At 43.2% G+C, this 168,442-nt stretch carries 161 protein-coding genes, 1 rRNA gene, 1 other RNA gene, 1 pseudogene and 2 riboswitches (1 of these 166 running past the window's edge); of the genes and pseudogenes, 119 read left to right on the top strand and 45 right to left on the bottom strand.

The window, feature by feature from the left end; genetic code table 11:
• Positions 1 to 561, top strand: the 3' portion of a protein-coding gene (locus E0485_RS06960) for an acyl-CoA dehydrogenase family protein (protein ID WP_132417261.1). The gene continues 606 nt to the left of window position 1, outside the view; only the last 561 of its 1,167 coding nucleotides appear in the window; its start codon lies off the left edge, out of view; the stop codon is at positions 559 to 561.
• A 41-nt stretch (positions 562 to 602) separates the two neighbouring features.
• Here the strand turns inward: E0485_RS06960 and mgrA are convergent, their stop codons facing one another.
• Positions 603 to 1,598, bottom strand: coding sequence for an L-glyceraldehyde 3-phosphate reductase (gene mgrA, locus E0485_RS06965; protein ID WP_132417262.1), 996 nt, complete (start codon positions 1,596 to 1,598; stop codon positions 603 to 605).
• Between the two features lie 217 nt (positions 1,599 to 1,815).
• On the opposite strand from mgrA, the gene E0485_RS06970 reads away from it, so the two are divergent.
• Positions 1,816 to 2,682, top strand: a complete 867-nt coding sequence (locus E0485_RS06970; protein ID WP_132417263.1) for a YitT family protein — start codon at positions 1,816 to 1,818, stop codon at positions 2,680 to 2,682.
• Between the two features lie 27 nt (positions 2,683 to 2,709).
• Here the strand turns inward: E0485_RS06970 and E0485_RS06975 are convergent, their stop codons facing one another.
• From E0485_RS06975 to E0485_RS06990, 4 genes are all read right to left on the bottom strand, one after another.
• Positions 2,710 to 3,570 carry an SMR family transporter gene (locus E0485_RS06975; protein WP_132417264.1) on the bottom strand — a complete coding sequence of 287 codons (861 nt, stop codon included), beginning with the start codon at positions 3,568 to 3,570 and terminating at the stop codon, positions 2,710 to 2,712.
• 85 nt (positions 3,571 to 3,655) lie between these two features.
• Positions 3,656 to 4,831, bottom strand: a complete 1,176-nt coding sequence (locus E0485_RS06980) for an ABC transporter permease (protein ID WP_132417265.1) — start codon at positions 4,829 to 4,831, stop codon at positions 3,656 to 3,658.
• The gene (locus E0485_RS06985) at positions 4,828 to 5,529 is read right to left on the bottom strand and encodes an ABC transporter ATP-binding protein (RefSeq protein ID WP_132417266.1); all 702 of its coding nucleotides are present in this window, start codon (positions 5,527 to 5,529) and stop codon (positions 4,828 to 4,830) included. The genes E0485_RS06980 and E0485_RS06985 overlap by 4 nt, the downstream gene beginning before the upstream one ends.
• A 2-nt stretch (positions 5,530 to 5,531) precedes the next feature.
• Positions 5,532 to 6,791 (bottom strand): efflux RND transporter periplasmic adaptor subunit, encoded by a 1,260-nt coding sequence (locus E0485_RS06990; protein ID WP_165921101.1) that lies wholly within the window; start codon positions 6,789 to 6,791, stop codon positions 5,532 to 5,534.
• 224 nt (positions 6,792 to 7,015) lie between these two features.
• Here E0485_RS06990 and E0485_RS06995 point away from each other — a divergent pair, with 224 nt between their 5' ends.
• The 11 genes from E0485_RS06995 (at position 7,016) to E0485_RS07040 (ending at position 17,610) form a co-directional block, all read left to right on the top strand.
• Positions 7,016 to 8,599, top strand: coding sequence for a glycine betaine uptake BCCT transporter (locus tag E0485_RS06995; protein WP_132417268.1), 1,584 nt, complete (start codon positions 7,016 to 7,018; stop codon positions 8,597 to 8,599).
• A gap of 105 nt (positions 8,600 to 8,704) precedes the next feature.
• Positions 8,705 to 9,010 (top strand): hypothetical protein, encoded by a 306-nt coding sequence (locus tag E0485_RS07000; protein WP_132417269.1) that lies wholly within the window; start codon positions 8,705 to 8,707, stop codon positions 9,008 to 9,010.
• Positions 9,011 to 9,527: 517 nt separating this feature from the next.
• Positions 9,528 to 9,860, top strand: a complete 333-nt coding sequence (locus E0485_RS07005) for a hypothetical protein (protein ID WP_132417270.1) — start codon at positions 9,528 to 9,530, stop codon at positions 9,858 to 9,860.
• A 329-nt stretch (positions 9,861 to 10,189) separates the two neighbouring features.
• Positions 10,190 to 11,020 (top strand): electron transfer flavoprotein subunit beta/FixA family protein, encoded by an 831-nt coding sequence (locus E0485_RS07010; RefSeq protein ID WP_132417271.1) that lies wholly within the window; start codon positions 10,190 to 10,192, stop codon positions 11,018 to 11,020.
• Complete coding sequence (locus E0485_RS07015) at positions 11,021 to 12,043, top strand: electron transfer flavoprotein subunit alpha/FixB family protein (RefSeq protein WP_132417272.1); 1,023 nt, start codon at positions 11,021 to 11,023, stop codon at positions 12,041 to 12,043.
• The gene (locus E0485_RS07020; protein WP_235857451.1) at positions 12,036 to 13,331 is read left to right on the top strand and encodes an FAD-dependent oxidoreductase; all 1,296 of its coding nucleotides are present in this window, start codon (positions 12,036 to 12,038) and stop codon (positions 13,329 to 13,331) included. Before E0485_RS07015 ends, E0485_RS07020 begins: the two co-directional genes overlap by 8 nt.
• Complete coding sequence (locus E0485_RS07025) at positions 13,331 to 13,627, top strand: ferredoxin family protein (protein ID WP_132417274.1); 297 nt, start codon at positions 13,331 to 13,333, stop codon at positions 13,625 to 13,627. The genes E0485_RS07020 and E0485_RS07025 overlap by 1 nt, the downstream gene beginning before the upstream one ends.
• 2 nt (positions 13,628 to 13,629) lie before the next feature.
• Positions 13,630 to 13,797: a hypothetical protein gene (locus E0485_RS25040; RefSeq protein WP_165921102.1), complete on the top strand. Its 168-nt coding sequence runs from the start codon at positions 13,630 to 13,632 to the stop codon at positions 13,795 to 13,797.
• Positions 13,798 to 13,986: 189 nt separating this feature from the next.
• Complete coding sequence (locus E0485_RS07030) at positions 13,987 to 15,495, top strand: response regulator (protein WP_132417275.1); 1,509 nt, start codon at positions 13,987 to 13,989, stop codon at positions 15,493 to 15,495.
• A 111-nt stretch (positions 15,496 to 15,606) separates the two neighbouring features.
• On the top strand, positions 15,607 to 16,230 hold the full coding sequence (locus tag E0485_RS07035; RefSeq protein WP_328591279.1) for a TVP38/TMEM64 family protein: 624 nt from the start codon (positions 15,607 to 15,609) through the stop codon (positions 16,228 to 16,230).
• 144 nt (positions 16,231 to 16,374) lie between these two features.
• The gene (locus tag E0485_RS07040; RefSeq protein WP_132417277.1) at positions 16,375 to 17,610 is read left to right on the top strand and encodes an MFS transporter; all 1,236 of its coding nucleotides are present in this window, start codon (positions 16,375 to 16,377) and stop codon (positions 17,608 to 17,610) included.
• Here E0485_RS07040 and E0485_RS07045 read toward each other — a convergent pair.
• Positions 17,599 to 18,957 carry a YjiH family protein gene (locus E0485_RS07045; protein WP_207910937.1) on the bottom strand — a complete coding sequence of 453 codons (1,359 nt, stop codon included), beginning with the start codon at positions 18,955 to 18,957 and terminating at the stop codon, positions 17,599 to 17,601. The two genes, E0485_RS07040 and E0485_RS07045, sit on opposite strands and share 12 nt — an antisense overlap.
• 184 nt (positions 18,958 to 19,141) lie before the next feature.
• Between E0485_RS07045 and mscL the strand changes: the two genes are divergently transcribed.
• Positions 19,142 to 19,615: a large conductance mechanosensitive channel protein MscL gene (mscL, locus tag E0485_RS07050; RefSeq protein WP_132417278.1), complete on the top strand. Its 474-nt coding sequence runs from the start codon at positions 19,142 to 19,144 to the stop codon at positions 19,613 to 19,615.
• Between the two features lie 61 nt (positions 19,616 to 19,676).
• Here the strand turns inward: mscL and E0485_RS07055 are convergent, their stop codons facing one another.
• Positions 19,677 to 20,852 carry a MalY/PatB family protein gene (locus E0485_RS07055; protein WP_132417279.1) on the bottom strand — a complete coding sequence of 392 codons (1,176 nt, stop codon included), beginning with the start codon at positions 20,850 to 20,852 and terminating at the stop codon, positions 19,677 to 19,679.
• A 260-nt stretch (positions 20,853 to 21,112) separates the two neighbouring features.
• Positions 21,113 to 21,212: riboswitch (purine riboswitch) on the top strand.
• A gap of 53 nt (positions 21,213 to 21,265) precedes the next feature.
• On the opposite strand from E0485_RS07055, the gene E0485_RS07060 reads away from it, so the two are divergent.
• Positions 21,266 to 22,693, top strand: a complete 1,428-nt coding sequence (locus E0485_RS07060) for an NAD(P)/FAD-dependent oxidoreductase (RefSeq protein ID WP_132417280.1) — start codon at positions 21,266 to 21,268, stop codon at positions 22,691 to 22,693.
• A gap of 53 nt (positions 22,694 to 22,746) precedes the next feature.
• Here E0485_RS07060 and E0485_RS07065 read toward each other — a convergent pair whose 3' ends face one another.
• Together E0485_RS07065 and E0485_RS07070 are read right to left on the bottom strand one after the other, a co-directional pair.
• On the bottom strand, positions 22,747 to 23,076 hold the full coding sequence (locus tag E0485_RS07065) for a DUF1904 family protein (RefSeq protein WP_132417281.1): 330 nt from the start codon (positions 23,074 to 23,076) through the stop codon (positions 22,747 to 22,749).
• A gap of 31 nt (positions 23,077 to 23,107) precedes the next feature.
• Positions 23,108 to 24,133, bottom strand: a complete 1,026-nt coding sequence (locus tag E0485_RS07070) for a YeiH family protein (RefSeq protein ID WP_132417282.1) — start codon at positions 24,131 to 24,133, stop codon at positions 23,108 to 23,110.
• 163 nt (positions 24,134 to 24,296) lie between these two features.
• On the opposite strand from E0485_RS07070, the gene E0485_RS07075 reads away from it, so the two are divergent.
• From E0485_RS07075 to E0485_RS07120, 10 genes are all read left to right on the top strand, one after another.
• Positions 24,297 to 25,196, top strand: coding sequence for a LysR family transcriptional regulator (locus E0485_RS07075; protein ID WP_132417283.1), 900 nt, complete (start codon positions 24,297 to 24,299; stop codon positions 25,194 to 25,196).
• Positions 25,197 to 25,325: 129 nt separating this feature from the next.
• Positions 25,326 to 25,682 carry a response regulator gene (locus E0485_RS07080; RefSeq protein ID WP_132417284.1) on the top strand — a complete coding sequence of 119 codons (357 nt, stop codon included), beginning with the start codon at positions 25,326 to 25,328 and terminating at the stop codon, positions 25,680 to 25,682.
• 35 nt (positions 25,683 to 25,717) lie between these two features.
• The gene (locus tag E0485_RS07085) at positions 25,718 to 26,374 is read left to right on the top strand and encodes a flagellar brake protein (RefSeq protein ID WP_132417285.1); all 657 of its coding nucleotides are present in this window, start codon (positions 25,718 to 25,720) and stop codon (positions 26,372 to 26,374) included.
• A 75-nt stretch (positions 26,375 to 26,449) separates the two neighbouring features.
• On the top strand, positions 26,450 to 26,812 hold the full coding sequence (locus E0485_RS07090; RefSeq protein ID WP_165921114.1) for a DUF423 domain-containing protein: 363 nt from the start codon (positions 26,450 to 26,452) through the stop codon (positions 26,810 to 26,812).
• Positions 26,813 to 27,005: 193 nt separating this feature from the next.
• The gene (locus E0485_RS07095) at positions 27,006 to 27,977 is read left to right on the top strand and encodes an ABC transporter ATP-binding protein (protein ID WP_132417287.1); all 972 of its coding nucleotides are present in this window, start codon (positions 27,006 to 27,008) and stop codon (positions 27,975 to 27,977) included.
• A gap of 10 nt (positions 27,978 to 27,987) precedes the next feature.
• The gene (locus E0485_RS07100; protein WP_132417288.1) at positions 27,988 to 28,956 is read left to right on the top strand and encodes an ABC transporter ATP-binding protein; all 969 of its coding nucleotides are present in this window, start codon (positions 27,988 to 27,990) and stop codon (positions 28,954 to 28,956) included.
• A 103-nt stretch (positions 28,957 to 29,059) separates the two neighbouring features.
• The gene (locus tag E0485_RS07105; protein ID WP_132417416.1) at positions 29,060 to 30,634 is read left to right on the top strand and encodes an ABC transporter substrate-binding protein; all 1,575 of its coding nucleotides are present in this window, start codon (positions 29,060 to 29,062) and stop codon (positions 30,632 to 30,634) included.
• A 138-nt stretch (positions 30,635 to 30,772) separates the two neighbouring features.
• Positions 30,773 to 31,777, top strand: coding sequence for an ABC transporter permease (locus E0485_RS07110; RefSeq protein ID WP_132417289.1), 1,005 nt, complete (start codon positions 30,773 to 30,775; stop codon positions 31,775 to 31,777).
• Between the two features lie 17 nt (positions 31,778 to 31,794).
• Complete coding sequence (locus E0485_RS07115; protein ID WP_132417290.1) at positions 31,795 to 32,694, top strand: ABC transporter permease; 900 nt, start codon at positions 31,795 to 31,797, stop codon at positions 32,692 to 32,694.
• Between the two features lie 205 nt (positions 32,695 to 32,899).
• Positions 32,900 to 33,589 carry a queuosine precursor transporter gene (locus tag E0485_RS07120; RefSeq protein ID WP_132417291.1) on the top strand — a complete coding sequence of 230 codons (690 nt, stop codon included), beginning with the start codon at positions 32,900 to 32,902 and terminating at the stop codon, positions 33,587 to 33,589.
• A gap of 61 nt (positions 33,590 to 33,650) precedes the next feature.
• On the opposite strand, the gene E0485_RS07125 is transcribed toward E0485_RS07120, so the two are convergent.
• The 3 genes from E0485_RS07125 to E0485_RS07135 form a co-directional block, all read right to left on the bottom strand.
• Entirely contained in the window at positions 33,651 to 34,523 is an 873-nt protein-coding gene (locus tag E0485_RS07125; protein ID WP_132417292.1) for a C40 family peptidase, read from the bottom strand.
• 209 nt (positions 34,524 to 34,732) lie between these two features.
• Positions 34,733 to 35,542 carry a pyridoxine/pyridoxal/pyridoxamine kinase gene (gene pdxK / locus E0485_RS07130; protein ID WP_132417293.1) on the bottom strand — a complete coding sequence of 270 codons (810 nt, stop codon included), beginning with the start codon at positions 35,540 to 35,542 and terminating at the stop codon, positions 34,733 to 34,735.
• Positions 35,543 to 35,657: 115 nt separating this feature from the next.
• Entirely contained in the window at positions 35,658 to 38,774 is a 3,117-nt protein-coding gene (locus E0485_RS07135) for a GNAT family N-acetyltransferase (RefSeq protein ID WP_132417294.1), read from the bottom strand.
• Positions 38,775 to 39,419: 645 nt separating this feature from the next.
• Here E0485_RS07135 and E0485_RS07140 point away from each other — a divergent pair.
• The 6 genes from E0485_RS07140 (at position 39,420) to E0485_RS07165 (ending at position 46,500) form a co-directional block, all read left to right on the top strand.
• The gene (locus E0485_RS07140; protein ID WP_132417417.1) at positions 39,420 to 41,246 is read left to right on the top strand and encodes a bifunctional metallophosphatase/5'-nucleotidase; all 1,827 of its coding nucleotides are present in this window, start codon (positions 39,420 to 39,422) and stop codon (positions 41,244 to 41,246) included.
• A gap of 124 nt (positions 41,247 to 41,370) precedes the next feature.
• Positions 41,371 to 42,021 carry a PAQR family membrane homeostasis protein TrhA gene (gene trhA / locus E0485_RS07145; protein WP_132417295.1) on the top strand — a complete coding sequence of 217 codons (651 nt, stop codon included), beginning with the start codon at positions 41,371 to 41,373 and terminating at the stop codon, positions 42,019 to 42,021.
• A gap of 92 nt (positions 42,022 to 42,113) precedes the next feature.
• Positions 42,114 to 43,067 (top strand): alpha/beta hydrolase, encoded by a 954-nt coding sequence (locus E0485_RS07150; RefSeq protein WP_132417296.1) that lies wholly within the window; start codon positions 42,114 to 42,116, stop codon positions 43,065 to 43,067.
• 109 nt (positions 43,068 to 43,176) lie between these two features.
• Positions 43,177 to 44,427, top strand: a complete 1,251-nt coding sequence (locus tag E0485_RS07155; RefSeq protein WP_132417297.1) for an MFS transporter — start codon at positions 43,177 to 43,179, stop codon at positions 44,425 to 44,427.
• 217 nt (positions 44,428 to 44,644) lie between these two features.
• Positions 44,645 to 45,586 carry a carbohydrate kinase family protein gene (locus tag E0485_RS07160; RefSeq protein ID WP_165921103.1) on the top strand — a complete coding sequence of 314 codons (942 nt, stop codon included), beginning with the start codon at positions 44,645 to 44,647 and terminating at the stop codon, positions 45,584 to 45,586.
• Positions 45,583 to 46,500, top strand: coding sequence for a pseudouridine-5'-phosphate glycosidase (locus tag E0485_RS07165; protein ID WP_132417299.1), 918 nt, complete (start codon positions 45,583 to 45,585; stop codon positions 46,498 to 46,500). The genes E0485_RS07160 and E0485_RS07165 overlap by 4 nt, the downstream gene beginning before the upstream one ends.
• Positions 46,501 to 46,577: 77 nt before the next feature.
• On the opposite strand, the gene E0485_RS07170 is transcribed toward E0485_RS07165, so the two are convergent.
• Positions 46,578 to 47,903, bottom strand: a complete 1,326-nt coding sequence (locus E0485_RS07170; RefSeq protein ID WP_132417300.1) for a polysaccharide deacetylase family protein — start codon at positions 47,901 to 47,903, stop codon at positions 46,578 to 46,580.
• Positions 47,904 to 48,093: 190 nt separating this feature from the next.
• Between E0485_RS07170 and E0485_RS07175 the strand changes: the two genes are divergently transcribed.
• Together E0485_RS07175 and E0485_RS07180 are read left to right on the top strand one after the other, a co-directional pair.
• Complete coding sequence (locus E0485_RS07175; RefSeq protein WP_132417418.1) at positions 48,094 to 49,743, top strand: glutamine--tRNA ligase/YqeY domain fusion protein; 1,650 nt, start codon at positions 48,094 to 48,096, stop codon at positions 49,741 to 49,743.
• An 85-nt stretch (positions 49,744 to 49,828) separates the two neighbouring features.
• On the top strand, positions 49,829 to 50,173 hold the full coding sequence (locus E0485_RS07180; RefSeq protein ID WP_132417301.1) for a DsrE family protein: 345 nt from the start codon (positions 49,829 to 49,831) through the stop codon (positions 50,171 to 50,173).
• A 696-nt stretch (positions 50,174 to 50,869) separates the two neighbouring features.
• Here the strand turns inward: E0485_RS07180 and E0485_RS07185 are convergent.
• The 5 genes from E0485_RS07185 to E0485_RS07205 form a co-directional block, all read right to left on the bottom strand.
• The gene (locus tag E0485_RS07185) at positions 50,870 to 51,394 is read right to left on the bottom strand and encodes a GNAT family N-acetyltransferase (protein ID WP_132417302.1); all 525 of its coding nucleotides are present in this window, start codon (positions 51,392 to 51,394) and stop codon (positions 50,870 to 50,872) included.
• A gap of 18 nt (positions 51,395 to 51,412) precedes the next feature.
• Positions 51,413 to 52,573 (bottom strand): tryptophan synthase subunit beta, encoded by a 1,161-nt coding sequence (gene trpB, locus E0485_RS07190; RefSeq protein WP_132417303.1) that lies wholly within the window; start codon positions 52,571 to 52,573, stop codon positions 51,413 to 51,415.
• A 96-nt stretch (positions 52,574 to 52,669) separates the two neighbouring features.
• Entirely contained in the window at positions 52,670 to 52,987 is a 318-nt protein-coding gene (locus tag E0485_RS07195) for a DMT family transporter (RefSeq protein ID WP_132417304.1), read from the bottom strand.
• The gene (locus tag E0485_RS07200) at positions 52,987 to 53,334 is read right to left on the bottom strand and encodes a DMT family transporter (protein ID WP_132417419.1); all 348 of its coding nucleotides are present in this window, start codon (positions 53,332 to 53,334) and stop codon (positions 52,987 to 52,989) included. Before E0485_RS07200 ends, E0485_RS07195 begins: the two co-directional genes overlap by 1 nt.
• A 16-nt stretch (positions 53,335 to 53,350) precedes the next feature.
• A complete protein-coding gene (locus E0485_RS07205) occupies positions 53,351 to 53,938 on the bottom strand; it encodes a TetR/AcrR family transcriptional regulator (RefSeq protein ID WP_132417305.1) in 588 nt (195 codons plus the stop codon).
• A 121-nt stretch (positions 53,939 to 54,059) separates the two neighbouring features.
• On the opposite strand from E0485_RS07205, the gene cls reads away from it, so the two are divergent.
• Positions 54,060 to 55,568, top strand: coding sequence for a cardiolipin synthase (cls, locus tag E0485_RS07210; protein ID WP_207910938.1), 1,509 nt, complete (start codon positions 54,060 to 54,062; stop codon positions 55,566 to 55,568).
• Here the strand turns inward: cls and E0485_RS07215 are convergent.
• Positions 55,549 to 56,235, bottom strand: a complete 687-nt coding sequence (locus tag E0485_RS07215) for a DUF6483 family protein (protein WP_132417306.1) — start codon at positions 56,233 to 56,235, stop codon at positions 55,549 to 55,551. The two genes, cls and E0485_RS07215, sit on opposite strands and share 20 nt — an antisense overlap.
• Positions 56,236 to 56,443: 208 nt before the next feature.
• Between E0485_RS07215 and E0485_RS07220 the strand changes: the two genes are divergently transcribed.
• The 4 genes from E0485_RS07220 to E0485_RS07235 all read left to right on the top strand — a co-directional run bounded on the left by E0485_RS07220 (position 56,444) and on the right by E0485_RS07235 (position 59,751).
• Positions 56,444 to 57,808, top strand: coding sequence for a sodium-dependent transporter (locus tag E0485_RS07220; protein ID WP_132417307.1), 1,365 nt, complete (start codon positions 56,444 to 56,446; stop codon positions 57,806 to 57,808).
• Positions 57,809 to 57,975: 167 nt separating this feature from the next.
• On the top strand, positions 57,976 to 58,227 hold the full coding sequence (locus E0485_RS07225) for a hypothetical protein (protein ID WP_132417308.1): 252 nt from the start codon (positions 57,976 to 57,978) through the stop codon (positions 58,225 to 58,227).
• Positions 58,228 to 58,626: 399 nt separating this feature from the next.
• Positions 58,627 to 59,145, top strand: coding sequence for a GrpB family protein (locus E0485_RS07230; protein WP_132417309.1), 519 nt, complete (start codon positions 58,627 to 58,629; stop codon positions 59,143 to 59,145).
• Positions 59,146 to 59,211: 66 nt separating this feature from the next.
• Entirely contained in the window at positions 59,212 to 59,751 is a 540-nt protein-coding gene (locus E0485_RS07235) for a GNAT family N-acetyltransferase (protein ID WP_132417310.1), read from the top strand.
• 28 nt (positions 59,752 to 59,779) lie between these two features.
• Here the strand turns inward: E0485_RS07235 and E0485_RS07240 are convergent, their stop codons facing one another.
• A complete protein-coding gene (locus E0485_RS07240; RefSeq protein WP_132417421.1) occupies positions 59,780 to 60,394 on the bottom strand; it encodes a DJ-1/PfpI family protein in 615 nt (204 codons plus the stop codon).
• A gap of 303 nt (positions 60,395 to 60,697) precedes the next feature.
• Between E0485_RS07240 and E0485_RS07245 the strand changes: the two genes are divergently transcribed.
• From E0485_RS07245 to E0485_RS07320, 16 genes are all read left to right on the top strand, one after another.
• Complete coding sequence (locus E0485_RS07245; RefSeq protein ID WP_207910939.1) at positions 60,698 to 61,450, top strand: GNAT family N-acetyltransferase; 753 nt, start codon at positions 60,698 to 60,700, stop codon at positions 61,448 to 61,450.
• 231 nt (positions 61,451 to 61,681) lie between these two features.
• Positions 61,682 to 62,467: an aminoglycoside nucleotidyltransferase ANT(9) gene (gene ant(9), locus E0485_RS07250; protein WP_132417311.1), complete on the top strand. Its 786-nt coding sequence runs from the start codon at positions 61,682 to 61,684 to the stop codon at positions 62,465 to 62,467.
• An 865-nt stretch (positions 62,468 to 63,332) separates the two neighbouring features.
• Entirely contained in the window at positions 63,333 to 65,078 is a 1,746-nt protein-coding gene (locus E0485_RS07255) for an ABC transporter ATP-binding protein (protein ID WP_132417312.1), read from the top strand.
• 17 nt (positions 65,079 to 65,095) lie between these two features.
• On the top strand, positions 65,096 to 67,210 hold the full coding sequence (locus E0485_RS07260) for an ABC transporter ATP-binding protein (RefSeq protein ID WP_132417313.1): 2,115 nt from the start codon (positions 65,096 to 65,098) through the stop codon (positions 67,208 to 67,210).
• A gap of 135 nt (positions 67,211 to 67,345) precedes the next feature.
• Positions 67,346 to 68,041 carry a 23S rRNA pseudouridine(2604) synthase RluF gene (rluF, locus tag E0485_RS07265; RefSeq protein WP_132417314.1) on the top strand — a complete coding sequence of 232 codons (696 nt, stop codon included), beginning with the start codon at positions 67,346 to 67,348 and terminating at the stop codon, positions 68,039 to 68,041.
• Between the two features lie 67 nt (positions 68,042 to 68,108).
• Complete coding sequence (locus E0485_RS07270; protein WP_132417315.1) at positions 68,109 to 68,807, top strand: response regulator transcription factor; 699 nt, start codon at positions 68,109 to 68,111, stop codon at positions 68,805 to 68,807.
• A 2-nt stretch (positions 68,808 to 68,809) separates the two neighbouring features.
• Positions 68,810 to 69,739, top strand: coding sequence for a sensor histidine kinase (locus E0485_RS07275; protein WP_132417316.1), 930 nt, complete (start codon positions 68,810 to 68,812; stop codon positions 69,737 to 69,739).
• Between the two features lie 118 nt (positions 69,740 to 69,857).
• Complete coding sequence (locus E0485_RS07280) at positions 69,858 to 70,781, top strand: ABC transporter ATP-binding protein (RefSeq protein ID WP_132417317.1); 924 nt, start codon at positions 69,858 to 69,860, stop codon at positions 70,779 to 70,781.
• Positions 70,774 to 71,517 (top strand): ABC transporter permease, encoded by a 744-nt coding sequence (locus E0485_RS07285; protein ID WP_165921104.1) that lies wholly within the window; start codon positions 70,774 to 70,776, stop codon positions 71,515 to 71,517. The genes E0485_RS07280 and E0485_RS07285 overlap by 8 nt, the downstream gene beginning before the upstream one ends.
• A complete protein-coding gene (locus E0485_RS07290; RefSeq protein WP_132417319.1) occupies positions 71,518 to 72,252 on the top strand; it encodes an ABC transporter permease in 735 nt (244 codons plus the stop codon).
• Between the two features lie 96 nt (positions 72,253 to 72,348).
• Positions 72,349 to 74,706, top strand: a complete 2,358-nt coding sequence (locus tag E0485_RS07295; protein ID WP_165921105.1) for an S-layer homology domain-containing protein — start codon at positions 72,349 to 72,351, stop codon at positions 74,704 to 74,706.
• Positions 74,707 to 74,822: 116 nt separating this feature from the next.
• Positions 74,823 to 76,079, top strand: coding sequence for a threonine ammonia-lyase IlvA (gene ilvA / locus E0485_RS07300; protein WP_235857452.1), 1,257 nt, complete (start codon positions 74,823 to 74,825; stop codon positions 76,077 to 76,079).
• A gap of 170 nt (positions 76,080 to 76,249) precedes the next feature.
• Positions 76,250 to 77,305, top strand: a complete 1,056-nt coding sequence (locus E0485_RS07305; protein WP_132417321.1) for a BMP family lipoprotein — start codon at positions 76,250 to 76,252, stop codon at positions 77,303 to 77,305.
• 34 nt (positions 77,306 to 77,339) lie between these two features.
• Entirely contained in the window at positions 77,340 to 78,893 is a 1,554-nt protein-coding gene (locus E0485_RS07310) for an ABC transporter ATP-binding protein (RefSeq protein WP_132417322.1), read from the top strand.
• A complete protein-coding gene (locus E0485_RS07315; protein ID WP_132417323.1) occupies positions 78,877 to 79,956 on the top strand; it encodes an ABC transporter permease in 1,080 nt (359 codons plus the stop codon). The genes E0485_RS07310 and E0485_RS07315 overlap by 17 nt, the downstream gene beginning before the upstream one ends.
• 1 nt (position 79,957) lies before the next feature.
• A complete protein-coding gene (locus E0485_RS07320) occupies positions 79,958 to 80,917 on the top strand; it encodes an ABC transporter permease (protein ID WP_132417324.1) in 960 nt (319 codons plus the stop codon).
• A 1-nt stretch (position 80,918) separates the two neighbouring features.
• On the opposite strand, the gene E0485_RS07325 is transcribed toward E0485_RS07320, so the two are convergent.
• On the bottom strand, positions 80,919 to 81,449 hold the full coding sequence (locus tag E0485_RS07325; protein WP_132417325.1) for a hypothetical protein: 531 nt from the start codon (positions 81,447 to 81,449) through the stop codon (positions 80,919 to 80,921).
• Between the two features lie 280 nt (positions 81,450 to 81,729).
• On the bottom strand, positions 81,730 to 82,590 hold the full coding sequence (locus tag E0485_RS07330; protein WP_132417326.1) for an AraC family transcriptional regulator: 861 nt from the start codon (positions 82,588 to 82,590) through the stop codon (positions 81,730 to 81,732).
• Between the two features lie 164 nt (positions 82,591 to 82,754).
• Here E0485_RS07330 and E0485_RS07335 point away from each other — a divergent pair, with 164 nt between their 5' ends.
• The 5 genes from E0485_RS07335 to E0485_RS07355 all read left to right on the top strand — a co-directional run bounded on the left by E0485_RS07335 (position 82,755) and on the right by E0485_RS07355 (position 86,975).
• A complete protein-coding gene (locus E0485_RS07335; RefSeq protein ID WP_132417327.1) occupies positions 82,755 to 83,945 on the top strand; it encodes a galactokinase in 1,191 nt (396 codons plus the stop codon).
• Between the two features lie 3 nt (positions 83,946 to 83,948).
• Entirely contained in the window at positions 83,949 to 84,935 is a 987-nt protein-coding gene (galE, locus tag E0485_RS07340) for a UDP-glucose 4-epimerase GalE (RefSeq protein ID WP_132417328.1), read from the top strand.
• A 69-nt stretch (positions 84,936 to 85,004) separates the two neighbouring features.
• A complete protein-coding gene (locus tag E0485_RS07345) occupies positions 85,005 to 86,579 on the top strand; it encodes a UDP-glucose--hexose-1-phosphate uridylyltransferase (protein ID WP_132417329.1) in 1,575 nt (524 codons plus the stop codon).
• Positions 86,580 to 86,626: 47 nt separating this feature from the next.
• A complete protein-coding gene (locus tag E0485_RS07350) occupies positions 86,627 to 86,812 on the top strand; it encodes a DUF1427 family protein (RefSeq protein WP_132417330.1) in 186 nt (61 codons plus the stop codon).
• Position 86,813: 1 nt separating this feature from the next.
• Entirely contained in the window at positions 86,814 to 86,975 is a 162-nt protein-coding gene (locus E0485_RS07355) for a XapX domain-containing protein (protein WP_132417331.1), read from the top strand.
• Positions 86,976 to 87,016: 41 nt separating this feature from the next.
• On the opposite strand, the gene udk is transcribed toward E0485_RS07355, so the two are convergent.
• Positions 87,017 to 87,631: a uridine kinase gene (gene udk, locus E0485_RS07360; protein WP_132417332.1), complete on the bottom strand. Its 615-nt coding sequence runs from the start codon at positions 87,629 to 87,631 to the stop codon at positions 87,017 to 87,019.
• A gap of 193 nt (positions 87,632 to 87,824) precedes the next feature.
• Between udk and E0485_RS07365 the strand changes: the two genes are divergently transcribed.
• The gene (locus E0485_RS07365; protein ID WP_165921106.1) at positions 87,825 to 88,712 is read left to right on the top strand and encodes a GNAT family N-acetyltransferase; all 888 of its coding nucleotides are present in this window, start codon (positions 87,825 to 87,827) and stop codon (positions 88,710 to 88,712) included.
• On the opposite strand, the gene E0485_RS07370 is transcribed toward E0485_RS07365, so the two are convergent.
• A complete protein-coding gene (locus tag E0485_RS07370; RefSeq protein WP_132417334.1) occupies positions 88,681 to 89,625 on the bottom strand; it encodes an ABC transporter permease subunit in 945 nt (314 codons plus the stop codon). The genes E0485_RS07365 and E0485_RS07370 overlap by 32 nt on opposite strands.
• Positions 89,618 to 90,700 (bottom strand): ABC transporter permease subunit, encoded by a 1,083-nt coding sequence (locus E0485_RS07375; RefSeq protein WP_132417335.1) that lies wholly within the window; start codon positions 90,698 to 90,700, stop codon positions 89,618 to 89,620. The genes E0485_RS07370 and E0485_RS07375 overlap by 8 nt, the downstream gene beginning before the upstream one ends.
• A 122-nt stretch (positions 90,701 to 90,822) precedes the next feature.
• Here E0485_RS07375 and E0485_RS07380 point away from each other — a divergent pair, with 122 nt between their 5' ends.
• Complete coding sequence (locus E0485_RS07380) at positions 90,823 to 91,680, top strand: carbon-nitrogen hydrolase family protein (RefSeq protein WP_132417336.1); 858 nt, start codon at positions 90,823 to 90,825, stop codon at positions 91,678 to 91,680.
• 11 nt (positions 91,681 to 91,691) lie between these two features.
• On the opposite strand, the gene E0485_RS07385 is transcribed toward E0485_RS07380, so the two are convergent.
• Entirely contained in the window at positions 91,692 to 92,273 is a 582-nt protein-coding gene (locus tag E0485_RS07385) for a histidine phosphatase family protein (RefSeq protein WP_328591282.1), read from the bottom strand.
• 84 nt (positions 92,274 to 92,357) lie between these two features.
• On the opposite strand from E0485_RS07385, the gene E0485_RS07390 reads away from it, so the two are divergent.
• The 4 genes from E0485_RS07390 to E0485_RS25045 all read left to right on the top strand — a co-directional run bounded on the left by E0485_RS07390 (position 92,358) and on the right by E0485_RS25045 (position 94,689).
• Entirely contained in the window at positions 92,358 to 92,915 is a 558-nt protein-coding gene (locus E0485_RS07390; protein WP_165921107.1) for a YrvL family regulatory protein, read from the top strand.
• A gap of 18 nt (positions 92,916 to 92,933) precedes the next feature.
• Positions 92,934 to 93,623 carry a GNAT family N-acetyltransferase gene (locus E0485_RS07395; protein WP_132417338.1) on the top strand — a complete coding sequence of 230 codons (690 nt, stop codon included), beginning with the start codon at positions 92,934 to 92,936 and terminating at the stop codon, positions 93,621 to 93,623.
• 28 nt (positions 93,624 to 93,651) lie between these two features.
• Complete coding sequence (locus E0485_RS07400; protein WP_132417425.1) at positions 93,652 to 94,323, top strand: GNAT family N-acetyltransferase; 672 nt, start codon at positions 93,652 to 93,654, stop codon at positions 94,321 to 94,323.
• Positions 94,324 to 94,545: 222 nt separating this feature from the next.
• Positions 94,546 to 94,689 (top strand): hypothetical protein, encoded by a 144-nt coding sequence (locus tag E0485_RS25045; protein WP_165921108.1) that lies wholly within the window; start codon positions 94,546 to 94,548, stop codon positions 94,687 to 94,689.
• A gap of 90 nt (positions 94,690 to 94,779) precedes the next feature.
• Here the strand turns inward: E0485_RS25045 and E0485_RS25050 are convergent, their stop codons facing one another.
• Positions 94,780 to 94,938: a hypothetical protein gene (locus E0485_RS25050; protein ID WP_165921109.1), complete on the bottom strand. Its 159-nt coding sequence runs from the start codon at positions 94,936 to 94,938 to the stop codon at positions 94,780 to 94,782.
• A 335-nt stretch (positions 94,939 to 95,273) separates the two neighbouring features.
• On the opposite strand from E0485_RS25050, the gene E0485_RS07405 reads away from it, so the two are divergent.
• Positions 95,274 to 96,257, top strand: a complete 984-nt coding sequence (locus E0485_RS07405; RefSeq protein ID WP_235857454.1) for a metallophosphoesterase family protein — start codon at positions 95,274 to 95,276, stop codon at positions 96,255 to 96,257.
• Between the two features lie 169 nt (positions 96,258 to 96,426).
• Here E0485_RS07405 and E0485_RS07410 read toward each other — a convergent pair whose 3' ends face one another.
• The 5 genes from E0485_RS07410 to E0485_RS07430 all read right to left on the bottom strand — a co-directional run bounded on the left by E0485_RS07410 (position 96,427) and on the right by E0485_RS07430 (position 101,512).
• Positions 96,427 to 97,566: a hypothetical protein gene (locus E0485_RS07410; RefSeq protein ID WP_132417339.1), complete on the bottom strand. Its 1,140-nt coding sequence runs from the start codon at positions 97,564 to 97,566 to the stop codon at positions 96,427 to 96,429.
• 17 nt (positions 97,567 to 97,583) lie between these two features.
• On the bottom strand, positions 97,584 to 98,318 hold the full coding sequence (locus E0485_RS07415) for a glycerophosphodiester phosphodiesterase (RefSeq protein ID WP_132417340.1): 735 nt from the start codon (positions 98,316 to 98,318) through the stop codon (positions 97,584 to 97,586).
• A gap of 16 nt (positions 98,319 to 98,334) precedes the next feature.
• Positions 98,335 to 99,165: a carbohydrate ABC transporter permease gene (locus tag E0485_RS07420; protein WP_132417341.1), complete on the bottom strand. Its 831-nt coding sequence runs from the start codon at positions 99,163 to 99,165 to the stop codon at positions 98,335 to 98,337.
• 9 nt (positions 99,166 to 99,174) lie between these two features.
• On the bottom strand, positions 99,175 to 100,110 hold the full coding sequence (locus E0485_RS07425) for a carbohydrate ABC transporter permease (protein WP_132417342.1): 936 nt from the start codon (positions 100,108 to 100,110) through the stop codon (positions 99,175 to 99,177).
• Between the two features lie 76 nt (positions 100,111 to 100,186).
• Positions 100,187 to 101,512 (bottom strand): ABC transporter substrate-binding protein, encoded by a 1,326-nt coding sequence (locus E0485_RS07430; RefSeq protein ID WP_132417343.1) that lies wholly within the window; start codon positions 101,510 to 101,512, stop codon positions 100,187 to 100,189.
• 638 nt (positions 101,513 to 102,150) lie between these two features.
• Between E0485_RS07430 and E0485_RS07435 the strand changes: the two genes are divergently transcribed.
• From E0485_RS07435 to E0485_RS07475, 9 genes are all read left to right on the top strand, one after another.
• Positions 102,151 to 103,497, top strand: a complete 1,347-nt coding sequence (locus tag E0485_RS07435; RefSeq protein WP_132417344.1) for an ABC transporter substrate-binding protein — start codon at positions 102,151 to 102,153, stop codon at positions 103,495 to 103,497.
• A 249-nt stretch (positions 103,498 to 103,746) separates the two neighbouring features.
• Positions 103,747 to 104,628 carry a carbohydrate ABC transporter permease gene (locus E0485_RS07440; RefSeq protein ID WP_132417427.1) on the top strand — a complete coding sequence of 294 codons (882 nt, stop codon included), beginning with the start codon at positions 103,747 to 103,749 and terminating at the stop codon, positions 104,626 to 104,628.
• Between the two features lie 16 nt (positions 104,629 to 104,644).
• Positions 104,645 to 105,460 carry a carbohydrate ABC transporter permease gene (locus E0485_RS07445; protein WP_235857456.1) on the top strand — a complete coding sequence of 272 codons (816 nt, stop codon included), beginning with the start codon at positions 104,645 to 104,647 and terminating at the stop codon, positions 105,458 to 105,460.
• A gap of 9 nt (positions 105,461 to 105,469) precedes the next feature.
• Entirely contained in the window at positions 105,470 to 106,222 is a 753-nt protein-coding gene (locus E0485_RS07450) for an MBL fold metallo-hydrolase (protein ID WP_132417345.1), read from the top strand.
• 201 nt (positions 106,223 to 106,423) lie between these two features.
• Positions 106,424 to 108,082: a glycerol-3-phosphate dehydrogenase/oxidase gene (locus E0485_RS07455; protein ID WP_132417346.1), complete on the top strand. Its 1,659-nt coding sequence runs from the start codon at positions 106,424 to 106,426 to the stop codon at positions 108,080 to 108,082.
• A 32-nt stretch (positions 108,083 to 108,114) separates the two neighbouring features.
• Positions 108,115 to 108,915, top strand: coding sequence for an HAD-IIA family hydrolase (locus tag E0485_RS07460; RefSeq protein ID WP_132417347.1), 801 nt, complete (start codon positions 108,115 to 108,117; stop codon positions 108,913 to 108,915).
• A gap of 39 nt (positions 108,916 to 108,954) precedes the next feature.
• Positions 108,955 to 109,566 carry a glycerol-3-phosphate responsive antiterminator gene (locus tag E0485_RS07465; protein WP_132417348.1) on the top strand — a complete coding sequence of 204 codons (612 nt, stop codon included), beginning with the start codon at positions 108,955 to 108,957 and terminating at the stop codon, positions 109,564 to 109,566.
• A 37-nt stretch (positions 109,567 to 109,603) separates the two neighbouring features.
• Entirely contained in the window at positions 109,604 to 110,311 is a 708-nt protein-coding gene (locus E0485_RS07470; RefSeq protein WP_132417349.1) for an MgtC/SapB family protein, read from the top strand.
• Positions 110,312 to 110,454: 143 nt separating this feature from the next.
• Positions 110,455 to 111,243, top strand: coding sequence for a sugar phosphate isomerase/epimerase family protein (locus tag E0485_RS07475; RefSeq protein ID WP_132417350.1), 789 nt, complete (start codon positions 110,455 to 110,457; stop codon positions 111,241 to 111,243).
• Between the two features lie 62 nt (positions 111,244 to 111,305).
• On the opposite strand, the gene E0485_RS07480 is transcribed toward E0485_RS07475, so the two are convergent.
• Both E0485_RS07480 and E0485_RS07485 read right to left on the bottom strand, forming a co-directional pair.
• Positions 111,306 to 114,263: a DEAD/DEAH box helicase gene (locus E0485_RS07480; protein ID WP_207910941.1), complete on the bottom strand. Its 2,958-nt coding sequence runs from the start codon at positions 114,261 to 114,263 to the stop codon at positions 111,306 to 111,308.
• The gene (locus tag E0485_RS07485; protein ID WP_132417352.1) at positions 114,251 to 115,888 is read right to left on the bottom strand and encodes a tetratricopeptide repeat protein; all 1,638 of its coding nucleotides are present in this window, start codon (positions 115,886 to 115,888) and stop codon (positions 114,251 to 114,253) included. The genes E0485_RS07480 and E0485_RS07485 overlap by 13 nt, the downstream gene beginning before the upstream one ends.
• Before the next feature lie 175 nt (positions 115,889 to 116,063).
• Here E0485_RS07485 and E0485_RS07490 point away from each other — a divergent pair, with 175 nt between their 5' ends.
• Entirely contained in the window at positions 116,064 to 116,357 is a 294-nt protein-coding gene (locus E0485_RS07490) for a hypothetical protein (protein WP_132417353.1), read from the top strand.
• A gap of 36 nt (positions 116,358 to 116,393) precedes the next feature.
• On the top strand, positions 116,394 to 118,226 hold the full coding sequence (gene recQ / locus E0485_RS07495; protein WP_132417354.1) for a DNA helicase RecQ: 1,833 nt from the start codon (positions 116,394 to 116,396) through the stop codon (positions 118,224 to 118,226).
• Between the two features lie 77 nt (positions 118,227 to 118,303).
• Here the strand turns inward: recQ and E0485_RS07500 are convergent, their stop codons facing one another.
• Genes E0485_RS07500 through E0485_RS07510 form a run of 3 tightly spaced genes read right to left on the bottom strand, consistent with a single transcriptional unit; the run spans position 118,304 to position 120,672 of the window.
• On the bottom strand, positions 118,304 to 118,792 hold the full coding sequence (locus tag E0485_RS07500) for a GNAT family N-acetyltransferase (protein WP_132417429.1): 489 nt from the start codon (positions 118,790 to 118,792) through the stop codon (positions 118,304 to 118,306).
• On the bottom strand, positions 118,779 to 119,753 hold the full coding sequence (locus E0485_RS07505) for an ABC transporter permease (RefSeq protein WP_132417355.1): 975 nt from the start codon (positions 119,751 to 119,753) through the stop codon (positions 118,779 to 118,781). The genes E0485_RS07500 and E0485_RS07505 overlap by 14 nt, the downstream gene beginning before the upstream one ends.
• Positions 119,746 to 120,672, bottom strand: a complete 927-nt coding sequence (locus E0485_RS07510) for an ABC transporter ATP-binding protein (protein WP_132417356.1) — start codon at positions 120,670 to 120,672, stop codon at positions 119,746 to 119,748. The genes E0485_RS07505 and E0485_RS07510 overlap by 8 nt, the downstream gene beginning before the upstream one ends.
• A 173-nt stretch (positions 120,673 to 120,845) precedes the next feature.
• On the opposite strand from E0485_RS07510, the gene E0485_RS07515 reads away from it, so the two are divergent.
• From E0485_RS07515 to E0485_RS07555, 9 genes are all read left to right on the top strand, one after another.
• The gene (locus E0485_RS07515; RefSeq protein ID WP_132417357.1) at positions 120,846 to 121,685 is read left to right on the top strand and encodes a sulfurtransferase; all 840 of its coding nucleotides are present in this window, start codon (positions 120,846 to 120,848) and stop codon (positions 121,683 to 121,685) included.
• Between the two features lie 231 nt (positions 121,686 to 121,916).
• Complete coding sequence (locus E0485_RS07520) at positions 121,917 to 122,456, top strand: MarR family winged helix-turn-helix transcriptional regulator (protein WP_235857458.1); 540 nt, start codon at positions 121,917 to 121,919, stop codon at positions 122,454 to 122,456.
• A 53-nt stretch (positions 122,457 to 122,509) separates the two neighbouring features.
• Positions 122,510 to 122,875, top strand: a complete 366-nt coding sequence (locus tag E0485_RS07525; RefSeq protein ID WP_132417358.1) for a VOC family protein — start codon at positions 122,510 to 122,512, stop codon at positions 122,873 to 122,875.
• Between the two features lie 113 nt (positions 122,876 to 122,988).
• Positions 122,989 to 123,438, top strand: coding sequence for a DUF1569 domain-containing protein (locus E0485_RS07530; protein ID WP_132417359.1), 450 nt, complete (start codon positions 122,989 to 122,991; stop codon positions 123,436 to 123,438).
• 215 nt (positions 123,439 to 123,653) lie between these two features.
• Positions 123,654 to 124,445 (top strand): VOC family protein, encoded by a 792-nt coding sequence (locus tag E0485_RS07535; RefSeq protein ID WP_132417360.1) that lies wholly within the window; start codon positions 123,654 to 123,656, stop codon positions 124,443 to 124,445.
• 24 nt (positions 124,446 to 124,469) lie between these two features.
• The gene (locus E0485_RS07540; RefSeq protein WP_132417361.1) at positions 124,470 to 125,294 is read left to right on the top strand and encodes a helix-turn-helix domain-containing protein; all 825 of its coding nucleotides are present in this window, start codon (positions 124,470 to 124,472) and stop codon (positions 125,292 to 125,294) included.
• Positions 125,295 to 125,489: 195 nt separating this feature from the next.
• Positions 125,490 to 125,930, top strand: a complete 441-nt coding sequence (locus E0485_RS07545; protein ID WP_132417362.1) for a pentapeptide repeat-containing protein — start codon at positions 125,490 to 125,492, stop codon at positions 125,928 to 125,930.
• A gap of 73 nt (positions 125,931 to 126,003) precedes the next feature.
• Complete coding sequence (locus tag E0485_RS07550) at positions 126,004 to 126,756, top strand: CPBP family intramembrane glutamic endopeptidase (protein WP_165921110.1); 753 nt, start codon at positions 126,004 to 126,006, stop codon at positions 126,754 to 126,756.
• Positions 126,757 to 126,896: 140 nt separating this feature from the next.
• The gene (locus E0485_RS07555) at positions 126,897 to 127,448 is read left to right on the top strand and encodes a GNAT family N-acetyltransferase (protein WP_132417364.1); all 552 of its coding nucleotides are present in this window, start codon (positions 126,897 to 126,899) and stop codon (positions 127,446 to 127,448) included.
• A gap of 91 nt (positions 127,449 to 127,539) precedes the next feature.
• On the opposite strand, the gene E0485_RS25480 is transcribed toward E0485_RS07555, so the two are convergent.
• Positions 127,540 to 127,956, bottom strand: coding sequence for a hypothetical protein (locus E0485_RS25480; RefSeq protein ID WP_235857459.1), 417 nt, complete (start codon positions 127,954 to 127,956; stop codon positions 127,540 to 127,542).
• 259 nt (positions 127,957 to 128,215) lie between these two features.
• Positions 128,216 to 128,722 (bottom strand): RNA polymerase sigma factor, encoded by a 507-nt coding sequence (locus E0485_RS07565; RefSeq protein ID WP_132417366.1) that lies wholly within the window; start codon positions 128,720 to 128,722, stop codon positions 128,216 to 128,218.
• 343 nt (positions 128,723 to 129,065) lie between these two features.
• Here E0485_RS07565 and E0485_RS07570 point away from each other — a divergent pair, with 343 nt between their 5' ends.
• The 7 genes from E0485_RS07570 to E0485_RS07605 all read left to right on the top strand — a co-directional run bounded on the left by E0485_RS07570 (position 129,066) and on the right by E0485_RS07605 (position 135,895).
• Positions 129,066 to 129,593 carry a sigma-70 family RNA polymerase sigma factor gene (locus E0485_RS07570; RefSeq protein ID WP_235857461.1) on the top strand — a complete coding sequence of 176 codons (528 nt, stop codon included), beginning with the start codon at positions 129,066 to 129,068 and terminating at the stop codon, positions 129,591 to 129,593.
• Entirely contained in the window at positions 129,586 to 130,953 is a 1,368-nt protein-coding gene (locus tag E0485_RS07575) for a DUF4179 domain-containing protein (RefSeq protein ID WP_165921111.1), read from the top strand. The genes E0485_RS07570 and E0485_RS07575 overlap by 8 nt, the downstream gene beginning before the upstream one ends.
• A 205-nt stretch (positions 130,954 to 131,158) precedes the next feature.
• Positions 131,159 to 131,794, top strand: coding sequence for a TetR/AcrR family transcriptional regulator (locus E0485_RS07580; protein ID WP_132417368.1), 636 nt, complete (start codon positions 131,159 to 131,161; stop codon positions 131,792 to 131,794).
• Positions 131,795 to 131,808: 14 nt separating this feature from the next.
• Positions 131,809 to 132,282 (top strand): DUF4188 domain-containing protein, encoded by a 474-nt coding sequence (locus E0485_RS07585; protein WP_132417369.1) that lies wholly within the window; start codon positions 131,809 to 131,811, stop codon positions 132,280 to 132,282.
• Between the two features lie 212 nt (positions 132,283 to 132,494).
• On the top strand, positions 132,495 to 134,621 hold the full coding sequence (locus E0485_RS07595; protein ID WP_132417370.1) for a S9 family peptidase: 2,127 nt from the start codon (positions 132,495 to 132,497) through the stop codon (positions 134,619 to 134,621).
• Positions 134,622 to 134,762: 141 nt separating this feature from the next.
• Positions 134,763 to 135,335, top strand: a complete 573-nt coding sequence (locus tag E0485_RS07600) for a TetR/AcrR family transcriptional regulator (RefSeq protein WP_132417371.1) — start codon at positions 134,763 to 134,765, stop codon at positions 135,333 to 135,335.
• Positions 135,336 to 135,355: 20 nt separating this feature from the next.
• Complete coding sequence (locus E0485_RS07605) at positions 135,356 to 135,895, top strand: HXXEE domain-containing protein (RefSeq protein ID WP_235857463.1); 540 nt, start codon at positions 135,356 to 135,358, stop codon at positions 135,893 to 135,895.
• Positions 135,896 to 135,963: 68 nt separating this feature from the next.
• Here the strand turns inward: E0485_RS07605 and E0485_RS07610 are convergent, their stop codons facing one another.
• From E0485_RS07610 to E0485_RS07620, 3 genes are all read right to left on the bottom strand, one after another.
• Positions 135,964 to 136,512: a C40 family peptidase gene (locus E0485_RS07610; RefSeq protein WP_132417373.1), complete on the bottom strand. Its 549-nt coding sequence runs from the start codon at positions 136,510 to 136,512 to the stop codon at positions 135,964 to 135,966.
• A 3-nt stretch (positions 136,513 to 136,515) separates the two neighbouring features.
• Positions 136,516 to 136,656: riboswitch (cyclic di-AMP (ydaO/yuaA leader) on the bottom strand.
• Between the two features lie 191 nt (positions 136,657 to 136,847).
• The gene (locus tag E0485_RS07615; protein WP_132417374.1) at positions 136,848 to 137,666 is read right to left on the bottom strand and encodes a hypothetical protein; all 819 of its coding nucleotides are present in this window, start codon (positions 137,664 to 137,666) and stop codon (positions 136,848 to 136,850) included.
• 15 nt (positions 137,667 to 137,681) lie between these two features.
• Positions 137,682 to 139,679 (bottom strand): M1 family metallopeptidase, encoded by a 1,998-nt coding sequence (locus E0485_RS07620; RefSeq protein WP_132417375.1) that lies wholly within the window; start codon positions 139,677 to 139,679, stop codon positions 137,682 to 137,684.
• Between the two features lie 118 nt (positions 139,680 to 139,797).
• Between E0485_RS07620 and E0485_RS07625 the strand changes: the two genes are divergently transcribed.
• Together E0485_RS07625 and E0485_RS07630 are read left to right on the top strand one after the other, a co-directional pair.
• Complete coding sequence (locus E0485_RS07625) at positions 139,798 to 140,298, top strand: YwhD family protein (RefSeq protein WP_132417376.1); 501 nt, start codon at positions 139,798 to 139,800, stop codon at positions 140,296 to 140,298.
• 318 nt (positions 140,299 to 140,616) lie between these two features.
• A complete protein-coding gene (locus tag E0485_RS07630) occupies positions 140,617 to 142,281 on the top strand; it encodes a CoA-disulfide reductase (RefSeq protein WP_132417377.1) in 1,665 nt (554 codons plus the stop codon).
• 71 nt (positions 142,282 to 142,352) lie between these two features.
• On the opposite strand, the gene E0485_RS07635 is transcribed toward E0485_RS07630, so the two are convergent.
• Both E0485_RS07635 and E0485_RS07640 read right to left on the bottom strand, forming a co-directional pair.
• On the bottom strand, positions 142,353 to 143,429 hold the full coding sequence (locus E0485_RS07635; RefSeq protein ID WP_132417378.1) for a hypothetical protein: 1,077 nt from the start codon (positions 143,427 to 143,429) through the stop codon (positions 142,353 to 142,355).
• Positions 143,430 to 143,537: 108 nt separating this feature from the next.
• Positions 143,538 to 145,541 (bottom strand): transglycosylase domain-containing protein, encoded by a 2,004-nt coding sequence (locus E0485_RS07640; protein ID WP_132417379.1) that lies wholly within the window; start codon positions 145,539 to 145,541, stop codon positions 143,538 to 143,540.
• 236 nt (positions 145,542 to 145,777) lie between these two features.
• Between E0485_RS07640 and speE the strand changes: the two genes are divergently transcribed.
• From speE to argS, 6 genes are all read left to right on the top strand, one after another.
• Positions 145,778 to 146,605 (top strand): polyamine aminopropyltransferase, encoded by an 828-nt coding sequence (gene speE / locus E0485_RS07645; RefSeq protein ID WP_132417380.1) that lies wholly within the window; start codon positions 145,778 to 145,780, stop codon positions 146,603 to 146,605.
• 22 nt (positions 146,606 to 146,627) lie between these two features.
• Complete coding sequence (gene speB, locus E0485_RS07650) at positions 146,628 to 147,506, top strand: agmatinase (RefSeq protein WP_132417381.1); 879 nt, start codon at positions 146,628 to 146,630, stop codon at positions 147,504 to 147,506.
• A gap of 120 nt (positions 147,507 to 147,626) precedes the next feature.
• Entirely contained in the window at positions 147,627 to 147,899 is a 273-nt protein-coding gene (locus tag E0485_RS07655; protein WP_132417382.1) for a PQ-loop domain-containing transporter, read from the top strand.
• Positions 147,900 to 148,113: 214 nt separating this feature from the next.
• A complete protein-coding gene (comX, locus tag E0485_RS07660; RefSeq protein ID WP_132417383.1) occupies positions 148,114 to 148,311 on the top strand; it encodes a competence pheromone ComX in 198 nt (65 codons plus the stop codon).
• 178 nt (positions 148,312 to 148,489) lie between these two features.
• A complete protein-coding gene (locus tag E0485_RS07665; protein WP_132417384.1) occupies positions 148,490 to 148,909 on the top strand; it encodes a DUF1934 domain-containing protein in 420 nt (139 codons plus the stop codon).
• Between the two features lie 16 nt (positions 148,910 to 148,925).
• Complete coding sequence (argS, locus tag E0485_RS07670; protein ID WP_132417385.1) at positions 148,926 to 150,599, top strand: arginine--tRNA ligase; 1,674 nt, start codon at positions 148,926 to 148,928, stop codon at positions 150,597 to 150,599.
• Positions 150,600 to 150,632: 33 nt separating this feature from the next.
• Here argS and E0485_RS07675 read toward each other — a convergent pair whose 3' ends face one another.
• Positions 150,633 to 151,853: a S8 family peptidase gene (locus E0485_RS07675; RefSeq protein ID WP_132417386.1), complete on the bottom strand. Its 1,221-nt coding sequence runs from the start codon at positions 151,851 to 151,853 to the stop codon at positions 150,633 to 150,635.
• Positions 151,854 to 152,146: 293 nt separating this feature from the next.
• Between E0485_RS07675 and rpoE the strand changes: the two genes are divergently transcribed.
• The 18 genes and pseudogenes from rpoE to E0485_RS07765 all read left to right on the top strand — a co-directional run.
• Positions 152,147 to 152,716, top strand: coding sequence for a DNA-directed RNA polymerase subunit delta (rpoE, locus tag E0485_RS07680; RefSeq protein WP_132417387.1), 570 nt, complete (start codon positions 152,147 to 152,149; stop codon positions 152,714 to 152,716).
• 434 nt (positions 152,717 to 153,150) lie between these two features.
• Positions 153,151 to 154,755 (top strand): CTP synthase, encoded by a 1,605-nt coding sequence (locus tag E0485_RS07685; RefSeq protein WP_132417388.1) that lies wholly within the window; start codon positions 153,151 to 153,153, stop codon positions 154,753 to 154,755.
• Positions 154,756 to 154,875: 120 nt separating this feature from the next.
• Entirely contained in the window at positions 154,876 to 155,277 is a 402-nt protein-coding gene (locus tag E0485_RS07690) for a response regulator (protein WP_132417389.1), read from the top strand.
• Positions 155,278 to 155,431: 154 nt separating this feature from the next.
• Complete coding sequence (fba, locus tag E0485_RS07695; RefSeq protein WP_132417390.1) at positions 155,432 to 156,286, top strand: class II fructose-1,6-bisphosphate aldolase; 855 nt, start codon at positions 155,432 to 155,434, stop codon at positions 156,284 to 156,286.
• 158 nt (positions 156,287 to 156,444) lie between these two features.
• Complete coding sequence (locus E0485_RS07700; RefSeq protein ID WP_132417391.1) at positions 156,445 to 157,698, top strand: UDP-N-acetylglucosamine 1-carboxyvinyltransferase; 1,254 nt, start codon at positions 156,445 to 156,447, stop codon at positions 157,696 to 157,698.
• Positions 157,699 to 157,920: 222 nt separating this feature from the next.
• Positions 157,921 to 159,231, top strand: a complete 1,311-nt coding sequence (rho, locus tag E0485_RS07705) for a transcription termination factor Rho (protein ID WP_132417392.1) — start codon at positions 157,921 to 157,923, stop codon at positions 159,229 to 159,231.
• A gap of 14 nt (positions 159,232 to 159,245) precedes the next feature.
• On the top strand, positions 159,246 to 160,493 hold the full coding sequence (locus tag E0485_RS07710) for a radical SAM protein (RefSeq protein ID WP_132417393.1): 1,248 nt from the start codon (positions 159,246 to 159,248) through the stop codon (positions 160,491 to 160,493).
• A gap of 116 nt (positions 160,494 to 160,609) precedes the next feature.
• Entirely contained in the window at positions 160,610 to 160,807 is a 198-nt protein-coding gene (rpmE, locus tag E0485_RS07715) for a 50S ribosomal protein L31 (protein WP_132417394.1), read from the top strand.
• Between the two features lie 255 nt (positions 160,808 to 161,062).
• Positions 161,063 to 161,261: pseudogene (locus tag E0485_RS07720) on the top strand (hypothetical protein).
• 10 nt (positions 161,262 to 161,271) lie between these two features.
• Positions 161,272 to 162,411, top strand: a complete 1,140-nt coding sequence (gene tnpB / locus E0485_RS07725) for an IS200/IS605 family element RNA-guided endonuclease TnpB (protein ID WP_132417432.1) — start codon at positions 161,272 to 161,274, stop codon at positions 162,409 to 162,411.
• A 189-nt stretch (positions 162,412 to 162,600) separates the two neighbouring features.
• Positions 162,601 to 162,867: signal recognition particle sRNA large type (ffs, locus tag E0485_RS07730), an RNA gene on the top strand.
• Positions 162,868 to 163,039: 172 nt separating this feature from the next.
• The gene (locus E0485_RS07735; RefSeq protein WP_132417395.1) at positions 163,040 to 164,470 is read left to right on the top strand and encodes an ATP-binding protein; all 1,431 of its coding nucleotides are present in this window, start codon (positions 163,040 to 163,042) and stop codon (positions 164,468 to 164,470) included.
• A 161-nt stretch (positions 164,471 to 164,631) separates the two neighbouring features.
• Positions 164,632 to 166,410 (top strand): DNA polymerase III subunit gamma/tau, encoded by a 1,779-nt coding sequence (dnaX, locus tag E0485_RS07740; RefSeq protein WP_132417396.1) that lies wholly within the window; start codon positions 164,632 to 164,634, stop codon positions 166,408 to 166,410.
• Between the two features lie 47 nt (positions 166,411 to 166,457).
• Entirely contained in the window at positions 166,458 to 166,769 is a 312-nt protein-coding gene (locus E0485_RS07745; RefSeq protein ID WP_132417397.1) for a YbaB/EbfC family nucleoid-associated protein, read from the top strand.
• A 43-nt stretch (positions 166,770 to 166,812) separates the two neighbouring features.
• Positions 166,813 to 167,409, top strand: a complete 597-nt coding sequence (gene recR, locus E0485_RS07750) for a recombination mediator RecR (protein ID WP_132417398.1) — start codon at positions 166,813 to 166,815, stop codon at positions 167,407 to 167,409.
• Positions 167,410 to 167,552: 143 nt separating this feature from the next.
• Complete coding sequence (locus E0485_RS07755; RefSeq protein ID WP_165921112.1) at positions 167,553 to 167,816, top strand: YaaL family protein; 264 nt, start codon at positions 167,553 to 167,555, stop codon at positions 167,814 to 167,816.
• 2 nt (positions 167,817 to 167,818) lie between these two features.
• The gene (locus E0485_RS07760) at positions 167,819 to 168,079 is read left to right on the top strand and encodes a pro-sigmaK processing inhibitor BofA family protein (RefSeq protein WP_235857474.1); all 261 of its coding nucleotides are present in this window, start codon (positions 167,819 to 167,821) and stop codon (positions 168,077 to 168,079) included.
• 286 nt (positions 168,080 to 168,365) lie between these two features.
• Positions 168,366 to 168,442, top strand: a 16S ribosomal RNA gene (locus E0485_RS07765); the annotation flags it as partial.

A 168,442-nucleotide genomic window follows, 5' to 3' on the forward strand; every position in this document is an offset into this window, starting at 1 on the left:
CTCGGAATGAGAGGTACGGCAAGTCATGATATGATCCTGGATCATGTTTTTGTGCCGGAAGAGGCTAATTTACATGAGCCGGCGAGGAATGGAGGCAAGCAGAAGCATGCAGGATGGCTGCTTCATATTCCCGCATGCTACTTAGGGATTGCCACTGCCGCTCGGAACTATGCGCTGCAGTATGCATCAAGCTATAGCCCGAATAGCGGATCAGGACCAATCGCGAATCAGCCGAATACGAGAAGCCTAATTGGTCAAATGGAGCTTGAGTGGTTAACGGCGAGAAACTTGCTGCATGCCGTTGCTAAGCGGTTTGATGAGGATCGGGATGATCCAGCACTTGCAGGTGATCTCGCAGCGGTAAAGCATGTCGTCACGAACCACGCGATCTCAATCGTTGATCGTGCAATGCGAATAGCAGGAGGGCAAAGCTTATATCGCAAGCATCCGTTAGAGCGGTATTACCGTGATGTGCGTGCAGGTCTGCATAATCCGCCAATGGATGACATGACAATTGGGCTGCTAGCTAACCTAGCGCTTAAGCCATATTCGGCAGAATAAGAAAGAAGGGCGTCCCTGATGGAACGGCCCTTCATTTTGTGTTAAGAACGAAGAATTTGATCGATTGCCGTAAGTTCTTCTGTGCTGAAATCAAGATTGTTAAGTGCAGCAACATTCTCCTCAATCTGGCTGACTCGGCTTGCCCCAATAAGTGCCGATGTTAAACGGCCACCGCGCAACGCCCATGCAAGTGACATCTGAGCTAGGCTTTGACCACGTTCAGCAGCTATTGCATTTAATTGCTGCAGCTTGCCAATGAGCTCTGAGGTAATATCTTTTTCATTCAAGAATGGAATTGTAGCTTTCATCGCACGTGAATCAGATGGAATATTAGTTAAGTATTTGCTTGTTAACAGTCCCTGTGCAAGTGGACAGAAGGCAATGCTTCCAACGCCGTTATCATCCAGCACATCTTGCAGCCCATTCTCGATCCAGCGTTCTAGCATCGAATATTTAGGTTGATGAATGAGCAGTGGAGTTCCAAGTTGATTTAGAATTGCAATTGCAGCAGCTGTCTGTTCCGCATTGTAATTCGATAGACCGACATAGAGCGCTTTGCCTTGACGTACAATAAGATCAAGCGCAGCCATCGTTTCTTCGAGCGGAGTTTCTGGGTCGGGTCTATGGGAATAGAAAATATCGACATAATCAAGTCCCATACGCTTTAAGCTTTGATCTAGACTTGAAACAAGATATTTCTTGGAGCCCCATTCTCCGTAAGGTCCATTCCACATCTTATATCCTGCTTTAGTTGAAATGATCATTTCATCTCGGTAGGGTGCGAAGTCCGTCTTTAGCATGGTGCCAAACATTTCTTCTGCCGATCCTGGCGGAGGACCGTAATTATTCGCCAAGTCAAAATGCGTAATGCCTAGATCAAATGCTTTGCGCAGCATCGCTCTGCCATTCTCATATGTATCTGTACCGCCAAAGTTATTCCATAATCCAAGTGAAATCGCAGGAAGTTTAATGCCTGAGCGTCCTGTACGATTGTACTTCATTTGGGTGTAGCGCTCTGAATTAGCTTGATAAACCATTATTCCTATCAACCTCCTCATCTGAATTAACTCCATCATACCATATAATAAGCTTTATTTTCTAAATTCGTATTGTTCTAGCAGGATGTATTCTATTAAAAGAAGGCTCAATATTTACAAATTATATGTGTTTAATAAGATTTAAAGTTGATTCTAGTGATTTTTTTATCTATAGTTAATAGTATCAAATATAAAACTTACTTATGGAGGTAGATGGATGGCTCGACAACATAGGAAACTTAGCAGATTGGATTTTATCAAAAAGTTTGTGTTTATTACCATTGGTGCAATCATGATGGGTGTAGCGTTAGAGCTATTTTTAGTACCCAATACGTTTATTGATGGCGGTATCGCAGGTGTCTCGATTATTTTAGCCAAATTAACCTCATTGCCGCTCGGCGTCTTTCTCTTTATTCTTAATGCCCCATTTTTGCTCTTAGGACTTAAACAAATTGGCAAAACGTTTGCTATCTCTTCCCTTTATGGTATTGGCGTCATGTCAATCACGACGTATTTTCTACATCCCGTTCTTGCTTTTACAGGTGAAAAGCTCTTAGTTGTATTATTTGGCGGACTCATTCTTGGTATAGGTGTGGGGTTAGTTATTCGATTTGGCGGTTCTCTTGATGGAACGGAAATCGTGGCGATTCTTGTGTCAAATAAGGTAAGAATGCCAGTTGGCCAAATCATTATGATTATTAACGTGTTTATTTTTATTGCAGCTGGTTTCGTATTTGGATGGGATTCGGCGATGTATTCGATCTTAGCCTATTATACAGCCTACAAAATGATTGATATTGTAGTGGAAGGTTTGGATGAATCGAAATCAGTTACAATCATTACACATGAATATGAAGAAGTTGCTGAAGCAATTATGGATCGTTTGGGTCGCAGCACAACGTTTATTTATGCGAAAGGCGGGTATAAGAAAGAAGATACCCAAATGATCTATTGTGTTGTAACTCGTCTCGAATTAGCCAAGCTTAGATCGATCGTGCAGGAAATTGATCCTAGAGCATTCATCGCGATCGAACATGTATCCGATGTGCTTGGCGGTAATTTTCAGAAGAGCAATATCCATTAATAAAAAAGCGACAGAACCACACGGGTTCTATCGCCATAATGCTATCGTAATAATACCGCATGTAATGACGGCCGAAAATGCAATTCTTCTAGCACCATGAGACTCCTTAAGGATCAGCACCCCAAGAAGGGTTCCGAACACGGTTCCTACCTCGCGTATAGGCGCGATGGATGCAAGGGGTGCAAGGCTCATGGCGAATAGGAATAAGATGTATGAGCCTGGGGAGAAGAAGGAGCCCACCAGAATCGTGCGCCAGTTGCGCTGCCATTCTTGTTTAAGCTTCTTTGAACGTAATACATAGCGCGTTGATATTACAATATAACTTATATTGGATATCTCGATAATGGCAAACGGTGAGAAATGTCCAACTAGGTGCTTGTCCACTAACGTATATCCTGTTATGCAGCAGCCGACGAGTACAGCGAACAAGATGGCGAGCTTTTTACGAGAATTGGTTGATTGATTCTTCGTTCCTCGGTGGATATCACTGATGAAGAATAAACCGACAATGATAAGTGTAAGCCCGAACCAACCCATAAGAGATAGACTTTCTTGGTAAACGAATGTACTCGCAATGGGAACAAGCAAGGCGCCGATACCACGCATGAGTGGATATACCTGAGACATTTCTCCATATGAATATGTTTTAGATAGGAACACCAGATAGCCTGCTTGAAAGCAGAAAGATAAAGCAAGAAAGCCTAACAAGGTAGCTGTAAGCCCGATCTGGGTCAATTCATAAATGAAGCTTGGAAAGAGAATGATTCCAGCGACAATATGAATGGACCAGAGGAATACAGTCTTGTTTAGGCTTTTTTTAGTCATGAGGTTCCATACAGCATGCATAGAACCTGATAATAAAACGAGTATAAGGGCTGCAATAAACATGGTATCATCTCTTCTCGAGCAGTTGATCAATGATACACATGTTAATTCATACATTAGGATTTCGTCAATGACTTGCTAGCATCATCTAATCAACCCGCAAAGCATCGATTGGCTTGAGCTTCGCTGCTTTGTTGGCAGGGAAAATACCGAAGCATACGCCGATGAATAGCGAGAAGGAGAAGGCAAGTATAACGATGCCCCATGAGACTGAGGCTGTAAAGCCAAGTATGCCGGATAGGAGGAAGGTAGCCCCGATTCCAATTCCAATCCCGATGATCCCGCCTGATGCGCTGAGTAGAACGGATTCTATCAGGAACTGCAATAGAATATCTCTTTTGCGCGCACCGACGGCTTTGCGAATGCCGATCTCACGCGTTCTTTCCGTGACAGATACGAGCATGATATTCATAATTCCGATGCCGCCGACTAACAGGGAAATACCTGCAATTCCACCAAGAGCAGCGGAGATCATGGTCATGATGGAGGCGCTGGAATCAAGCGCATCTTGTTGATTAAAAATCGTAAATCCATCACTATTATCTGTCGCAAATCTCTTTTTTAAATCACGTGATAATTGATCGCTTACACTAGACACATTCTCCCGATCATTCACTTGAACCGTGAAGGTTTTGACACCTGGGTTCGTTAATAGCCGTTCGGCTGTCGTGATCGGAATCAGAATTTTGTCGTCATTCGAGCCTGCGAGGCTGCTACCTTTGGTTTCCAATAATCCAACGACTTTGTACTGAACGCCATTAATAATGATATTCTCTCCAACAGGGCTAATCAGACCGAATAGTTCCTTAGCTGTACTCGAGCCTATCAGGGCAACCTTCTGCAGCCGATCGACATCGGCTTGAACGATGAACCTGCCTTCTTGAACATGGAAGTTCTGAACCACCTCATAGTCAGGGACGATACCTTCCAGGTTTACTTCTTTATTCTTTGTCCCATTCTTAGCTTTAACTGATCCTCTGATAACAGGGGATACGGCAGTGATGTTAGGCATTTGTTGATACGCCATCGTCTCATCTAGCGTTAATGAGGCTCGAACACCTCTTCCTGTGATGTTTACAACAAGAGAATTCGTTCCCAGCTTGTTGATTTCATTATTGATGTTACTGCCGAGCCCTTGCCCTAGAGATACCAATGTAATAACCGAGAATACACCGATGATAATACCTAGAATCGTTAAAAAAGATCGGAGCTTGTTGCTGACAATGCTTTTCCATGCCATTTTGATGGCTTGCGTGAAAATCATGAGTGAACGACCTCCTGATCTTCCGTTATTTCGCCATCCTGAATTCGAATGCAACGCCTAGCCTGATTCGCAATCGCAGGATCATGTGTGATAATGATGATCGTATGTCCCTTTTCATTAAGTTCATGCAGCATTTGAAGAATTTCTTTACCCGTCTGGGTATCTAGCGCCCCAGTCGGTTCATCTGCGAGTAGAATAGGGGGATTGCCCGCTAATGCACGCGCAATCGCCACACGCTGCTGTTGTCCGCCTGACAATTGATTTGGCTTATGGTGCAGCCGTTCACCAAGCCCGACATTGATGAGAGCTTCTGTAGCTAAAGCCCGTCTGCTCTTCATGGAAATATTCCGATAAATAAGCGGAAGTTCTACATTCTCTAGCGCTGACAGCTTGTTTAATAGATTGAAGCTTTGAAAAATAAATCCGATTTTCTGATTTCGAATATAAGCCTGCTGATTATCGGTCATTTGGCTGATTTCTTGACCATCGAGTAAATAGCTACCACTGCTTGGGATATCCAAGCAGCCGAGCATATTCATTAAAGTTGATTTACCAGATCCAGACGGACCGATAATCGCGACGAATTCCCCTTGATGGATCGTAAAGGAAATATCCTTGAGGACAGGAACGGCTTCTCCTGCCATTCGATAAGTTTTGATCAGGTTGTTGATTTCAATAAGAGGTTTGTCTGAATTCATGACTACCTCCTATTTCCCGCATTGCCATTCTGAGTGCCGCCACCGCCCGGGGAAAAACCGCCACCGCCGCTGACACCTTGCCTAGTGTCCATTTGGATACCGTTCACAGGCATTTGTCCGTTCTGTCTTCTCGTATTCGCATTGCCTGTTGTAGCAGCTGCGTTTGGAATAATGACATTCTCACCAGCCTTTAAGCCACTGACGATTTCAGCGTAAGTTTCATTCTGAATGCCGATGGTCACTTCACGCATCGTACCAGGAGTTTGAATGGCAGGAGTTTGAGTGCCAGTAGTTTGACGCGCTGCGGATGTGCTAGCTGGTTCTTGCTTCGATGTACCATCATCGACTAGCACGAAGCTTTTACCTTGTCTTTGCTGCACCGCTTCAATCGGCACAACGACGACATTGGTCTTATTTTCAACTATAATTTCCGCACGTGCAGACATGCCTGCTTTAATCTCGCCCGGATCGTTTATTTGAAGCGTTACGGAATAGAGGGATACACCATTCTTCGATTCGCCTTCCTTGGCGATATCAATGACCTCTCCTTGGAATTTTTCTTTAGGTAACGCATCGACTGTAACTTCAGTAGTTTGTCCGGTTTTGACTTTCAAAATATCCATTTCATCGACTTGAATGTCCAGTTGCAGTTTGTTGTAGTTGACGATTTCACAAATTACAGCGCTTCCATTTATCTGATCGCCTACTTTGTTGTTAACGACAGTTATTTCGCCATCAATTGGAGAGACAATAGGGTCTGGAGCTTGCTGGTCTTTTTTATATGACGAGATTTTGCTGTTGGATAAATCAATATCGAGTTGAAGCTTGCGAATATTGTTCTTGAGATCATCGATTTTGTTCATGTCTTCATTCGATTTAAGCTTGTCTTTGGCATCGTCTAGGTCAATTACTTTCTTTTGTAAGGATAATTCCTCTTGATAGATTTGATCTTTGACATCTTTGCCCTCGAAAGTAACAAGTGGTTGCCCCTTCTTTACAATCGAACCCTTCTGTACAAGCAGCTCCGCAATTTTTCCTCCATCGCCGCCTTTGACGCTTTCATGTTCTGCTGCTGCTGTAGCACCTGAACCAGAAATCGTAATCTTTATATCGCTTTGCTTCGATTGGACCGTACTTGTAGTCATCATAACCGTTTGTTTAGCTGTGGATTTTATGTAGATATACCCACCTACACCGACCAGTACGATGATGCTGCACGCAAGAATGATCCACTTGGTCTTCTTAGGTTTAAATTCATTCATCTCCTGCATTTTCTCCTTTCTACTGTATAAAAGATGACATTAACCTAACTATACGAGATTGGTTCCAACCAAAAATTAAAATTGCATTAAAGCGTAATAAATGTTTGTTAAATTTACGAAGGACGGTGAAAACGTTTCTTCTTGTTTCACTAAGAATGTATATTTCATCCATCACGTCATCACACTAAACGGGAATAATCAGTCGGCATAGGGAGATGAATGGCATGGTTTTTGGTATATCTGTAATAATTATTTTACTATTCGTTACATGGGGGCTAGTGGCGCCTCAGAATTTTGAGACAGCAGCTAATCAGGCTTTGTCCGTGATCACAGTGAAGTTTGGGTGGTTTTATTTAATTACAACACTGATCGTTCTAACCTTTTGTGTGTATCTAGCATTCAGCAAATATGCCCATATAACGCTTGGCTCGGATGATGATGATCCCGAATATTCCAATCTATCGTGGTTTGCTATGTTGTTTAGTGCCGGGATGGGAATTGGCCTCGTATTCTGGGGCGTGTCTGAGCCGATCAGCCATTACATAAATCCACCGAGTGGAGCTGGTTACACGCCAGAGGCAGCGCGGGAAGCGATGCGCTATTCTTTCTTTCACTGGGGACTTCACCCATGGGCGATCTATACATTAATATCGCTTGGAATCGCATATTTTACTTTTCGCAAAGGGTATAAAGGGTTGATTAGTTGGACGTTCTATCCGCTTATTGGGGAGCGGGTAAATGGTTGGATTGGCAAAACAATCGATGTTCTAGCGATTATCGCAACTGTATTTGGTGTGGCAACTTCTCTAGGTCTAGGCGTGATGCAGATTGAGGGGGGACTTGGGCATGTATTCGGGATTCCGCAGAATACCGGGATTCAGATGATTATTATTGCATTCTTGACGGTTGCCTTTCTGATTTCGGCGATTACTGGGCTCGATAAAGGGATTCAACTCCTGAGTAATATTAATCTTCTTATTGCGGTAGGACTCATGCTTTTTATTCTGTTTTTAGGACCTACTTCTTTTATTTTTGATAATTTTACGAACACCTTAGGTGGTTATTTGCAGAATATTATCCAAACGAGCCTTCATCTAACACCTTTCACCGAAAATTCATGGACAGCCAAATGGACCTTGTTTTATTGGGCTTGGTGGATTGCTTGGTCTCCCTTTGTTGGCTCGTTTATTGCCAGAGTTTCGAGGGGCAGAACGATCAAGGAGTTTATACTAGGTGCAATGCTTGTGCCAAGCGGATTTGGGTTTATTTGGTTTTCCATATTCGGTTCAACCGCACTCAGGTTCGAAATGTTCGATCACTATCCGATTGCCGAAATTGTTCAAAAAGATTTGACGGCAGCCTTATTCGTTACACTTGAGCAACTGCCTGCGGGAACCATTCTGTCTGTAGTTGCGATATTGCTGATTATGATTTTCTTTATTACTTCTGCAGACTCCGCAACCTTCGTTCTTGGCATCATGTCTTCCAAAGGCGATCAGAATCCTCGCATTCTAATTCGTCTCGTATGGGGTATTTTTCAAGCGCTGATTGCGGTTGTATTGCTTTTAAGCGGAGGGCTTGAAGCTTTGCAGACCGCGTCGATTGTGTCTGCACTGCCGCTAGCTGTGATCCTGTTATTTATGGTTCTGTCGCTAATGAAAGCATTTAAAGAAGAAGAACGTGAATATCGACGGAAGGAGAAGAAGAAACGCAAGAAATTAGAGGGTCTGTTATATGACCTGCAGGAGGAAATGAGTACCGTTACGGATGCCATCAATCAAGGTGTGCTTAAGGATGAAGCGCCATAAGCATTGAAAGGCATGCTTGTATGTGATGTAACGCAATGAATTATCTCTTGTGAACTGGTATAATGTAAGATCAACTAAACTCAGAAAGGATGTGAGACATTCGTCATGGAATGTATTGTACATTTTGAAATTAATCGTAACGGTCAAACGAAGCAGCTTCGGGGATTAGTTGATTTTACTAAAGGTACTGCGCCTACAACAGAACAGTTTATCGGAATGTTTAATGGTATGGGTTATTCGGTAGTTCCTGATCCAAGTGGAACCAGAACGTTTAAGTCTGCATCTGGAGAAAGTTTAAAGATTCAGATCAAGAAGCTGGATATTGAAGGTCGGGATGACAGAGAAGTACCTGATAGAGAAAGAGATGCGCTGATTCGGAATTTCTTGCCAACCAATAACAGACCTTTGTGATCATTTGTTCCCCAAGACCTAAAGTCATAAAATTAAATAAAAAATCACCCAAAGATGCCGCATCCCACTCGGTAGCGCAGTTGTAGGGCGTGGGCAGAGTACGAACGGTAAACAATTACCTAATAAGGGAAAATAATTACCGAAAAAGCACCCAAAGTTGCCGCATCGCGCTCGGTAGCGCAGTTGGAGGGCGTGGGCAGGGTGCGAACGGTAAACAATTACCTAAAAAGGGAAAATAATTACCGAAAAAACACCCAAAGTTGCCGCATCCCATTCGGTAGTGTAGCTGGAGGGCGATGGCAGAGTACGAACGGTAATGAATTTCCTAAAAAGGGAAAATAATTACCGAAAAAGCCCCCAAAGTTGCCGCATCGCGCTCGGTAGCGCAGTTGTAGGGCGCTGGCAGAGTACGAACGGCATAAATATCAATAATCCTGAAATAAGTTCTAACAGGCAACCCTTCTACATATGATGTAGAAGGGTTTTACTATGAGTGAGGTTGGGTGATCAATCGAAAATGAGCCATCATGTTCCGAATCCAGGACAGCAGGAGGATTTTCAGCAGAATAAAGCAATTGCCATCCTAGCTTATATCATATTTTTTCTGCCGCTGCTTACTGCAAGAGATTCGAAATTCGCTATGTATCATGCCAATCAAGGTTTCTTGGTATTTCTAACATGCTTAGCGGTGAACATTATAGGTACGATTATTCCGCTTATAGGGTGGTTCATCATTGTGCCTTTTGGCAATCTATTCGTTCTTGTACTCATTCTTCTTGGCATTCTAAATGCTGCTAATGGCCAAATGAAGCCACTCCCACTAATTGGAAAATTCGAAATCATTAAATGAATACGCGAAATTAGTGTGGAGAAGAGAGGGCTGATTGCCCTCTTTTTGGTGATACGGCTATACACCGCATAGTCGTTAATGGTATGATCAATGTCATATAATACCTCTTGTGGCTATATTTTCAGCTATTTCTTCCTCTATCAACATTCTATTTTCACTAACATTCCGGTTAAGTGACATCTCACATTCACCAACTTTCACTCAAATCCATTCGATGATTGACAGACCATTATGTAATTTTTGGACAGGGGGTATAGGGTCTATTCCGATTTAGTTTTGCTCTTCGAGCTGTCGCTCTTGTTAAATCAAAACTTTTAGGAGGATGCTAAATGCTTCATATTGTTGCCTGTATTAAACAGGTGCCTGATACGAAGATCATCAAGATGAATCCCAAAACAAACACAATGGATCGTTCCAGCGCACCCGCTATTCTGAATCCGTATGACGCACATGCTGTAGAAGAAGCCGTTCGTCTAAAGAATCGTTATGGGGGGACAGTCTCTGTACTTACGATGGGTCCGCCTCCTGCTGTGAAAGCAATTAAGAAATGTGTAGAGATAGGTGCTGATGAAGGTTATTTGATAACAGACCGTTTCTTTGCAGGTGCAGATACGCTGGCTACCAGCTATTCGCTCACGATGGCTCTGCATAAGATTGCAAGAATTAAACCGATTGATCTGGTGATATGCGGCAAAATGACCATCGACGGCGACACGGGCCAGGTTGGACCTGGAATCGCAAGAAGGCTCGATATTCCGCCGCTTACGAGCGTCAATAAAGTCGTAGAGATTAATAAAGAAGAAGGCTACATAACGATTCATCGCAAGCTGGAGGATGGGCATCAGGTGCTGCGCTCCTCACTTCCTTGTCTTTTATCCGTAGAGAAGGATATTAACGAAATTCCTTACTCTTCTTTGCCTAACATGCTGAAGGCTGCTCGCTATCAACCTGTCATCTGGTCTGCTAATGATTTGGAGGATATCGATCGCAGTCTACTAGGGCTGAAAGGTTCTCCGACGATTGTTGCTAAAGTATGGGCACCAGAGAAGCCTAAAGGCGGAGAGATGCTGCAGGGCACTTCTAAGGAGCAAGTTGATCGCTTGCTGTCGATTCTACTCGAGAAGAAAGAGTTGTTCGATGTGAAGGAGGCTGCAAAATAAATGAACATGGACGATTATCGTGGTGTGTGGGTGTTTATCGAGCAGAACGAAGGCGTGATTGCATCTGTGTCACTCGAACTTCTCGGAGCAGGACGCAGGCTTGCAGACAAGCGCGGTGTTCCATTAGCAGGCGTACTTGTCGGTCATGGCGTTCAGCCTCTTGCATCGAAGGTTATACAATATGGCGCGAATATCGTGTACTTATATGATGATCTTATTTTCAAAGACTATCGAACGGAAACTTATATGCGGGCGATTATTGAATGCTCGGAGAAACATAAACCAGAAGTTATTCTTTATGGCGCGACTTCAACGGGCAAAGATTTGGCGAGTGCGGTGGCAACGGATTTGGCAACCGGACTTACAGCGGACAGTACGATTCTTGATGTGAATGAGGAGAATGGATTGCTTGAAGCTAGCCGTCCTGCCTTTGGCGGTAACATTATGGCGACGATTCTCTGCAAGAACCATCGTCCCCAAATGGCAACCGTTCGTTCCAAGGTGATGAAGTCGCTGGCTCCTGATAAATCGCGAGTCGGCGAAATCATTGAAGAAAGCGTTGCGTTGCAGGAATCCGATCTTCGTACCAAGGTGCTGGAGATCGTACGTGTAGCAACCCCTAAGATTAGGCTCGATGAAGCTGACATCATTGTCGCAGGTGGCAAAGGCCTAGGAAGCCAGAAGGGCTTCGATCTGATCCATGAGTTCGCAGGCAAGATTGGGGCGATGGTTGGCGCCAGTCGTGACGTTGTGGAGGCAGGCTGGATCGAGCACGATCATCAGGTCGGTCAGACGGGCGTGACGGTACTCCCCAAAATTTATTTTGCTATAGGTATATCAGGCGCGATACAACATATTGTTGGCATGCAAAATTCAGGCTTAATTATTGCTATTAATAAAGATCCAGAAGCTCCGATTTTCCAATCCTGCCATTACGGAATTGTGGGAGATGCGTTCGAGATTGTTCCCATGCTGATGGAAGCTTTTGAGAAAGCCTTACATGGAGAGGTGCAATATGGCTGAAAAATTTGATGTGATCGTCGTTGGAGCTGGACCTGCGGGAACTTCATGCGTATATACGCTAGCAAAGGGCGGAGCGAACGTTCTTCTTATTGAAAGAGGCGAATATCCGGGCTCCAAGAACGTAATGGGCGGCGTCTTATATCGTAAAATGCTGGAGGATATTATCCCTGACTTCTATAAGGAGGCGCCAGTAGAGCGCCAAATTGTTGAGCAGCGTTATATGATGCTGGATAAGGAATCGGCGGCTACCTTCAGCTATAAGGGATTGGAATGGGATCAGGAGCCGTTTAACAATTTTACCGTCCTACGTGCCAAGTTTGACCAATGGTTTGCGGATAAGGCAGTCCAGCAAGGTGCCTTATTACTTAATGAAACAGTTGTACTCGAATGTATAGTAGAGAATGGGCGCGTGATAGGGGTCAGGACCGATCGGCCAGATGGCGATGTATATGCGGATGTCGTCGTTCTTGCGGATGGCGTTAACTCGCTGCTTGCTAAGTCATTAGGATTCCGTAAGGAACTGCGTCCGGATGAAGCTGCTCTTTCCGTGATGGAGGTCTTGAAGCTTGATCGGACAATTATCGAAGACAGGTTTAATCTCGAGGGCAATCAAGGCTGTACATTCGAAATATTCGGGGACTCGACCAAGGGGATTCTTGGAACCGCTTGGCTATATACGAATAAGGATAGCTTAAATATTGGCGTAGGCGCGATGCTATCTGGACTGATTCAGCATAAAATCAAGCCCTATGAGCTTCTTGATTATGTGAAACAGCATCCGATGCTTCGCAAATATATTCAAGGCAGCGAGCAGCAGGAATACTTAGCGCACCTGATTCCTGAAGGCGGCTTTCATTCGATGGGTAAAATCGTGGGAGACGGCGTTCTCGTTGTAGGTGACGCAGCACAGATGGTGAATGCGATTCATCGGGAGGGCTCGAACCTGGCGATGACTTCTGGCGTGCTGGCGGCTGAGACGATTCTGTCTGCGATGCAGGCAGGTAACTTCTCCGAACAAATGCTGGACAGCTATCGCGTGAATTTAATGAATAGCTTTGTGGGTTCTGATCTGAAGAAATATAAGGATACGACACATCACTTTGAGAAATTCCCTCATTATTTTAATAAATACATTCCAATGCTCAATAAGGCAGCTAGCCAAATGTTTACCGTAGACGGTACGCCTAAGCGGGAGAAGCAGCGCAAAATCTGGCGCGAGATCGGAACTGCGGGTGAGAAGTTCAGAATTGCTCGCGATTTATATCGCGCTTGGAGGGTGATGAAATAATGAGTGATCAACCCAAAGGCCAGACGATTGAAGAGAAGCAATACTTAGTTCGCTTTAAAGCGGATACGAATTCCCACTTGCATGTACTCGATGCAGATATATGCGCTACCAAATGTCCAGATAAGATATGTACAATTTTCTGCCCTGCTGAGGTGTATAAATGGGAAGAAATTCGCATGCATGTAGGGTATGAGGGATGTCATGAATGTGGAAGCTGTCGAATTGGCTGCCCGCATCAGAACATTAAGTGGGAATACCCAAAGGGTGGTCATGGGATCATCTTTAGATTGGGGTAAGCATGTTTCAAATTGGCGATTTTGTCATATACACATTGGACGGTAGCGTTGGAACGGTGATAGAGGTTGATCAAGATCGCTGCCATGTCGTTTGGGATGATCATTTTGTCAGTTGGGAAAAGCATGAGCTGCTCATCAGGGACGAATCTGTCAATCTGAATGGTGCTTAATCGTTAATGAATATTTATTGTGTTAAGGGCAGCTTACGGGCTGTCCTTTTTTGTGTATTTAAGAAGTTTTGGAAAAAGACTTGAAATCAGCGGTTTCTGGTGCTATGCTTTTCCCTTTGGGGAATAAGCGAACAGTGCTTTTTACAAATAGAAGTTACTTCATAAATTAGTCAGAAAAGAAGTGTAAGGATGAGAATTCTAATTGCTGATGATGAGAGCTCAGCTAGAATACGTCTGGTCAGCATGATTCAAGAAATGGCTCACCCATTTGAAATATGCGGCGAAGCTGAGAATGAACAACAGTTGCTACAACTATTACAAGAATATAAGCCAGACATTGTACTGCATGACTATCAGATTGCAGTACAGAATGGGCTAGCCATAATGGAAGCAGGCAAAGAATTATCACCATTAACCAAATGGATTATCCTGAGCGGTTATGCGGATTATGAACCAGCGCATGATTCTGTCAAATGCGGGGCATCCGACTTTTTGCTCAAACCGCCCAGCGTTCAAGAATTAGAAGCAGCGCTCTTGCGCGCACAGGATTGTGCGGAGAAACAGGGGCTGCATTTCGATAAACACAATGAAGATACGTGGGTAGATGCATTAGTAAGCACCCATGAGCAATCATTAGAGCATCATTCAGATAATCAAATGGCATTTTGGGGCATTCGTCCATTTATTGACAGTTATTTGAATGAAATGGATCATCGCGCGGTAAAGAACAGTCTAATTGAAGAACTGGTTCTGCAGATGAATAAGGTTGAGCTGGCAGCGATACAAACATCACTTGTTGAGGTTTCTGAAGGGGATCTAGTGCTAGTAGGCACGTGGTTATCGGGCCCATTGCCACATGAAGCTATTGTAAACGAGCTCGCTTCGATAGCAGAAGCTAAGCTGCTAGCTTTCCATCATGAGCAGGCAGCAGCTACTTTTGTGATGACCGATGTATGTCCATCACTGGAGAAACTGCAGGAGCAGCTAGCAGTGGCTGAACATTGCGCTGCCATGCGTGTAACGAAAGGGATGGGGCGATCATGGACTCTGTCACAATTAGATCCTCATGGATCGGAATTGTACTTCATGCTCGGTCAGATCATGGTTGATCTAAGTAATAGTTATCAGCATAAAAATTATATGGCATTTATGAATCTTGTGGATCAATTGCAAAGCTTTGTTATCCGTCATGGGCTAAATGAATTTCCACAAGATACGATGCTTAACATCATGAAATTTACCGCTTACGCCTTACGTTTGCAGGTTGATCCTTCAGCAGCACAATGGGTGGAGCAGCTCTATAAGCATGGGGAAACGCTACTGCCCCATCATGGGCTGAAAGATAGCGGTGAACGCATGGTAGAGCAAGTCATCGAAATGATTGAACAAGACTATAGCAATAGCATCTTGGCATTAAGTGAATATGCCAAGCAATTTCGAACAACTGCGCATTATTTAAATGCGAGATTCATCCAAGTGACAGGTCTTAGCTTCGTTAAGTATTTGTCCAAATTACGTGTTAATAAAGCCAAGCTCCTATTCGCTGATCCAAGCTCTGATAAACTGTCCTTGCAACAAATTGCCGAGCAAGTTGGATTCACAAGCACAAGGCAATTAGGCAGATCGATGACGGAGTTCGAGGGCTGCTCTTCAACAGCCTATCGTAAAAATTTGAAACGGACCCTCAAGGAGAAATAATAGATTGGTCACAAGCTACGTCTGTATATTCCCTAATTTCCTGCTATAATAGCACTAGTAAATAGCAATCGAAATGAATTTATGCGGGGGTTAGTTCCAAGGATGGATTTAATGGATATAAAATCTCTTTTTACCGAAGAGAATATTCAACTGATACTGGATCAGTACCGCTCATTCGGGCCACTGCCAGGTATCTTCATTACCTTTCTCAAGTCCTTTGTACCGCCATTGCCGACCATTGTAATTGTTGGTGCGAATGCGGCTGCATATGGTCTATGGTTAGGCTTTCTCTATTCCTTGATCGGGATCGTTAGCGGATGTATGACGGTGTATTTAATTGTTCGTAAAATAAGCACTCATCGTATGATCCAACGCTGGGCTCAGAAGCCTAAGGTGCAAAAGCGGATGGAGTGGATGCGGAAGAACGCGTTTAATTATGTGTTCATACTTAGCATTTTTCCTGTAGGACCGTTTGCCGTCATTAATTTGGCTGCTGCTTTGGTATTGATGCCGTTCAGATCGTTTATGATTGCCATTATATTTGGTAAAGCGATCATGGTGTTTATGGTCTCTTTTATCGGTTATGATATTAAGCAATTTATTGAATCACCGCTTAAGCTGCTGTACGTCCTTATTTTTGCGCTAATCTCATGGTATGTCTGCCGAAAGGTTGAAGCATGGATCACGAAGCCGGCGTCTATTGCGGGGGAGGAATCAACTTCCAGATCGGTATAATCCAATAACCAATGATACGAGAAACTCTTCTTCGTTAAGAAGGGTTTCTTTTTTGTATTTCTTTTTGTGGTAAAAAAAGGATAATATTGCGAAACGTCGAAATATTGTCACAATTAACCATAATGGGAATCAGGGGGTATTCAATTGAACCGTTCCACGATGCAACGTCGCTTTACGAACCGCTGGTCTGTATTAATTAGCTTTACGATTTTAGCAGGTGTTAGTCAGATGCTTTGGCTTAATTTTGCGCCCCTCATCAGCATGCTGGAAGCTCGATATCAGGTTACAGAAGCGGATATTAATTGGCTATTAATTGTATTCCCCTTGATTTATGTCTTATTGTCAATTCATGCAGGCATTCTGATTGATCGCCGAGGTTATCGATATGGTATTGGGCTTGGTGGGATAATCATGACGGTGTTTGCGTGTGTACGAATTCTCGATTTCGATTACAGCTTTCTGCTAATCGGGCAGATTGGGATTGCCATTGGGCAGCCCTATGTGATCAATGGAATCTCGAAGCTCGTTGTAGATTGGTTCGGCGAGAAGCAGCAGGGGGCAGCGACAGGTATTGGAACTGTTGGTATGTTCGTCGGAATGGCGCTAGCGCTCGCAGGGACGCCGATATTAGCCGATTCTATCGGTTTGCAGTGGACCATGGTTGTATTTGCAGCCATTACGGCTTTATCCACATGCTTGTACTTGCTAGTTGCGTATCCGAATCCGAGTAATCAGCAGACTAGTCAGACGGTCTCTAATGTAAGCTGGCGGGATTATGTTCCTTTGCTCCGGAACCGGCAACTGCTGTTAACCTCGACGATCGCTTTGCTGGCATTGGGCTTTTTTAATGGATTAACTTCTTGGTTAGAGCCAATCTTAAAACCGAATGGAATTGATGCAGAGAATGCGGGATTAATCGGAGGTATGCTCATTCTAGGCGGGATTGTTGGGGCTTGCATTATTCCAGGCATTTCAGATAAGCTCGGGACAATTAAACCGTTTTTATGGGTTAGCTGCTTGCTTGGTGTGGGGTTTGTGTATTTGCTATGTACCTTACAGGACTTTACGATTTTGCTGATTATTAGCGGGCTGCTCGGATTCGTGTTCTTGCCAGGTTATGCTCTGCTGCTTTCATACACAGAGAAACTGGCAGGTGAAAAGCATGCGGGTGAAGCAACGGGTCTTATGATGCTGACAGGCAATCTCGGTGGTGTGCTAGTCATTCTGGCTATGCAGCTAGTGAAGGGAGAGAGCGATACATGGATCAATGCCGTGTATCTCATGCTCATACTTCTACTGGCTTGTGTAATTCTTTCCTTGAATATAAGAGAAGGCAGTCGCAAGGAGCAACCGCCTTCTAGTCATACATTAAAACAATAAATGTGCAATTAGCACGATAATCGGCAATGTAATTAGTGTACGCAGAATGAAAATATATGCTAAATCCTTGAACGATACAGGGATCTTGGAGCCTAACAGCAGCCCGCCTACCTCAGACAAATAGATGAGCTGTGTAACGGATACACAAGCGATTACGAAGCGGGTTAATTCGCTTTCGATAGAGCTTGCCAGCACAGTGGGCAGGAACATATCGGCGAAGCCGATGACAAGCGTTTGCGATGCGGCTGCTGCTTCAGGAACATGCATGAGCTCCAGCAATGGAACGAACGGGATGCCAAGCCATTGGAATATAGGTGTCGTTTCGGCAATGATTAATGCTAATGTCCCCACTGCCATTACGATTGGTGCCACACCTATCCATAAATCGAGCACGTTGTGCATACCCTCTTGGATAAGAGACTTAGCGTCGGCGCTTTTCTCTGCGCGCTTAACAGCTTGACTTAATCCCCATTGGAATGAATTTTGGTTCTTAGGAATTACTTCTGAAACTGCTTCATTGTTAGGTACATAATACTGATCAGACTTGCGAGATAACGGCGGAATTCTTGGCATTATGATTGCCGCAATGATGCCAGAGAATAGAACGGTTAGGTAGAACGGCACGAACATATGCGCAAGATTGACAGTTGAGAGGACGACCAGGCTGAATGTAATAGAAACGGCAGAGAATGTTGTTCCAATAACAGCAGCTTCGCGCTTCGTATAAAAGCCTTCTTCATATTGCTTGTTCGTTAGCAGGACGCCTACTGTTCCATCTCCAAGCCAAGAGGTCATGCAATCGATGGAAGAGCGACCAGGCAATTTAAATAAAGGACGCATAATTTTGGTCGTTATCGCACCACAGAACTCTAGTAACCCGAAGTTGAGTAGCAATGGCAGAAATAATCCAGCAAATAGGAAGACGGCAAATAACACGGGCAATAGCTCGAAGAGAAGCATTCCGCCTGTATTTGATGACCAGATCCATTCAGGTCCAAGCTGGAATAACACGCAGTATGCAAAAATTGACCCCATCACTCGGGCGGCAACCCATACTGGCGCAACGTCTAGTAATGAATGAATATACCGATTCTTTGATAGGAAGGCTGGCTTCCATAGTTTATAAAAAATACTTCCGAGTGCAGCTATTGTGATGAGGACAGTCATAATATAAGGAATAGACTCACTCAAATAAGATTGAACCGATTTGGATAAAAGAGCAATAGGAATCGTAACTTGACCATCCCATTTGATCGGTGTCATGAATAATAAGATACCGAATAAGGAAGGAATGATAAATAACATGAGATAAAAGGAATTGTGTCTTTTTGTCTTAGTTGCATTCATATATAAATCTCCTGTGTATGTTCTTGGATGCATATTTATGCAAGCAGACTTTATTGTAATATGAAATGCTCCAAAAACCAACACCTAAACTCTAGTAAAATATTGAATTTGTGCCTTTATTAGAATTCAAGTATGATGGGAATACTAGTTTTTAAAGTATTTTTTGTAAAGGAGAAGTTAGATTATGTTTAAAGAATTTAAAGATTTTGCCTTTAAAGGCAATATGATAGACCTAGCGGTCGGGGTCATTATCGGGGGGGCTTTCGGTAAGGTTATTACTTCGATTGTGAACGATTTAATTATGCCGCTTATCGGACTTTTACTTGGGAAAATGGATTTTAGTAGCTTGTATATTCCGTTAGATGGAAAGACATATGAATCATTTGATAAAGCAGTTGAAGCGAGTGCGCCTATGTTTAAATATGGAATATTTATTTCTAATATGCTCGATTTCTTGATCGTAGCCTTTACGATTTTCTTCGTGTTGAAACAATTGAATCGCTTCAAAAAGAAACAAGCTCCAGCCGAAGAGCCGAAGCCTGTTACAACGAAGGAATGTCCCAAATGCCTATCCGAAGTGCCTCTTAAAGCCACTCGTTGCAAATATTGCACATCTGAATTAGTGGCAGTTTCAACAAAAGGTTCAAGTGCGAATTAAGTTTAATAAGTGATATAGAAACGCGCCTCCTTTAAGGACGGCGCGTTTCTTCTTGCTACTGTTAACGTGATTGAATGGCTTGTTCTAGTCTTGTCAGTGCTTCTTGTACGACGAGTCTGGAACAGCCAATATTCATCCGTTGGTACGTAGAGCCTTCCTCACCGAATACATACCCCGAATTTAACCACAGGAGCGCATCATGGCGCATGAAACGATCCAGCTCCTTGCTGCTGAGTCCAAGCTTGCTAAAATCAATCCACAATAAGTATGTTGCCTGTGAATCAATCACTTCTAGCATAGGCAGCTTCTCACGAATAAAATCCATCACAAGCTTTTTGTTCCCATCAATATATTGGATGAGCTGATCCAGCCATTCGTCGCCCTGCGTGTATCCAGCTTCAGTTGCGACAATCGCGAACGGATTCGGATCATGGTAGCCTGATTTGCTGACTTCCAGTGTAAATTCACGGCGAAGCTTTGCGTCTTCGATGATGACATTAGCAGATTGCATCCCTGCAATGTTAAATGTTTTGCTAGGCGCTGTGCATGTAATTGTAATCTTGGATATCTCAGGTGATAGCGATGCGGTAGGGATATGCTTATGTCCTGGTAACACGAGATCATGATGGATTTCATCTGAAAGGATGAGCACATCGTGACGTAAGCAAATATCCGCCAGCTTCATCAATTCTTCTTGGCTCCATACGCGACCTGCAGGATTATGCGGGCTGCATAGAATGAACAGCTTCGTGCGCGGATCCTGCGCCTTCTGTTCAAAATCCTCAAAATCAATTGTGTATTGACCATTCTCAAGTCGGAGCGAGTTATTCAGCAATTGATAACCATTCGTCCTGACAACATCCATGAATGGAGGATAGACAGGCTGCTGCACGATAACTTTATCTCCAGCCTTGAGCAAAGCTCGCACTGCATAATGCAAGGCAGGCACTACACCTGGCACGCTCACAATCCAGTTCGGTTTAATCGTCCAGTTATGTCTGCGCTGCATCCAGTTTACAATGGCATTATTGTAGCTTTCGGGTTTAAGGCTGTATCCGTAGATCGTATGTGCCGCTCTCTGAATCACGGCGTCTGAAATTACAGGCGCTACGCGAAAATCCATATCTGCAACCCACATCGGAATAGCCTCTTCAGGAATCCGATTCATTTGTTTAGCGTCCGTTTTGGTTGCGAACGTATTCGAACGATCCACGATTTCATCAAAATTAAAGTTCATTTGCTTCTTACCCCCATCTTTATTTCATTAGCTGGAATCCATAGCTTCAGCTCAATCTAATTCAATTTTACATCAACTAGGTGATTTGACAACTGATTAGAAAGTAATGTAGTGTACATCACGTTAGATCAATATTCGGATTTTAATATAAAAATGTAAGTGTAACTAGATTTATAGTATATTAATTAGCCTAAATACGAACATTAATTATAAAAAGTGTTGACTTAATCGGTATTTTGCTATAAGATCAGGAATGTAAACAGAATAGAAATTATTTGGTTCGTATATCCTTAATGATATGGGTTAAGGGTTTCTACCAGGAGCCGTAAATTCCTGTCTACGAAATGGGGTTAAGCTATACCCATTTGTAGGCAGGATTTTTTTGCATTTTTTCAGCTTAGGGGGCAATAGGAATGAATCGATATGATGCGATTGTGGTTGGAGCGGGACCTGCAGGTATTTTTGCATGCTATGAGTTAACACTCAAATCTCCGCAGTCCAAAGTATTGTTAGTGGATAAAGGCTTTGATATTTACCGTAGACGTTGTCCAATTCTGGAAGAGAAAATCAAGATGTGTCCGCCAGCAGCAGGCAAGAAAGAATATGCAGGCTGTTACCCCGCGTGCTCGATTACGAATGGATTTGGTGGAGCGGGAGCTTATAGTGATGGTAAGTTTAATATCACTACAGAGTTTGGTGGCTGGATGACGGATTATTTAAGCCCTTCGAAGGTGCTCGAACTTATTCAATATGTCGATCAGATTAACTTGCAGCATGGGGCAACTGAGTCAATTACAGATCCAACGACAGAAGCGATCAGAGGAATTGAGCAGCAAGCCTATGCGTCTGGACTGAAGCTGCTTCGTGCGCAGGTTAGACATCTGGGGACGGAACAGAACCTGGAAATTTTGAAATCCATTTTTGAATATTTGAAAGATCGGATTGATATGCAGTTTAAGACAGAAGTCGATGATATTCTGACTGTCTCGGATACTGAAGGGTCACGTGTTCAGGGGATCGTACTCAAGAATGGGCAAGAAATTTATTCGGATAACGTTGTTATTGTTCCAGGACGGGATGGTTCGGCATGGCTGGCGGATGTGCTTCGCCGTAAGAAGCTGAAGATGTACAATAATCAGGTTGATGTGGGTGTACGTGTTGAAACATCCGATATCGTGATGCGGGAAATCAATGAGCATTTGTATGAGGGCAAGTTTATTTTCAACACATCTGTTGGTACACGTGTACGTACATTCTGCAGCAATCCATCGGGGCATGTTGTTGTAGAGAATCACAGCGGGATTATGGCGGCAAATGGTCATTCCTATAAAGATCCTGCACTTGGTTCGTCAAACACGAACTTTGCTTTACTCGTATCGCATAAGTTTACGGAGCCATTCGATAAGCCAAATGAATATGCTCGTGAAATTTGCAAGCGTGCCAATGATTTATCCAGCGGCGGGGTCATTGTTCAGAAGTATGGAGATATTATAAAGGGAAGACGTTCAACAGTAGGACGTATTCAGGAAGGGTTCCTTGAACCGACCTTGAAGGAAGCCGTTCCAGGAGATCTTGGGCTTGTACTGCCGTATAATACGATGAAAAGCTTGATTGAAATGGTCGAAGCACTCGATAAGGTAACACCAGGGCTTGCCTCCGAACATACATTGTTCTACGGTGTTGAAGCCAAGTTCTATTCTGCTCGTCCAAAGCTGAACGAACAGTTCGAGACCGAAATTCACGGCTTGTATTGCGGAGGAGATGGAGCGGGAATTACTCGTGGACTTGCACAAGCAGGTGCAGCGGGGGTTTGGATCGCAAGGAACATCATAGCCAAGTAAATTATCGGACTGAGAATTCACTAGTAGAGAGTTCTCAGTCCGTCTTTATTTGCTTACAGACAGCACACGCCATTTATGTAATAGCTGTCTTCACGGAATACACGGAATGCTACTTCGACCTCTGGGATGTCCAGTGCTCGAACATGTTTGGTGACCGCTTCGGCAAATTGATCCCTAACAGCTTGTCCGCGCTCGAACCAAACAACTTCAATGAACGGGAAAGTTTCAACTACCTTGCCATCGAAGATTGATGTTGTGTGCAAGCATTCCAACATAAAATTATCTGTCTCGCATTCGCATATTTCCGCGAGTTCTTCAACTAATGGTTTACTGATTTCACAAACATCCTCTGGCTTAATCCCTCGAATTAATAATTGTGGCATGTTATTTCCTCCTAGACGATAGTACAGCTTATTACGCAAGCTGTAATACATAGATCATAACATAACCAAAGATGCTTAACAGAACGGAACCAATTAATCCAGCGGTGAAGGTGCTAAGGCCCATGCGCTTGAATGCGCCGAGATCGACATTAAGACCAAGACCTGCCATTGCCATTGCCATCAGCATATAGGCGAGAAGCACAACCTGATTGGCAAAAGCAGCTGAGAAAATACCAAGTGAGTTGATCGCGGCCATCGCCAAGAATCCGAAGATAAACCACGGTATAATGGAAACTAATGATGGCTTTTTGCGATTTTCATGTTCCGTTTCTGAACGCTCCCAGCGACTCGCCCAAATTCCGATAAGAATGGTAACGGGGATAAGCAGCGCTACACGAGTAAGCTTAATGATGACAGCGAGATCGACGGCAGATTTGCCGCCAGGATCAGCTGCTGCAATCACATGAGCGATTTCATGAAGCGTTGAACCTGAGAAAATACCATAGGCTTCAGGCGATAATCCGAGCACTGGATACAGGAAAGTGTAAACGAGTGTAAACAGAGTGCCTAGAATGGCAATAGTTGCGACGCCAATGGTCGTTTCATTATCCTTGGCTTTGATTTGCGGTGCTATGGCTACGATCGCTGCTGCTCCGCAGATCGCTGTGCCGCAGGCGGTAAGTACGCCAAGCCGCTTATCGACCTTGAATAGCTTAGTCAATAAGTAAACAATGAAGAAGGCAAATACAATGCTTAGCGCAGCTAATAGAAATACTCGCCATCCTGCATTATAGATGTCCATCAAGTTAAGCCGCATGCCAAGCAGGATGATACCGATACGGAGCAGCTTTTTATTCGAGAACGTAATACCCGCCGTAGCTTGAGCGGGCATTCCGAACAATGCTCTGACGATGATTCCGATTAGAATGGCGATGACAAGTTGCCCCATAATGCTGAAAAAAGGCAAACTGGCTATAAACTTAGCAGCGATTGCAATCGCAAGCGTGATACCAATGCCGAGTGCGAAGCCCCAATATTTATTACGATTAGTTTGCATGAATTAATCCTCCGATATGATGTACTTAAGAACAAGTTGAAAGTTTCTACATGTTTCATCTTAGGATGTGGCAAGGCAGAAGTGAAATATGAATACACGATTGCAATAATAAGTAAAACTTATGATAAATTGAATATATAACATATTAGGGAGTAAGAGTTAGATGATTATTGATCCGATGAAAGTATTTGTAACTGTAGTCGAGCAGCAGCATTTTTCAAGAGCAGCCGAATTATTGAATCTATCCCAACCAGGAGTTAGTCAGCATATTCGCAACCTGGAGCATGAATTTGGTGTTCAGTTATTGTACCGCTCGCCCAAGCATGTCCAGATCACCCAAGCAGGGGAGCTGCTTTATTCGCGTGCCAAGCAAATATTGTCCTTATATGAGGAAGCTAAACAGGAGATTAATGAGTTGCAGAATGTGGTGACGGGTACGCTCAATGTAGGTGCCAGCTATACAATTGGTGAGTATATTTTGCCGCGAGTTCTAGCTGATTTCGCCAAGCAGTATGCGTTCGTTGATATTCAAGTGACGATTGCGAACACACTTCAGATTCAAGATGGCGTGCGCTCGAACAAGCTGGATATCGGGTTGGTAGAGGGAGAGGTCAGTCCATCTGTTGAGCTCCAAGTCGATGCTTTTATGGAAGATGAGATGGTGATCGTTGCGCGAAGCGATCATGCGCTATGCAAAGAAAGGCTGGTAACTCCGGACATGTTGCAAGATCAAGTATGGATTGTGCGTGAGCCAGGGTCGGGGACTCGTGCTTACTGGGAACGATTGATCCAGCAGAATGCGCTCAGAGTGAAGCGCTCGTATATGTTCAGCAGCAGTCAAGGCGTGAAGGAAGCTGTTGTTGAGGGGCTAGGTATAGCGATGCTATCTCGATTCATTGTGCAGAAGGATTTGTTGCATCACATGGGCTATAATGAAATTGCCATGCTGCCCTTGTCCAGCAGATATACACGGCAATTATCGATTGTGCAGAGTACCAAGGCGATTCCATCCAAAGCGATGGATAAATTCAGGGATCGTATAAAGTCGCATAGGGATAGTTAGTATTTTGTTGTATTTTTGAAAACAAACATTGAAAATCTAGTCTATTATCTATAAAATTGAATTATCCGACATATAGGTATATAGTCACAATTTATTTATTAAGCGCCGATAAAGGAGTTAAATATATAAATGGCTAAAATTATGATTGTCGATGATGCTCCATATATGCGTTTATTGCTGCGTGATTTCCTATTTTCAGCCAATCATGAGATTGTAGCTGAGGCAACCAATGGAGTCGAAGCTGTACAATTGTACAAGCTGCATCGGCCAGATTTAGTAACCATGGATATGACAATGCCTGAGAAAGATGGAATTAGCGCACTAAAAGAAATCAGAGAGTTCGACTCCAGTGCCAAAGTGATCATGTGCTCGGCGATGGGACAAAAGCAAATGGTGTTAGATGCGATACTTGCTGGTGCTAAGGATTTTATCGTTAAGCCTTTTCAAAAGGAGATGGTCATTAACGCAATCAGTCGAGCATTATAGATAGACTTCTGGAGATAACGAAGGCGGGAGATTACATGAGAATTGGACCTATAGAGCTGTGGAATCAACAACTGTTAGATATTGTAGTAAACGATGGCTCTATCTATCAGACGATTATATTGAAAATAGGCAAACAAGAACTGATGCTGCAGCATCCGTCGAATCAAGAAGGCCCGCTTGTTCCCGTAAGGTCACAAGAGGTATCCGTTTTCTTATCTGATGAACATAGTAACCGCTATGTATACGAAACGAACTTATCTTTCGTCGATAACCGATTTGTGCTTCCAATCCCTACTCCTGAACAGATTAAGAAAGTGCAGCGCAGACAATTCTTTCGTGTGCCTGCAATACTTGAAATGACGTTAAAGAAGACTCTGAATCTTGATGAGGATGAGGTAGAGGAATACAAGGTTGTAACAGATGATATTAGCGCTGGAGGGTTATCGTTCCATTTGTTCAATTTAGCGCCTTTTCATCGGGGGGACATGCTGACCGTTGAGATCGATATAGAAGGCGCGAAGAAAACGACGAGATGCATTTTTGAGGCGCAGGTCGTTAATATTACCAAGATGGACGCCAAAAGGACCCGTTACGCATTAGAGTTCAAGATAATTAGAGAAATGTATCGCCAAGAAATTATGTCTTTTTGCATGAAACGGCAAGCTGAGATTCGCAAGAAGATTGGTGATTAGTCTGGAACAGACCCGCAGAAGTGCGGGTTTTTTGACAAAGAATATGAGGTGGACGAATTGTTTAGACGGTTTTTAATGCTAGGAAGCATCAATGCACTCCTATCCGTTGCGCTTGGTGCGTTTGGTGCTCATGGACTTAAAGGGGTAATTAGTGATGAGATGTTGACGGTGTATCAGACAGGTGTTCAGTATCATATGATACATGCACTTGGCTTGATCGCGATTGCGCTTGTTGCGGATCGTCTAGGGAATCATCGTCTTGTAAATGCGGCTGGTTGGCTTATTCTGATCGGTATTATTTTGTTCTCGTTCAGTTTATATGCACTTAGCATAACAGGCGTCAAAATTCTTGGTGCCATTACACCATTTGGTGGAGTTTCTTTCCTTGCAGGCTGGGCATGTGTGTTCTTGGCTGCATTCAAAAGTAAAAGAAGCTAAGGTTATCGCCAATACGTAAAGCTCTCGAAAACTGCATGAGCAGATTTTCGGGAGCTTTTGTTGTCTTATCAGTCGTTTTTCTAGTTGACGTTTTGGTAGAATATGCCATAAACTAGATAAAAGTACTATAGTTGTATTTTTATTAAAAATTATATAGCGATACGAAATCTATCGACTAAGGAAGTGCATGCATATGGCTGAGCCTCTACTAGAGATCAAAGGATTGCAGACACATTTTGAGACAGATAGCGGAAGGGTTCCTGCTGTTGACGGAGTGGATATTTATATTCGCAAGGGTGAAGTGCTCGGAATTGTGGGTGAATCTGGCTGTGGCAAAAGTGTGATGTCCTTATCGGTTATGCGACTGGTTCCGAGTCCTCCAGGTAGAATTGTAAACGGTGCCATTCAATATAAGGGTGAGGATCTGGTGCATGTCTCCGAGAAACGTATGCAGCAAATTCGTGGCAATGAGATTGCGATGATTTTTCAGGAGCCGATGACTTCGCTTAATCCTGTGTTTACCAATGGTAATCAAATTAGTGAGACAGTCCGCTTGCACCGCAGTCTGAATCGGAAAGAGGCTAAGCTGCACGCGATTGAAATGCTGCGCAAGGTCGGGATTCCCCGTCCTGAAGCAATTGTTGATGAATATCCGCATCAGCTTTCAGGAGGAATGAGGCAACGCGTGATGATTGCTATGGCAATGGCATGCGATCCTGAGCTGCTTATTGCAGATGAACCGACAACTGCGCTCGATGTGACGATTCAAGCCCAAATTCTTGACTTGATGAAGCAGCTTAACCGTGATCTGGGTACTGCCATTATGATGATTACGCATGATTTAGGTGTCGTTGCCGAAATGTGTGATCGGATTGTGGTCATGTATGCAGGCAAGATCGTCGAAGAAGGTTCGACAAGAGCCATTCTCAAGAATCCTCAGCATCCTTATACAAGAGGCTTGATTCAGTCAGTTCCCCGTATGGATGTCGCGCAAGATAAATTGTATTCCATTCCCGGCAATGTGCCGAATCCACGGTTTATGCCTGAGGGATGTCGCTTTGCTCCTCGTTGTGAGCATGCTATGGATCGTTGTCATACTGAAATGCCTGCGCTAGTCACGCTTGATGCAGGACATCAAAGCCGCTGCTGGCTGCATGATTTATAGGGGGGATGGCATGGAACAGGAGCTGTTGCAAGTCAATCATTTGAAAAAATATTTTTCGATCAGAGGCGGTATCTTCAGTAGAGAGATTGGGCAGGTGAAGGCTGTAGACGATGTATCGTTTACCGTTCGTAAGGGTGAAACGCTTGGACTTGTAGGAGAGAGTGGCTGTGGTAAATCGACGACAGGCAGATCGATTCTGCGCTTGATTCAGCCAACAGATGGGCAGGTTTTATTTGAAGGCAAGGATGTAACGAAGATGTCCGCCGATGAAGTTCGCCGATTGCGCAGAGATATGCAAATCGTGTTTCAGGACCCATTCGCATCGCTGAATCCCAGACATACGGTTGGACGCATTCTGGAGGAACCTTTGATCGTCCATCGTATTGGGAATGCCAAGGAACGTAAGGAACGTGTTATGCATTTGCTGGAAGTTGTCGGGCTGCATACGGCATATGCCAAGCGATATCCGCATCAATTCTCAGGCGGTCAGCGACAACGGATTGGCATCGCAAGAGCGCTTGCCTTGAATCCGAAGCTTATTATCGCGGATGAGCCCGTCTCAGCACTTGATGTATCGATTCAGTCTCAGGTGCTCAATTTAATGCAGGATCTCCAGCGAGAATTTGATTTGACGTATATTTTTATTGCGCATGATTTAAGTGTTGTGAAGCATATAAGTGATCGCGTTGGCGTAATGTATTTAGGCAGAATGGTCGAGCTTGCAGATAAAAACCGTTTATACAATACCCCCAAGCACCCCTACACACAAGCGCTTCTATCTGCTGTGCCCAATATTGATCCTGATGTAAAAAAGGAGCGTATCGTCCTTCAAGGCGATGTGCCGAGTCCATCGAATGCTCCGCAAGGGTGCGCATTTCACACGAGATGTGCTTTGGCTATGGATTCTTGCAAGTCTATAAGACCTGAATGGAAAGCGGTTGGCGAAGGTCATTTTGTAGCATGTCATCTATATCATTAATTAACTGAATTATCAGATAATTAATTAATGATATGAAATAGATGAATTACAATTTAAGGGGGTTCTGCGTGTGAGAAAGTGGAAATATGGAGCTTTAGCGCTAATGTTGTTAATGTCCGTTGTATTGTCTGCTTGTGCAAGCAATAGCAACAGCGCAAGTGGTGGGGTACTGGTAATTGGTCGTGGAGGAGACTCCGTAGCGCTCGATGGAGCGATCGTAACGGATGGCGAATCTGCAAAGGTAATTCATCAGATAACTGAAACACTGCTCAAGTATAAGGAAGGCACGACAGAAGTTATCCCAGGCTTGGCGGATCTGCCTGAAGTGTCGGCTGATGGACTCAAGTATACGTTCAAGCTGCATAAAGGCATCAAGTTCCATGACGGGACCGATTTTAATGCGGATGCCGTTGTGTTCAACTTCAATCGTTGGCAGAATCCAAAAGGTGAGTTCAATTATTTGGATGCTTCAGCAGAAGAATCCTTTGCCTACTATGACAGTATGTTTGGCGATGAAGGCAATCGCGTAATTAAGGAAGTTAAAGCATTGGATGAATTAACGGTTGAATTTACACTCGAAAAACCACAAGCTCCATTCTTGCAAAATATTGCAATGACCTTCTTCGGAATTGGCAGTCCAACAGCTATTAAGGAGAAGAAGGAGAAGTATAAGGAAGCTCCTGTCGGAACAGGTCCTTATAAATTGGTGGAGTGGAAGCGCAATGAATCCATTACGCTGGAGCGCAACAAAGACTATTATGTCCAAGGTGTGCCTAAGATGGATAAGCTGATTATCAGGTCGATTCCAGATAACTCAGCTAGATTGAATGAATTAAAAGCTGGAACGATTGCTCTCATGGAAGATGTGAATCCAAGTGATTTAGCTACAATTGAAGGCGATGCTAATTTGCAGAAAATCCTTCGTCCTTCCTTTAATGTAGGCTATGTCGGATTTAACACGAAACATAAGCCATTTGATAACCCTAAGGTTCGCCAAGCATTAAATTACGTTGTTGATAAGAATGCCATTATCAAAGCGTTCTATCAGGATCTAGCAATTCCAGCGGTTAACCCTATGCCGCCATCCATTCTTGGCTACAACGACAAGGTGGAAGATTATCCTTATGACCTGGATAAGGCGAAGAAGCTGATGGCAGAAGCGGGCTATCCGAACGGATATGATAAAGAACTGGTATTCTATGCAATGCCAGTATCACGTCCATATATGCCAGAAGGTAAAAAGGTTGCCGAAGCGCTGCAGGCTGAATTCGCTAAGATTGGCATCAAGACAAGAATCGAATCGCCTGAGTGGGCTGTCTACTTGAAAGATGCGCAAAAGGGTGATAAAGATGACATCTTCATGCTTGGCTGGACAGGTGATAATGGAGACCCAGATAACTTCTTATACACGCTGCTTGATAAAGATACGATCGGAAGCAATAACTATTCTTTCTATATTAATGAAGAGCTGCACACGATTCTTTCGCGCGCACAATCGGAGCCAGATCAAGATAAGCGCGCAGTCGATTATAAGAAAGCGCAAGAAATAATCAAGGCTGATGCACCGTGGATTCCGCTCGTTCATTCCACACCATTGCTAGCAGCGAAAAAGGGGCTTAAGGGCTTTGTCCCTTCACCAACAGGTTCTGAGACATACGCGAACATTACGCTTGATTAATGTTAGGATATCCGTCAAGTAAAGGAAGGTACGGATCAGATAGGGGCAGTAGGTGATGACCTACTGCTCTTGTCTAATAATCATGATGATGACAAGAGTAATCCTATTTCTATCGATATGCAAAGCGGGTGAAATCTGATGATAGCCTACACCATAAGACGTCTTCTAACACTTATTCCTGTACTGATTGGGATGACCATTATCGTATTCTTAATCATCCATGCCATTCCTGGAGATCCTGCTGATATGATCCTGGGTGAAAAAGCTACTGTAGCGACGAAAGATGCGCTTCGTGATCAGCTTGGATTGAACAAGCCTATATATGAGCAATACGGCATGTATGTGGGCAAATTGCTATCAGGCGATCTCGGTAATTCAATTCGCACCAAATTGCCAATCAGCAAAGAGATTTTACCTTATATGGCAGCGACCTTCGAATTAACGGTCGTAAGCATGGCAATTGCCATATTTTTTGGCGTCAATGCAGGAATTCTGAGTGCGATGAAACAGAATTCATGGTTTGACTATATGAGTATGATCATCGCCCTTATTGGCGTTTCGATGCCGATTTTCTGGCTCGGACTCATGGAGCAATGGGTATTTGCCGTTGAGCTAAAGTGGCTACCAAATACTGGACGAATGGATGTGCGTGATCCGATTACAAGCATAACGGGGCTGAATGTGCTTGACTCGATTCTATCGGGTCGAATGGATCAAGTCTGGACGGCAATCAAGCATCTCATTCTGCCGGGTATCGCATTAGCAACGATTCCGATGGCTGTGATCGCCCGTATGACTAGATCGAGTATGCTGGAAGTGATGCGCTCGGATTTCGTACGAACTGCCAGAGCAAAGGGATTATCTCAATTCTTTGTTGTTTATAAGCATGCATTGAAGAATTCGATGATTCCCGTTATAACGGTGGTTGGTATCCAATCGGGATTACTGCTAGGTGGCGCTGTTCTGACGGAAACGATTTTCGCTTGGCCAGGGGTTGGTCGTTATATTTATGATGCAATAAGCTTCCGTGATTATCCCGTGATTCAATCTAGCATATTGCTTATCGCTCTGATTTTTGTATTGATTAATTTGATTGTGGACTTGCTCTATGCATTCTTCGATCCACGAATCAGCTATAAATAGGAAGGAGATGCTTGCTTATGCAGCAGTTATCAACACAGCCAGTTGCTTCTCAACAAGCAAAGCTCGATTTGAAAGCGTCTTCGCCGTGGCTCGATGCGTGGAGAAGCTTGCGCAAGAATAAGTTAGCGATGACGGGTATTTGCATCATTATTATTTTTATACTTATAGGTTTACTAGCTCCAGTTCTAGCTACCCATGATTATAGAGTGCCAGTGCTTGCTGATCGACTCCTGCCTCCGTCAAGTCAGCATTGGCTTGGTACGGATGATCTCGGTCGTGATAATTTAACCAGAATTATGTATGGCGCTCGAGTATCCTTAACGGTTGGCTTCTTCTCTGTCATCCTATCCCTGATTGTAGGGTCGACATTAGGTGTAATTGCAGGGTATTACGGCAAGTGGATCGATGGCATCATCTCTCGTTTCTTTGATATTCTGTTCGCCTTCCCAAGCATTCTCCTTGCCATTGCAATTGTCGCAGCGCTTGGACCTTCTCTGCAGAATGCGCTCTTTGCGATTGCCATCGTGAATATTCCTACCTTCGGCAGATTGGTGCGCTCCAAGGTGCTCAGCCTTAAACAAGAAGAGTTTATTGTAGCTGCCAAAGCGCAGGGAATGAAAGATCGTAGAATTTTGTTCATTCACCTGATTCCGAACAGCTTGGCACCGATTATTGTTCAAGGTACGATGGGTATTGCTTCGGCAATCATTGAGGCCGCCGCTCTTGGGTTCCTCGGATTAGGGGTGCAGCCGCCAGAGGCAGAGTGGGGCAAGATGATTTCGGATTCTCGTCAATATTTTGTTAATGCACCATGGACAGTCGTATTCCCAGGTTTGTCGATTATGATTACCGTACTTGGGTTTAACTTGTTTGGAGATGGCCTGCGAGACGTGTTAGATCCGAAAATGAAGAATTGATCATGAACAATCCAGTGAAGGATACAGTTCCCCTCATTACTTGATCACGAAGTAGATCAAGTAATGAGGGGTTTTTGTAAGCAAAAAAACAAATATACCCATATCGTAAATGCCATACTATGTGATATAGTTGGGATTGCTCCAAATCTCAAGGGGGAGCCGCGGTTCGAAATCTCCCGCGTTATCAAAACTAGGAGGATTATATATGTTTAATTTTACTTGGGGTGTAGGGTTCGTTCTCGTGAACTTTACGCTGTTCTTGATCTGCTATCGCTTCTTTGGCAAGAAGGGGCTGTATGCATGGATCGGGGTTGCGACGGTGCTTGCGAATATTCAGGTCACCAAGACAATCGAGATGTTTGGTCTCGTAATGACATTAGGCAACACCATGTACGGAACGATTTATTTGACCAGTGACTTGCTAAATGAGAAGTACGGTCAAAAAGATGCGAAGCAAGCGGTATGGTTTGGATTCTTCACACTGATTATGACGACGATCATTATGCAGATGGTGTTGTTCTTTGACAAGGCGGAAGGGGTTGATATGGCCCAGGACTCTCTTCAAATCATCTTCGGTTTGATGCCGAGGCTCGCACTTGCCAGCTTAACTGCTTACTTCTGTAGTCAATTCCTTGATGTTCGTATCTATTCGTTCTTGAAAAAGATCGTACCCGGACGCAATCAACTCTGGATTCGCAACAACGGCAGTACTGCAGTTAGCCAGCTGGTGGATACGGCAATCTTCTGTACGATCGCTTTTACGGGAATCGGGTATACTTGGGATGTCTGGTTTGATATTTTTATAACGACATATTTAATTAAGTTCGTAGTTTCCATGGCGTCAACGCCTGTCTTATATATTGCGAGAAACTTTACGTTCAAAGACGAACAATAAAATAACAGCAGCTTAGGCGCATCATTCACCTAAGCTGCTGTTCATTTTTTGACCGATTAAATTAAATCATTCTCTTGGCGCCAACATAGTAACGCTGACTCCAGCTGCCGTTAAGATCACTTAAACTAACGCGCATTCTGCTGCCAGATGCTGCATCGATGTATTGACCGTCGCCGATGTACATTCCAACATGAGATACTTTTGAACCTTCTTTGAAGAAGACGAGATCGCCAGGCTGTAACTTACCAATTACACGAGTACCTGCAGTGTACATGTCTGCTGCTGTACGTGGTAGGTTGATCCCATATTTGTTAAATACGTATTGAAGGAATCCGGAACAATCAAATCCACTAGGAGTTGATCCTCCATACACGTAACGAACACCTAAGTATTGCTTGGCAGTCTGGATGATTCGATTCGCCAGCTCTGTTCCTTCTTCTGGGCGATACCAAGCTGGAGCGTGAAACTCTCCATCGGTGGATAGAATGGCGATGCCGTTCTGTGTATCCCATTGAATCAAGTGTCCGAGGGATTCACCGATGAAGCGGAGTGGAACATAAGTTGATCCATTCATTTTAAAAGGAGCCTTGCTCATTTGAACAGGAGCGCCATTAACCATTGCGGTTGCATCTCCCGTTTTAACAACAACTTTATTCGATTCATATGTAAAAGTAACTACGGTTTGTTCGCCTTCATTATACCAATCTAATGTATAACCTGCTTCTTCGGCAAGTGGCCTAATAGGAACGAATAAGTGCTCACGATCAACCCATACGGATCTAACTTCACTTGGTGAGAGTAACGTATCGTTGACTTGTGTCTTGATATTGGAATCAACTATATCTTGTGTTTGAGCTTGAGCTTGATCATTGACGAGCAGCCCAGCACCTAGAATCACGGTGGACAGCGCAATAATTTTAAGTAAGGATTTCAAAAAGTTACCTCCTTATGTATTTGTTGTTTAGGACTAACGTATCTATAACGTTATCATAGTGATCTAACCCGAATCATTAGAGAACGATTAGAATTTGGCGAGAATGAACTGAAGAAACGTTAAAAAGCATAGAAAAAACGACCGCTAATGTGAATTAGGGTCGTTTGATATACGTGTTGCTATACGATTTTATATATAATTAGTATAGATTATTTATCAAGCTTACGATATGCAGCGTGATTTGTCGGGCCAACATATTGGTTGAGCGGGAATGATTCACGGATTGCTTCTGTAATGAAAGCTTTAGCTGTGTGAATCGCCTCTCGAACATCGCGTCCCTTTGCAAGCTCTGCTGTGATCGCTGCGGAATAGGTGCAGCCTGCACCATGCGTATTGTTTGTAATGATTTTCTCAGAAGTAAGAAGCTCGAAGGATTCGCCATCATACAAGACATCAACAGCTTGCTCTTCATGAGGTAGCTTGTTGCCGCCTTTAACTAGTACATACTTTGCACCTAGCGCATGAATTTTGCGAGCCGCTTCTTTCATTTCTTCGACGGAATGGATAGGAGCCATACCTGCAAGTTGTGCTGCTTCGAATAGGTTAGGTGTCACGACTAATGCCTTTGGCACGAGCACATCACGTAAGCAATCATTCGTTTCAGGATGAAGCGCCTCATCTTGGCCCTTACAAACCATTACGGGATCAAGCACAAAATTCTTTAAACCGAATTCGTCGATCTTGCGAGCGACCATTTCGATAATCTCAATGGAACCAAGCATGCCTGTTTTGAATGCATCTACACCAATACCTGCGGCAACTGTCTCAATCTGAGGCTCAAGTGTTGAAACAGGAATTGGGAATACCCCGTGCGACCAATTATTATGCGGGTCCATTGTAACAATGACCGTAAGTGCAGTCATACCGTATACGCCGCGTTCCTGGAATGTTTTGAGATCGGCTTGAATGCCTGCGCCGCCGCTTGTATCCGAACCAGCAATTGTTAATGCTTTGTACATAGAGTTATACCCCTTTGTAAATTAGTAGTTTAAGTAGCCTGAATAGGTTGTCTTCTTGTCATTCTACTACGAATTAACAACTGAATAAAGTCGAAACATTCCGTGAAAATAAGGGCTAATTGCCAAATCGGATTGCCTTTAGGTTAGCTAATGCGTTATCTTCCAGAAGCTGATCAGTAAATACATAGAATATCGGTTGAGTAAAGAGCGTATCTCCTGATCTCATATTCAATAACTGATTGGTTGTGAGAACTACGACATCTTTGTTGTTATATCCCGTATATTGCATAGAGCTTTCATCTGTCACGATCTGCAGCATTTCTTGACGCTCATTCGATCCGTAGGCGTAAGCTGAATTTTCCTTAGCTTCGATTTCTTTGCCTTGATCAAAGTAGGTAAGCTCTTGTCCGTTAGGTGCTATTGTTTTGAACCAGCCCTGTGATTTATCTTCAGCTAATTTGAAGAACATATTCGTAAACCAGGCAATATTGTCAAAATAAGTTCCTGTGTTCTGTTCAATCTTTGCTGTGTATGCAAGGACAGGTACACCTGGAAGCATGAGATAATATTGCTCCATCGTTAGCCCTTTGTATCGTTTATGCTGAGCAATATGTTGTCTGGTCATCAGACCTTGCCAAACGTTCTGCATGGAGTCGGTTAAGGTTGCAGCTTCTACGTTAAAGGACTCCTTCAATCTGGCGGGTACTGGAAGCTGACTGCAAGTACCTGCTATTCCGCCTATCCAAGGATTCCACCATGATTTGGCGACTAGATCAGGGAACTCCGAATGTAACCACTCATGTTCTTTATATTTCATTGAGAAAATAGAAGGTGAGAAGTCAGCAGATGCCTGAATATGGATCAGGCCATTATCGGCTGTCAGTACATCCTTGCCCGACTGCGTATGCTGTTCAACTTGAATCAGTGTTTTGTGAACAGGGAATAGGACCTGATTCAGTTGTTTGCTATGCGTCATGAATTTCGCATCTATACTTGCCACTATTGGTACCTCAGTAGAAATTGAATTCGGCATAGGGATTGTGTAGCTCACATGATTCATCCGCTGATCTTCTCTATAAATATGAGCTTCGCTAACAGATAGACCATTATGATGAAGAGAAGCTCTAATTTCCCCTTCAAAATGCTGTTTCTTATTCTCGCTTAACGTCAATACGGCATCTTCAGATGATCCAATAAATGGATTGCGTTCGTTCACTTCTAGTTCTACAGGCTGCACAAGTCTAGGCAGTGATTCTTCTGGTGCAGATTGCTGCAAAGCGAATGCACGGAACTCCTGCCAATCGTCGAATCCGCCGATGGAGAGATAGATCGGCTCAGTTGTTACGGTTTGAAGCGGTGCGATTACGCCAAGCTCGGATTCTAATGTCAAATGCCAGCCTTGGAATTGCAGCTTATGTGCATTAGACCAGCAAATTCCTCGTGGTGACGATTGGTTGCCTCGCGCAAATAGCCAATTCTCGCTGACAAGATTCGCATCCCAGTCATTGAAATCTTGCCCCTCCGAATGATCCATCACCATACATTGGCCCTTATAAGGCAGAATGGAACGGTGTAAAACCTGATAGATCGGATGAAGAAGTGACAGGTCACTCGATGCCATGTCTTCAGAAAGGTTCTGAACTTCATACCAGTTACGAATCGTACCATCAGCGAACAGCAGCGTATAAACTCTAAGCTCGATGGACTTATAATCGTTTGAGAGGTAGGTTGCCTCTATGCCGATTCCGCCACCGTCCACAAAGAATTCTACCTTCTCGGCTCGTTTCTTTGAGAATTCACTAGAATAAGGTTTGCCAATCTTCGGGTAGAAAATAATGGTTGGCTCATGAAGTGTAGGCGATCCAAGTATGAGTTCATTGTCAAGCTTCTTAAGCTTGACGGTATGCTTGCCATTGGCGATAATCCAGCAATCATCACATTCACCAGCTAACTGAGCGCCGATACCTGCAAAAGGAATGCCGAGCCTTTTATGGAATACGACCTGACGATCGCTTAGCTGTGCCGTAATTTCGAGCTCCGCTTCATAGAATCCATGCTTCAGCAAATGATAAGCGATTGGTATAGACCTGCGCTCATGACGACTGAAGGACAGGGAATATTCGTATTGTCCAAGATGAATTAGTGAGCTAGGCGGCAGCTTGAAGGTGAAGACAGCATCCTCAGCAAAGTTGTTTTCCATATCCAGATATAAGACAGCATCTTTATTTGTGTATTGAATGTTGCCTGGCAAGACGGGTTTGATAAGGGCTGGGAACTTAGGGTTAATACCTGTCTGGAACAGTGCTTTCTTCCCGTTAATCAGCACATTCGTCGTTACGCATGGATGTGTTCTCCAAACGCTCTGTTCTTCCTGAACAGGTCCAACAAAGAATGTACCTGTCAGGACCGCTCGGTCAGTTACAGTAACTTCTTCTTTGTAATCGAACGCAATATTCTGATTATCCATACCCTCGAAGGATACATCTAAGGATTTGCCTGTCTTATTGACGATTTCGTAAGTGATCGGATAGCTTGAGCCAAACACAAGATCTAGATTTGGAACGGTTGCGGTCAGCAAGTAATCGTCGGTTTCGATTAATCTTAAGCCCCTGCCGCGGCGCTCGAATTCTACACGCAGATTTTGCTCAGTATGCTTCCATACATATTCATAGTAATCATAGTCGTTTTCTTTGCGTCCATCTGGCTTGACGACGATTTCTCGGATGCAATCCTGATACCAGTCTGCCTCCTTGAAGTAATCTTGAATCGCCTCTGTAGCGAGAACGGTCGGTATGAAGTTCATGAGATGCGTCGTGTCTTCGCGATCTTCCCAGAAGAAACCGCATTTTTTGTAGAGGGGAACCGCTTTGGTATTCCCTGTCCATGTATACAGATCAAGTCTAGGCCAGCCTAGATCAATTGTTTTTTGAACGGACTCAAGAACGAGCATTTTGCCAACCTTTTGTCCATGATAGTCTGGAACAACATTCAGCAGCGCAACGTACAATGCGCCTGTGTCTTCACGATATTCGCAAATGCTGCAGTATCCAACGACACGCTCTCCATCCACTGCGAGAAAGACGAACATAGAATCTGAGTTTGCTTCTTCAATAAGTACTTGTTCTGTAGTTTTTAGACTGCTTGCGCCGCCCCAGTTGTCTCTGCTTTCATTCCACATGTCAGCAACTGCTGACGCATGCTGAGGGGTATATAATTGAATTTGAATTCCCACGATAAAACCTCCGATATGAATGAGTTAAAATTTTGATTCGTTTGATGAATGTCTTTAGCTAGAATTGAATTGCCCATGCTACTTCCCCCTTTATGTGTATGCGTTCCTCAAGGTATTAACTAGCATTAATGCTATAAAAATACAAAAAAGGGACCCGCTTGGGTCCCTTTTTGGATATAGCAGCTATTGATATAGCATCTATAAGCATCAAAAAAAGCCATAAGCGGCATCATGCGCAGCCTATGGCTTTAATAAACTCAAAATAATTCATGAATGAGCATGTATTAAACCTGATTTACAGAAGGCTGGATGAAATTCATATTCAATTGGGATGATTGTGCAACTAAGTTAATCATGATTTCAGCCTCCTTTTCCTCAAATTTAGTCATGCTAGTGATGAAATTTACAAAACCGATTATATAACAGCTAATCTTAAATGTAAATAATTATTTTAAAAATTAGATGTATTCTGAATAAATGATTCCTCTTTCTCTCCAAATAGTTTAAAATTAAGATGTTCTTTGAGAATCTATCTCAGTCTATGAAAATAAACATAGAATAGATTCTGCTAGTCAAATTTGAGAGGAGAAGATCATTTTGGTGAAAAAGTTCAGTAAGATCTTAGTCACAGGTACGATCGCTTCGATGCTCATGGTAGGAGCAGTTTACGCAGCACCGCTGCAGCCGGTATCCCATGTGGATTGGATGCAGAAATCGCAAATTGTTGTAGGAGATGCAGGTGGAGATCTAGCATTAGATCGGGCAGTAACCTTGGCAGAGGCTGTGACATTCGTAGGACGCTTAGCTGGATTCCCGAATTTGAATGCTACGACTACAAACCCTCACTGGGCGGGAGGAGCACTGGAAACTGCTGTTAAGTTACAAGCGATAACCATGGATCAAGCCAAGCTTGCCGATGCACCTCTTTCTTCAAGTCAAATTAAAGAAATTGCAGTAAAGTTTAATGTCCAGCTCAATCTTGCTGACGGGGATACGGTGACTCGCAAACAATTCCTTGAGGCGCTGGGCGACGCAGCAACATTACATATTACGATCGGACATACGAATGATGTTCATGGACATATCACGGAGAATGTTGCCGGCAAGGAGTTTGGCTATGCCAAAATGGCAACGCTGATCAACGAATGGCGTAAAGAAAACCAGAATTTCCTACTGCTTGATGCAGGAGACACGTTCCAAGGAACGGTTTATTCCAACCAGTCTCAAGGTGAAGCGCTGATTCCGATTCTAAACCATCTTAATTATGAGGCGATGGCATCAGGCAATCATGAGTTTGATTTTGGCTGGGAACAAGTGATTAAGCTGAAGGACATGCTTAAATATCCAATGATTAATGCAAATACATTCAAAGAAGACGGATCGAATTTGCTTGAGCCTGTTCATTATGCAGAGATCGGAGGCAAGACATTTGCATTCCTTGGTTTCGTAGCTGAAGAGACACCAATCGTGACACATCCTGATAATGTCAAAGGACTGACTTTCCAGAATCCGGTTGAAGTAGCCAAGAAGCTCGTACCTGAACTGAAGAAGAAGGCGGATCATGTAATTGTGGTCTCACATGTTGGAATTGATATGGATCGTGAGATTGCGAAGAACGTACCGGGAATTGATCTAATTGTTGGCGGGCATTCGCATACACCACTGAAGACTCCAGAAGTAGTTAACGGCACTTATATTGTACAAGACTGGGAGTATGGCAAATCATTGGGCCGTGCTGACCTTTATTATTTAGGAGATAAGCTAGTAGCATTCTCAGGTGGCCTAAAGGAATATGATGAGTCGGTTGTAGCTGATCCAGAAGTTGAGAAGCTGGTTAATGTCGTTGCCTCCGATATCGATGAGAACCTGAAGGCAGTCGTAGCGAAGACTGATGTAGCACTGGATGGTGCACGTGATAATGTTCGCACGAAAGAGACGAATTTGGGTAATCTGCTTACAGACATTATGCTGAAACGTTCCAAGGAAATGCCTGGTTATGAAGCGGATGTCGCTGTAACGAACGGCGGTGGTATCCGTGATTCAATCGCTGCAGGGGATATTACGAAAAAAATGCTGTATACGGTATTCCCATTCCCGAACACCCTTACGGTTGTGGATGTTACGGGCAGCGATTTGAAGATTGCACTCGAAGGTGGGCTTAGCCAATTAGAGAAGAAGGGCGGCAGCTTCCCGCAAATCAGCGGTATGTCCTTCACCTATGATGTGAAGAAGCCTGTAGGCGAACGCATCATTGAACTGAAGATTGGAGATAAAGCTTATGATCCTGAGAAGATCTATCGCGTTGCTACGCATGATTTCTTAGCTGCTGGCGGCGACGGCTATGATACATTCAAGAATGCCAAGAAAAAAATGACGACCACAATCAATTTCTTTGACCTGATGGTTGAAGAGCTTGGCAAAATGGACAAGGTCGCGCCTAAAGTAGAAGGTCGTATTGTTGAAGTGAAATAATCATTTTTATGAGAGCGTCATACTTGTTATCAAGGTGATGCTCTTTTTTTGCTTTTTACAACTTCATAAAAATCAGGGTATACTATAAATAAATGTAAAAGTACGCTACTAAGGAGGGAATCAATTGGCTAATACGCATACGTACTCACGGAAAGAAGAGATTGCGAATGCGATCACGCATGGAATCGGCGCACTGTTAAGTGTTGCGGCGCTTGTGATCTTAATCGTGTTCGCTAGTATATATAGCTCGGCATGGCATGTTGTAAGCTTCACCATCTATGGAGTTTCCATGCTTCTGCTCTTTGTATCCTCGACGTTAGTTCATAGCTTTCCAGAAGGTAAGAAGAAGGATCTATTCGAGATTTTCGATCACTCCTCCATTTATTTGTTCATTGCAGGAACGTATACACCTATATTGTTCGTCGTCGTTCAAGGTGTGCTGGGTTGGACGATTTTCGGAATTATCTGGGGGACAGCTCTTGCTGGAGTCGCATTCAAAGCTTTCTTCACCAAAAGATTTCTGTTTCTTTCCACCATATTCTATATCGCGATGGGCTGGTTGATCGTCATTGCGTGGAAACCTGTAGCTGAAGGACTTGCAGGCGGGGGCTTAACTTTACTCGTGACAGGTGGTGTGCTTTATACACTAGGTACTATTTTTTATGTGTGGAAAGCGTTCCCGTACCATCACGCGGTGTGGCATCTATTCGTATTAGCAGGTGCGATTGCCCACTTTTTCATGATCCTGTTCTATATACTTCCCATTCCTGTATAGACTTTGTATTGTAAGGTTCGGCAGATTAAACAGTTAAGGGCGCCTGATCGAATAGGGCGCCTTTTCTTAAAGCACATCAGGGAGAGAAATTTATGACAATTGGAATAATTATCGCAGTTATCGTTTTGTTTGCGCTAGCGGCAGCGTGTTACATAATCGTTAGATATGCTTTCAACAGATTTACATTAATGAAAAGATCCAGCCATGAAGAGAACTTTAAGCGTATAGAGGAGGATGGATTGTATAGTAAGGCTGAGTTTGATGAGCTGGATAAAGAAGCCATTGAGCTTGAGAGTCATGATGGGCATAAGCTGAGAGGTTATTATGTGAATTGCCATCCAGAATCAAAGCGCGTCATTATTCTTGTGCATGGGTATACAGCTGCTTATTCCTGGATGCTGCAATTTGTTCGCCTATATCAGCGACTTGGATTTAATATTCTGTTCTTTGATCATCGTGGACATGGAAATAGCGAAGGCATGCATGCAACCTACGGCTATTATGAAAAAAACGATTTAAGCGCTTGGGCTGATTGGGTCGTACAGCGCAAAGGTGAGGATTGCATCATTGGACTTCATGGGCAATCAATGGGCGGGGGAACGGTATTGGAATACGCAGGCTTGAAGCGGCATGAGCAGCAACTTAAGTTCATTATTGCGGATTGCCCTTATTCCGACTTGACCAAGTTAATGGAGCATCAGTTAACTAAGCTTAACTCCCTCCCTAAATTTCCTTTTCTCATGTGGATTGAACAAATGACACATGTAAAGGCTGGCTTCCGAATAAGAGATATTAGTCCGATTCGTTCGATTAGAAATAGCGACGTACCTATTTTCTTCATTCATGGTACTGCAGACAATTTTGTTCCGACGTCAATGAGCGAAGAGATGTTTAGACAAGAACGCAAAGGCAAGAATAGATTGCTGCTCATTGAAGGTGCTGGGCATGCAGTAGCCTATGGCAAGGATAAAGAGCGGTATGAACAAGAAGTCGCAGCTTTTATTCAGGAGGTGCTCGGTCAAAATTTACTTTGTAATCGGTCTTGAGATGGATTTTATTCCAATCTATAGGACCTTTCCTTAAAATGGATGTTATTGTAGACTATGAATATTGCTTCATGTAAATTAGAGAAAGTTAATCGGAGGGAGTTTTGCTATGAGTACACAAACAGCACCTAGCTTATCGGTGTTTTTTCGCAATCGATTCGTTCAGGCTATATTAGTTTCAACTTTTTTTCTACAGATCGGAATTTGGGTAAGGAATTATTCTATTCTACTATATGTAATGGAAATGACGGGCGGGAACGCCAAAGCAGTTTCTTTGATTTCGGTAGCTGAGTATGCGCCAATCTTCATTTTCTCTTTCATTGGAGGCGCGTTCGCAGATAGATGGATGCCTAAGCGGACCATGATCTGGTGTGACATTTTGAGTGCGGTATCGATTTTTGGCGTATTAATCGCTATGTCTATCGGCTCGTGGCAGGTTGTTTTCTTCACGACGCTAGTGTCATCCATTCTGTCTCAATTCTCACAGCCTTCAGGAATGAAGCTGTTCAAGCTGCATGTACCTGAAGCCTTAGTTCAAATGGGGATGTCACTCTATCAAACAATGTTTGCTATCTTCCTCATTCTTGGTCCTGTTCTTGGTGCCTTCGTGTTTCAACGTTTTGGAATTATGGTAGCAATTGGAGTTATGGGCGTTGCATTCCTTCTATCAGCAGCAACTCTTACTTTCATCCCGAAGGATCGCAGAGAAGATACGGTGAAGAAAGAAACTCATATTTGGAGTGAAATGAAAGATGGGTTTAAATATGTGTGGAATAGCAAGATTCTTACGAAGCTAGGCGGCGCTTTTGTCGCTGCTGGACTTGCGCTTGGGATTATTAATCCACTTGGTATATTTATCGTAACAGAACGCTTGGGACATCCGAAGGAAGATCTTCAGTGGTTTATGATGACAGGCGGTATTGCTATGATCATAGGCGGTATTCTGGCGATGAGCTTCTCCAAGAAGGTTGCGCCGCAGAAGCTGCTGGCGTTCGGTATGTTTGTGGATGCGTTTATGTTTGTTGTAATGGGATATTCTGAAATATTCTGGTTGTCGCTGATTGCACAGTTTATAAGCTCTCTTGTACTTCCATGTATTCAAATCGGGATTAATACAATGATCTTGCAAAACACGGCGGAATCCCATTTAGGTCGCGTGAATGGAATCTTGAATCCACTTTTCATGGGCTCCATGGTCATTATGATGACGATGTCAGGCTGGCTTAAGGATTTATTCACACTCGTTCCGCTTTATTTCGCTTCGTCCGTCCTTTTCTTAATCGGTGTAATTGTGATTGCGCCGCTCTTTAAGCTTAAACCTGCAGCGCAGATCAATCAGCCTGCAGAACAACAAGCATAATACTACACAATAAAGCCTTTACTTAGAATCGCTAAGATTCCGACTGAAGGCTTTATTTGTGTCTAAAATAGCATTCGCAACTTAATTAACATAATATTTTGAATTTATGATCTAGTCTGTTAGTTTGCCTGATGATAAACTTATGGCAAGGATCAAATGCTGTTTACACAAGATTTTTTGCAGGAATTGCTAATCCAATCGTACAGAGGTGAACAGATTGAATCAAGTTAAATCTCGGGTTGCCTGCATAGGTGCAGTTAACTTAGATCGCAAAGCATCAGCGAAGCAGCCGCTTATTATTCATACTTCGAATCCAGTAAGCATGAGTCAATCCTGTGGAGGCGTTGCACGTAATATCGGGGAGAATCTTGTACGACTTGGCTGTGAGGTGACGATGTTGTCCTGCATAGGGGACGATGGGGAAGGCCGATATATTAAGGAGGAATCTATTGCATTAGGGATGCAAGTAGATTCGATTCGAACGCTAGAGCAAGCTCGAACGGGTACCTATACAGCGCTATTGGATACGAATGGCGAGATGTTCGTTGCTATGGCACATATGGATATTAATGATCTGATGACGCCTGAAATGGTAGATGAGATGTGGCCAGCTGTCGCTACAGCGAATGCGGTGCTGCTAGATACGAATTTTCCAGAGGCTTGTATTGAGCATATTATTGCGCGTTGTCATTTAGAAGGGATTTCGCTATATATTGATCCTGTCTCCACGCCTAAGGCACGCAAGCTACCAGATTTTTTATTTGGTGTAGAGGTAATTATGCCAAACCGAGATGAAGCAGAGACGATGAGTGGCCTACGGATTGATACGATTGCAGATTGTGAGGAAGCTTGCGCACGCATAAGAGCTCGCGGTGCACGGAATGTGATTATGACGCTAGGCGAGCAGGGCATCTATTGTTCTACACCTGATCGTGATACGCATTTGCCTGCAATGCATGTAGACGTAGTTGATGTAACGGGTGCTGGTGACGCATTTGCCGCAGGCTTAATTTATGGTGTTCTTCAAGGTAAGTCATTAGTCGATGCTTGCCGTGTAGGAATCGCTGCTTCTGCATTGACTTTGCAAACCGTTTTTTCTGTAAGACCTGATCTTAGTATAAATCAATTAAATAAACTTATAGAGGAGCCCGTACAATGAATTCCTACCTAACATTCACAGACGAAGTTAAGCATGCTTTAGCTAATCATCTACCTATTGTTGCACTTGAGACTACGATTATTTCTCATGGTATGCCTTACCCGCAGAACGTTCAAATGGCGAAAGAAGTAGAGCAAATCATCCGCAATCAGGGTGCAGTGCCTGCTACGATTGGTCTAATGGATGGTGCAATCAAGATTGGTCTGAATGAGCAAGAGCTAGAGCGGTTTGCAACAGACCCTTCCGTAGAGAAAGTAAGCCGTCGAGACTTTGCCTACTTATTGTCTACAGGACGTATCGGAGCAACAACAGTTGCAGGAACAATGATTGCAGCTCAGCTTGCGGGTATTCGTGTTTTTGCTACTGGTGGAATTGGCGGCGTTCATCGTGATGGAGAGGTCACTTGGGATGTATCTGCCGATCTAACAGAGCTGGCACAAACGAATGTAGCGGTTGTCTGTGCAGGAGCTAAATCGATTCTAGATATCGGTCGTACACTTGAATATCTGGAGACACAAGGAGTTCCGGTGGTTGGGTACAAGACGAGTGAATTTCCGTCATTCTACTCGAGAGAAAGTGGATATGGCGTAGACTTCCGTATGGATGAGCCAACTAAAGTTGCCCATTTCTTACATACGAAGTGGGAGCTTGGGCTGCAAGGGGGGGTTCTAATTGCGAACCCAGTGCCAGAAGCAGATGCGCTGCCATTCAAAGAAATTGAAGCTACCATTCTTCAAGCCATCGAGGAAGCGAAGGCCATGCACATCACAGGCAAGAAGGTAACACCATTCCTGCTTGCCAAAATTAAGGACTTAACTGAAGGACGCAGCCTACAAACGAATATCGCACTTGTGAAGCATAATGTGGAGGTTGCAGCGAAAGTAGCCGTTGCACTTCATCATCAGTATTCATAAGTAAAGCAAAAAAGAAGCGCAGACACAGAAAGCCGAGATTGAACACGGACTTTCCTTATGTCTGCGCTGCTGCGATTTTATCCTTCTTTTATCATATCGGTCTTCGATAGGGAATAGAGCTCAGCTAAATGCTTGTGCGACATCCCGAGTGTCTTAGGCACTAACATGTCAGAACGAGTCTTCAATCGGTCGTTCCCATCTGGATGAAGAACGGACATCAAGATTTTGAGATAGATTTGGGTCATAGAAGCGAATAATCCTTTAGGTAGATCCGTAACGGTAAAACCTAAGTGTTCGACACCACGATTAATCATGGTGATCCCGTATAAACCTTTGACATTCCGATATTTAGGATCGACTTCTATTTTATGAAGAATACGAGGGAAAGTATGCTGAGCTTGTCTGACCATTTGAGTGGCCAATCGTGTGCTGTTCTTGCTCTCAAGACTCATGCGGACTAACATTTTGTTATCAAAATGCAGTTCAGCAACGGTATCGCCCTTCACAAACATTTCGCCGTCTGATAGTGCAAGCGGCTTGGAACTGGTGTATTTGCGCAGCCTGACTTTAATAAAAGGATATTTCTCATTCACAACTCGAACACGGAATAACTTACAGAATAGCGCATCCCATGCAAACCACAGTTTGATGAGTAACCTTTTGGACCATCTAAGCTTGTTGAAAGGATTGTTGTAGGTTCTGTCCATCAGGTGATCAATTCGCACACTGGTATAGCCACGTGACTTGAGGTTCTCAATTGCTAATGCAAGACCATCTAGCATATTACGAGGCGCGCCTTCATCGGCACCTAGTGTATCACCGCTGTCGTGAAGCAGAATAATCGAACCTGGTTTAATATTCTTGATCAACCGGCGTTTGAGCTTTTCGACTCCGACCTTCTGGTTCCAATCACGCGGCATAACGGACCACAGAATGATACGATAATCTTTGCGCAGTGAGATGAAATCTCCTATATTAAGAATGCCCCAGGGTGGGCGATAATAAATGGGTCTTTCACCAATGATTTGTTCCACGATATCCGCAGTTCGTTCTACTTGCATTCGCTTGACTTTCCAAGGCGTCATAATCCAGTTTGACTTATGTGTATAATTGTGGATGCCAATTTGGTGTCCTTCATCATATATGCGGCGAATTAATTCGGGATATTTTTCTGCCTTGCTGCCTAGAACGAAGAACGTTGCTTTCATATTGTTTTCTTTGAGCAGCTCCAGCAACTCGGGTGTATAACGTGGATCGGGGCCGTCATCGAATGTAAATGCGATTTGTTTACTTTTAACTCCCTTACTAAAAACACCATAACCGAAAATACGGGTGATAAAATAGGGAACGAGCATGTAAATTGTAACAAATGGAAAAATTAAGATATTAATTAAATTTTGCATGTGACAGATTGACTCTCCCTTCAGGAATCATTCTAATTGTAACATTTGTAAGACACACTTGGAATAACAAAAAGGTAGTTTCCTAATGTTGATCTATTTTCACGAAATAGGTATGATTGGAATACAGTCAATAAGAAACGGATACAATGCCCTCGAAGGGTTGGACGTTTTTTTCGAAAGGTTGAGGATGATGGAAAGTAAACCGAGCACTTCAAATTTTATAAAAAATATTATTACCGAAGATCTGCGCAATGGAACGGTTAAAGAAATTGTAACGCGTTTCCCGCCAGAGCCTAACGGTTATTTGCATATTGGACATGCCAAAGCAATCTGCTTGAATTTTGAGCTTGGTGATGAGTTCAAGGGCCGTACCAATCTTCGTTTTGATGATACGAATCCTACGAAGGAAGATGTGGAGTACGTAGAGTCAATTAAAGAGGACGTAAAGTGGTTAGGATTTGAATGGGATGATCTATTCTTCGCATCAGACTATTTTGACGAAATGTACGAACGCGCCCTGTTGTTAATTCGCAAGGGTAAAGCTTATGTGTGTGATTTAAGCGCAGAACAAATGCGTGAAACACGCGGTACATTAACGGAACCAGGGAAGAACAGCCCTTATCGGGATCGTACGGTAGAGGAGAATCTTGATTTATTCGATCGTATGCGGAAGGGTGAATTCCCGGATGGTGCGAAGGTGCTGCGCGCAAAGATCGATATGTCTTCACCGAATATGAACTTGCGTGACCCTGCATTGTACCGTATTTCACATGCTGAGCATCATAACACAGGCAACAAGTGGTGCATTTATCCGATGTACGACTTTGCGCATCCACTTGAAGATGCTATCGAGGGTGTAAGCCATTCCTTATGTTCCCTTGAATTCGAAGACCATCGTCCGTTATATGATTGGGTGGTTGAGGAATGCGAGATGGAATCCCGTCCGCATCAATACGAATTCGCTCGTCTGAACATTACCAATACCGTGATGAGCAAAAGAAAGCTAAAACAGCTCGTAGATGAAGGATTTGTTGATGGCTGGGATGATCCGCGGATGCCAACTATTTCGGGCTTGCGCCGTAAAGGTTATACGCCGAATGCGATTCGTAACTTCTGCCGTGAGATTGGCGTTGCGCGCAGCAATAGCTTGGTTGATGAGAAGATGCTGGAGCATTTTATCCGTGAAGATCTAAAGCTGACGGTTCCTCGGACAATGGGTGTTATACGTCCGCTTAAAGTCGTGATTACGAATTATCCAGAAGGGCAAGTCGAGATGCTGGATGCGGAAGTGAATCCTGAGAATCCAGAAATGGGCATACGTCAAATTCCATTCTCACGGGAAATTTATATTGAGCAGGATGACTTCATGGAAGATCCGCCAAGCAAATACTTCCGTTTATTCCCTGGCAATGAAGTGCGCTTGAAGAACGCCTATTTCGTTAAGTGTGAAAATGTTGTTAAGGATGCAGACGGTAATGTAGTGGAGATTCATTGTACCTATGATCCAGAAACGAAGAGCGGCAGCGGCTTTACAGGTCGTAAGGTCAAAGGAACGATTCACTGGGTTGAAGCGACTCAAGCGGTACCAACAGAGTTCCGTTTGTATGAGCCGTTAATCTTGGATGAGAATGCAGATGGCGACTTCCTGGAGAATGTGAATCCGAATTCACTTGAAATTTTGAACGGATTTGTGGAGCCGAATTTGAAGGATGTTGCGGCAAACGATAAGTTCCAATTCTTCCGTCATGGTTACTTTAATGTGGATTCCAAGCTAACAAGCGCGGAGCGTATCGTATTTAACCAAACCGTATCCTTGAAGAGTTCATTTGTTGTTAAATAATTAGATAGATCAAATTTACGACCGTCCGATATCGATTAACGCTGACTATTAAATGAAGATCGGACGCTCATGAGGAGAGAACATCATGGGATTCGAGAAAAAAGTCATTTTAGTTGCATCCGATACATTTGGCAAAGGTGATCAACAGCTTGGTGAAACGGTGCTGGAAACCTTCTTCACGATTCTTAAGCAGCAGGAAACATTGCCGCATGCCGTGTTCTGCATGAACAGCGGCGTCAAAGCATTGACGAATGCATCGCTAGTTTCACTGCATCTAGGCGAATTGGAGCAGAAGGGCGTCGAGGTGCTGGCTTGCCGCACCTGTGTAGATCACTATGGCGTCGAATCCGATCTAGCCGCAGGCAAGATCAAAGGTATGAATGATTTCATTCAATTGGCATCTGAATACGAGGTAATAACTGTTTCGTAGATTGAATGAGATTGCTATATGGAAGCACCCCTAACGGTTAGCCGATTAGGGGTGCTTTTGCGTTGATAGCGATGCTGCTGGGCGGCGATGCGAACGCTGTCCAGCCGTGTTACCGAGCGAAAGTTTCAAACGCCTACCAAACCGCCAACCATGGCACCGAGCGCGATGCGGCAAGTTTGGGTACTTTTTCGGTAATTAGTTTCCGATGTTAGGAAATTTGTTACCGATCGCCCGTTGCGAGCACCGACCAACCATGCTACCGAGCGCGATGCGGCAAGTTTGGGTACTTTTTTCGGTAATTAGTTTCCGATGTTAGGAAATTTGTTACCGATCGCCCGTTGCAAGCACCGACCAACCATGCTACCGAGCGCGATGCGGCAACTTGGGGTACTTTTTCGGTAAATAGTTTCCGATGTTAGGAAATTTGTTACCGTTCGCCCGTTGCGAGAGCCCACCAACCATGCTGTTGAGCGCGATGCGGCAACTTTGGGTGCTTTTTCGGTAAATAGTTTCCGATGTTAGGAAATTTGTTACCGTTCGCCCGCTGAAGAGAGCCTACCAACCATGCTACCGAGCGCAAATGCATCAAAATGGTGCTTTTTCGCATTCTGTCAGCAATACAGCAACTTGTTTCCAACAAAAAACACACCCATGTCGTTCATTGACAGGGTGTGCTTCAAGCGTGCATAAGGTCATTTATTTTACAGGTTGCTCGATCGCATACAGGTAAGTCATAATCCCTCGGTTGCGTTCATTTCGGAATTCTTTGACCAGCTGCATCCCGAGTTTTTCTGCAACTCGTTTCGATATAAGATGCTCTGTAGGCATGTTTGCGCAGAGACGATGTAAACCTAGCTCTTCAAAAGCATACTTCATACAAGCCTCTGCAGCTTCTGTAGCATAGCCTTCGTTCCAAAAAAGCTTATGAATGATATAGCCCAGATCATATTCGATCTGACCGTCCAGCTCGATGCAATTGATTCCGCAATCGCCAATAATCATCCGTGTTTCTTTGGATACGATAGCCCATCTTCCGAAGCCTTGCTCTTCATAATTGTAGAGATTGTCTTCAATCCAGTCTCCAGCCTGTTCAAGTGTAAATGGTGCAGGCCAGAAGGACATGGTCATGGGATCAGAAAGAATCATATGAAGCTGTACGAGATCTTCAGGTACATACTCACGGATTATTAATCTTTCGGTTTCGATGATTGGAATTGCCATCACCCTCCCTACAAGTTACTACTTACTTGTCATCTGGAATACTTGCTCGACATCTTTATCACCGCGACCTGAGAGGTTTACAATAATAATGCTGTCTTGTGGCATAGTCGGTGCAATCTTGATTGCATGACCTATGGCATGTGAGCTTTCTAAAGCCGGGATAATCCCTTCTGTGCGTGAAAGCTCATGGAACGCTGCGAGCACTTCTTCGTTAGAGATCGTAACGTATTCTCCGCGCTCGCTTTCTTTTAAGTGGCTGTGTTCAGGACCAACGCCTGGATAATCAAGCCCTGCAGCGATGGAATAGGTTTTACGAGGTTCACCATTCTCATCAAGCAGCAGTAAGCATTTGAATCCATGCAGCACGCCTGGTACGCCTTCCTTCATTGTTGGGGCTAGCTCTGGCTCTACGCCAATCAAACGAACCGAAGGTTCGTCAATGTAGTGGGCAAATGCGCCGATCGCATTGCTGCCACCGCCTACGCAGGCGATTACCGCATCAGGCAAGCGTCCTTCTTTGTCAAGAATTTGACGCTTCGACTCCTCGCTAATAATCGATTGGAAATGCTTGACCATCGTTGGATATGGATGTGGGCCAACCGCAGAACCTAGAAGATAGAAGGTTGTTTTATAATTGGCAACTAAATCGTTCAGCGCCTCATCAACAGCATCTTTTAATCTAGCCTGCCCTTTGGTCACAGCTACAACCTTGGCTCCTAGCAGCTCCATGCGAAAAACATTAAGCGCTTGTCTGCGAGTATCTTCTGCACCCATATAAATAACGCATTCCATACCAAACATCGCACATGCAGTTGCAGTAGCAACGCCATGCTGTCCAGCGCCGGTTTCGGCAATGACACGTTTGGCTCCCATTCGCTTGGCAAGCAGGATTTGACCGATTGCATTATTGATTTTGTGTGCACCTGTGTGGTTCAAATCTTCTCTTTTGAGATAAATTTTGGCTCCACCCAGTTTGTTCGTAAGACGTTCTGCATACGTTAATGGATTTTCGCGACCTACGTACTCTTTCATATAATACCTAAGCTCATCTTGGAAATCAGGGTCATCCTTGTACTTCTCGAATTGTTGCTCCAAATGATCCATAACCTCTTGAAGTTCGGGTGGTATATAGCTCCCACCGAATTGACCGAAATAACCTTTTACTTCTCCTATGCTCATCTCTGCTAACCTCCACTCTGAAATTATACTCATTCTACAAGAATAGAGGGGTATTGTACATCATCTATCAAAATGTTTTATAGATCTTCTTGGCCGCTAAGTAGCTATTAGCTTAAGACCGACAGCAGAGACGAGAATCATGGCAATAAACAAGAAACGTTTCCAGTCTTTTGACTCTTTAAAAATAAGCATGCCTAGCACAGCACTTCCCGCTGTTCCGATTCCTGTCCATATCGCGTAACCTGTACCCATCGAGACGGTCTGCAAAGCATATGATAAGAGCGAGAAGCTTGCGGCGAAGTTGACCACTAGGAATAGGTAAGCGAGTAGGTTCTTTTTGCGATTCACATTATTAATTGCGAGTACACCAAGGACTTCACAGCCCCCTGCCAAAACAATCGCGACCCAAGCCATTAAATATCAGCTCCTTTCTTGCTGTGTGATTCTTTATCTGTAACGAGCTTAAGACCCATTACGCCAGAGAGTAATAGGAGGATGAAAAATGCCTTGAGCCAACTAAAGGGTTCGCCAAAAATGAGAGTTTCAGCAATTACCGTACCGCCTGTACCAAGACCCGTAAATACGGCATATACCGTACCAAGCGGGAGCTTCTTGGCAGCTCGGATAATCAAATCGAACGATACGACGATTGTGGCAATCGTAATTGCCCATTCCCACCAAACCGTAGCATGTTTAAGCCCCGAAACCCAAATGACCTCAAGCACTCCTCCTATAAATACATATAACCAATTGCGATTCATCATACTTCCCCCGATTCTATTGTTGTTGATATGTCTGCAGCCCGAGCCAGTACAGGTTCCAGCTTGCTTCTAGTCTTTGCTTGAATCGATCTGCTCCGCCATATAATCGTTCAACACATACCCCATCTAATAAGCACAAATAAGCTTTGGCCATTTGCCGTGGATCAAAGGAGTAGGGTTTGCCCGTTCCTGATAGCTCAGTGAATAGGGCGACTAGGTGATCTTCTAATCTGTCCAGGTGGGCATATACGTATTCCATCACATTGTCATACAAAGCTGGAGGCGGAAAAAAACTCATCCGCATCATGAACTTGTTGCGTTCATTCTGCTCATACCTCGCTTCATAATACACAAGAAATTGATACAATCGATCATGGAGCGTATCATTTGTCTCTTTCGTTAAATACTGTTCTAGTAAGGTGGACTCTTCATTAAAAGCATCCTGCAATACACGCAAAAAAAGGTCATCTTTACCTTTAAAATGTGCATAAAGAGAAGGCTTTTTAATACCAACTTCTTCTGCTATATGTGCAAGTGAAGAACCTGAGTAACCATATGCGGCAAAATGCTTTAAAGCAACGTCTTTGATCCGTTTGGCAGTCATGTTAATCCCTCCTCGATCACTACCTACCGTTCGTTAGGCATTATAAAATATCTCACAGTTAGGTATTAAAGTCAAGGTTTTGATATACTTGACCATAGCAGATATATATAGGGGGAGTTACATGTTTAAACGTTCGATACAAATAGTCATCCTATTAGTTGTTATTGTAGGTATGCTCTATTATACAAATACTCATTTTTCCAGTGTGATTACTGCCTCCGTAAGTATAATAACTTCACTGACGGTATTATTTGTTGGACTCGTCATTTTCATGGAGAATCGTAATCCATCGAGTACAATGGCATGGATTTTAATTTTGGCGCTTGTACCAGTAGTGGGCTTTATTTTCTATCTTCTATTCGGACAATCTTATCGCAAACGGAGAAAATTCGATCGCAAAGCCTTACAGGATGCGCAAATGTATTTATCGTTCAAAAATCAGGATCAACGATCAGATTATTCGAATTTTCCTGTTAATCAGCAGAAAATGTTTCACCTGGCTAATAATATCGCGAAAAGTCACCTTTCTCTTTCGACCCATACCAAGGTACTGACCAACGGTGGAATGACATTCGCAGCTATAGTCGAGGAACTGAATAAAGCAACCCATCATATTCACATCGAATATTACATTTACCGTGATGACGAAATTGGCAAGCAAATCCAAAATATTTTACTCCAAAAAGCAAAAGAAGGCGTTAAGGTTCGATTCTTATTCGATGCTGTTGGAAGCTATAAGCTGCCCGAATCCTTTATTGAAGAAATGAGAGCAGGAGGGATTGAGGCTATTGCATTCGATCCCGTGACGTTCCCGTTATTCTCAAGCAAGGTCAATTATCGAAATCATCGTAAAATCATTGTGATCGACGGACAAGTTGGCTTCATTGGTGGGCTGAATGTTGGAGATGAGTACTTGAGTAGAAGTACAACTTATGGCTTCTGGCGGGATACGCATTTACTTGTGACGGGAGAAGCGGTGAGGACGCTGCAATTTATTTTTATGACCGATTGGTATCATATGACGGGTAAAACGTACTCGAACCAAGCTTATGTACCACCCGTGTTAACAGATGGCAAAGAAGATGGTGCTGTTCAAATTATTGCAAGTGGTCCTGATCAGCAGATAACCGCAATGAAGAATTTATTCTTCTCCATGATTACGTCTGCAGAGAAATCAATCTGGGTTGCTACGCCTTATTTTATTCCAGATGACGATATTTTTACGGCGCTTAGGGTCGCAGCGATGTCAGGGATTGATGTTAAAATTCTGTTCCCGAAGAAGCCTGACAAATGGCTGCCCTATCTCGCATCTCATTCGTATTTTCCAGGGCTTGTTGATAGCGGTGTGAACATTTATGAATATGAGCGCGGCTTTATGCATTCCAAAATTCTGATTGTTGACGGTGTGATGGCTTCAATCGGAACAGCGAATATGGATATGCGAAGTTTTCATTTGAACTTTGAAGTAAATGCTTTCTTATATGACACGGAAAGTACAGAGCAGCTTGTAGCGGATTATGAGGCAGATCTGGCGGATTCTGTACGATTGGATAGTGATCGTATTAAGAACAGAGGATATGTTGTACGTTTTCTGGAATCCGCTGCAAGACTTATGTCTCCCTTACTGTAAAGCGTTTCAGCTCATCGAGTGCACCCCAAATTTCTGAGCGGGGCAAATTTCCCTGCAGAAGATCTTCATCGTCGCACTTTAATAGCCGCTGATAAAAGGCGTTGCCTTCCGCAACTAAATCCATCAATTCGCTTGGATTGGTGCCGAATTCAGCTTCAGCTTGCAACCGATCGAATAGTACATCCTCTGCGGCAGCATATTGATGCTTTCGCTCATAATATTGGAAGAGGAGCGCCGAGGCTTCGGTAGGAAGCTCACAGTGCTGTAAGGATGCTAGCAGGGAAGCAATCATTTCTGTTAGCTGTGTCTCGTGATCATGGCTTGGAAGAGCGGAGTAAGCTAACATCAAATATAAAGATTTGAAGGAGCGTTCATCAGCAGTGGCCTCGTTACCAGTCATTCGCTGTAACTCTCCTTCTTCTTTTAGCAGGGTAGCTAATGTATAAAGCTTGTCACGACCAGTTAAGCTATCCGTATTGCACATTCGAATTAGCTCCTCTGCGTGAAGATTATTTAATAGTTTAGAACTCAGGCCAAGCTCGCGTTTTAGATATTCCTCGATGGTTTGTAGCGCTAGCTCTGGCTTCTGTTCTTTCTTAAGTCCAAGAATTGTGCTTAAGACAGCAGTTAATTGCTCAATTTGACGAAGCAGATAATCTCTTGACATGAAATGCCACTCCCATCTTAACAAGACAATATGATTAAGCTGATTGTAACGTAAAGAATTGCCGAAGAGCAAGCATACTCATGAAGTCGATATGAATTTTTATATTGTGTTGAAAATCATCATGTGATACGATGTAGGACTTATTCAAAACGTAAAATGAATGAAATTGAAGCTTTTTTGGACACAAGTGAATATCAGGGGTGCGAACATGGGAAACAAAACAGCAGGTCAGTCATCAGATTCACCCTCAAACAGCGGTGATCAGTTTAGCTCAATCGGTTTTATTGCTTCTGCAATCGGAAGCGCCATTGGGCTGGGAAATCTATGGAAATTTCCGTATATAGCAGGTAAGCATGGCGGTGGAGCTTTCCTTATCGTTTTTGTTATTTGTCTTATTTTTGTCGGAATGCCGATTCTTCTAGCGGAGCTGTCAATCGGTCGTGGGGGGCGCGGCAATGCTTCGACCAGCTATTTGAAGCTATCAGGCTCCAAGCTTTGGGCAAGAAGTGGATTTCTAAGCATTTTCGCCTCTTTTTTAATTATGTGCTTCTATTCAGTAGTTGCAGGCTGGACGCTCTATTATACTTTTACATCCTTCACAGGATCGTTGTATGAGAGTACGAATTTCTCGGAGCATTTCAGTCAGTTCACGGGTAGTTACGGACCAATTATTTGGCAATTAATCGCATTGTTAATCTGCCTTGCTATCATCATGCGCGGGGTATCGAGCGGGATTGAACGATTTAATAAAATTCTCATTCCTTTGCTTGCTATCGTTTTAGTGATCCTCATGGTAAGATCCCTTATGCTGCCTGGTGCGTTAGAAGGTGCTGAATTCTTCTTTAAGCCTGATTTCTCCAAAATCACGGGAGAATCTGTACTGGACGCACTTGGACAAGCTTTCTTTTCGCTATCGCTTGGGATGGGGGCAATGATTACGTTCGGCTCATATGTAAACAAAAAGCAATCGCTAACTGCGGCTACGCTTGCTGTGAGCGGGGGCAATATTTTATATGCGCTCATTGCGGGGCTGATTATTTTTCCAGTTACGTTTACGTACGGAATTGAAGCTGGACAAGGGCCAGGGCTTGTATTTGCTGCGCTGCCAGCGGCTTTTGAAGCAATGCCATTTGGTTCGATATTCGGCGGCTTGTTCTTCGGGCTGCTTGCAATGGCAGCTTTAACCTCTGCTGTATCTCTACTTGAGGTGAACGTTGCTTATGCGATCAGTAAATGGAAATGGAGTAGAGCCAGAGCAACATATTTAATCACGTTTATTATTTTCTTGATCAGTATACCAACTTCGTTATCGATGGGTGGAATTCTTGGCGATTATAAGCTTTGGGGGTACAATTTATTTGACCTCATCGATTACGTTGCATCGAATATTTTACTGCCGATTAGCGGATTAGCGAGTACGCTATTTGCAGGTTATGTATGGAAGTATGCTGCAGAAGAATCGGGACTTACTCCATTATGGCAGCGAGGATGGATTTTCTTGCTTCGCTATATCACGCCGATCCTGGTGGCTTTCGTGTTCTTATACTCGGTTGGGCTTTTGAATATTTTCTAAAATATATGAATGTATAGGTATTACACCATACATGGATATTTCTCGAAGAAACGGTAACACCTTCTTTATAGACGGTATTACCGTTTCTTCTTGTTTGAATAAATAGCCTAGCTAATGCTAACCCTACGAACTGGTAATATTACTAAGTTAAGGGAAGGGGCTTACCTATGGCAGACAATGACTCGAGTACACAGGCACAAAGTCCGCTAGCACAAGCACAGAATTCACTGGATCACGCGTATAACGCCATCTCACATGCGATGAGCCATCCGAATGAGACGACGATTAACGATGCTAAGAATGCACTAGAACGTGCGGAGCGAGCAGTCGATGGAGCTGGCAATAATCCGAATCAAACTGTGGTTGCAGCATTGGAGAATGAACTTGCGGAAGAGCAGGATAATCTGAGCAGCTTATAGATAGGCGTATACGCGGTTTTAAGTGTTTGATGCAATGTTCTAAAAATATGTGTGTCAATTTTTTGAGATAATGTCACCTTAACTCGTCTCTGAAAATGTCACTTTGAATGACCTTTTGCCCCCTTTATAGGGGGCATTAACGGTTTACACTTTATATGTTTGTGGTTCCAACCACTCCTCCACGGATGGTTGGCGGCGGGTTTGCGTGGTGACGCAGAACTCGCCTTTTTTGTTTGTTTTGTGCGCTGGGGCTTTTCGATTTCAAATTGAGTTGTGGATCAAGCTTCACATTTTGATGAAGTTGAATTGACAAGGATATTCCATTTTTATACAATGGTCTAATGCCTTTAATTAGAGAACATTGCTATCGGACCAATAAAATTAAGGAGAGTGAATATTGTGAGGATTGTCGTAGTAGATCATGATCCGAATTGGAAAAACGAGTATCTGAAGGAAGAAAGGGCCATTAAGGAAATATTGCAAGAAGAATTAGTGAATAGTTTTCATATTGGAAGCACTTCGGTCCGGGATTTAAAAGCTAAACCGATCATCGATATTTTACTTGCTGTTCATAATATTGATGTCTTAGATCGCTATTACGCACAATTTGAAAGTCTCGGATATGAAGGAATGGGAGAGTTCGGGATAAAGGGCAGAAGATATTTTCGTAAAGGCGGTGACAACCGCACGCATCAAATTCATGCTTTTCAGTATGATAATATTCAAGAAATAGAGAGGCATCTGTCATTCAGAGATTATCTCCGTCAAAACCCGGAAATAAGTAAGCAGTACGGGGAATTAAAAAGTAGACTAGCTGTCCAATATCCAACTGACATTGACAGCTATGGGGACGGTAAAGATGAGTTTGTCAAAAAAATAGAAGAGGAAGCCCTCAAATGGCATTGGACTATCCGCTAGATTTATTCAAGAAAAAATATAATATGAGTGTTAATTCCTAAGATAAACTAATAAGGAGCAATTGAATTGAAAATTGAGAAAATTTTTGAGTATGACATTATTGGTCAATTGAGAGATAAGTTACAGCAGTTATTAGTAGAGTGTTTTACAGATGAATATCCAAAACATAGGATTTACTTTAAGCAGTTACCTCATTTTAGGTTCGTAGCAATTGATGATGAAAATCAAATTGTTGGTCAAGTCGGCTTGGATTATAGAGTAATGAATTTAAATGGGAAACCAATAAGAGTTCTTGGCATAATCGACTTATGTGTATCAAAAATCAACCGTTCACAGGGAATAGGTTCATTACTACTCTCTGAAATAGATGATTTCTGCGAAGGGAAATCAGTTGATTTTGTACTCTTGTTTGCAGATAACAAAAAATTGTACTTAAATGCAGGATTCAAGTCTGTGGATAATGAGTGTACATGGCTAAAAATAGACGATGAAAATCAAACAACTTACGGAATAGGACATGAAAAAATGAATGAACTTATGGTTAAAGAAGTGGGCAATATAAAATGGGAAAATGGCAAGATAGATTTATTAGGCTACCTTTATTAATAAAGATCATTACAATTCCTGATTGATGTTACTCAATCGTGATGTCGTACTCCATTGTCCTGGCTGTTGCTTGAGCAATTTCCGAACCTAGTAGTTGTTTAACAACGTGGAATGCCATATTGATTCCGGCGGAAATCCCACCCGATGTCACAATGTTCCCTTCATCAACGAACTTGATATTCCTCTTTACAGTGACAGCCGGAAACTCATTCTCGAGTCTATCATAGCTGGCCCAATGAGTCGTTGCCATCTTTCCGTCTAGAAGACTTGCCTTTGCCAACATAAGAGCACCTGTGCAAACGGATGTCATCAGTTTAACATTACCCATACGCTGCGAAATCCACTGAATGACTTTCTCGTTGTAAATCTCCTTCTCTCTGGCACCAAGTCCGCCGGGAATCACCAAAATATCAAAATGTGGTGCATTGTCGAAACTGTAATCTGGCAGCACTTTCAATCCATTACAAGCTTGTATCAATTCTCCCGTCTCCGAAACTAGTTTTACGAGAAACGGTTTGGATTCCGGAGTATCCACATGTTGATCCGGATATGTAGTAACGGAAAATACTTCGAAGGGACCAGCAAAATCAAGCACCTCAACATCGTTGAAGAGAAATATACCTACACTCCAGTTCTTTTTCATCATGGCTCACACTCCCAATTGACTTTATATTCCACCTTAGCATACAACGCCTCTATCTCCTAGTAGGGATTCCAGTTTTTTATGTAACCATGTCCATCAAGTTAAGAAAATAGTTGTTCCCCAAAACGAAAAAAATGAGCTAAATTCTCATAAATGACTGTAGAGATATAAAATTCTCATTTTTTATGGTTTGGAAGGACATACGAAAAGACTTGAAGTTCACACTGTGTGAAGCTTTAACCATGCATTGGTGCCACAGAGTTATACTCTGCTACAATAACGTAGAATAAGGAAGTGAACTTAATGAAAAGTAAAGTAAATAATATGCCTTTATTTTCACAAACGATAATTGACTATTGGCGGGAGCAATTTTTGAACGGAGACGTCCTCTATAGTGATGAAGCCTTTACTGTCACCGTCAACCCAGACCTGGACGAAGACAGTCGGATCATGGTGCTGGAAACCACCGATGGCCGGGTTAGGGCGGTCCTGACGCCTGCGCTGGCCGATAAAGTAGGCCTTTATCAACGACAAGATCTGTCTGGGCCGATCTTTCGCCGGAAATTAAATGAAGCGGGAATCACTCTGCATGGCGCGGATTATGTCTTTTATTTTTCAGAAACCGAAAAGAACGTATTGCTGCAAGAAATCATGGAAAGTGACTTGCGCCAGTTAACAGAGCAAGATAATGCGGTTTTCTCCGAGTTCGAGTCCGCCGCCTCGGAACAGGACTTGGATGATGCTTTTGTGGAATTGGATCACTGGGCCGTGTTCGGCTCTTTTGAACAAAACCGTCTAGTTTGTGCCGCCAGCATGTATCCCTGGGAGGACGATACGCAAATTGCGGATCTCGGCGTACTGACGCTGACGCCATTTAGAGGAAAAGGTCATGCACGCAAAGTGGTGCGTTCCATTTGCAAGTATGCCTATGATCAGGGATACGAACCCCAGTACCGATGTCAGCTCGATAACCATGCATCTACGTTGCTGGCTAAAGCGGCGGGTTTGACGCTGTTTGGAAAATGGGATGTGATTTCTCCCAACTCCATAGACTGAGAACCCGACTAAAAATAAGCAATTATGATGTATCAAGGAAGCTCACGTATTCCTTTACAAGACATTACAGCTGTTGTCCAATGCGTTATTCATTTATTGCTTCATGTGTAAGGAAACAAATATTGTTGCCGTAACAGACTTGAATATCGGTTAGAGGATATCTCCTATGAGTGCCATGAGTATTTGACTTTAAGAGTACATTACATTTTAGACAAGAGGAGCTTGTAGTTGGTGAGTGACTTGAATAACGAAAAAATACCGAAGGAAGCGATCCAAGCATTTAAAGTTGTAGAGGAGTTGCTTGGCAGTGCAATAGTCGGGGTATATCTATTTGGTTCTGCAGTAACTAGTGGCTTACGCATTAATAGTGATGTAGATGTCCTAGTGGTTGTAAATCAAGGTTTGACTGAAGTAATTCGCAGAAAACTAACAGACAGACTAATGCATATATCCGGAAAGATAGGAAATTCAGATTCTGTGCGACCACTTGAAGTCACGGTAATAAACCATGGAGATGTTGTCCCCTGGCGATTTCCGCCAAAAAATGAATATATCTATGGTGAGTGGCTCAGGGATGAGTTTGAGAATGGACAAATTCAGGAACCAACTTATGACCCTGATTTGGCTATTGTTTTAACACAAGTGAGAAAGAATAGCGTTTCTCTTTTTGGTTCTGATGCTTCTGATATACTTGAACCCGTGCCGATGACACATATTCGAAGGGCGATTATGGAATCTTTGCCAGGATTAATTGAGGGCATCAAGGGCGACGAACGAAATGTAATTTTAACCCTTGCACGAATGTGGCTGACAGTGGCTGTTGGTGAAATCTCATCAAAAGATATAGCTGCAGAATGGGCTATACCTCAGTTGCCTAAAGAGCATGCGACTTTACTCAACTTAGCAAGAAAAGCCTATCGCGGAGAGTATGTTGATAAGTGGGAAGGACTGGATAGCGAGGTAATAGCACTCGTTAATTATATGAAAAACTCTATAGAGTCTTATCTTAGTATCTGAACATGCTTTGAAAGACTTAAAAACATGTGAAAATAAGAAGAGATTGTGAAGTATTGTACTTAAACAAATGGGTGCGATAGTTAGAAAAGCAAATAGGCCTTTTCGTACATTGTCAAACAACTTTAGTTGAAGAATGGAGAGAACTATTTGGTAACTATTTAGACTTTTCTAAAAACAGAGCAATCTTACTTTCAGTTAACAGTGAGCTACCAATTGATGAATTAACACTTTGTATTCAAATGGCGTTGACTTATCATAAAAAATAAAGTGCTAAAAAACTCGTTCAACGCTAATAGTTTAATTATATTTAGATTTGTATAATATCACGCCTGTTGATTAGCCATATATAGGGATTTTTCAATATCCGTATTTATCTAAAAGCATAGAAATAGAGACCATCCATTCTGCAGAAAGTTGCCCGAGCAATCAGCGTATGTGCGGGCTTACAGCCGCGATTTTTATCACATACGTACGACATGTTCTGAAAATAAGTATTGACAGATTATTTTGAGCAATGTTAGAATTCTCAACATCGAGATCAAATGATTTCATAAAAATGGTAATACATTCTGTTTACAAGGAGGGCATTAAGATGAAATACAATTTACTATTTGATAGGTTCAATAATTTTGCAATTGAATTTCATGTAACCCTTCCTTTGGTGAACGCCAGCTGATGGTTTCGTCAGCAATGATTACCACGAGGTAAAGTGTCATTAGCGATGCGCAGGGTTACAAGATATTGTAATCGCTGCGCTTTTTTATGGTTTATACCGAAAAGAGGCGTATCTTCGTTAGCAATAACGAGGCGATATGTCTCTTTTTTGTTGCATATAGAACTTAAAGGATTGAAAGGAAGTGACAACATGTTTGATGTTTTTGTGAAAATGGGTTGGTTTTTTAAACAGGAGTGGAAGCGTTACGCGATCGCGATATCGATGCTGATGATCGCTAACGTATTCGAGATCATTCCCCCTAAACTGATGGGTATGATGATTGATGCTATTCAGCTCGGCACTCTAACGACAAATGTTTATTGGCTGTACATTGGGATCGGGGCTTGTATTGTATTCATCGCTTATGGGGTTAACTATACCTGGCATTATAACTTGTTCAGGGGATCTTATCTCGTCGAACGTATTCTGCGTTCCAAATTCATGTCGCAGCTGCTTCGGATGACACCGACCTTCTACGAGAAGAATCGTACAGGCGACTTAATGGCAAGAGCGACGAATGACTTGAGAGCGGTGTCCATCACAGTAGGCTTCGGTATTCTAACTTTGGCGGACTCAACGATGTTCCTGCTGACCATTCTCGTGATGATGGCGGTGTTCATTTCATGGAAGCTGACGCTTGCTGCCTTCTTGCCGCTGCCTCTTATTGCGCTAGCGATCAGACATTATGGCTCGAAGATTCATGATCGATTCGACGCGGCTCAGGATGCTTTTGGCAACATGAATGACTCTGTTCTGGAATCTGTTGCAGGTGTCCGCGTGATTCGAGCCTATGTTCAGGAGCAAGCAGATCAAGCGAGGTTCGAAGAGGTAACCAAGGATGTGTATGCCAAGAATGCGGCTGTTGCCAAAATCGATGCCTTATTTGATCCTACGATCAAAGTTCTCGTTGGCTGCTCGTATTTAATTGGACTGGGCTATGGTGCGTATCTGGTTTTTCATAACGAAATTACACTTGGGGAGCTAATCGCCTTTAACGTATACCTCGGTATGCTAATTTGGCCGATGTTCGCGCTAGGAGAATTAATCAACATTATGCAGCGCGGCGGAGCGTCACTTGATCGCGTGAATGAGACATTGTCTTACCCACCGGATGTTCAGGATGCTTCGCATACCGTTGAGGTTGATCGTCCTGAGACGATTGCGTTCCACGACGTAAGCTTCCGTTACCCATCCTCCGACAAAGAGAATTTGCAGCAGGTTAGCTTTACGCTTAAGCGTGGTGAGACGCTGGGCATTGTAGGGCGAACGGGTGCGGGCAAGACGACGCTAGTGAAGCAATTGCTTCGTGAATATCCTGTTCCACAGGGCGGTGAAATTACCATAACGGATCAGGAGATTAGTCAGATTGGTATCGAGCGTCTGCATAGTTGGATCGGTTATGTGCCGCAGGACAGCATGCTGTTTTCCAAAACGGTAATGGAGAATATTCGCTTCGGCAAACATGATGCAACAGAAGAAGAAGTCTTGCATGCACTTGAGCTGGCTTCATTCCGCCAGGACATCCATGTGCTGCCGAATGGGCTTAATACGCTTGTTGGTGAGAAAGGGATGGCATTGTCGGGCGGACAGAAGCAGCGGGTGTCGCTTGCAAGAGCATTGATGGCAGATCCGGATATTCTCATTCTCGATGATGCGATGTCAGCGGTTGATGCAAGAACAGAAGCAAGGATTATTGATAATATTCGTCGTGAGCGGGCAGGTCGCACGACATTGATTGTGACCCACAGATTATCGGCTGTTCAGCATGCGAATCACATTCTGGTGATCGATGAGGGGCAAATTGTCGAAGAGGGCACACATGAGGAGCTGCTTGCACTTGGCGGTTGGTATAAGGAACAATTCGATCGTCAGCAGACGGAAGCTAGTTTGGAGTAAGGGAGTGTGATTGAAGAATGAAAGTAGGCAAAAGATTATTTCGATATGCTTGGATGTTCAAGCGAGGATTTATTTTAGCAATATTAATGTTAGCGGTTACGGTGGCAGCAGAATTAACAGGACCATTCATTGCCAAGTCCATGATCGATGTCCATATTCTTGGAATCGAGAAAAAGTGGTATGAGCAGCCTGCTGGATCAACAGTTAATGATAAAGCTGTACCTTTTCGCGGTAAAATGTATGTTCGTGAAGATAACCAGAATCCTGATGAAGTTTATGGGATCGAGGCTTCTGTACTGCAAGTCGGTCGCCAGTTCGCACTGGTGGAATCGGCCGTAACAAGAAATGGTGTTCGTGAGCTTACTAATGGACCGAATGGTAGTGGTACATTAATCGTGAAGAATGCCGGTGGAGCAGAGGCTGTTCAATATCCAGCCCAAATTCTAACCAATGGAGAGCTGTACGAATTTTATCGTCCACAGGTAAATGGGGTTATTACCTTAATGGCGCTGTATATCGGAATTCTGATCTTTGCTTCCATCTTCCAATACGGTCAGCGTTATATTATGCAGATTTCTGCGAATCGCGTGATTCAGAAAATGCGTATGGATGTTTACCAGCAGGTCCATCGTATGCCTGTTAATTATTTTGATAATTTACCAGCAGGTAAAATTGTTTCGAGAGTTACGAATGACACGGAAGCGGTCAAAGATTTATTTATTTCGGTATTAACGAATTTTGTTTCTGGATTCATCAATATTATAGGGGTATTCGTTGCCTTATTCTTATTAGATGTTCGATTGGCCTCAGCTTGCTTAGTCGTCGTTCCGATTCTGTTTGTTTGGATTGTTGGCTACCGTAAGCTTGCTACAAAGTACAATCAGATTATTCGTTCGAGACTAAGCGATATGAACGGGATGCTGAATGAATCGATTCAAGGGATGCCAATCATTCGCGCTTTCCGCAGACAGAAAGAATCAAAGCGTGAGTTTGAGGAATTCAACCAGGATTATTTTAAATATCAAACCAAAATGCTTAAGCTCAACTCCTTAACCTCCCATAATCTTGTTAACATGATTCGAAATACCGCGTTTACACTGATCATTTGGTATTTTGGCGGGGCGGCGCTCGGTGTGGGGACGGTGCTGTCGGTTGGCGTTATCTATGCCTTTATTGATTATTTGAATCGATTGTTCTCTCCGATTACGGGAATTGTGAACCAGTTAGCGCAGCTTGAGCAAGCAAGGGTATCTGCTCAGCGTGTATTCGAGCTTATGGATGAAACCGGGCTTGATATTGATAAAGGAGCGCTGCAGCGCTACAAAGGGAATGTGAAGTTCGAGAATGTATCTTTTGCCTACAAAGAGAACGAGTACGTGCTCAAGGATATTTCGCTTGAAGCTAAGCAGGGGCAGACGGTTGCGCTAGTTGGTCATACGGGCTCAGGCAAAAGCTCGATCATGAATGTGCTGTTCCGTTTTTATGATGCGTCTCAAGGCTCCATTACGGTGGATGGCATCAATATTCAATCGATTCCAAAGCAGCAGCTTCGCCAGCATATGGGGATCGTATTGCAAGATCCGTTTCTGTTCACAGGGACGATTGCGGGGAATGTTAGCTTGAATGATCCATCCATTTCAAGGGAGAAGGTCGAGAAGGCGCTTCGGGATGTTGGGGCAGACAAGATTCTTAAGAACTTGCCGCAAGGCTTTGATGAGCCGGTGCTGGAGAAGGGAAGCACGTTGTCAGCAGGGCAGAGACAGCTCATTTCATTCGCACGGGCGCTTGCCTTCGATCCTGCGATTCTGATTCTGGATGAAGCTACCGCAAGTATTGATACAGAGACGGAGGCGATCATTCAAGAAGCGCTTAATGTCGTTAAGAAAGGCAGAACGACGTTCATCATTGCGCACCGACTCTCTACGATTCGGAATGCGGATCAAATTCTAGTCCTGCATAGAGGTCAGATTGTGGAGCGTGGAACGCATGACTCCTTAATGGCGGGAAAAGGTCGCTATTACGGCATGTATCAGCTTCAGCAAGGGCAATCGGTACAGACTGCCGAAACGCATAAGTCCGATACATCTGCAAATGCTCCGCTTACAGGGAAGCCAATTGGTTCGACCGTATAAATCAAAATCAAAGCTCGTACTTGGCTAAGGTTAAGCGCCATGTGCGAGCTTTTGTATTATAAATTCGCAGGTAGGGCGGCCTTATCTTTTGATTTCAACTTATATAACGTATAATCGCCTTAGAGGTGAAGACAGATGAGAATTAACAAATATATGAGTGAGACAGGCATCTGCTCCAGACGTGAGGCAGATCGCTGGATCGAAGCGGGACGTGTAACGATTAACGGAAAGGTTGCTGAATTAGGTTCAGTTGTAGAAAACGGAGATGATGTAAGGATTGACGGCAGACCGCTTGGCCAGAAACCTAAACAAGTCTATATAGCGCTTAATAAACCAGTGGGTATCACTTGTACGACAGAGAGCTCAGTTCGTGGGAATATCGTGGATTTTGTAAATCACGAGGAGCGTATCTTCCCAATTGGTAGATTGGACAAGGATTCAGAGGGACTCATTCTGATGACGAATGACGGGGATATCGTCAATAGCATTCTACGAGCCGAGAATAATCATGATAAAGAATACATTGTAACGGTTGATCAACCGATTACGCCTTCTTTTCTTAAAGGTATGTCTACAGGGGTGCATATTCTGGGGCAGAGGACCAAACCATGTGAAGTCACTCGCGTGAATGATCGCGTATTCCGCATTATACTGACGCAAGGTCTTAACCGCCAAATCAGAAGAATGTGTCAGGCATTCGGCTATAACGTCAAACGCTTGCAGCGTGTGCGTATCATGAACATTGAACTTGGCCGCCTTCCTGTAGGTAAATGGCGTGATTTAACACGTGAGGAATTGGACGTTTTATTCAAGTCGATTAATGTAAAGTAAGAGAATCAATTTTATAAATTGATTCAGAGTCAGTTTTATTTCTTTTTACACAGGGCAGGTGGAGAGAATGGATCGCACAGTCTTGATTATTGATGACGATAAAGAACTATGCAATCTCCTGAGGAAGTGTTTGGAAAATGAGGGCATAACTGCTCAACTGGCCTATACAGGTGCAGACGGCTTGAAACAGGGATTAGATGGAAATTATCACTTAATCGTATTGGATGTCATGCTTCCGGAAATGAATGGATTCGATGTATTAAGCGAACTGCGCAAAACGAATCCTGTACCCGTTTTAATGCTGACTGCAAAGGACAATGAGTTGGATAAGGTATCTGGACTGCGGTTAGGTGCCGACGACTATCTGACCAAGCCTTTCAGTATCAATGAATTTGTGGCGAGAACGCACTCGCTTATTCGCCGTTACACAACGTTAAACAACCATCATCATTCAACGGAAAGAAGTCTGCATTTTAAGGGGCTTAACATTGATGCCAATAATCGAACCGTGGAAGTTGGCGGAATCCCAGTTGAGTTGACGGGTAAGGAATTTGACCTGTTGTATTTTTTGGCCTCGCATAAGGGACAGGTTTTTACCAAAAAGCAAATTTATCGCCAAGTTTGGAACGATGATTACGCGTTTGATGATAACAACGTCATGGCCTATATGAGCAAGCTAAGAAAAAAGATTGAAGCGGATGCAGATAAGCCAATCTACATTCAAACGGTTTGGGGTGTAGGCTATCGGTTCAGTCAAGAGGTGTGAAAATGGACATTACACATGCTTTAGTTGCTTTGATTATTGTCCTTGCCTTGGCTGTTCTGATGTTATCAGCTTATATCATCTATACAAGGCAGAGCCTGTCTAGAATGCTGAAGGTTTTGGATGATATAGAAAAAGGGAATCATAACCGCAAAATTTTGCTCAAAGACAAGGAAGCAATTGCAGATATTGGCTATAAGATCAATGATATTGTAGACAACTACAATGCTAGATTTATCGAGCTGAAAGAAGCGGAGAAGGCCTATAAGCAGCTGCTCACCAGCCTTTCCCATGATGTCCGAACACCCTTAACTTCTTTGATTGGATATTTGGATGCCATTCACAATGAAGTGGTTAAGGGCGATGAAAAGGATAATTATCTAGATGTAGCCCGCAATAAAGCATACAATCTAAAGGAATTCGTGGATATTCTGTTCGAATGGTTCAAGCTGGATTCCAAAGAGCGAACATTTCAATTTGAGAATACGGATATCAATGAGTTAACAAGAGATATACTGACAGACTGGATTCCTGTATTTGATAACAACCGTATCGCTTATGAAATCCATATTTTAGATACGGAATGTCAAATTTCACTTGATCCAAACGCCTACACCCGCATAATGAATAATCTCATTCACAACATGCTTGAGCACAGTGGAGGCGATCGGATCGAGATTGGCGTACATTGCAATCATGATGTTGTTACAATCACGATTTCGGACAATGGCAAAGGAATCGAAAACAAGCATTTGCCTCATGTATTTGATCGACTGTATAAATGCGATGAATCCCGTACCTATATAGGTAACGGGTTAGGTCTGGCCATCGTAAAAGAACTTGTATCTGCTCATCAAGGGAAAATATCGGTTTCGAGTATTCCAAATGAAAAAACGACTTTTACCATAAATCTGCCTCTGATCAAAGCTCTGTGAGAAATCACAGGGCTTTTATTATTTTGGTGTAAAGCTAGAAAAAAACAAGATTTCGGCAAGGTTTTGGCAAGGTTTATCTTCTATACTAAATTTATTAATAGAATAGCAGGTGAAAACAATGAATGATTTCATAATCGAATCGAAGAATCTTACGAAGAAGTACGAGGACCAAATAGCGGTCAATAATGTGAATATTCATGTGCGAAGCGGGAAAATCTACGGCTTGCTTGGAAGGAATGGTGCGGGTAAAACGACCATTCTGAAGATGATTTTGGGACTTACGAATGTTACCTCTGGTGAAATAAGCGTTTTCGGCCAAAGGCTGCAGGGTAATCAGCGAAGTATCTACCCTCGCATCGGTTCTATGATTGAATCACCTGGATTTTATCCTAATTTGACGGGTACAGAGAACTTGCAAATTTTCGCCAAATTGAGAGGCACACCCAAACCAAATGTCGTTCAAAGTGCTTTGGAAGTCGTGGGGTTGCCTTACAGGGATAAAAAACTGTTTTCCAATTACTCGCTTGGCATGAAGCAGCGATTGGGGATAGCCAATGCGATTATGCATGATCCAGAACTCCTTATTTTAGATGAACCGACTAACGGGCTTGACCCTATAGGTATCGCAGAAGTTCGGGATTTTATAAAGGATTTGAGCGTCAAGAAACAAAAAACAATCATCATATCGAGCCATATTCTTTCTGAAATTGCGCTATTGGCAGACGATATCGGTATTATCCATAATGGTGTTTTACTTGAGGAAAGCAGCTACGCAGAACTCGAAAAGAAGAACAGTAAGTATATCCTGCTGCGTGTTTCTTCTGCCTCGAAAGCAATCTGTATATTGGAGCAGCAATTTGGTATTTCCAATTTTGCGATTGACGATGATCATACGATCCGACTTTATGGTTTGGAGCATCGTATGGTCGACATCAACAAGGCGCTAATGATGAACGATATTGGTGTAATGGAAGTTCAAGCCTGTAATGAAAGCCTGGAGGATTACTTCAAGAAGATTACAGGAGGTGAAGGCATTGCTTAGTCTAATTCATACGGAAATGTTGAAACTGAAAAGAAAAAGAATGCTATGGGTTATGTTTGGCATTGCGGCTGCAATGCCTGCTCTTATAACTTTCTATGCATCAGGCATCTCACGGGAAAATTCCCTTATGGACAGCTTTATGGACTTTTACAAAATGTCTCTCGGATATATGAACATTCTGATACTTCCTTGTATGTTAGGTATTTTGGGAACCATGATTTTTACGGATGAATACAAAAATGACACGATGAAGCAATTAGCGGTAGTACCTGTAACAAAAATCGAGCTGCTTATTTCTAAAATCGCTATGCTCTTTATTTTGTCTACAACGATCATGCTTTTTACCGGTGTGCTAAACGTGATAGGCGGATTTATTGCGGGTGGTTTTTCTGACATTAACGGAACCCTCATATTGCGTGTATTTTCACTTTGCCTGATTAGCGGTTTATTAACGCCACTTGCATTGATGCCTGTGGTTTTGGTCATTGTGATTTCGAAAAAGGGATACATCCTTCCGATCAGCTTAAATGTAGTCTATGTTTTTCTTGGGTACATCGCAGCATCCTCCCTTGTCGGGATTCACCCAATTTCAAGCCTGATGAAAATTGTGTGGCACAATAATAAGGAAGGTGTCCTATTGGACGGAAGTTTACCGATGAGTATGATCAACATTGCTGCAATCGCGCTTGTGTGCTTTGCAACATCGGCATTATTTTTGAAAAGGCGGTTAGATTAAATGTTGACTCTAGTCAAAATGGAAGTCCTCAAACTAAAACGGTCCAATATTTTCCGTATTGCACTGCTGATTTTACTATTACTTACAGGAATTATTGTCATGCAAGGCTCCATGCTGCACAATGGGGTACGCTTTTTTGATTCGCCAGGTTGGCTTTTGGAAGGGGCGCTATCCTGGGGGACATTTTATATTTTTCCAGCCATTTTCTCCTTGCTAGGAACTTATATGATAAGCAGAGAGTTTCAAGATGGAACAATGAAAATACTGCAGACCATTCCAGTTGATATGAACAAGCTTATAAAGGCGAAGCTTTTCACATCCTGTATCATGTCTATCATTCTATCGATAACGTTATTTATTTTGATTCTTATAAGTGAAATGATATTACATGTGCATCAGCTGTCAATCGACCTAATTCTAGGTTATTTCATACAATATTTGCTTCAAGGGATCGGGATCTTTATTGCCATTACTCCGATTATTGCGCTAACGGCCATTTTTCAAAAAAGCTATTTGCTTTCAATCGTATTTGCAATCATCTATTCCTTCATGGGCATATTTGCTGCCAGCTCCAAGCTGCATAGCATTTACCCTATTTCTGCAGTATTTGTGTTCTCGGGAGCGTACCCGGTTACGGGGATGGCATATTGGTTAAGCTGTCTGAGTCTACTCGCTACCTTGGCAATAGCATTGATGATGCTGAAGCGTATAGGGGTGTATAAAGAAAAATTTTAATAATAGTCTAGTCATTATATTGAAACCTTTCGCAACAACCTTCCGTCTATTTGTGTAGATTATGGTAAATCCTAGTTTACGAGGAGGAAGATGATTGTGAAATTATTGAAAATGGCTAGTACAGTGGCAGTCGCATCTGCATTGCTGCTGTCAACTGCTGCTCCTGCGGTTATGGCCGCAAGTACAGAGGTATCAACGTCAGAGCAAACAATGATCATAGATTATCCAGATGGGAAAACTCAGCGAGTGGTAGAGGCGAAGTTATCCAAGGAACAAGCAATCGAAATCGCAAATAAATACATCCAGATTCCAAGCGATTATAAGCTACAGTCTGCTAATTTGAACTCCGATTGGAGCAATAGCGGAAGTTCTAGCTCATGGTATCTTAACTTTACGAAGCAAGATGGCGAACGAACCGTTGGGGGCATTAGTGTGAATATCGATGGGAATACGGGCCGCTTGCAGAACTATAACAGCTATGTAAATGATCCGGAATACAAACCTAGCTTCCCGCCAAAAGTGAACTTTAATAATGGGAAGGCGATTGCAGATAAGTGGCTTTCAAGCATAAATCCCAAGGAATATGAGCAGATCAAGTATAATGATCGCTATGAAGAAGCAGTTAAACCGCCCCTGGACGGCAATGTTCAATATAACTACTCGTATGTTCGCTTGGTAAATGGCGTTCCATTCCCGCAAGACACCGTGTCGGTTAATGTGAATGGCGATGGTCAAGTGGTGAGCTATTATTCGAATTGGACGCCGAACGTTAAATTTGAAGCCAAAGATAATGTCATACCACTTGCCGATGCGCTTAAGATTTTCCGTAATAAGTCGCAATTATCTTTGCTTTACCAGCTTCCTTATCAAGTTCAAGGGGAGAAAAAGCCTTATACGGCCTATATGATGGATACGTTCATGCTGAATGCAAAGTCGGGTGAGTGGTGGTCTCCGTATGGCGATACAATCGCACCAAGCATGGACGATAAGCCGATTTCGGATAAACCGTTAGGTAATAAGCCTGCCTCGAACTTAAAGCTGACGAAGGATGATGCGATTAAGAAGGTTGAGCAGTCCTTTACCATCCCACAAGGATACACCTTGCAGAATGCTTCCTATAATGAATATTTTAATCCAGAAAATAATGAGAACATGAGCAACTGGAGTTTAAGCTGGAGTTTATCTGCCCCGGACAAGGAGCTAACCAAGAGACGGGTTGATTCAATGGTCTATGCGAATGTCAATGCAAGCACTGGCGAGATAATGAACTACAATTACTATGTGAATAATTATGATCCACTTACAGGCACTACTGCTCCAGTAGAAGCGAAGATAACGGTAGACCAAGCGAAGACGAAGGCGATCGAGTTTGCCAAGAAAATGGTTCCATACTATGCGCATGAATTGGTACTAGCGAATACACAGGACCCACAGGTCCTATTGAAAGATAAGAATGCCAGAACGCTCGAATTTAACTTTAAACATGTCAGCGATGGGGTAACGATTGGCTACAATAATCTGACTATCTCAATTGATAAAGAAACAGGAGAGATCACGAATTATTACGCTAACTTCTCTTTGACTGAGTACCCTACGAAGAAGCCATCGGTCATTACCCTAGATAAAGCCAAGGATCTGCTCTTGTCGCAATATGATGTTGAGCTTGCTTATGTAACGGAGCAGAAGCCAATGCTGTTAAACGATCAAAGGTATGCGCTAATGGTAGCATCTGGTGAGATTAAACCGAATACAGAGGTATCAAAGACACCTGAAGCGAAGCTTGTTTATCAATTGGTTTCCAAATATCAACGTGAGCCATTCTTCCTAGATGCGATTACGGGTACTTGGAAAAGCATGTCCACTGGCGATCAGATTTCCCTTGATAAGGTGAAGGTTGTTGATATCGATAATCACTGGGCTAAAGAGGCTTTACAGCTGATGCTCGATTATCAAGCGCTCGATATTAAAAATGGCAAGGTGTCACCTGATGAATCGATAACGAAGGGCGAAATGGTCAAAATGCTGGTCATCACGATGAACGGCGGCTATTCTCCTGACTTCTATGCTATGGCGGCAAGAAAAAATTCTTTTGCTGATGTAACGAATCAAAGCAAGTATTTTGCTTATGTAGAAACAGCGCTTGACCGTCGCTTAATTGACAAGGCCGATAAATTCAATCCTGACCAAAAAATGACGCGTGATGATATGGCAACCCTTATCGTTCGTGCACTCGGCTTCGATAAGCTTGCGCAATTCAGCTCCATGTTCAATACAAGCTTCACAGATGTTGCAGATGTTAAGAATCAAGGGGCAGCTGCAATCGCAATAGGACTTGGTATTATGACGGTGGACAATGGGATGTTCAATCCGAAGAAAGAAGTAACACGTGCAGACGCTGCAAGTGCCTTCTACCGTTATTTACAGAAGCGTTCGCTCGTTCAAACGAATTACTAATCGTTATAAAAGAAACAGCAATTCGGGGATTAGCCGAATTGCTGTTTTGTGCTTTATTCCCTTGTGATACAATAGACGATAAAATGATCAACCTGGGAGAAGGAAGGGAAAGAGAAATGCCGCAAGACAGCAAGTTGTACATTGAGGATATTATGAAGGCTAGTCATGCTCTAAGCAAAGTGATTGATCCTTCGCCGCTTCAGCGAAATGAGTTGTTATCCAATAAGTATGAATGTAATGTCTATTTAAAGCGTGAAGATTTGCAAGTTGTCCGTTCCTTCAAGATTCGTGGCGCGTATAATGCGATCCATCAATTGTCGGACGAGCAGCGAAATAGCGGGGTCGTATGTGCGAGTGCGGGCAATCATGCACAGGGTGTAGCTTATTCGTGCAAATTATTAGGAATTGAAGGCAAAATATTCATGCCGACAACGACGCCAAGGCAGAAAATTTCGCAAGTTAAGTTTTTTGGCGGTACGAATGTTGAAGTTATTCTTGTCGGCGATACCTATGACGATTCCTTCAATCAAGCAATCGCCTATTGTAAAGAGCATGGCATGGCATTTATCCATCCATTCGATGACAATGCGACGATCGCGGGACAAGGCACGGTTGGCATGGAGATGATGAATCAAATTCATGAAACACCTGATTATGTCTTCGCAACGATTGGCGGCGGAGGTCTGGCGGCAGGGATCGGCTCTTATATTAAAAGCGTCTCTCCTTCAACGAAGCTGATTGGCGTAGAACCAGAAGGTGCGGCTAGTATGAAGGCGGCATTCGAGAGCGGTAAAGTAGTGAAATTAAAAACGATTAGTAAATTCGTTGATGGTGCGGCGGTTAAGCAGGTAGGTGAGATCGCCTATCAAATCTGCACCAAGGTACTTGACGATATTACCGTCATTCCTGAAGGAAAGGAATGTACAACCATTCTTGAATTATATAATAATAATGCGATCGTAATTGAACCTGCGGGTGCATTGCCTGTTGCTGCGCTTGATGCCTACAAGGAACAAATTCGCGGTACTACAGTTGTGTGTGTCATTTCAGGTGGGAATAACGATATTGATCGGTTGCAGGAAATCAAAGAACGCTCCATGATTTATGAAGGACTTAAGCATAATTTTGTGATTGATTTCCCTCAGCGTGCAGGCGCTTTGCGCGAGTTCCTGGAAGAAGTGTTAGGACCAACAGATGATATTACACGATTTGAATATATGAAAAAAACGAATCGAGAAAATGCGCCGGCAATCGTAGGGATCGAGCTGAAGAATCGCGATGATTATGAAGCGTTGATGAAACGGTTGTCTGAGCGAGACTTTGAATTTATTGAAATCAATAAAGATCCGCAGCTCTTCAACCTGCTTATTTAGAACGAAATAGCTATTCCATTAGACTGTTCTTTAAGAAGTGAGACTCTTCTTAAAGAACAGTCTTTTTTAGTTTCTTTTTACATAATAAAGGGAACTCCACTGCATACTACCAATTAGGCTGTACTTATGATTTGGAAAGATTCGAACCTTATTGAAGTGGAGGAGATCATATGAAGAAGCTAATTAAATATTCGTTCTTGCTTGTGATTGTACTGTCTCTTGTATTGTCTGGTTGCGGTGGTGCCAAACCGAGCCCGACATCTGAGGCGAATCCATCGCCTGGTGCTTCACCTGGAGGTGCGGCTGGCAGCGGCAAGGACTTTAAGTTCGGTATGGTGACCGATGTTGGTGGGATTAATGATAAGTCGTTTAACCAAAGCGCATGGGAGGCACTACAGAAGCTTGGCAAAGATACAGGTGCGAACGTCAAGTATTTACAAAGTAAATCAGATGCTGATTTTGTACCGAATTTGAATCAATTCGTGAAAGGTAAGTACAACCTGACATGGGGGATCGGATTCATTATTGAGAAAGCGCTGAAGCAGGTAGCTCAGCAGAATCCTGATGCGAAGCTAGCCATTGTAGATAATGTTGTCGACCTGCCGAACGTGACTTCCGTTACTTTTGCTGAACAGGAAGGTTCATTCTTAGTTGGGGTTATTGCGGGTTTAATGACTAAAACGAATAAGATTGGCTTTGTAGGTGGAATGGATATTCCCGTGATTAAGCGTTTTGAAGCGGGATTTAGAGCAGGAATTAAAGCGGCAAACCCACAGGCGCAGCTTATTACGAACTATACAGGAACCTTTGATAAACCTGACTTGGGCAAATCCGCGGCTGCAACGCTCTATAACGGTGGGGCTGATATTATTTTCCCTTCAGCTGGCGCAACAGGCAGCGGTGTATTTAATGAGGCTAAGGATCGGTCCAAAGCAGGTAAAAAAGTATGGGTTATTGGTGTCGATAAAGATCAATCAGTTGAATTCGGCACAGATATTACATTAACATCCATGATCAAACGTGTGGATGAGGCGGTATATAAGATTTGTAATGATATGATTGCAGGCAACTTCAAGGGCGGTCAAGTAACGAATCTTGGACTTAAGGATAATGGCGTTGGAATTGCAGACAACTCGAATATTAATGTGCCAGAGGATGTTCTTAAGAAAGTAGAAGAATACAAAGCCAAAATCATTAGTGGCGAAATTAAAGTGCCAGACAAGTGATCGATCCGAAAAGCATGACAGTGGCAGGTGTGATATGAGTACAAACGTACCGGTTGTGGAATTATTAGGGATTACGAAACGATTTCCAGGTATCGTAGCAAACGATGCGATTTCACTAAAGCTCCATAAAGGTGAAATTCTTGCCTTGCTAGGTGAGAACGGTGCGGGTAAATCTACGCTCATGAATATTCTGTTCGGACTGTATCAGCCTGATGAAGGTGAAATCCAAATGAATGGCAAGCCAGTCATTATCGATTCGCCCAATACAGCCATTTCATTAGGGATTGGAATGGTGCATCAGCATTTTAAGCTAGTACAGCCGTTTACAGTTACTGAGAATATCGTGCTCGGCATGGAGCCGCGCAAAGGAATGAATATCGATTATCAAGCTGCTACGCGTAAGGTTAAGGAGTTATCCGAGCAATACGGCCTCAGCATTGACCCGAATGCCCGGATAGCCGATATCTCTGTTGGGATGCAGCAACGGGTGGAGATTGTAAAGACGTTGTTTCGCGGGGCGGACATTCTCATTTTTGATGAGCCGACAGCCGTACTCACACCACAGGAAATTGAGGAATTGATGGCGATTCTGCGGAAGCTCGTGGCAGAAGGAAAGTCTATCATTCTCATTACGCATAAGCTGAAGGAAATTATGCAGATAGCGGATACGGTAACGATTATTCGTAGAGGCAAGGTAATCGATACCGTAAAAAAAACGGAGACGAATACACAGCATTTAGCGGAGCAAATGGTAGGTCGCAAAGTATCGTTTCAAGTCGATAAGAAGCCGTCGCAGCCTAAACTTCCGGTGCTGGAGGTTAGAGGTCTGCATTGCCATGGTCCTCGTGGAGAAGAAGCGCTAAACGGAATTACATTTGGTGTTCGCGCTGGAGAAATATTAGGAATTGCAGGCGTTGACGGTAACGGGCAGAGTGAACTAATTGAGGTATTAACAGGCCTGCGTAAGTCGTACCGAGGGGATGTTGCGATTAACAGTACGAACGTAACGAATTGGTCTCCTAGGAAAATTACGGAGTCAGGATTAGCCCATATTCCGGAGGATCGGCATAAACGAGGGCTCGTACTCGATTTTAGCGTAAGTGAGAATTTGGTGCTGGAGACGTATTTTTACCCGCAATTTAATAAGAATGGATTGCTTAGTTATGATGCGATTGATCGGCATGCTGAGAAGTTAATTGAACGTTACGATATTCGTACACCGAGTATTCATAGCGTCATAAGATCATTGTCTGGCGGCAATCAGCAGAAAGTGATAATTGCACGTGAGATCGAGCGGAATCCAGAGCTGCTCATTGCTGCACAGCCTACACGGGGACTTGATGTTGGCGCGATTGAGTTTGTCCATCGGCAGTTAATTGAACAACGAGATAAAGGCAAGGCTGTACTGTTGATTTCATTTGAGCTTGATGAAATTCGGAACGTCTCTGATCGGATAGCGGTGATCTATGAAGGTCAAATCGTTGGCGAAGTCATGCCGCATGAAACTACGGATCAAGAGCTTGGTTTAATGATGGCTGGCAGTAAAGAATCTAAGGAAGGCGGGGACAAGCATGGGTCGACTCATTAAAGTGACTTCTGGCAATACAGTGCTTGTACCGCTTATTGCTATTTTGCTTGGGCTGCTGACGGGGGCAGTCGTTATGCTCATCGGCGGATACAATCCAATTGTTGCTTATGCTGCGCTCTTGGAGCGTGTATTTGGCAATATCTATGACTTTGGCGAGACAATCAGGCAGATAACCCCATTAATTCTAACAGGCCTATCCGTTGCTTTTGCATTCCGTACAGGTCTATTCAATATTGGCGCAGAGGGACAGTTCATTCTGGGCATGACAGGTGCAACGCTTATTGGTGATCAAGTAAGCTTGCCTGCTTACATTCATTTGCCTTTAGCGATTATTGTAGGCGCACTGCTTGGTGGATTCTGGGGCGCAATAGCAGGCTGGTTAAAGGCAAAGCGTGGTGTAAATGAAGTTATCTCGACCATCATGCTCAACTGGATTGCCTTGTATCTGGGCAACTATATTGTGAAAGCCTTCTTGCTGGAACCCGGTATGCAGGATTCACGCATCATCAAATCAACTGCTATATTATCGGTGGACTGGCTTACCAATCTATTCGATGGGGCTAGGGTGCATTGGGGTATACTTATTGCGCTTCTGGCTGCTTATGCATTTTATTTAATTCTCTGGAAAACCAAACAAGGCTTCGAGCTGCGAGCTGTTGGCTTAAATCCATATGCTGCTGAATATGCAGGGATGAATGTTGGTAGGAACATTATGAAGGCGATGTTCATTGGAGGCGTATTCGCCGGACTTGCGGGAGCTTTTGAAATTCTCGGTGTGTTCCACTATCAATCGATTGCATCAGCCTTTCCTGGTTACGGATTGGATGGAATTGCCGTATCCCTGCTTGGAATGAACAGTCCACTTGGCGTCGTCCTCGCAGCTTGCTTATTCGGTGTCCTGACTTATGGTTCGGCAGGAATGAGTTTTGCCGCAGATGTGCCGCCAGAGCTCATTCGAGTCGTGATCGGTGCCATCATTTTCTTTATCGCTGCACAGGCAATCGTTCGTCTGATTATTGCTCCGTTCTATGCGAAGCGGAATAAAGCACAAGGGGGAAGTTAGAGTGGAATTTCTGAATTTGCTAGGACAGACCATTAATATTACTTTAGTTTTCTCAACAGCATTAATTCTGGCGGGCTTAGGCGGTGTATTCTCCGAACGTTCGGGTGTCATTAATATTGGACTTGAAGGCATCATGATTGCGGGTGCATTTGGTGCAGCTGTGTTTAGTTATTATGCGGAGGATGCAGGAATGGGAGAGTTATCTCCATACATAGGACTCCTAGCAGCTATTCTACTAGGAGTTATTTTTGCGTGGATACACGCGATTGCCTCCATTCGATTCAAGGCAAATCAGGTGGTTAGTGGTGTCGTGATTAACTTTCTGGCGTTGGGGATGACCGTCTATCTTGTTAAGCTGCTGTTCGAAGGCTCAGGCCAATCTCCTACGCTGCAGTTTGCGTTTACGAAGCTTACGATTCCAGGCGTGACGGATATACCGTTCATTGGAACTGTATTACATGCTTACCCGACGACGTATTTGGCGATTATTCTGGTGTTTATCGCCTACTATGTGCTGTATCGTACCCCTTTTGGACTCAGACTTCGGGCTGTAGGAGAGCATCCAAGCGCTGCAGATACCGTTGGTGTTCAGGTTCTGCGTACACGTTATATTGGGGTGTTACTATCAGGCGTGTTAGCAGGTCTTGGTGGAGCGACAATCACATTAACGACGACTAGTATGTTCTCGCATAATACGATTTCGGGTCAAGGATTTATTGCCATTGCTGCGATGATTTTTGGCAAATGGCATCCAGTGGGCGTGTTTGGTGCAGCATGCTTTTTTGGACTGTCGCAAGCGCTGAAAGATTTGCTTCAAATGTATGGCTTATCGAATTGGATTCCATCTGAATTCATCTACATGCTTCCTTATTTGTTTACCGTACTCGTTCTAATTGGTGCAGTAAGTCGAGCTTATCCACCCGCAGCGCTTGGAGAGCCATACGATCCTGGTAAACGTTAAGTTACTGAATCAACCGACTTGCTTTTCTCATGAGACCCATTAATAAACAATGAATAATAAATACGTAAATCATAGTAGCAATGACAAGTAAACCTCCAAGTATAGGAGCAGCGAACACAAGAAAGAAGGATGCGATGAATCCAACGAATCCCCAGATGTAGAGCTTCCATCTCAGTATCGCTGTCTCCATCAGTTGATGTTCGTCGCGACTTAAAGCGACTTCGGCAACTCCTTTGCACAATTGATAAATAAGCATTAAGTTGACGATGCCAGAAGCGATATTTATTAGATTGAGAAGATCGAAGGTGCTGCTTATGTCTTTGCTTGGGGTGTAGATCTCGAAAATAGACAGTACAAGCAGGATGATGGAGAGCGTTCTAGAGGTGGCGAATCGATCACTATATTCAATTAAGCGATTCAAGCCGATGATAAACAGAATATAGCTAATAAAAGCCGGTGGGATATTAAATCCATATACGGGGAAGCTGATTAAGCGAAATAAGAAGCCCCAGAATAAATATTGAAACCCCATTAACTATTCTCCTTTCCACGGTGGAAGCTGTGAACGCAGCATATGTTCGATATTGTGCAGGCTTGTGCTTATGCGTTTTAACCAGATGAGTGCAAAAATAACAACTATGATAGCGGAAATTGGGAGAATGAGGTAAATTATTATCATAAATATAGTGGATATAATGCTCATATCAATACCTCCTTAATTTTATTAATATCTGAATATTAAGACAATTATAACATAAAGCAGCTTTCTTAATGTAATTAAACGATGTTAATTACAAAAAGAAGACTGCATTTTAATTTATCGTTTGTATACGGTACTGTGAAGGGGAAATGCCATGCAGACGTCGAAATTGTTTAGAGAAGTACAATGGATCATGGAATCCGACAGACAGAGCAACTTGCTCGATTGTCAGGTCCTCTCGTTCACGCAGTAAGCGACGACCTTGATCGATTCTAAGCTTGAGAAGGAAAGTGACAGGAGTTTCGCCTGTATGCTGCTTGAATAGGCGAGATAGATACGCTCTGTTGTAGCCCACGCTTTCCGCCATCGTCTCCATGGTGATTTCCTCTGCATATTGCGTAGTCAGATAATGAATCGCTTGCCTTACGATGCTTTCTGCAGGTGTTTCTGGTGGAGAAGCAGTGACGATTGAGCTGCTTCCTAATATTTGTCCATATGCGGACAATAGCAAATAGAGCTGACCTGCGGCTTCATAAGGGGAATAGGCATCTTTGTTGTAAAACGAAGTCTGAATTTGTTCAAACCGTTTGGCAATCTTCCATTGATTGTTGTGATGTGCAATGGGCTGTGTCATCGTAAATCCGACACTACTAAGCAATTGTGGCACGCTGCTTCCTTGAAAAGCAACCCAGTGATAATGCCATGGTTCCTGCTCATCGGCAATGTAGGAGACAAGCTGTTCAGGTACGATGAGGAAGCTATCACCTGCATGAAGCTCAAACTCTTGTCCGCCTGTGCAATAGATACCACGTCCTGCAATGACATGATGAAGCAGGTAATAGCTATGTACCTTGGGTCCGACCATATGTCCTGGCAGTGTACGGCTGACGCCTGCGAACAGAACATGCGGATCGCTATACAACTCAGGGTAGGGATTGGACGAAACGGAATATCCTTTTTCAACATGTGACATATGATCATCTCCCATCCATTCGATTCTCTTTATTGTACGATGATAAATCACATTTTTCCATATGGACCTAACAAGATTCCATTGGGGAGCTAGCGGCGTTCTTGTATACTAAAATTATTACAATAGATGAATCAAATGTTCGATTCTAGCTGGAGGTAAGTACGATGCTAACGAAAGATTTAAAGAAGCTGCAAGATGAATTTATTCAACTATATGGCGGCAATTATGCTGATATTGCTGTCTACCGCGCACCAGGAAGAGTCAATTTAATCGGTGAGCATATCGACTATAACGGCGGGTATGTGTTTCCTGCGGCACTCACTTTCGGTACGACACTGCTGCTTCGTCCACGTCAGGATCATGAGCTGCATATGGCTTCAACGAACTTTCCTTATAAATTACAAAAATCCTTGTATGAGCTAGCTTATGATGCAAAAGATGACTGGACGAATTTTCCTAAAGGGATTATCGTCATGCTTCAACAGCAAAGCGTCTCGTTCTCGCATGGTTACGATATGTTGTTCCATGGTGATATTCCGAATGGGGCGGGCTTGTCTTCATCTGCTTCTATTGAGGTGGTTACTGCTTATGGTCTGCTCGATCAAATTGGGGTCACCATGAGTCGGACGGACATTGCCCTGCTCGCTCAAAAAACAGAGAATCAATATGTAGGCGTCATGTGCGGCATTATGGATCAGTTTGCAGTCGCACAAGGGAAAGAGAATCATGCCGTTCTACTTCGCTGCAGCGATTTGGATTATCAGCATGTGCCGTTTGACAGCGGAAGTTACAAGCTGATTATCGGGAATACGAATAAAAAGAGGCAGCTTGCCGAATCAGCCTACAATCAACGCAGGTCCGAGTGTGAGCAAGCAGTAGCTATTCTGCGTGAGAAGGCTGCGGAGTATCGCGAATTGCAAGTGCTGTGTGAATTATCGCCAGAGCAATTCGCGCAGGTAGAAGCATTAATAGAAGACGAGATTGTGCGCCGTCGTGCGAAGCATGTAGTAGAAGAGAATGCCCGTGTTCTTGCATCAGTAGATTTATTGCGTAAGGGAGATTTGGCGGGGTTCGGCAAGCTCATGTTGCAGTCGCATGCATCATTAAGGGATTTGTACGAGGTATCCTGTCATGAGCTCGATGTCATCGTGGATACAGCGATTACGATTCCAGGCGTGCTTGGCTCTCGCATGACGGGAGCGGGTTTTGGCGGATGCACAGTATCGCTTGTGCATGAAGATAACGTTCAGACGTTCATTGATTTTGTGGGTAAAGCTTATAAAGAGCAAACGGAGTTCGTAGCAGATTTCTACGTCTGTGACATTGGTGACGGCGTAAATAGAGTGGAGGCGTAAAATATGGCAATTCTAGTTACAGGCGGAGCAGGGTATATAGGATCTCATACAGTAGCAGAATTACTCGCTCGTGGTAAGGAAGTTGTCGTCGTAGACAATTTACAGCAGGGTCATCGTGAGGCAGTCATTGGCGGTACACTAGAGGTTGGTGACCTACGTGATGCTGATTTCATGGCAGAAGTATTCCGTAAGCATAAAGTTGAAGCGGTGATCCATTTTGCGGCGAGCTCCTTAGTGGGTGTCAGCATGAAGGAGCCAGGCGAATACTACCATAATAATGTTTACGGTACGTTATGCTTGCTTGAAGCTATGCACAAGGCAGGGGTTAACAACATTGTATTCTCCTCCACAGCGGCGACTTATGGTGAACCTGAGCAGGTACCGATTAAAGAAACTGATCGCACGCAGCCAACGAATACGTATGGAGAAACAAAGCTGGCGATGGAGCGAATGATGCATTGGTACGATGTTGCTCATGGCGTGAAGTATGTGTCGCTGCGTTATTTTAACGCGGCGGGAGCACATGCGAGCGGACGAATCGGTGAGGATCATAGTCCAGAGACTCACCTGATTCCACTAGTGCTGCAAGTGGCGTTAGGGCAACGCGAGCAGATCTCGATCTTTGGCGGCGATTACGCGACGCCAGATGGCACTTGTGTGCGCGATTACATCCATGTCAGCGATCTCGCTGACGCGCATCTGCGCGCACTCGGGCGTTTGCTGGACGGCGGCGAGAGCGCCGTCTACAATCTCGGCAACGGACGGGGCTTCTCCGTCCGTGAAGTGATTGAAGTGGCCCGCGAGGTAACGGGCCACCCGATTCCGTCGGTCCTGCTGGACCGACGGGGAGGCGACCCAGCGGTGCTGGTCGCCTCAGCTGACCGAGCTCGCACGGAGCTCGGTTGGATCCCGCAGCAGCCTGAGCTGCGGGATATCATTGCGAGCGCTTGGCAATGGCACAGCGCGCATCCGCACGGCTACCGAGGGTAGCTTACATGAAGAGTCGCCGCTCCCCTAAAGAGCGGCGAACTCATTTACTACCTGGGAGGGCTACAGACGATGAAATCATCACCCGCTTCGACGACAACTATCTCGGCTGAACATGCCGCATTTGCGGTTGAACAGTTGATACAATATGCGCTTCATGCCGAATTACTCGAAGCAATTGATAGTGTTGCAGTACGAAATACCTTATTAGCTGAGCTGAAGCTAATCGCACCATATGAAGGTGCTGCTATAACTGAAATGGATCAGCAGCCAAAAGACCCGCTCCGCATATTGGATCTATTGCTTGACTATGCTTCACAAGAAGGAATCATCCCGTATAATACGGTCACCTATCGGGATCTATTCGATACAAAGCTCATGGGTCTATTAATTCCTAGACCATCTGAGGCTATCCGTAAGTTCCGCTCGAAAGAACAAGAATCTGGCATACAGGCCGCTACGGATTATTGGTATAAACTTGCGATCGATTCTTGCTATATTCGAATGAATCGAATTGCCAAGAACAAGGTGTGGTTTACTTCTACTCCATACGGCAAGCTGGAAATGACGATAAACCTGTCCAGACCTGAGAAGGATCCGAAGGAAATCGCAATGATGAAGAACGTTGTTCAGACCTCTTATCCCAAGTGTTTATTATGTCTGGACAATATGGGCTATGCAGGCAGATTGGATCATCCTGCTAGACAGAATTTGAGAGTCTTGCCGCTTGAATTAACAGGTACAGACTGGTATCTGCAATATTCACCTTATGTCTATTACAACGAGCACAGCATTGTATTTAGCGGTAGACATGAAGCGATGCGCATTACACCGCAAACATTCAATCGACTGCTGGAATTTCTGGATGTGTTCCCGCATTATTTTGTTGGATCGAATGCAGACCTACCGATTGTCGGCGGCTCGATTCTTACACATGATCATTATCAAGGCGGGAAACATTGCTTCCCGCTTCAGGAATCACCGATCATCCTGTCATTTAAGCATTCGGAGTATGCAGAGGTGCACGGGGGAATCGTTCAGTGGCCGTTATCCGTCGTAAGATTGGCAAGTACAAGCAAGGAGCAGTTATATGCAGCTGCCACGGCCATGTTGAGCAGTTGGAGAGGTTACAGCGATTCTTCCGTCGGTATTTACGCCTTTAGCGAGGAAACACCGCATAATACAATTACCCCGATTGCTAGACGCAATGAGACAGGAGAGTACGAGCTCGATCTCGTATTGCGCAACAATCGCACAGATGAACAGCATCCAGAGGGAATATTCCATCCGCATCGCCACCTGCATCATATTAAGAAAGAAAACATCGGTCTCATTGAAGTGATGGGCCTAGCTGTACTGCCTGCTCGCCTGGATACAGAGCTTGGTCATATTGAAGACGCATTGACTGGCAAACAGCAGGTAAGCAGTTTACTTGAACAATTGCCGCTTCATGCCGAATGGATCGTAGAACTAGTGGAACGCTATGGAAGTGAGCTATCGATCATGCAGGCACAAGAGCTTTTACAGCAAGAGGTAGGGCTTAAATTTCTGGAGGTACTTACGCATTGCGGTGTGTATAAGCAGGATGAACAAGGCTTAGAAGCATTTACAGCATTCATGAATCATTGCGGGTATCATCTTATTTAAAGTAGCGTTCGGGTAACGATAAAGTAAAAGACTTGGATGGTGAACGAATGAAGTGGTTTAATGCCAAAGAAACAATTTATGCTTTGTTAACCGGTGTCATTGTTGGAGGCTTGTTCAAATTACTCGATTTTCCGCTGCCAGCGCCACCTAATTTTGAGGCATTCATGGGGGTACTAGGTGCTTGGATCGGTATGGTGTTAGCACGTAAGCTCTCCAAGAAAGGCGGTAACTAACATGGATTATATGCTTGCCTTCAAGTCTCTTATAGCTGGGATTGCAATTGGATTTATTTTTACGAAGCTCAGGCTTCCAATTCCAGCGCCACCACTTTTCTCTGGAATCATGGGGATCTTCGGTGTTATTCTGGGTGGCATGATCGTCAGTTTGTTCCTATAAAATAAAACAGCGGTGGCAATCGGTTCGATCGCCATCGCTGTTTATGCCGGATTCAAATGCCGTTCCATTAACGTCATTAATAAATTGACCCCAACTTCATTTTTAACCCCTTCAGGGATGATGACATCAGCATGCTTTTTGGAAGGCTCAATGAATGCATCATGCATGGGTTTGACCGTTGTCATATATTGCTTACAGATCGAATCCAGTGAACGTCCCCGCTCATTCATATCCCTTACAACACGTCTTAGAATTCGAATATCCGCATCTGTATCTACGAATACCTTAACGTCCATAATCTCACGAATGATTTCTACTGATAAAATATGCAAGCCTTCTACAATAATAATAGGCTTGGGCAAAACACGAATGGTTTGCTCGGCGCGCTCATGCTTAACGAAATCATATACAGGTACTGGAATTTCTTCGCCATTCTTGAGTTGTAATAATTGTTCAAGCAATAATTCATTATCAAATGCCAGAGGGTGGTCATAATTGATATGAGCACGTTCTTCTGGAGATAGTTCCAGATGATTCAAGTAATAATTATCCTGTGAAATAATAACTGCTTTATCAGAACCGAGCTGCTCAGCAATCGATCTTGCTACAGAGGTCTTGCCAGAGCCAGTTCCTCCTGCGATTCCTATGATTAACATATAACCGTCCTCTCCTAGTTGCTAGAAGTGCATACTTTCGTAGTGTATCAAAAAAAGCACCTTTTTAACAAACAGCAAATTATACAAGAAGAAAACTAGATTATTATACATGACATAAAAGAGGTTTGAATCCGTTATAAACAGAATAATGAATATTGTAGGGGATATCTGGTATATGAGGAGAGGGAGCAAGATGGAGGCAAACGGGCTTATTCCGAGTAAAGGGCTAAACGCTGAACAGCTTAGGGCAATTAAAGAGTTGGCGCATATATGCAATCAGCATGATCAAATTCGATTAAAGCTCAATTGGGATGCGCTTGAATTGCGAAATCGGGCTGAAACGAATGACTGGCTCTATTACAAGGATGGGAAACTAGTCGGATTCCTTGGTTTATATTATTTTTCAATGGCTGAGGCTGAGTTTAGCGGGATGGTCCATCCTTCGTATCGTCGCCAGGGGATATTCCAACTGATGGTCAATCAAGCAAGGCTTGCCTGTTTGCTTAGAGGCTTTCCCAAAATGATATTCATGAATCAGCGTGGTTCCACAACGGGGAGAGCATTCTTAGCGGAGTATGGAGCAAGGTATCTATTCTCGGAGCATTGGATGGAATACAATGTAAATTTTAGCGAGTACATAATTATTCCTAAGCGTGCAGATTTGCTGCTGCGCGAAAATATCGATCATGAAGATGATCTCGAAACCTTAATCAGAATTCAAACATTAGGTTTTGGAATGGATGAAGAAGATGTACGAGATCATCTCATGAATGCTGCCAATAATGCGCATACGACAACTTTGATCGTCTATTACAATGGATTTCCTATAGGAAGCATACGCTATCAGAATTTTACTAACGTTTCTTTCATTTATGGATTCTGCATACTCCCTGAATATCGCGGGCTAGGAATTGGGCGCTATACACTCCTAAGTGCAATTAAGCGCATTCGCCACGAAGTTCCACAATACGATATCGTTCTTGAAGTTGAGGTAGAGAATAAGCATGCACTTGAGCTGTATCAATCCTGCGGATTTTATATTGATAATATTAACGACTATTACGTAATGGACCTTTCTTGACCTGATACAAGAAAAATTGCAAGATGCAGAGACAAGCAACGAAGAAGCCCATCGGTGCTAAGGTAATCCAAGGATAAATCCGCAGCTTAGGCAACCCGAATGTAATAAGCGAGAACCACTCACCTGTTGTAGTAAGAGGAATTACGATTCCATCATCCCACTTTAATAATTCACCACCACCGATGAAAATATTAACGATTGCCAATTGTCCCATTAGAAATAGCACTTGAATGAACTCCGTCACGAAAGTATAGAACATTTCGGTTCGTAGATTCGGGAGCAGATGCTTGCGTATCCTAAAACCAACAGATGCTCCAAGCAGTGAAGAAGATTCCATGTAAAGCTTCTCACTATAGAAGCGTGCACGTTCGCTAAATTGATAGGCAAGAGGAAAGCTGCCGATGAACGTAACCATGATCACAAAAATAAGAAGAAAAATGATTTGATTCGGGTGATTAGCAGCTAAACCAATATCAATCCGCAGCGCAGAATAAATAATCACAAGCGGCGGAACGATGAACAGTAGCGGTGGCAATGATGTGCTAATCCAATTTAATGAAGCCAGAAGTGATCTGCCTTTTCCAGTTACACCCGAGTATAAGCCCGCAGGAATGGCAATGATAAAGCGCAGCAACGTAATGACGAGAGCAACGCCCAATGTATATTTCATACCATTAAGAATCAGACTGAGCATATCGAAACCGCGAACTTCTGTTCCTAGCCAGTAAAGACGATTAGGACCGAAAGGAGGGGATATTTTGGTATGAAGATTCGGATTTGGGTGATCGATATAGAAGAGCTGGTCTTCAGGCGATATACCATGCGGCATTAACCATTTACCTGAAATGGCAACTACAATCATGAGAATCATCAGCAGCCATGCAAGCAAGTAGGGGATACGGTATTTACTCATGTTTAACAGCCTCCCCTGTATGAATGACTAATTTAGTACGCAACCATGCAAAAATGAGATGCATCAAAATCGTGAATACGGCTAGTATCAAGCAAATGGTTGACATCGTATCGATGGAAGCAAAGTACTTGCTTAGCGCATATCCGCCTACACCCAGAATTAAGCAAATCATCTCCACAATAATCATGGATGTCACAGCTGCAGTTGTTGCTCTTGGCAGAACTGCGAATAAGTCCTCCATAACGTTGCGAAGAATGTGTCTGAATAGAACTTGTTTACGCGTGAGCCCTTTGGAATAGGCTGTGGTAATGTACGGATCTTGTTCTTCTCGCATGATCGCAGAACGAATTGCACCATAGATTAGAACAGAAGGCATGCACATAACTGTTAGAAGTGGTATGACAAAAGGAACTTCTGTGCCGACTTGAGCGATTAGCAGGAATCGACCATCCGTAAATCTAGTAATGAATATGACCATTAATTGCAGTAACACGATAATGACAAAGTCAGGCAACAGCATGAGCAGTTTATGGATGAGATCAATCCCATAGCCTAGCTTTTTATATAGAGATGCTAGAATGGCGAATAAGAAACCAAATACAATACCCAGCAATAGCCCAGGTATTAAATAGCTAAATGAAATTTGCATCATCTGAGGTATTTTATCCGCTAACGCATATTCCTTGTGGCCTGGTTTGCCGTATACAGTTCCCATATCCCCTTTCATTAGCTTGTTGATTTGTTCGATTAGACCTATGCCATACTGCTTGAATGAAAAGCTTGGCATACCCGAAAGCGGTTTGATGTCTAGCACACCAGGAATTACCTTAAGAAATTGAATGGTTTGTGCCATTTCACCAATTGGAACACGAATTTCATTCTTGGCATGGTTCTCGATTTCGATGCTCGGCAGGTGTTGTTGGATCTCTTCCAGTGTTATGGGTGTAATAACGCTTAATTCAAGTTGCAGTCGTTCAGTTGGTTCAATTATAATTCCTTTATGTAGATTACCTAATAGAAAGATTATTATGATTGCACTCAGTGCTGAGAGGATGTAGATCCATTTTTTTGTCATGTAGGTTCCCTCCTTGCAGATTATAGCGAATAAGGCTATTATATATGTTTTTATAAAAAATAGAATATTATAGCAAAAAACTGTTTTGGTAATTTTTATTAGGGAAAGGTTGGGGATTAAACATGAAAATGAGAGTTTCGGCTGTACAATACCATTTACATACGATTGCAAGCTTTGATGAATTTGCCGCTCAGGTGGCGCATTATGTCGCTATGGCGGAGGAATACGAGGCAGAATTTGTGCTGTTTCCAGAATTGTTTACAACACAACTGCTGTCTATAGGAGATGGTATGGGAAAAGCTCTGCCTATAACAGCTTTACCTGGCTTTACAGAGGCTTATATGAATTTATTCAAAGGCCTGGCAATGAATAAAGGGATGCATATAATCGGTGGTACACATATTATAGAAGAGGAAGGCAAGCTATATAATGCTGCGTTTTTGTTCTATCCAGATGGACGTGTCGCGGAGCAGCGCAAAATTCATATCACACCTGCAGAAATTAAGGAATGGAATATGGGGGCTGGCAATGGCCTTGAGGTTTTTGAAACGGATAAAGGTCGTATTGCCATCCTGACTTGCTATGATATGGAGTTCCCAGAAATCGTTCGGATGGCTAAAGCGAAGGGAGCCGATGTGATTTTTTGTCCTTCTTGTACAGACGATCGTCACGGTTTCCATCGCGTGCGTTATTGCTGTCATGCGCGTACGATTGAGAATCAGGTATATGTTGTAGTTACGGGAACTATAGGGGCGCTACCAACCGTTGATTCAATGCGCGGAAATTTCGGACAGGCTGCGGTGCTTACGCCTAACGACGTTCCATTCCCTCCGCGTGGGGTTCTAACAGAAGGTGAGATCAACAGCGATATGATAATCACTGCTGATCTCGATTTAGCATTGCTAGAAGAAGTACGACTTCGCGGAACCGTTACAACTTGGCGGGATCGTCGTACTGATTTATACATAGATTGGAAATAGCAAACATTCGATTATACATCCAGATGCGTGGTACAATTATAGAGCGAGCACTGCCATCCATCATTTGTTTGGTGCAGAATTGTGAGTGAGGTATTTCCAATCCCTGCCACTTTGACGTTAAGGCTTGGTATCAATTTATTCAGCGTGGTACGAATTAAACCGCCATGTGTGGCGATCAAGATTTTCTTGCCTTTATGCGTAGCTGCGAGCTCTTCAATCACTTGCTTGCCTCGTGTGCCAAGAGCTTCATCATCTTCGAAGCCAAGATCAAGGTTCTTCCAATCGTTCCCCCACTTGGCAAACCGCTCAGATGCGGTTGTACCCTCGATTTCACCGCAGAAGCGTTCACGTAGACGAGGTTCGATCAGGACCTCAAGATTGATCGCTTGTCCGATCATTTCAGCCGTATGTCTGGCACGAGATAAGTCACTAGCAACAAGTACGTCCCAATGCTCTCCAGTTAAACGACGAGCAATCGCCTTAGCTTGAGCAATACCTTGTTCATTAAGCGGGATATCGGAATGTCCTTGCCATCTGTTCTCGACATTCCAGTCCGTAATTCCGTGTCTAATGAGTCCAATTGTTGTCATCATGGGGCTTCACTCCTTTGTTTTATATAGTATAACATAGATGGAATTGCTTATTAGGGCAATCGCAGGTAGGAGGTTATGCAGGTAATGGATGATCAAGATCCCTTGAAGAAAGATCCACAGAAACCCAAAATCAAAATTATCCGTTTTGGCGCTAAAAATAAAACAGTTGTCATTACAAGTATATTGCTCATTCTTTTCCTATTATTTTTGCTGATTTTCGGCCTGTTCTTCTTTGTTCAAGTCGGGATTTTTAAGCTGGTAGGTGTGGAATATACGTCATGGAGTGCAGCCATAGGTTTCCTTGCTATGTTCTTCATGTTTAAGATAGCGATTAAGATTGGCGTGTTTGCGTTCAAAATTTTTAGCTTCGGCTTATTCCGAAATTCGATGGCAAATGGTAATCCGTCAGCAAAGCTTATCGGCAGCTTTACCAAAGGCCTGCTTCAGCCAAGTAAGTCGACTCGTTTTCTATTCGCCTTGTTTCGAATAGTCGTTGATATTTATGTGGTACACATGATCGATGAATGGATGCCAGAGGTGAACCTATCCAATTTATCAGAGGTTCTGCTTGTGTTAGTTGTATTCTTGCTTGGTCAATTGTTTAGCATCAAGCGTAGAGGCGTTTTCTGGATTCGTAAATGATATGGAGGCATGTTACCAATGAACTTGCGGTCGCCAGGCTATAACAAAACTTTATATGTATATGATGATCGCCTGCCGAAACGGGCGGTCATTCGCAACTATAAGGAATCCGATTTTCAGGAATTAATTGAAGTGCAAAAGGAGAGTTTTCCTCCTCCGTATCCTGCAGAATTACTGTGGAATGAACAGCAGCTTGCGAATCATGTTCAGCTATTTCCGTTAGGCGCATTATGTATCGAGGTTGAAGGGGTTGTAGCTGGATCGATGACGAGCCTGCTTGTGAATTTTGACCCGAAGAAGCCGCAGCATACTTGGGCTGAAATAGCAGATGACGGCTATATTCGTACACATGATCCGAATGGTAATACGCTTTATGTTGTCGATCTTTGCGTTCGGCCGGCTTATCGCAAATTGGGACTTGGTCAGATGCTGATGCAAGCGATGTATGAGGTGGTCGTTCAGCTTGGCTTGCAGCGATTGCTTGGAGCAGGCAGAATGCCGAAGTATCATCAATATGCTAATGAGATAAGTGCGAATGTCTATGCGGAGCAAGTACTTGCAGGGAAAATTCATGACCCCGTCATCAGTTTCTTGCTGCGCTGCGGCAGAACACCGCTTGAAGTCATACCGAACTATCTAGATGACGAAGAATCCTTAGGACATGCCCTGCTTATGGAATGGCGCAATCCGTTTAAATCTAGTTCATAATCTATTTTTGATAAAGGAGCAATTGATGATGGAATACATACGCATTACGAGTATAGAAGATCCTTTGTTTGGCCAAATGCATCAGCTCATGGGACGCATTTTCCCGCAGGAAGAAGTGCTGGAGTTTTCACTATGGAAAGAACCGCTTGAGGATCCAGGCATCCGCGTATTTGTTGCGGTGAACAAGGGTGAGGTCGTCGGCGCAACCGAGTATCGCTACTATGCGGATAAGGGCATAGCGATGACCGATTTTACAATCATCGGTCAAGAAGGTCTTGGCATCGGGCGCTTCCTCTTCAAGCAACGTGCGGCAGATTTAGCGCAGCTCGCTGCCGCTGGCAACACACAGATGCTCGGTATGTTTGCCGAGATCTATGACCCATACCGTGCAGAGCAGCATGGATTTGGCGGCATTCCGCCAATGAATCCATTCGTCCGCCGCGAAGTGCTGTCGCATCTAGGCTATATGCGTCTCGACTTCCCATACGTACATCCGTCTTGGCAGAATGACGGTGAAGCGGTATCCGAGCTGGATCTATGCTTTATGCCGACTGATGACAGTCTAGCCTCGATCCCAGCTGCGCTAGTTGCAGATTTCCTTGCAGGCTATTATGCTGTGCTGCCGAATAAGCCACAAGCATGGCACCAAATGGTAGATAGATTGCGAGAGCAGGATCAAGTACAGCTACTCCCGTTATAGGCGGTACGTACAGACTCATAGTCGATGAAGATAAGCAATTCATTCATAGACTATGGGTTTCTTCTTGTGCTCATTTTCTATAATGCAGTGCCAAAATTTAAGATTTTCTTTAATTTTTCTTATCAGTAAATTCATATCTAACGATTATGATAAGGATATAAAACGGCAGCAGCGAGCAAGGAACGGTTTTATCGTTCCTATTAATGAAAGGATGGAATACCGATGAGTTTGATCAAAGGCTTACTTATTACATTTATCGTGATCATTGTTGTTATTATCAGCAATCCGTTTCACGTAAGAGATTTTGTAGTTGAGAAGCTACAAGCTAGTGATAATAACGCGGCAACAGTGAATGCAGATAAATAAGTAATGCCTTCCTACATAATGATAACCCTCTAGATCCACCGTAGTGGTCTAAGAGGGTTATTTAGTATTCGAGAATTTATGTAACCACGTCTATTCCTCTTCTTGCTGCGACTTCTCTCCGGTATGCTTGATCAAGTTTCTCTCATCTGCAAGCTCGAGCGTATCATTGACAAACTCCATATTCTGATTGTCTGCATGCATATTCTTTGTGCCGCGATAATTATCCGCATGTGATTTATTTTCAACCATATGATGTCCACCTCCTTTTTGCCTAAAGGCTCAGTCTCACCTTTATAAAATACGACAAGAGTTGGAAACCTATACAAACGAGTTATTTACAGGCTCAAAACAATAATCAGTGGTTGACAAATAGCGAAAGGAGCGGAGAGGACGGAATCGTTCCGGAGAAGCGTTAGTGGTCGCCTTTGTCAGCGAATTTCTACCCTCTTATGGCTAATCTGATCAAGAAATTTGGTGACAACAGCGATCGTAGGAATGATCCGTCCTCGCAGCGGTCACTACGCAGGTGTTAAATACTTATTTTATTGTTGAGCTTAGGAATCGATTGTGGAGGTAATTTGACAATGCATTTGCCAAGAAGGCTAATGACTTTCATCCTTATGCTAATACTTATAGCGGAATCAGGATCAGGTACAGGAGCAGTGGATACAGCAGTTGTTGCAGAGCAGGAGAAGCCTATTCTCATTTTTCAAGTGATAAGCGATGTGCATTTAGTAACGGAGTCGGCAGTCAAGAAGCTGCGTAATAGCCTTCATGATTTACAAGTAGCTGCACCGAAGTCAGAAGCGCTGATCATAAACGGTGATTTAGGAAATGGACGCGAGGTGGATTATGCCGCACTGCGCCACATCATGCACAATGAAGATCATCCGAAGTTAGTGTATTATACGATTGGCAATCATGAGTTCTATAAAGCGTGGTACAGTCATGGTGATAGGTGGAGCATGGACTCCTTTCCGAATGGAGAGACAGATACGGCTTCTATCGGAAGATTCCTGCAGTTGATTGGGGAGAAGAAGGTCTATTATGATCGGTGGATCAAAGGATACCATTTCATTATGCTAGGATCAGAGCATTATCGGCAGATAGAATCGAATATAGGGGAAGATGCCTATCTGTCCGAAGAGCAGCTAGCATGGCTTGACTCGAAGCTTGCGGAAGACAAGCCTAATTCAAGGCCCGTTTTCCTATTCTTGCATCAGCCGCTTCCGCAAACTGTTTCTGGCACTTATGCAGCAAATTATCGAGGTGTGGTGCAGCATAAGCAATTAAAGGACATTTTGACCAAGCATCCGAATGTAATGCTATTTACAGGGCACACGCATAGGGAGCTTAAACTGCCAGATAGGATAGTCCATCGTCCGTTTGCCACGATTAACTCTTCATCTGTATTTGAGCCTTGGACATCTAATGACAAGCCTATTCCTGCCAGTCAGGGCAGCAGTGAAGGTCTAGTGGTTGAAGTATATAAGGATCATGTGCAAATTCGTGGTCGAGACTTTCGTAATCGTAAGTGGATTGTATCTGCAAATAGTATGATTAAATAGTAAATAAACAACTATTTATGGTAAAAAGAGAGAACCCCTCTGTCAGCTGCAGCTGGCAAGAGGGGTTATTTATGTATTATTGAATTTATAACTTTCGTGACATAAATTCTAAGTAATACCTTAAGAAACTTACCCACCGTTAAGGACGGTGAAACCGTTTCTTCTTGTATTATTTAAGCTCTAATGTATAAATTCGATCTAATGGATAACTTCCTGAGACTCTGAATTTATTTGCACCAGATTCAAACAAAATGTATAACGTCTTATCATGTTCCACAATACCTTCAAACATTGGAGGGCCAGAGATTGTTTCTTCCAGGTTCTTGCTATCCAAGTACCATAACGGCACCTTGTTTCCGCCAAAATCAACAACTTTATGCGGCTCCTCACTCAGAATGTTCTTGTGGAAGATGAGAGAGCTTTCTGTATTACGGCCAAAGGATTCACTTAGAATCAATTGATTAGGTCGTACGGTCATCCCTTGAATGCGCTGAGGAAGAGCAAGCGCATAATCGGGAACCGTGACATCACCTTCTATTTTCTTATTCGTAGGAAGGTCCGTCTCTTCATCTAACTTGAAGCCTTCGGCCCATGCAAGGTGCTCCGTATTGTCTCGAGGATTCGTAATATGGTGCTCAGGACTTGTTGGATAATCGGCAGTTCCATTAGCAAATTCGCCAGCCCATATCACGCCATCATAGTATGTATTGAAGGAAGCTCTGACATCCGTTTTGAAGTGACCTTCAATATTTAGCTTGCCGATTTTCTCTGCCTGAATCAGATCTTCTTTCTTGATATAGTACATATTGCTATTGGAGGCGATCCATACGAATTTCTTACTAACGGTTAAACCGCCGGCATGTTCTCTGTAAGGCTCTTTATCTTCTTTAAATAGCTGAAGTGACTTCAGATGTTCACCCGTTTTGGCATCAACTACGGTGAGAAGACTCGGATGATCATCTTCACGATAGTAGGATACTAGAAGCCAATCTTGTTCAGGCATATAGGCTAGACCTTGCGGGATATAGTCTTGGAATAGACCAGGAATAATCGGCCCAGGCTTTGCTTTCTCAATGAAAGGCATAAATTCAGGCTTATTGATGCGAACCTTAATATTCGTATCGTCTTGTGAAACTTTAAGTGGATCATTGCTGATTTCAGGTTCAGCAGACGGTGCGGGTGTGACTGCAGCAGTCGGAGCAGGAGTAGGTGCTGTGGAGCTCTCTGCTTGCTTCGATGAATTGGAGCAGCCTGCTAGAACGGTTAATATGATCAGAGAAATGCTGAATACATTCGTAATCCGCTTCATAATACCCTCCGTATCTATTATTCTCCTGACACAATGGAACGTAAGCGATCAGGGAAGTTCGTAATAATGCCAGATACACCATGAGAGATGGCTAACTTTAAGTCTTTCTCTTCATTAATTGTATAAGGGAATACTTTAACGCCATTTGAAACCGCATCTTGAATATCCTCAGGATCGATACTTTGGAAATTAGGGTGCAGGGAATAGACAGGAACGCCCATTAGATTCGCAAATTCACGATGCTGTACAACGTTGACATTATAGATAATGCCGATCTTCACTTCAGGTTCAGCAAGCTTTAGCTGCTTAAGGCTTTTTAGGTTAAAGGAAGAAAGAACTACATTATGAATTCGATTTTTACGCTTTAATAGTTCAAGTAATTTGGACTCTAACTGACCGCCATAGGATTGTTTAATCTCAATATTTAGCAAAATATGTGGAGGAACGAGATCAATGACTTCCTCTAGCAGAGGAATGCGTTCGCCAGCAAATTGCTCGTGAAACCAACTGCCTGCGTCAGCTTGTTTTAATTCTTGAACGGTCAAGTCATTTACTTTCCCCGTTAGATTCGTTGTACGATTAAGTGTGTCATCATGAATGACGACAAGTTCGCCATCTTTGGATAAATGAATATCGAGCTCGATTGCATTACAACCTTGTTCGATCCCAAGCTGGAATGCAGCCAATGTATTTTCAGGAGCATGTCCCATGCTGCCTCGATGTGCCATTACGAGAAAATCTGAATTTGTCATGTGAGTTCACCTTCGATTACTTGAATGTAGAGTTAGCCATAGCTGCGACAATATGCTTCTGAGCGAAAATAAACACTAGAACAATTGGTAGAATGACCATAATACTTGCTGCACTAATATAGTGGAAATTAAGAGCTTCATCTCCTCCGACCGATTCTCTCATAAACGCAATACCAACGGTTAGAACGCGCATCGTATCGGTGTTAGTCATAATGAGCGGCCAGAAGTAGGAGTTCCAGCTAGAAATAAACGTAAGGACAATGAGTGTCATAATGGTAGGCTTCGCCATCGGTACTAAGATTTTATAAAGAATATGCAAACGGCTTGCACCATCTACACGAGCTGCTTCGATGACATCGTTATTAATCGATTTGAACGATTGTCTTAACAAGAAGATCGCATATGCTGAAGTGGCATGCGGTACGATTAGTGCTGCAAATGTATTGAGCCAGCCTAATTTAGCAAGCATGACATATACAGGAACGAAAGTTACTTGATCCGGTACAATCAGAGCCGCAAGAACTAATAGGAACAGTTTATCCTTGCCCCAGAAATTTCCCTTGGCAAAGGCAAAAGCCGTAATGATGGCGATATTGATTTGCAAAATGAGAATACCAACCGTTTGAAGGGTCGTGTTCAGAAAGAAACGATCGAATGGCGCCTTCTTGAATGCAGTTGCATAGTTGGACCAGTTTAATACTTCTGGCCAGAAGGAAGGAACTGCAGTACGCAGTTCAGCAGTCGATTTCAAAGAAGTAACAAAGAGCCAATAGATTGGGAAGAACATGATCAGAGTGACAATAATTGCCAATATCAGTTGTATGGATTTAGAAATTCGAATTGTCATCTATTCGCCCTACCCTTCATAGTGAACTCGTTTTTTGGAAACGGCAAATTGTAATATGGTGAAAGCAATAATAATAATGAAGAAAATAATAACGAGTGCAGAAGCTCTACCAGTCTTAAACTCTTTGAACGCCATTTGATAAATCCAATAAACCATGGCTTTCGTCGTATTAAGTGGTCCTCCAAGTGTCATGACGTTGATGGATTGGAATACCTGCATGGAGGAGATAAAGTTCGTTACAACTAGGAAAAGCGTAATTGGTGAAAGCAATGGAAGTGTAATTTTGAAAAATTGTCTAACCTTGGATGCACCGTCAATGCTTGATGCTTCATAGTATTCGACAGGAATACCGCGAAGTCCGGCAATGAAGATCAGCATAGCGAAGCCGATGCTTTTCCATAAGGAAACCATGATTAGAGACCATAGAGCTGTGCTTGGATTATTCAGCCAGTTCACAGGGTCAAGTCCGAACCATCCGATCACCATGTTCGCGACACCGTATTGGGTGTTGAAAATCCAGATGAAGATCATCGCAGCGATAACCATCGAGATGTAATAGGGCATGAAAACGATCATGCGCATAAAGCCATATATTTTTTTGGTCGAATTGAGCAGCAAAGCTAGCAGGAGACCGATTACAAGCGTTAGGACAACATCGATAATTGTATATTTGAAAGTAACACCTAACACACTGTAGAACTCATCACTAGATAGCAGCTTTTCGTAGTTTTCAGTTCCAATGAATTTCCAGGCAGGCTTAGCCATATTCCAGTTGGTAAAGCTGAGAAATAGTGAATATAAGAGTGGGTAATATACGAATATACAAAGAAAAATTAGAGCAGGAGCAGCAAACGAGAAATCTTTAAGTTTTTCAAAAAATTGGTAGTGTGATTTTTTATGTTTAATTGGGGTTGCTTGCAAATTCACATTTTTTGATGGTTCCATCCTCTAACCTCATTTCATACTAAGAATAGTAGGTGCGAACAGCATTCGCACCTACGTTGATACATCTCTGTTTAGATTATTGATCTTCTAGCACTTTGTTCATTTTTACAGCAGCTTCTTGCATTAGCTTCGCAGGATCGCCCTTCTCAAGAACCATTTTGTTGATTGCTTCTTTATAGAAGTCACTGAACTCTGTGTAAGCTACGTGTTGGTAGCGTGGTGTTACGTTGTCGAAGTTATCAAGAACTGCTTTGTATTGTGGCCATTTCTCTTGATATTTCTTACCATCTTCTGTTTGTACAGAGGATTTATGTGTCGGCAAGTAACCTACTGACTCTGCCCATTTAATGTTGTGCTCAGCTGAAGTCATGAAGTTGATGAATTTCCAAGCAGCTTCTTTTTGGTTGTCTTTAGCGCCGGCCATCATTACGATACCTGCACCACCGATGTTAGAAATACGAGTCTTGTCTCCAGGAACGAAGGACACGCCAACTTCGAATTTAGCATTTTCTACATAAGTTTTGATGATAGCAGAAGAGTGCTGAACCATACCAATTTTCTCATCTAAGAACATTTGACGCATAGTATCAGAAGCACCTTTACCTACGCCAATTTGTAGTGAGCCTTCATCAAACCATTTTTTGAAGTTTTGGAAATAACGCAAGCTTTCTGGTGAATCAACAGTTGCTTTTGTTTGATCTGCATTCAAGATTGTACCGCCACCGTTAAGCAGCCAAGGATCGTGGTACCAGATATCCCAACCAGGTACTGCGAAAGCATAACGAGTTGTTTTGTCGCCTTCTTTAAGTGTTACCTTTTGGTTGAAAGCTTCGATTTCATCCCAAGTTTGAGGAGGCGTTACGCCTAATTTATCAAACAATGTTTTGTTATAAACCATAACGCTTGTACTAACGATTAATGGTAGACCAACTTGCTTGCCACCAAATGCATATGCATTTAGCATACCTTGGGAGAAGTCTGCTGTATCTACTTTATCGCGCTCGATGTACGGGTTAAGATCTTGAAGAGCGCCGCTATCCGAGAAGCCTGGAATCGCAGAAACCTCGATGTTCGTTACAGCAGGAACTTCTTTTGCTGCAATTGCTGCTTGAAGCTTCTGTTGTAGATCGGAATATCCGCCTTGGAATACAGGCTCAACTGTAATGTAAGGATATTTCTTTTGGAACTCTTCAATCATATAGTTCACGCCGCCCATTTGGTTCTCAGCATGAGCGTGCCAGTATTGAATTTTGACAGGTGTTGTGTCTTCTGGCGGTGTTGTAGCAGCTGGTGCTGGTGTTGCGTCGGAACCATTTCCGCTGCTTGCAGTGTTGTTCGATCCTGAGCAAGCAGACGTAAGAAGAACCATGGCGATTGCTAATACTGAAATCAACTTCTTCATTTACATAACCCCTTTTGATGAATTTTGTCGAAAACTAAAAGTTTTACTTTTCTAAATATATAGTCCATTTGTAAAATATGACTCTATCATTTATTAAAAGTATGTAAAAATTTCTTGCTTATCCAATCACCTCACTTAGAATCCATACCGGAGTATAAAATAAAAAAACTCAGGAGCCTATTACTTTCTCTGTATACACACAAAGAAACGGTAATAAGTTCTCTGGGTTTTCTCATAATCTCCACCCGGAGCATCATATAAATTTTCATGAAAGCGTTTGCTGTTGTTTGCTGATTGTAAGTATAATTTATGAAGATGATTACCGTCAACTAAAATGTCAAATTATTGAGAAATAATTTTCAAAATTCATGATAAATATCATATGAACAAATTAGAATTTACTGTATTAACCATATAAGAGAGATTGCTATAAAATAACTTGTCAAATAATCCGAAAATATGTAATATTGTGATTGTTCCAATTAGTATAAAAACAAATAGATATCATGATTGGGTAGAGATTAAGAGAACCCCATGCAGGATTCGGCACTTCTATTTTAGAGGCGCTATTACGCATGGGGTTTTATTAGTTTTTATAAAGGTAGCGATGTACATCCCATTCTTTAAGGAGGCAATTTATGAAGAAGCTAGTCGTATTAATGTCTGCTGCTTTATTACTACTATCTGCATGTAGCAAAGGTGATGCTGGCAAGACTGCTGAAGGAACTGCAGCTCCGTCGTCAGCTGCTCCAGAAGCGAAGAAGGAAGGCGGAGACAAGGCTAAGTCTGTGGAGCTGGAGTTTTATTTTCCAGTAGCTGTTGGTGGTCCGATCACTAAGCTCATTGATAATTTAGCCAAAGATTTTGAAAAGGAAAATGAGAATATCAAAATCAAGCCAATCTATGGCGGAAGCTACCAAGATACAGTTACGAAGGTAATGACGGCTGTACAAGGTAAGAATTCACCAGACATCGCAGTTCTGTTGTCTACTGATCTTTATTCCTTAAGACAAATGAATGCACTTGAAGAACTGACGCCAAGATTCTCCAAAGAATATTTGGACGGCTTCTATGAAGCTTTCATGGGTAATACGAAGTCAGGCGATACGGTTTGGAGTATTCCATTCCAACGCAGTACGATCGTTATGTATTACAACAAAGAAATGTTCAAGACAGCTGGTCTAGATCCTGAGAAGGCTCCTAAGAGTTGGGATGAGCTTAGAAATTATGCTAAGAAATTAACGGTTCAAGATGCGCAAGGTAAAGTGTCTCAGTGGGGAATTGAAATCCCAAGTACAGGCTACCAATATTGGATGCTGCAAGCATTGTCGCTACAAGGCGGGGAGAACATCATGTCCAATGATGGTAAAGAAGTTTATTTTAACAAACCGCATGTTGAAGAAGGTCTGCAGTTCTATATGGATTTAGGGCAAAAAGATAAAGTGATGCCACAAGGCGTAATTGAGTGGGCAACCGTTCCTTCTGACTTTATCAGTGGCAAAACAGCCATGATGTTCCATACAACAGGCAACCTGACTAAAGTGAAGACTGATGCGAAGTTTGACTTTGGTGTAGCTTTCTTGCCTGCGAACAAACAGTTCGGTTCACCGACAGGTGGGGGTAACTTATATGTCTTCAAGGATATTCCTGAAGAGAACAAGCAAGCTGCCGTTAAGTTCATTGAGTTCTTAACAAAGCCAGATCGTGTTGCGCAATGGTCCATCGATACAGGATATGTAGGTACAACTAAAGCAGCTTATGAAACAGAAAAGTTAAAAAAATATATAGCAGATTTCCCTCAAGCACAAGTAGCGAGAGATCAGCTTGAATTTGCACATAGTGAATTGTCAACTTATCAGAATGGACAAATTACTAAACTGTTCAACGATAATATTCAATCTGCATTAGTTGGAAAAATCAGTGCCAAAGAAGCGCTTGAGAAATCCCAAACCCAAGCAGATCAGATTCTAAAAAACTTTAAATAATTGAAGTTAATCAAGTTAGCGACACAGTCATGAGGCCATGATTCGTGTCGCTAAGTGATTAAGATCGATCTTCATCGATTAGATCCATCCTAATTTCATACTTATTGGCTAGAGATCATGAGAAAGCCACGTTTGCATACTTGAAATCTGTCAATTAGGTGATAGGTCTATATGCACGTGGTTTCTTTGCGTTATGTACAGCGACTATTAACATCAAAGCGAGGGATTGCCTTGTCAACTAGAAGTAGTATGAGTGTAAAAGGAAGAATCAATTGGAAAGAAAATTTATTTGCATACGCCTTGCTTTTTCCTTCCCTGATTTTCCTTGGTTTGTTTACCTTTTATCCGATTCTGAAGTCAATCTATTTAAGCTTCCAAAGCTCTTCATTCGATTCGCCGACCTTTGTTGGATTCGATCAATACGCGCAAGTACTGCAAGATGAAGTCTTCTTTAAAGTGCTTACGAATAACGTTCTGCTGGCAATTGGTACGGTTCCATTAAGCATTTTGCTAGCGATCTATTTTGCCATTTGGGTGAATAATAAAATGAAAGGAACTAGCATTCTTCGAACTGCGTTCTTCTATCCGACGCTTATTCCGATGATTGCTATTGCTAATATATGGCTATTTATCTATACACCAGATTACGGGTTGCTTGATAAATTCCTTCAAACTTTTGGAATTCAAGGACCCAACTGGCTTGGCGATCCATCATGGGTCATGTTTGCGATGATGGGTATGCTTATTTGGAAAGAAGCTGGCTTCTTTATGCTATTCTTCTTGGCGGGGCTGCAGAATTTGCCTGGAGAGGTATATGAAGCTGCCAAAATTGAAGGAGCACGTCCATTCCAAGTGTTCCGGAAAATTACGTTTCCACTGTTGATGCCGACAACCTTGTTCGTCATGGTTATTGCAACTACGAATGCCTTCAAGATGGTTGACCACCTGTATATTATGACGAAGGGTGGTCCTGATAACGCAAGCAATCTGCTTCTCTTCCATATTTACGAAACCGCATTTAGTTACTGGGATATGGGTAAAGCTTCTGTTCTAACGGTCATTCTTCTTGTGATCCTGCTTGCTATCTCCATCTTTAATTACGCCTATTTGGATAAGCGAATTCATTACTAGAAAGGGGCAAGATCACATGATGAATAAGATTATAAATCGAATTATTATTGCTGTGTTTGGAATTATTTTTCTTGTCCCGTTAGTGTGGACTATATTTACTTCTTTCACACCTTCTAGTGAAGTGATTACAAGAGAGAATCCGTTTGCTATTGTGAACCCTACCTTCGAGAACTACGTTTCAGCTTGGGATACGATTCCGTTCCTTCAGTATTATTGGAATACGATCATTATCGTAATCGGGATTCTCGCTGTTCAGTTGTTCACTGTTACACTAGCTGCATATGCTTTTGCGAGACTGAACTTTATCGGACAAAGTGTTATGTTCATCGTCTTTTTGACGCAAATTATGATTCCGCCTGATATTCTGATCTTTCCGAACTATGCCATTATGAAGGAGCTTGGTTTAGTAGATACGAAGCTGGCCATTATGCTGCCTTATTGGGCTTCAGCCTTCGGTGTATTCTTGCTTCGTCAGACCTTTAAGCAAATTCCAATTGATCTGGACGATGCCTCCAGAGTAGATGGTTGCAGATGGTATCAGACCTTATGGCATGTGTACCTGCCTTCAGCTAAGCCTACCTATATTGCGTTTGGTCTAATTTCAGTTAGTACGCATTGGAGTAATTTTATGTGGCCACTTGTCGTAACGAATTCAGTTGAAGTGCGTCCGCTTACAGTTGGTATTGCGATATTTGCTCAATCGTTTGAAACGGGTGCGCAGTGGGGAACTGTTACTGCCGCAACGATTCTAGTAATTACACCTCTGCTTGCAGCATTTTTATTTTTCCAAAGACAGTTTGTTGAGAGTTTCATGCATTCAGGTATTAAGTAGGGGGCAGTTATGAAAATTACATTGATGGGAACCGCTTGTGCAGCCTCTGGAGTCGAGAGGGACAATACGTATCTATTGATGCAGATGCAGGAGTCATGCACATTAATTGATGTCGGTGGCAATCCACTCGGTAAATTAAAGAAACTAGGAATTCCAACACATCATGTGAAGCGAGTCGTGCTTACACATATGCATATAGATCATATTTATGGCTTGCCGTCCCTATTATGGGGAATGTGGATCGATGGAAGAAGAGAACCGCTTGATATTTATTGCGCAGAGGTTAAGCGTGAATGGCTTGAAGATTGGATATCCAAGCTGCAAATGAATGAATGGACTGCACAATTTGAGGTAAGGATTCATTCGTTTGATTGGGAGCAGCAGACAGATATTTGGCATGATGAAGAGATATCACTATCTGTATTTCCTAGCAGTCATGGCAGTGCACCAACAGTAGGGATACAAGCAGCCTACAAGGGTAAGACCATCGTCTATTCGGCAGATTCGACACTGAATCCAAGGTTTAATGAGTATCCCAAGATTGATCTCCTCATTCATGAGGCAACTACAGCTTATCAAGCGTTAGCAGCCCATAGTTGTCTAGAGGATTTAGTTCATTATTACAAGCTCGAGTTAATCGATCAGCTTGTGCTGGTTCATTTAACGGATAACGAACCTTATGAAGAGGTTATTAATGGCGTTTCAGCCGAAGCTCGGGCGAAAATAACCGTTGGAACTGACTTAATGACAATCAGTCTATAGACATTTGTGCTAGTAGCGCATATAATAGTGCTTAAATTAAATGAGTAAATGGGCGGAGACAATAGAGGACCCTTTTGCACAAGATGCACTAGTAGTGTGTATTTCGTTGCGAAAGGGTCTTTTTGTGTACTCAAAATTAGTACTTCACCCCATAAATACGTTTAAATGGATAATTCTTGCATTTAACTTGGAGGCGCAATTATGGAACTTTTTTCTGTTAAACAACGCATAAATTATTTGCGTAAAATGGCTGAGAGCCAGCTTGATTTGTTCGTCATCGGTGGCGGTATTACAGGTGCGGGTATTGCTTGGGATGCCAGCGTTCGCGGGATGAAAGTCGGTCTTGTCGAGATGAATGATTTTGCTTCAGGAACAAGCAGCCGTTCAACGAAATTAATTCATGGCGGTCTTCGCTATTTGAAGCAAGGAGAGGTTAGACTTGTGCAGGAGGTTGGTAGAGAACGTGCCTTGTTGCATAAGAGCACCCCTTATCTGGTTGATCCGATCCCCATGATGCTGCCGATTTACAAGAAAGGAACATACGGTTATTTGGCAAGTTCAATCGGGCTATATATTTATGATTGGCTTGCAGGAGTCAAAAGAAGTGAACGTCGTAAAATGTACGGTCGCTTGCAAACAATTGAACTAGAGCCACTATTTAAGACCGAAGGGCTTAAAGGATCGGGCTATTACTATGAATATCGTACAGACGATTCACGTCTTACGGTTGAGATCATGAAGACTGCATATAAGCGTGGAGCCATGATTGCTAACTATGCGATGGTGACCGATTTTATCTATAAAGAGAATAAAGTAGTAGGAGTAAAGGTCCAAGATCGTCTAAGTGGCGAGCAGTTCAATATATATGCGAAGAAAATCGTTAACGCTGCCGGTCCATGGGTCGATGAGCTGCGGAAAAAAGATAATTCGCTTAAAGGGAAGCATCTGTTGTTAACCAAAGGTATTCACCTAGTCGTTGATGCGAAGCGTCTTCCGATTAAGCAAGCAGCTTATTTTGACGTGCCAGATGGTCGTATGATTTTTGCGATTCCTCGTGGAAACAAAACCTATATTGGTACAACAGATACGATCTATAAAGGTGATCCTGAAGATTCACGAATTAATAGTGAAGATCGCAAGTACTTGATCGATGCCGTGAATGCGATGTTCCCTTCCGTTAAATTGCAAGAATCCGATATTGAGTCAGGCTGGTCGGGCTTACGTCCCCTTGTACATGAAGAAGGCAAGAGTCCATCTGAAGTTTCGCGTAAAGACGAAATGTTCGTGTCAGAGCGTGGCTTAATTACAATTGCTGGAGGCAAATTGACGGGCTTCCGCAAAATGGCGGAGAAGGTTGTAAATCTCGTTTCTTCTCAGCTTCGGGATGATGAAGGCAGGATTTTCCCACCATGTACAACCGATCGTGATTGGATAAGCGGGGGGATTGCACATGATGGCGAAACCTTCGAACAGAACAGAGCACGAATGATCAGTGCGGGCAAACCGTATGGACTTACGGAAGATCAGGTGCTCGATCTGCTTACACGCTACGGATCGAATATGGAGGAAGTCTATCGTTACTTGCAAGCGATTCAGCAGGATTCTACATCGAACACACCACTTATGGACCAAGTGCTCCGTGCAGAGGTGATGTATACGGTAGAGCAGGAGATGACAGTTACAGCTAGCGACTTCCTGCTTAGAAGAACGGGCTGGATTCTGTTTGATCGGGCCAAGGCTGAACGTGTAACGGAGTCTGTACTATCCATTATGGGACAATTGCTTGCTTGGGATCAGAAAGAAGTGGATGCTCAGCGTGAAGAAATTGAGAAGCAGCTCCGTCTTGCAATAGGCGAATAAGATCCTAGAACCGACTTATAGGAGGAATACAAGTGAATCAATATTCAGGATATATTTTTGATTTAGACGGCACAATTTATTTAGGTGATGAACTTATTCTTGGAGCCAAAGAGACGATCGAATATTTACAGGCGGAAAATAAGAAAATCTTATTCTTAACGAACAAAACGATTGACTCTAGAGAAAAATATGTTGCCAAGCTGAATAAGCTTGGCATTCGAGTAGAGCTTGAGAACTTGCTGAATCCAGCGCTAGTAACGATTCATTATTTAAAGGCTGAGCACCCTGGTGCGAAGGTCTACGTTATTGGGGAGGATATCTTAAAGCAAGAAATGCTGGATAATGGCATTAAATTTGCAGGTTCGCCTGCAGAAACAGATGTCGTTGTCGTGTCTTGGGATCGCAATTTCCATTACGATCACTTGGATTTTGCTTATCAATCCATTAAGCGTGGCGCTGCCGTTATTGCAACTCATCCAGATCGTACATGCCCAATGCCGGGCGGCGATGTTCCGGATTGTGGTGGCATGATGGGGGCAATTGAAGGTACGACAGGTCAGAAGATCGAGACGATCATGGGTAAGCCTTCGATACTAACTGTGAATACGGCGCTTGCGATTCTAGAGCTAACAGCTGAGGAATGTATGATGGTTGGAGACAGGCTCGAAACCGATATTAAAATGGGTATTGACGCAGGTATGAGCACAGGGCTAGTGCTTACAGGTATTACAAGTAAAGCAGATGCTGATGTATCAGATAAGAAACCAACTTATATATTAGATTCAGTTTATGATATTCTTAAATCATCCGTCGTGTGTGATGCTGCTGAATAATGTCGAAGCGTGACGGTAATACAACATGGGGTGATGATGATGAAGAGTAAATCAGAAAGCTATGATAGACTTGCGTATTGTCTTAAACGTAAACCAGTGATAACGTCCTTGGTGAATAAAGAGGAACTACCGACTATTTTGCAGTCTACTTCTAACATCGTGTTTGTTCTTAAAGCGGATATTTTCTCAATTGAGCCAATTGTCGAACAAATAAGGGAAGCGGGTAAGCTATCATTTATTCATTTTGATTTAATCGATGGAATCGGTAAAGACAAGATGGGTGTTGCATACATGGCCGAGAAGATCGGAATCGATGGAATCGTTACAACGAAGAGTTCTATTATTTCAGAAGGCAAAAAACATGGACTAATGACAATTCAGCGACTATTTGTATTCGATTCGGTGTCACTTGACAATGGGATTAAGATAACCCAATCATCTCAACCAGATGCCATTGAAGTATTGCCAGGCATGGTTTGTACAAGAATTATTAAGCGAATACATGATGAATTAGATGTACCAGTCATTGCAGGAGGTTTAATGGTTGATTTATCGGATCTTGAACTCGCTCTTAAGAGTGGAGCAATCGGTATTTCGACCTCAAGTAAGGAATTGTGGGATTGGCAGGATGCCAATGTATCGCCCACATAAGGCGATAGTAGTTAATTGTAATGGAGGTCATTAGTCGATGATTATTATTGAATTAACCCCTGAGACAATGGTGTTTCGGTTGATACTAGCTGCTGTATTGGGCGGCATAATTGGCTGGGAGCGAGAGAGGAAGAATAAGCAAGCCGGTTTAAAAACACATCTGCTCGTAGCGGTTGGTTCAGCTTTGATCATGTTGACCTCTATTTATGGATTTGGCAACGATCTGTTAGATCATAACAATGCTAGATTTGATCCTGCACGTTTAGCTGCCCAAGTCGTAAGTGGGATTGGATTCTTAGGTGCTGGTGCGATTATAAGAAGATCCAATCATGTGATCTCAGGTTTGACTACCGCCGCGACATTATGGGTTGTGGCAGCAATGGGCTTAGCAGTGGGAGCCGGATTCTACTGGCCAGCTATCGTAACGATTCTGATCATTATGTTCATCGTTATGATCATTAACAGATTAGAAAGTAAACTGATTTTATTCAAAAAATACGGCAGTCTGAAGATTGTAATGTCGAATAAACCGCAAGGTGTAGAAATCATCACCTCCTTATTGCAGAAGGAGAATATGACGGTCGAGCAAATGGCTGTGAAGGAAGTAACAGAACAAGATACGAACAGTGATATTTATATGGAATTTCGCATCCATACATCCAAACGCAAAGGCATGCTCGATTTATTTGATCATATTTGGAAGATTGATGGCATTAAAGAAGTGAATATGGACTGGAAAGAATAGAGCATAAACCACTCCGCTTATACGGGGTGGTTTTGTTTTTTTGGAAGAGATTAGGTTGGTCAAATAATTATTCTATTTAAAAATGATAAATTTGGTAGAATAGTCATAGAACGACGACTCTTTTGAGAAGGGGGTATAGTGTTATGACCATTTTCATTAATCTCGCACCTTATACTTATCAAGTGGACCAATCAGCAGAGCTGCTAGACTGCTGGGATGGTGGAATCGAACTTATGATGGACGGTCCGAACTGGCGAGAACCAGTCGATTGGAAGAAAGAGTTTGAACGATTTGCGCATTATAAAGGGCCGATAAGCGTTCATGGTCCCATATGGGAACTGAATTTGGCTACAGATCGGTATCCTGCAATTCGGGAATATTCATATGAGGTATACAAGGAATGCTTAGATTGGTGCGCCCAAATAGGTGCGCTGCATATGGTGCTGCATCCAAATCTGTATTCGACCCCGCTTTTTGCACGAAAGGCATCACAGCAATATGCGAAAGAGAATTTGAGAAGACTGGGTGAGCATGCTGCCAAGCTCAACATTGATTTAGCAGTTGAAAATATCGGTAAGGGTGAGTATGCTCTCTTTAATCAAGAAGAGTTTATTGAACTATTCGATGAAATTGAAACGATTAAAGCGCTTGTTGATGTCGGACATGCTCATATGAATGGCTGGGATGTTCCGAAGGTCATTCGCCAGCTTGGACATCGAATAGCTGCCGTTCACTTGCACGATAACGATGGGGTGAACGATCTACATCAACCAATAGGTCATGGGACCATTCGGTGGGAATTGATCTGGGATGCGCTGAATAGTCTGGAGCATTCGTATCGGCCTATTATTGAATATAGCGAAGGTGTTCCGCTTGAGCTTATGCTGAAGCATGGCGCAGACTTGGCAGAAAAGCTTAATACCATTAAATAAATAACAAGCTGTCCAGGCGGAAGTATAGAACACTGCTTGGACAGCTTGTTTGTTTCATTTAATTACGGTGTTTCAACCCATTCGGAACGGAGCGAGAATAGATCGCGCAGCTCGCTTTCCGAGAGCTCGGTTATCCATTGCTCGCCTTTGCCAACGATCCCTTCTGAGAGATTGAGCTTGCCTTCAATCAACTCATCGATCCGTTCCTCGAGCGTACCCAAAGTAATGAATTTATGCACTTGAACATTGCGCGATTGTCCGATCCGATAAGCGCGATCTGTCGCCTGGTTCTCCACAGCAGGGTTCCACCAGCGATCGAAGTGGAAGACATGATTCGCCGCTGTAAGGTTAAGACCGATGCCGCCAGCTTTGAGTGATAAGATAAAGATGTTGATCGGCTTTTCTGCTGATTGCTCGCTATTCTGGAACCGGGCAATCATATCATCACGTGCTTGCTTCGTTGTACCTCCGTGGAGGAAAGAGACTTGCTCTCCAAGCTCTTCTTGCAGAATGCGCTGCAAGAGATAACCTGTCTCTACATACTGGGTAAAGATCAAGCACTTGTCGCCTTCGTCACGAAGCTCATGAACCATCTCGGTGAGTCGCTCTACTTTATTCGAGCGCTGTTGCCAAGGCGCAGACAGACCTTCCTTGAGTAACAGCGACGGATGATTGCAGAGCTGTTTGAGCCGGGTGAGTGCAGCAAGAATATATCCACGACGTTCCATTACGGATAGTTTATCGAGGCGTGCGAACAGATCTTGAATGTAATTCTCGTATAAAGAGCCTTGCTCCGCTGTTAGCGAAACGAATACTTTCGTCTCATTCTTCTCAGGCAGATCAAGCTGGATCGCTGGATCATTCTTGACCCTTCTCAGAAGGAAGGGCCGAATTAGCCGCTGCACCGCTTGCAGGGCAAACGCATCTCGTTCACGTTCAATTGGACTCACGTAGCGTTGATTAAACTCGCGCTCCGTTCCGAGATAGCCGGGATTAATAAACTCGAATATCGACCATAATTCAGAAAGTCGATTTTCAATCGGCGTGCCCGTCATCGCAATGCGATGATAACCAGACAATCGTTGAATAGAGGAGGCTTGTTTCGTATATGCATTCTTAATATTTTGCGCTTCATCCAGACAGATGGAGTTCCAATGGATGGCAGACAGCTCCTGCTCATCAATATGCGACAAGTTATATGACGTAAGGACAAGATCGATTTTCTCATCCTCTAAAAATTGACTGAATTTATTGTCTCTGAGACGCTGTGGTCCATAATGCAGATGCACCTTAAGTGTTGGCGCGAATCGTTTAAGCTCCATTTGCCAGTTGCCGAGTACCGAGGTAGGACAAATGAGTAGCGATGGAGCCATAAGCTCATAAGGAACATTTGCAGCTGCGCCTGACTTGAGATTAGCCCGATGATGCTCAGCTTCACGCTTGATAGCGAGTAGGTACGTGATCCATTGGATGGTCTTTCCTAGACCCATGTCATCCGCAAGACAACCCCCTAAACCGAATTGTCTTAAGAATAGAAGCCAAGAGAAGCCTTCCTGTTGATATTGTCTTAGCTCCCCTTTAAATTCAGGATCCGTCTTAACTAGCGGTATATGGGATGTATGTGTCAGAGCATCGATTAGCTTCTCCAATTGGTCGGACAGTTCGATCTCGAGTTGTAGCTTTGCTAGCTCACTTTCATCTGATTGATCATTTGTAAAATCAGCAGGATCTAATCCATCTTCTTGATTGCCAACGAGATGGAGTGCAATCGCATCGCGAGCACTTAGCCCTTGATTCTGTTGCATCTGACGGACGATCTGTTCGATTTGCTCCAGCATCTTCGGATCGAGCTGAATCCACTGCCCTCGAATTTCGACGAGGCTGCGTTTGTTCTCCAGCAGCTGACGGAATTCTTCTTCCGTCAGTTCGAGGTCGCCAATGGCGAGCTTCCAGTCAAATTGCATAATTTGACCAAGCCCGAACATTGGCGCTGCGCTGCCGCCGCCACCAGAGGCAGCGCGCGCTTTGGCGCGCAGCCGTGGACGCATACGGCGGACGCGATCCCACCACGCTGGCAGGAACATCGTGTAGCCAGCGGCAATCAATCTGGCGCTTCCTTCAACAAGGAAGCGCCAAGCTCCATCGTGGCCGAGCACGGCAGGGAGCACGGCTGCTTCGCCATCGCCATCAGCAGGCAGCCATGGCAATAAGCGCAGCCATTTGCCCGCATCTCGGTGCACCTTATCCAGATGCGGCAGCCAAGCTTCAGGCAGCTGCTGCTCGCCAGCGATCAGCTCGCCTGTGCTTGTTACCTTACGGATCATGTTTGGATCCGTGCGGTCCTGCAAGACGATGCCGAGCTGCCAGCTTCGTCCGTTCTCAGGCTCTGCGAGCTGGAGACAGGTACGGAAAGGCAGGGCGTCATGCTGCCAGCCGATGGCGACAAGCCAATCCTCCTCATCGAGCCATAGATCGGCTGGAAGTTCGCCTTGCTTCATAAGCGGGAACGCCTGTTCTAGACGCTGCAGGCGTTCGCCCCCACCATTTGCGGCAACCCATGCAGGGATTAGCGCCTCGATCCAGGCTTGAGCGTCGCTATCAATTAGCGATCCCAGTTCATCAGGAAGCGAGAGCTTCCATCCCACTTGACCTTTATGCCAGCTTTCATAGCTCGGCATGAAGCGTTCTCCCAGCAGTGCGTTCTTGATTGCAGGGGCCAGCTTGCGAAGATGAGCTGCATGCTCGCTCCATTTAAGTCGGACATGCTCTGCATGTTTAGGAGCCGTGAAATATTCCATTGCATCCAAGGGCGAGAGCTCGATTCCTTCTCGATTCATCCATTCTTTTTCCGCTACAAAAGTACCGTAGAACGATGCTGTATCCCATGCGAACATAATATGTTTAAAATCAAGCACATCCCAAGCACCGCCGCTATCCCTTAATCCCCACATAAAAAGTGAGCCGTCAGGCAGCGAGCTCGCGTGGACGGTGAGTGCAGATGTATCAATCATGACATCCATCGTCCTTTCTTTAGTTCATCTTGAAAGGCGCGTAAGCGGCTGAATTTATCGCTAAGCGCTTGAATATACATCGTCCATTCGAGCGTCATTTCAAGCTTGCGATAATACTCAGCCAGCTTGCCGAGAAGCTTCAGAGCAATTTTATACGAAGCGCGGTTCTTCTCTAAGATCGATCTCTCAATATTATGATGATAGAGAGGCAAGAGCAGTCGCGGGTCAAACTCTTCCACTGCACGTAATTCAAGCGCATATAAATTCAAAGGCGACACCTTCGTTGCAAGCTGCAGATCGACCCATTGACGATAACGCTTCGATTGCAGCAAATACGATGTATAGTAATAGTAGGATCGCGGAAGCAGGGCTTCCATCGTTTGCACCCATTCATAGTCTGTATTCGTATGCTTGGCAGCTTCGGTCCAGTATTGACTCAAGCTGCGAAAATCATCCTGATTCGCTGTTTTCATCAAAGGACGAAGCCAGCGCAGCCACTTCAGCATAAGCTCCCATTGACCATTTGCTGCACATTCCTCCAAATAGGAGTAGTAATCATCTGCCGTACGCCTATGTACTCGATTTAAAAGAGCATGAGCTTCATCAATCTGCCCTGTCATCACTTCAAAATGTGCACGTGCAAGCAGCAGCACATCATGCTTGTTATGACTAGCAGATGCTTTGCCAGGTTGCTCTTTCAGCGATTTGGCATGCACCTGATTGAGCTTGGCAATTGCTTCCTCAAGACGTTTAGTTTCCGCTTCGACCCAAGTTATACGATTGCTTAAATAGGTCCAAATTCGTCTATACACATAGAGCCAATCGATGGGTGACTCTTTACCTTCTAATGCAGTGTCGTCTAATAATTGCAGCAAATGCTGCCAAGCACGTTCATGCGCCTGTGTTAGCTGAATGGACTTTGCGGCATCGCTGTGAGTCAGTTCATTCAATTTCTCCTGACAGAAGCTAACAGCCTGCTTGCAGCTCGTTTCATGATAGGAGGAAAGATAGGATGATTTAGATGTCAGGTAGAAGTCTTCGATTTTACGCAACGCAAAAATAAGAATGTTCAGCAGATAGACCTGTTTTATCGCTTTAGGCCAGGTTGAGGCATAAGCGGATAAGGAGTCCCAGACTGCCATGGCAAACATATCGAACGTATAGGAATGCGAAATCGCAAATCCATGGAATTTCATATCAAAGAAACGCTGCCATTCCTCTGAAGTACCTGTCTCTTCAGGCACGCCAACCTGTTTGCGTAGCTGCTGAATTCGGGTTTTGGCAGGACGAGGCCTTTTGGCAACAAGTGTTTTAAGCTCTTGCAGAACAAGCTCTGGGCGACCATGTGCAGCATATAACGATAAAATAACAGCTGCCATATGCTCACAGGCTGATGAGGAATCATGTGAACACTCACTGAGCTCAAATTTCTCTAGATCTAGCGTGACGTGGACAAGTTTATTGTCTTTTACGTCGGCATCTATTTGAAGAATGTCCATTTTGGGCTCAATATGAACGACATGCCCCTTATGATACAGCCCCCAACCACGATCTAATTCATTGTGTTCAATGTGCTTTGCGAGCTGCTTGAGCAAATAATTTATGCGATTTTTCGGAATCTGAAGTTTCGACATTATGAGGAGGCCTCCGAAACCATAGGGTAATAGTGAATTTGTTTATCCTTTTATCATACCAAATTTTAAGAATAAAAGCCCATTTCATTTTCAGCATTGACAGTATTGCGGAATCTAATCTCAAAATATGATACACTCGTAACTAAAACCATAAGTTTGGAAGGGAACGAGGCGAATGGGCGTAAAGTTTGCCAGAGAATATGAAGACATTCACCAAGAATTAGCTGAAGCGATAGCAGGAATAGGGGAGGTCTACGCTTTTTTTGAGATGACGTTCCTGGAGTGGAACGGACTTGCCAAGGAAGAACAAGAAGAATGCATTCGTACTTTGACGGATGACGTGTTCTATGCGCTGGGTTCCACGTCTGAGGTTGAGATTGGTCTCGGCGTTATTCGATATGACGCTGCTCGGCATCTCATTAAAGTATCTTCACAAGATGGACTAACGACTATAATTAACTTGGTATAAAATAAGCTTCATGAAACATCCGAAAGGAAAAGGTTAATGGAACAAATAAATGAAGCGATTGCGCTTCTAAAACAATATTATGGATATCCGAAGTTTCGTAAGGGACAGGAGCAGATCGTTACGAGTTTGCTAAACGGCTATGATGTGATTGGGATTATGCCAACAGGTGGCGGCAAATCGATCTGCTACCAAATTCCCGCATTAATGCTGCCTGGCGTGACGCTCGTTGTTTCGCCACTTATTTCCCTCATGAAGGATCAGGTGGATGCGCTCAACCAGCTTGGAATTCCGGCTGCCTATATCAACTCAACCTTGGATTGGCAGGAGGTGGAGCAGCGGATTCGCGATGCGATGCAAGGGAAGCTGAAGCTGCTTTATGTCGCTCCTGAGCGGCTTGAGCTAGGCGGCTTCCGCCAACGGATGGCAGCCCTGAACATCCCGCTTGTCGCTGTCGATGAAGCCCACTGCGTTTCGCAATGGGGACACGACTTCAGACCAAGCTATGCGAATATTGCACCGTTCATTGACGAACTGCCGCAGCGCCCTCTCGTCGCTGCGTTTACTGCCACCGCCACCGAAGAGGTGACGGAGGATATTGCGCGCCTTCTGCGGTTGCAAACCGCAGAGGCGCATGTGACAGGCTTCGGTCGCGAGAACCTCGCCTTATCCGTGCTGCGCGGGGAGAATAAGCGGGACTTCGTCCTTCGCTATGCCCGCGCACACACAGGACGTCCCGGCATCATATATGCCGCGACTAGACGCGAGGTGGACGAGCTGCACGCCCACCTTGGCAAAAGCGGCATCGCCGTCGGCAAGTACCACGCCGGCCTACCTGACAGCGAGCGTGCCCGCTCGCAGGAAGCGTTCCTCTATGACGACATACGCGTCATGATCGCGACGAACGCATTCGGCATGGGGATCGACAAGTCTAACGTTCGCTACGTTATCCACTACAACATGCCGAAGAACATGGAGAGCTATTACCAGGAAGCGGGACGTGCGGGTCGTGATGGCGAGCCGAGTGAATGTATTTTGCTATTCTCGGCTCAAGATATCGTCACACAGAAATTCTTGATCGAGCAGGGGACGCAGAGTGAGGACCGCAAGCTGCTCGATTATCGCAAATTACAACTCATGGTAGACTATTGCTACACACCGCAATGTTTGCACAGCTATATTCTGCAATATTTCGGCGATACGATTGAAGCGAAGGCTTGTGGAGAGTGTTCTTCCTGCAAGGATGAACGTGAGACTGTAGATATTACGGTAGAAGCACAGAAGATTTTCTCCTGCGTCAGGCGTATGGGAGAACGATTCGGTGTCACGCTTGTTGCAGGTGTACTAAAAGGGTCGCGTGCACAGCGTATTATGCAAAATCGGTTCGATAAGCTGCCAACGCATGGCGCACTGAATACAATGACAGAGAAGGCAATCGCCGATCTCATTAACGTGCTTATCGCAGAAGGCTATCTTGGATTAACAGAAGGGCAGTACCCAACGGTTAAGCTGGAATGGCCTGCTGTGGATGTACTTAAAGGGAGCGCAAGTGTCTTCCAGAAAGTCAGTCGCCCTGAGCGGCATGCTGCCGCGGCGGCGAACAGCACCCTGTTCGAACAGCTTCGCTTACTTCGCCGTGAAATTGCTGAGCGTGAGAAAGTGCCACCATATCTTATCTTTAACGATGCGACACTGCGTGAAATGAGTGAGCGCTGCCCGATCACTTCGTTCGATATGCTGTCGGTCAAAGGTGTCGGTGAAGCCAAATACCGTAAATACGGAGAACCGTTCCTGGAACTGTTGCGACAGTACGCAGGTGATGATGTTGGCTTAACGCATGAAATAGATGATATCGAAGATGTCCCGTTTTAACGAAGCACAACCTGATTCCCCTATCTACGGATACGATAAAGCACCCCGTCAACTGACGAGGTGCTGTTTGTTATATTCTAGATTTGATTTGGATTTGGATCATAAACCATGCAATGAACTTGGGTGACGCTTCCTCTTGCAGGACGTTCATAGGTGTCTGTGTGGACGAAGCCTACTCGTTCATACACTTTATAGGCGCGAACATTCCACGTTGCGACCTCAAGGTCGATCTCGTTCTGTGGATTTCTCTCCTTAGCGGCTTCAATTAGAACCCGAATGAAGTTAGCTCCTATCCCTTGATTGCATAGATCTGGACGAAGTCCTAGACCAATTCTCGTCACCCCTTGTAGGGGGAAGAATTGTGCATATCCTAGTAATTCATCGTTCTCGTCCATATAAGCGTAATACTGTTTTTGACGAAGGACAGGATCGGCAAACTCCTCCTGATTGCGATTCATTTGTTCCCATGAAGGCCAGTTATAGACATCATATGGGTCTGGATATCGCCAAGAGCAAATTTGCTTGCCCTGTTCCTCGGATAGCGGATTAAGCTTAGCCTGCAACATCACGTTTAATGAAGAGCAGCCATGATACAAGATGGAATACGATAAAGTAAGCGACTAGCATGATGATTGAGAATCCGAGCGTCATATCAGGTCGAAGCGGCTCTAATCCACCAAAATATTGTGTTAAATCCAGATTTGCAAAGAGGGTATACTTGACCCAATTATAACCGCTGAACAAGCCGACGATTGTATTGCCGACAAGCATGAGTCCAAGCGAGAAGGCAATCGCCATCGCAGAACTGCGGAATGCGGAAGAAATCATAAAAGAAAGTGTCACATACATAATAAGTGAAACAATTTGGAAGCCGTATGTTTTAAGAACTTGAAGGACCATGGATCTTTCATGAACAAGCCCATCACTACCTATATAGAGATCAACTTGCGATAATCCGGTAAAACCTTCGGTTATGGCCCCTAATAGGAACGATGTAATGAACATGACAATTAATAAAACAAGTGAGAACAACAGGGTAGCGATATATTTATTAATGAGAATTTTGGTTCTTGTTGCCGGTCGAATGAGCAATAGCTTAATCGTTCCCCAAGAAAATTCAGCTGCGATCATATCAGCAGCGACAATAATGGTGAGCAAGGTAACTAAGCTCGTTAACATCGCCATATTGTTCATGGAGCTCCAAAGCGTATTTTCATAAGGGTTAAGGTTATGCTCTAATCGATATTCACTGATTTTAATTCTATTTTCTATGTTATTGGTAATTTTAGCGATCGTATCCTGTCCCATTTCTTTAGGAAGAGACGTTAAACTTTGTTGATCTTCTTTGATGGATAGCTCTACTTGCGTTTTCCAATCTTGTGTTGCGGTTGGTTTCGTATCAAATGTTTTGAACAGGACCGTCATAAGAATTAATGCTCCGATTAGAATCAAGAACATGATCCAAGTACGTGGTCTTCTATAGATTTTCATATTTTCATTTTGTATTAAAGAGATGGAACTAGACAATTTGCTCACTCCTTGTCATTTCGAGGAATTGATCTTCAAGTGATTTGTTCATCGAGCGAACGCTGTAGATTTTGACGCCTGCATGTACGAGTAACGCTGTGATTTCAGGAATTTGTTCACGTTCTGCTTGCAATTCAATTCCTTCCGATGTAATAGCAGGGGAAGTCTTCTCTGCGATAGGTGTGAGTGCTTGAAGAGCAGCTTCCACTGAATCGACTTCTACAATGACGCGTTTAAGGGCTGCTGTAGATTTGGCTTCTACCAAAGATCGCACGTCAATTAGCTTACCGTTCTGAATGATGGCAACACGGTCACACATAAGCTCCATTTCGGAGAGCAAGTGGGAAGATACGACGACAGCGATTCCTTCGTCTTGTGACAATTGGCGAAGATAATCACGTAATTCGCGAATACCTGCTGGATCAAGTCCGTTCGTTGGCTCGTCGAGAATGAGCACTTTCGGTTTATGAAGAATCGCTTGCGCAACCCCTAAGCGTTGGCGCATACCAAGTGAGTAGCGTTTTACTTTCTCGTGAATGCGATTTTTGAGTCCAACTAATTCAATAACTTCATCGATTCTTTCTTTGGTTACCCCTTCATGCATACGCGCAAAATGAACCAAATTTTGATATCCTGTCAAGAATTTATACATTTCAGGATTCTCGACGATAGCTCCAATTTGGCTCATGGCAAGTTCAAAATTTTGTTTAACTGAAGTGCCGTTAATATATACTTCGCCTTCTGTCATCGATATAAGTCCGACGATCATGCGGATCGTTGTTGTTTTACCAGCGCCATTCGGGCCTAAGAGTCCGAATACTTCTCCTCTTGGAATGTCAATTGTCAGGTGGTCGACAATGGTTCGGGAACCAATTTTCTTCGTTACATTACGAAGTTGTAATACGGTGTTCTCCTGCATAACGTACCTCCACTACTAATTTATGATATGTATACTATATAACATTGACGTAACTTGGTAAAACAATACAAAGTATGGGTATAAACTAGACTTTAGTAGGGTTTTATTTGCTAGAATATCGTATACTGATAAGAAGGATTATTATAGTTATATGTTGGGAGAGTGAAACGTAAATGAAATCTATCGTAAGCCCAGAATGGTTAGCAGAACATTTGGAAGATTCTAATCTCGTGATAGTGGATTGCAGGTTTATACTAGGGCAGCCTGATTTCGGAGGACAAGCCTATGCAGAAGATCATATAGCAGGAGCTTATTATTTGGTTCTTAACAAGGATTTATCAGGTCCTATTCGAGAGCATGGAGGCAGACATCCATTGCCTGACTTAGGTACATTATCCTTGCGTTTTGGCTCGATTGGCATTGATGCAAGCAAGGTAGTCGTAGCTTATGATGATCAAGGCGGCATGAATGCATCACGTCTGTGGTGGCTGCTGCAATTTCTTAATCATCAAGAGGTGTATGTACTTGATCGTGGCTATTCGAGCTGGAAGGCAGCAGGCTATCCGATCAGTTCCGAAGTGCCTGCGACAGTTGATAACGTAACCTTCTCACCTAAAGTTCAACGCCAAATGCTTGCTTCAGTAGATGAAGTGAGAGACAAATTAGGGCGTGCAGGAACAATTCTGATCGATTCTCGCGAGGAGCGTCGTTACTTAGGACTTGAGGAAGCAATTGATCGCGCTGCAGGTCACATCCCTGGAGCACGCAATTATTTCTGGAAGGGTGTCTTAACGGAAGATGGAGCTTGGGCTGGCTCAGAAATTCAAGCGGAGCGATTCCAGGCGATTAACAAAGAAGATGAGGTTATCGTCTACTGTGGATCAGGTGTATCTGCTTGCCCGAACGTGATTGCGCTACATGAAGCGGGTTTCCCTAAAGTGAAACTATATTCGGGTTCATGGAGCGATTGGATTAGCTATGAGGACAATCCGATCGCTACGGGAGAAGAGTAAGGGCCAGGAGGCGCAACGGACGTGGGGTGGGAGGGCTGTGATAGTTTGCCGGTGGGCAGGCTATTGCAGCCCTTTTTGAGCTTCTCTGCAAACAACTTGCAAACAAGAACCCGCTGAAAACAGTTACTGAAGCCCCGGAGTTAGCTACAGTTGGGCGGCAGGATCGCTAAACTAACGGGAGGATTGCGAAACAAAAGATAGAACGATGGAAAATGGGGATAGATTGACAGTGTGCTGTCAAATTGTTATGATGCAATTATGAAACCAATAGATAAACCAGAGGACTCCTTAAGCAGATTTTCACTGAGTATTTTCCACATTAACGGGTTGCTAATGCGTTCCGGGGACATTATCACGCGTTCAATTGATCAAAGCAGTGCCAGGTGGCAGGTCCTTGGTCGCATTGGATATAAACCTCAAACGGTGGCAAAGATCGCTCGTGATATGGGGCATGCACGTCAGAGTGTGCAACGTGTTGCAGACGTATTAGTAAATGAAGGTCTGGCTATCTATAAGGACCACCAGACCGATCGACGCACAAAGCTGGTTGAACTTACTCCGAGAGGTGCAGAAGTACTGGGTGCTATCTACGAGCAATATGCCGAATGGAACCAGCATCTAATTACCAAACTCGACCCAGAGCAACTGGATAAGATAGCAGATGCTCTTGAGAATGTCGGGCGAATTCTGGAGAAGGAGGTAAGCTTCTTTAGTAATGGGAGTTGGAAAAGCATGAATACTGGAGAAAAAAATGAAAATGAGAATAAGTGATTGTTGGTCGTTAAAAGGGTCATAAATATAAATGAATTAGGAGGCATAGCTTCATGCAGCGGTTATTTATTTGGGTCGAAATTCCGGTGGGTAACATGGAACGGGCAAAAACGTTTTACGAGCAGATTTTTAAGATTGAAATGCCAAAAATGGAGATAGGGGATAGTAATTATGCGTTTTTCCCTGTTCAGGAGCAGTTTAATGGGGGCGCTCTGGTTCACGGCCCGAATCACAAGCCAGCAGTAGATGGCGTCACCGTATATCTGGACGGAAGCCCCGATCTAGCGACAATTTTGTCACGGGTTAACGAGGCAGGTGGAAAAGTGATCATGGAGAAAACTTATACTGGGAAGAATGCCGGTTATTTGGGGATGTTTCTAGATACTGAGGGAAATCGCATCGGACTACAGCATTTGTAAACTTCCGCAAATGCGATACTTTTTCCTGTTTCCCATTCTTGATGGGAACTGGAAGCAGGGATTTTCCCAGTCAAATTCACGAGTACAAAAGGTGATTTTAAGGGAGTGTGCCCATGGGAAACATATACAACCAATTGCATGCAGCGGAAATACTGACCCGTATCGAGAATTTAAATCCAAATTCAAAACCACAGTGGGGAACAATGAATGTTGCTCAAATGTTGGCTCACTGCTCCTCGTTTCAAGACATCCCAATGGGAAATTCCTTTCCCCCTAGAGATTGGATAGGAAGGTTAATCGGAAGGTTTGTGAAACCTATTGTTTATAATGACAAGCCAGCACCACACAATATGTCAACAATTCCGACCATACGTATTGCAGATGACAGAGATTTTGAGACAGAAAAAGAGAGACTGAAACAAAAGATTGTAACTTTCCAAAGTAACGGTCCGGAAAAATGTTCAGACCATCCACACCCTTTTTTCGGCAAACTCACTCCTGAGCAGTGGGGTAAAGGAATTTATAAGCATTTAGACCATCATTTAAGGCAATTTGGTGTTTAGTATTTTTTCGCAAGGATTAGTAATTGTTCATGTAAGTTCTATATACATCACCATGTGGCCTAAGCGCCCCGGCGATGTATTTTTTTATTCCTCGAAATCAACATGGAGTCAACATTTTCAACAAGTATCTGGAAAAATAGCTCTTGACCTTAAAGCAACTTTAAGGTGTATGATAATCTCACCCGGGAATATTCCAAAAAGTGGGGGTTGCATAAATGGAGACACCTAATTTTAAGTTTGACGGCGGTTTTATTATGGTGCCGTGGGATCAGTTCGATGAGGCAGTAGAATGGTATTCTGATAAAATGGGATGGAAATTAATAGGTACGGGCAATGGGCCGGTCGGCAGGAAGGCTTTCTTCAAAATGCCTGGGTCTGGACAAGCCAATTTGAAGTCGTTCGAAAGCGAATTAAGCCACTTTACGTCCGAAGATTATTTTGAAGGGAATTGCAGGTTCTGCTTTCGCACGGCCAATCTGGATCAGACATTGGAATACTTCAATAATCAAGGCGTTAAATGTAACGCGCCGTTAAAGATGCCGGACGGAACGCGTTCCGCCGATATTATCGCATTCGGAAATGTTCGCCTGACATTAAGCGAAGACAGGAAGTTGGAAGGTAAATTCCCTGAATCGCGCGTCATTCAATACGCTGCCAAGCCATTATGGTTAGGTGTCACCGATTTGGAAGAATCAATTAATTGGTATTCGCGGATATGCGGTTGGGAAAGTTCGAAGAAAAATTTTCAAGACCGTGGATTTGCGTTGATGCGCGAAACATGGGACTTCGTCTGGCTGCAAAAAGTGAATGTCGAGCTACCATCAAAAAAGGCCAATCCCGGAGCCAGGTTATACTTCAGGATTAAAAAGCAAGAGGATCTGTATAAGACGAATGAATGGCTCAAAGGGCAGGGAATTGAAGTATCCGAAATTATAGGGGAGCGTTGGAAAGGATTCCATTTCTATGATCCGGACGGGAATCGATTAAACGTGTGGAGTTATTATTAATGAGGGTGGTAGGAGGAGGAACCGTTGAAAACAAACATGACCATTCAAAGCTTTTCCGAGCGGACGGGTCTTCCTGCCAGCACGCTTCGTTATTACGAAAAAGAAGGGCTGCTGCAGCCAAGTCATCGTGCGGATAACGGGTATCGATACTATCGGGAGGATCAGATCCCGAGCGCCTTAAAGATTCATACGCTGCGCCAAGCGGGAATTGGCCTAATAGAGATCCGTCATTATCTTGCTGCGGATGCTGACGGGCAGGCAAGATGGCTGCGCAAATGGCGGCAGGACGTCGACGCGAAACTGTTGGCGCTGAATGTAGCCAAACAGTACCTGGATGGTGTCGATTCCGTTGATGAGCATATCCGGTTGGTTAGATGGTCTCAGTCCACGAGGATGCTTTGGTTTCGGCATCGTGTCAAACGCCAGCTTCATCCGTTTGCACAGGCCATAGATGAGAGTGCGGCTTACTTAGAAAAGAGAGGGCTCTTGCATGCGAAAGAGGCTTATGTACGACAGGAACGAATGATCGGAGATGAGATGCTCGGCAAAGTCGGTTTTCGCTTACCTATGAAGTCAGCCATACCGGACGATTGGAAGCATGAAACCGAGCTTGAAGTTGAGCTTGAAGTCTTACAGCCCACACTGTTCGTTACACTTGATTGCTTGTCTACCGATCCTTACGCTTGTTTTAGTTTAATGCTCGTTTTGCAATCGTTCGGATTCGAGCCGGCAGGTCCGAATATGGAGCGGTATCAGCTTCACGACAAGATGCATTACCAATGGATGATTCCTGTGGTTCATGGTGAAGAAACTGGACCTTATACATCAAACCGTTGCATAAACAGATGAGCAAGAAAATGCTGAACCGTTTAATAGTGCTTGAGGCTTGCAAAAAAGTAGTGTTCTCGCCTGTACGGACATTCAAGTCAGCCTGAAGAAGATTAATATAACAGGAGACTAGATAGCTGGGTATTAAAGGAATATGCGGGGCGTACGTCAAAGTTACAAATGCACCTTAATTTATAATTCGAAGGAGATATGAGAATGAGCTTAAAGGTGGAACCGTTGGATTTACACAAGGCTGATATATCAGGGTCTAAGTGGCAGGATGTTAAAGCTGAGGAACTTGATATTGATAATGTCAGCTTGGCAAAGACGAATATAAATAACGTAAACATGAGTGGAATGATTTTGAATGATGTTAATCTGTCGGGATTAAGCATTAGGGATGCTAATTTTAGCCACGCTGTTATTGACCATATCCATCTGTTTGGAACAGAATTTCATAATGTCGTTCTTCCTATGGAGGGGGATGGAAATTATAATCCCGATGGGCAATATAAACCAGTAAGTTTTCATAACTGTAACCTTTCTAATGGACAATTAAGAAATTGTGATTTATCAAATGTTGAGATAACTGATTGTGACATTACGGGATTGAAAATAAACGGTATCTTAATCTCGGATTTAATCAAGGATAAATAAAAGACAAGTATGGCTGCTTAAGCAGCCGTTTTTATTTCTACGCAAAGCTATATAGATGTGGGGGCTGGAATGGTTGGATCGGGTAAAGGTCGTAAACAAGGATAGGAAAATGGGTTACATTATCCTGTATCTACTATCATTATTAGCTCTATGTGGATTAAATCTGTTGGTCCCGGAGACTAAGTTACTGTGGTATTTGGGTGCTGTTGTCGTATCCTCTGTTCTTTGGTGGAAGAATCGGAATATTAACCATAGAGACGTTGGCTGTGGGGTTGTGTTAGGTGGCTTAGCATTTTTTCCTTACTACTTTATGGGAGTGGCCACATTTTTCGCTTATATAGGCGCTGTGAGCGTATTTAAGAAAAGTAAACACAAAATTAAGTTCTTAAAAGAAACGAATAGAAGAGGCATTTCCGTAACTCTCTTGTTTATTGTGACCTTTGGTATAGTTCTAGGAACGATTAATGTCTTTCTAAATGATGCTAACCTGAATCCCGGTATCCAATTGTATTGGATTTGTAGGGCGTTAACAGCAGGGATTTGCGAGGAAATCATTTTCCGGTTTCTGCTTTTTTCCATATTTGCAACAATCATTGGGAATAAAGATTATACAAGGCTTGAAGGCTGGATCAGTTATTTCATCATGATTGTCCCGCATGTACTAATCCATTTTGACATGTCTTCCATTAATCTTCTATCCGTGATTGTATTATCGGTTGTATTCGGTTTACCATTTGCTTTATTGCAAAGGAAGCGGGATTTAACGTCGGCGATGGGCAGTCACTTTATTGTTGATTTGATCCGATTTGTCACATTCCAGGCATAATAGAGGAAGGCATTTTAAAGAAACTAGGGCCAGCTAGGGTATGAATGTTTATAATCAAACTTTACCTTGTTTGTATGAAAATGTTGGTATACAGTTTGAAGCATAAATATATAAACCCTATTTAGAGAGTGGGATGTGCAATGAAAATAGATGTAACGCTGACTGATAAAAACGAAGCCTATATTATTAAAAATCTGTATCCTCTTTATCTACATGATTTATCGGGACACCACGGTCTTATCCCGGGACATATTCCCAACGTACATGGAATTTTTGAGGAAAGTATAGAATATAAAACTTTAACTGATCAATATGATGTTCAAAACATATGGTGGAACAAACCTGGCTGTCTCCATCCTTTCTTAATAAGAGTTGATGAAATTCCAGCAGGATTTGCACTTATTGCCACACCCCCCCATTGTTCAAAAGGAATCGACTACTTTGTAAACGAGTTCTTTCTGCTCCAGCCCTTTAGAGGAAATGGAGTTGCCGAAAATGCTGCGATTCAAGTGTTTGAGAGCTTCAAAGGTAAGTGGGAACTCTTTACCAATCCATCAGAGCGAAATATAGTTGCACAAAAATTTTGGCGAAGAACAATGTCAAACTATACAAATAGTAACTTTGAGGAAGAGTGCGGGGAGACATTCGATGGGTATAAGTTAATCTTTAGGTTTAATAATACTGATCATTGAAAATCTTGATTAGGTATATGATCGCTTCTCTCAAAAAACAATGAAAAAGCCGCCGGAGGTCCGACGGCGATGATGTGAATGTATGGAACTATTAGTTCCCATACTTCTCCCAATATTGCTTCAAGTATTTCTGTAACTCGGCATCTAGATTACCATCGCCTTCTTTTGCATCCGACTCGGCGCTCATGATTGCGGCCGCAAGCGGTCCGCTTATGCCCCTGTTACCACCTCCCACTCCCTTATCCGGCAGCCACTCCATTTGAGAGTACCATCGCTCTGCATAGTCCTTCTTACCACCTGCATTTTTTACAATATACACCCTGTGAAGGACATTGGCTTGATCGTGATAATCGTAGTAGTAGTAACCACTCTCGGACAGTGGCTTCGAGATATCGATCTTCTCTCCGTTGACTGTCAGCAGCAGTTTGTGACCCTTCTCTTTGACCAGCCATTCACTTTGCGTTTCACCGTCGACACCTACGTTCGTATGGTGATCGTCTATCTTCACGATCTCGACGGATCCTCCGTCGGCAAAAAAGATTCGGTGCACCTCGCATTTAATGGCCGAGACGACCTGCTCGTTCGTGGCCCCATAGGCGGTAACTGATAAAAGAAACACGAACAAGCACACGGCAAGTGGGGAGACTAATTTCCGACGGTGAGTTTGGTTGATGATGGTCGTTCTGGTTTGGTTCTCCGATTGTGATCTAATTTCGTTTAACATTTTGGCGCGTTGAGCTTCACTCGGCGTCATCGCCTCGAATACGTTATTCAGTAGAAAGTTGGACATGTGAATCCCCCATTTCGGTCTTCAATCTCTTGCGTCCTGCGGCCAACTGGGTCTGCACGGTACTCTCTTTGCGTCCCAGCATGGCAGCGATTTCTTTAACTGCGTAGTTCTCATAATAGTAGAGGTAAAGCACGGTCTTATACTTCTCCGGAAGCTTAAGCAGTTTCTCTAGCATGTCCGTAGTGGTTTCCTTATCGGCCTGCCTTGCTAATTCAGGCAATTTATCCAAGCGAACACGACGGGTTTTCCACCAACTCTTTAAGAAGTCTTTGCAATAATTTCTCGTCGCAACGACGAGCCAGGCCTTAGCATGTTCACTGTCGGAAAAGGACATTTCGCGCCCAAGCAGCTTTAGGAATACGGATTGAACTGCGTCCTCTGCGTCGGCAGCATTGCGTAGATACATATAGCAGAGCCTGTACACTGTATCCACGTGGCGCTGGTAGATCTTTTCCCATTCATGATCAGCGCTGAATGGCTCCATCCCTTTTCACCTCCGTATATAACACGATTCAGAACCTCAAAATATCCTACTACTTTCTAAAAAACACAGAAGTCAGTCCTTTCTTGCAGGGTAAGAACTCAGCAATTATTATCAAGACAATCTTCGTTTAAAGCCGTATTCTTCTTATTAAAAGGTGATTTATGGGATATTACAAATACATTCGAGATACCGTCGATAATATTGAAGAACATCTATGCGATTATCTTTCTCGTCAGCCCCGTTGTCCACGGTTTCTAGGATTGATTTATTTTTGGTGTTACCCGTGAACCTAACCGATTGCCATATGATCTAATATATAGATAACGAGAAGGCGGTGAGCATAGTGAACCATTCGGATGATGTCATCCGAGCACAAAAGGGAAACCACGAGGCGTTTGTGCGTCTGATCAAAGCGTCCGAGCCTTCGATGTACCGGGTGGCCAAATCATTTTTGAAAACCGACATGGAGTGCGCCGATGCGATTCAGGAAACGATTCTAAAGGCATTTCAGGCGATACGTTCGATTAAGGAACCCGATTATTTCAAAACGTGGCTTATACGCATTTTGATCAATGTTTGTCAACGAATGTTGAAGATGAACAAACAAGTCATTCCAATGGCGGAACTCACAGAACGGTCGTACGAAAATAAAATGCAGCAGGGCTTGGAGTTGTGGGAGGCCGTACAATCACTGGAAGAGGAGCTGCGGATCATCGTGACGCTGTTTTATATCGAGGATGTGCCGTTGAAGGACATTGCATTGATGTTGGACGTGCCGGAGGGAACGATCAAATCGCGTTTATACCGCGCCCGGGAGAAGTTGGTTTGTTTTTTGAGCGTTAAGGATGAAAGGAGCGTTAAGTATGAATGATTCATGGATTGATGAAGAACTTGGCCGTCGTCTCAAAATAGGGGGGGAGGGAACACCTCAACTTGTCAGGGCGCGTGTGGACGAAACGCTAGCAGCTCTGCCGACGAAGCGCCGCGTATTTCGTAAAGTCGGATATGCAACCATCGCTGCTTGCGTGGCCTTCGGTGGCTTAATAGGCGTAAGTGTAATGAATCCCGACGTGGCTCGAGCGGTTCGAAGTCTACCTGTAATTGGCTCCGTGTTCGAAATGCTAGGCGACGATGGAATTCGCCAGTCAGGGGAAGCCGGTCTGTCCTCCCGCGGCAACGTAACGGCAGAGGATCAAGGCATTACAATGACGATTACGGAAGTGCTTTATGACGGCGTCCGTTTATCGATTGGATACGTCATCGAGGGGGGCGATGATTTACGTCCAGAACGTGCCGAAATGTATGTAAATGGAAAGTCGGTTAATTTTAGCTCGGGAGAGCGAGGCAACAAGGTCGATGAGGGGGTGTACGCCGGTCTGATCGATTATAAGACGACCGAGATGCTGCCGGATCAATTTATATTAAAATTGGAATACAGCAGGATGGAGGATTGGGAGAACAAAGTTGATGGCAATCCAAAGACAACCAAGGGGAATTGGTCGTTTGCAATCCCGGTGAAGAAGCTGACCGACGGTGTCTACGTCCACACCTTTAGTGGTAATGATGCGCCGAGGATACAATCTAAGGATGTTACGTTAACAGCCCGTAAAGTGACCTTCTCACCGGCGACGACATCTGTAGAAGTGGATATGATCGAACCTACTGATATAGCAGAAGTTCCGTTCCACCAAAACCTATTCCAATTGTTTGACGATCGCGGGGTGCTCTTTCAGTTTACGGGCTCAACTAGCCACAGCCAAAGCAACAACGGCGATAAGGTTCGCCTGACGGAATATAGCCTCGAATTTGCGCCAATCGGCCGTATTCCGGAATACTTGATTATCCGCCCGATTTCCGATTCATTCGAGACAGGAAAGAACGAGCACACAGCACCTCTGAATCAGCAGCAATTGCCGATCACGTTATCCCTAGGAGAAGCAGGCAAACTGACGGCTTCCCGGATCGAGTTCGCGGCGGACGAAACAAAGCTGTACTATGATATTGAAGGCGACAATCCTTATGAACAAGCGTATAACGTATGGCTTGAGGATGATTCCGGCAATAAATACAAGGGTATGATGCCGCAGTTGATCGAGGCGGAGCCTGGGCGGTATAGGTTCGTCATGAAGCTTCCGCAGATCGATGCGCAGAAGCGACTGACATTATCCACGATCGAAACAAAGGCACCTGAGGTCGATAAACAACTCGAACTCAAGATTCCGATTCACTGAAACAAAGTGACGTCGCATGCTATTTTAATATCGAAAAACCGGACTCTTCTTTATGAAGGAGTCCGGTTTTTTTGTTGAAAGCATTTAACTCAGCCACAGGGCACTATTTTATAAGTAAGTCTTGAAGCCGATAATTTATCGTGATAAAATTAGTTAACACAAGTTAATTTATTAACTTAAGTAAATTATAAAAGAAGGTACAGATATGGCTAACACAGATATTTCACTGCGAGAACTCAAGAAAGCAAGGACGAAGTTAACTTTATATGAAGCGCTATTATCCTTAATTGGGGATAAGATGTTCCACGAATTAATGCTCGAAGATATTTGTCGTCATGCAGAAGTGTCTCGGGTAACATTTTTTAAGTTTTTTCAGCGAAAAGAAGATCTGCTCATTTATTTTATGCGGGTTTGGTTAACAGAACGTGTGATCGAAATTGAGGTGGGGAAGAAGCGCGGTTTTGATGCTGTTCGGCATATTTTATGGTGTGTGGCTGAACAGGCTAAGAGACAGCGGGGAATCATGCCAAGTTTAATTTCCTTTTTGGCCCAAATGAACATGCACCCACGGATGCCTGTCTTAAGTGATGCAGAAGTTCGTATGTTGTTTCCAGATCACGAGGAGATTGGTGCGCAGGAGCCGGATATGTATCTTATGTTTCGTCAATTTATGATGGAGGCAAATACTGAAGGGCGGCTAAAAGAAGATGTGACGATGGATTTAGCTATACAGTCGTTATTTACTATTTTCTATGGAGCGTTTCTTACTGCTAATTTGTATGGGTCTACAGAAATCGAAACATTTTATGAAAATCATCTTCAATTAATAGAAAAGCGCTAAAGGAGTGAGCAACGATGGGTAAAGTAATGCCTGGACGGTATTCAGCTGAAATGGATGGCTCTTTTGTTGTATTTATTATTGGGATGCGAATTAACAAACTGTGGGCGATACACAAATGGTTGCCTGTATTTAATGCAATGGGTCCGATGATGTCAGAATTGTATCGTAATCGGGAGCATGGTTTTATGGATGCTAGTTATTATATTTCATGGCGTGGAGTAACCATCGTTCAATATTGGCGATCATTTGAACACTTGGAGCAATATGCACGCACGGATAAACTTCATTTGAAGGCGTGGCAGGACTTTCACAAGAAGGTTGGGGTAAGTGATACAGTTGGGGTTTATCATGAAACCTATCTGGTTCCAGAAGGGCAGTATGAATGTGTGTATAACAACATGCCCATATATGGTTTAGCGAAGGCTGGCAAGCATGTTCCGGTCACAGGAAGACGTGAAACTGCACGTAAAAGACTTGTTAAAAGCTAATTTTATCCATTAGTATTAGATTATTCTTGTGCACATTGATGGAGAATGCTGGGATGCAAGAGAATCTATTATTAAGGAAGAGCTGAAATGGCGTGGTAAATGGACGGATCAATATTATTATTCCATTCTTGAGAGAGAATTTTATGGTAGGTAGAAATTTATAGGGTGGTATCAAAGTGAACCTAACCTCAATAATAAATGAGTTTCTCAATGTGAAACAGCCTGCGGAGCTTGTCCATATGTCATTGTCTGCTGATCATAAATGGTTAGCATATTGTATCCAGGGAGAAAGTAGAGGCTCTTCTATAGGAGTCTCAATGGCAGTGGAAGGCATTCAACAATGGGTATGTGAGATTGAAACAGGATCTTGTTTTCAGGTTATACCAGAAGCGAAGAGCAGTTGGGCAGGAGTGTGGTCACCTGATGGTATGACATTGGCATTCTACGCTGATATGAATAAGCAAGCACAATTATGGTTATGGTCAATTCCAAACCGAACATTAAAACTTGCCTCTGATCGTACCGCTCGTCCTTTCTTTGGTTTTGAGAAACCGATATGGCTAGCAGACAGTAAGCGAATTATTATGAAAGCAATGCCACAACAACCGCTAGATAACGATTTCTTTTATACCTCTACATCTACAATTGACGTTGATTCTGAGAAGAGGAGCGATCAACCTCTAGTCTTCTCTACGAAACCACAACTTGACCCAGATAAAACAGATTTTAAAATAAATACATGGTTCAATCGTTATCAAGCTGACCTTTACATTGTTAATTATGTAACAGGGGAAGAGTTACCGCTTTGCCTTGGACGACGGCCTGTTGGTATGCAGCTATCCTCGGATGGCGAACATTTTGCTTTTACTAGCTGCCAAGGAGAAGAACTGGCAAACTCTCAACAAAATATTTATGACTTATGGGTATGTTCTATAAATGAGAACTCTATTCCAATATGCATCGCACACAATATTCGACTTGACTATGGTTTAAGCTTTGCTTGGAGTAATGACAAACAGAGGATATATTACACAACAAACGGTCCGTTAGCTGATAGGGCTTTATGGGCTGCCGAGTTACTGAATCCCAATCATCCCCAGCTCATTGGACAACCTGAGAATATTCAGTTGGGATATGAATTTGATTATCCAGTTATATTGCCTAAGGGAGATCTTCTATTAGTTGCTCAAGGCAGTTTGTGGCGGTATTCTTCGGTTGATGGGCAGTTTATGAAAGTTCTACTAGATTGCGAAGTTATAGCAGTACTACCTCAGTCTGGTGATACTTCAACTATCGTGGTTCAAATTCGTAAGCTTGCTGAAGGTGTGGAAGGATTCTGGGAAATAGATCATAATTCATGGGAAGTTAAAAGGGTAATAGAGGATCAATATGGACATCTTCCATGGTTTGAGGGTGGTGCTGTATACAGCAGTGAGAATGGTAGATCAAGCATAGCTTATATTAGGCAACAAGCTGATATGCCTCCCGAGATCAGAATTGTTAATCTGCTTAACGAACAAGCATCTACAATTTCATTATCTGCTATTAGGAAAGAAAATTTAGGATCGTCTGAGTTAATTACTTGGAATAGCAAGGATAAGGATTTAAAAGGAGCTCTTCTATTACCTCAAAATCCGATAGATAGAGTGCCCGTTATCATACGTGTCTATGGTGGCTCTATGCAATCAAGATATTACCGGAATTTTGGTCTGAGCAATGCAAATGCCGATAATCATCATTTATTTGCATCGCAAGGGTTTGGTGTGTTTATGCCTGACCTGCCAATGAGACAATCTTCCCATGAACCAGTAGATGAAATTGTACATGCAATAGAAATAGCTGTTCAGGCGCTTTTAAAGCACCCTCTAGTTGATCCTGATCGAATCGGGATTATCGGTCATTCTTTTGGTGGATACTCAGCGCTTGCAGCTTTAACAAGATTACCATATTTTAAAGCTGCTGTAATTTCGGCGGGGATAAGCAGCTTAGTTAGCTTTTATACCCATTTTGATTATACATCACCTGCTTCTAACTATGGATGGGTTGAGGGTGGACAAGTAAATTTAGGTGCATCATTATGGGAAGACAGGGAGCGTTATATTCGGAACTCGCCTTTATTTGATTTGGACCGAATCGAGTCACCTGTACTAATTATTCAAGGTAGTAGGGATCATCTATGCCGACACGAAGCGGGTCCAATCTTCTCATCTTTAAATAGACTAAGCAAAACAGCTGAACTGGTTATATATGAAGAGGACCATTGGCAAGGTACTTGGGGTAGAGCGAATCAAGAAGATTATTATCATCGGGTAGTGTCATGGTTTAGTAAATATTTATAGTGAGTTACATACAACAGCCCGTCATGAATTCCTATCGGATTTCAGTCGGGTTTTCTCTATCTATAATTCATTTTGACTTATTGGAAAATTTAACATAAAATATAACTAACTAATTAGTTATATTTATTAAGGAGGTGCAAGATGCGTAAAACCAAGGGAGAACAAAGTAAAGAGCGATTGCTTCAATCAGCGGAAGAGCTGTTCGCCCAGAAGGGTGTTGCTGCGACGACGGTTAGTCAGATTGTAGCTAATGCAGGTTTAACGCAAGCAGCTTTCTATTTATATTTTACAAGTAAGGATGAGATTCTGAAGGAAATACTGGATAAATTTAAGATCCTGTTGTTCGAGTATAGTGATGCAGGTCGGCAGGCTGGGCAGTTGCCAGCAGGAAAGATTGAAGCGTTTGTTACGCAGATTTTTATCCAATTGTTCGAACTTCTAGGTCTGAATGTGAATGTCACGAAGATTGCCTTGCAAGAGACAGAGGAGGGTGAGCAGTTTCGTAAGCAGCTGGTGGAACGAATTGTAGTGAATATGAAAATGAATCAATCATTGGGAGTCGTGAATCCGAATGTTGTACCTGAGATTGTGGCTGAATCGGTGATCGCTGCTGCGGAGAGGTTGGTTTATCGTTATAGCGTGGCAGGGGAGAAGTCTAAGGAGGAATTGGGTCAGCAGCTTGCAAATTTATTCCTAAGAGGCATTCTCTTGTAAAGATAGGAGTTGGGATGAGAATGATGGATTGGCTTGATGGGCATATTCATTTACTAACCTTGCTGTGGTTGTTTCCGATTTTGTTTATGTTTCATGATTTTGAAGAGATCCTGACGGTTGAGAAGTGGATTGGGGAGAAGGGAGAGGGTATCTACAAGCGATTGCCTGCCTTTGCACGGAAAGTTTATGGTGGTTCTTTTCAAATGAATACTTTTCAGTTTGCAAAGGATGTCCTGTGGGTCTTTATCATCATTGTGACGGTGACGGCAATTACGGTTTTCTTTGATTTCTATTTGTTATTTCTTGCAGTTCTTCATGTGTTCTTTGCTCATGTGTTCACACATGTGGGGCAGTCCATTCTTTTGCGTATGTATACGCCAGGCGTAATCACTTCTATATTCATCGTGCTTCCCTATTCCATCTATGCCTATTATCGCTTATTCGCAGAGCAAGTGATTGATACGCAGGATCTATACATAAGTATTGTGCTTATGCTGATTTTATTGCCGTTTGCCCTGTTCATGCTATTAAAAGGCAGACGACGCAATACAGCAAGTTAACACAAGAAAACCCCGTTAGTCTATTTGCATAGTCTAACGAGGTTTTCTTGCATGCCGGCATATTTAACTTAGCCTACTGAATCTTCTTTTGGCTGTTGTACTGCTTCTGCTTCTGCTTCTTTTTCAAGTTCAGAAGCAATCTTCTTGAACTCTTCCTCAGTCAGTACACGAGCAGCTGTAACATAGCTATTAGCGTAGTAGGTCTCGCTAAGCTTATTCTTCATTACCTTGCCTGCCTTGTTCTTCGATCCAGATGCAGCATGTACAAAAACATCGTCTCCCAAGTAGATGCCTACATGCGAGATGGCCCCATTGTTCTTGCCGTTCGTATCGAAAAATACGAGGTCGCCAGGTCTTAGATTGGCTTTCTTGACTTTAGTACCATCATTGCTTTGGTCGCTAGATGGGCGGGATAGCTTAATTCCAAATTGCTTGAACACGTACGATGTGAATCCGGAGCAATCGAATCCTGTATCAGGATTGTTTCCTCCAGCTGTGTACTTGGTTCCAAGCAAATCATCTACTGTCTTCTCAAGAGTAGTAGATGCGAAAACGCTTCCAGTGCCAAAACTAAATACAAGCACCAAACTGAACAGCATTGTTACTAACTTCTTCAAAAGTAAAGCCCCTTCCAGTGCCTACGAGGTTAGCTAAGGGTTCGGTTGAAGGTTCCCTATGATCACTCTAAAGCGAGATCAATTCACCCAAAGTATGGTTCCCCCGTTTCCCCATGAGAAGCAGGAACTCGGCATTATTTTTTTTCCGTCACGGATTATATTTATTCGACACCGAGCTGGAAAAACCTTCTTTGACACAAATTGTTCACAATTTAGTCAAAAAAGTTGCAACCTATTTTATGAAGTTAATAAACTTGCATTTGTGCATGATGAAACCCCCTGTATAGTTCCAAAAAAGGCACTATAAGGGGGCACCTAGGTAATTATTTGTATCTTTAAACTACATCCCGATAACGCCATAGCTCGTATTGTGAGGCGATGGACCATATACGCAAATAGCTGCTAAAGAGCGGAAATAATTGATAAATCAGAAGTGCCAATAATCCTGCCCAAATATACGTTGCCGTGTAAGCCGCTAAGGTGAATATGCCAGTGATGAGCAGCATAATGATAGCTATGCTCAGGACCATTGGGCTCCAGCATATAAGTCTGAACAAGGAGGTGAAAGGGCCAGCTTCATATAATTTGCCAAACTGAATGTACATAAAGCATAGATGCACGAAGTAAATGTATAAGAGATATCCAATCATCCATGGTAGTAAGCTCGTTGCAAGCTGTGGCAAGCTGCTTGTCATCGTTGCAATTTTTCCGAATTTAGGCCAGAGCCATAGAAGGGGCAGCAAAGTCAGCGCTGTTTGGACGATATAGTATAAGAAATAGGGGAGTGTGAGCTGTTTGATGCCTCTGATGAATCGATAGCCTGAATTCATATGTTCATTGGCTAAGGAGTAATAAACGCCAGCATTCAGTACGGGATGCAGAATCATTCGAGCAGCTAGCAATCCGAGTCCAAGCCATATGTAAGCATTCGGAAGATCGGTTTTGATGAATTGGAATTGACCTTCTGCAAAGAATAAATGTCTAGCCATTAGCCCTTGTTCCGTTTCGGGATATCGGTGCAGGATCGGTACAATGATGGAGCCAATCGTTTTGTATAAGATCACACTCCAGATCAGTCGATAAATGAAGAGCGTGATGACAGCAAAAGGCTGATTCCAGGTTACGATAAAGCCTTGTTTAATAAATCTGAGCATTTACTCACCTCCAATCTACCAAGCGATCCAAGAAAAGACGGTTTCAACCAATTGCGATACGCCAAGATTCCAGCGCACTTGCCACTTAGGATCGATATCTTTTTTGTAAAAATTATTGATATGCTTATTCTCAAGCACGAGTGAATAATTAGGATCAATCATTGCCCAATCCACAGGGGATGTATGGTACAGCTTAAAGCTCGTCGATGCTTCGGTTCCTTCCCACACGCGCACTTCTTTGTGATTATCTGCAAAGTGGAATAGGATTGGCACCTTAGGTGCAGTCCCGCCTCGTTTATGAACGAGTACGGTGCTTTCATATACAGTAGAGTCACCTTGGGTAGGCTTCTTCACTTGAATGGAATCAACTGAGAAATCCATCATTAGCTCGCCATAGACATATTGATTGAAGAAACTACTCCAATTTTCATTTGTGACCTCTTCAACGACCGTTTGAAAATCCTTGGTCGCCGGATGCTTGAACTTCCAACGCTCAAAATACGTCCTCATGATGCGAGCCATCGTCTGTTTACCAACATTGCTCTCGATCGAGCGCAGAACGAGCTTGGCTCTGATATAGACATTGTCTGCATACTCATTGTGATCCCGATAATCCCAGCTATTGAGCTTAAGGGCAGCGGGGGAAGTAATGTAGCTTGCTTCGATCGGCAGATTCGCCCTTACGCCATATTCAGCTTCCATAACAGCATCTTCTGCATAAGAAGTGAAGCCTTCATCCAGCCATGCTTCCTCAAATTCATTAGAGGCGACCATTCCGTACCAATATTGATGACCGATTTCATGAACGACAACACGTTCTAGCTCAAGAGAAGGTACTGTACTCTCTGCACTCCATCCGGTGACGAGAGTGGGGTATTCCATACCACCAGCGCCATTGCCGCCTTTCGGTGGAACAACAATCGATAACGTAGCGTAAGGATACTGTCCATACCATTCGCTGTAGCGAGTGAGCGCCTTCTTAGCTGCTGCGAAGTAACGATCCTTGAGATCCTCGTGACGTGGGTCAAGGTAGAGTTTGATTTTGACTCCTGGAATTTGCTTGGTGGCAAATGGTTCTTCATAGTATCGAAAATTAGGAGAAGCAGACCATGCAAAATCGTGTACATCATCGGCGTAGAACGCATAAGTCTTGGTCTGTGATACGGAATCTTCGATTGCTGGCTTCGTTGGGAGGCCTGTTGCAGCGACAATGTAATTAGAAGGGACTTTGATCTTTACATCATAAATACCAAAGTCTGCATAGAACTCGGAATTGCCATGATACTGATGCAAATTCCAGCCTTCTTGTGCTCGTCCACGTGTGCCAGCGGGTTCATATACTGCTAGCTTCGGAAACCATTGACCTGCCATGACAAAATCATCAATTACCCCCATACGGGCAAATACATGTGGAAGAGCAACGGTGAACTTGGTGCTGAACGTGATGCTTTCTCCAGGCTTAACAGCCTCTGGGAGAGAGATTTTGAGTAGCGTGTGATCGTCGATGTTGCCGTCATCAGGTTGTACATACCACATACGGACTGATAGGTCCTGTCCCTTTTGTGTGGTGATCGAAGTGATTTTCATCGACCCATAGCTGCCTTCCACTGCATGATCTTCACGCAGCTTCCCTCCCGACTCCTTCATGAAAGTCGTCTTCTTGGAGCTGAACGCATTTGGATAGGTATGCAAGTAAAGCTCGTCTACCTGCATAGTTCCGGGGTTTTTCCATGTGATCACTTGTTGACCTTGCAACTCTTTGTTGTCTGGATTGTATTCAACATTCATGTGGTACTCGACAATTCGATTACTGAGCGGTTTGTCCTCATGCAGCACGTCAGAAGTGCGGTTATCCAGCGATATGGCAGTAGGCGTGTCCTTTATTATGGAAGCCCAAGTAGGTGTGTCCGCCGCTGGAGTACGTAGCGCATCAGATATGGTATACACGATTAAACCCGCTAGAATAACGACTAGAAGCCATTGGAATCGTCGATCGGATATACGAAATTTCATTAACCTCACCTCGCCTGACAAGCATCTACAGCATGTATATGTTTGCAATCAGACGATTATTAGCTAAAATAATGAGTAGAGAAAAGAATTATTTTTGTAAGGAAAGAAGGTACCCATTATGGATGAAAATAAACCCAAAAAACCACCATTAGCACTAAATATTGTGAGCTCAAAGGTTACGCATAAGGGCTTTGGTGCTGGATCGATTGATTTAAATAATGTGTCATCAGTCATTATTGATGGTGACGAATGCTATGTTGATGAAGGAGCATTGCATGCTAAGAGCAAAGTTGAGATGCGTATTCGTTTCTCCACAGACAAATCGCTTGTTCCTAATGGTCGCACAGTATGGCTTGTGTGGGTTGCAGTGGATCGCAATGAAGAGGGTCAATTCTATGGCGGTGTAACGGCTTGCGAAATGATTATCGATAAAGAAGAGAAGAAGGGCTGGAAGCTGCTTGTTGATCATGTGAATCGGATGGATGCAGCCATGAAGCGTCGCGTGTTGGTAGAGAATCTGGGGGAGAAAGAGAAGCATCAGCTTCGTGACTTCCTCATGAATAACGACATGGAGATGTGGGATCGTTCTGGTGATGAACTTAAAGAAGCTCTAGCTTAATGAATCAATTTCATATTACCTTTATGAAATTGATTCTAATAATAATTAAATTTAGTATAAATTTTTGAAAATTATGTGTCACCCATTGTGGGTCATGCATGAAGTGAGTATACTATTGCTAGTATATACCCGTATACTAGGACAGCAAAAAGGCATGCCGAGGACGCTCGGTATGCCTTTTTGCACATTATTTGGATATTATAGATTGCTTGTTGACGGAATGGTCATTTTGAGAGACAATATACCCACGGGGGTATATGAAGTGTATAATTCCTCCGATCATGTTAAGCAAGAATTCGCGTAGGAGGGGAAACTTTAATGAGCAATAAGAAGAAAATAATAATTGTTGGTGGAGTAGCGGGTGGCGCGACAGCGGCAGCAAGGCTGCGCAGGTTGAATGAACAGGATGAGATTATACTTGTGGAACGTGGAGAGTACATTTCATTCGCGAACTGTGGACTCCCTTATTATATTGGTGGCGTGATTACGAACCGCAATAAATTGCTGGTTCAGACTGTGGCAGGTATGTCCCGCAGATTTAAACTGGATATTCGCAACTTAAGCGAAGTGACAGAGATCCATCGTGATCGGAAGTCTGTTAGCATTCGTAACCTACAAACAGGAGAAGTGTATGAAGAAACTTATGATAAATTGATTCTATCTCCTGGTGCGAATCCAATTGTGCCGAACTGGCCTGGTGTTAATGAGGCTGAGGCGCTGTTTACTTTGCGTAATATTCCAGATACGGATCGCATCAAATCGTATTTGGATACCAATCAGCCGAAGCATGCAGTTGTGATTGGCGGCGGCTTCATTGGTGTAGAAATGATTGAGAATTTAGTAGAACGTGGCGTAAGCGTTACGCTAGTTGAAATGGCAAATCAGGTCATGACGCCGCTTGATATTGAAATGGCGGCAATTGTTCAATCGCATATGAAATCACATGGGGTAGAAATGATTTTCCAAGATGCGGTTGAGAAATTAAGCGATAATGGGAAGAAAGTTAAGCTTGCTAGCGGCAAAGAATTAAGTGCAGATATGATTATACTTGCCATTGGCGTACAGCCTGAGAATAAGCTAGCGGTACAAGCTGGCCTAGCTGTTGGTGTACGTGGAGCGATTCAAGTGAATGAGTACTTGCAAACAGAAGATCCAGATATTTATGCAATTGGAGATGCGATTGAGGTCGTTGATTATATAAATGGCCAGCCTACTGTTGTTCCGCTAGCATGGGGAGCCAACCGTCAAGGTCGGATCGTTGCAGACCGGATTAATGGTCAAGATGTGAAATTTGGTGGAGTGCTTGGTACTGCGATTGCGAAGGTATTCGATTTGACAGTCGCAACAACAGGTAACAATGAGAAGACACTTAAACGTCTTGAGCTTCCTTATCAAGCGATCCACATTCATCCAAACTCACATGCAGGTTACTATCCAGGTGCAGCTGTAATTTCGCTAAAGCTGTTGTTTGAACCTGTAAGCGGCAAAATATATGGTGCTCAAGCCATTGCAGCTAATGGTGCGGATAAACGAATTGATGTTATTGCAACAGCAATCAAAGGTGGTCTTACCGTTTATGATCTGCCAGATCTGGAGTTAGCATACGCACCTCCATATTCATCCGCGAAGGATCCTGTTAATATGGCAGGCTATGTGGCTTCGAATATCGTGGATGGTCTGGTAGAGATCGTTCAATGGCATGAAATTGATGAGATTGTGAGTAAGGGTGAACTTCTAATCGATGTAAGAGATGCAGCGGAACGTGAGAATGGATTCATTCCAGGCTCAATTAACATTCCGTTGAATGATTTGCGTGATCGATTGGATGAGGTACCGATGGACAGAACGATCTATGTTTCTTGCCAGGTGGGCTTACGCGGCTATCTTGCTGCACGAATTCTTACTGAGCATGGATATACCGTTAAGAATGTGGATGGCGGCTATAGAACATATGCTGCTGCCTTCGCTAGTCGCAAAGCTTAAAATTATATAATGAAGGGGCTCACTCCTAATGAAAGATTGTTATCTAACATTAGGGTGAGCCCCTTTTATTCTTAATGAATCCAGTGTTGATCGTATTGCTTCGGTTCGATTTCGTGCTTGAAATTTTGGAGCAATGCATCCAGCTCATTCTTGTGAATGATGTTGGCAGGCTCCTCCATTCTAAATTGAGCAGGTTCGTTCATTTTACTGTATCGTTCCGAATAAATCATATCCAGCTTGAAAAAATCATTTCCATTCAAATATGCAAGATTAGCGATAGATTCTTCAGAACGGAGGAATCCATCTTTATCAATGGTTGATGTAATTTGTAAATTATTCAAGTTGAATGATTTTCTCACGCCATCTAGCCAAGATTGAATGTCACGCTGCTGCACTTCTCGAAGTCTTTTCTCCAGATCATCAATGCTTTTATCTCCAAGAATATAACCTACTTTGGTTTTGTCCGAAATCAGATCAAGCATCACAGGGACAACTTCCTTTACAAAAACCTTGATCAATTGATCCAGATTGTCTTCCGTGACAGAAAATGTGTAGGCTTGCTGCATGTCATTATCAGGTGAGGACATGTTGGCATTCTTGAATGTTTTTTTGAAGAATGGCTCTTCATTAAACTGTGCTAGGGATCGCCTTTGCATACCGTCTTCCGTATCTTTATGTGCCTTGTTCAGGGGTGATTTGCTGCGATCAATCTCCACATACTTGCCTATTGTCTCTGGTGGAATATTAAGGTCAGGCAGGTCGGCAATTTGGATATAAGTTTTGTCTTCTGTTACCAGCACAGGCATAAGGATTGACTTGGGTATTTCATCGCCTGTAATGAATTCAATAGTCATTTCTATTCTGTGCGGGCTTTTTTGATAGATGCCTGAAATATGCACTTGGGACTTATTTAAGAAAGAGAAGATCCATTTGGATTCCTCCATCTGATTGGAAAGCACGATATTAGTGGACAGTTCATTGAACTGTATCGTTTTACTAAATTCATAGGAGTTTGCTGAAGATATTTTATCGATTGCCGCGAGGACAATTGATTTAGGCCCAGGTGCTTTCTTCATACTGCATCCAGTAATCGCAAGTGATACGGCGAGCACACATGCTAGCATCATAAGCGGCCGTTGTCTGTGCATGGTCGTATAATTCACCTCTCGATTTATAATTAATACTTTATTATATCATAAGTGAAGACTTGGACGGTTTTATGTTATATTCCAAATAGTGTAAAATAGCGCAGTTAACTATTCTGTCCACCACCGTTTTAGCTTGTTCCACCAAGAGTTGTCTTTATTCTTAGTCGGGTCAGTCGTTGTATTGCCGCGATCTGTACAGTAAGCTGTAGGCTCGCTGCCAGTGATGAAAGTTTCAAGACGACTGTTCGTTTGGCAGTCTTCATTTGCCAACTTGCCGCTGACAGGATCGACCTTCACCGTTACTACGCCGACTGGAGGAATAAATGGCTTTGGTGGAACTGAAGCTAAGGCACCTTCAATAAACTCGGCAAATATCGGTGCGGCAAGATGAGACTCGGCAGTGTTGATCATACGCCCCTTATCGTACCCGATCCATACTGCGACTGCTAATTCAGGTGTAAAACCAACCATCCAAGAGTCTGAGTCTGTCGTACCCGACTTCCCAGCGATCGGACGCTTGATTGTAGCCGAGACCCGTGCGCCCGTACCGCCTTCCTCAAAGACGCTTTCCATCAGATCCGTTAGCACATAAGCTGCAGCAGGAGACAGCGTCTGCTCTACATTGGGCTTGGCTTGATACAATACTTCACCAGCAGAGTTCTCAATTCGGATAATCGCAGTGGGCTCCGTATGCAGACCTTGTCCTGCAATTGTGCTGTAGGCAGACGCAAGTTCAATCGGTGAAACTGGGAACGTGCCTAAAGCTAATGATGGTAGAGGCTTAATCGGTGATACAATCCCAACCTTTTTGGCAGTTTCAATGACCTTATCCGCCCCAGTATCCATAAGTGTCTGTACGGCATAGATATTGTCTGATTTCGCGATTGCCGTTCGCATATCGATAAATTCATTCTCATATTTATCGTTAAAATTACTGGGCATATAGATTTGACGACCTTCATCATAAGAGAAAACAGTTGGCTCGCTCTTAATCTTGGTGAGAGGAGTTGCTCCATTTTCAAGCGCAGTTAGATAGACAATGGGTTTAAAAGCTGAACCAGGCTGCCGCATACCAGATACAGCACGATTGAATTGGTTCGTCTTGTAATCTTTACCGCCAACCATGGCTTTGATATATCCATTTCGAGGATCAATTGCAATAAGGGCTGTTTGCAATTCATTGGCACTACCCATTGTACGAGAAACGACTTCCTCAGCTGTACGTTGTGCTTTTAAATCAAGTGTCGTATAGATCCGAACCCCGCTTTGATCGAACTCATCTTCCGTCATTTGCAGCTTCTCAATGGCTTGAATCCTTACGTAATCCCGAAAATAAGCACCAACTGATGGCTTGCGTGCTTCCAACGGCATAAAATGCAGCATCTCTGCAGCGGCCTTATCTGCTTCATTTTGCGTGATATATCCGTTATCTACCATTGAGCTAAGAACGATTTTCTGACGCTCAAGCGCTTTGGTTTCATCGTAGTAAGGTGAATAATAACGTGGTCCTTTAGGTACACCTGCAAGCAGAGCGCTTTCGGCTAATGTAAGATCCTTGGCATGCTTGCCAAAGAACAGCTCAGAAGCTGCTTCGATGCCATAAGTCGAGTGACCGTAGTAGATTTGGTTCAAGTATTTCTCGAGGATTTCTTCTTTGCTGTATTTGAATTCGAGCTGGACGGCATACATCATTTCCTTCACCTTGCGCGTCCATGTTCGTTCATGGGATAAGTAAAGGTTTCTTGCCAATTGCTGCGTGATCGTACCTGCTCCCTGAACCTTGCTCATATGTTCAAGATTAACGACTGCCGCTCTGGCGATGCTTTTGAAATCAAGTCCGATATGCTGATAAAAACGTTGATCCTCAATTGATAAGGTTGCATGAACAAGATAGGGGGATATTTCTTTGAGTGGGATGCTTTGTCTACTTTGTCCATTCGTCCCCGAATCGATCACCTCGCCGTTTAGATCCAACATCTGATAAGTTTGCTCCACTTTGGAAACTGGAAGCGACTGTAAACTGAGATAAAGGGCTAGTGCTGCGATACAGATTACCATAAGAATTAGTGATTTTATGGAGAAGGACATGAACTTTCTTACGAATTTTTTCATTCAGCACCACCCATCAGCAGAATCAAATTTCTACTATCCATTATGTAGAAGTGTGATGCTCGATATTCAGTTTAGGACGCGACTTCGACAATATTTCTGAAAAATAAAAAGGAATTGTGTAGAAATGTTTTCATTTAGGTGAGTATCCACTATAATCAATTTTGAACATAGCAGGGACCAGTTGATGGATACCAATATGGCAATTTTCAGTATTTATAAGAAAGAAGGTATGCCAAGTGGAATTATGGTTTACGGAGAAGCAAACTGAAAGCTACGGGATTACAGCGAAGGTTAAAGAAACCTATGTAAGAGAACAAACGGATTTTCAAGATTTAGCAATGATTGAGACACTCGAATGGGGAACGATGTTGACCCTTGATGATATGGTAATGACCACAGTAAAGGATGAGTTCGTCTATCATGAAATGGTAGCACATCCTGCTTTATTTACGCATCCGAATCCAAGACATGTGCTTGTTGTTGGTGGTGGCGATGGCGGAGTAATCCGTGAAGTCATGAAACACCCAAAAGTGGAGAAGGCCGTTCTTGTTGATATTGATGGCAAAGTAATTGAATACTCCAAGAAGTATTTGCCAACTATTGCGGGTGAGCTTGATAATCCACGTGTTGAAGTAATCGTGGGTGACGGGTATATGCATATTCACGAACATAAGAATGCTTATGACGTTATTATGGTAGATTCCACTGAGCCTGTAGGTCCGGCGGTTGAACTTTTCTCCAAGGGATTCTATCAAGGAATTTATGATGCGCTTAAGGAAGACGGTATTTTCGTTGCGCAAACGGATAATCCATGGTTCAAAGCTGATTTAATCGAAACAGTGAACCGTGATGTCAAAGAAATCTTCCCGATTGTTCGTGTATACTGCGCTAACATTCCAACCTACCCAAGCGGACTATGGACATTCACAATGGGTTCCAAGAAATATGATCCATTGCAAGTAGATGCGACTGCAATCCCTGAGCTTGATACCAAATATTACTCTCCGCGCCTGCACCATGCAGCCTTCGTATTGCCAAAATTTGTAGAGAATTTAGTCAAGTAGATTGAGAAAGGTAGTGTCAACTATGCGTTTAGATCAAGCCTATTCTGGTAATGTATTTATTTGCTCTTCAGAAGATTATGCGAAATCCAAGGCAGTCATTTATGGGATGCCAATGGACTTTACCGTATCGTTCCGCCCGGGTTCACGCTTTGGTCCACCAAGAATTCGTGAGGTATCCATCGGTCTTGAAGAATATAGTCCTTATTTGGACAAAAGCCTAAACGATATTACTTACTTCGATGCAGGCGACTTGTTATTGCCATTTGGTAATCCGGCTCGCTCGCTTGATGTTATTCAGGAATACGTACAAGGGCTACTCAGTGACAATAAATTCCCACTTGGTCTAGGTGGCGAGCATTTATGTTCATGGCCAATTTTTCAAGCGGTATATGAGAAGTACCCTGATCTTGCGATCATTCACTTTGATGCGCATGCTGATTTGCGTGAATCCTACGAAGGCGAGCCGTTGTCACATTCCACGCCGCTTCGTAAGGCGGCAGAGCTGATGGGTGGCAAGAATATCTATCAGTTCGGTATCCGTTCTGGATCACGTGAGGAATGGCAGTATGCCCGTGAGAACATTAATTTCTATCCGTTCGAAGTGCTTGAACCGCTAAAGCAGGTTCTGCCATCGCTTGCAGGTCGTCCAGTTTACTTGACGATTGACATTGATGTACTGGATCCGTCTGCTGCACCAGGAACTGGAACCGCAGAACCAGGCGGTATCACCTCTAAGGAACTGCTTGGAGCTGTACATGCCATTGCAGCAGCAGGTCTTAATGTTGTAGGGGCTGATGTTGTTGAGGTAGCACCTGTGTATGATCCAACGGAGCAGACACAAATCGTCGCTTCCAAGGTCATTCGTGAAATTCTGCTTGGTCTTGTGCCGACGGACAAATAAATAGTTGAATCGTACAGACAGCTCATGGAGGATCATCCTCTGTGGGCTGTCTTTTCACATATTTAAGCCATCGCAGAATATAGTACTCCCAAAGATGTACTTATGGGAGGGCAATATGCGATGATTTTTGATTTGTTTCAAATCACGGGTGGTGTGATATTAGCATTCGGATGGATTCCTCAGATCATACAAATTTTGCGTACGAAATCAGTTGAGGATCTGAATCGAAGAACATTCTGGTCTTTATTTACGGGTATTGGACTAATGGAAGTCTATGCAATAAAGCTTGGGATTGATGGAGTAGGGTACGCATTCTTATTTACGAATACGCTTTCTCTCATTTTGATGATCATTATTCTAATTTTAATTGCAAGGTTTCGACAAAAAAATTGATAAATTACGACAAATTTTGCCTTTATTTAGCACTACTGATCAGGATAGTTAAAAACACCACAATGCATTGCGGTGTCCCGCAAAAAAGATTGCGGTGTAGGCTTAAAAAAATTGTGATAGAGTAAATATAGATTAATCATTATTGTTGTTAATCTGACAATATAATCTGATTTCTTACAAGAGATAGCTTGTAACTTGAATGAGGTGAAATTGTATGGTAGTGAAGAAAATGGTTGATTATTTAATGCGTAATCGTGAAGTTGTCACACTAGTCGCGAATGGAAGAGCTTCACTCGTTGGCGTAACTAGCAAAGAGCAGCAAGCACTAATTGAAGTCATTGGAAGTCCACTAGAAGATAACAGAGCTGATTCCTACAAGAGCTCATCTCATTCTATGCATTGGTACGCTTAAGATGAAATAACTACAAATAGATGAAATAATGTTGTATGATAGAAATCGCATCATCCTTATGAAGGACTCGATGCGTTTTTTGCGTTTTCACAAAGGGCTGCTTTAAGTTCAGAGGACATTGAATTTACTACGATGTTGCTATAAACTAGTACCTAACTTAACTTAAGGGAGCAGATTCATGACAGCTAAGCGTAGAGTACGCATTAGGCTAGAGAGCGTTAATATGGGGCAGCACATTGTAAATGATGCTGAAGGTGATTTATATGAGAAGAATGATCACATCTATATTCGATATGAAGAAGCACAGCCTGAGATGGGTCAAACGACGACGATTATTAAAATAGAATCGGATCGTGCCAAAATTATGCGTCATGGCGAGGTTGCATCTGAACAGTATTTTATCCCTAATGAGCCCACGAATGGATTTTATCAGACTGTACATGGAAAAATGAATCTAACTGTACGAACTCATTCTTTTCATAATCGATTGAATGAACAAGGCAATGGTGAATTGGAATGGGAATATGACCTGGAAGTAATGGAAGAGCAAGCAGGTCTTTTTACCATTAAATTGATGATAATAGATATAGGATTATAAATGGAGGGTTAACGTAATGAACGTGCTTGAACTAGTCAAACAACATTTAAAGGAAGCGATCGTTGAAGCTGCACTTAAGACGAATGTCGTAACAGCTGAGCAAATGCCTGAGGTTGTGCTTGAAGTGCCGAAGGATAAAACACATGGAGATTTTGCTACGAATTTGGCAATGCAATTAACTCGAATCGCTAAGCAGAATCCACGGGCAATCGCGGAGAAGCTTGTTGCAGAGATCGATAAGGGCAAAGGACATATCGCAAGTATCGAAATTGCAGGTCCCGGCTTTATTAATTTTCATTTGGATAAGAGCTTTGTATATCCTGTTGTGGAGCAAGTGCTTAGTCAGGGAGAAAGCTATGGCTCTGTTAATATTGGCAATGGCACCAAAGTACAAGTTGAGTTTGTAAGTGCGAACCCAACGGGTTCCTTACATCTTGGACATGCTCGCGGTGCAGCTGTTGGGGATGCATTATGCAATGTGCTGTCTATGGCTGGCTATGAGGTAACTCGTGAATATTATATTAATGATGCAGGTAACCAAGTTAATAATTTGGCTAAATCAATTGAAGCCCGTTATATGCAAGCGTTAGGACAAGAAGTGGACATGCCTGAGGATGGTTACTACGGTGAGGATATCAAGGGCTTTGCAGCTGAGCTTGTCGCTGAGAAAGGTGATGGCGTGCTTCAGATGTCCGAGGAAGAGCGCTTTACTTTCTTAAGAGAGTACGGTTTATCTCGTGAATTGGATAAAATCAAGCGTGATCTTGGGCGTTTCGGTGTGAAGTTCGATGAATGGTTCTCCGAAACCTCCATCTATACAAGCGGGCAGCTAGATCAAGCACTAGGCGATTTACGCGACAGTGGATATGTGTTTGAACAAGAAGGTGCTACTTGGCTACGCACGACGGAACTAGGTGACGACAAGGACCGTGTATTGATCAAGAATGACGGATCCTTTACTTACCTGACACCTGATATTGCTTACCATCGGAATAAATTTAAGCGCGGCTATGATCAGCTCATTAACATTTGGGGAGCGGACCACCATGGCTATATCCCTCGGATGAAAGCTGCAATGTCAGCGCTTGGCTATGAACCGAATCGACTAACGGTATTAATTGCTCAGATGGTTTCCTTGTTCCAAGACGGCGAGAAGGTCAAAATGTCCAAGCGCACAGGTAAGGCTGTAACGATGGAGGATTTGATGGACGAAGTTGGGGTTGATGCTATTCGTTATTTCTTCACGATGCGCAGCATGGACTCCCATCTGGATTTTGATATGGATTTGGCTGTGTCTAAATCAAATGAAAATCCTGTGTTCTATGTTCAGTATGCCTACGCTCGTATCTGTTCTATCTTTAGACAAGCAGAAGAGCAGGAGGTTGTCCTTGAGGAGCTTAAGCAAATCAACCTCGCTCGTCTAACGACTGAAGCCGAGTTTGATCTGCTTCGCAAGATGGGTGAATTGCCGGAAGAGGTTGCAGAGGCAGCCCGTCAGTACGCACCGCATCGTTTGATTCGCTATGTTTATGAGCTTGCAAGTCAGTTCCATTCCTACTATAAAGCAGAACGAGTGATTACAGAGGATAGTGAACAGACCCAAGCAAGATTAGCCTTGTTACGTGCTTTACAGATTGTTTTTGCTAATGTTCTGAGAGCTGTTGGCGTATCCACACCGGATCGCATGTAGTATCAGTAATCGATCTACTGAGTTGTTTCCATTTTACTTTGTAATAGTACGCGTGATGGAATTCATGACACGTCTGGCATTAATTTGACCAGGAATTCCATCACGTTTTTCTTTTGAATACGGAATGGAATTGCGTTTAAGTGCTTGCTTTACTTGAAGCGGCTTTAGGGTAGGCTTAGCTGCAAGCATTAGCGCAACTACGCCAGTTACATGTGCGGTTGCCATGGAAGTACCGCTTAATTCGTTGTACCTGTTATTAAGCCAGCAGGAATAAATATTTTCCCCAGGTGCATAAATGTCGATTCGCTTTCCTTTATTGCTAAAGCTGGCGACTTTACCTGCACGTGTAAGTGCGCCAACTGAGAGAACTTGCTGGAATCTAGCGGGATAGTCAATTGTTGCCTTTCTACCTTCATTCCCACAAGATGCAACGATGATTACGCCTGCCTTATAGGCAGTGAGGATTGAACTTTCAAGGGCTAAAGAATAAGTCTTCATACCAAAACTCATGTTGATGATATTCATTTCATTCTCAACACACCAGTCAATTCCTGCAATGATGTCAGAGACATAAGCGCTACCTAGACGATCAAATGCTTTGACAGCATGAATAGAGGCAAGTGGAGCAACACCAAGAATGCCTTGCTGAGTTGAGGAAGCTGCTATAATGCCTGCAATATGAGTCCCATGTCCATTGTCATCAGTAGGAGGCATGCCAGGGAACAACAAGTTAATCCCTCGGCTCGCCGCTGCTCTCAGATCGGGATGCATGGGATCAATTCCTGTATCGATGACGCCGATACTGATCTTGTTGCCTAATGATTTTTTCCAAGCGAAAGGGGCTTTGATCTGATTAACACCCCACGGAATCATTTGAGAACCGTTATAAATTTTGCTCTTGGGTGTCTTGGTATTCGGGCCGTTTCGGGCGGAAGCATCATGAATATTGATCACAATATCTTCTTCAATCGATTTAATCATTGGGGAATTGATCAGGACAGTATGTGAACGTATTGAACAGGATATGGCATTAATGATGCTAAGAAATTGAAGATTCTTTAGCTCGTTAGGCACTTCCTTTAGCTGCTCTAGGTAATGAAAACATGCTTCATAATCTTGCTTGGTGTGAAATCGGATGATAGATCTACCGTCATTCTTGTCTGAGAGCCTTATCTCTTCTTGTAGCGTGTAATAAAAGTCTGCATAGTCCAAAGTCTCATTCCCCCAGTACACACCATGAAAAAATCTAAACATAGAATTTTCCACATTGTATGTACATGCGATTCAAGTTGAATGAGCGTTTGCCTTTTGTAAATAAATTAGTTTGATGCCGTGTCATTGATTGTGGATTATCATAGGATGGAAGGAAGAGATGATCATCTATATCTCTTGTAGGATACAGTCTGAGGCGAAGGGAAACCTTCGCCTTGTCCTTATTATAGAGATGATGTACAGGTAGGGTTGCATTTTTACATAAAATAGGTTTTACTTAATGGATATATTGGATAAGGTAGATAAGAAAAGTAGTCGAAAGGAAGTGCTAGTGAATGAGCAGCTCAATTACGCTCAAGATTTCCGAGGATCAAGCTCGTGAAATGCCAATGGTGGATCTAGCTTTTTTATTGTTAAAGACAGTCAATACTCCGTATTACTATCGTGATTTGATGCAGGAAATTGCTAAAATTAAAGGCTTGTCTGAACAACAAATGATGGACGTTATCGCTCAACTATATACTGAAATTAATATTGATGGACGTTTTGCTTGCGTTGGCACAAATCTGTGGGGACTTAAGCGTTGGTACCCAGTTGAGAAGGGTGAAGACTCTCTTGCTGGCTCCAAGCGTCCAAGAATCATCAACGATGAAGATGATGATCTAGATGAGTATGTGGAAGAAGAAGAAACCTATGACGATAATGGTTTCGATAACTATGATGCTCGTGGAGAATTTGATTCCGACTCGGATAATGATAACGAACAGACATTCTATGAGGATGAAGAGATCGAGGAAGAAGAGATTGAAGAGATCGACGCAGATGCTGATACTGAAGAAGAGGAAGATGACTTCGAAGACTCAGATGATGAGGATCTCGATGATTCAGATGATGAGGATAATTAAGTAATCAGATTCGTATTTTCTTATCTTGACAGTCCGCTTGGTTCAGAGTAAACTATTGCATGGGCTTCAAATGGAAGTATGGCTGTACATGAATTTGATAAGTAAGGTGATTGCTGATTTATGGTCACCACTGAAAGTTAAGGAAATTACAAAAAGTGCCCCGTATACGATACGGGTGTCACTTTTTTTATTTTTTTGGGCGATTTATTCAATTTGCATACATTAGGGAACCGTTTGTAAAGCAATATAAAGATAGCGAAATGACACGGTTTCTTTATTTGTGTGCGTGAGATAGAATTTATAACTTTTATGTTCTAAATTCTATGGATCACCTTAAGAAACAAGATACCGTCATAAGAAAGACGGTCGTTTCTTTTGTTAGAGAGAAAATCAGTCTGCACATACTAATCATCATTATTTGGGAGGGTTTATTCATGACTAAATACATTTTTGTCACAGGCGGTGTAGTTTCATCTCTAGGTAAAGGGATTACAGCTGCGTCTCTAGGAAGACTGCTTAAAAATCGCGGTCTGAAAGTAACGATTCAGAAATTCGATCCGTATATTAACATTGACCCAGGAACAATGAGCCCTTATCAGCACGGTGAAGTGTTCGTAACCGATGATGGTGCTGAAACAGACCTTGACTTAGGTCACTATGAACGTTTTATTGACATAAATTTATCGAAGAACTCCAACGTAACAACAGGTAAAGTATATTCGAACGTTATTTCAAAAGAACGCCGCGGGGAATACTTAGGTGGCACTGTGCAAGTGATTCCGCATATTACGAATGAAATTAAAGACCGCGTGTTCCGTGCAGGTCGTGAGGCACACTCCGATGTTGTTATTACCGAGATCGGTGGAACAGTAGGCGACATCGAAAGCTTGCCTTTCCTTGAAGCGATCCGCCAGATCAAAGGTGATATCGGTAGAGATAACGTTATGTACATTCACGTTACGCTTATTCCATATATCAAAGCGGCAGGCGAAGTGAAAACCAAGCCTACGCAACACAGCGTTAAAGAGCTTCGCAGCTTAGGTATTCAGCCAAATGTTATTGTTTGCCGTACAGAGCATGGTTTAACAGATGACATTAAGCGTAAAGTTGGCTTATTCTGTGATATTGATTCCAATGCAGTTATCGAATGCAGAGATGCTGAAACTTTGTATGAAATTCCTCTTATGCTTCATGAACAAGGGCTTGATGATATCGTAGTAAATCACTTGAAGCTTGATACAAACAAGCCAGATAACCGTGAGTGGGAGAAGCTTGTTGGGGTTGTGAAGAACCTAAAATACACAACGGAAATTGCTATTGTTGGTAAATATGTTGCTCTTCACGATGCGTATTTAAGTATTGTTGAATCCCTTAGTCATGCGGGCTTCCCATTGAATTCCGATGTAAAGATACGATGGGTTGATGCTGAGGAAATCACAGATGAGAACGTAGCTGAACAACTTGCAGGCATTGATGGAATTCTGGTTCCAGGTGGATTTGGTGACCGCGGTATTGAAGGTAAAGTGGCAGCTATTCGTTATGCTAGAACGAATAAAGTTCCATTCTTCGGTATTTGTTTGGGTATGCAGGTAGCGGTTGTTGAGTACTCGCGTAATGTTGCAGGTTTTGCAGGGGCAAACTCATCTGAAATTAATCCTGCTACACCATACCCGGTAATTGATCTGCTTCCTGAACAGAAGGATATCGAGAACTTAGGCGGTACAATGAGATTAGGATTATATCCATGTAAGCTGACAGAAGGATCGCTTGCAGCACAATGCTATGGTGAAGAACTTGTGTATGAACGTCATCGTCACCGTTATGAGTTCAACAATGAATATCGTGAAGCTATTGAAGCAGCAGGGCTTCGCATTACAGGTACATCACCTGATGGACGTTTGGTAGAGATCGTGGAATTGCCTGATCATCCTTGGTTCCTGGCTGTTCAGTTCCATCCGGAATTCATCTCCAGACCGAACCGTCCGCAGCCATTATTCCGTGAATTTGTTAAGGCTGCATTAAATAAAAGCAATCAATAATTTAATATAAGAAGTGGAAATAGTTTACTCCCCTCTCTTGGCTTAGAAGGAGTTTCCAGACGAATAGCGAATTTACACACAAGTGTGTAACAAAGTATGGTCGGTTAAACTCAGTAATTTATGTCCAAGGAGGGGATTTCATTGAAGAAACTGTTAATCGTTGATGATCAGCATGGGATTCGAATATTGCTGACGGAATTATTTATGTCGGAAGGCTATACAACTTATCAGGCATCTAATGGGAAGCTAGCTCTTGAAATTGTTAGACGGGAATCACCAGAGCTTGTTCTACTCGATATGAAAATTCCAGGTATGGATGGTTTGGAAATTCTTAAGCATATTAAGGAAATTAACCCATCTATTAAAGTTATTATGATGACCGCATATGGTGAGCTTGATATGATTAAAGAAACGACAATGAACGGCGCTTTGATGCATTTTACGAAACCATTTGATATTGATGAACTGCGTAATGCAGTTAATGAACAATTCGCAGATACAGGCAACGAAATTCCACTTTAAAGCATCAGGAAAAATATGGTTATTAATACTTTGTTAGTTTTATCACAAGCTTCGTTTAATAATTAGTGCAATGTGTGCTATAATATCAGCGAGTGTTAGAGATAAGATTATAAAGAAATTGGATGCCAACACAATCGACTAGGAGGAGTTAAGTATGCCACTTGTATCAATGAATGAATTTTTACCGCAAGCCAAAGAGGGAAAATATGCAGTAGGTCAGTTCAATATGAACAACTTAGAGTTTGCACAGGCGATTACTGAAGCTGCAATGGAATTGAATTCACCTATCATCTTTGGTGTATCTGAAGGTGCTCTTAAGTATATGGGTATTGAATATACCGTTGCTCTTGCAGAAGCTGCTGCTAAGCAATCCGGACTACCAATTGCCCTTCATTTAGATCATGGTAGCTCATTTGAAGTTGCGATGAAATGTATCCGTGCTGGTTTCTCATCCGTTATGTTTGATGGATCCCACCACTCCTTTGAAGACAACATCCGTTTGACCAAAGAAGTTGTAAGAGCAGCGCATGCAATGGGCGTTTCCGTTGAGGGTGAGCTTGGAACAATCGGCGGTACTGAGGATGATATCTCCGTAGACGAGAAGAATGCTAGCCTTGCTAAGCCAGAAGAAGCAATTCGTTTCTACGAAGAAACAAAGGTTGATGCATTGGCAATTGCAGTAGGTACTGCACATGGTATGTATGCTGGTGAGCCTAACATCCACTTTGATATTATTGAAGAAGTAGTTAAAGCAATTCCTGCTTCTGTAGTATTACATGGTGGTTCTGGCGTGCCTGACGAAATGATCCGTAAAGCGGTACAAGCTGGTGTAGGTAAAATCAACGTAAATACGGAGAACCAAGTTGCAGCAACACAAGCAATTCGTGATGTATTGAATGCTGATGGCAAAGTGTACGATCCTCGTAAATACTTGACTCCTGCTCGTAAAGCGATGGTTGAAGTGGTTAAATCCAAAATTCAATTATTCGGCAGCGTAGGTAAAGCGTAAATCTAAATCCACTTATTTAAGGAAATGGGATATAAAGTTGGTGCTTGCGTTTGCAAGCACCACTGCCATTTCTTCTTCATTGTATAGTCTTATCATCCTTCAAATGAAAGAACTCCAGTACCAACCATGTATGGCTTGTAGGGGGAATAATAAACGATATGGACAAACTTATGGTAGCGGGTGGGCGCCCTTTAAGAGGGACCATTCGAGTTAGCGGTGCCAAGAATAGTGCTCTTGCACTTATTCCAGCTGCAATTTTAGCGGATTCACCCGTGACATTAGATAACTTGCCACAAGTAAGTGATGTGGAAGTATATGCAAGTATTTTAGAAGAACTCGGAGCTAGAGTTACGAGAAATGCAGATGTAATGACGATTGACCCTTCTGAAGTAAGATATATTCCATTGCCGAATGGAAACGTCAGTAAAATACGGGCTTCCTATTATTTAATGGGGGCGCTGCTAGGCCGTTTTGGGGAAGCGACGATAGGCTTACCTGGTGGATGCAACTTCGAACCGCGTCCAATTGATTTGCATGTGAAAGGCTTTGAAGCGTTAGGAGCAGTTGTAACGAACGAAAATGGCGCAATGCGGATTAAAGCTCAAGAGCTCCGTGGTGCGAAAATATATTTAGATGTAGCTAGTGTTGGTGCAACCATTAATATTATGCTAGCTGCCTCCAGAGCCAAAGGCTCGACTGTAATTGAGAATGCTGCCAAGGAACCAGAAATTATTGATGTGGCAACATTGCTTAATTCAATGGGGGCCAGAATTAAAGGTGCAGGTACGGAAACTATTCGGATTGAAGGCGTGGAGACGATGCATGGCTGTCATCACTCGATCATTCCAGATCGCATTCAAGTAGGCACTTACATGATCGCGGCTGCCGCCACAAGAGGCGATGTAACTATTGATCAGATAATTCCGAAACATATGGAGGCAGTGACTGCCAAGCTGATCGAAATGGGCGTTGACGTATATGAGATGGACGAATCTATTCGTATTGTAGGTAATGACAATTACAATAGTATTGATGTAAAGGCGCTGGTTTACCCTGGATTTGCAACTGATTTACAATCCCCAATGTCTATTTTATTGACGCAAGCGAGTGGCGTTAGTATTCTGACAGATCATGTATACAGCAGTCGATTCAGACAGGTTCCTGAATTGCTTCGTATGGGAGCTAGGATCAAGCTGGAAGGTAGATCAGCTGTGATTGAAAGAAGTGCGTTAAGTCCTGCGAAAGTTCGGGCAACTGATTTGCGTGCGGGAGCGGCTCTAGTACTAGCGGGTCTTATCGTGCCGGAAGGTATTACAGAGGTAAGCGGCGTTGAATTTATTGAACGCGGCTATGAGAATCTAGTTGAGAATCTGACCTCTCTTGGTGCGGAGATTTGGCGTGAACAAGAATAGAATAATAGATTTGGAATAAATTACATGAACTGCGGTCAAACTAAGTAGTATTTCTTAGTATTATAGAATTTATTACATTCGTGTCATAAATTTAAATCAGAATCAATTTCATATCGTTGTACGTGTTATGAGATTGATTCTTCTCTATTCTAACGATCACCCCGTTTAAAGTAGGTATAATGATTTGCAAAAATAATGATGAAGTGTGGTGATACCCGAACCATGGATATGAATTTAGCTGAATTAGAAACTTTAAAGCTAACTGAACTTTATAAACTTGCCAAGAAATTTCAGATTCCGTATTACGGACAAATGAAGAAGAAAGAACTCATTTTTGCTATTTTGAGAGGCCAAGCTGAGCATGGCGGGCTCATGTTTATGCAAGGCGTACTGGAGATTCTTCCTGAAGGATTTGGTTTCTTAAGACCAATCAATTATTTACCGAGCAGTGAGGATATTTATATTTCGGCTTCTCAAATTCGCAAGTTTGACTTGCGTAGCGGGGATATGGTATCCGGTAAATGCAGGCCTCCCAAAGAGAACGAACGGTATTTTGGGCTGCTGCATGTAGAGGCGGTTAATGGACAAAGTCCAGATGCAGCGGCAGAGCGACTTCATTTTCCTGCATTAACACCTTTATATCCACAGGTTAGAATGTCGCTCGAAACGACCCCTAATAAGCTATCCACACGTATTATGGACATCATGGCACCAGTTGGGCTTGGTCAGCGCGGGCTCATCGTTGCTCCTCCTAAAGCAGGTAAGACCATTCTACTCAAAGAGATTGCGAACTCCATTTCTAACAATTACCCAGATGTTGAATTATTCGTTCTTCTAATCGATGAAAGACCGGAAGAAGTAACTGATATGCAGCGTTTTGTAAAAGGTGAAGTTATTGCATCTACGTTCGATGAGCTGCCTGAGAATCACATTAAAGTAGCTGAGCTTGTACTAGAGCGTGCTCAGCGTCTTGTTGAGTCTAAGAAGGACGTTGTGATCTTGCTTGATAGTATTACACGTCTAGCAAGAGCTTATAACCTTGTAGTCCCTCCTTCTGGCCGAACACTTTCGGGTGGTATTGACCCTGGAGCTTTCCATCGTCCTAAGCGATTCTTTGGAGCTGCCCGCAATATTGAAGAGGGTGGTTCGTTGACAATTCTTGCTACAGCTTTAGTTGAGACTGGCTCGCGTATGGATGACGTCATTTATGAAGAATTTAAAGGTACGGGTAATCTGGAGCTTCATTTGGATCGCAAATTAGCAGAGCGTCGTATTTTCCCGTCTATCGATATTCGTCGTTCGGGTACGCGTCATGAAGAGCTGCTTCTGGGTAAAGAAGAGCTTGAGAAAGTATGGACAATTCGTAAGGGTATGATCGATTCGAATGAATATATGGAAGCCTTTATTAAGAAATTAGGCAATACCAAAACGAATCAAGAATTCCTAGAAAGTATTGAAACAAACAAAGGCTCAAACAATAGTACAAATGTGCCGCGCAGCAGAGAAAACAGAGTGACAGGTACGTCGAAATAAAGGAGCATCATGTTATGAACTTGGTATTTGCAGATGAAACGGGACAGGTATTCGATCATCCCGATTATTTGGCACTTGCGCGCAGCGCAGACATGATCGTTGAAATAATGGATGATGAGCTTATTCCGCTTCCGCAAGGGGCAACTCTTGTATCCTTACCGTTTACAGAAGCTGTGGGAATGAACCCAGAGACAGGAGCTATGGAGCGGCTTAGTGGGATGCAGGCAGTTGGTGCCTTGCTGCCACAAGGTTACACTCGGCTGCTTGTTCCGAGTTATGTCAAGACTGATCGAACCAAGCTGCTTCCTCTATTCGGATATACGGCTGTCGTCTGGAAAGACGATGGATTCTATGTTGCTGCTCATCCTACTGACGATCCAGAGCTGTGGGACCCGCGCAATTGTAACGTAGAAGAGCTTGAACTAGGTGTGCAACGGTTACGTGAGCAATATCCCGATAACCGACTCTATACGCATTTGTCGAATTGCGCACTTGAATATGAATGCTTAACGGCTTCTAATACCTTCCTTGGAAGATGGGAAGGAGCGGTTCCAGTCTCATATTCCTGCAATGCAGGCTGTTTTGGCTGTATTTCAGAGCAACCTGATGACAGTGGATTTCCTGCACCGCAGACTCGGATGAATTTTAAACCGACGGTGGAAGAACTCGTTCAAGTAATGCTGGAGCATCTAAAGACACCGCAAAGCATTATTTCTTTCGGGCAAGGCTGTGAAGGTGAACCTTCGACACAAGCTAGAATTATTATTCCTGCGATGCAGGAAGTACGCCGTCAAACGCAGTTAGGTTATATCAATATCAATACAAATGCAGGTCTAACCGATTACATTCGTGGCATTGTGGATGCAGGTCTTGATTTAATGCGCGTCAGCACCATTTCGGCGCTTGATGATCATTATAATGCTTACTATCGACCTCGTGGTTATACCTTAGAGAATGTTGCCAAATCGCTTCAATATGCAGCTTCCAAAGGTGTGTACACATCCATTAATTACCTTGTATTCCCAGGAGTTACCGATCGGGAAGAAGAGATCGAAGCGATGATCGAATTTGCGCGCAAAACAAAGCTAAAGCTCATTCAAATGCGTAATTTAAATATTGATCCCGAAAGCTATCTCTCCCTTATTCCTAAGGCGCAGAGTGAAGCAATCGGAATGAAGCAAATGATTGAAATTTTTGAGCAGGAACTGCCTGATGTCAAAATTGGATCTTATACACATACGCCAGATTTCTTTGCCAAATGATCTGGGTTTGATAATAAATGGTATTGCTTTAAGCAGGAATCACGTGCTATAATCTCGTTATGTGTCAATTTAACTCTGGGCCGCATAAGGCGCCAGGGCGGAAAGAGGTGAAAGGAATGAAAGAAGCTATTCATCCGAACTATAACATTACAACGGTGACTTGTGCATGTGGTAATGTTTTCGAAACTGGTTCTGTTAAACCAAACCTTCGTGTTGAGATTTGCTCAAGCTGCCATCCGTTCTTTACAGGTAAGCAGAAGTTTATCGACGTTGGTGGTCGTGTCGATCGTTTCAAAAAGAAATACGGTATTTAATTTGTATGCATACCAGAACCTTCCTTATCGAAGCTATAGCAAGCCCTTGCGGACAAGCTATAACGAGATTGGGAAGGTTTTTTGCTTTCAATTTATCAAATAGCAGAGAAACTCGCGACTCCAGTCGTGTAGATGAATCGGTTACGGATGAAGTATAGCTTCAGCTATGATAATCAACCGACATATGTTTTAATACCTCTAGAAATAGATTTAGCGATACACATATGTTAAAATTTTCTTAGAGGTAATTTTTGTATGTCTGAAATTCATTATGGATGTGGATACGTCTATTTGATCCAGTATCACTTAGTCTGGTGTGTTAAATATCGTCATGATGTTTTACTTATATAGATATTGTTGTTAAAGATTTAAATCAAGCTACTTTGTAGCAACTGTAAGTGAAAATACAAAAGAACAGATTCGTAAATACATTCACAATCAGAAGAAGAAATGAGGTGAATGCAATACTACGTCACAAAGCCTATAAATTTAGAATCTATCCCAATCAAGAACAAGAAATTTTAATCGCTAAAACGATGGGTTGTTCCAGATTTGTCTATAATCATTTTTTGAATTTATGGAACGAAGAATACTCCAAATCCGGAAAAGGATTGTCTTATCATGCTTGTTCCGCTATGTTACCAAAAATGAAAAAAGATGAATCTACTCACTGGCTCAAGGAGGCGGATAGTATTGCCATTCAATCTTCTCTTCAATATCTTGCAGATTCCTTCTCTCGCTTTTTCAAGAAGCAAAATCATAAACCCCAATTCAAAAGTAAGAAGAATCCTCTTCAAAGCTATACAACAAAGAATGTGAACAACAGTATCGAATTAAAAGAAAAGTATTTAAAACTTCCTAAACTTGGCTTAGTGAAATTCGCTAAAAGCCAAGAACCTAGCGGACGCATTTTAAACGCAACGATTCGCAAAAATGCTAGTGGCAAGTTTTTCGTATCTATTCTTTGCGAAGAAGAAATCTATGAGCTATCCAAAACAGGTTGTGCAATTGGCATTGACTTTGGTATCACTGATTTTGCAATTTTTTCAGATGGTCGCAAAATAGATAATAATAAATTCACTTCCAAAATGGAAAAGAAACTGAAACGAGAACAACGGAAGTTGTCAAGACGTGCTTTGATTGTCAAAAAGAAGGGAAGCCATCTGTTTGAAGCAAAAAACTACCAAAAACAAAAACGTATAGTTGCTCGTTTGCACGAAAAGGTAATGAATCAACGTACTGACTTTCTGAATAAATTAAGTACAGAGATTATCAAAAACCACGATATGATCTGTATCGAAGACTTAAACACAAAAGGTATGTTGCGCAATCATAAATTAGCAAAAAGTATCTCAGACGTATCTTGGTCTAGTTTTGTCACAAAATTACAGTATAAAGCCGACTGGTACGGACGTGATATCATTAAAGTAGATAAATGGTTTCCGTCTAGTCAGATTTGTTCTGAGTGCGGACATGAAGATGGAAATAAATCCCTTGAAATTCGAGATTGGACTTGTCCTATTTGTCTCACTCATCATGACCGTGATATTAACGCTAGTATTAACATTTTGACTGAAGGTCTAAGGTTACACGCTTTAGCATAATGGCTCGAAACAAGAACCGTAGGGACTACGGGGATAGCTTGGTAAATAAGAGAAACCGCTGCTCGCAAAGAAATACGCCAGCAAGTACGCTCTCTTCCCAAGAATCTCGTGACATTGGTCATGAGAAGTTCAATGGTTTTTGTATCCACTAGTTGAAATTTGCTCGTTAATCAGCTATACTTAGTTTTGCCGTGCTAGACGGGGAGGTAGCGGTGTCCTGTAACTCGCAATCCGCTATAGCGGGGTTGAATTCCTGTTTTGAGATCTTGTTTGATGTAGGGTCCGCCCTTTACACGTGGTGTTGAGAGTCGGGTCCTTCGCAATGGACGCCTATGAACCCGGTCAGGTCCGGAAGGAAGCAGCCGTAAGTAGGAATGTTCATGTGCCGAAGGGTCGCCTGATTTGAGCTAACGATAAAGGTCCGCTTATGTCGCAAGACCGATAACAGGTGCACGGCTTATCTAATTTTCTTATATATGCTTTAAGCGTCGATGATTCGTTACGATAAATAACGAATTAATCGACTTTTTTGTTTATTTATGGAAATACAGGGAGGAAATTTAATTCTTTTAACGAATTAATTTGATTACAGAGCTTATAATCCAAGCGTCTGAGGGGGCTGATCTAAATGACGGATAAGAACTGGACAGAGACCTGGCTTGATATAGACAACCATTGGAATTTATATTTCATGTTTCCGATGGTATTTGTGGATTTAATACATGCCGAGACTTTATATAATCACAGCTTTGTTGCGTTAACGGGATATACCAGCGAACAGTTAGTTCATAAACCGCTTGACGGGATTGTCTCTTTTGATGTCCCTATATCTGAAATTTATGAACATAGCTATCCCAATCCCCCCTCGTTTACGATGGAAAGCTCTCGAATTGCTTATGCGACAACGGCAACTAATCAAAAAATTCCGATGGAATACTTTGTAGTTAAGATGAAGACGCGCCCACAAAGCTATGTGATCGTATTTCGTCAAATGGAGGAGGTTGCGCAAAGTTTATTCCAGCGTTTCTCCAAAACATTTTTGCAAGATGTGAATCTTGGTGTAATTCTTATAAATGCAGATTATCGTTTAGTTGAAATTAGTGACATGGCATGCAAAATTCTCGGGCTGGATAAAGAAGAAACGGTGGGTAAGCCAGTAGAAGACGTGTTTGCAAATGTCCCATTAGAATATCAGCTCGTACAACGCACATTGCTCGATGGAATCATTGTGCGCAATCATGCGGTTTCTTGGACCAATGGTCAGAAACGATATGATTTATTACTAGATTCTAATGTGCTTCGAGAAGAAGACGGCCGAATTGTAGGGGCTTATCTTTTCTTCAAGGACGTTACGAATCTTCGCTCGCTTGAAGAACAGGTTCAACGTAGCGATCGGTTATCGATGATCGGTCAGATTGCTGCAGGCACCGCGCATGAGATTCGTAATCCACTCACATCAATCAAAGGATTTTTGCAGTTGTTTCGCAATTCCTTTGAAGGAAGAGGGATGGTGCGAGAGCAGGGCTATGTGGATCTGATGTTAACGGAAATCACACGTGTCAATGAAATGCTAAATGAATTTCTCATGTTATCTAAGCCAAAGCATGCGAAATATAAACAAACCAATATATCGCATGTACTTTTAAATATCCTTCCGATTATCCAAGGTGAAGCTATACTCCATCAGGTGATGCTTCACTATAATTCACACCCTGATTTACCACTTGTTGTAGCAGATCAAGAAATGCTTAAACAAGTTTTTCTTAATATTTGTAAAAATGGAATTGAAGCTATGAATGATGGCGGCGGTACATTAACAGTCACCGAAAAAGTAGATATTGAGGATCGTTACGTCTGGATCGAAATTCATGATACAGGCCCAGGTATTCCAATCTATGTGATGGATAAAATTTTCGATCCGTTTTTCACGACCAAAGATGATGCTACAGGACTTGGATTATCTGTATGCCAGCGAATCATTCACGAAATCGGCGGTAATATCCGCGTATCCTCCAAAGGATTCGGAACGACTTTCACGATTTGCATTCCGTATCAGTGACTTCCCTAGGAGGTCTTTCTTTGGTATTCTAGAAATTATAACATTCGTATTATAAATTCTAAGTAATACCTTAAGAAACGCACCGCCTTTAAGGACGGTGAAACCGTTTCTTCTTGGTATTCTAAAAACAGGAACTTATTTGGATCTAAAGTGAGGAGAATATGGCACATATTGCGTTATATCGTACATGGCGTTCGCGAACGTTCAGCGAAGTAATTGGACAGAAGCATATTACACAGACCTTGCAGAACTCACTTCGAGAAAATCGTCTATCGCATGCCTATTTGTTCACTGGACCTAGAGGAACTGGTAAAACAAGTACGGCGAAGATTCTTGCGCGTGCAGTCAATTGTGAGAATGGCCCCGCGGCTGAACCTTGTAACGAGTGTTCGGCTTGCTTACGTATGCTGGATGGCACACTTATGGATGTCGTTGAAATTGATGCTGCATCCAATAATGGGGTCGATGAAATTCGGGATTTGCGCGATAAAGTGAAGTATGCACCGACAGAAGTTCGTTGTAAAATATATATTATTGATGAGGTTCATATGCTGTCGCAAGGAGCCTTCAATGCGTTTCTTAAAACCTTGGAGGAACCTCCTGAGCATGTTATTTTTATTCTTGCAACGACCGATCCGCAAAAAATACCTGCAACGATACTTTCTCGTTGTCAGCGGTTTGACTTTAAGCGCGTATCACTTGAGGATCAAGTGCAGTGGCTGAAATTTGTATGTGAGCAGGAGAAATTGACTGCTGATGAAGAAGCCTTGCATTATATCGGACGTTTATCAGATGGTGGAATGCGGGATGCACTGAGTTTACTTGAACAGGTATCCTCTTTTAGTGTCGACCGAATTACAATTGATGATGTGCTTGCGATGACAGGCGGATTGCCTTCAGAAGGCTATCAGCGGTTGATGGACACTATTGCGAAGCAAGATATCAGTGAAGCGATGCAGCTTGTCGATCGGTTCATGCAAGAGGGCAAAAGTGCTGATAAATTCATTGAAGGATTCGTCCACTTTATCCGTGATTTATTGCTCATGAAGCTGATGCCAGAAGGCAGCATGCTTACGGAACAGATTTTTGATGCCAAGCGATTGGAAGCACAGGTCAAGCTGTTCTCATCTCAGGAAATGATGCAAATGATCGATGTGCTGAGTCATTATCAAGGTGAGATGAAATTTGCAGCTCAGCCGCAGCTGCTATTAGAAATAGCCGTGATGCGTTTATGTACATCAGGTAGCAGTTCGCATAGCCTTGCTGAGGCTAGCGGTGCTGTATCAGCGGCTCGCGCAGCGCAGCCGCAAGCATCGCGCGTCGGCGAAGATACCGCCGCGCTCATGCAGCGCATCCAGCGGATGGAAGAGCAGCTGACTCAGCTGCTCCAGTCTGGCGCTGGTGGCGCTGGAGCAGCGCCTCGCGGGGCAGCCGCAGCGGTTCCGACTCGTTCGGGACCTGGCTTCGGCGCTCGCTCCGCAGCCGCTCCGCGATCGAGGATACCGCTCGATCGCTTCGTTAGCGGCGCGGCTAGCGCGGAATTCCGCGCAGCCGCCGCCAAGTGGAGCCAGGTGCTTAGCTCCGTTAAGGAGCGCAAAATCACCGTACATGCTTGGCTTGTAGATGGCGAGCCTGTATCGTATGATGGTGATACACTGCTTGTTGTTTTTCGCAGCAGCATGCACCGAGACACAACAGAGAAGCCAGCTAACAAAGGCGTCATTGAGCAGGTCATGCAAGAAGTTTTTGGCAAGCCCATCAAACTAACGACTGCGATGGTGAAAGACTGGCAGGATGCCCAAGCGGTTACGGCCCCAGAGTCCGTAGAGGAGCTTGTGCTCGTTGCCTCTGATGAACCAGCAGACGAGAGCGAGAAGCCGCATGTGGATGAGGCGCTTAAGCTTTTTGGCAAAGATTTAGTTGTCTTTACTGAAGACTAATGACCCTATATAGGTCAACGATTTAATATGACAAAGGAGATTAGACCATGAATAACATGAACCAAATGATGAAACAAGTGAAAAAAATGCAGCAACAAATGTTAAAAGCGCAAGAAGAGTTGGGCAATCGTTCTTTTGAAGGAACTGCTGGCGGTGGCGTAGTTGGGGTAACTGTAAACGGACATAAGAAGGTTCTTGCCGTAACTATTAAACCAGAAGCTGTGGATCCAGATGATGTTGAAATGCTGCAAGATCTAGTTCTTACAGCGATTAACGACGCGATGACCAAGGCAGAAGAAACAAGCTCGCAAGAAATGGGTAAATTTACTGGCGGCATGAACCTTCCAGGCTTGTTCTAATTTGCTGACAGTTTGAAGTCCCACATAGAAAAGGTGAAAGCCCGTGTACTATCCTGAACCGATATCCAAGCTGATCGATGCTTTTTCGCGCCTGCCTGGCGTAGGTCCGAAAACAGCCGGTAGGTTAGCTTTCCATGTCATTCGGATGAAAGAAGAGGATGTCGTCGAGTTTGCCAAAGCGCTTGTGAACGTCAAAAGAAATCTGCACTACTGCTCTGTTTGCTGCAACATTACGGACGTAGACCCTTGTCGGATATGTCAGGATAAAACGCGTGATGCATCTGTTATCTGTGTCGTGCAAGAGTCCAAGGATCTTGTTGCGATGGAACGTACCAAAGAATTCAATGGCTATTATCACGTGTTGCATGGAGCTATTTCCCCAATGGAAGGTATTGGACCCGATCAAATTCATATTGCTGAATTGTTGAAGCGTCTAGGTGATGAACAGGTAACCGAGCTTATTCTAGCTACGAATCCAAACATTGAGGGAGAAGCGACAGCGATGTATTTATCTCGTCTAGTCAAAAATTTTGGCATGAAGGTCACCCGTATTGCTCACGGTCTGCCAGTTGGCGGAGATCTAGAGTATGCGGATGAAGTTACGTTGTCCAAAGCACTAGAAGGTAGACGAGAGTTATAATTTTTTTGCCAATTATCGAAGGAGCCGAAAGGCTCCTTTTTTGTTTTGTACTACTTGTTCTTAAATTTGCTGCCTGGTCGTATTTATATAACTAGAGATATATCGATATAATTCAAAGATTCATATGGCAGGTGATGAAGAAGATGATGTGGTGGTTTACCAAAAAGCATGCAGACTATCTCGTACTTAATCGAGATGAACAGCTATTGCTCATGGAAGAGATTCGTAAAGCGCATTTGGAATGGAGTACAGCCTTATCAATGTTTGACAATGTCGTTGATCCAGACGAGATTGATCATATTATTTTTTTAATTAATGCAGCAGAAAAAAGATACATGACCTTGTACAAGCGCGCCAAGCTGCTGCATAAAGAAGCACATGAAGTTCGAGGGAGTGATGTTTCGTGAAAATGGTTATGTGGGGGATTCTACTCATCTCCTCGTTAGGCTTAATCTATCAACTGTTCACAAATCGCAGCCAAATTGGACGAGCTTTATCGCGATTTACGATCCAGATCGTTATCGGTGCTATTGTGCTTCTTGCACTTAATCTATTCTCCGACTATACGCATTTTACGCTGCCAATTAACCTTGTTACATTAGGCGTGATCGGTTTGCTAGGTTTGCCGGGCTTTGCTCTTCTTGGTGCTTTAAAGTTAGTACTAATCTGATTTTAATTGGGAATCAAAATTGATTATATATTGCTGTATTATTTTGGCATCCTTGATTTGCATCTAAAAGGGTTGACTTTAAAAATGCATCTGTGTTATCTTAGTTAAGTCGCCGCTGAACAACACGGCAACAACGAGAAATAAGTAACACAATTGTCCTTTGAAAACTGAACAACGAGTGAAGAAATAAATGAGATTAATAATCTCAACAACGTCGAGAGAGTAGCGCTTCGGTGCTTATGATTGAGACAAGCTAGCAAGAAATTTTGAGCAAATCAGCTCACCTTTAATGGAGAGTTTGATCCTGGCTCAGGACGAACGCTGGCGGCGTGCCTAATACATGCAAGTCGAGCGGAGTTATTC

Origin of the sequence: Paenibacillus albiflavus, assembly GCF_004344915.1 — a bacterium.
In the GTDB taxonomy this organism is placed as follows: domain Bacteria; phylum Bacillota; class Bacilli; order Paenibacillales; family NBRC-103111; genus Paenibacillus_AM; species Paenibacillus_AM albiflavus.

What these genes read in the sequence shown, in the direction of transcription:
- E0485_RS07630 (WP_132417377.1), top strand. Translation starts at nt 140,617, where the DNA reads ATGAGCAATAAGAAGAAAATAATAATTGTTGGTGGAGTAGCGGGTGGC.
- E0485_RS07240 (WP_132417421.1), bottom strand. Translation starts at nt 60,394, where the DNA reads ATGAAAAAGAACTGGAGTGTAGGTATATTTCTCTTCAACGATGTTGAG.
- E0485_RS07530 (WP_132417359.1), top strand. Translation starts at nt 122,989, where the DNA reads ATGGGAAACATATACAACCAATTGCATGCAGCGGAAATACTGACCCGT.
- E0485_RS07330 (WP_132417326.1), bottom strand. Translation starts at nt 82,590, where the DNA reads ATGTCACATGTTGAAAAAGGATATTCCGTTTCGTCCAATCCCTACCCT.
- E0485_RS07350 (WP_132417330.1), top strand. Translation starts at nt 86,627, where the DNA reads ATGAAGTGGTTTAATGCCAAAGAAACAATTTATGCTTTGTTAACCGGT.
- E0485_RS07165 (WP_132417299.1), top strand. Translation starts at nt 45,583, where the DNA reads ATGAATTCCTACCTAACATTCACAGACGAAGTTAAGCATGCTTTAGCT.
- E0485_RS07410 (WP_132417339.1), bottom strand. Translation starts at nt 97,566, where the DNA reads ATGAAGCGGATTACGAATGTATTCAGCATTTCTCTGATCATATTAACC.
- E0485_RS07470 (WP_132417349.1), top strand. Translation starts at nt 109,604, where the DNA reads ATGATTATTATTGAATTAACCCCTGAGACAATGGTGTTTCGGTTGATA.
- E0485_RS07415 (WP_132417340.1), bottom strand. Translation starts at nt 98,318, where the DNA reads ATGACAAATTCAGATTTTCTCGTAATGGCACATCGAGGCAGCATGGGA.
- udk (WP_132417332.1), bottom strand. Translation starts at nt 87,631, where the DNA reads ATGTTAATCATAGGAATCGCAGGAGGAACTGGCTCTGGCAAGACCTCT.
- E0485_RS25040 (WP_165921102.1), top strand. Translation starts at nt 13,630, where the DNA reads ATGTTTCAAATTGGCGATTTTGTCATATACACATTGGACGGTAGCGTT.
- E0485_RS07175 (WP_132417418.1), top strand. Translation starts at nt 48,094, where the DNA reads ATGGAAAGTAAACCGAGCACTTCAAATTTTATAAAAAATATTATTACC.
- rluF (WP_132417314.1), top strand. Translation starts at nt 67,346, where the DNA reads ATGAGAATTAACAAATATATGAGTGAGACAGGCATCTGCTCCAGACGT.
- E0485_RS07205 (WP_132417305.1), bottom strand. Translation starts at nt 53,938, where the DNA reads ATGACTGCCAAACGGATCAAAGACGTTGCTTTAAAGCATTTTGCCGCA.
- E0485_RS07345 (WP_132417329.1), top strand. Translation starts at nt 85,005, where the DNA reads ATGAAATCATCACCCGCTTCGACGACAACTATCTCGGCTGAACATGCC.
- E0485_RS06975 (WP_132417264.1), bottom strand. Translation starts at nt 3,570, where the DNA reads ATGTTTATTGCAGCCCTTATACTCGTTTTATTATCAGGTTCTATGCAT.
- rpoE (WP_132417387.1), top strand. Translation starts at nt 152,147, where the DNA reads ATGAGCAGCTCAATTACGCTCAAGATTTCCGAGGATCAAGCTCGTGAA.
- E0485_RS07035 (WP_328591279.1), top strand. Translation starts at nt 15,607, where the DNA reads ATGGATATAAAATCTCTTTTTACCGAAGAGAATATTCAACTGATACTG.
- E0485_RS07075 (WP_132417283.1), top strand. Translation starts at nt 24,297, where the DNA reads ATGATTATTGATCCGATGAAAGTATTTGTAACTGTAGTCGAGCAGCAG.
- mscL (WP_132417278.1), top strand. Translation starts at nt 19,142, where the DNA reads ATGTTTAAAGAATTTAAAGATTTTGCCTTTAAAGGCAATATGATAGAC.
- E0485_RS07625 (WP_132417376.1), top strand. Translation starts at nt 139,798, where the DNA reads ATGGATGAAAATAAACCCAAAAAACCACCATTAGCACTAAATATTGTG.
- E0485_RS07185 (WP_132417302.1), bottom strand. Translation starts at nt 51,394, where the DNA reads ATGGCAATTCCAATCATCGAAACCGAAAGATTAATAATCCGTGAGTAT.
- E0485_RS07095 (WP_132417287.1), top strand. Translation starts at nt 27,006, where the DNA reads ATGGCTGAGCCTCTACTAGAGATCAAAGGATTGCAGACACATTTTGAG.
- E0485_RS07710 (WP_132417393.1), top strand. Translation starts at nt 159,246, where the DNA reads ATGAACTTGGTATTTGCAGATGAAACGGGACAGGTATTCGATCATCCC.
- E0485_RS07270 (WP_132417315.1), top strand. Translation starts at nt 68,109, where the DNA reads ATGGATCGCACAGTCTTGATTATTGATGACGATAAAGAACTATGCAAT.
- E0485_RS07390 (WP_165921107.1), top strand. Translation starts at nt 92,358, where the DNA reads ATGGATGATCAAGATCCCTTGAAGAAAGATCCACAGAAACCCAAAATC.
- E0485_RS07150 (WP_132417296.1), top strand. Translation starts at nt 42,114, where the DNA reads ATGACAATTGGAATAATTATCGCAGTTATCGTTTTGTTTGCGCTAGCG.
- E0485_RS07485 (WP_132417352.1), bottom strand. Translation starts at nt 115,888, where the DNA reads ATGTCGAAACTTCAGATTCCGAAAAATCGCATAAATTATTTGCTCAAG.
- E0485_RS07515 (WP_132417357.1), top strand. Translation starts at nt 120,846, where the DNA reads ATGAAATCTATCGTAAGCCCAGAATGGTTAGCAGAACATTTGGAAGAT.
- E0485_RS07525 (WP_132417358.1), top strand. Translation starts at nt 122,510, where the DNA reads ATGCAGCGGTTATTTATTTGGGTCGAAATTCCGGTGGGTAACATGGAA.
- E0485_RS07215 (WP_132417306.1), bottom strand. Translation starts at nt 56,235, where the DNA reads ATGTCAAGAGATTATCTGCTTCGTCAAATTGAGCAATTAACTGCTGTC.
- E0485_RS07635 (WP_132417378.1), bottom strand. Translation starts at nt 143,429, where the DNA reads ATGCACAGACAACGGCCGCTTATGATGCTAGCATGTGTGCTCGCCGTA.
- E0485_RS07655 (WP_132417382.1), top strand. Translation starts at nt 147,627, where the DNA reads ATGATTTTTGATTTGTTTCAAATCACGGGTGGTGTGATATTAGCATTC.
- E0485_RS07440 (WP_132417427.1), top strand. Translation starts at nt 103,747, where the DNA reads ATGAGTGTAAAAGGAAGAATCAATTGGAAAGAAAATTTATTTGCATAC.
- E0485_RS06970 (WP_132417263.1), top strand. Translation starts at nt 1,816, where the DNA reads ATGGCTCGACAACATAGGAAACTTAGCAGATTGGATTTTATCAAAAAG.
- E0485_RS07685 (WP_132417388.1), top strand. Translation starts at nt 153,151, where the DNA reads ATGACTAAATACATTTTTGTCACAGGCGGTGTAGTTTCATCTCTAGGT.
- E0485_RS07490 (WP_132417353.1), top strand. Translation starts at nt 116,064, where the DNA reads ATGGGCGTAAAGTTTGCCAGAGAATATGAAGACATTCACCAAGAATTA.
- E0485_RS07325 (WP_132417325.1), bottom strand. Translation starts at nt 81,449, where the DNA reads ATGGGGTTTCAATATTTATTCTGGGGCTTCTTATTTCGCTTAATCAGC.
- E0485_RS07245 (WP_207910939.1), top strand. Translation starts at nt 60,698, where the DNA reads ATGAAAAGTAAAGTAAATAATATGCCTTTATTTTCACAAACGATAATT.
- E0485_RS07675 (WP_132417386.1), bottom strand. Translation starts at nt 151,853, where the DNA reads ATGTTTAGATTTTTTCATGGTGTGTACTGGGGGAATGAGACTTTGGAC.
- trpB (WP_132417303.1), bottom strand. Translation starts at nt 52,573, where the DNA reads ATGAGCATAGGAGAAGTAAAAGGTTATTTCGGTCAATTCGGTGGGAGC.
- E0485_RS25050 (WP_165921109.1), bottom strand. Translation starts at nt 94,938, where the DNA reads ATGGTTGAAAATAAATCACATGCGGATAATTATCGCGGCACAAAGAAT.
- fba (WP_132417390.1), top strand. Translation starts at nt 155,432, where the DNA reads ATGCCACTTGTATCAATGAATGAATTTTTACCGCAAGCCAAAGAGGGA.
- pdxK (WP_132417293.1), bottom strand. Translation starts at nt 35,542, where the DNA reads ATGTACAAAGCATTAACAATTGCTGGTTCGGATACAAGCGGCGGCGCA.
- E0485_RS07555 (WP_132417364.1), top strand. Translation starts at nt 126,897, where the DNA reads ATGAAAATAGATGTAACGCTGACTGATAAAAACGAAGCCTATATTATT.
- E0485_RS07115 (WP_132417290.1), top strand. Translation starts at nt 31,795, where the DNA reads ATGCAGCAGTTATCAACACAGCCAGTTGCTTCTCAACAAGCAAAGCTC.
- E0485_RS07370 (WP_132417334.1), bottom strand. Translation starts at nt 89,625, where the DNA reads ATGAGTAAATACCGTATCCCCTACTTGCTTGCATGGCTGCTGATGATT.
- E0485_RS07085 (WP_132417285.1), top strand. Translation starts at nt 25,718, where the DNA reads ATGAGAATTGGACCTATAGAGCTGTGGAATCAACAACTGTTAGATATT.
- E0485_RS07105 (WP_132417416.1), top strand. Translation starts at nt 29,060, where the DNA reads ATGTTGTTAATGTCCGTTGTATTGTCTGCTTGTGCAAGCAATAGCAAC.
- E0485_RS07640 (WP_132417379.1), bottom strand. Translation starts at nt 145,541, where the DNA reads ATGAAAAAATTCGTAAGAAAGTTCATGTCCTTCTCCATAAAATCACTA.
- speB (WP_132417381.1), top strand. Translation starts at nt 146,628, where the DNA reads ATGCGTTTAGATCAAGCCTATTCTGGTAATGTATTTATTTGCTCTTCA.
- cls (WP_207910938.1), top strand. Translation starts at nt 54,060, where the DNA reads ATGTTTAAACGTTCGATACAAATAGTCATCCTATTAGTTGTTATTGTA.
- E0485_RS07760 (WP_235857474.1), top strand. Translation starts at nt 167,819, where the DNA reads ATGGTTATGTGGGGGATTCTACTCATCTCCTCGTTAGGCTTAATCTAT.
- E0485_RS07055 (WP_132417279.1), bottom strand. Translation starts at nt 20,852, where the DNA reads ATGAACTTTAATTTTGATGAAATCGTGGATCGTTCGAATACGTTCGCA.
- E0485_RS07545 (WP_132417362.1), top strand. Translation starts at nt 125,490, where the DNA reads ATGAGCTTAAAGGTGGAACCGTTGGATTTACACAAGGCTGATATATCA.
- E0485_RS07575 (WP_165921111.1), top strand. Translation starts at nt 129,586, where the DNA reads ATGAATGATTCATGGATTGATGAAGAACTTGGCCGTCGTCTCAAAATA.
- E0485_RS07200 (WP_132417419.1), bottom strand. Translation starts at nt 53,334, where the DNA reads ATGAATCGCAATTGGTTATATGTATTTATAGGAGGAGTGCTTGAGGTC.
- E0485_RS07025 (WP_132417274.1), top strand. Translation starts at nt 13,331, where the DNA reads ATGAGTGATCAACCCAAAGGCCAGACGATTGAAGAGAAGCAATACTTA.
- E0485_RS07080 (WP_132417284.1), top strand. Translation starts at nt 25,326, where the DNA reads ATGGCTAAAATTATGATTGTCGATGATGCTCCATATATGCGTTTATTG.
- E0485_RS07745 (WP_132417397.1), top strand. Translation starts at nt 166,458, where the DNA reads ATGAATAACATGAACCAAATGATGAAACAAGTGAAAAAAATGCAGCAA.
- E0485_RS07735 (WP_132417395.1), top strand. Translation starts at nt 163,040, where the DNA reads ATGACGGATAAGAACTGGACAGAGACCTGGCTTGATATAGACAACCAT.
- E0485_RS07420 (WP_132417341.1), bottom strand. Translation starts at nt 99,165, where the DNA reads ATGACAATTCGAATTTCTAAATCCATACAACTGATATTGGCAATTATT.
- E0485_RS07475 (WP_132417350.1), top strand. Translation starts at nt 110,455, where the DNA reads ATGACCATTTTCATTAATCTCGCACCTTATACTTATCAAGTGGACCAA.
- E0485_RS07120 (WP_132417291.1), top strand. Translation starts at nt 32,900, where the DNA reads ATGTTTAATTTTACTTGGGGTGTAGGGTTCGTTCTCGTGAACTTTACG.
- E0485_RS07435 (WP_132417344.1), top strand. Translation starts at nt 102,151, where the DNA reads ATGAAGAAGCTAGTCGTATTAATGTCTGCTGCTTTATTACTACTATCT.
- E0485_RS07065 (WP_132417281.1), bottom strand. Translation starts at nt 23,076, where the DNA reads ATGCCACAATTATTAATTCGAGGGATTAAGCCAGAGGATGTTTGTGAA.
- E0485_RS07255 (WP_132417312.1), top strand. Translation starts at nt 63,333, where the DNA reads ATGTTTGATGTTTTTGTGAAAATGGGTTGGTTTTTTAAACAGGAGTGG.
- E0485_RS07615 (WP_132417374.1), bottom strand. Translation starts at nt 137,666, where the DNA reads ATGCTCAGATTTATTAAACAAGGCTTTATCGTAACCTGGAATCAGCCT.
- E0485_RS06980 (WP_132417265.1), bottom strand. Translation starts at nt 4,831, where the DNA reads ATGATTTTCACGCAAGCCATCAAAATGGCATGGAAAAGCATTGTCAGC.
- E0485_RS07195 (WP_132417304.1), bottom strand. Translation starts at nt 52,987, where the DNA reads ATGGCTTGGGTCGCGATTGTTTTGGCAGGGGGCTGTGAAGTCCTTGGT.
- E0485_RS25045 (WP_165921108.1), top strand. Translation starts at nt 94,546, where the DNA reads ATGAGTTTGATCAAAGGCTTACTTATTACATTTATCGTGATCATTGTT.
- E0485_RS07005 (WP_132417270.1), top strand. Translation starts at nt 9,528, where the DNA reads ATGAGCCATCATGTTCCGAATCCAGGACAGCAGGAGGATTTTCAGCAG.
- rpmE (WP_132417394.1), top strand. Translation starts at nt 160,610, where the DNA reads ATGAAAGAAGCTATTCATCCGAACTATAACATTACAACGGTGACTTGT.
- E0485_RS07070 (WP_132417282.1), bottom strand. Translation starts at nt 24,133, where the DNA reads ATGCAAACTAATCGTAATAAATATTGGGGCTTCGCACTCGGCATTGGT.
- E0485_RS07305 (WP_132417321.1), top strand. Translation starts at nt 76,250, where the DNA reads ATGAAGAAGCTAATTAAATATTCGTTCTTGCTTGTGATTGTACTGTCT.
- E0485_RS07170 (WP_132417300.1), bottom strand. Translation starts at nt 47,903, where the DNA reads ATGCAAAATTTAATTAATATCTTAATTTTTCCATTTGTTACAATTTAC.
- E0485_RS07290 (WP_132417319.1), top strand. Translation starts at nt 71,518, where the DNA reads ATGTTGACTCTAGTCAAAATGGAAGTCCTCAAACTAAAACGGTCCAAT.
- E0485_RS07335 (WP_132417327.1), top strand. Translation starts at nt 82,755, where the DNA reads ATGCTAACGAAAGATTTAAAGAAGCTGCAAGATGAATTTATTCAACTA.
- E0485_RS07690 (WP_132417389.1), top strand. Translation starts at nt 154,876, where the DNA reads ATGTCCAAGGAGGGGATTTCATTGAAGAAACTGTTAATCGTTGATGAT.
- E0485_RS07385 (WP_328591282.1), bottom strand. Translation starts at nt 92,273, where the DNA reads ATGATGACAACAATTGGACTCATTAGACACGGAATTACGGACTGGAAT.
- E0485_RS07045 (WP_207910937.1), bottom strand. Translation starts at nt 18,957, where the DNA reads ATGAATGCAACTAAGACAAAAAGACACAATTCCTTTTATCTCATGTTA.
- E0485_RS07315 (WP_132417323.1), top strand. Translation starts at nt 78,877, where the DNA reads ATGGGTCGACTCATTAAAGTGACTTCTGGCAATACAGTGCTTGTACCG.
- E0485_RS07565 (WP_132417366.1), bottom strand. Translation starts at nt 128,722, where the DNA reads ATGGAGCCATTCAGCGCTGATCATGAATGGGAAAAGATCTACCAGCGC.
- E0485_RS07220 (WP_132417307.1), top strand. Translation starts at nt 56,444, where the DNA reads ATGGGAAACAAAACAGCAGGTCAGTCATCAGATTCACCCTCAAACAGC.
- E0485_RS07605 (WP_235857463.1), top strand. Translation starts at nt 135,356, where the DNA reads ATGATGGATTGGCTTGATGGGCATATTCATTTACTAACCTTGCTGTGG.
- E0485_RS07090 (WP_165921114.1), top strand. Translation starts at nt 26,450, where the DNA reads ATGCTAGGAAGCATCAATGCACTCCTATCCGTTGCGCTTGGTGCGTTT.
- E0485_RS07355 (WP_132417331.1), top strand. Translation starts at nt 86,814, where the DNA reads ATGGATTATATGCTTGCCTTCAAGTCTCTTATAGCTGGGATTGCAATT.
- E0485_RS07310 (WP_132417322.1), top strand. Translation starts at nt 77,340, where the DNA reads ATGAGTACAAACGTACCGGTTGTGGAATTATTAGGGATTACGAAACGA.
- E0485_RS07700 (WP_132417391.1), top strand. Translation starts at nt 156,445, where the DNA reads ATGGACAAACTTATGGTAGCGGGTGGGCGCCCTTTAAGAGGGACCATT.
- E0485_RS07445 (WP_235857456.1), top strand. Translation starts at nt 104,645, where the DNA reads ATGATGAATAAGATTATAAATCGAATTATTATTGCTGTGTTTGGAATT.
- E0485_RS06990 (WP_165921101.1), bottom strand. Translation starts at nt 6,791, where the DNA reads ATGAATGAATTTAAACCTAAGAAGACCAAGTGGATCATTCTTGCGTGC.
- E0485_RS07500 (WP_132417429.1), bottom strand. Translation starts at nt 118,792, where the DNA reads ATGTTGCAGGCTAAGCTTAATCCGCTATCCGAGGAACAGGGCAAGCAA.
- E0485_RS07600 (WP_132417371.1), top strand. Translation starts at nt 134,763, where the DNA reads ATGCGTAAAACCAAGGGAGAACAAAGTAAAGAGCGATTGCTTCAATCA.
- E0485_RS07225 (WP_132417308.1), top strand. Translation starts at nt 57,976, where the DNA reads ATGGCAGACAATGACTCGAGTACACAGGCACAAAGTCCGCTAGCACAA.
- dnaX (WP_132417396.1), top strand. Translation starts at nt 164,632, where the DNA reads ATGGCACATATTGCGTTATATCGTACATGGCGTTCGCGAACGTTCAGC.
- E0485_RS07365 (WP_165921106.1), top strand. Translation starts at nt 87,825, where the DNA reads ATGGAGGCAAACGGGCTTATTCCGAGTAAAGGGCTAAACGCTGAACAG.
- E0485_RS07510 (WP_132417356.1), bottom strand. Translation starts at nt 120,672, where the DNA reads ATGCAGGAGAACACCGTATTACAACTTCGTAATGTAACGAAGAAAATT.
- E0485_RS07100 (WP_132417288.1), top strand. Translation starts at nt 27,988, where the DNA reads ATGGAACAGGAGCTGTTGCAAGTCAATCATTTGAAAAAATATTTTTCG.
- E0485_RS07275 (WP_132417316.1), top strand. Translation starts at nt 68,810, where the DNA reads ATGGACATTACACATGCTTTAGTTGCTTTGATTATTGTCCTTGCCTTG.
- E0485_RS07020 (WP_235857451.1), top strand. Translation starts at nt 12,036, where the DNA reads ATGGCTGAAAAATTTGATGTGATCGTCGTTGGAGCTGGACCTGCGGGA.
- E0485_RS07155 (WP_132417297.1), top strand. Translation starts at nt 43,177, where the DNA reads ATGAGTACACAAACAGCACCTAGCTTATCGGTGTTTTTTCGCAATCGA.
- galE (WP_132417328.1), top strand. Translation starts at nt 83,949, where the DNA reads ATGGCAATTCTAGTTACAGGCGGAGCAGGGTATATAGGATCTCATACA.
- E0485_RS07405 (WP_235857454.1), top strand. Translation starts at nt 95,274, where the DNA reads ATGCATTTGCCAAGAAGGCTAATGACTTTCATCCTTATGCTAATACTT.
- E0485_RS06995 (WP_132417268.1), top strand. Translation starts at nt 7,016, where the DNA reads ATGGTTTTTGGTATATCTGTAATAATTATTTTACTATTCGTTACATGG.
- E0485_RS07280 (WP_132417317.1), top strand. Translation starts at nt 69,858, where the DNA reads ATGAATGATTTCATAATCGAATCGAAGAATCTTACGAAGAAGTACGAG.
- E0485_RS07480 (WP_207910941.1), bottom strand. Translation starts at nt 114,263, where the DNA reads ATGGATGTCATGATTGATACATCTGCACTCACCGTCCACGCGAGCTCG.
- E0485_RS07620 (WP_132417375.1), bottom strand. Translation starts at nt 139,679, where the DNA reads ATGAAATTTCGTATATCCGATCGACGATTCCAATGGCTTCTAGTCGTT.
- E0485_RS07380 (WP_132417336.1), top strand. Translation starts at nt 90,823, where the DNA reads ATGAAAATGAGAGTTTCGGCTGTACAATACCATTTACATACGATTGCA.
- E0485_RS07000 (WP_132417269.1), top strand. Translation starts at nt 8,705, where the DNA reads ATGGAATGTATTGTACATTTTGAAATTAATCGTAACGGTCAAACGAAG.
- E0485_RS07535 (WP_132417360.1), top strand. Translation starts at nt 123,654, where the DNA reads ATGGAGACACCTAATTTTAAGTTTGACGGCGGTTTTATTATGGTGCCG.
- rho (WP_132417392.1), top strand. Translation starts at nt 157,921, where the DNA reads ATGGATATGAATTTAGCTGAATTAGAAACTTTAAAGCTAACTGAACTT.
- ilvA (WP_235857452.1), top strand. Translation starts at nt 74,823, where the DNA reads ATGCCGCAAGACAGCAAGTTGTACATTGAGGATATTATGAAGGCTAGT.
- E0485_RS07030 (WP_132417275.1), top strand. Translation starts at nt 13,987, where the DNA reads ATGAGAATTCTAATTGCTGATGATGAGAGCTCAGCTAGAATACGTCTG.
- E0485_RS07580 (WP_132417368.1), top strand. Translation starts at nt 131,159, where the DNA reads ATGGCTAACACAGATATTTCACTGCGAGAACTCAAGAAAGCAAGGACG.
- comX (WP_132417383.1), top strand. Translation starts at nt 148,114, where the DNA reads ATGGTAGTGAAGAAAATGGTTGATTATTTAATGCGTAATCGTGAAGTT.
- E0485_RS07400 (WP_132417425.1), top strand. Translation starts at nt 93,652, where the DNA reads ATGGAATACATACGCATTACGAGTATAGAAGATCCTTTGTTTGGCCAA.
- mgrA (WP_132417262.1), bottom strand. Translation starts at nt 1,598, where the DNA reads ATGGTTTATCAAGCTAATTCAGAGCGCTACACCCAAATGAAGTACAAT.
- E0485_RS07015 (WP_132417272.1), top strand. Translation starts at nt 11,021, where the DNA reads ATGAACATGGACGATTATCGTGGTGTGTGGGTGTTTATCGAGCAGAAC.
- E0485_RS07395 (WP_132417338.1), top strand. Translation starts at nt 92,934, where the DNA reads ATGAACTTGCGGTCGCCAGGCTATAACAAAACTTTATATGTATATGAT.
- E0485_RS07060 (WP_132417280.1), top strand. Translation starts at nt 21,266, where the DNA reads ATGAATCGATATGATGCGATTGTGGTTGGAGCGGGACCTGCAGGTATT.
- E0485_RS07425 (WP_132417342.1), bottom strand. Translation starts at nt 100,110, where the DNA reads ATGGAACCATCAAAAAATGTGAATTTGCAAGCAACCCCAATTAAACAT.
- E0485_RS07450 (WP_132417345.1), top strand. Translation starts at nt 105,470, where the DNA reads ATGAAAATTACATTGATGGGAACCGCTTGTGCAGCCTCTGGAGTCGAG.
- E0485_RS07375 (WP_132417335.1), bottom strand. Translation starts at nt 90,700, where the DNA reads ATGACAAAAAAATGGATCTACATCCTCTCAGCACTGAGTGCAATCATA.
- E0485_RS07180 (WP_132417301.1), top strand. Translation starts at nt 49,829, where the DNA reads ATGGGATTCGAGAAAAAAGTCATTTTAGTTGCATCCGATACATTTGGC.
- E0485_RS07260 (WP_132417313.1), top strand. Translation starts at nt 65,096, where the DNA reads ATGAAAGTAGGCAAAAGATTATTTCGATATGCTTGGATGTTCAAGCGA.
- argS (WP_132417385.1), top strand. Translation starts at nt 148,926, where the DNA reads ATGAACGTGCTTGAACTAGTCAAACAACATTTAAAGGAAGCGATCGTT.
- E0485_RS07665 (WP_132417384.1), top strand. Translation starts at nt 148,490, where the DNA reads ATGACAGCTAAGCGTAGAGTACGCATTAGGCTAGAGAGCGTTAATATG.
- E0485_RS07585 (WP_132417369.1), top strand. Translation starts at nt 131,809, where the DNA reads ATGGGTAAAGTAATGCCTGGACGGTATTCAGCTGAAATGGATGGCTCT.
- E0485_RS07140 (WP_132417417.1), top strand. Translation starts at nt 39,420, where the DNA reads ATGCTCATGGTAGGAGCAGTTTACGCAGCACCGCTGCAGCCGGTATCC.
- E0485_RS07755 (WP_165921112.1), top strand. Translation starts at nt 167,553, where the DNA reads ATGATGTGGTGGTTTACCAAAAAGCATGCAGACTATCTCGTACTTAAT.
- E0485_RS06985 (WP_132417266.1), bottom strand. Translation starts at nt 5,529, where the DNA reads ATGAATTCAGACAAACCTCTTATTGAAATCAACAACCTGATCAAAACT.
- E0485_RS07110 (WP_132417289.1), top strand. Translation starts at nt 30,773, where the DNA reads ATGATAGCCTACACCATAAGACGTCTTCTAACACTTATTCCTGTACTG.
- E0485_RS07430 (WP_132417343.1), bottom strand. Translation starts at nt 101,512, where the DNA reads ATGAAGAAGTTGATTTCAGTATTAGCAATCGCCATGGTTCTTCTTACG.
- E0485_RS07455 (WP_132417346.1), top strand. Translation starts at nt 106,424, where the DNA reads ATGGAACTTTTTTCTGTTAAACAACGCATAAATTATTTGCGTAAAATG.
- E0485_RS07465 (WP_132417348.1), top strand. Translation starts at nt 108,955, where the DNA reads ATGAAGAGTAAATCAGAAAGCTATGATAGACTTGCGTATTGTCTTAAA.
- E0485_RS07010 (WP_132417271.1), top strand. Translation starts at nt 10,190, where the DNA reads ATGCTTCATATTGTTGCCTGTATTAAACAGGTGCCTGATACGAAGATC.
- recQ (WP_132417354.1), top strand. Translation starts at nt 116,394, where the DNA reads ATGGAACAAATAAATGAAGCGATTGCGCTTCTAAAACAATATTATGGA.